The sequence below is a fragment of the Bradyrhizobium sp. T-1 genome, from assembly GCF_053592855.1.
Genome location: NZ_CM132115.1, coordinates 1 through 226767, shown reverse-complemented (window position 1 = coordinate 226767; position 226767 = coordinate 1). Strand labels below are relative to the sequence as shown.

The window sequence follows — 226767 nt, the reverse complement described above, 5'->3', positions numbered from 1 at the left end:
TGACCGGCACGACGTTCTCGCGCGTGTCTTACGACATGCCCGGCTCCTACCAGCGTTTCGCCCGCAACCGCGCGGTGCGTGACGCCGAGGATCGTGCCGCCAACGAGATCGCCGAGAACATCAACACACGGCTCGCCGCGTTCTTTACCGCCGGCACCTGATTCAAGTCCCGTCATTCCGGGACACGCATAGCGTGAACCCGGAATCTCGATTCCCAACCTCTGGATTCCGGGCTCGCGCTTTGCGCGCCCCGGAATGACGATCTAGGTCATGGTCGCGCTGCGCGGAAAAGAGATCGACGCCTTCCTCGCCCGCCCCGACGCGGGCCGTCCGATCATCCTGCTCTATGGTCCCGATGCCGGCCTCGTGCGCGAGCGCGCCGACGCGCTGATCGCGTCCGCCGTCGACGATCCCAACGATCCCTTCTCCCTCGTGAAGCTCGATGGCGACGAGCTCTCCGCCGAGCCGTCGCGCCTGGTCGACGAGGCCATGACCGTACCGCTGTTCGGCGGCCGCCGCGCCATTCGCATCCGCGCCGGCTCGCGCAGCTTTGCCGCCGGCGTCGACACGCTGGCCGGGATGGGCGTCAAGGATTGCCGCATCGTCATCGAAGCCGGCGAGCTGCGCCCGGAATCACCGCTGCGCAAGGCCTGCGAAAAGGCCAAGACCGCCGTGGCGATCGGCTGCTATCCCGACACCGAGCGCGATCTCGCAAAACTGATGGAGGACGAGCTCCGCTTCGCCAATTTGCGCATCGCGCAGGATGCCCGCGCAGCGCTGATGTCGTTCCTCGGCGGCGATCGCCAGGCCTCGCGCAACGAGCTGCGCAAGCTCACGCTCTATGCCCATGGCAAAGGCGAGATCACGCTGGATGACGTGATGTCCGTGGTCGCCGATGCGTCCGAGCTCAAGCTCGATCCGATCGTCGACGGCGCATTTGCCGGCCGGCCCGATATCGTCGAGACCGAATTCGCCAAGGCCATGATCGCCGGCACCTATCCCGGCGTGATCATCTCGGCGGCACAGCGCCAGGCTGCGTGGCTGCACAAATCCGCGCTCGCGATCGCCGACGGCACACCGGCCTCCGCCGTGCTCGAGGGCGGCTATCCGCGCCTGCATTTTTCAAGGAAGCCCATGGTTGAGACCGCGCTGCGCAATTTCAGTGTGGCGAGGCTCGCCGCCGTCATCGAGCAGCTCGCCACCGCCGCGCTCGACACCCGCAAGCAATCCACGCTCGCCGCCGCCATCGCCCAGCGCACGCTGATGGCGATTGCGGCGAACGCGAAGCGGCGGGGGTAAGCCCTTCTCTCTCTCCACGTCATTGCGAGGAGCGTAAGCGACGAAGCAATGACGGCGGGAAACCAGATGCGCAAATATCTCCCGGACGTCGTCACGGCGAAAGCCCGGACCCATCACCTCAGAGAGAGAAGTTTGACGAAGATTCGTATGGCGGTTTTGGCCCCGGCATCCGATCGATAGATCACGCGGTGGGTCCTGGCCTTCGCCAGGACGACACCGAAGATGCGGCCAACTGCCCGGCTCACAACGCCGGGATGACACCGAGAGGGACTACAGCGCGCCCTTGGCCAGCCGCTTCATCACCTCGTCGAGCTGATCGAGGTTGCGGTAATTGATCTGGACCGAGCCGCCGGGGTCGCGATGATTGACGGTGACCTTGAGGCCGAGCGCGTCGCTGACGCGCTTCTCCAGATCGATCGTGTCTGGGTCCTTTTCCTTGCCGGCGGTGGCGCGCGCCTTTTGCGGCTTGCGCTCCGGCACGCCCTCTTCATGCGCGAGCGCTTCGGCCTGGCGGACATTGAGGCCTTCCGCGACGATACGCTTGGCGGCGGCCAGCGGATCTGGCACGCCGATCAGCGCACGGGCATGCCCAGCGGTCAGCTCTCCGGTCGCGATGAAGGCCTGCACTTCGGCCGGCAACTTGGTCAGCCGCATCATGTTGGCGACATGGCTGCGGCTCTTGCCGACGACCTTTGCGATGTCGTCCTGGCTGCGTCTGAACTCGTTGGCGAGCGCGTGATAGCCCTGCGCCTCTTCCATCGGGTTGAGGTCTTCGCGCTGCACGTTCTCGACGATCGCGAATTCGAGCGCATCGCTGTCGCTGATGTCGACCGGCACGATCGGCACTTCATGCAGGCCAGCCATTTGCGAGGCCCGCCAGCGCCGCTCGCCGGCGATGATCTCGAAGCGGTCCTGCGCGCCTTTCACCGGACGCACCACGATCGGCTGGATCACGCCGTGCTGCTTGATGGATTCGGAGAGCTCCTTGAGCTCCGTGTCCGAAAACGTCCGGCGCGGGTTGCGCGGATTGGCCTTGATGAATTCGATCGGCACCTTGCGCTGGGCGCGCGGGCGATCGACGTGCTGGGCCTCGCCGCCGACATCACCGATCAGACTCGCAAGACCCCGGCCCAGTCGCGAACGCGCTTCATCGGCCATCGCCAGCTCCCTTGGATTCACGCTGCAGCACTCCAGAACTGAATTGTCGAAACTTGTAGGATGGGCGCTAATGCGTAACGCGCAGCTCGCGCTCGCGCTGGATCACTTCGGTGGCGAGCCGCAAATACGCTTCGCTGCCGACGCATTTGAGGTCGTAGACCAGCACCGGCTTGCCGTAGGACGGCGCCTCCGAGATGCGCACGTTGCGCGGGATCATGGTCTTGTAGACCTTCTCGCCCATGAACTGGCGGACGTCGGCGACGACCTGGTTCGAGAGATTGTTGCGCGAGTCGAACATCGTCAGCACGATGCCGTGGATCGACAGATTCGGGTTCAGCGTCGAGCGCACCTGCTCCACCGTCTGCAGCAATTGCGACAGACCTTCGAGTGCGAAGAACTCGCACTGCAGCGGCACCAGGATCGCATCCGACGCAGCCATCGCATTCACCGTGAGCAGGTTGAGCGAGGGCGGGCAATCGATCAGCACGTAGGTGTAGTCAGCCTCAGGCGAGACGTTGTTGTTGAGTGCGCCGATCGCGTCGCGCAGCTTGAAGGCGCGGCCGGCCGTGGTGCCGAGCTCGAGCTCGAGTCCGGAGAGATCCATCGTCGAGGGCGCGATGTGCAGCCGCGGCACCGCGGTCGACACCACGGCTTCGCGCAGCGGGGCCTCACCGATCAGCACGTCATAGGTCGAGCAGGAGCGGTTGCGGCGATCGATGCCGAGACCGGTCGAGGCGTTGCCCTGGGGATCGAGATCGACGACCAGGACGCGTTCGCCGATCGCCGCGAGCGCCGTGCCGAGATTGATCGCTGTGGTTGTTTTTCCCACACCGCCCTTCTGATTCGCCAGCGCGAGGATGCGCGGGTGGCCGTGCGGGACCGCATTGGTCTCTTGGGAGGTCTGTTCTTGCTGCGGCTCGTCAATCACGGTCATCGAAAGTCCCCACTCAACCCCTGAACGTCTCACCCGCGCCGTTCAACCGATGCCAGCTCGACGATCCACCCGTCGCCCGTACGGCTTTGGTGGAGCTGCGGCTGAATATTCCAATATTTAGCGGCTTCGGTCAATTCAGCCTCTACATCTTGACCCTTGAGAAATAACGCCTTTGCGCCCTGGCGCATCAGCGGCTCCGCAAAGCCGATGAGTTGATGTAGCGGAGCCAACGCGCGCGCGGTGACGCAATCGACGGGGCCGGTGATTCTATCCACATTATCCCCGATCTCCGCGAGATGTACGACTCCCGGAGATGTGGTGACGCGGATCGCTTCGCGCAAAAACGCGGCCTTCTTGGCGATTCGCTCGACAAGATGAACTTTCGCGTCCGGCGTGCCGGCCATGGCGCAGGCAAGCACAACGCCCGGAAAGCCGCCGCCACTGCCGAGGTCGGCCCAGCGTTTTGCCAATGGGGCGAGATCGACGAGCTGAAGCGAGTCGGCGATATGCCGGGTCCAGAGGTTCGGCAAGGTCGAGGGCGCGACCAGATTGGTCTTGGCTTGCCACTCTCGGAGCAGCGCGATGTAGCGGTCGAGGCGCGCTTCCGTTTCATGTGAAACGGGCGCGAGCTTCAAGGCCGCGCGCTTGTCAGCGGCGATGATGGAATCGAGCGCCTGATCGTTGGCGCTGGCCTTGTCGATCTTGGGCTTGGTCGGCGTCGGATCGGATCGGCCGCTGCCGCCGTCTCCCGCCCGGGGTCGTCGCGATAGCGGTCTGTCTCCGCCCGGTCCGCGCTGTTTCACGTGAAACGCCTATGCGATTGCCTTGGAGGTCTTGCGCGCTTCGCGGCGGAGATAGGCCGCGAGGATGCCAAGCGCCGCCGGCGTCATCCCGTCGATCCGGCCGGCCTGACCGACCGTGAACGGCCGCGCCTTCTCCAGCTTGGCCCGCACTTCGTTGGAGAGACCGGGGACCTGCTGATAGTCGACGTCTGACAGCACCATCCCCTCGTCGCGGCGAAAGGCTTCGACGTCGGCGCTTTGGCGCTCCAGATAGACATCATACTTGGCGTCGATCTCGAGATGGATGGCAATAACGGGATCGATGGAGGACAGCTCTGGCCAGATCGCGCGGACCTGGCTCCAGCCGATATCCGGATAGGCCATCAGCTCGAAGGCGGACCGCCGCTGGCCGTCCCGGTTCAGGGACAACCCGCGCTTGATTGCCTCGTTCGGGGTGATGGTCAGCGACTTCGATAGGGTCCGGGCTGCATTCAGGGCACCCATCTTGGTCCGGTGATGCCGGGTCCGGGCGTGGCCGACGCAGCCCAGCGCAATCCCCTTCTCGGTCAACCGCTGATCGGCATTGTCCGCCCGCAAGGTCAGCCGGTACTCGGCCCGCGAGGTGAACATCCGATAGGGCTCGCTGATCCCGCGGGTGACGAGGTCGTCAATCATTACGCCGAGATAGCCGTCGGCCCGGTCGAACACGGTCAGCGCCGCACCGCCGGCGGAGAGTGCCGCATTCAGCCCGGCCACGATCCCCTGCCCGGCGGCTTCTTCGTATCCGGTGGTGCCATTGATCTGTCCGGCCAGGAAAAGACCACGCAGACGCTTGGTCTGGAGAGTCGGATCGAGTTCACGGGGATCGATGTGGTCGTATTCGATGGCATAGCCCGGACGGACCATCTTCACCCGCTCCAGGCCCGGAATGCTGGCGAGGATCGCAAGCTGAACCTCCTCGGGGAGCGAGGTGGAGATGCCATTGGGATAGACGGTGGTATCGTCGAGCCCTTCCGGCTCCAGGAAGATCTGGTGGCCGTCGCGGTCGCCGAAGCGGACGATCTTGTCCTCGATCGAGGGGCAATAGCGCGGTCCGGAGCTCTTGATCTGGCCGGAGTACATCGGGGAGCGATGGACGTTGGCGCGGATCACCTCATGGGTGGCGGACGTGGTCCGGGTGATCCCACACTGGATCTGCGGCGTCGTGATCCGGTCGGTCATGACCGAGAACGGTTCCGGCGGCTCGTCCCCGGGCTGCATCTCGACTGCGGACCAGTCGATGGTCGAACCATCCAGACGCGGCGGAGTCCCTGTCTTCAGTCGGCCAAGAGTGAAGCCAGCTCGCTCAAAGGAAGCCGAAAGACCCATCGCCGGAGCCTCGCCGACGCGGCCAGCCGGCCAGTTTTTCTCGCCGAGATGGATCAGACCGCGCAGAAAGGTGCCGGTGGTGACGACGACGGCCCCTGCCCGGAGCTGCCGGCCATCCGCCAAACGTAGTCCGGTGACCCGGCCATCAGCCACGATCAGCTCGTCGGCCTCGCCTTCGATGACGGAGAGACCCGCGGTCTGCTCGATCGCAGCCTGCATCGCGACGGCGTAGAGCTTCCGGTCGGCTTGCGCCCTGGGGCCGCGGACGGCGGGCCCCTTCCGACGATTGAGAACGCGAAACTGAATGCCGCCGGCGTCGCCGACCCGGCCCATCAGACCGTCGAGCGCATCGACTTCGCGGACCAGATGACCCTTGCCGAGACCGCCGATGGCGGGATTACAGGACATCGCGCCGACGGTGGAGAAGCGGTGGGTCACCAGGGCGGTCGTCGCACCCACCCGGGCAGCGGCAGCCGCGGCCTCACAGCCGGCGTGGCCGCCGCCGATGACGATGACGTCGAAACTCTCTCGCTCTGATCGCATGGGCGGACTTCTAGCTTAGAGGCAGGAAAGCCGGAAGCGGAAACTGGGTGGGCGGGTTGTTTCACGTGAAACGTAGGGCAACGGAGACGGGGGCAGCTTCGCGAAAACAACCCCATGCACAGTAGGGAGCGGCTTGGTGTTTCACATGAAACGCGACAATCGAGCGCGAAGCGAGTCATGCGCCCTTGGACGCGCCCCGACGGACTCGGTCATCGCGAGCGCAGCGGAGCAATCCAGAGTCCCTCCACTGAACGGTCTGGATTGCTGGGTCGCAAGGGCTCCTGGCAATGACAAGGATAGGATCGCGGCAATTGTCCCTGAGAGGGTTCCTCAGTGGGGATCCGCCTTCACGTGAAGCGTTGGTGCGTGTTTCACGTGAAACAACACGGAACCTCAAAACCCTGTTTCACGTGAAACGCAAGCAATGGAACAAGCGCTAGTTCTACATTGAAGAACTAGCGCTACTTTCCGATGCAGAACTTCTGGAAAATGGCTCCAAGGACGTCCTCGACGTCGACCCGTCCGAGCAGCCGGCCCAAGGCATAGGCCGCAGCACGCAGCTCCTCGGCGGCGAGCTCTTCCCCCTCTTCTACTAGGTCGAGACTCCGGCGCAAGCTGTCTGACGCCCGGCTCAACAATTCTCGCTGCCGGGCCCGAGTCACCAATGCGCCCTCGGTGGTTCCAAAAAAATCAGCGGCGAATTTCACGAGAGCCTCGACCAGTTCGGGAATGCCGTCGCCTCGCCTCGCCGAGATCCCGAACTCGCCACCTCGACCGAAAACGACGCCACCAAGGTCGATCTTATTATGAACGATCCAAACCGAGCCGCCCGGCCGGGCCGACTGTGTCGCGTCCGGATCAGCGGCTCGTTCTCCGTCCACCAGCCACAGCACGAGGTCGGCGTCCTCGGCACGCGCCCTCGCGCGGCGCACGCCTTCCTGCTCGACCGGATCGTCCGTCTCGCGGATGCCGGCGGTATCGATCACAGTAACGGGATAGCCATCGAGATCGAGCTGCACCTCGATCACGTCGCGGGTGGTGCCGGCATGCGGCGAGACGATCGCGACCTCGCGGCGTGCGAGCTGGTTCATCAATGTCGACTTTCCGACGTTCGGCTCGCCGGCGATCGCAACCACCAAGCCCTCGCGCAGGCGTTCGGAATGTCCCTGTGCTGCAAGCACTTTTGCAATTTCATCATGCAGCGCCTTGATTGCTTTCACCGCCGGCGCCCTCAATGCCGTGGGCACATCGCCTTCATCGGAAAAATCGATGCCGGCTTCGATCAGCGCTGACGCCTCGATGATGCGCTCGCGCCAGTCGCGCGCGCGATTGCCGAGCAGGCCTTGCAACTGGCGCAGTGCCTGGCGGCGCTGGCGGTCGGTGTCGGCGTGGATGAGATCGTCGAGGCCTTCCGCCTCGGTCAGATCGAGCTTGCCGTTCTCGAACGCGCGACGCGTGAACTCGCCGGGCTCGGCTGCACGTAAATTCGGAATTATGGAAATAGCCGCGAAGAGCGCGGCCAGCACCGCGCGTCCGCCATGAACGTGAAATTCGGCGACATCCTCGCCGGTCGCGCTTGCCGGTCCCGGGAACCAGAGCACCACCGCATCGTCGATCGGCTGGCCCGCGCCATCATGAAGCATGCGGCGGCTGGCCTGCCGTGGCGCCGGAAGCTCGCCCGCCAGCGTCGTCACCACCAGGCCGGCTTGCGGACCCGAAACGCGCACCAGCGCGATCGCGCTCGGCGGTCGGCCGGACGACAACGCAAAAATGGTCTGCTCTCGCGGGTGCATGGCCTATTTGTCCGGCTGGCCGGGAAAAGGCAAACGGAACGTTCTGGTCCACCCGGCCTCCTTTTTGCTGCGACCAGCCCGCAGCAACCGCAATACCGCACCGCAATATGAATGCACCATTTTTGCTGCAAGATCGATATCGCCCGACATGGTCAGCCCACCGCGATTCAAGCATTAGATCGAAATATCAAGGGGATAAGAAGGAGCCGGTGCAGCGACGGAGAAGCCCACCATGCTGCACTTTGCCCGCAGCAAAGCTGCACAAAAGAAAAGGGCGCCCGAAGGCGCCCTCGAAACCTTTGCTGCACCCAGGCTCAGGTGTTCATGGAGTCGAAAAACTCCGAATTGCTCTTGGTCGAGCGCAGCTTGTCGAGCAGGAAGTCGATCGCATCCATCGTGCCCATCGGATTGAGGATGCGGCGGAGGACGTACATCTTCTTGAGCACCTGCGGATCGGTGATGAGCTCCTCCTTGCGGGTGCCGGAGCGCGAGATGTCGATCGCCGGGAAGGTGCGCTTGTCCGAGACCTTGCGGTCCAGGATCAGTTCCGAGTTACCGGTGCCCTTGAACTCTTCGAAGATGACCTCGTCCATGCGGCTGCCGGTATCGACCAGCGCGGTCGCGATGATGGTCAGCGAGCCGCCCTCCTCGATGTTACGAGCGGCACCGAAGAAGCGCTTCGGGCGCTGCAGCGCGTTGGCGTCGACACCGCCGGTCAGCACCTTGCCGGATGACGGCACAACGGTGTTGTAGGCGCGGCCGAGGCGGGTGATCGAATCGAGCAGGATCACGACGTCGCGGCCATGCTCGACCAGGCGCTTGGCCTTCTCGATCACCATTTCGGCGACCTGGACGTGGCGCACCGCCGGCTCGTCGAAGGTCGACGACACGACCTCTCCCTTCACCGAACGTTGCATGTCCGTGACTTCTTCCGGACGCTCGTCGATCAGCAGCACGATCAGATAGCATTCGGGATGGTTGTGCGTGATCGAGTGCGCGATGTTCTGCATCAGTACGGTTTTACCCGTGCGCGGCGGCGCGACGATCAGCGCGCGCTGGCCCTTGCCGATGGGTGCGACGATGTCGATGACGCGTGCGGACAGGTCTTTCCGCGTCGGATCATCGATTTCCATGCGGAAACGCTGATTCGGAAACAGCGGCGTCAGGTTGTCGAAATTGACCTTGTGCTTGGCCTTTTCCGGATCCTCGAAATTGAGCGTGTTGACCTTCAGCAGCGCAAAATAGCGTTCGCCCTCTTTCGGGCTGCGAATATGGCCTTCGATGGTGTCGCCGGTGCGCAAACCGAAACGGCGGATCTGCGAAGGCGAAACGTAGATGTCGTCGGGGCCCGGCAGATAATTCGCATCGGGCGAACGGAGAAAGCCGAAGCCGTCGGAGAGCACCTCGACGACGCCTTGGCCAACGATGTCAGTCTCGGCCAGCGCCAGCTGCTTGAGGATGGCGAACAGCAGCTCCTGCTTGCGCATGGTGCTGGCATTCTCGACCCCATTCTCCTCCGCAAACGAGACGAGCTCGGCCGGCGTTTTGGACTTGAGGTCTTCGAGTTTAATTTCCCGCATTGGGGTGGTCCTGTGAGGTAACCTTTAGGGAGGGGGTGCGAGGAGGCTCTGAAATGCGGACGTGAGAAGGTAAGGTCCGCAGGTCTGGCAAGGTTAAGTGCCCGGGGGGCTTCAAACCTGATGCGGTGTCCGGCCTCTGAAAAGCTCAGACACAACCACATCCGCCTGCGTTGGGTGGGATATCGACAATATAGAAAATAGCTTCCCGCTCCGCAAGCCGAAGCGCTGAGCGATCGTTCACGATTCCTGCCTAGAACGGCTTCACGATCACCATGATGACGATGATGATCATCAGGACGGTCGGTACCTCATTGATAATCCGAAAGAATCTCTGATTATAGGGACGCCGGTCGGCGGCGAAGTCCTTCATCCAGCGGGAAAAAAAGCCGTGGACCGCAGACATTGCAAGCACCATTGCCAATTTGACATGCAGCCAGCCGAACGTGAACCAATGACCGGACCAGGCAAGATAGAGCCCGGCGACCCAGGTGATGATCATGGCCGGATTGATGATCGCCTTCAGCAGGCGGCGTTCCATCACCTTGAAGGTTTCGGACTGTTTCGAGCCGATCTCGGCCTCGCAATGATAAACGAACAGCCGCGGCAGATAGAGCATACCGGCCATCCAGGCGATGACCGCGATCACGTGCAGAGCCTTGATCCAGAGATAGACGTCTTCAAACATGTCCGGCGTCCGCCTTTGTGCCCAGCCGCTTGGCGATCTGGGGATAGTAAGAACTCGTTAAGGTCTCGCCTGCACACATATCCGTCCGTAGCGCCTTCCTCAAATCTAGAATCTTAGATTCTTAAGGTTTGAGTCTGAGTGACCGTGGATTGGACTCACACAACGCCATTCGCGCGTTCGCGTGCGCTTGTTCACATCCATCAACATGTCCCTGCCGGTTCCCGTCTGGCCGGATAAATGGTCCGGGCTCAAAGGCTTGCGCATTTCTATCCGCAGCCTATCAAGGGGGTTGTCGGCGCAATCCCGCTTCTCTCTCGACAGGCCGCCGGACTTGTTCTGACGGACAGTGGTGTGAAGAAATTTGGCACTTGTCCCGCCCCCGGTGTCGCGCAACCCTTTCCGAGGGGTTAAGCTCCACAGAAATCCACAAACCACACCGACTTCATACAAAGAGTTTTTGTGCCGACCTCGAGCAATTATTTCCATCTGCACCTCGTGTCCGACTCCACCGGTGAGACCCTGATCACGGTCGCACGCGCCGTCGCTGCGCAATACGCCAACGTCACGCCGGTCGAGCATGTCTATCCGCTGGTGCGCAGCCAGAAGCAGCTCGATCGCGTGCTCGACGAGATCGAGGAAGCGCCGGGTATCGTGCTGTTCACGCTGCTGGAGAAAGACCTGGTTTCCAGGCTCGAGGACAAGTGCAAGGCGATCAATGTTCCGAGCCTCTCGATCATCGGCCCGGTCATGCAATTGTTCGAAGCCTATCTTGGCGCGGCGACCACCGGTCGCGTCGGTGCGCAGCACGTGCTCAATGCGGAATATTTCAAGCGCATCGACGCACTGAACTACACGATGATCCATGATGACGGCCAGCATGTCGAAGGGCTCGAGGAGGCCGACGTCGTCTTGGTCGGGGTGTCCCGCACCTCGAAGACGCCGACGTCGATCTATCTCGCCAACCGCGGCATTCGCACCGCCAACGTGCCGCTGGTTCCGGGCATCCCAGTGCCGGCACAGCTGGAGACGCTCACTAAGCCGCTGGTGGTGAGCCTTCATGCGACGCCGGAACGCCTGATCCAGATCCGTCAGAACCGCCTGCTCTCGATGGGCGCCGAATCCGGCAGTGACACCTATACCGACAAGCAATCGGTCACCGAGGAGGTGGCGTTTGCGCGCAAGCTGAGCGCCAAGCACGACTGGCCGCTGCTGGACGTCACGCGACGCTCGATCGAGGAAACCGCGGCGGCGATCATGAAGCTCTACAGCGATCGCCAGCGCAACCGGCCTTCTGAATAGTTTTTGGGAATATTTTTTTGCGATGGGTCTTTGGCGTGGCACATCTCCCTTGATCCTGGCGTCGCAAAGCAGCGCGCGAAAAATGCTGCTGGCGAACGCCGGGCTCGAATTCCAGGCTATGACTGCCGACATCGACGAGCGCGGCATTCAGTCAGCGTCGAAACTTTCGAATCCGCGCGAGATCGGTCTCCTGCTGGCGCGTGAGAAAGCAAAAGCAGTCTCAGCCAAACGTCCCGGAAGCTATGTGATCGGCGCTGACCAGACGCTGGCGCTCGGTGATCGCCTGTTCAACAAGCCTGCTGGCCGTGCAGCGGCACTGGCCCAATTGCGCGATCTTGCGGGCAATACGCACGAGCTGAATTCCGCGGTCGCCGTAGCGCATGACGGCAAGATTGTTTTCGAGGATGTCTCGGTTGCGCGCATGACGATGCGCGACATGACCGAGGCAGAGCTGTCAGCCTATCTGGACGCCGCCGGCAACGCCGTCATCACAAGCGTCGGAGCCTATCAGCTCGAAGGCCTTGGCATTCATCTGTTCGAGCGCACCGAGGGCGACCATTTCACCATTCTCGGCCTGCCCATGCTGCCGCTGCTTGCGTTCCTGCGGCGCGAGCGGCTAGTTGCGGTGTGACTGACAGGGATGGTCTTGCGCTGATGCGGATTCTCGGATTGACCGGCTCGATCGGAATGGGCAAATCCACCACCGCAAAGTTGTTCGCGGAGGCTGGCGTGCCCGTCTACGACGCGGATGCCGCCGTCCATCAGCTCTATGAAGGCGAGGCCGCGCCCGCGATCGAGGCCGCCTTCCCCGGCACCACCGCGAACGGCAAGGTCGATCGTCCCAAACTGTCCGCGCGCGTCGTGCACGATCCCGCCGCGATCAAGCAACTCGAGCAGATCGTCCATCCCATGCTCGGCGCCTCCCGTCAGAAATTCTTTGCCGATGCGGAAGCAGCCAGGGCGCCGGTCGTGGTTCTGGATATCCCGCTGCTGTTCGAAACCGGAGGCGAGAAGCGCGTGGATGCCGTGGTCGTGGTCTCGACCTCGCCGGAATTGCAGCGCGAGCGCGTGCTCGCGCGGGGAACCATGGATGAGGCCAGGCTCGACGCCATCATCGCCAAGCAGATGCCCGACGCCGAAAAGCGCAAGCGGGCCGATTTCGTGGTGGATACATCCCACGGACTGGAGCCGGTGCGCGCGCAAATCACGCACATCCTGGCCGAGGTCGTTAAGATGCCGCAGCGGCGGGCCTGATTCGCCGCCTTGCAAGGCTTCGTTCACGGCGTCTCAAGATCATGCGTGAAATCGTTCTCGATACCGAAACCACCGGCCTCGATCCGCTTCGCGGCGATCGCCTGGTCGAAATCGGCTGTGTCGAGATCTTCAATCGCATGCCGACGGGACAGACGTACCACGTCTACATCAATCCCGAGCGGGACATGCCGGCGGAAGCCTTTGCCGTGCACGGACTGTCGGCCGAGTTTCTCTCGACGAAACCGCTGTTCCACGAGGTCGTCGACGCGTTTCTGGAATTCATCGGCGATGCGCCGCTCGTAATCCACAACGCCTCGTTCGACATCAGCTTCATCAATGCCGAGCTCGACCGGATCAAGCGCCCGGCGATCCCGCGCGAGCGGCTGGTCGATACGCTGCTGCTGGCGCGGCGCAAGCATCCCGGCGTGTCGAACCGGCTTGACGATCTCTGCTCGCGCTACTCGATCGACAATTCACACCGTACCAAGCACGGCGCGCTGCTCGATTCCGAGCTGCTCGCGGAGGTCTATGTCGATCTGGTGGGGGCGCGGCAATCGCAGCTCCTGCTGGCTTCGGAAGCCCAGGAGATTCGCGTCAATGCGGCTGGCGATGCGCCGCGGCGGCAGCGGCAGGTGCCGCTCGCGCCGCGGGTATCGGACGCCGAGCGCGAGGCGCATCGGGCCTTCATCGCCACGATGGGCGAAAAGGCGATCTGGAACGAGTACCTCGCCGCTCCAGTCGCCCCTCCAGCTGGTTAGAGCCTGCTTATTAGGCCTGACCGACCTGACCACCGGCGGCCATCTGCCGCTCCATGTTCTGGCGATAGAGGCCGACGAAGTCGACCGGGTCGAGCATCAGCGGCGGGAACCCACCGTCGCGCACGGCGGTCGCGATGATTTCGCGCGCGAACGGGAACAGCAGCCGCGGGCATTCGATCATGACCAGCGGGTGCAGGTTCTCCTTCGGCACATTCGCGATCCGGAACACGCCGGCATAGGCGAGCTCGAACGAGAACATCACCTTACCGGCGGTCTCGGCCTTGCCGTCGACCGACAGCGTCACCTCGAACTCGGTTTCGCTGAGATTGTTGGCGCTGACATTGATCTGGATGTTGATCTGGGGCGGCTGGGTCTGCGGCTGCAGCGAGGTCGGCGCGTTCGGGTTTTCGAACGAGAGGTCCTTGGTATACTGCGCCAGCACGTTGAGCTGGGGAGCCTGGGCCGCGTCGGGAGGGTTGCCGTTACCGTTGGTCATCAAAGTGTCTCCTTACCCGATTTGGGCTGAATTTCGCGGCGGTTGGCTAACATAGGGCTGCCTCGTTCCACAAGGACGAACGGCTTCGCGGCGCCGATCCCGGCCGCAACCAGACTTGCAGCCCTTGACCCGCCCCGGACGCCAAATCGCACGTTAAACGCTTGAAGATGCGCGATTTCCGCCCACGATCGGGTTTCCCCTTAAGCATAAAACGCGCTACACTTGCCGCTGTGCCAAAAGGCGCCATTGGCCGGGCCAGATTTCGTGCCTACATCCGGCGGACGTGACGCGCGGGCCTAAATGGTGATGTAGTCTTGCCGTTCGGGTATGGAACGGTCTACTGGCCGGATTGATTTTCCCGGCAACGACCCCAAAGCAGACCTGAGTAAAGACCAGAAAGCGATACGACGTGGACATCTACACCATCATCTTCCTTGCGCTGGCGGTCTTTATTTTCCTGCGGCTGCGCAGCGTGTTGGGACAACGGACCGGCAATGAGCGGCCGCCGTTCGACCGCACGGCGCGCAATGCGCTCGGGAGTGCCCCGGACAAGAACGTCGTGACCATGCCGGGCAAGGTGATCGACCAGCCGCCGCTGGCCCCGACCGCCGACCCGGCCCCGCCCTCCGACCGCTGGAAGGGCCTGACCGAGCCGGGCACCGCGCTGGCCCAGGGTCTCGATGCCATCGTCGACAAGGATTCCGCCTTCGATCCGCGCCATTTCATCTCGGGCGCCCGCGGTGCCTATGAGATGATCGTGCTGGCCTTTGCCAATGGCGATCGCCGCGCATTGCGCGACCTCTTGTCGTCCGAGGTCTATGAGAGCTTCGACGCCGCGATCAAGGACCGCGAGAAGAACGAGCAGAAGACCGAGACGCGCTTCGTCTCGATCGACAAGGCCGAGCTCGTGGGCGCCGAGCTGCGCGACCGTACGGCCCAGCTCACCGTGCGCTTCGTCTCGCAGATGATCTCGGTCACCCGTGACAAGGCCGGCAACATCGTCGACGGCAACGCCGACAAGGTCGCCGACATTACCGACATCTGGACCTTCGCCCGCGACACCACCTCTCGCGATCCGAACTGGAAGCTGGTTGGCACCGGAAGCGCGAATTAAGATCCTTCTGAAGAACAGCGCGACCGCGCTTTGCGCAGGTCTCGTCGTGCTGGCTTCTTTTTCGCTTGGCGCCGAGGCTGCGCGGCGCCACTACCGCAGCCATTATCATCACCTGCCCGACGTGGCTGCGGTTCCTCCGCGGGCCTTGCCCTATCCGCAGCTCCCTCTTCCGTTCGAAATTCCCGCTGCGCAATATCTGCCGCTGGTCTGGGCTGACGTGAAGGGCTGGAGCGACGACGACCATCTTGCGGCGTACAAGACCTTTCGCGCAAGCTGCCGTTCGATCAATGCGCAGACCGGCGCGCCCGAGCCCAAGGCACTTGAACTCAAGGCTCTGGGCAGCTCGCTGAGCGAACCCTGCAGGGCCGCCAAATCGCTCGATCTGACCGATGACGCGAAAGCCAAAACGTTCTTCGAGGATAATTTCTCGCCGTTGCGCATCTCGCGCCTCGGCGAGCCCGATGGCTTCGTCACCGGCTATTACGAGCCGGTGCTGGAGGGATCGCGGACGCAGACCGAGGTCTACAACGTCCCGGTCTATCGCCGCCCCTCGAACCTGTTCGTGCGCGGCTACAATCAGGCCTCGGTCAGCTTGCCGAACAAGGGATCGGTCTATCGCAAGATCGGCCGCCGCAAGCTCGTGCCCTATTACGACCGCGGCGAGATCGAGGACGGCAAGATCGCCGGCCGCGGGCTCGAGATCGCCTGGCTGAAGGACCCGACGGATCTTCTGTTCGCCCAGATCCAGGGCTCGGCGCGGATCAAGTTCGACGACGGCGGCACCATCCGCCTCAACTACGATTCCTATAACGGCTATCCCTACACCGCCGTCGGGCGCGTGCTGATCGAGCGCGGCATCATTCCGAAGGAAGAGATGTCGATGCAGAAGATCAGGGAATGGATGGCCCAAAACCCCGACGGTGCCAAGGAGCTGCGGCGCCAGAACCGGTCCTACATCTTCTTCCGCGAGGTCAATCTCTCCGACAAGGACGAGGCGGTCGGGGCGCAGGGCATTCCGCTGACAGCCGGCCGCTCGATCGCGGTAGATAAATCGCTGCATGTCTATGGCACGCCGTTCTTCATCGAGGGTGAGTTGCCGATCGAGTCCGACCGCGCCAAAACCCCGTTCCATCGCCTGATGATCGCGCAGGATACCGGCTCGGCCATCATCGGCCCCGCGCGCGCCGATCTCTATTTCGGTGCCGGTGCTGACGCCGGCCGCGTCTCGGGCCGGCTCCGTCACCCCATGCATTTTGTGATGCTGGTGCCGAAGAGCCTTGATCCGGCGTTGCGCGCGGCGCGATTGCCGGTGCCGGATCCACGCCCGTCGGAAAAGATCGCAAAGCTGTTTCCGCAGAGCGATCCCGCCAAGGACCCGAAGGGCGAGACCGTCGCCATCGCAGGCCCGGTGCCGTTGCCGGCGCCGCGTCCTGTGATAGAGCCTGTCCGCGAACCGCGCAGGCACATGAAAAGTCGTTCCCACCAGCAATGAAGCGATCGTCCCGTCCGCCCGTGCTGGATCCTCCGCGTCCCTCGCCGCGCCGTCGTGTGCTCACCGACGAAGACCGCGAGCTGTGGGAGCTCGTCGCAAGGCAGGTCAAGCCGCTGCGAAAGCATCGTACGGCCAAGCTGCACAGCGGGCCCCGCGCCGAGCCCGCGCCAGCAATGCCCATTGCCAAGCCCGCGCTGTCGCCGCGGCCCTTGACTGCTGCGCCAGCCCTACGTCCCGCAAAGCCGGCGATCCCGCCGCTGGCCCCGCTCGGCAAGCGCGAGCGCACAAAACTGTCGCGCGGCCGCAGCGAGATCGAGGCGCGGCTCGATCTGCACGGCATGACCCAGATGCGCGCCCATCGCGCTCTCACCGGTTTCCTGCACCGCGCGCATCACGACGGCCTGACCTTCGTGCTCGTCATCACCGGCAAGGGACGGAGCGGCGGTGAAAGCGGCGTGCTCCGGCGCCAAGTGCCGGAATGGCTGAGCCTGCCGGAGTTTCGCGCCTTCGTCGTCGGGTTCGAGGAGGCCGCCATCGGCCACGGCGGCGAGGGCGCGCTTTACGTGCGGATCAGGCGGGCGCGGTTTTAGCGGACCGAGCTAGCTCCGGGCTCCTCTTGATTCTCCCGCTTGCGGGAGAGGGAGCGCACCAGCCGTTTCGCGACATCGTGAAATCTAAAACGGCCGGACGATCCCGACGCGCGGGATCAGGGTGATGATCAAGCCGAAGACATTCGTCTTCTGATCCCCCTCCGGGATCAGCGCTGCCTCCTGTCTTGCCGGCAACATCTTCACGGCATGCAGGATCAGGACCATGCAGACGGCCCAGTTCGAGATCCAGCGCGAATAGTCGAACACCATCGCGAACATCACGAGATAGGCGAGGCTGATTCCGACCAGGGCCGCGATGACGAGCCTGCGGTGGGTCTCGCTTGCGAGCGCGCCGATCAGCTTCGCAAAATAGCGCCACAGCGGCGTGTGCAGCCAGATCAGCAGGGCAAACACGGGCAAGCCGAGGCTGTTGTGCGGCAGCCAGGCCCAGGTGTCCGCAATCTCCTTCGCCAGCGGCTGGTACCAGATGTAGCTGAACTGCAGGAGATCGGTGCGCGAGGGATCGGCCATCCGGGTCTTCAGATACGCGACGAAATCGGCTTCCGGGATCGGCATCGTTCCGAGGAATTGCGCGGCGAAGAACAGCGCGGAGATAGCGGCGAGGGCGATGATGCCGACGACGAGATTGCCGCGATTGAGGCCGTGAGCGAAATAATGCCGGGTCACGACGATGGTGATGATCGTCGGCACATACATCAGCAGATGGATGTGGTGGATCAGGACGAGAATGATCGAGAACAGTGCGGCCGTCGCCACGAACAGCAACGAGCCCGCCGGCATCAGCAGCAGGATGATCGCCAACGCGCAGCCATAGATGTCGAAATGGCCGAGCGTGTGCATGAAGTTTTTCAGGAAGAACGGCGAGCCCGCGATGAAGACGAACAGCGGCAGCGTCTTTTGCGTGAAGCCGAACGTCTTCTGAAACAGTCTTGCGTAGAGCCCGAGCGTTATCAGCCACGTCGTCCCGCCGAGTGCGAACACCAGCCAGACCGGCACCCTGGCCGTGAACAGCGCCACGATCGCCCCGATCAGCGCGCGCTTGATGAAGCCGAAATGATAGTCAACGAGGAGGTGGACGTAGGGGACGTAGGGCGGCAGCTTGATCTTGTGAATGAACACGCCGACGATGACCGCCACGTTGATCGCGAGCAGCAGCCGCCAGGGGTTTTTCTGGACGCTAGCGAGCATGTGGCACCAGCGGCGCGCCACACTCCGCCATCGTCCCGGCGAAGGCCGGGACCCATAACCACGAATGTTCGTTTTGAGGCAACGCTGGGGCCGCTATATTTTCTACAATGACCGTCAGGGAGTATGGGTCCCGGCCTTCGCCGGGACGACGCCGGAATCAATAGCGCGGCAGCCCGAAATTACAAAATAAACCGGCTCAAATCCGCGTTCTTGGCGAGGTCGCCGACGTGTTTCTGGACGAAATCGGCATCGACCCGGACGGTCTCGCCGTTGCGGTCGGGGGCGGTGAAGGAGATCTCGTCCAGCACCCGCTCCATCACGGTCTGCAGCCGCCTTGCGCCGATGTTCTCGACGGTGGAATTGACGGCAACCGCGACGTCGGCCAGCGCGTCGACGGCGTCGTCGGTGATGTCGAGCGTGACGCCCTCGGTCTGCATCAGCGCGACGTATTGCTTGATCAGCGAGGCCTCGGGCTCGGTCAGGATGCGGCGCATGTCGTCGCGGGTCAGCGCCTGCAGCTCGACGCGGATCGGCAGGCGGCCCTGCAATTCCGGCAACAGGTCGGACGGCTTGGCGACGTGGAAGGCGCCGGAGGCAATGAACAGGATGTGGTCGGTCTTCACCGCACCATGCTTGGTCGAGACCGTGGTGCCCTCGATCAGCGGCAGCAGATCGCGCTGCACGCCCTCGCGCGAGACGTCGCCGCCGACACGGCCGTCACGAGCGCAGATCTTGTCGATCTCGTCGAGGAACACGATGCCGTTGTTCTCGACCGCGCTGATCGCCTCCAGCGTCAGCTGATCGGTGTCCAGCAGCTTGTCGGACTCCTCGTTGACGAGGATCTCGTGCGAGCCCTCGACCGTCAGCCGCCGCGTCTTGCTGCGGCCGCCCATCTTGCCAAAGATATCGCCGATCGAGATCGCGCCCATCTGCGCGCCCGGCATGCCCGGGATTTCGAACATCGGCATGCCGCCGCCGGACGACTGGGTCTCGATCTCGATTTCCTTGTCGTTGAGCTCGCCGGCGCGCAGCTTCTTGCGGAACGACTCGCGCGTCGCCGAGCTGGCATTGGCGCCGACCAGCGCATCGAGCACGCGCTCTTCCGCTGCGAGCTGGGCCCGCGCCTGCACGTCCTTGCGCTTCTTCTCGCGCACCTGGGCGATCGCGACCTCGACGAGATCGCGCACGATCTGCTCGACGTCGCGGCCGACATAGCCGACCTCGGTGAACTTCGTCGCCTCGACCTTCAGGAACGGCGCGTTCGCCAGTTTCGCCAATCGTCGTGCAATCTCGGTTTTGCCGACGCCGGTCGGCCCGATCATCAGGATGTTCTTCGGCAGCACTTCCTCGCGCAAGGAGCCGGTGAGCTGCTGCCGGCGCCAGCGGTTGCGCAGCGCGATCGAGACGGCGCGCTTGGCGTCGGCCTGGCCGACGATGAAACGGTCGAGTTCGGAAACGATTTCACGGGGAGAGAAGTCTGTCATGGGACCTTAGCTAGGATTGGAAGCCGGCTGGGACAAGCCGCTTTTTTGGGTCGTCAAATGATCGGCGGACCGGATTGCCATTGCTTCACGGCCTCGATTGGATGGATGAGCATCAGGACGTTGAGCGTCAGATTGTCGCGAATGTGCAGCGCCAGCATGATCTCGAAGGCAAGGCCAAGCGTGACGGTCGCTGCGACAGGCAGCACGCGCGCGGTGAGGAACCCCAGCACCATGAACAGCGTGTCCGACACCGAGTTGACGATGCTGTCGCCGAAATAATCCAGCGAGATCGTGCCGGCGCGGTAACGCTCGATGATGAACGGCGAGTTCTCGACGATCTCCCACGCGCCCTCGATCAGCATCGCGATGATCAGCTGTGCGGGCCAGGTTAAGCGCCGCGAGAACAACAGCCACGTCAGCCCGTAGAACAGGAAGCCGTGCAGCACATGCGAAAAACTGTACCAGTCGGCGATGTGCTGGGAGTTCTCCGAGCTGTTCACCACGCCGTGCCAGAGCTTGACGTAGCCGCAGGTGCAGATCGGCACCCGCCCCATCGCAAACAGGATCGAGGCCTGCAGCGCCAGCAACAGCAGCGCGATGCCGACCCAATAGGTAGCGGGGGTCGCCGTCCTGGCGCTCTTGGCGGGCGGGAGCGTCATGCCCAAGCGGCAGTGTGCTCCCTCTCCCGCTTGCGGGAGAGGGTTGGGGAGAGGGTGTCTCCATTCGCGAGAACCCCCAAGAGGCGAGAGCCCTCACCCGACGCTGCGCGTCGACCTCTCCCGCAGGCGGGAGAGGTTAGACCGAGACCGGGGCTACACTGTTCATCCACAGTTGGATCCTCTATCCGGCCGTCAGCGCTTCGATGGTGACGTTGCGGTTGGTGTAGACGCAGATGTCGGCGGCAATGTCGAGCGAGCGGCGGACGATGGTCTCGGCGTCCTTGTCGGTGTCGATCAGGGCGCGGGCCGCGGCCAGCGCGTAATTGCCGCCGGAGCCGATCGCCATCACGCCAGCCTCGGGCTCGAGCACGTCGCCGGTGCCAGTCAGCACCAGCGAGACGTCCTTGTCGGCCACGATCATCATGGCCTCCAGCCGGCGGAGGTAACGGTCGGTGCGCCAGTCCTTGGCGAGCTCCACGGCCGCCCGGGTCAGCTGCCCCGGATACTGCTCGAGCTTGGATTCCAACCGCTCAAACAGCGTGAAGGCGTCGGCCGTGGCGCCGGCAAAGCCGCCGATCACGTCGCCCTTGCCGAGTTTCCGGACCTTTTTGGCGTTGGATTTGATCACGGTCTGGCCGATCGAGACCTGGCCGTCGCCGCCGATCACCACCCTGCCACCCTTGCGGACCGTCAAAATCGTGGTGCCGTGCCAGACCGGCGAGCTGTTCTGGGAATCTTGCATCATAACCCTCGTTGTCCGGCCTGATTTAGGCGGTCGGGGCCAAAGGGACAACTGGCGCACAACGGACCGTTCCGGCCTCAAATTCGCTCACCATAGGCAGAAGTAGAGGCCGGCCAGCCGTTCCCGCAGTAGCGAAGGCGTCATTTGACTGTTAAAAGACCGCCGTTTTCGGCCCTCAAGCCAGGATGGAAACCAGCTTTCAATGCGCACCGCGACGATCAAGCGCAAGACCAAGGAAACCGACATCGAGGTCTCCGTGAACCTCGATGGCACCGGCGTGGCCAATATTGCGACCGGCATCGGCTTTTTCGACCATATGCTCGATCTCCTCGCCCGCCATTCCCGCATCGACCTCACGGTCAAGGCGGTGGGCGATCTGCACATTGACTATCACCATACCACCGAAGACACCGGCATCGCGCTCGGCCAGGCGGTCAAGCAGGCGCTCGGCAACATGGCGGGCATTACCCGCTACGCCGGCGTGCACATGCCCATGGACGAGACGCTGTCGCGCGTGGTCATCGACATTTCGGGCCGCCCGTTCCTGGTGTTCAAGGCCGACTTCCCCCGCGACAAGATCGGTGAGTTCGACACAGAGCTGGTGCGTGAGTGGTTCCAGGCGTTCGCCATCAACGCCGGCGTGACTCTGCACGTCGAGACCTTATATGGCGATAACAGCCACCATATCGCCGAGTCCTGCTTCAAGGGCTTGGCGCGGGCGCTGCGCACCGCCGTTGCGATCGATCCCAAGGCGGCGGGCGAGATCCCGTCCACCAAGGGCTCGCTCGGCGGCTGACATCCCGTCTTGGTGGCCAGGCGTTGCCTGCGGCTATCTACTCAATTCTCGAGCACGGGGCATCGAAAATGCCTGTCTACACAGTTCATGCTCCTACCCCAGGCGGGGCCGATCTGCGCGCGACCGACAAGTTCGTGTTCGTGCGCGACGGCTTCCATTTCTGGGCGATGATCTTCGGCCCGGTCTGGCTGCTCTGGAACAGGCTTTGGCTCGCCCTGATCGGCTGGATCGTCTTTCTCGCCGCGTTCGATGCGGGGCTGCATAGCCTCGGCGTCGGCCGCAGATCGATCTTCTTCGCCAACGTCATCGTCGCCCTGCTGATGGGGTTCGAGGCCTCGAGCCTGCGCCGCTGGACGCTGTCGCGCGGCAAGTGGCGGCAGCTCGACGTCGTCGTCGCCGATGATGAGGATACCGCCGAGCGGCGCTTCTTCGAGCGCTGGAGCCAGAAGCAACGCGGCATCGTCAACGATCAATGGGCCGTCGATCGCGGCGGCCCGCCGCCGACCCGCAACGTGCCGGGTCAGCAATTTTCGAATCCGCCGCCGATTCCGGCCGGCGGCATCATTGGATTATTTCCAGAACCGGGAGGGTCAAGATGAGCGTCGCCATCATCGATTACGGTTCCGGGAATCTGCATTCCGCCGCCAAGGCGTTTGAGCGTGCCGCGCGCAGCCTGGAGAATCCGCAGAATGTGTTCGTCACCAGCGATCCGGACCAGGCCTACAGCGCCGACCGTCTGGTGTTGCCGGGCGTCGGCGCCTTCGCCGATTGCCGGCGCGGTCTCGATGCCGTCAACGGCATGGTCGAAGCGATCACCGAAGCCGTGCGCGTCAAGGCGCGGCCGTTCTTCGGCATTTGCGTCGGCATGCAGCTGATGGCGAGCCGCGGCAAGGAACACGTGGTCACCGAAGGGCTGAACTGGATCGGCGGCGACGTCGAGAAGATCACGCCGCGCGACGAGAGCCTGAAGATTCCGCACATGGGCTGGAATACGCTCGACGTGCTGAAGGAGCATCCGGTGCTGAACAAGCTGTCGCTCGGCCCCAAGGGCCAGCACGCTTATTTCGTGCACTCCTATCACCTCAACGCCGCCCATGAAGCGGACGTGCTCGCGCGCGCCGACTATGGTGGTCCCGTCACCGCGATCGTCGCGAAAGACACCGCCATCGGCACGCAGTTTCACCCCGAGAAGAGCCAGCGTTTTGGTCTGGCCCTGATCTCGAACTTTTTGCGATGGAAACCGTGATTCTCTTTCCTGCCATCGACCTCAAGAACGGCCAGTGCGTGCGCCTCGAGCAAGGCGACATGGCGCGCGCGACCGTGTTCAACCTCAATCCAGCCGCGCAGGCGCAGAGCTTCGCCGAGCAGGGCTTTGAGTATCTCCACGTCGTCGATCTCGACGGCGCCTTCGCCGGCAAGCCGGTGAATGCGCAGGCCGTCGAGGCGATGCTGAAGACGATCAAGATCCCGGTGCAGCTCGGCGGCGGCATTCGCGATCTCGCGACCGTCGAAGCCTGGCTCGAGAAGGGCATCACCCGCGTCATCATCGGCACGGCCGCGGTGCGCGATCCGGAGCTGGTGAAGGCCGCGGCGAAGAAATTTTCCGGCCGTGTTGCGGTCGGCCTCGACGCCCGTGACGGCAAGGTCGCCGTCGAAGGCTGGGCCGAGACGTCGCAAGTCACGGTGCTTGAGATCGCAAAGCGGTTCGAGGATGCCGGCGTCGCCGCCATCATCTTCACCGACATCGCGCGCGACGGCCTGCTGAAAGGCCTGAACCTGGACGCGACCGTCGCGCTTGCCGACGCCATCTCGATTCCCGTGATCGCCTCCGGCGGTCTTGCCTCGATCGAGGACGTGAAGGCGATGCTGACGCCGCGGGCGAAAAAGCTCGCCGGTGCGATCGCCGGCCGCGCACTCTACGACGGCCGGCTCGATCCGGCCGCCGCCCTCACCTTGATCCGCGATGCACGCGCGCCTGGGAGCTGACACATGTTCAAGGTGCGCGTGATCCCCTGCCTCGACGTCAAGGACGGCCGCGTCGTCAAGGGCGTCAACTTCGTCGACTTGCGCGATGCCGGCGATCCCGTCGAAGCCGCGATCGCCTATGATGCCGCCGGCGCCGACGAGCTGACCTTCCTCGACATCACCGCGACCCATGAGAACCGCGGCATCATGCTGGACGTGGTCCGGCGCACGGCGGAAGCCTGCTTCATGCCGGTGACCGTCGGCGGCGGGGTGCGCGAGGTCAACGACATCAAGACGCTGCTGCGCGCCGGCGCCGACAAGGTCTCGATCAACAGCGCCGCGGTGTCGCGGCGCGAGTTCGTCAAGGAAGCTGCCGAGAAGTTCGGCGAGCAGTGCGTCGTCGTCGCGATCGACGCCAAGCGGGTCAAGCGCCCGGGCGGCGATCGCTGGGAGATTTTCACCCATGGCGGCCGCAACTCGACCGGCATCGACGCCATCGAATATGCCCAGGAAGTGGTCTCGCTCGGGGCGGGTGAAATCCTGCTCACCTCGATGGACCGCGACGGCACGCGGCAGGGCTTTGACATCCCGCTGACCCGGGCGATCGCCGACAGCGTCCCCGTTCCCGTGATTGCCTCGGGCGGCGTCGGCAATCTCGACCACCTCGTCGACGGGATCCGGGATGGGCGTGCCACCGCCGTGCTGGCGGCTTCGATCTTCCATTTCGGGGAGTTCACCATCCGCGAAGCCAAGGAGCACATGGCCCGGCGCGGACTGCCCATGCGCCTGGATGCCTGACGACTCCCGTTCTGAATAATGCTAGAAAGAGGCCTGCGGGCTTCTAGGCTTATGTTTCTGAGTATTCCGTATGCCGCGTTTCACCATCCACGATCTCGCCGAGACCATCGATGCCCGCGCGGCCTCCGGGGGAGAGGCCTCCTATACCCGCAAGCTTCTCGACAAGGGCGCCGAACATTGCGCCAAGAAGTTCGGTGAGGAAGCAGTCGAAACCGTAATCGCAGCAGTCGAAAACGATCGCGCGCATCTGATCGCCGAGGGTGCCGACCTGCTCTATCACTTCCTTGTGCTGCTCAAGGCGCGCGGCGTAAAACTAGAAGAAGTGGAAGCGGCGCTGGACAAGCGCACGAATATGTCTGGGTTGGAAGAGAAAGCGTCTCGCAAGAGCGGCAGCTAGAGGGTTTGTTTGAGCATGATCTGTTCGGAAAACCGCGTCACACGTTTCCGGATCATGCTGTCGTCCTCTTAACGGAGTAAGTCGCGTCATGGATATCCGCGCACCCGAGCAGCAATATAATCCATACCGCGTCTATTCGCGCGAAGAGTGGGCGCGACTGCGTGACGATACACCGATGACGCTGGAGCCCGGCGAGTTCGACCGGCTGCGCTCGCTGCACGACCGGCTCGATCTCAAGGAGGTAGAGGACATCTATCTGCCGCTGTCGCGCCTGCTCTCGATCTATGTCGATGCGATGCAGCGCCTGTATTACGCGGAACGCCAGTTCCTCAACATCCGTGACCGCAAGATGCCTTACATCATCGGCGTCGCCGGCTCGGTTGCGGTTGGAAAGTCCACCACGGCCCGCGTGCTCCAGGCGCTGCTGGCGCGCTGGTCGCCGCGGCCGAAGGTCGAGCTGATCACCACCGACGGATTTCTTTACCCGAAGGCCCTGCTCGAGCAGCAAGGCATCTTGCAGAAGAAGGGCTTTCCGGAGAGCTACGACCTGCCGCTGCTGCTGAACTTCCTGTCCGACATCAAGTCGGGCCGCCGCCATGTGCGCTCGCCGGTCTATTCGCATCTGACCTACGACATCGTGCCGAACGAATGGGCCGAGATCGACCAGCCCGACATCCTGATCGTCGAGGGCGTCAATGTGCTGCAGACCGGCAAGCTGCCGCGTGACGGCAAGGCGGTGCCCGTGGTCTCCGACTTCTTCGACTTCTCGGTCTATATCGACGCCGACGAGGCGGCGCTGCGGCGCTGGTACATCAAGCGCTTCCTGGCGCTGCGCGATACCGCGTTCACCAATCCAAAATCCTACTTCAACCGCTATGCGCTGTTGTCGGACGATGAGGCCACCGCCACGGCCACCGCGATCTGGGAGCGCACCAACCTCGCCAATCTCGAGGATAACATCTTGCCGACGCGGCCCCGCGCGACGCTGATCCTGAAGAAGGGCGCGGACCATGCGGTGGAGAGCGTAGCGCTCAGAAGGTTGTAGGCATCAGTCTCGGAGGGTGGAGCACGGTTGCACCCACATCGTCATTGCGAGCGCAGCGAAGCAATCCAGAGTCTTTCCGCGGAGGCAGTCTGGATTGCTTCGTCGCAAGAGCTCCCCGCAATGACGGCGGAGAGACCTTCTTACACCGCGATCTGCCTTGACGCCGCAAGCCCCGCCAGCGCTTCGTCCAGCTTCTCGCGATCGAGCGGCTTGACCAGAAATCCGTTCATGCCGGCTTCGAAGCAGGCGTAGCGATCTTCCACCAGCGTGTTCGCGGTGAGCGCCAGGATCGGCGTGTGGTGACGGCCGGTGGCGGCCTCGTGGGCGCGGATGCGTTGTGTGGCTTCGATGCCGTCGAGCTGCGGCATCTGGATGTCCATCAAAACCAGGTCATAGGGCGTGCCCGCGGAGTTGGCCGCGAGCCAGGATTCCAGCGCAGCCTCGCCATGGACCGCGAGGACGACGCGATGGCCAAGCTTGGTCAGCAGCGATCGCATCAGCAGCGCATTGATCTCGTTGTCTTCGGCGACGAGGATCGAGAGGCCCCCAGGGGACGTTTTGACCGCAGCCGGCTCGACAGGCTCCGGCGCGAGATCGGGCGAGGGGACGTCCGGCGTCAGCGCCAGGCGCGCGGCGAGCGAGGCTGCGCGCAGCGGCTTCACCAGGAAGCCGGTGAAGGCTGGTGAGAGCTTGTCGTGACGCGAACTCGGCGTCAGCAGCACGAGCCGCTGCGTCGCGTGGGCGCGGGCGACTTCGCCCAGACGATCGGTGATTGACGCACCGAGTGCGCGGTCGATCAGCACCGCATGCCAGGAGCGCTCCGGCAGCAGCGCCTCGGCCACGGCCGCATCCGCGGCCAGGCAGGTCTGGGCACCCCAGCGTTCCAGCCGTCGCGCGATCAGGGACGCTTCGATGCCGCCGGCCGCCAGCAAAATCGACTTGCCGGCGAGGTCCGGACTCGGGAACGTCGTTTGTCCGGCGTGACCTTGCGAGAGTGCGAGCGGAATTGCGACCTCGAAGGTCGAGCCTTTGCCGGGTTCGCTCTCCAGCGTGATGCGCCCGCCCATGCGCTTGACGATGCGTTCGCTGATGGCAAGGCCAAGCCCGGTGCCGCCATAGGTGCGGGCGACGCGGTCGTCGGCCTGCTCGAATTCGCGGAAGATGCGCGATTGCGCCTCGGGCGCGATCCCGATGCCGGTGTCGCGCACCAGAAAGCTGATCTCGTTCGGCCAGATGCCGGGCTCGACGATCAGGACCACGCCGCCGGTCGCGGTGAATTTGATGGCGTTGCCGGCGAGATTGAGCAGCACCTGGCGCAGCCGCGCGGCATCACCTGTGACCTCGAGCGGCAATCGCTCGTCGACATAGGCCGCAATCTCGAGCTTCTTGGCCTGCGCGCGCGGCGCCAGCAGCTCGGTAATTTCCTCGATCAGGGTCGAGAGTGCAAAGGGACGCTGGTCGAGATCGAGCTTGCCGGCTTCGATCTTGGAATAGTCGAGCAGTTCCTCGATCAACGCCATCAGCGCTTCGCCGGAGGTCTTCACGGCCCGGGCGTAGGTCGTCTGTTCCGGCGTCAGGATGGTGTCGAGCAAGAGCCCACCCATGCCGATGATGCCGTTCAGGGGCGTGCGGATCTCGTGCGAGGCCATCGCGAGGAAACGGGATTTGGCGCGGTTGGCGGCGTCGGCCTGGTCGCGGGCGTCCGATAACGCGCGTTCAGTCTCGGTGCGGTCGGTGACGTCGCGTCCGACGCTCTGCAGTTCGGCGGGCTGGCCGGCATCGTGTCGCACAAACCCCTCGCGCCAGGCGATCCAGCGCGCGCCGAGTGGAGTGGAGATCCGCTGGTCGTGGATGCGCGTGCCGTTGCTCTCGCGCGCGCTGTCGCCCTGCTCCAGCACGTCGAAGTCGAACCGCGTGCCGACCAGCGCTCTGCGCGCCTGTCCGGCCAGCGCGCAATAGGCGTCATTGACGAAGGTGATGCGGCCCTGATGGTCGCGCAGCACGATCAGGTCGCCCTGTGATTCGAACAGGTTGCGGGCCCGCTCTTCGGCCTCCTTCAGCTCCCAATTGCGGTCGATCAGCGCATCATTGTGGGCAGCGAGCTTGCGCATCCGCTTGTTGACGAACCGCAGCCGCATGCTGAGCGTGGCAAGGCCAAGACAGGCCAGCGCGAACAGGAAGCTCGCGCCGATCGCAAACGCGTTGGGATCGTAGCCTGAATTCGGCGCGCGGCTGCCGGTGACGAAGCCATAGGCGCCGCCGAACGTCGCCGAGAAGATCATGAAGGAGCGGATCGCGAAGGCAATTCGGGGGTGCTGTCGCCTGAAGCGGCGCATGCGCACCTTGATCCGGAACGTCCGACCCATCGCCACCGACCCCGACTCTTGAACAGAAACCCGCCGCCTTGTGCGACGATGTCTCCCCCACCTTGCGAACAGCTTGAGACCTTGCGGCGGCCTCCAAACAGGGTTGACGGGGTGTTAACGCGTCAGAGCGAGGCAGCCTGGAGGGGGAGCGGGCGACGACCGCCATGGGCGCCAACGATCAGCGCCGCGGCCTCGCGCTGCGAGAACGTTTTCGAGCGCACAAAGATGCGGTAATCGGCCGGGCCATCGGTGGAGAGATAGATGACGGGGCCACCGTCGACCGGCTGCGCGGCAATCGTGACGAGACGTGTCGCCGGATTCGCTTGGCAGGACTCGGTTTCGGAGCCGAGACCATCGTCCACCACCGCGAAGTCCGCGGCATCCGCATCGTCGGTGATCTGAACCCGCACCGTGGCCCGCGACGGATCGTCGGTGAAGGCGACATGGACGCCGGCCGTCCAGAACAGGGATGTCAGCTCGACCGAGGTATCGCCGAGGGCGATGCAGGGATGCGAGACCGATCCGATCTCGCCGCGGGCGAACACCGCAGCCGCCAACAGGGGAACCACCGAGGCCAGGATCTTGAAACGCAACATGACACGCTACTCGCCGGGCCCTTACTGGAACTTGTGGGCCTTATGGTTTGCAGAGCGTAAAGGAAACTCGTTACCGCCGGGTTGATGCGCTGGATGATCAAGCCAGCTGGCGTACATCCTCCGCGAGTGCGCGGTAGGACAGTGCTTCGGCGAGATGCAGCCGGCCGATCTTCTCGGTGCCGTCGAGGTCGGCGAGCGTGCGCGCCACCCGCAGCACGCGATGATAGCCGCGCGCCGACAGCCGCATGGTCTCGGCGGCGTCGCGCAGCAGCTTTTGTCCCTGCGCGTCCGGCTTGGCGATGTCTTCCAGCACGGATGCCGGCGCCTCGGCATTGGTGCGGACCCGCGGCAGGCCTGCATTGGCGTAGCGCGCGAGCTGGATGTCGCGCGCCGCTGCGACGCGCGCGGCGACTTCGGCCGAGCCTTCCGTCGGCGGCGGCAGGATCAGGTCCGCCGCGGTCACGGCTGGGACTTCGATGCGCAGATCAATGCGATCCATCAACGGACCGGAGATGCGTGCCTGGTAGTCGCCGGTGCAGCGGTCGACGCGGCCGCGCTTGCAGGCATAGCCGGGCTCGAACGCATTGCCGCAGCGACAGGGATTCATCGCCGCGACCAGCATGAAGCGCGCCGGATAAGTCACGCGGTGGTTGGCGCGGGAGACCGAGACCTCGCCGTTCTCCAAGGGTTGGCGCAGCGAATCCAGCACGCGCGGATCGAATTCCGGCAGCTCGTCGAGGAACAGCACGCCCTGATGCGCCAGCGAAATCTCGCCGGGCTTTGCCCGCATGCCGCCGCCGGTGAGCGCGGCCATGCTGGCGGAATGATGCGGTGAGCGGAACGGCCGCCGCGAGGTCAGCGCGCCACCCTCGATCTCGCCGGCAACGGAGGCGATCATCGAGACTTCGAGCAATTCGCTCGGCGACAGCGGCGGCAGGATCGAGGGCAGGCGTGCCGCCAGCATCGATTTGCCGGCCCCCGGCGCGCCGATCATCAGGAGGTGATGGCCGCCGGCGGCCGCGATCTCCAGCGCGCGCTTGGCGCTCTCCTGGCCCTTGATGTCGCGCAGATCGAGCGGCGACGCGGCTGCCTCGTGGACTTTCGGCACGGGCCGCGACAGCACTTGCGTGCCTTTGAAATGATTGGCGATCTGAATCAGCGAATGCGCGGCGACGATCTGGATGTCCGGGCTCGCCCAGGCCGCTTCCGAGCCGCAGGCGGCGGGGCAGATCAAGCCTTCCTCGCGCACATTGGCACCGAACGCGGCGGGAAGAACGCCGGCGACGGGTGCGATCGAGCCGTCGAGGCCGAGTTCGCCGAGCACGGTGAAGCCGGTCAGCGCATCCGGCGGGATCGCGCCGATCGCCGCCATCAGCCCGAGCGCAATCGGCAGGTCGTAATGGCTGCCTTCCTTCGGCAGGTCGGCGGGCGCGAGATTGACGGTGATCCGCCGCGCCGGCAGCGCCAGTCCCGAAGCGATCAGTGCCGAGCGGACCCGCTCGCGCGCCTCCGACACCGCCTTGTCGGGAAGCCCGACGATGGCGAACGCCGGCAGGCCGGGCGCAACCTGCACCTGCACGTCGACCGCGCGGGCCTCGATCCCCTCAAAGGCGACTGTCGAAACCCGCTGAACCATGCCTGCCCCCTCGCACAATCGAGGGTAGCAGACGGAGATAGTCCTGACAAGAACAATACGGGAACGACAATGAGGGGGGTCGCACCCCCTAACCAATCGTAAACAGGGTCCCGACACTACGCCTCGAATGCGAGCGGCTCTCCTCAGCACATTCCAACGAATGTCCGCTACTCCTAGAGGTGCGGGATGGGCCGTGATCTAACGGGTGAAGAATTCAAAATGCTTGCAAATCGCCGCAGAAGCGAACGACGGGTGTGCAGCCGGCTTGCCAAGATTCACTTCGGCGCGGGCTCGTTGCCACGGGACTGCACGATCACGGATATCTCCGACGGTGGCGTGAAGGTCGTGGCGGAGTTTCTGGAAGTGCCGCCGCAATTCACCATCATCTTCGCGCCGGACTATTCGCGTCAGTGCCGCCTGCGCTGGCGCATCGGCTGCGAGTTCGGTGCCGAATTTACCGACTGAGCGCGCAAACGATAACAATCGAGTCGCGAGCGACGCGTCCTTAACCGGACTTTAGCGTTAATAGGCAAAGCATCTCTGATCAGTCCGCCGGCGGTGATCAGAGTATGTCCAAGCGTTCGTTCCTTGCCTCTTCCCCGGCGAGATTCCTGCTTCCCGCGATGGCGGTGCTGGCGCTCGGCGGCTGCCAGACCACAAGCCTGGAGGACGTGACCGGCGCGCTCGGTGTGAGCAGCAAGCCCGAGCCTGCTGCGACGGCGGATGCCAGGCCGGATATGGACGCCCTGCGCGAACGTTATCGCGCCAAGCCCAGTGATCCCAACATCGCCCTCGACTACGGCAAGGCCCTGCGCGAGACCGGCCAGCACGCCCAGGCGGTCGCGGTGATGGAGCAGGCCGTGATGGTCCATCCCAGCAACAAGGCGCTGCTCGCCGGCTACGGCCGCGCGCTCGCCGACAATGGCAATTTCCAGCAGGCCTTCGATGTGCTGAGCCGCGCGCATACGCCTGAGGATCCCGACTGGCGCATCCTGTCGGCGCAAGGTGCGGCGCTCGACCAACTCGGCCGCAACGAGGAAGCGCAGCAATATTATGCGACGGCGCTGAAGATCGTGCCGGACGAGCCGCAGGTTTTGTCCAATCTCGGCCTGTCCTATGTGCTGCAGAATAATCTGTCGAAGGCCGAACAGGTGCTCGGCCGTGCCTATCAGCGCAATCAGAACAATGTGCGGGTCCGTGCCAATCTCGCGCTCGTGCTGGGATTGCAGGGCCGTCAGGCCGAGGCTGAAATCCTCGTGAAGGCCGATCTGCCGCCGGATCAGGCGGCGGCAAAGGTCGCGGCGCTGCGCGAGCTGCTGTCGAAGAAACAACAGCAGCGGGCCGAGAAGTAATCACCCGCCGCTGAGAGTCCTGTTCGCTCGAAAAACGCTCTCGCGCTTACGACGCCTTGCGATGCGGCGCCGATCCGCGTCCCGACCTGCCCTTCAGCTTCTTCAAGAGCGGACCGAGCAGCGAGCGCTTCGGCTTCTTCACGTCGCCGCGCCCGGCGAGACGGTTGGCCATGTTCTGGAACAGCTCGGTGGTGCGGTGGCTCTTGGAGACCTCCGCGATCATCTGGCCGTTATTGGCCGCGGTCGAGAACAGCTTGGAATCGAACGGAATCACCGCGAGCGGCTGGCTTTCCATGGTCTTGGCGAAGGACTTGACGTCGATCTCGGCTCGCTTGTGCATGCCGACCTGGTTGATGCAGTAGAGCGGCGGCCGGTCGTTCGGCCGTGCCGTCTTGAGCACGGTCAGCATGTTCTTGGTGTTGCGCAGGTTGGCGAGATCCGGCTCGGCCACGATGACGATATCGTCGGCGTTGACCAGCGCGCGCTTGGTCCAGGCCGACCATTGATGCGGGACGTCGAGCACGATGCAGGGCGTGGTCATGCGCAGCGTGTCGAAGATCGCATCGAACGCCTCGGCGCCGAAATCATAGACGCGATCGAGTGTGGCGGGCGCGGCCAGCAGGCTGAGATGATCGCTGCATTTGGCGAGCAGGCGCTCCATCAGCGCCGTGTCCGGCCGGTCCTGCGACAGCACCGCGTTGGCGATGCCCTGCGCCGGATCCTGGTTGTAGTCGAGACCGGCGGTGCCGAAGGCGAGGTCGAGATCGATCACGACGGAATCGAGCGCAAGGTCGCGCGCGATGGTCCAGGCCACGTTGTGCGCAACGGTGGAGGCGCCGACGCCGCCCTTGGCGCCGACCACAGCGATGATGCGACCGGTGATCATGGCTTCGGAGGCCGAGAACAGGCTGCAGATCGAGCGCACCACGTCGATGGTCTCGACCGGTCCGACCACGTAATCGTTGACGCCGCGGCGCACCAGTTCGCGATAGGGCGCGGTGTCGCCGGGATTGCCGATCACGACCACGCGGGTGCCGGGATCGCAGACCCCGGCGAGATCGTCGAGGCCTTCGAGAATGTCGCGCGTGCCGTCGGATTCGATGACGATGACGTTCGGCGTCGGCATCGTGTCATAGACTTCGATGGCCGCGGCGAGGCCGCCGCTTTTCGCGGTGAGATGGGCCTTGGCGAGACGGCGGTCCTGGCCGGCGGCGGTCACCGCGGCGAGCGTCTGCTCGGTCTCGCAGAAGGCCTGCACCGAAATACGGGGAACCGGCGCAATGTGATCCTCGGGGTGCTGCGGATCGTCCGCCTCTTCGTCGTGGATGTCCGTCATTTGCCTGTGTCGCTGAGTTTGGCCTTGTCAGCCTCGGGATAGATGGTCGTGGTCGGGGTGCCCTTGCGGTAGCGCTCGAACGCGATGTCGCGCCGCGCGGTATAGGCCGGCGTCTCCCCGCGCGGCTGCTCGAGATCGGCGGGGTTGTCGATCATGGCCGCCAGATTGCGCTGGGTGGCGCAGCCAAGATTGAAGTAGGGCCGGTTCTCGTTGTAGCCGGGGTCGAGGATCGACGGCCCCACGTCCTCGGGCCATAGCCCGCAAGGACCGGCGACCGCCTTGATCTTGGAATAGCTCAGCCGGATCGTCGGCAGCAGGCCGGGGTCTTCGGGACGGTAGGGATGCTGGACGATGGCGCGCGACGGCACGCCGCCGCTGCCGAGCACGGCGCGGATCTCGTGATAGGTCGCCGCCGCGGCGCGCGAGTTGGCGGTGTCGATGGGCACGTCGACGACGACGGAGCCGCTGCCTTCGCGCACCCAATCCTGGGCAATACCCATCACGTCGGCGTGCTGCGCGGCCGAAAGTCCGCCGCGGGCCTTGCCGACGAAGATCACGATCGAGCGCTTGCCTTCCTGCACCGCGATCGGGTGGCGCATGCGGTAATCGGTCGGCACCGTCTGGGTGGTGACGACGTCGCCCGTGGTGTTGCAGGCTCCCAGCATGACGGAGAGCCCCGTCAGCGCGAGTGCGATGCGCAATTTGCGGCGTCGATCGGCGGATGTCTTCGTCATCGGCTGGTCCCCTCTTCCCCGTGTCTTGCCCCGGTCCCCAAACCGTTCGTCTCAGTCGATGATGAAGCCGAAATCCCCGCGATTGCCGTCGATCGGATCGACGCGGCGCGCGATGCCGTAGAGGCGGTTCATGCGGCCGAGCAGCGCCGACTGCGCATCCGAGGACGGCGCGAAGCCGTCGTCGGGCCGCGACAATTCCTTCTGGGCGACCGCGCGCACCACATAGGGCGTCACGATCACCATCAGTTCGGTCTCGTTGTTGACGAAGTCCTGGCTGCGGAACAGTGCGCCGAGGATCGGCACCTGGTCGACGCCGGGCAGGCCGTTGATGGCCTGCTTGGTCTGCTGCTGGATCAGGCCGGCCATCGCCATCGAACCGCCGGAGGGAATTTCCAGCGTGGTCTCGGCGCGGCGGGTCTGGACCGAGGGAATGGTGATCGAGTTGGTCGCGCTTGAGGACAGCGCCTGCGACACCGTGATCGCGTTCTGGCTCGACAGCTCCGAGACCTCGGTCATCACGCGCAGGCTGATGCGGCCCTCGCTGAGCACGACCGGGGTGAAGTTCAAGGAGATACCGAACTTCTTGTAGGTGATCTGGGTGGTGCAGACATGCGTGGTCGGATCGCAGGCATACCCCCCGGGGATCGGGAATTCGCCACCGGCGATGAAGGTCGCGGATTCACCCGAGATCGCCGTCAGGCTCGGTTCGGCCAGCGTCCGCATCACGCCCGCGGTCTCCATCGCACGCATCGTGGCGTTGACGGTGGCGACGCCCTTGGCAAGGCCGGTGACGCCGAGGCCGTTGTTGCTGACCAGCGGCCCGCCGCTGGCAGAGAACGGGTTCGAATTGTTGAAATTCACCACCGCGGTGCCGGCGTTCAGGCTGGCGCTGAGATCGACGCCGAGTTGCTTGACGATGTCGCGGCGGACTTCGCCGACGACGACCTTGAGCATCACCTGGTCGCGGCCGCGCACGACGATGTTGTTGACGACCTTGTCCGCGCCGCCGACCAGCTTCGCGGCGACGTCGCCGGCCTGCTGGGCCTCGACCGGGCTCGACACCGAGCCGGTCAGCATCACGCTGTCGCCGACGCCCTCGATCTGCACGCCCGGCAGCGACTGGCGCAGCGCCGCGCGCATGCCGTTGAGGTCGCGCTTCACCGCGATGTCGTAGGCGGCGACCTGCTGGCCGTCGGCGGTGAAGAACACCACGTTGGTCTGACCGACCTGGGCGCCGATGATATAGGCGCGCTGCGACGAACGGATCACCGCATTGGCGATCTTGGGATCGGCCACCAGCACGTCCTTGACCTCGCGCGGCAGGTCGATCACGACCGACTTGCCGACGCCGAGCGACAACGAGCGTGTCCTCGCCGGCGCGATGCTCGCGACCGGCGAGACGCCGAGATCCGGCGCCTGCAGCGGCGCCTGGTCTCCGACCGGCGCATCCGCAGCGCGGACGAGATCGGGGGCTGCGACCAGCCCCAGTATCAGCATTGTCCCTGCCCAGAACGAGCGAGCGCGCTTCCCCCGAATGCGCATGCCCGTCCGATTATCCCCATAGTTCATGCTGTCCCCATCACTTCTGTGACGTTAATTGTCGTGTCTGCACGCCGTAGCGGATCACGTTGACGCCGCTCTGGCGCGACTTGAGCGTCTGGTCCTCGGGCGAGCCGTCGGAGGCGCTGGCATCGGCGATGCTGCGCAATGCGAGTGTCAGCGTGCCGCCCTGGCGCGAGGCCGAGAGCGTGGCGACCTGGTCGGGCCGGAGCTCGAGCGTGACGGTCTTGCCGAGCACGGCGTTCTGGCCCTCTTTCTCCTTCGGCGCCTGGTCGATCGCGAGCACGCGGATGTTGGTCAGGACCACCTCTGAGAGGATCAAGTCATTGCCGCCGGCGTCGGGATTCTTCATGCGCCGCGTCAGGACGATGTCGACGCGGTCGTTCGGCAGGATGAAGCCGCCGGCGCCGGTTTCGGCGGAGATTTCGGTGGAGACGGCGCGCATGCCCGATGGCAGGATCGCGGCCATGAAGCCGGAGCCGTCGGCCTTCACCAGCTTCTGCTCGCGGATCGGCTCGCCCTGCATCAACGGAACGCGCGCGATCGAGCCGGCGATCTGGGTCTGCGCGTCGGGCCGGCTGTCGCGGCGGATGAAGGCGCTGCTGGCGGTCGGTTGCGGCCAGGTCTGCCATTGCAGATCCTCGGCCTTCACGGCCTGGCCGAGCTGAATGTCGGATTTGGCGACGAGCACCTCGACCGTCGGCAGCTTCTCGGCCACCGGGAGAGGGGCTGCGGGCTTGTTGTCATAGCTGCTCGCCAGATACGCAGCGACGCCGCCGGCGCCCAGTGCGATGACGAGAACGACAATGCGTGCGGTGTTCATACGCTTCTACTCTTACGCGGGGCACTCGAACCGCACGTGGCGGGTTCCCCCGCATCGATGAGTAGGGAGTAAAAGTATAAGGGGTGTTGCGAGGTCGAATGCGATGCGCAGCGACAGCGAGCGTTTTAGGCAGATGGTGAACGTCGCGTTATTCGGTCAGCCAATGGCCCCGTAGATTCACGCATGCGCGCTCATGCGTTTTCGCGAGGCGCGGGGCGTCATGGTGAACGGGTGGTTAGCGATGGGTGACATCGCGTGCATGCGACGACAATGCTGGTCCGTCATCCCGGGGTGCGAGCCTTGTCTGGATTGGTGGCTTCGCACCCCGCTGGTCCGAACACTACTGGCAGGGATACCGGCGGCCGTCCTTTGCCGCGAATGTAATCGTGGCCGGGTCGTACGAGCCGTAACGTTGCGCGCAAGTCAGCGAAGTCGCGCTGAAATGGGGCTTTACGCATATGGGTCGGTTTGCGGCGTCGGACCGCACGGCATTCGGGCTCTATCCGTCCGACACGGTCCGACGCGCCCGGGAATTTTACAGCTAGAACAGTCGAGCAAGGCTACGGATGCGGAGCCCGGATTTCGCTGCGCTCCATCCGGGCCACGAGGCGGCGGTTACTTCACCCGCTTCTGCTCGATGACATCCCAGACCTTTGCCGCAACATCGGGACCGCCGAGCCGCGCGATGGCGCGGATGCCGGTCGGCGATGTGACGTTGATCTCGGTGAGGTTGCCGTTGATGACGTCGATGCCGACGAACAACAGGCCGCGCTCACGCAGCGCGGGGCCGACGGTTGCGCAGATCTCGCGCTCGCGTGGCGTGAGCTCGGTCTCCTGCGCGGCGCCGCCGCGCACCATGTTGGAGCGGAGGTCGTCGGCGGCAGGCACGCGGTTCACGGCGCCTGCGAACTCGCCGTTCACCAGGATGATGCGCTTGTCGCCGTGCTTCACCTCGGGGATGAATTGCTGGATCACCCAGGCTTCCTTGAAAGTGACCGAGAACATGTCGTACAGCGAGCCGAAATTCATGTCCTGCGGCATCACGCGGAACACTGCGGCGCCGCCATGGCCGTGCAGCGGCTTCATCACCACGGCACCGTACTTGTCGCGGAACGCGTTGATCTCATCGAGATCGCGCGAGATCAGGGTCGGCGGCATCAGCTGCGGAAAGTTCATCACGAACAGCTTTTCCGGTGCATTGCGCACCGACGCGGGATCGTTGACGACGAGCGTCTTCGGGTGAATGCGCTCGAGCAGATGCGTCGAGGTGATGTAGGCGAGATCGAACGGCGGGTCCTGGCGCAGCAGCACCACGTCAAAGCCGTTCAGCGCCTCGCGCTTGGGCTCGCCGAGGGTGAAGTGATCCCCGGCCTCGTCGCGCACGGTCAGAAGCTGCACGGGCGCAACGATCTCCTCGCCGACCATCGAGAGCCTGTCGGGCGTATAATAGGACAGGCTGTGGCCGCGCTTCTGCGCCTCCAGAAGCAGCGCAAAGGTGGAATCGCCCTTGATGTTGATGCGGGCGATGGGGTCCATCTGGACGGCGACGTTCAGTTTCATGGTCTGCCTTTCAGGTCGAGGCGTCGAATGCCGCCAACACATGGCGCGGAAGCGAGCGCGGCGCAATCAGCATGGCGTCGAATCGCAGTTCGAATTCCGCATGCTCGGGATGCGCTACGAGCCAGCCCTGGGCGGCGTCGATGATGCGCTGCTGCTGGCGCGGCGTCACTGCATAGGCGGCGTCATCGAGGCTGGCGCGCGCCTTGACCTCGACGAAGGCGATCAGGTTGCGGCGGCGCGCCACGAGGTCGATCTCGCCATGTGGGGTGCGGTAGCGTTTGGCCAGGATGCGGTAGCCCTTGGCCATGAGATAAGCAGCGGCGCGGCTCTCGGCCGAGATGCCGGTGCGGAACGCGGCGATACGCTCGGGCGAGGCGATCTTCGGTTCCGGTTTGGATCCCGGAGCATCCTCAGTCTTCGCCATCGCCGCCCCGCAGATCTTTTGCGAGCTCGAGCGCGCGGGCATAGACCTCGCGTCGGGGCCGCCCCGAGAGCCCGACCGCGTGCGCGACGGCGTCCTTGACGCTGTGCGTGGCGAGCTGCTCGCGCAAGAGATCGTCGAGCGCATCCGATGTCAGCACGTCGGCATCCGCCGCCGGCGGAGCGATCACCAGCACGAATTCGCCGCGCGTTTCCAGTGCTTCTGCTTCGCGTGCCAGTTCGTCCAGCGTTGCGCGGGAAATCTCCTCGTGCAGTTTGGTCAGCTCGCGGCAAATCGCGGCGTCGCGCGTGCCCATGATCTCCGCGAGATCGGCAAGCGTATTCTGGATGCGGTTGCCGGATTCGAACATCACCAGCGTCGCATCGATGCGGGCAAGTTCAGTGAGGCGCGACCGCCGCGCGGCGGATTTCGCCGGCAGGAAGCCCTCGAAGAAGAAGCGGTCGGTCGGCAGGGCCGCGACCGAGAGTGCTGCCAGCACCGAGGATGGCCCCGGCAGCGCATAGACCGCATGGCCGGCCGCGCAGACCTCGCGCACCAGCTTGTAACCGGGATCGGAGATCAGCGGCGTGCCGGCATCCGACACCAGCGCGACCGAGCCGCCGGCCGCAAGCGCCTCCAGGATCTTCGGCCGCGCGGCCTCGGCATTGTGCTCATGATACTGCTTGAGCTGTGCGGTAATGGCGTAGCGCTCGGTCAGGCGCCGCGTGATCCTGGTGTCCTCGCAGGCGATCACGTCGACCCCGGCCAGCGTTTGCAGCGCGCGCAGCGTGATGTCGCCGAGATTGCCGATGGGGGTGGCGACCAGATAGAGGCCGGCCGCCGGCTTCGGCGCCGTGAGCCGGTGGGCGTCGATGGAGAAACCGCGGGGGGCGGCATCCGTAGCTTCAGTCGTATTTATCGGGGCCGGCTTTGCGCGCATAATGAATCGAACTTAGGCATGATCTCCGGGGCTGGGAACCAGTCCTTCGAAAAAGATCGTGCCGGCAGGATACGAAACTGGGGTGAGGAAGAACTGGAATGTGATCCATGCGGCATCACATTCGCTAAAGGACGAAGTGTCAGCGCCATATTCGCGGCGGAAACCCCGCTTTGATGTTGGATGACGGAGGGCGAACAGCCAGCCAGAGCATAAGGGCAGCCGCATTAGGCGGTCATTATCCTTTTGTTTTGGTTAACTATTTGCCGACAATATGCCCGAATCCGCGGCTTCTGTCGCGGCAATGAATGTTGTGACTGGCCGCTCGCGACCGGTCAGAAGAGAAGCTGCCATGCTGGGCCCGCGCGATCCGAAGTCTTCCGTTCCGGGGCCCCGTTTGTCGGGAGCGACCCGGCGGAGCGCGCTTGGCCTGCTGATCGGCACGCCCCTGCTCTCGGCCTGCGCCGGCGTGCAGCAGAGCCTCAGCCAGTTTTCCAGCCCGTTCTCCAGCTCCTCGCCTCCGGCTCAGCCGGCCGGTCCGCCGCAGCAGGCGACCACCGCCGGCACCGGTGGCGTGAAGGTTGGCGTGATCCTGCCGCTCTCGGCCGCGGGCAATGCCGGCCTGGCCGCGCAATCCATGCGCAACGCTGCCGAGATGGCACTGGCCGAGTTCCAGAATCCGAACATCCAGCTCTTGATCAAGGACGACAATGGCAGCCCGCAGGGCGCGCAAGCCGGCGCGCAGCAGGCGATCGACGAAGGCGCCGAGATCATTTTGGGGCCGCTGTTTGCGCAATCGGTGCCGGCCGTGGCCCAGGTCGCGCGCACGCGCGGCATCCCGGTGATGGCGTTCTCGACCGATTCGAGCATCGCGGGCCGCGGGGTCTATCTGTTGAGCTTCCTGCCGGAGTCCGACGTCAATCGCATCATCGAATATTCGGCCAGCATCGGAAAACGCTCCGACGCGGTGCTCGTGCCCGACAATGCCTATGGCAATGTCGTCGAAGCCGCGGTGAAGGCGGCCGTGCCGCGGCGCGGCGGCCGCATCGTCGCGTTCGAGAAATACGGTGCCGATCGCGCCACGCCGGCGCGCAGCGTGGCGCAGCAGCTCGGCAGCGCGGATGCGCTGTTCATTGCCGATGACGGCGACGCCGTCGTCGCGGTGGCCGATGCGATGACCGCCGCGGGCGCGAATTTGCGCAACATCCAGCTGCTTGGCACCGGCCTGTGGGACAATCCGCGCGTCTATGCCAGTCCCGCCTTGCAAGGCGGTCTCTATGCCGCGCCGGATCCCGCCGGCTTCCGCGCGTTCTCCGGCCGCTACCGCACCAAATATGGCGCCGATCCGATCCGGACCGCGACGCTGGCTTATGACGCGGTGGCGCTCGTCGCCGCGCTCGCGCGCACGCAGGGCACCACGCGCTTCTCGTCCGACGTGCTCACCAACCCTTCCGGCTTCGCCGGCATCGACGGCCTGTTCCGCTTCCGCGCCGATGGCACCAATGAACGTGGGCTCGCGGTGATGAAGGTGACGACCGGCGGTGGTGTTGCCGTTGCGGGCTCGCCGAAGAGCTTTGGGGCGTAGTTCAGGACAACGGTGCCGTAGTCGCAGGGTGGGTTAGCGAAGCGCAACCCACCACTTCGTTCCGCGCATGTGGAAGCAAGGTGGGTTACGCCCTCGGCTAACCCACCCTACGAGATCTCGTTACGCCGCGAGATCCGCGACCACCGCATCCAACACCGGGAATCCGCTGCTGGTCACGCGCAAGCGGCCCGTTGCATCGACCGTGATCGCGCCTTCCTCACGCAGCAGCGCGATGCGGCCGGGGTCGAGCGGGCGGCCGGCGAGCGCCATGTAGCGCGCGGGGTCGATGCCTTCGGCCAAGCGCAATCCCATCAGCAAAAATTCGTCGGCGCGTTCTTCGCTGTTGAGGAGATCGTCGGTGACGATGCCGTCACCATTCGTCTCGACCCGCAGCAGCCAGGCTTCCGGACGCTTTTCGGTGGCGGTGGCATGACGCACGCCGTCGATGTCGAGGCGGCCATGCGCGCCGGGGCCGATGCCGGCATATTCGTCGCCGCGCCAGTACACCAGATTGTGCCGGCACTCGGCGCCGCGACGCGCGTGGTTGGAAATCTCGTAGGCGGGCAAGCCAAGCTTGTCGCAGGTCTCCTGCGTCACGTCGTAGAGCGCACGCGCGACCGCTTCGTCCGGCGTTTTCAGTTTGCCGGCCTGGTGCAGGCCGAAGAACGGCGTGCCTTCCTCGATGGTCAGCTGATAGAGCGACAGATGCTCGGCGGCTTCATCGATGGCGAGACGCAGCTCATCGGCCCACATCGCCGGTGTCTGGTCGGGGCGGGCGTAGATCAGGTCGAACGAATAACGGTCGAACGAGCGGCGCGCGATGGCAACCGCATCGAGCGCCTCGCGCGCGCTATGCATGCGGCCCAAGGCTTTCAGCGAGGCATCGTCCAGCGCCTGCACGCCAAGCGAGACGCGGTTGACGCCGGCGGCGCGATAGCCGGCAAAGCGCGTGGCTTCGACGCTGGTCGGGTTTGCCTCCAGCGTCACCTCGACATCGCCTGCGACAGTCCAGTGCTTGCCGATCGCGTCGAGCACGGCGCCGACGGTTGCAGGCTGCATCAGCGATGGCGTGCCGCCGCCGAGAAAGATCGACGTGACCTCGCGGCCGGGCGAGCGCTGCGCGGTCGTTTCGATCTCGCGCGCGAAGGCGGAGGCAAAGCGCGCCTCGTCGATCGCGGCGTGGCGGACATGGCTGTTGAAGTCGCAATAGGGGCACTTCGACAGGCAGAACGGCCAGTGCACGTAGACGCCAAAGGCTGCAGACTCTTGTTTTGACGCGTTTTCCTGGCGCGAACCGGTGTCCACTTCGCTTGAAAACGCTTTAGCGCGGCTCAAGGCAGATCTCCGCCAGTTTCACGAATGCGCGGGCGCGATGCGACAGGCCAAGGCCAAGCGGCGGCAGGCCGTGCTTCTCGATGCTTTCCATCTCGCCGAAAGTGCGCTTGTGAGCGTCGGGCAAAAACATCGGATCGTAACCGAAGCCGGCGGTGCCGCGCGGCGGCCAGACCAGTGTGCCGTCGACACGCGCCTCGACCTCTTCGAGATGATGATCGGGCCAGGCGACGCAGAGCGCGGAGACGAAATGCGCTTTTCGGCGATCCGGCGTGGTGGCACCACGCTCCTGCAGCAGGCGCTCGATCTGCGCCATCGCCGCAGCGAAATCCTTGGAGGGGCCGGCCCAGCGCGCGCTGTAGATGCCGGGCGCGCCGTCGAGCGCATCGACCACGATACCGGAATCATCGGCGAAGGACGGAAGGCCGGTTGCCTGCGCCGCCGCGATCGCCTTGATCGCGGCATTGCTGCGGAAATCGTTGCCGGTCTCGTCCGGCTCGCCCAAGCCGAGCTCACCGGCCGACACCACCTCGATGCCGTGAGGCGCGAGCAGCTCCTTCATCTCGGCGAGCTTGCCGGGATTGTGGGTGGCGATGACGAGCTTTCCGGTGATTCGGCGGTGCATGGGCCTATTGACTACGCGACAGCCAGTTTCTGCAAGTCCACGAGCCGCGCGATGCCTTTCTGCGCCAGTGCCATCAGCGCCAGGAACTCGTCCTGTGTGAACGGCTCGCGCTCCGCGGTGCCCTGCACCTCGACGATGCGACCGTCGCCGGTCATGACGAAATTGGCGTCGGTCTCGGCTTCCGAATCCTCGGCATAGTCGAGATCCAGCACCGGCTTGCCCTGATAGATGCCGCAGGAGATCGCGGCGACGTTGTCGCGCATCACGTTGGCCTTGATCATGTTGCGCGCCTTCATCCAGGCGATGCAATCGGCGAGCGCGACCCAGGCGCCGGTGATCGAGGCGGTGCGGGTGCCGCCGTCGGCCTGGAGGACGTCGCAATCGACCGTGATCTGACGCTCACCGAGCGCTTCGAGATCGACGATGGTGCGAAGTGAGCGGCCGATCAGGCGCTGGATTTCGACGGTGCGGCCGCTTTGCTTGCCGGCCGCAGCTTCGCGGCGGGTGCGTTCCGAGGTCGCACGCGGCAGCATGCCGTATTCGGCAGTGACCCAGCCGCGGCCCTGGCCCTTGAGCCAGGGCGGCAGGCGTTCTTCCAGCGTGGCGGTGACCAGCACATGGGTGTCGCCGAATTTCACGAGGCAGGAGCCTTCCGCATATTTGACCACGCCACGCTCAAGCGTCACGGGGCGCAATTCGTCGGGCGCACGGCGGCTTGGCCGCATGGGAATCCTCCAAAACTCACGGAAAAGGGCTGTTCGCGGTGCTTGTAGGTGGGGTGAGGGTGAGCGGCAAGGGGGAACATCAAGGCCGCTTTCAGCCCCGGTTTTCCACCCCGCAAACGCCACGCTTGTCAGAACCGTCCCGGATGGACAAATTATGAGCATCTGAGAGGAGTTACCGTCTGTGGCCCATCACGATCCGATCCATCTGATCGCGCCGCGCGCAGGCCTCGCCCAGCTCAACGAGCGTTCCCGCGACATCTTTCGTCAAATTGTCGAAAGCTATCTGGCGACCGGCGAGCCGGTCGGCTCGCGCAACATCTCGCGCCTGATCGCGATGCCGCTGTCCCCGGCTTCGGTCCGCAATGTCATGGCCGATCTGGAACAGCTCGGCCTGATCTATGCCCCCCATACCTCAGCCGGCCGGCTTCCGACGGAACTTGGCCTGCGTTTCTTCGTCGACGCCCTGATGCAGGTCGGCGACCTCAACGAGGCCGAGCGGCAGTCGATCCAGAGCCAGCTCGCCACCGTCGGCCATGCGCAATCGGTCGAGGCGGCGCTGGACCAGGCGCTGACGCGGCTGTCGGGCCTGACCCGCGCCGCCGCCGTGGTGCTGACGCCAAAGTCCAATGCGCGGCTGAAGCACATCGAATTCGTCCGGTTGGAACCCGAGAAGGCGCTGGTCATCCTGGTCGGCGAGGATGGCCAGGTCGAAAACCGCGTGCTGACGCTGCCGCCGGGAGTTCCCTCGTCCGCCATTACGGAAGCCGGCAATTTCCTCAATGCGCGGATTCGCGGCCGGACGCTCGCCGAGGCGCGGCTCGAGCTGGAAACCGCGCTCGGCGAGGCCCGCGCCGAGCTCGACCAACTGGCGCAAAAGGTCATCTCGGCCGGGATTGCGAGCTGGTCCGGCGGCGAGAACGAGGACCGTCAGCTCATCGTTCGCGGCCACGCCAATCTGCTGGAAGATCTGCACGCGCTGGAGGATTTGGAGCGCGTTCGCCTGCTGTTCGACGATCTCGAGACGAAACGTGGCGTGATCGACCTGCTGGGGCGCGCCGAAACTGCCGAAGGCGTGCGGATCTTCATCGGCAGCGAGAACAAGCTGTTTTCGCTGTCGGGCTCCTCCACCATCATCTCGCCCTATCGGGATGCCGCCGGCCGTATCGTCGGCGTCTTGGGTGTAATCGGGCCGACACGGCTGAATTATGCCCGTGTGATCCCGACCGTGGACTACGCCGCCCGCATCGTCAGCCGCCTGTTGGGGGGCTGACCGGCATTTGAGCCGATCACGGGCGCTTGATTTTCAGCGCCCGAAGCACGATATCCGGGCCAGAAAACCTCCCCTTGAGACGAGTTTGAGAAGCAGCCGATGACCGATCCAACCCGGCAACCCGAAGACACGGCCGCGCCGACCGGCGAGCCCGTGGTGTCGAAACCCTACATCATGCCCGACGATCCCGAGCCCGGCTCGGTCGAGCTGCTGCAGAAGGAAGCCGCCGAAGCGCGCGACCGCATGCTGCGGACGCTGGCCGAGATGGAGAACTTGCGCAAGCGCACCGCGAAGGAAGTCGCTGACTCCAAGCTCTACGGCGTCACCGGCTTTGCCCGCGACGTGCTCGACATCGCCGACAATCTTCAGCGCGCGCTCGATGCCGTTCCGGCCGACGCTCGTGCCGCCGCCGATCCCGGCCTGACTGCTCTGATCGAGGGCGTCGAGCTCACCGAGCGCTCGCTGCTCAACGCGCTGGAAAAGCACGGCGTGAAGAAGTTCGATCCGCAGGGCCAGAAGTTCGACCCGAACTTCCAGCAGGCGATGTACGAAGTGCCCGATGCGTCGGTGCCTGCAGGCACCGTCGTGCAGGTCATGCAGGCCGGCTACACCATCGGCGAGCGCGTGCTGCGCCCGGCGCTGGTCGGTGTCGCCAAGGGCGGTGCAAAGCCCGCGCCCGCGGCCAACAACAACGAAGCGAACTGAGCTTTGGCGTCATTCCGGGTTCGGCTCTGCGAGCCGCCCCGGAATGACTGCGCAAGAGTCTTACGCGCTGACCGCGATATCCGCAGACTGAATCCGCTTCACGCCGGCCTTGGCCATGTCGGCCCAGGCCTTTGCGAGCGAGCCCTGATTGTCGATGCCGCGGCAGGCGTCTTCCACGACATAGACCTCAAAGCCCGCCTTGCGGGCATCGAGCGCGGTCCAGGCGACGCAGAAGTCGGTGGCGAGACCCGCAACGAAGACGCGCTTGATCTTGCGTCCTTTGAGATAGCCGGCAAGTCCCGTCGACGTCTTGCCGTCGGCTTCGAGAAACGCCGAATAGCTGTCGACGTCCTTGTGAAAACCCTTGCGGATGATGAGCTCGGCCTGCGGGATCGAAAGGTCCTTCGAGAGCGAGGCGCCGTCGGTGCCCTGCACGCAATGGTCGGGCCACAGCACCTGCTTGCCGTAAGGCAGGTCGATCGTTTCAAACGGCTTCTTGCCTGAGTGCACTGACGCGAACGAGACGTGGCCGGGCGTGTGCCAGTCCTGCGTCATCACCACGTTCGAGAACGCCTTCGCCATCTTGTTGATCACGGGCACGACCTGCTCGCCTTCCTTCACCGCGAGGCTGCCGCCCGGCAGAAAGCAGTTCTGCACGTCGATCACGAGCAATGCGGATGTGTCGTCCGGTTTGATCGAAGCCGCTGCGAAAAGCGCCGATGGAGCGAAGCTCGCGAGCGCCGTGGTCCCCAGGGCCGCCAAGATTTGTCGTCGATCGAGCATTGTCCGCCTCCCTCCAGGATAGTCTCAAGTTGATCCAATGGAGGGAAGCCTAGTTCCGTTCGTGTACGAACGAAAGCCTGAAAATGCAGCCGGGTTTGGTGAGAGGTTGGGCTGCCAATTTCTCGTCGTCCGGCGAAGGCCGGGACCCATACGCCGCAGCAATGGTTTTGCGAGGCTTCGGAGTTACCAGTTCGTCCTGCAACCACTCCCTGTGATTATGGGTCCCGGCCTTCGCCGGGACAACACCGAGTTTGCTGGACGAGCGCGCCTTAGCCCTTCGGCTGGATGCCGTCGCGCACGGCGCGGAAACGGGTGAAGGCGTCCGACCATTGGTCGCGTGGCGCGCTGGCGATGATGCGCAGCGAGGTGCCGCCGCCGAAGCGGATCCACTGCACCACCGTCACCGCGGTCTTGTCCTTGCCGCTGATGCCGTCGATCCGGGTCTCAAAGCCCGGCTGGCCGTTGATACGGATCGGCTCGGACATGGTGACGCGGGACTCGCGCACGCCGGGGATTTGCATCGCAGCTTCCTGGGCGAAGCGGGCGCGGTCGTCGGTCTGCTGCGGGGTCGCGCCGATCAGGCCGAGGATCATGAACGGCTTCGATTCGTAGCCCGAGCTCTCGTTGCCGTCGGCCAGGATGATGCTCGCGCCCGGCACCAGCGTACGGACGTCCTTGAAGCCAGCCAGATCGGTGATCTTGAACGGCAACAGCCCGATCTGCTCGTCCGCCGACACCTCCTTGCGGATGGTGGCGGTCGCAAACATCTGCCGCACCGCCTCGTCGGTGTAGATCTTCGAGGCGTTCTCGGGGACCTGCACCGCGACATAGCCGGAGAAGCCGGTGCCCGGCACGATCATCGAATAGCGCTTCACCGGCGCGTCGCCGGCTTTGCCGCTTTCGGTGGTAAAATAGGCAAGGCCCGCGGGTGTCTCGATCTTGTCCGGCTTGATGCCGTTGGCGCCGGCTGGATTGGTGTTGAAGGCACTGACGACCTCGTTATAGGCCGCCGGCGGCAGCTCGGTGATCAGCACCTTGACGCTGCCGTCCTCGTTCTCGAAGCCCGGGAAGGTCTTGGCCTTGCTGAGGCCGACCAGCGGCACCATGCCGAGGCGCAGGCCGGGCGGGTAGACGGCGTCGGCCGCAAGCGCCGGAAAGGCGGAGACAACGAGAAGAGCGAGCGCGGCGAGGGGGCGGGTCAGCTTCATGGGCACTCTGTTTGGTTCACATTGAGGCCGTTCGATGGTCGTCCACCGGGCCGCTTTGTCGCGCGAAGCAGCCCCTTGACGAGGCTGTCCGGCCGGTCAGCCTTTTAACGGGTTTGCCGCGCCGGCAACAGGGTGGGCCGGATCACGTTGGTCGGACGGGCAGATAGCCGAACCTGTTAATAAATCCTCACCCGCAAGTACGGTGAAGCCCGGATAGGATCTTCCAAAACCCAATGTTTTCACGGCCGAAACTTGCGTTCGGTCCTTGCGGCCCCCTCCCCCCCTCCTATATGAGCCTCAATCATCGCAATATCGCGGATGTTTGATCTTAGGGGGTTTCGGTTCGGGTGCCTTCTGGGCCCAGCCAACCTGCCGCAAAAAGAAGGATATCAGGACCATGGGAAAGGTCATTGGGATCGACCTCGGCACCACGAATTCGTGCGTCGCCGTGATGGATGGCAAGAACGCCAAAGTTATCGAGAATTCCGAAGGCATGCGCACGACGCCTTCGATCGTCGCCGTGACGGACGACGGTGAGCGCCTCGTCGGCCAGCCCGCCAAGCGCCAGGCCGTGACCAATCCAGAGCGTACGTTCTTCGCAGTGAAGCGCCTCATCGGCCGCCGCTACGACGACCCGATGGTCGAGAAGGACAAGAAGCTCGTTCCGTACAAGATCGTGAAGGCTTCCAACGGCGACGCCTGGGTCGAGGCCGACGGCCAGACCTATTCGCCCTCGCAGGTCTCCGCTTTCATCCTGCAGAAGATGAAGGAGACCGCGGAAGCCCATCTCGGCCAGAAGGTCGACCAGGCGGTCATCACCGTTCCCGCCTACTTCAACGACGCCCAGCGCCAGGCCACCAAGGACGCCGGCAAGATCGCGGGCCTCGAAGTGCTGCGCATCATCAACGAGCCGACTGCGGCGGCGCTCGCCTATGGTCTGGACAAGACCAAGACCGGCACGATCGCCGTGTACGATCTCGGCGGCGGCACGTTCGATATTTCCATTCTCGAAATCGGCGACGGCGTGTTCGAGGTGAAGTCGACCAACGGCGACACCTTCCTCGGCGGCGAAGATTTCGACATGCGCCTCGTCGGCTATCTCGCCGATGAATTCCAGAAGGAGCAGGGCATCAACCTGCGCAACGACAAGCTCGCGTTGCAGCGCCTGAAGGAAGCCGCTGAAAAGGCCAAGATCGAGCTGTCGTCGACGACGCAGACCGAGATCAACCTGCCCTTCATCACCGCGGACCAGACCGGCCCGAAGCATCTGACGATGAAGCTCACCCGCGCCAAGTTCGAGGCGCTGGTCGACGACCTCGTGCAGAAAACGGTCGAGCCCTGCCGCAAGGCGCTGAAGGATGCCGGCGTCACCGCCGGTGAGATCGGTGAAGTCGTTCTGGTCGGCGGCATGTCGCGCATGCCGAAGGTCCAGGAAGTCGTGAAGCAGCTGTTCGGCAAGGAGCCGCACAAGGGCGTCAATCCGGACGAAGTCGTGGCGATCGGTGCCGCGATCCAGGCCGGCGTGCTCCAGGGCGACGTCAAGGACGTGCTGCTGCTCGACGTGACCCCGCTGTCGCTGGGCATCGAGACGCTGGGCGGCGTGTTCACCCGCATCATCGACCGCAACACCACGATCCCGACCAAGAAGAGCCAGGTGTTCTCGACCGCCGAGGACAATCAGAACGCGGTCACCATCCGCGTCTTCCAGGGCGAGCGTGAAATGGCGGCCGACAACAAGATGCTCGGCCAGTTCGACCTGATGGGCATTCCGCCGGCTCCGCGCGGCATGCCGCAGATCGAGGTGACCTTCGACATCGACGCCAACGGCATCGTCAACGTCTCGGCCAAGGACAAGGCGACTGCGAAGGAGCAGCAGATCCGAATCCAGGCCTCCGGCGGTCTGTCGGAAGCCGACATCGACAAGATGGTCAAGGACGCCGAGGCCAATGCCGCGGCCGACAAGCAGCGCCGCGAGGCGGTCGATGCCAAGAACCATGCCGACGCGCTGGTGCACTCCACCGAGAAGGCGCTGGCCGAGCACGGTTCGAAGGTCGCCGAGACCGAGCGCCGCGCCATCGAGGACGCCGTCAGCGACCTCAAGGAAGCGCTGAAGGGCACCGATGCCGAGGCGATCAAGGCCAAGACCAACACGCTGGCCCAGGCCTCGATGAAGCTCGGCGAAGCCATGTACAAGCAGCAGGCCGAGGCCGATGCGGCCAAGGACGCTGCGAAGGACGACGTCGTCGATGCGGAATTCACCGAAGTCGACGACGACAAGAACAACAAGAAGTCCGCATAAGCCCCAAGAGGGTCATGATGCGGACGGCTTGGACCCCACACGCTTCTACAGCCTCCCCCTTCCGGGGGGAGGCTTTCGTGTCGGGCTCGATGGGCGGCGCGCCCGTTACGATCAATCAATTCCCAGCCGTTATGCTCAACGCTGCCATGCAGCCCTCTGCCGTGACGCGGAAGGCTGCCTATATCGTCGCGTGGCGACGTTGTTTCGCTCCGACTTGAATCGCGATCGGATAGACCGAGTCAGACATGTCCACGTCCACCAAGCGCTGCTACTACGAAACCCTCGAAGTCGAACGCACGGCCGACGAGGGCAAGCTGAAATCGTCGTTCCGCAAGCTGGCGATGAAATTCCATCCTGACCGCAATCCCGGGGACGACAGCAGCGAGGTCAAGTTCAAGGAAATCAACGAGGCCTACGAGGTCCTGAAAGACAAGGACAAACGCGCGGCCTATGACCGCTTCGGCCATGCCGCCTTCGAGCAGGGCGGTCCCGGCGGCGGCGCCGGTTTCGGCGCGGGCTTCGCCTCTTCCTTCTCCGACATTTTCGAGGACCTGTTCGGCATGGCCGGGCAGCGCGGCCGCGGCGGCCGCGAGCGTGGCGCCGACCTGCGCTACAACATGGAAATCACCCTCGAGGAGGCCTTTGGCGGCAAGACCGCGCAGATCGAGATTCCCGTCTCGGTCACCTGCGAGGCCTGCTCGGGCATCGGCGCGAAGGCCGGCACCAAGCCGAAGACCTGCTCCCACTGCGGCGGCGCCGGCCGCGTGCGACAGTCGCAGGGCTTCTTCACCCTCGAGCGCACCTGTCCCGGTTGCCAGGGCCGCGGCCAGATGATCGAGGACGCCTGCCCGTCCTGCTCGGGCCAGGGCCGCGTCACGCGAGAGCGCACGTTGTCGGTCAATATTCCGCAAGGCGTCGAGGACGGCACCCGGATCCGGCTTGCCGGCGAAGGCGAGGCCGGGGTGCGCGGCGGCCCGCCCGGCGACCTCTACATCTTCCTGTCGCTGGCCCAGCACCAGTTCTTCCAGCGCGACGGTGCCGACCTGCATTGCCGCGTGCCGATCTCGATGGTGACCGCGGCGCTCGGCGGCGAGTTCGAAGTGCCGACCATCGACAAGGGCAAGGCCAAGGTGAAGGTCCCCGCCGGAACCCAGTCCGCCCGCCGGTTCCGCATTGCATCAAAGGGTATGCCGGTGCTGCGCTCGCGCCAGATGGGCGACATGTATGTCCAGGTCGTGGTCGAGACTCCGCAGAACCTCACCAAGAAGCAGCAGGAGTTGCTGGCCGAGTTCGAAAAACTCTCCTCCGGCAACACCCAGCCGGAATCCGAGGGTTTCTTCGCCAAGGTCAAGGATTTCTTCGGTAATCGGGCGAGCTGACCCGGCTTGACCGTATCGCCTTCGGCCTATACGTCTTTATGACCATTTTCTGACACGCCGCGGTCACGCGGTCCCGTCCCGTCCGGTCCAGACATGCCATTGCCGTCGTCCGCGCGTGCGTTGAAGAAGCCCCGTCTTGATGACGAGGTGCGTTTTCTCAGATCGTGGATCGAAAAGCCCCTCCACATGGGCGCGGTGATGCCGTCGGGCAAGCTGCTGGCCCGGACCATGGCCCACTACGTCGAGATCGATTCGGACGCTCCGGTTGTCGAGCTCGGGCCCGGCACGGGGGCCATCACCTCGGCGCTGGTCGAGCGCGGCGTCGACCAGAAGCGCCTCGTCCTCGTCGAATACAATCCAGGCTTCTGCGCGCTTTTGCGCGACCGCTATCCGCAGGCCAAGGTTGTGCAGGGCGATGCCTATCGCCTCCGCGACACGCTCTGGAATGTCCTGAGCGCTCCGGCTGCTGCCGTCGTCTCCGGCCTGCCGCTCGTGACAAAACCGATGCTGACGCGGCTGCGGCTGATCCGCGATGCCTTCACGGCGCTCGCGCCCGGCGCGCCCTTCGTCCAGTTCACCTATGCGGTGGTGCCGCCGATCCCGAAATCGCTGCCCGGCGTGTCCACAGAAGCCTCGGAACGGATCTGGATGAACCTTCCGCCGGCCCGCGTCTGGGTGTATCGCAAGGACTAATTCCGCCGGCTTCCTTCTATGCGCGGCGGGATCGTTTCGCCGAACGTATGGAAGAGGATGTCAGCCCCGAAGATCCTGGTCATTCCCGGCTCGCTGCGCACCGGCTCGCACAATGTGAAGCTGGCGGCGGTCGCCAGCTATGAATTCGCCCAGGCCGGCGTTGACGTCACCCGCATCTCGCTCGCCGATTTCCCGCTGCCGATCTACGACGGCGATCTCCAGGCCAAGTCCGGCGTCCCGAAGCACGCCATCAATCTCAAGCGCATGATCGGTGCGCATCATGGCGTGCTGATCGTCTCGCCCGAATACAACGCCTCGGTGCCGCCGCTGCTGAAGAACGCGATCGACTGGGTCAGCCGCGTGCAGGATCCGCACGAGACACGCGGCGACGTGTTCCGCAACCGCGCCTTTGCGCTCGCCGGTGCTTCGCAGAGCCGGCTCGGCGCGGCGCGCGCGCTCCAGGCGTTGCGGCTGATCCTGACGTCGTGCCACGCCAACGTGATCGCCAGCCAGTTCACGCTCGCCTTTGCCGACCAGGCCTATGACGATATGGACAGGCTCAAGACCCAGGCCGACAGCGACGGGCTGAAGGAGATGGTGCGCCAATTGATCGACATTTCTCAACGCATGATGTGAGGTGACATGACGCCAGCCAAAATCGCCCCGAAGGACCGCCTGATCGTAGCGCTCGATTTACCCAGCGTCGATGCCGCGGAGGCGATGATCGCAAGGCTTGGCGACAGCGTCACCTTCTACAAGATCGGCTATCGGCTCGCTTACGCCGGCGGATTGCCTCTCGTCACCAAGCTTGCCGACAGCGGCAAGAAGGTCTTTCTCGATCTCAAGCTGCACGACATCGGCAACACGGTGGCGCAGGGCGTCGAAAGCATCACCAGGCTGGGCGCGACGTTCCTCACCGTGCACGCGTATCCGCAGACCATGAAGGGCGCCGTCGAAGGTCGCGGCAGCTCGAAACTGAAGCTCCTCGCCGTCACGGTGCTGACCTCGTACAACGAGGACGATCTGCATGCGGCAGGCTACCGGCTCGGCGTCTCCGAACTCGTCGAAGCGCGCGCGCAGCAGGCGCAGGTGCTCGGGATCGACGGGCTGGTGTCCTCGCCCGAGGAAGCGGCAAGCCTGCGCAAGATCGTCGGCCACCAGATGCACCTCGTCACGCCCGGCATTCGCCCGGCGGGTGCGGCAACCGGCGACCAGAAGCGCATCATGACGCCAGGTCGCGCAATTGCCGCAGGCGCGGACTATCTCGTCGTCGGTCGGCCGGTGGTGGAAGCCACCGACCCCAAGGCAACGGCAGACGCAATCCAGGCCGAGATCGCGCAGGCGCTCGGCTAACGAACAAACAAGGAGAAGAACAATGGCAAAGGGCTACTGGATCGGGCGCGTCGACGTGAGCAGTGACGAGGGCTACAAGCCCTATGCCGTCGCCAACGGTCCGATCTTCAAGAAATGGGGTGGCCGCTTCGTGGTCCGCGCCGGCAAGTTCACCACGGTCGAGGGCGCCAGCCGCACCCGCAACGTCGTGATCGAATTCCCAGACTACCAGACCGCGATCGCCTGCTACAACTCGCCGGAATACCAGGCCAACATCAAGGTGCGCCAGCCGCACTCGATCGCCGACCTCATCATCATCGAGGGCTATGACGGCCCGCAGCCGTCGGACGGCTGAGGCTCAATGTCATTCCGGGATGGTCCGAAGGACCAGACCCGGAATCTCGAGATTCTCAGGTGCGCAACTGCGCACCATAGTTCGATGCTGCGCATCGCCCCGGAATGACGGAGGTGTCCCCTCTCGGTTGCCGGAACTGCATCCCGCCGCTACAACGGCCGTGAGAGGATCATACCATGTCCGATATGCGCTTGATTGTAGCCGGAGCCGGCGGCCGGATGGGCCGCGCGCTGGTGCGGGCGATTGCCGAGAGCAAAGGCGCGGTGCTGGCGGGCGCCCTGGAGGCGCCCGGCTCGGAGCTGCTCGGCAAGGACGCCGGCGTGCTCGCCGGCCTGCCGGCCAACGGGATCAAGGTGTCCGCCGATCTCTGGGCGATGTCGAAGGACGCCGACGGCATCCTCGATTTCACGGTGCCGGCGGCGACCATCGCCAATGTCGCGATCGCGGCCGAGCGCGGCCTCGTCCATGTCATCGGCACCACCGGGCTTTCGGCCTCGGACAACGCCGTCATCAAGAGCGTCACCAACCGTGCCGTCGTCGTGCAATCCGGCAATATGAGCCTGGGCGTCAATCTGCTCGCCGCGGTGGTCAAGCGCGTCGCCAAGGCGCTCGACGAGAGCTTTGACATCGAGATCGTCGAATCCCATCACCGCATGAAGGTCGACGCGCCCTCCGGCACCGCGCTGATGCTGGGCCAGGCGGCAGCTGCTGGTCGCGGCATCCCGCTGGACGACGAGCATTCGGAGCGCGGTCGCGACGGCATCACCGGCGCGCGCAAGCCGGGCGCGATCGGCTTTGCCTCCTTGCGCGGCGGCACCGTCGCCGGCGAGCACAGCGTCACCTTCCTCGGCCCGTTCGAGCGGTTGACGCTGTCGCATCTCGCCGAAGACCGCATGCTGTTCGCACACGGCGCGCTGAAGGCGGCGCTATGGGCGCACGGCAAGAAGCCGGGGCACTACTCCATGGCCGACGTGCTCGGCCTATCCGACATCTAGACAACACGGAAAGCAGTTGATGAGCGAACGTCTTCTTGTGCTCGTGCGCCACGGCCAGAGCGAATGGAATCTGAAGAACCTGTTCACCGGCTGGAAGGATCCGGACCTCACCGAGCTCGGCGTCAAGGAAGCAAAGGAGGCCGGGCGCAAGCTGAAAGCCCAGGGCCTCGTGTTCGACGTTGCCTACACCTCGGTGCTCACACGCGCGCAGCACACGCTCGACCTCATTCTCGACGAGCTTGGTCAGACGGGCCTGCCGACCTCGAAGGACCTCGCGTTGAACGAGCGCGATTATGGCGACCTCTCCGGCCTCAACAAGGATGACGCGCGCAAGAAATGGGGCGAGGAGCAGGTCCATGTCTGGCGCCGCTCCTACGACGTGCCGCCGCCCGGCGGCGAAAGCCTCAAGGACACGCTGGCACGCGCATTGCCGTACTATGTGCAGGAGATCCTGCCCGGCGTGCTCAACGGCAAGCGCACGCTGGTCGCCGCCCACGGCAATTCGCTGCGTGCGCTGATCATGGTGCTGGAAAAGCTCTCGCCCGAAGGCATTTTGAAGCGCGAGCTCGCGACGGGGGTGCCGATCATCTACCGCCTCAATGCGGATTCGACGGTGGCGTCGAAGCTGGATCTGGCGGGCTGATTTTCTTCGCCTCTCCCCGCGTGCGGGGAGAGGGAGAAGAATTCACTGCATCCCAAGCTGTCCGGCTTCCCAGCCCAGCATCGCCTGCTTGCGGGTGATGCCCCAATGGTAGCCGGTGAGCGTGCCGCTCTTGCCGAGTGCGCGGTGGCAGGGCACGACGAAGGAGACCGGGTTCTTGCCGACCGCAGCACCAACGGCGCGCGAGGCCTTCGGGCTGTTGATGTTGCAGGCGATGTCCGAATAGGACACCGCGCGGCCCATCGGGATCTTCAGCAGCGTCTCCCACACCCGCACCTCGAAATCGGTGCCGATCATGACGACGCGTAGCGGCTGATCCGGGCGCCACAGTTTTGTGTCGAAGATGCGCGCTGCAAGCGGTGCGGTGCCTTCGTGATCTTCAACGTAAGTCGCGTTCGCCCAGCGCCGCGTCATGTCCGCGAGCGCGGCCTTCTCCTCGCCGGGATCGGCAAAGGCGAGACCTGAGAGACCGCGATCGGTCGCAATCACGATCGCGGTGCCGAAGGGTGAGGGATGGAAGCCGTAGCGCAAGGTGAGCCCGGCGCCGCCGTTCTTCCATTCGCCCGGCGACATGGCTTCGTGCGTGACGAAGAGATCGTGCAGCCGGCCCGGACCTGAGAGCCCTGAGTCGAGCGCGGCGTCGAGGATGCTCGCGGAGTCCCGCAGCAGCCCCTTGGCGTGATCGAGCGTGAGCGCCTGCATAAACGCCTTCGGCGTGATCGAGGCCCAACGGCGGAACAGATGGTGCAGCTCATCCGGCGTGACGCCGGCCGCATCCGCCATCGCCTCGATGGTCGGCTGCGTCCGCCAGTTCTCCGAGATGAAGGCGATCGCCCGGCGCACCGAATCATAGTCGCGCAGCGCGGCGTTCTGGGAGCCCGGCCTGGCCAGGCGCTGGTCATGGATTGCGAGTGTCATCATGAGTGGAAATGTAGGCGCGGGAGGGCAGCGAAACCACCCGATTTCCGACCGGCCAATCAGGTCACCGGGTTGTAGGTCGGGCCTCGCCTGGCGGCGTTCAGTGCCTCAACCAAGCCTTTGTAAAAACTTGCTTTTTCGTCAGGCCCGAGGAACCTGGCAATCTGGATCTGGTGGCCGCGCGAGATCAGATAGAGATGCTCGATGCCAAAGTCCTCGTCGACCTCCATGTCGAGGCGGACCCAGAGCGGGTTGAAGGTCCATTCGGCGACCTGGCCGCGATGGCTGATGCGCCGCACGCGCAGCTCTGATGTCGTGACGGTGATCTCCTCGCGCGCCTGCCCGGTGCGGAAATTGACCTTGAAGGCCCACCAGACGACGAGCACGTCGAGGCCGAAAAAGCCGAGCACCGGCCAGGCGCCTTTCATCAGGAAGACGAGTCCAGTGGCGAAGCTGACGACGCTCAGGAACAGCATCACGGCAAGAAAGCCGGTGCGGTTCAGCGAGCGATGCGGCGTCAGCAGCGCGGAGAAGATCTGCACCTCGCTGTCGCGCGCAATTTCGTTGCCTGTGCTCATCGTCCCTCAGTATATCCCGATCATGGCGAAAATCACCCGCAAGCCGGTCCCGCGCAAAGCGCCGGTGCCGAAGAAAAAGGCAAAGGCGGCGGTCGCAAAGCCGAAGGCCGCCGCCAAGAAATCGCTCAGAGCAGTAAAACCCACTTCTTTCAAACCTTGGACGCCGGCGGAGATCCACGAGGTCTTCAGCCGTTTCCGTGCGGCCAATCCCGAGCCAAAGGGCGAGCTCGAGCACGTCAATCCCTTCACGCTGCTGGTGGCCGTGGTGCTGTCGGCACAGGCGACCGATGCCGGCGTCAACAAGGCGACGCGTGCATTGTTCGAGGTCGCCGACACGCCGCAGAAGATGCTCGATCTCGGCGAAGAACGCCTGCGCGACTACATCAAGACCATCGGCCTCTATCGCACCAAGGCCAGGAACGTCATCGCTCTGTCGGCCAAGGTGCTCAGCGATTTCGGCGGCGAGGTGCCGCGCACGCGGGCCGAGATCGAGTCACTGCCGGGCGCGGGACGCAAGACCGCCAACGTCGTGCTCAACATGGCCTTCGGCGAGCACACCATGGCGGTCGACACCCATGTGTTCCGCGTCGGCAATCGCACCGGGCTTGCGCCCGGCAAGACGCCGCTCGACGTCGAGCTTGGTCTCGAAAAGGTGATCCCGGCGGAGTTCATGCTGCATGCCCATCATTGGCTGATCCTGCACGGCCGCTATACTTGCCTCGCCCGCAAGCCGCGCTGCGAGGTCTGCCTGATCAACGATCTCTGCCGTTGGCCGGAGAAGACGGTGTGAGTGGCCGTCATTCCGGGTTCGATGCTGCGCATCGTCCCGGAATGACGTGGATGAGAGAGCGCAGCGTTTGGGGGCCTATCGTGAGTCAGCAGGAACAAATCCCATCGCCACCGCCCGCAGTCACGCCGGCTCCGCCACTCAAGCCGACGCAGCGGCCGGCGAGCTCGCTCTGGAGCCGGCTTGCGATCCCGCTGTTTGCGGTGATCGTCGCGCTCGCTTTCGTAGCGCTGGCGACGCTGCGCTTCGACGAATGGGTCGGCAATGCTGCGGTCCAGACCACCAATGACGCCTATGTGCGCGCCGAGCTGACGCGGCTTGCGAGCCGCGTCTCCGGCGAGGTGCTGAGCGTCGGGGTGACCGACTTCCAGCGCGTCAAGGCCGGCGACCTCCTGATCCAGATCGATCCGGCCGACTATGAGGCCCAGGTCGCGCAGTCCGAGGCGGCCGTGGCCGCGGCGCAAGCCGCGCTCGACAATCTCGCCAACCAGGTCGAGCTGCAATATGCGACGATCGCGCAGGCGCAGGCCGCGCGGTTATCCGCGGAGGCGCTCGAGGTCGAGGCCAGGCAGGAGCAGGAGCGCCAGCAATCGCTGTCGCAGACCGAGGCCGGGACACGGCAGCGGCTCGAGCAGGCGGTCGCCGGCCTTGCCAAAGCGCAGGCCGATGTGCGCGCCAGCCGTGCGGTGATCGCGGCCCAGCAGCATCAGCTCGAGGTCCTACAAGGCACCAAGAAGCAGCGCGCCGCCGATCTCGAAGCCACCAAGGCGACGCTGGCGAGCGCCAAGCTGAAGCTGGGCTACACCAAGATCACGGCGCCCTTCGACGGCGTCGTCGGTGAGCGCCAGGTGCAGCCCGGCGACTACGTCAATGTCGGCACCAACCTCATCAACGTGGTGCCGCTGCCAAAAGTCTATGTGATCGCGAACTACAAGGAGACCCAGCTCACGCATGTGGCGCCGGGCCAGGCGGTCGAGATCACCGTCGACAGTTTCCCGCGCGAGAGGCTCCACGGCAAGGTCGAGCGTATTGCGCCCGCGACCGGCGCGCAGGTCGCGTTGCTGCCGCCCGACAATGCGACCGGCAACTTCACGAAGGTCGTGCAGCGTATTCCCGTCCGCATCCAGTTCGACGACAACCAGCCTTTGCTGACGCGGCTGGTGCCGGGCATGTCGGTCGTCACCAGCATCAACACTGCGGCCGCAAATGGCGGAAAATGACGATGCCGGCAGCGGCCCAGTCTCGCGCGGCGGGATCGCGCCACAGCCGCTGTTTGCCGTCGCGGCCGTGCTGCTCGGCTCGTTCCTCGCCAATTTCGACAGCCGGCTGACCACCGTCGGCCTGCCCGACCTGCGTGGCGCCTTCTCCCTCAGCTTCGACGAGGGCGCATGGCTCTCCACCGCCGGCATCGGATCGCAGATCCTCATTGCGCCCGCGGTCGCGTGGCTTGCGACCGTGTTCGGCCTGCGCCGCGTGCTCGGCATCCCGAGCCTCGTCTATGCCGTCGTCTCGCTGATCGTTCCCTTCGTGCACGACTATCCGACGCTGATCGCGCTCAGCGTCGTGCATGGCCTCTTGCTCGGAACCTTCGTGCCGGCGACGCTGATGATCGTGTTCCGCAACCTGCCGATCCGCTGGTGGCTGCCGGCGATTGCGCTCTATTCGATCCGGGTCGGCTTTGCGCTGGACTCATCGACCTCGCTGGTCGGCTTCTATGTTGATCATCTCGGCTGGCAATGGCTGTACTGGCAGAGCGTCGTGATCGCGCCGCTGATGGGCCTGATGGTCTATCTGGGAACACCGAACGAGCCGGTCAATCGCGCGCTGCTGCGCGAGGCCGATTGGGGCGGCATGCTGCTGCTCGGTGCGGGCGTTTCGATGATCTATGCCGGCCTCGACCAGGGCAATCGGCTGGACTGGCTCGGCAACGGCACGGTGACAGCGCTACTCGCTGCCGGCGTGGCGTTGTTCGCAGGCTTCCTCGTCAATGAATCGCTGGTGCGTCAGCCCTGGGCGCATGTGAACGTGCTGTTCTCCCGCAATATCGGGTTGTCGCTGGTCGCCATCCTGCTCTACACGCTGACGTCGCTTTCCAATTCATCGCTGGTGCCGAACTTCCTCGGCAATGTCGGCCTGCTCCGGCCGGAGCAGAGCGGGCTGCTGCTGCTCACCTACGGCGCGCTGCCAATGTTCGTGCTGGTGCCGGTTTCGATCTGGCTGGTCCGCCATTTCGATGCGCGCGTCGTGACGGTGATCGGTTTTGCCTGCTTTGCTGCCGCCAATCTCTGGGGCACCCAGCTCACCCATGCCTGGGCGCGCGAGGATTTCATCGGCATCGTGCTGCTGCAGGCCGTCGGCCAGTCGACGACGCTGCTGCCGCTCATCATCATCGCACTGTCCAATTCCGACCCCAGCCGCGCGACCTCGTTTGCCGCCTATATCCAGATCATGCGGCTCGGCGGCGCCGAGATCGGCGTGGCGCTGATGGGAACGTGGCTGCGCGTTCGCGAGCAGATCCATTCCTTCTATCTCGGCCAGAACCTCCAGGTCGGCGATGTCGATGTGGTGCGGATGCTGAAGCAACTCGCCGATCACTTTGCCGCCCACGGTGCCGGTTCGGCGCAGGCGCGCGCGCTCGGCACGCTCGCGAGCTTCGTCGCGCGCGAGGCCAATGTCCTCGCCTATGTCGACGGCTTCTGGCTGTGCTTCTGGCTGGCGATGGCCGCGCTTGGCTTCATCGCCCTGATCACCCGCGCCCCGCCCGGCCCGTTCACCCCGGCCCCGTTCGGCTTTGCGAAGATGCTGCTGAGGAAATGCGGGCTGTCGGTGACGTGAGGGGCCGATCAATCGCGCCGCACGGTTGGTCACCTCTCCCGTTTGCTTGCGGGAGAGGGAGAACACCCCTCACCGCGCCTGCCGGGCCGGCTCGATCAGCTCGGGCCGCGGACCGGAGAGCCGCTTGTGCATGTGGACCATGAAGGCCATGCCGAAGATCGGCGTTGCCAGGTTCACGATCGGGATCGAGACGAAGGCTGCGATGAACAGGCCCGCGGTGAAGATGGTCGCGGCATTGTCGCGCCGCATCGCCTTGGCCTCCTCCGGCGAGCGGAAGCGCATCGCGGCGAGCTCGAAATATTCGCGCCCCAACAGCCAGGCGGCGGCGAGGAAGAAGATCAGGAAACCGGCGCCGGCCAGGAACACGAACGGCAGCGCGATCAGATAGACCACAATGGTCAGCAGCGCGGTCTTGATGCCTTCGAGGATCGCCTGGTTGAACGGAAGCGCCGTGCCCGGCCGCTCCGCCGGATAATATTCGCGCTCGACGATGTCGGCGACGTCGTCGACGAAGAAGCTCGCCACCAGCGAGGTGATCGCGGGCATCAGGAACACACTGCCGAACACGACGCCGAATCCGGCCGCAATCGAGATGATCCAGGACAGCACTTCCAGCGACGAATGCCAGCTTGGCCCGAGCAGGCCCTCCAGCCAGGCCTCGCCATAGGTCGCGAACCAGCTGAGCAGCCGCTGTAGCCCGATTGCGAGCACGATGATCAGCACCAGCGCAAGCCCGATCGACCGCCACAGGATCGAACGCATCGGCGGCGACATCATTTGCGACAGCGCCTTCACGGCGGCATCCAGCATGGGAACCTCTCACGAAATCACCCGCGAGAGGTAGACACGGCGAGCCGTTTCGGCAAGGGAGGCTGACCCTCGGGCCGCTCCCGTTAAGGCTCCGCCACGATGCTGGCCCAGCAAGTGATGGCGCTGCAGACCGTGCTCCAGCGGCCAAATCCCTTGTAGATCTGGGCGGCGACCTGCTCCTGCTGCTTCAGCGTGCCCTCGGCCTTGATCTGCGGGTCGGAGACGTTGCGGATCGCGAGCCAGCGCGGCGCCTTGGCCCCCATCTGCTGGGCGACGAGGCCCAGGATGGCGTCGCCCATCTCGGAGACGTCGCCGAGCCCCTGGAGATGGAAGTGATTGTCCGAGGTGTCGAAGCCGAAGAAATCGGTGGTCACCACGGAGGACGACAGCCCGGTGGGCTTGGCAACGAAGATTTTTGGCGGCCTGGTGTTGGTCTTCGGCAGCTGCCCGGCATTGGCCTTGAACAGCGTCTTGGCTGTCGCGAATTTTGTCGTCTTGGCCGACTTGCTCGAAAAATGCTCCTGCGCAAACGGCTGCTTCTTGAACTTCGAGAGGCAGTCGAAGCGCACGATCGGGCTCACGATGACGTCGCCGACCTCGACCTGCTTGCCGATGCCGCCGGCCGTGCCCGTGGTGATCACGAGCGTGGGTTGCACCTCGGTGATGATCTGGCGCCAGACGTCGATATTCGGCAGCTGCGGGCCGTCCTGCGACATGTGCGAGTCGGATTTGAAGATCACGCACTTCTTCTTGCCGATCGTGGTGGTCCAGAAGGTGCCGAGCCGCTTCAGTTCCTTGGCCGGGCAGCCGTTGCGCATCTTCTTGGAGATGGCGGCGTAGTTGTGCGTGTAGGGCACGTAGTCGTTACGCGAGTCCTTGCCCGGCGTCAGCACGCGGCTGAGCGCGTGCCCCTCGTCGACGGTCCAGGTCACGACCAGCACGTCGGCGCGCGGCAGTGGCCCCTTGCCGTTGCCTGCGGGCCTCGGCCCGGTCTGCGGCGCCAGCCCCTTGGGCCAGGGAATATCGGTGAAGCGCGACAGCCCGGTCGCGGTCGAGAAGGCCATGAACGCGCGGCCTTCTGCCGATTCGGAATCGAAATCGATGATCTCGCGCTGAAAATCCTCCGGCGCGACCTTTGCGGCCTTCTTCACGGCGGCATCCGCGATGCGCTTGACCACGAAGGTCTCGCGCGGCGGCGGTGTGGTGATCGGATCAAACCCGAGATTCTTCTCTACCCATTTGCGGTCGGCAGGCATCATGCAGTCTCCACCAATTGTTTTTGACAAATGTCTCTCATTGGTCGGCCAGCCGAGCCGACGGTTGCAATCTTAGATCGAAAACGTATTCACAGAATGGTCGGGGCTATTGACCAATTCCGTGCCGATTCGAGATTGCAGAGCATCCGCCCTGCCAAAGAAGAGATTTTTTGAAAATAATCGATCAATCGTCTGAACCAATTCGCGGCCGAGATTACACCTATAGTTGAGGTGCGACAATCCGCCTTCCAATCACAAACGGAGGAAGTCATGGCAAGCTCGACGACGCGTGTCACGCTGGCGAACAGCGCCCGGAAATTGCCGAAGGGCGCCAAGCTCGTCGGCGCGGCCGATCCCAAGCAGGAAATCGAGATCAGCGTTCGTCTGCGCGCCAAGCGCGCGGACGATGAGCAGGTGATGGCGCTGGGTGCGCAACCGCCGCGCGAGCGACAATATCTTTCTCGCAGCGAGTTCGCCGAACAGATGGGCGCCGATCCGGCTGACGTCGCCAAGATCGACGATTTCGCCCATCATCATGATCTCAACGTCAAGAGTGTGCATCTGGCCTCCCGTACGGTGAAGCTGACCGGCACGGTGAAGGCGATGGCCGCGGCCTTCGGCGTCAAGCTCAACAAGGTCAAGCACGAGGGCGCGACCTATCGCATGCGCAAGGGCAGTGTGCAGATCCCGGCCGAGCTCGAAGGCATCGTGGTCGGCGTGCATGGCCTGGACAACCGGCCGGTGGCGCAGCCGCATTTCCGGCGCAAGCCGCCGCGCAAGGGCGCGACTGCACGCGCGGGGCAGGGCGGCAGCTTCTCGGTCGAAGAGATCGCAAAACTCTACAACTTCCCGGGCGGCGAGACCGGCGCCGGGCAGTGCATCGCCATCATCGAGCTCAATGACATCGACAATAAGGGTCATGCCACCGGGGCCGGCTACAAGGCCTCTGATCTGAAAACCTTCTTCAAGAAGGCGGGCATTCCGATGCCGCAGATCGCACCCGCAAGCGTCGACGGCGGCGCCAACAAGCCCGGTCATTCCGATGCCGACGGCGAGGTCGTGCTCGACATCGAGGTGGCCGGCGCGATCGCACCCGGCGCCAAGATCGTGGTCTATTTCGCGCCCAACACCACCAACGGCTTCATCGATGCGGTGAAGGCGGCGGTCCATGACAGCGTGCGAAAACCTTCGGTGATCTCGATCAGCTGGGGCGGCCCGGAAGATCCCGAGAGCTCACAGCAGTTCGTCGACGGCCTCAACGAGGCGATCCGTGATGCCGCTGCGATGGGCGTCACCGTCTGCGTCGCGTCTGGTGACAACGGTTCGGCCGACATGGCCGACGGCTGGGATGGTAAGCCGCACGCCGATTTTCCGGCGTCGAGCCCCTTTGCGCTCGCCTGCGGCGGCACCAATCTCAGGGCGTCGAACGGCGCGATCACGGAGGTGGTCTGGAACGGCGGTCCGCAGGACGGCGCCGGTGGCGGCGGCGTCAGCGTGATGTTCGCGCAGCCGAAATACCAGGCCAATGCGCATGTGCCGAAATCTCCGGCCCATCGGAGCGGCCGTGGCGTGCCTGACGTCGCCGGCGATGCCGACCCTGCGACCGGCTACCAGATCTTCCTCAACGGCGTCATGACCACGATCGGCGGCACCAGCGCGGTGGCGCCGCTGATGGCCGGACTGATCGCCCGGATCAACGAGGCCACGACCAAGAAATTCGGCAAGACGGTTGGGTTCATCAACCCGCTGATCTACGCCTCGCATGCGCATGGCGTGTTCCGCGACATCACGGTCGGCAATAACGACATCACCGGCTCGCTGCACGGCATGTACAAGGCCGGCCCCGGCTGGGACGCCTGCTCCGGTCTCGGCGTCCCCAACGGCGCGGCGTTGCAGAACCTGCTTGCGGCGTGACGTGGTCTTCGCCTCTCCCCGCGCGGGGAGAGGCCTCTAATCGTGCTGATGCCCGTGCTTCCGCGCCCTGGCCGGCTTGCCGTCGCCGGTCGGGATCATCACCACGCGCCCATAGCGCACGCCGCGCTCCGCGATGATGTGATCGGCAAAGTGCCTGACCTCGGCGGCGTCGCCGCGCAGCGCCGTCATCTCCATGCAATTGTTATCGTCGAGATGGACGTGCAGGGTCGCCAGCGCGAGATCGTGATGGCCGTGGAATTCCTGCACCAGGCGTTTTGAGAGATCGCGCGCAGCGTGGTCGTAGACATAGACGAGGCCGGCAACGCAAGCGCCGGCCTGTGCGGTGTCCTCACTCGATTGCTGCAGGCCGGCGCGCGCGAGATCGCGGATGATCTCGCTGCGGTTCTGGTAGCCGCGCGCCTCGGCCGCGGCATCGATCTCCGCCAGCAAATCGTCCTCGATCGTGATCGTAATCCGCTGCATCAGAAGTTCTCCGTGCGCCGCTCTTTCTTACCTCGCCCCGCTTGCGGGGAGAGGTCGGAATTCGAGCGTAGCTTGAATCCCGGGTGAGAGGGACTCTCCGCGAGTCTCACTCGCAATGAATCCGTGGAGACAGCCCCTCACCCCAACCCTCTCAGTGCGAGCGAAGCTCGTCGCGTCCCCGCAAGCGGGGCGAGGGAGCGCACCGTCACCATCACAGCCGCGTTGCGCGCAGCCGCAGCGCATTGCCGACCACGCTGACCGAGGACAGCGCCATCGCGGCGGCCGCGATGATCGGCGACAGCAGCACGCCGAAGGCGGGATAGAGGATACCGGCGGCGATCGGAATGCCGGCGGCGTTGTAGATGAATGCAAAGAACAGGTTCTGGCGGATGTTGCTCATCGTCGCCTGCGACAGTTTTCGCGCACGCACGATGCCGGTGAGGTCGCCCTTCAACAGGGTGACGCCGGCACTTTCCATCGCCACATCGGTGCCCGTGCCCATGGCGATGCCGACCTCGGCCGCCGCCAGCGCCGGGGCATCGTTGACGCCGTCGCCGGCCATCGCGACGCTGCGGCCGGCCTTTTGCAATTTCGTCACCACCGCGCTCTTCTGGTCCGGCAGCACCTCGGCTTCGACATCGGCAATACCGAGCCGGCGTGCCACCGCTTCCGCCGTGGTGCGGTTGTCGCCGGTTAGCATGATGACCTTGATCCCTTCGGCCGCGAGCGCTTTCAGCGCGTCCGGGGTCGAGGCCTTGACCGGATCGGCGATCGCGAACAGGCCGGCGAGCCGGCCGTCGATTGCCATGTTGATCACGGTCGCGCCGTCGCCGCGCAGGCGTTCGGCCTCAGTGTCGAGCGCCCTGGTGTCGAGACCGATCGACGTCAGATACTTTGCGTTGCCGAGCACGATGCTCTTGCCATCGACCTTGCCGGTCGCGCCCTTGCCCGTCGGCGAGTCGAACGCGTCGACCTGGCTCAGTGGGAGTTGCTTCTCCTTCGCCGCGCGCATGATCGCATCGGCCAGGGGATGCTCACTGGCGCGCTCGACGCTGGCCGCAAGCCGCAGGATATCATCCTCGGCAAAGCCGGATGCCGGCACGATCGCGACCACCTTGGGCTTGCCCTCGGTCAGCGTGCCGGTCTTGTCGACGACCAGCGTGTCGATCTTCTCCATCCGCTCCAGCGCCTCGGCGTTCTTTATCAGGACGCCGGCCTGCGCGCCGCGGCCGACGCCGACCATGATGGACATCGGGGTCGCCAGGCCGAGCGCGCAGGGGCAGGCGATGATCAGCACGCTGACCGCGGCGACGAGGCCGAAGGCGAGCCGCGGCTCCGGCCCGAACCAGGCCCAGGCGGCAAAGGCGGCGATGGCGACGGCGATCACGGTCGGGACGAACCAGCCCGCGACCTGGTCGGCCAGCCGCTGGATCGGCGCGCGCGAGCGCTGCGCATCCGCGACCATCTGCACGATCTGCGACAGCAGCGTCTCGCGCCCGACCTTGTCGGCGCGCATGATGAAGCTGCCGGACTGGTTGAGCGTGCCGGCGATGACCTTGGCGTCGACCTCCTTGGTCACCGGCATGGATTCGCCCGTCACCAGCGACTCATCGAGAGAGGAGCGGCCCTCCAGAATGACGCCGTCGACCGGCACCTTCTCGCCGGGACGAACGCGCAGGTGGTCGCCGGCATGGAGCGTGTCGATCTCGACCTCGTGCTCGCTGCCATCGGCATCGACGCGCCGCGCGGTTTTTGGTGCGAGCTGCAGCAGCGCCTTGATCGCGCCCGAGGTGGCATCGCGAGCGCGCAGCTCCAGCACCTGGCCGAGCAGCACCAGCACAGTGATGACTGCGGCCGCTTCGAAATAGACCGCGACCGCGCCTTCATGGCCGCGGAAGGTCGCAGGGAAGATCTGCGGCGCGAGCGTGCCGATCAGGCTGTAGACATAGGCAACGCCGGTACCCATCGCGATCAGCGTGAACATGTTGAGGTTGCGCGTCAGCAGCGACTGCCAGCCGCGGACGAAGAACGGCCAACCGGCCCAAACCACCACGGGCGTGGCGAAGACGAGCTGAATCCAGTTCGACAGCACAGGCTCGATCCAGTTGTGCGGCCCCGCGAGATGACCGCCCATCTCCAGCACCACGGGCGGCAACGCCAGCGCGCCGCCGATCCAGAATCGCCGTGTCATGTCGGCGAGCTCCGGATTGGGGCCGGTCTCCAGGCTCGCCACCTCCGGTTCCAGCGCCATGCCGCAGATCGGGCAGCTGCCGGGTCCGACCTGGCGGATTTCGGGATGCATCGGGCAGGTGTAGATCGTGCCCGCCGGCATCTCGGGCTCGGGCGGCTTGTCCTTGGTGAGATATTTGGCGGGATCCGCGGCAAATTTGGTGCGGCAGCCGGCGGAGCAGAAATGGAAGGTCTCGCCGAGATGCTCGAAGCGGTGCTTCGAGGTCGCGGGATCGACCGTCATGCCACAGACGGGATCGAGAACCTTTGCCGTGGCTGCACCATGGTCATGATCGTGATGATGGGAATGGCCGGCGTGATCGCCATGGCCGCCGCAGCAGGACGTGGCTGCAGCTTTGGGAGCGGGTGGCGCGGCTTTCGCCGAGCAACCGCAGCCGGAATGCGTATCCCCGTCGTGATGATGCCTGTGGTCTGCGTCGTTCATTTCCATGCTCCGGCCTTGTAACCTATACCCGGTAGGGGTATATAGGCTCCATGCGCAAGGACATCAAGGCATCTGTTGGAAAACGCCTCGGCCGGATCGAGGGCCAGGTTCGCGGCCTCTCGAAAATGGTAGAGGAAGACCGCTACTGCATCGACATCGTGACGCAGATCTCGGCGGTGCGGGCTGCGCTGCGCCGGGTCGAGGAAGAGATCTTGAAGGACCACGTCGCCCATTGCGTCGAGCATGCGATTGCGAGTGGGGACAAGGCCGATCAGCGCGAGAAGATCGCGGAGCTGATGGCGGTGATCGGGCGGGCGGAACGGTAGGGCCCGCTCTCTCCTCGCAATGACGGTGGGGACGTGCGTGCTGTTTCTCCAGCGTCGTCCTGGCGAAAGCCAGGACCCACCGCGGAAATCTATCGATTGCGCTCGGTTGCCGTACCGAACGCCGAGTCTTCGCCAAACCGATGTTTGGGGTAATGGGTCCTGGCTTTCGCCAGGACGACATCGGAACTGGGCTGCTTACGCCGCCCGCTCTCGCGCCCGTCTCCTGCGGCGCGGCCGATACATCGCGAGCCTCTTCAGCAGCGGGAAATGCGCGGAACTGCGCTCAGCAGCCTCCGCGGTCCAGGCCGCGCTCACTTGCTCAGCCGAAGCCTGCGCTTCTTCGTCAATCGCTTCAGGAACGAGCGGCGGCGCACTGATCGTTTCTGGAAACACACCGAATGAGCCCGCTACCTCCTCGAGCGGCTTTTGCTTGTCGGCCCAGTGCAAGGTTGTGTAGTCGAAGCCGTGCACGATGGTGGGTTTGACCACTTCGAAATAGGGCGAGATATCGAAGTCGCGGGGCATGTAGAGCGAGGAATCACGGATGTGCAGGATCTCGCGGCGGGCAGCGCGGCTGCCGGCCTTGGTGATCTTCGGCAGGATCGGATAGCGCACGGCATCGAAGGCCTGCGCGATCAGCGCCGAGCAGATGATCTTGGTCGGATCGCCCGAGCCGATCGCGATCATGCGCCGCCGCCAGCGCTGCGGCACCGGCAGCGGGAACAGGAAGCGCATGAGATCGATGATGTTCTTGGTGTCGTAGCCGAAGCCGATGCGGTTGATCGCGTAGCGGCAGACCGTGGTGCGGTCCTCGTAGGACAGCCCGACCGGGCGGCAGACGCGGGTGTGGTAGGGGAAATATTTCGACAGCGGTGCGGAGGTGACGCCTTCGCCGATATTGGCCTCGATCAGCACATGCGGCTCGCCGTCGGGCTCCACCGCGCCCTCGACCGGGCCGACATAGAGCGCGGCATGCGACCAGGTCGACTGTGTCAGGTATTTGATGATGCCGGAGATGCGGTTGTTGCCCTCGACCAGCATCACGTCGCCGGGCTGGATCACGCCGCGCAGGTGCTCGGGGTCGCTCGGCGTGAACGGTTCGTAGCCCGGCACCTCCTTCGAGAGGTACGCGGCAATGACCTTGCCGACTGAATCTAGGACCGTCCCCATGAACTCTCCCCGGGCCTTTCTGGCCGTCTTTTTTCCATCTGTATCATGGTCCAAACCTGTTGCAATTCGGTTCATGGCTCTGTGAGCCCCAGCACGATTGATTCACCATGATGGTTGCTGCGCAACATCAGATGCGGCAAGGTTCGCGGGCTGTTCCCGTTCGTCGCAAGTCTCCGGAAACCATGACATGACAATCACGCGCCGCAGCTTCCTCTCGGCGTCGGCTGCCCTTGCCGCAGCGCCGGTCCTGCGCGCGACGGCCGCGCCATTGCCGCGCGAGGCCGACATCGTCGTGATCGGCGCCGGTGCAGCCGGCATCGCTGCAGCGCGGCGCGTCATGGCGGCCAATCGCAAGGTCGTGGTGGTGGAGGCGTCCTCACAGATCGGCGGGCGCTGCATCACCGACAGCACCACCTTCGACGTGCCGTTCGACCGCGGCGCGCGATGGATGCACAATCCCGACACCAATCCGATGATCCGGCTCGCCCGCAGCGCCGGGCTCGATGTTTCGCCTGCGCCATCCGGCCAGAAGATGCGCATCGGCCGCCGCAATGCGCGCGCCGGCGAGACCGAGGAGTTTCTGGCGGCGCTGGTGCGCACCAATCGCGCCATCGACGAGGCCGGGCGCGGTAAGCTCGACACATCCTGCGCCTCGGTCCTGCCGAAGGACCTCGGCGATTGGGCGGGTGCCGCCGAGTTCGTCCTCGGCGCGAGCTTCGCCGGCAAGGATCTGAAGGAGCTGTCGGCCATCGACAAGGCGCGCGCGCAGGATCGCAATGCGCCGATCGCCTGCCGCCAGGGCTTGGGGACTCTGATCGCCAAGCTCGGCGAGCCGGCGCCGGTGCTGCTTTCGACGCCGGCAAGCCGTATCGTCTGGACCAATCGCGACGTCAGCGTGGAGACGCAAGCCGGCAAGATCGCCGCGCGCGCCGCCATCATCACGGTCTCGACCAGTGTGTTGACATCGGGCGCGATCAAGTTCGCGCCCGATATCCCCAAGCGCACGCTCGATGCGGCGTCAAAGCTTGGCCTTGGCAGCTACGATCACATCGTGCTGCAGCTGCCGGGAAATCCGCTCGGCCTCTCGCGCGACGACATCCTGATCGAGCAGAGCAGCTCGACCCGCACGGCGCTGATGTTTGCCAACATCGGCGGCTCCTCGTTGTGCTCGATCGATGTCGGCGGCTCGTTCGGCCGCGATCTCACGGAGCAGGGCGAGAAGGCGATGGTCGCCTTCGCCAGGGAATGGATCACGAAGCTGTTCGGCAGCGAGGCGGCTGCCGCCGTGCAGAAGACCGCGGTGACACGATGGAACGCTTCGCCTTATGTGATGGGCGCGATGTCGGCGGCCTCGCCCGGCGGCCAGCTCTCGCGCAAGGTCTTGATCGAGCCGATCGGCAACATGTTCCTCGCCGGCGAAGCCACGCATGAGACGCTGTGGGGCACCGTCGACGGCGCCTGGGAAAGCGGTGAACGCGCCGCGGATGCCGCGCTCCGCAAGATCGGCGCGCTGAAAGACGAGCCGGCCGAGGCGCCGACGCAATCGACCAAGAAGCGGCGGGCGCCGCGGTAGGTCCTGGCTTTCGCCAGGACGACACTGGAGCGAGCTACCGCAATACCCTGTCCAGCACCGGCAGCCCGGTGATCACTGCGATTGCGATCAGGGCGTAGCAGATCCTTCGGAATATCGTTTCGCTGGCGCGGCCGAACAGCGAGGCGCCGAAGGCGACGCCGGTCGCGTAGGCCGGGCCGACGATCAATGACAGCACCAGCGACTCGCGCGAGATCAGGCCGGTGGTGGCGTAGCTGATCATCGAGAAGCAATCGGAGGCGCCGAAGAACAGCACGATGTTGGCGCGCGCGACGATCGGGGCGATCGGGCGGCCGAGCCAGTAGCCGACGATCGGCGGCCCGCCGGTCTGCGCCAGCCCGCTGCAGAAGCCGGAGAGGCCACCAATACCGACCGAAAGCCAGGCGTGGTCCTTGCCGCGGTAGCGCCAGCCCGAGAGCAGCAGAAGCAGCAGCGCTGCGACGAAGCAGGAGATGATCCAGCGCGTGGTGACGGGCTCGAGCACGCTGAGGAAATAGGTGCCGACGGGCACGCCGACCAGCGCGCCCAGCACGATCACGGCGGTCGCCTTGCGATCGGCCTTTCGCCATGCGTCGGGCAGCAGCGGCGCGGCCGAGACGAAATCGATGACGAGGAGGAGCGCTGCGACCAGCCGCGGGGCCGCGACGCTGCTCGCCAGCGGCATGAAGATCAGCGCCGCGCCGAAGCCGGAGAAGCCGCGCGCGGTGCCGGAAACGAAAGCGATGGCGCAGAGCGCCATCGCGATGGTGAGGCTGACATCCTTCGGAAGAAGATCAGCAAAGGTCATCCGCGAAGAGTGCCGCCGGTCTTCTTCGTCACCTCCACCACGACCTTCGCAGCGACGGCTTCGATCTCCTGGTCGGTCAGCGTCTTCTCGCGCGGCTGGATCGTCACGGCGATGGCGATCGACTTCTTGCCGTCGTCGATGCCCTTGCCCTCGTAGACGTCGAACACGTTGACGCCGGTGATCAGCTTCTTGTCGACGCCCTGCGCGGCGCGCACGATGTCGCCCGCCTTGATCGTGCGATCGACGATGAAGGCGAAGTCGCGCGACACCGGTTGGAACGCCGACAGCTCGATCAGCGGCTTGGCGCGGGTCGGCTTCTTCTTGGCTTCGGGAATGCGGTCGAGCGTCACCTCGAACACGACGAGCGGGCCGTCGGCGCCGAGCGCCTCCAGCGCGCGCGGATGCATCTCGCCGAAAGTGCCGAGCACGTTCTGCGGTCCGATCTGGATCGTGCCGGAGCGGCCCGGATGCAGCCAGCCGGGACCGCCGGCGACGATCTGCAGCGCCTGCATCGGCGCGCCGGCCGCGGCCAGCACGGCGAGTGCGTCGGCCTTGGCATCGAACACGTCGGCCTGATCAGAACCCGACCAATGCCGCCCCGATCCTTCCGAGGAGGCGAGGCCGCGGCGCACGCCGCTCGCGGCCATGAACTGATCCTGCGGGCGATCGCCCTTGAACACCTGGCCGACCTCGAACAGCACGACGTCGCCATAACCGCGGTCGGCATTGGCCTGCGCGGCTGCGACCAAGCCCGGCAACAGGCTCGGCCGCATGTCGGAGAGGTCGGCGGCGATGGGGTTGGCGACTTCGAGCTCGCGCTGGCCGCCGCCGAACAATTGTGCTGCAGGCTTGGTGATGAACGACCACGTCACCGCCTCGACCATGCCGCGGCTCGCGAGCGCGCGCCGCGCACGGCGGGTGCGAAGCTGCAGCGGCGTCAGCACCGATTTGCGCGCGTCCTCGCCGCGCTCGAACGGCGTCATCGGCACCTTGTCGACGCCATAGATGCGCACGACTTCCTCGACGATGTCGGCCTTGCCATGCACGTCGGTGCGCCATGACGGCACCGCGACCTTCACGACCGGGCCTGCGCCCGCCATCATGAAGCCGAGATGGGTCAGGATGCGCTTCATCTCGACCTGCGGCACCTCGATGCCGGAGAGACGCTTCACCTCCGTCACAGGGAATTCGATGATGCGGTCATCGCCAAAGGTCTTGCCGACCACGACGTTCTCCGACGGCGTGCCGCCGCACAGCTCCATCACCAGCTTGGTGGCGAGCTCCAGCCCCGGCACCATGAAGGCCGGATCGACGCCGCGCTCGAAGCGATAGCGCGCATCGGAATTGATGCCGAGCTTGCGGCCGGTCTGTGCGATGTTGATCTCGTTCCACAACGCCGATTCGATCAGCACGTCGGTGGTGTTCTCGTCGCAGCCCGAAGCTTCGCCGCCCATGATGCCGGCGAGCGATTCGACGCCATGCTCGTCGGCGATCACGCAAGTTGAGGGATCGAGATTGTAGGTGCGGCCGTCGAGCGCGAGCAGCGTCTCGCCGTCGCGGGCACGGCGCACGACGAGATTGCCCTTCACCTTCTTGGCGTCGAACACATGCAGCGGGCGCGCGCGGTCGTAGGTCATGAAGTTGGTGATGTCGACCAGCGCGTTGATCGGGCGCAGCCCGATCGCAGTCAGCCGCTTCTGCAGCCATTCCGGCGACGGGCCGTTCTTGACGCCGCGCACGAGGCGCAGCGCAAAGCCCGGACACAGCGTGGCGTCCTCCACCGCGACCTTCACCGGGCACGGGAATTCGCCCTTGATCGCCTTGATGGTCGGGTCCTTGAACTTGCCCATGTCCGCGGCGGCGAGATCGCGCGCGATGCCGTGCACGCCGGTGCAGTCTTGCCGGTTCGGCGTCAGATTGATCTCGATCACGGGATCGCCGAGCGCGGCCCATTCGGCGTAACCGGCACCGATCGGCGCATCCGCCGGCAATTCCATGATGCCGTCATGGTCGTTGGAGATCTGCAGCTCGGCCGCCGAGCACAGCATGCCGCGGCTCTCGACGCCGCGGATGGTGCCGACGCCGAGCGTGATGTCCTTGCCGGGAATGTAGGTGCCGGGAGCCGAGAACACGCTGACGAGCCCGGCGCGCGCATTCGGCGCCCCGCACACGACCTGCACCGGCGCTCCACCGTCACCGGTGTCGACCATGCAGACGCGCAGGCGATCCGCATTCGGATGCTGCTCGGCCGAGATCACCTTCGCAATGGTGAACGGCTTCAGCGCCTTCGCCTTGTCCTCGATGTTCTCGACCTCGAGCCCGATCATGGTGAGCTTGTCGGCCAGCTTTTCGAGCGGCTCGTCGGTGTCGAGATGATCCTTCAGCCAGGAGAGGGTGAATTTCATGGCTGCTTTTTCTCCACGGAGACGGTCTGCTCCCTCTCCCGCTTGCGGGGGAGGGTTGGGGTGGGGGTTCTCTCCGCGACGGTGGTCGCGATTGTTTCGAGAACGCCGCCACGATTGGTCATGACGTCAAGATTGCTGAAGCGGAGCACCTTGAAGCCCATCGCTTCGATCGCTGCAGAGCGAAGCGTATCCGCGCGCTCGCCTTCATTCGAGAAGTGTTGGCCGCCATCGAGCTCGATGACGAGCTTGGCGGCATGGCAGATAAAATCGGCGACGTAGCGCTCGATCGGCACCTGGCGACGAAAGCTCGCGCCGTTTAGTCTACCGGCGCGCAATTCGGACCAGAGGATTCGTTCGGCATCGGTCGAACTGCGCCTGAGTGCGCGTGCGTTGGCCCGTAGCTTGGTCGATACTTTCCAGTCCGGATGCTTGGGATCGACCATCGGCAGCCCCATTGCGGAGGAACCCTCTCCCCAACCCTCCCCCGCAAGCGGGGGAGGGAGTTCGACCTGTCGAGCGGACAGAGGATGCGTGCCCACAAGATGGATGCCACGTGCACGCTCTATCCATTCCCTCCCCCGCTTGCGGGGGAGGGAATGGGAGAGGGTTGTCTCCGCAGAGGGAACGGGGAGAGTCTTCGTGTGGGCGAACATGAGCATCACGAGCTCAGTCCTCCCGCGAGCGTCGGCACTTCGAGCGGCTTGAAGCCGTAATGGTTGAGCCAGCGGACGTCGCTGTCGAACAGTTGGCGCAGATCGGCGATGCCGTATTTCAGCATGGCGATGCGGTCGATGCCCATGCCCCAGGCAAAGCCCTGGTACTCGTCGGGATCGATGCCGCAGGCGCGCAGCACGTTCGGATGCACCATGCCGCAGCCGAGAATCTCCAGCCAGTCCTCGCCCTCGCCGAAGCGGATCTCGCCCTTGTCGCGGCGGCACTGGATGTCGACTTCCAGCGACGGCTCGGTGAACGGGAAGAACGACGGCCGGAAGCGCATGTTGATGTGGTCGACCTCGAAGAACGCCTTGCAGAACTCGTGCAGGATCCATTTGAGGTGGCCGAGATGCGAATGCTTGTCGATGACGAGGCCTTCGACCTGGTGGAATTGCGGCGTGTGGGTCGCATCCGAATCGATGCGGTAGGTGCGGCCCGGGCAGATCACGCGGATCGGCGGCTTCTGGCTCAGCATGGTGCGCACCTGCACCGGCGAGGTGTGGGTGCGCAACAGCATGCGCGAGCCGTCCTCCTTCGGATGGAAGAAGAACGTGTCGTGCATCTCGCGCGCGGGATGGCCTTCCGGAAAGTTCAGCTTGGTGAAGTTGTAGTCGTCGGTCTCGATGTCGGGACCTTCGGCGACCGAGAATCCCATGTCGGCGAAGATCGTGGTCAGCTCGTCCCAGACCTGGCTCAGCGGATGAATGCGGCCGGCTTCTGCCTGCGCATCGCGCAGCGGCAGGGTGACGTCGACGGTTTCCGACGCGAGCCGCGCATCGAGCGCCGCCGACTTCAGCACGTCGCGCCGTGCGGCGAGCGCCTCGGTGACCTTGTCCTTGGCCTGGTTGATCGCCGCACCTTGCGTCTTGCGCTCGTCGGGCGACATCTTGCCGAGCGTGGCAAGCAGCGCCGAGATCGAGCCCTTCTTGCCAAGGGCTGCGACGCGCACCGCTTCGAGCGCGGCTTCATCGCCAGCGGCGGCGATCTGGTCGAGGATGGATGTTTCGAGCGTTGCGAGGTCGGACACAGTCAAATCCTTGCTGCCAAATTCGGCTGGGTTGTCGCCGCCAGAAGGGCGTAACGTCAAGCAAAAAGCCGGCTATTTCGGGCTCTGAACGGCTGGGTTGAACCTCGCGCGTGGGCCAGGCACCAAGGGAGGATTAAGAGGAGACCTCTGTGATGCTTTCGAAATCCGTTCTTGCTGCTCATCTGGCCGTCCTGGCCATCGTCCTGCCGGCCGCAGCCACCCCGGCGCGCGCGATGGTTTGCATGGACAAATCCATGACCCTGGACGAGGTCGTCGACACCATCAGCACCCAGAAGGGCTGCGAAAGCGCGATGAAGGTCTTCAGGGATTGCGAGCTGACCGCGAGCGGCGACGTCCAGCTCGGCGCCGCCGTCGAAAAGAAATGCGAGGCGGACTTCAAGCCCGGCCTCAGCGCCGCGCAGACACAGGCCTACAAGCGCGAAATGCACGCGTGCGACATCAAGTACCGGAACAAGTCCGGCACCATGTATCTCTCGTTCACGGCATTCTGCCGGGCGGAGGTCGCCCAGCGTTACTCGCAACGCGCGCTGAAGGCTGCGGGCCAGCAGGCCCGCTAACAAAAGCCTTAGGCGGCGAGCGCGGCTTTGGCCTTCTCGGCGATCGCCTGGAACGACGCGGGCTCGTGGATCGCGAGATCCGACAGCACCTTGCGGTCCACGGTGATGCCCGACTTGGCGAGACCGTCGATAAATCGGCTGTAGGTCAGGCCGAACGGACGAACGGCAGCGTTGAGACGCTGGATCCACAGCGCGCGGAAGGTGCGCTTCTTACGCTTGCGGTCACGGAAGGCGTATTGCTGGGCCTTCTCCACGGCCGGCTTGGCGGCGCGGATGGTGTTCTTGCGGCGGCCGTAGAAACCCTTGGCGGCCTTGTAGACTTTCTTGTGCTTGGCGTGGGCGGTCACACCGCGTTTGACGCGAGCCATGACGAATATCCTTCAGAGATGACTTGATTTCGGATCGCCGCGAAAGGCGCGGCGGAGCTGGCAATGATCGTGGACGCGATCAGGCGTTCGGCAAGAAGTACTTCTTGACGTTGTCGCCGTCGGTCTTGAACAGCACAGCGGTGCCGCGAAGCTGACGGATCTGCTTCTTCGTCCGCTTGATCATGCCGTGACGCTTGCTGCGATGGGCGAACATCACTTTGCCGGTGGCAGTCACCTTGAAGCGCTTTTTAGCGCCCGATTTGGTCTTCAGCTTGGGCATTTGGCTCTCCTAATGGCCAAAGAACACCGCCCGCGAAGGCGGCCTGGCCGTCAAAAATGCTCGTTAGAGCGTTGATTGTGCTCAGGTTTTAGCGAACAAGCGCGAAACCCGCACGAAACACCGCCACGGCAGCCCTTAATCAGCCGGGCGATGAAGGCTGGGCTTATGACAGAGGATCGGCCAATTGGCAACGATGAACCGGCGAAACCTGCCCGCCGACTATTGGGAGTTGCCACCCCATCGTCCACGCCGTCCCGTCCGGAGCAGGACCAAAATGGCCCATCTTTCCCAATCGATCTTGTCTGTTGTCGCGCGCCCGCGTCATCTGGCGCTGTTCGCCGTGCTTGCCGCGGCCGCGATCCCGTCGACCGCTGATGCCCGAATCGCCAGCTATGACGGCATCTGGAACGTCACCTTCGCTACCACCCGCGGCAATTGCAGCTCGGGCTACAGCGTCCCCTTCACCGTCACCGGCAGCCGGGTGTCGTCTGCCGGCGGCGGCCGGGTGTCCGGCACGGTCAATCGTGGCGGAGCCGTCGCGGTCCAGGTCTCGGTCGGCGCCTCCCATGCCAGCGGCGGCGGCCGGCTCGGCGGCGCGGCAGGTGCCGGCTCCTGGCGCGGCATCATCTCCGGTGACCAGTGCAGCGGCACCTGGCAGGCGACACGGACCTAGTTGCCGAGCGCTCGATGCGCTCCCTCCCTCGCTCTTGTCCGCCGAAGCCTCTTGGCGAAGGCGGATGCGGGGGACCGAGGACCCCCAAGAGGTGAAAGCCCTCACCCGCTGCGCTATGCGGACCTTTCCCGCCAGCGGGAGAGGTGCAGTACAGTTCGTGGCGGCAGCTTCGACAAGGTCCGCAAAACAAAACGGCCCGCCGGAGATCCGGACGGGCCGTTGAAACTTCAGCTGTAACGAGCCAGCGTCAGCGCGGCGCCAGCACCATGACGACCTGGCGGCCCTCGAACCGGGCGTCCTGCTCGACCTTGGCGAGCTCGGCGACGTCGGTCTTGATCTTGTCCAGCAACTTGGTGCCGATCTCCTGGTGCGCCATTTCGCGGCCGCGATAGCGCAGGGTGATCTTGACCTTGTCGCCCTCTTCGAAGAACCGCAGCATCGCGCGCATCTTCACGTCGTAGTCGTGATCGTCGATCATCGGGCGGAGCTTGATCTCCTTGATCTCGACGGTCTTCTGACGCTTGCGGGCTTCGGCGGCTTTCTTCTGGGCGGAATACTTATACTTCCCGTAGTCCATGATCTTGCAGACGGGAGGGCTGACATTTGGCGAAATCTCGACCAGATCCATGCCGGCTTCCTGGGCCATCTTGATGGCAAGCATCGTCTCGACGGTGCCTTTGTTGTCACCGGTCTGATCGATCAGCTGGATCTGCGCATTGCGAATATCATCATTGATGCGCGGCCCGTCTTTGGCGGCAGGGGCCGGGGCTCTATTGGGACGGCGAATGGGTGGTTCTCCAAAGTTGTGAAAGGAAGCGGCTACTTTGCAGGAAGATGCGTTTGCCGGCAAGCAAGTCGCTCCTGCGGGGAGTGAAAAACCCTCAAATGCGAGGCATTTTGGTCACGCCCGTCGGCACGGTGCTCGACATAGACACCTTGCCCCTGTTCCGCAAGCGTCCCAAAGGGACAATACCAATATAGGGTTGCGTGACGGAGCGCGTCCGACCAGCTCAAACCGCATAGCCAGAGTAAACGTTCCATGACCTCAGCAATTCCCGATGTCGTGCTCGACTTCATCGATGTGGGCGAGGGCCCGTCAGCGCGCCGGATCGCAGTGCGCCGCCGGGCCGGCCAAGGACCAGGCCTGGTCTGGCTCGGCGGCTTCAAGTCGGACATGCAGGGTGGCAAGGCGGTGGCGCTGGATGGCTGGGCCGCAGAGCACGGCCGTGCCGCAGTCCGGTTCGATTATTCCGGCCATGGTGAATCCAGCGGCGATTTCGCCGATGGAACCATCGGAAGCTGGCTCGAGGACAGCGTTGCGGTGTTCGAGCGGTTCTGCACCGGTCCTCAAGTGTTGATCGGTTCCTCCATGGGCGGCTGGATGGCGCTATTGCTCGCGCGCGAGATCAGGAAGCGTTCGGGGAAGGCGTCACTCGCTGGTCTCGTGCTGATCGCGCCGGCGCCCGACTTCACGGAAGAGCTGATGTGGAAGACCTTTTCGCCCGAGGTGAAGAAAGAGATCGAGACCAAGGGTTTTTGGCTCAGGCCATCCGAATATGGGGACGGCTCGCCCTATCCGATCACGCGCAAGCTGATCGAAGAGGGACGCAACCATCTCGTGCTCGGCAGCGCCATCGATCTCGGCTGTCCCGTCCGCATTCTGCAAGGTGCGCAGGATCCGGACGTTCCCTGGCAGCACGCGTTCGCGTTGACACACCGCTTGCCGGCCGACGACGTCGTGCTCACCATGATCCAGGACGGCGATCACCGCCTCTCACGCCCGCAGGACATCGCGCGCATTCTTGCCGCGGTGGCCGAGATCGGGTGACCGAGCTGCTCTCTCCCGCAAGGGGAGCGGGCACAACAACAAGCAATGGGAGGCGTTCCAATGACCACCACAGCCATGCTGCGCGCCTTCTGTGATGCCGTCGAACGGCGCAACGGTCGCGCCTTCGCAGACCTGTTCACCGAGGACGGCATCTATCACGACGTATTCTACGGCGCGTTCGAAGGCCGCGAGAAGATCGCCGCGATGATCGACGACTGGTTCTATCGCACGGCGACCGATTTCCGCTGGGACATGCATGACCCCGTCACCGACGGCACCACGCTCTATGCGCGCTATACCTTCAGCTATCGCTCGACTCTGCCCGAAGCAGCCGGTGCGCGGGCGATGTTCGAGGGCGTGGCCATCATGACGCTGCGTGATGGCAGGATCGTGAGCTATCACGAGGTCGCCAATACAGCGCCGGCATTCGTCGATCTGAAATTTGCGCCGGAGCGGATCGCGAAGATCGCCGCCAGGCAGGGCGCGGAGCTGAAGGCGCGGCCGGAGATGAAGCGGCATTTGGCGTAGTTCCCTCCCCCCGTCATTCCGGGGCGAAGCGGAGCATCGAACTATGGTGCGCAGTTGCGCACCCGAGAACCTCGAGATTCCGGGTTCAGCCCTCTGGGCTGCCCCGGAATGACGGCGGAGAAATTACGGCGGCGGCGGCTTCGCCATCGGCTTGCGCTGCGCGAGTGCAGCGACCGTGGCCGTGCCGATCTGGCCCTGCTCGTCGTAGAGCCAGCATTCGCCGATCGCGACGCCGTCGGTGGCCTGGTGGTTCACCACGTCGAAGCCGATCCAGTTCGTTACCGGCAGCCGGTGCAGATAAATCGTCACATCGCTGTTGATGTAGCCGAGCCCCTTGTCGCCGGCATTGGCAAAAGGGCTCGCGAAGTCGGCACCGACAGCGACATGGACGAACGGCGTCATCCGCACCCCCGCCACGAGCTCGCGCACCTCGCTCATCCACAGCCGGCGCGGCCCGAGCGAGCCCATATGGCCGACGATCGGGCGCGTCGTCCATTTGCCGTTCATGCCGAGCCTGGGGTCGGTGGGCTTTGGAATGTCTGATGGCTTGGGCACATCCCAGTTCGGCGGCGACCAGACATTGCCGTCGGGGTTTTGCGTCCGCCGCAACAGCTGGCATGAGGCGCGCGCCATGCTGACGCCGCCGGAAAAGAATTCGGCCTCCACGACGCGGATGCGCAGGCCGTCGCGCACCAGCCGCGTCGTCACCTCGATCGGCTTGTCGATGGTCGGCAGCCGAAACATGTCGGCGGTCAGCCGTGCCGGCACGTAGTCGGGGCCGGAATGGCGCTCCTCGATGACGAAGCCGAGCAGGCCGATGATGACGCGTCCGTGCAGCGATTTCGGATCCCAGGGACCGTTGGCCACTTCCGTCGGATGGAATGTATCGCCGTCGCGGGTGAAGAAAGGGATGTTTGTTGTCATGGCGCGCGACTTTGCGGGAATGGGTGGGGAAATCAAGGGTGGCGAGGCGCGCGCAACGTAGCCACAAAAACGGTTTCATAATCCGCGAAAGCGGGTGATCCAGCACTCCGAGGCAGCAGTGATTGGGTCGAGAGGCAGCGGCGTACTGGATTCCCCGCTTTGACACCGAGGGTCAGGAGGCGGTTTGCCACTCCTCACGAACGCATTCATCGCGCTCGCTGCCGATCGTCGCTTCTTTCATCGCCGCAAACTCTTTCGGCGCCACCAACTGCCCCAATGCCCACACCGCAGCCCCACGCACCAGCGGACTCGCATCATCCAGCAATCGCCGCGCCTCTTCCGCCAGCGCTGCGTCACCCGAGTTGCCGATCGCAATCAGCACATTCCGCAAGAAGCGGTCGCGGCCGATCCGCTTCACCGGTGATTTCGTGAACAGCGCGCGGAACGCGGCATCGTCGAGTCGCGATAACTCCACAAGGCCAGGCGCACGCAATTCATCACGCGCGGCAAGCTTGGCTTCACGTCCCTCCTGCGCAAACTTGTTCCACGGGCATGCCGCGAGGCAATCATCGCAGCCATAGATGCGGTTGCCGATGGCCTTGCGGAACTCCTGCGGAATCGGTCCCTTGTTCTCGATGGTGAGATAGGAGATGCAGCGCCGCGCATCGAGCCTGTAGGGCGCAGGGAATGCCGATGTCGGGCAGATGTCGAGACAGGCCCGGCACGAGCCGCAATGATCGATCTCGGCATCATCGCGCGGCAAGTCGAGCGTGGTGTAGATCGCGCCGAGAAACAGCCACGAGCCGAATTCGCGCGAGACCAGATTGGTGTGCTTGCCCTGCCAGCCGAGATGCGCGGCCTGCGCCAGCGGCTTCTCCATCACCGCCGCGGTGTCGACGAACACCTTGACCTCCGAGGGCGCGGTCGCGACCAGCCAGCGCGCCAATGACTTCAGCCGCTTCTTGATGAGGTCGTGATAGTCGTCGCCCTGCGCATAGACCGAGATCGCCGCGCGCGTGCGCTCTTTCAGGATCGCGAGGGGATCCTGATCGGGGCCGTAATTGACGCCGAGCATGATCACCGAGCGCACGTCCTGCCACAGGCCGCGCGGATCGACGCGGCGCTCCGGCTGGCTCGCGAGCCAGTCCATGTCGCCATGACCGCCGGATGCGATGAATTCGAGGAAATGCTTTCCGGCGTTTTCGATCGTGCCTGGCGCTGTGATCCCGATGCAGTCGAAGCCGAGCGTGCGGGCTTGCTCGTCGAGTGCAGCACGCAGCTCATCAGTGTCAGAGCCAGATTTGATCACAGATGCATCCACATTCGTCATGGCCGGGCTAGTCCCGGCCATCCACGTCTTTGCGGCGCATTCCCATAAGCTGGAAGAACGTGGATGCCCGGGACAAGCCCGGGCACGACGATCTTCATCAGAAATCCAGGTCCACGTAGGTCCGCGACGCCGGCACGCCCGCCAGCCATTCGCTCAGCAGCGGGCGGAACGACGGGCGGGATTTCACCCGCGCGTACCACGCCTTTGCTGCGTCGTCCTCGCTCCATGGCACGTCGCCCAGATAGTCGATCGCCGAGAGATGCGCCGCGGCGGCGAGATCCGCGTAAGTGGGCCGGTCGCCGGCGAGGAAGTTACGCGTCTGCGCCAGCCAGCCGATATAGGCGAGATGATAGCGCACGTTGGCCTTGGCGGCGCGCATCACGTCGGGCGACGGGGGGCCGCCGCCATTGTCCTCGCTCATGAAGCGCTTGTAGATGCGCTCGGTGACGAGCGGATGGGAGACTTCTTCGAAGAACTTTTCGTTGAACCAGGCCATCAGCCGGCGCACCTCGACGCGTTCGGCGATCGTCTCCGGCATCAGGCGCTTGGGGCCCATCTCGGCGCCATAGGCCTCGTCGATATATTCGGAGATGATGGCCGCGCCCGGAATCGGCGGCTGTTCGTCGTCCACCAGGACAGGCGTCGTGCCGGCCGCGTTGAGCAGCAGAAACGCCTCGCGCCGTTCCCAGCTGCGCTCTTCGACCAGCTTCAGTTCGAGCCCGTATTCGCCCGCGATCAGGCGGATGAAGCGCGAATGCGGACAGAACGGATGATGAAACAGCGTAAACATGAAGCCTTTGACTATTTGATGGTGCTTAAGAATCCATCAATGTTTGTGCGGCGCCACACTAGTCCTTCAAAACCGCGAGACAACCCGTGATTTCGCATTTAGCGATTGCGGCATGGGGACGAATAGGCGAGAAGAGCCCCGCTTTTCCAGCCGAAATGGACCGTAAATATGTCAGATGCAATACGGGCAGTGATCCTCGGCATCATCGAGGGTGTGACCGAGTTCCTTCCCGTTTCCTCGACCGGCCACCTGCTGCTTGCGGAGCGTTTCTTCGGCCTCGGCGAGGGTGCTTTCTGGGATTCGTTTACGGTTCTGATCCAGTTGGGTGCGATTCTCGCGATCGTCGGGCTGTATTTCAAGAAGCTGTGGGACGTCGCGATCGGCATGTTCACGGGCGACGCCTATGCGCGCCGCTTCGTGATCGGTGTGCTGGTCGCGTTCCTGCCCGCTGTCGTCGTCGGCCTGGTTGCCGGCAAATACATCAAGAGCGTGCTGTTCAATCCCTGGGTCGTCTGCTTCACGCTGATCGTCGGCGGCGCCATCCTGCTCTGGGTCGACAGGCTCGATCTCAAGCCGCGCGAGCATGACGCCACCAAGTTTCCGCTGCTGATGTATCTCTATATCGGCATCGCCCAGTGCGTCGCTATGATCCCGGGTGTGTCGCGTTCCGGGGCCAGTATCGTCGCTGCGATGCTTCTGGGCGCCGACAAGCGGGCGGCGGCGGAGTTCTCGTTCTTCCTCGCCATCCCCACCATGATCGGCGCGTTCGCCTATGATTTCTACAAGAACCGCTCCGAGATGACGATGGACCACATGGGCATCGTCGCGATCGGTTTCGTGGTGTCGTTCATCACCGCGGTCATCGTGGTGAAGGCGTTCCTCGGCTACGTCACTCGCCACGGTTTCGTGGTGTTTGCTTGGTGGCGCGTCATCGTCGGCACGCTCGGCCTGATCGCGCTGGCGCTCGGCCGTTAACCTTTGCGAGCGCGCCTCAACGCAATATCAGCTTTTAGCCGCTAGGCAGTTTCCGAAAGCGGGGTGGCCCGCAGGCGGAGCTGAACGATGACCCTCGTCAGCGGCTGGGGGCGCTTCCCTGTCGTCGATAGCGAAGTGCTGCGGCCGCGCTCGTTCGAGGCCGTGGGCGAAGCCGTGGTCACCGGTTCCGTGGCGCGGGGCAACGGCCGTGCCTATGGCGATGCCGCGATCGGCTCTGCCAGGACCATCGCCATGACCGGGTTCGACCGGGTCAGGTCGTTCGATCCGGCGACCGGATGCATCCGGCTCGAAGCCGGCGTGCTGCTGTCGGACCTCATCGCCACCTTTGGCCCGCGCGGCTTCCTGCCGTTCGTCGTGCCGGGCACGCGCTTCGTCTCGGTCGGTGGCGCAATTGCCGCCGACGTGCACGGCAAGAACCATCATGGCGAGGGCGGTTTTGGCCGCTATGTCGACAGCATCCTGCTGCGCACCGGACAAGGCGAGACCATCGAGATCTCGCGCGAACAGAATTCCGATGCCTTCTTCGCGACTGTCGGCGGTATGGGCCTCACCGGAGTCATCCTCGAAGCCACGATGCGGCTGCGCTCCGTCGAGACCGGCTGGATCCGCGAGCGGGTGATCTCCGCGTCCGATCTCGATGCCGCGATGCGCGCGCTCGAGGCGAGCTGTTCCGCGACCTATTCGGTGGCGTGGATCGATTGCGTGGCGCGCGGGCGCGACCTCGGCCGCTCGCTGATCTATCTCGGTGAGCACGCGCGCATCGATGAGGTCGCCGACGGCGACGATCGATTTCCCGCCGGCAAGAATCCCGGGCTCGCGGTCCCGATCGACCTGCCGTCGATGACGCTCAATCGCTACAGCATTCGCGCCTTCAACGAGCTCTACTACCGCATGGGCGCGCGGCGCGCCGGCGGCGATCATGTGGTCTCGCTCTATCCGTACTTCTTTCCGCTCGACAGCATCAAAGACTGGAACCGCATCTATGGACGGCGCGGCTTCCTCCAGCATCAATGCGTAATTCCGCAAGCCGGCGCACGCGACGTGCTCGGCGACATCCTCGATCGCGTCTCGAAGCGCGGTGATGCGTCGTTCCTCGCGGTGTTGAAGAAGCTCGGCCATGGCGACGGCCTGCTGTCGTTTCCGCTGCCCGGCTACACGCTGGCGCTGGATTTCCCGGTGAAGGGTGACATCCTTAATTTCCTCGACGAGATCGACCGCCTTGTCGTCGCCGCCGGCGGCCGGCTTTATCTCGCCAAGGACGCGCGCCAGTCGCGTGCGACCTTCGAGGCCGGCTATTCCGCGCTGTCGCGCTTCAACGCGATCCGCAAAGCGCTCGATCCCGCCGGCAACATCCGCTCAAAGCTTTCACAACGCCTGTTCGATGAGGTTTAAGCCGTGACGTCACGCAAGTCCGTTCTGGTGCTCGGTGGCTCTTCCGATATCGGCCGCGCTGCGGCGCGCGCCTTTGCCAAGGCGGGATACGATGTCGCTCTTGCCGGCCGCGATGCCGCCGCGCTCGAGCCTGACGCGGCGGACTTGCGCGCGCGCTACGCGATCGAAGCGAGCACGCAAAGGTTCGATGTGCTCGACACCGCCTCGTTCGATGGCTTTGTCGCTGGCCTTCCCGCGTTGCCCGACGTCGTCGTCTCGATCGTCGGCCTTCTGGGCGTGCAGCAAGATGCCGAGAGCGATCTCGCGCAGGCCGCCACGATCATGCGTTCGAACTATGAGGGCCCGTCGCTGATCCTCGGCCTGTTCGCCGAAAAGTTTCTAGGCCGCGGCAACGGCACGATCGTCGGCGTGTCGTCGGTGGCCGGCGATCGCGGCCGCGCCTCGAACTATGTCTACGGCTCGGCGAAGGCCGGATTCACCGCGTTCCTGTCGGGATTGCGCGCCCGCGCCAGCCGCGGCGGCGTGCACGTCGTCACCGTCAAACCCGGTTTCGTCCGCACCAAGATGACGGAAGGCATGAAGCTGATCGGCCCGCTCACCGTCGACGCACCCGTCGTCGGCGATGCGATCCTTGCCGCCGTCGAGAAAAAGACCGACGTCGTCTATGTCAGCGGCAAATGGCGTCTGGTGATGCTGATCATCAAGGCGCTGCCGGAAGCGGTGTTCAAGAAGCTGAAGTTTTAAGAGTCGTGGAGCGCACCGTTTTACCTCTCCCCGTAAGAACGGGGCGAGGGAGCGCACCGCCGCCGCGGCGGAGATTGAGATTAGTCGGTCCCTACGCGCTCTTGCGCTGGAACTGGCCCTGCGGGCGGAAGCGCCAGAGATATTGCGGGGCGATCGCTTCCAGCGAATCGGCCGTGATGCCGAGGCCTTCCAGCGTCAGGCCCGCAGCCTTCGCCGCATCCGACACGACATTGTCGCGCTCGAGCAGCGTCACCTGGTCCGGCGTCAGCTTGAATGCGCCCGGGGCGAATTGCAGGAAGGCGGCCTTGAGGCGGGCAAGGCCGAACGACAGCGGCACCAGCATCGGCTTGCGGTCGGCTATCTCGACGATGGCCTCGATGATCTCGCGCATGGTCAGCACTTCGGGCCCGCCGAGCTCATAGGTCGCGCCCGCCTTGGCCTTGCCGTCGACGGCATCCGCAATTGCGGTGGCGACGTCGCCGACATAGACCGGCTGCATCTTGGTCTCACCGCCGATCAGCGGCAGCACCGGCGACAACCGCGCCAGCGCCGCAAAGCGGTTGGTGAACTGGTCCTCGGGGCCGAACATCACGGAGGGACGGAAGATCGTGGCCGACGGTACGGCCGCGCTCACCGCGGCCTCGCCGGCCGCCTTGGCCTTGGCGTAGCGCGAGGGGGATTCGGCATCGGCGCCAATCGCCGAGACGTGGATCAGCCTTGCGCCGACGGCGGCAGCCGCCTTGGCAACGGTTTCGGCGCCCTTGGCCTGGACGGCGTCGAACGTCTGGGCCCCGCCCTCGGAGAGGATCCCGACCAGGTTGATCACGACATGCGAATCACGCACCGCCGCCTCGACCGAGGCCGGATAGCGCAAGTTCGCCTGAATGGTGTGGACCTGGCCGACCTTGCCGGAGGGCTGAAGGTATCCGGCTAGTTCCGGCCGCCGCACCGCGACCCGGACCCGGTAATCCCGCCGGCATAGCGTGCGGACGACATTCCGGCCCAAAAACCCCGATCCGCCGAAAACTGTGACGAGAGTTTCCAGATTCGATGCCATGGGAGCTATCCTGGGTCCGTTCTTGCGAAGAGTCGCGTGTTATCAGGCTTGTATCGGCCCCGTTTGCAATGCGCAATCCGCATCGCCAAACCCGGGACAAGCATGAATTGACAACGGCGTCACCGAACCGTAGTAACCGCCTCCGTGCCCCAAACGGCATGCCCAGGTGGTGGAATTGGTAGACGCGCTGGCTTCAGGTGCCAGTGGCTTAACGGCCGTGAAGGTTCGAGTCCTTTCCTGGGCACCATTTTGCGGGATTTGGTCCCAATGAGGGGTGCTTCCAATCATTGGAGCTAGCCGGACGGCGATCCTGGGATCGACGCCGCGGAAACCCTCTGGGACCAATCCGCGTCCCCCTCACACCACCCTTTTCCCCGTCCGCTCCGCCACCGATTTCTGCACGAAATACATCGCGACCAGCGTGATGACCGTCGTCGTGACGACGACGTAGCCGATCCGCTCGAAATGCAGCAGCGAACCATCGGGTTGCTGCGAGATGATCGCGGCCGCGAGCACCGAGCCGAGCCCTCCGGAGAGCTGCTGGAGCGAGGCGCTGACCGCGCTGAACGAGCCGCGCTGGGTGGAATCGGGGATCGCCGACATCAGCGCCTGCGACGGGATCATGCGCGAGAAGATGCCGACGAACAGCAGCACGTTGACGGTGATCGCGGTCACCAGCGAGACGTGGCCGAGATGGGTGTAGATCAGCACCATGAGAACGGTCATGGCGCAGCCGAACACGAAGGTCGGGTATTTGCCGAACGCGTCGCTGGCGCGGCCGACCAGCGGCCCCGTGACGATGCTGAACAGGCCGGAGACGAGATAGATCGTCGGCAGATGCACGATGTCGATGCCGATATTGTTGACGGTGAAGGCGCTGGAGAACGGCATCAGCATGTAGCCGCCCGTCGCCAGCAATGTCGTGACGCCGAAGGCCAGCGTGTAGCGCGGCTCGAAGACGGTCGCGACCAGATGGTGAAACGGGTTCTTGTCCTGCTTCAGCTTCAAATGCGCATCGACCGGCTCCATGGCGAAGGCGATGATGGCGATGGTCACGATCGCGAGGCCCACGATCGCGGCGAAACAGACGTGCCAGTTCCAGTGATTGGCGAGAAACAGCCCCGCGGGAATGCCGAGCACCTGGCTCGCGGCAAAGGCGGTCTGGACGAACCCCATCACGCGGCCGCGCAAGTGCAGCGGAAACAAATCGGTGATGATGGCCAGCACGATCGAGCCGATCACGCCGCCGAACAGGCCGGTCACGATCCGGCCGAGCAGCAGCACATGGTAATCTTGCGCGACCGCGCAGAGCGCGGTCCCGAGCGTGAAGCCGACATAGAAGAACAGCAGCAGCCGCTTGCGGTCGAACCGGTCGGCAAAGCCGGCGGCCAAAATGCCCGAAAGTCCCGCGCTGAAAGCATAGGCCGACACCGCGACGCCGAATTGCCCGGCGGTGATGTCGAGCGAGGGCATCAGGATGGCGCCGAGCGGCGACATGATGATGAAATCGAGAATGATCGTGAACTGAGCGAACGCGAGCAGCGCCACGAGGAGTGACTGGTAGCGCGAAAAGCCGCGCTGGCGTTCCTGCTGATCGTCGATCGGCGCGGCGAGCGTCTGGTCTGTCATGGTACCTGAGGCGTGATGGGGGCCGGGCTGAGATAGGGTGGGACGGGTCGATTTCCACCAGGGGAGGGCCCAGGTTTCGCTGGTATATCCAGCGCGCGCCGGATTGTGGGATCCCTGCAACAGGCTGGCGACTCGCCCGCCTCCAGCCGGGGTTAAGCCGCCCTTAGCCAATGCCCCCTAGGCTCGCGGCCGTCCCTTTCCCGCGAAGCCACCAGTCCATGGGCCGGCCGTATCGCGGTCAGTCAGAGCGTTTCGGATGGAGCAGCCCGTCTGGCATTATGATCGGAGTGAGGCGGCGCCGGATTCTGTCCCGGCGCCGGGCCGCACGCTCGTCATCGATCTCGAGGGCGCGCTGCTGCGCTCGGAATTGCTGCTGGAAGCGCTGTTCTCCAGCCCCGCCCGCATGCTGGCCCGTTTCGGCGCGGGCGGACGTGCAGGCATGGCCGCGCTCACGGATATCCTGGCGCGCGCCGAGCTCGACTATGCCCACCTGCCCTACGATTCCGGCGTGCTGAACCAGGCGCTGGCGGCGCGGGCGCGGGGCGCGAAGATTTATCTGGTCACGGGTCGCTTCGCCGGACATGCCGCAGGCATCGCCGCGCATCTCGGTTTTGACGGCGTCGTTACGCCCCTCGATCTCGCCGCGGGCGGCAATCTGCCGTTCGATCGCGCTTCGATCGAACGCATCGATCGCGTCAGCCACGGCCGCGCCAGTCTCAAGACCTGGGCCAAGGCGCTGCGGCTCTATCAATATGCCAAGAACACGCTGCTGTTCGTGCCCGCGATCACCGCGCATCAAATGAATGTTGCGACGCTCGGCATCACACTGCTGGCGTTCCTGGCGTTCTCGGCCTGCGCGTCGGGCGCCTATCTGATGAACGACCTGCTCGATCTCGCCGCCGATCGCCAGCATCCGACCAAGCGCCATCGCGCGCTCGCGGCGGGCGATTTGCCGATCTCGTCCGCGCTATCGGCAATCCCGGTCCTGTGGACCTTTGCCGTCGCCGCCAGCCTCTGCATCTCGCCGCTGTTCCTCGGCGTGCTCGCCGCCTATCTCGCCACCACCATCGCCTATTCGCTCGTGCTCAAGCGCAAGATGCTGGTCGACGTCGTCACGCTCGCCGGCCTCTATTCCTTACGCATCGTCGCAGGCGCGGTCGCGGCCGGCGTCGTGCTGTCGGAATGGCTGATGGTGTTCTCGCTGTTCGTGTTCACCTCGCTCGCGCTGATCAAGCGCTTCAGCGAGCTCAGCATGCGTCAGGGCGAAGGCCTTTCCGATCCCTCCAACCGCGACTACCGTATCAGCGATCTGCACATCATCGCCGCGATGGCGGCGGCGAGCGCCATGAATGCGGTCACCGTGTTTGCACTCTATGTGTCGTCCTCTGCGGTGACGCCGCTCTACAGCCGTCCCTGGATGCTCTGGCTGCTCGCGCCCCTGCTGCTCTACTGGTTCGGCCGGGCCCTGATGATCGCGCATCGCCGCGAGATGCCTGACGATCCCATCATCTATGCGTTCCGGGACGGCGCCAGCCGCACCACCGTGGCGGCGATGGTCTGCATCATGCTGGCGGCGATCTGACACGAGCCTATCTTGCCCGTCTCCGCGCTTGCGCCGCCGGTCCGCAGTGGATACATCGCGGACCATCCGACTGGCCTATGATGACGACGCGACCGATTCGATTGAGGGTTTGAAACGCCATGACCGTACGCCTGCATCGCGGCGACCTGCCTGATCTCTCCCGCTACACCGGCGCGGTGGCTATCGACACCGAGACAATGGGGCTGAATCCGCACCGCGACCGGCTCTGCGTGGTCCAGCTCTCGCCCGGCGACGGCAGCGCCGACGTGGTGCAGATCCCCAAGGGCCACACCGACGCGCCCAACCTGAAGGCCCTGCTCGCCAACCCCGCCAACACGAAAATCTTCCATTTCGCCCGGTTCGACGTCGCGGTGCTGTACCAGACCTTCGGCGTGATGACCGGCCCGATCTACTGCACCAAGATCGCCTCGCGCCTGACCCGCACCTATACCGACCGCCACGGCCTCAAGGACCTCGTGCGCGAGGTGCTCAATGTCGACCTCTCCAAGCAGCAGCAATCCAGCGACTGGGGTTCCGACAGCCTGACCGAGCCGCAGCTCGCCTACGCCGCCTCCGACGTGCTGCATCTGCACGGCTTGCGCGAGCGCCTCGACGCCATGCTGGTCCGGGAGGGCCGCACCGCACTGGCCAAGGCCTGTTTCGATTTCCTGCCGACCCGCGCCCTGCTCGATCTCCAGGGCTGGGCGGAAGAGGACATTTTCGCGCATTCCTGAGTCCTCGACCGCCGGCTAGGCTCGGGGGATCGCCCCGTTTCGGACACTTTCATGCGGCCTGTCGCGGGCTGCATATTGTGGTGGTGCCGGGTACAATGGCGCCCCTGCTAACCGGACCAGGCGAGCGACACCTCGGGAGCTCAGGTGAATTCGGCCCAGAATCCAACCTACGACGCCGCGCTTGCGGCGAAGTTTGCCAGCGCGGCGCGCCATAGCCGCCTGGTGCGGATTCTGCGCATCGCAGTGCCGGCGACGGTGGCCGCATCCATGGCCGCGATCGTCGCCGTCTCGACCTTCCTCAATCCCTACAAGATCCCCATCAAGCTCGACTCCGGAAATCTCGTGGTCACAGGCACCAAGATCACGATGGAATCGCCGCACCTCTCCGGCTTCACGCCGGATCAACGCCCCTACGAGCTCTGGGCCAAGACCGCGACGCAGGACATCACCGACCCCGATCATGTCGACCTCAATGATCTGCGCGCGAAGGTGTTGATGGAGGACAAATCGACCCTGCTGCTCGATGCCCGCACCGGCCGCTTCGACAACAAGCAGCAGCAGCTCGATTTGCACAAGGATATCTTCCTGCGCACCTCGACCGGCTATGAGGCGCGGCTGAACTCGGCTTTCGTCGACATGAACAAGGGCACGGTGTCGTCCGACGATCATGTCGACGTCAAGCTGACCAACGGCACGCTGACCGCCGACCGCCTGCGCATTACGGAAGGCGGTGACGTCATTCGCTTCGAAGGCAATGTCGTGATGCATCTGGACAAGATCAGCACGGATGACGCCGCGCCCGCTCCGGTCGAGCAGCCCGCGCCGCCGCCGGCGCCGGCGAAGTCCAGAAACAAGTCTGCGAACTCAAAGTGATTTTCATGGTCAGCATTTTTCCGCGCAACGACCGCAAGCGTCGCGCCATCGTCGCAGCCGCCGCACTTGCCGGCGGCGCGCTGATGGCGATGGGTGCAGCCGTCGCACAAAGCACGATGCAAGGCGTGCCCAATGCGATGCAGGGCTTTTCGCAGAACCGCGATCAACCGATCCAGATCGAGGCCGCCTCGCTCGAGATGCGCGACAAGAAGAAGGAAGCGACCTTCTCGGGCAATGTGAAGGTGGTGCAGGGCGACACCACCATGACCTCGAAGACGCTGGTGGTGTTTTACGAATCGAGCAGCGACAAGCAGGCCGCGCCGCAGGCAGCGCCGGCCCCATCCGCGTCCGCAAAGGGCCAGAAGGGCGCGCCGATGCAATCGGCGACACCGGGCCCGGGCGGCGCCTCCTCGATCAAGCGGCTGGAAGCGCGCGGCAATGTCGTCGTCACCCAGAAGGACCAGGTGGTGACCGGCGAAACCGCCGTGTTCGACACCAAGACCAACCTCATCACCATGCTCGGCGGCGTGGTGCTGACGCAGTGCCAGAACGTGCTGCGCGGCGACCGCCTCATGGTCGACATGACCACCGGCGTCTCGCGGGTGGAATCCGACAGCGGCAAGGTGCAGGGGCTGTTCGTCCAGACCCAGGGCGGCGCGAACGGCAAATGCGGAACGCCCGTCGCTCCCGGCGCGGGCTCGCCTATGCAGTTGCCCGGCTCAGGAAAGCAAAAGTAAATTCTAAAAGTAACTTCAATGGCTTGGCCCCGATGCAGCCGATCCGAGGTTGAAGCTTGCCCGGTGAGACTGTATTTAGCGCGCAGGGCTTTCGAAGCGGGGTCCGCCGCTTTTCGGGCGTGTTTCACTGGGCATGAGACATCCCTTCACTCATGCTGCGTCGGCGAAGCGAAAAGCCGGGGCGGCAGATCGCGCGAGCACGCGAAAGGCTAGAAGGCGGGGATGGTCGATCTCTTCAGCATGTTCCGTCGGCGCCCCGCCAAGCGCGGCCGGCCAGGATTTGCCCGTCAGGACATCACCGCGCTCGGTGACAGCATCGGCGGCCTGGTGACGAGCCCGGTGCGGGATTCGCCGCCGATGGCCCGTGAGCAGCCCATGCAGGCCACGGACCCCTATGGCGTCGAGGCGCCGCCACGGCCGCGGCCGGCGCCGGCCCAGCCGCCCCAAGCCAGACCCGCGGCAAAGTCCAACGGCACGGGCGGACCGCAGCTGTTGCGGCGGCCGGGCTTCCTGGCTGTGCATAGCGTGGAAAAAGCCTTCGGCAGCCGCCAGGTCGTGCGCGGCGTCAGCATCTATGTCCGCCGCGGCGAAGCGGTCGGCCTGCTTGGTCCGAACGGTGCCGGCAAGACCACGGTGTTCTACATGATCACCGGCCTGATCAAGGCCGATCGCGGCGCGATCGAGCTCGACGGCCACGACGTCACCCAGCTGCCGATGTATCAGCGCGCGCGGCTCGGCATCGGCTATCTGCCGCAGGAAGCCTCGATTTTCCGCGGCCTCACCGTCGAGCAGAACATCCGCGCCGTGCTCGAAGTGGTGGAGCCCTCACGCAAGAAGCGCGAGCAGCAGCTCGACGCCCTGCTCGACGAATTCAACATCACGCGCCTCAGAAAATCGCCGTCGATCGCGCTGTCCGGCGGCGAGCGCCGCCGCGTCGAGATTGCGCGCGCGCTGGCAACGCGTCCGAACTACATGCTGCTCGACGAGCCCTTCGCGGGCATCGATCCGATCGCGGTCGGCGACATTCAGGACCTGGTCCGCCATCTCACCAACCGCGGCATCGGCGTCTTGATCACCGACCACAATGTTCGCGAGACGCTCGGCCTCACCGATCGCGCCTATATCGTCTATGCCGGTGAGATCCTGACGGAGGGGAGCCCGGACGAGATCGTCGCCGATCCCGATGTTCGCCGCCTTTACCTTGGCGAGGAATTCCGCCTGTAGCCCTTTTTTCCAATTCGTCAAGGCGTGTACATCGCGCCGGGACTGAGATAAGCAAGAATCGGACCAATTTTCGGGAACGGTTCTTGTTAGATGGCGCTTTCGCAGAGATTAGAGTTCCGGCAATCGCAGTCGCTGGTCATGACGCCGCAGCTGATGCAGGCGATCAAGCTGCTGCAATTGTCCAATCTCGATCTCACGACCTTCGTGGAGGAGGAGCTCGAGCGCAATCCCCTGCTGGAGCGGGCCAATGACGAGGCCGGCGGTGGCGAGGCCCCGGCCGAGGCCGGCGCGTTCAGTGACCATGATGGCGAAGATTCAGGCAGCCAGGGCGACGGTCAGGGCGACGCTGACGGTTTTGGCGGCAGCGGCGATGCCTTCGAGCCCGGCCAGGAAGAATGGATGAGCAAGGATCTCGGCACCCGCGCCGAGATTGAGCAGACCCTGGACACGGGCCTGGACAATGTCTTCTCCGAGGAGCCGGCCGAGACTGCGGCACGCAATGCCCAGGATGCCGCGCCGACCACCTATACCGAATGGGGCGGCGGTGCCTCCGGTGACGAGGACTACAATCTCGAAGCCTTCGTCGCCGCGGAAACCACGCTCAGTGACCATCTTGCCGAGCAGCTCTCGGTCGCCTTCACCGGCGCGGCGCAGCGCATGATCGGCCAGTATTTGATCGACCTCGTCGATGAGGCCGGTTATCTGCCGCCGGATCTCGGCCAGGCGGCCGAGCGCCTTGGCGCAACGCAACAGGACGTCGAGGACGTTCTTGCCGTGCTGCAAAAATTCGATCCGCCCGGCGTCTGCGCGCGCAATTTGAGCGAATGCCTGGCGATCCAGCTCCGCGAGCTCGACCGCTACGATCCCGCGATGCAGGCCCTGGTCGAGCATCTCGATCTCCTCGCCAAGCGTGACATCGCGAGCCTTCGCAAGCTCTGCGGCGTCGACGACGAGGACATCGCCGACATGATCGGCGAGATCCGCCGGCTCAATCCCAAGCCCGGCATGAAGTTCGGCTCGGCGCGCCTGCAGACCATGGTGCCCGACGTCTATGTCCGCCCGGGTCCGGATGGCGGCTGGCATGTCGAGCTCAACAGTGACACCTTGCCGCGTGTGCTGGTGAACCAGACCTACTATTCCGAGCTGTCGAAGAAGATCGGCAAGGACGGCGACAAATCCTATTTCACCGACGCGCTGCAGAACGCGACCTGGCTGGTGCGCGCCCTGGACCAGCGCGCCCGCACCATCCTGAAGGTCGCGACCGAGATCGTGCGCCAGCAGGACGGCTTCTTCACCCATGGTGTCGCACATTTGCGGCCGCTGAATCTGAAAGCCGTGGCCGACGCCATCCAGATGCATGAATCGACGGTGTCGCGCGTCACCGCCAACAAATACATGGCGACAAATCGCGGCACATTCGAGTTGAAATATTTCTTCACCGCCTCGATCGCCTCGGCCGACGGCGGCGAGGCGCACTCGGCGGAGGCCGTGCGTCACCACATCAAGCAGCTGATCGATTCGGAAGCGCCGTCCGCGATCCTGTCGGATGATACCATCGTGGAACGCTTACGCGCCTCGGGCATTGATATTGCCCGCCGCACGGTCGCGAAGTACCGCGAAGCCATGCGCATTCCGTCCTCGGTGCAACGCCGTCGCGATAAGCAGAGCGCTCTTGGTAACGTCCTTTCCACCGCAATGTCCGACCGCTCCCGCAACCCCGAACCGGCCTGATTGCGCTGGCGCGAAATCGCGCTACTCTCACCTCCCCATCGCGACCGATCCAAGCTGGGCCAATTGAACCAAGCGAGGCATCACATGACTCTTCGGATCTCGGGTAAGAGCGTTAGCGTCGGTGAGGCCCTTCGCGGCCGCGTAACCGACCGGACCGAAGAGGTCCTGCGTAAATATTTCGACGGCAATTATTCCGGCCACATCACGCTCAGCAAGGACGGCTTCGGTTTCCGCACCGACTGTGCGCTGCATCTCGATTCAGGCATTACCCTGGAAGCCGATTCGAACGCGCAGGACGCCTATGCCAGCGCCGACCAGGCGCTGATCATGATCGAGAAGCGGCTCAAGCGCTACAAGAGCCGGCTCAAGGACCGCTCGGCCCGCAAGGCCCATGTTGCCTCCGCAGCGCTCGCCGCCCTCGACGCCACGGCTTACGTGCTGGAGGCGCCGGGCGAGGGGGACGACGAGGACGAGGTCACCGGCTACAGCCCAGTGATCATCGCCGAGGCGACGACGTCGCTGAAGCAGCTTTCGGTCAGCGAAGCGGTCATGGAACTCGACCTCAGCGGGGCACCCTGCCTGGTATTCCAGCATGGCTCCTCGGGCCGGGTGAACATCATCTACCGCCGGGCTGACGGCAATGTCGGCTGGATCGACCCCCCGGGCACCAAATCGAGCGATTAAGGTCCCCCGTATCAACCACAGGTCTTAACAATGACCGGGACAAAGCAGTACGCGGGAGTTGGCACCGGGATTGCGTTGGAGTAGAAGCGCCCCACATCAGGATCGGGGCTAAGTGCGCCTCCTGCTTCACCTTCTTGACGCCGGCCAGGCTCGATCTGATCGAGCCGGTCAATTCGGAACCTGACGGTTTAATTCACCTCGGAACCACTTCCATGCCGATTACCGATCTGGTCGCACCCGAGGCGATTCTCCCGGCATTGAAGGTCAACAGCAAGAAGCAGGCGCTTCAGGAGCTCGCGGCCAAGGCCGCCGAGCTGACCGGCCAGAACGAACGCTCGGTGTTCGAGGTGCTGCTCCAGCGCGAGAAGCTCGGCACCACCGCGGTCGGCTATGGCGTCGCCATTCCCCACGGCAAGCTGCCTAAGCTTGAAAAGATTTTTGGCCTGTTTGCCCGGCTCGATCGCCCGATCGATTTCGAGGCGATGGACGGCCAGCCCGTTGATCTCGTCTTCCTGCTGCTCGCGCCCGAAGGCGCCGGCGCCGATCACCTGAAGGCGCTCGCCCGCATTGCCCGTCTCCTGCGCGACCAGGACATCGCCAAGAAGCTCCGCGCCTCGCGCGATGCCCAGGCGATCTATTCGGTGCTCGCGCTGCCGCCGGCGACTGCGGCATAAGCGCTCGATCTTGAGCGCGTAGCTCTCTCAACGCCGTCATTGCGAGGAGCGAAGCGACGAAGCAATCCCGACTATCTCCGCGTGAAGATTGGATTGCTTCGCGGAGCCTGTCATCGGACCGCGCTTCGCGCGGACCCGGTGCCTCGCAATGACGAGGAGAGCGCCGGCGATTCTTCTAAGCGGGGCGAGGTCTGAAACGAGGCTGACGATAGCGATCTCAACCGTTCGGTTGATGCGCGGCGCATCCGGACAAGGCTACACACGCACCCTCAAACAGCACCGAAGATGCGGCATCTCCTTCCTCCTTTGGGGGTCGAAAATGCGTTCTGCACCGTCGCCAATTTCTCCTTCATTTTTGAGAGGGATGATCATGTCTATTCGCCTTGCTTCAGCGCTTGCCACGGGTGCGGTGCTGCTTTCGATGACACCAGGCCACGCCGCCGCCACGCGCTTCGGCACGTATTACGATGACACGGCCGCGACCGCGTCCTGCGCGTCTGTCACGTCTTGCCGACTCGTTTTTTCACAATTGCCATCCGACAAATTGCTGCTGGTCCAGAAGGTGATGTGCAGTGTCGCGACGAACCAGTCCCGCCCGACCGATGCCTATTTCCGGATCGGGACGGGGCCCAATGGCATCAATCCGCTGACGCGGCACCTCAAGCTCCCGCTTCCGGCAGCTCCCACGGCTGATGTCGACGGCTTCTACCACACGAGCATAGACGTCGATCCCAACTGGCTCATCGGCCAATCAAGATGGCCCTTTCTGGACGTCGTCACGGCCACGGTGCAATCCATGTCAATCGACTGCGCGCTGAGAGGGGAGCTCGTCGATCCGAACCAGTGACGGGACGCATCGGAGGCCGTCATGGCGCCGCTCGCGCGTGTCAGCAGACCGTCGGCAGCAGGCGCCGGACTTCCTCGAGCAGTTCGGGGACAGCCGTCTTGTCACCCGCGAGGTGCCTGAGCAGCGCACTCTGGAATAGACCGTCGAACAGCGCATAGAGCGCGGCTGGCGACGACGCCGGCCGCTTGCCGCCGAGCTCGGCATAGCGGAAGGCGATGCGCCAGATCATCGCTTCCAGGCTCTTGTCGATCTCGAGCACGTCCTTGCGAAACGCCGCCTCGAACATCGCCTGCGAGCGCAAATCGTACCAGAGCCGGTGCATGCGGGCTTCGTTCTGCAGCGTTGCCGCGAGCTTGGCGAGGAAGCCCTCCGTCAATTCGTCGCGGCTCGTGGCGGTCGCGACGACCTCGTCATATCGCGTCACGCACCTCGCCTTGTAGTGGCGCACGCAGCAGCAGATCAGGTCGAGCTTGTCGCTGAAATAATAGTGGAACACGCCGTGCGTGAACGCCGAGTTCTGCGCGATTTCGCGCAGGCTGGTGCGGGCGAAGCCGAGCTCTCCAAGCGTTTCGAGCGCGGCCTCGGCAAGCTCGATGCGCCGTGCGTTGAACTTCTCGTCGCGCAGCACCTCGGCCGCATCAGCCACACGCCGGGCCGCTCCCGTCACCTGCCGCGCCATCGCGTCCCTTCCTCAGTCCCGTTCTTTCAACGACTTATACCGCGCCCGCCGCGGAATGCTCCATCCCCTCACAACCACTTCCTTTGACAACTGTCAAATTCGTTCTTGACAAGCGTCAAGATTCTGGCGGAGGTTCGCAACCAAGAATTTGGACAGTCGTCAAGACGTCCGACCATGGAGGAACGCTTCGCTGGGTGCCGCCGAAAGGCCCGCGCCCATCGACCTGGTGCGCGCCGATCGGCGCAGCACGAATCGATCACCAGCAACGGAGGAGTGCGTCATGAGTGGGAAGAGCCTTGCAGGCAGGAAAGCCCTGGTCACCGGCGGTGCCCGCGGGATCGGCGCGGCCATCGCGCAGGCGCTGGCGCGAGCCGGCGCCTCGATCATGATCGCCGACATCCTGGAGGAGGCCGGCCGTGCCAGCGCAGCCGCCATCGCGAAGGACGATGTCGCGACGGGCTTCGTCAAGCTCGACGTCACCGACGACGCGCAATGGGAGCAGGCCGTTGCCGCGACGGTCGCAACCCTCGGCGGCTACGACATCCTGATCAACAATGCCGGCATCGAGATCACGTCGCTGATCTCGGAGGTCAAGGCCGAGGACGCGCGGCGGATGTGCGACGTCAATATCGTCGGCACCGTGCTCGGCATGAAGCACGCCTTCCGCGCGATGCGCCCGGGCGGCCCGGCCGGCAAGGGCGGCGCTGTCGTCAACATCGCCTCTGTCGCGGCGACGATCGCCTTCCCGAGCATCGCGGTCTATTCGGGCACCAAATCCGCGGTCGACCGCATGACGCGGGTCGGAGCGATGGAGGCCGGCAAGCTCGGCTTCGGCGTGCGCGTCAACTGCATCTATCCGGGCCTGATCCCGACCGACATGGGCATGCAGCTCGCCAACGACATCGTCAAGGTCGGGCTCGCGGCAGACGTCAACGCCGCGGTCGGCTCGGTGGTGGAGCAAACCCCGCTCGGCCGTCTCGCCGAGGTCACGGACATCGGCGATGCCGCGGTGTTCCTTTGCTCGAACGAAGCGCGCTTCATCACCGGCATCGGACTGCCGGTCGATGGCGGCATGGGCATGTGAGCTGCAACCGCAGACAACAAACAATTGGGAGGATACGCTATGAGTGGGAAGAAGCCCGTCATCGTCTATGGCGCGTCCGGCTACACCGGCCGGCTGGTCTGCGAATATTTGCGCGAATACAACATCCCCTTCATCGCCGCCGGCCGCAGCGCCGAGAAGCTCAACGCCGCGATGAAGGCGAACGTAGCCGGCATCGAGACTGCCGATTACGAGGTGGTGGAAGTGCCCCACACCGTGAGCGCACTGACCGAGCTGTTCAACGGCGCCTCGGTGGTGCTCAACACCGTGGGCCCCTTCGCCAAGTTCGGCGGCGAGGTGGTGCAGGCCTGTTGGGCGTCCCGATGCCACTACACCGACACGACAGGCGAGCAGGACTGGCTGATCACGCTCGAGCAGGAGTGGGGCACGAAGTTCGCCAATGCCGGGCTCTTGCTGGCGCCGGGCATCGCACAGATGTACACCACCGGCGAGATTGCCGCTCAGCTGTGCCTGGAGACGCCCGGCCTCGATACGCTTGATATCGCCGTGTTCTGGGGCGGCAGCCCGACCATCGCCTCGACGCAGACCATCCTGGTCAATGCCGCGATGGCCAAGGCCTACTATCTGGAGCAGAACAAGTACGTCGAGCATCAGCCCGATGCCGGCCTCACCAACCTCGCCATTCCCGGCCAGCATGAGCTGGCGCTGGCGCTGCCTTGGGGCGGCACTTCGCACCCGGTGTGGTTCAAGCGCGATCCGCGCGTGGCCAACGTGAAGGTGCTGGGCGGCGTGTTCAACCGCGCGCTGATGCTGGGCGTACCGCAGATCGTCGCCGCCGCGCTGGAGGCGACCAAGGACATGAACCCCGACGACCGCTACGCCGCGTTGGCGCAGACCGCCGCCGGTGTGATGAACACCATGCCGCCGCGCGAGAACCCGCGCGTCAACAAGTCGATGGATTCGGTGCACGCCTCCGGCCCGCTGGGGCGCGCGCATTGCGTCATCAACGGCAACAGCAACTACAAGCAGACCGGCATGTTGCAGGCCTATGCGGCTGCGCACCTGCTGCAGCAGCCGCCCAAGCGCGTGGGCTTCGCCTCCGGCTGCCAGGCGTTCGGCCATCACGAGCTGCTCGGGCAATTGCGCAGCTTCGGTCTGGTCAGCAAGCCTGTTCTGACCGTGCACGATTAGGAGGCGCGCTGCGACGGCGATCGCTCTTCACCTCTCCCCATCGGGGAGAGGCGGACCTTCGCCGCGACGCGCGTCGAACCAACCTCACGATACTCTGGGGGCGACCATGCGCTTCATCGACTATCTCGACAAAGGCGCCTCGCTCGGCGCCGATGCGCCGTGCCTGACCATGGACGGGCGCGATCTCAGCTATCGCGAGGTCCAGCAGTTGAGCTACCGCGTCGCGCGCGGGCTGGACCGATCGGGCATCGCGCCCGGCGAGAAGATTGCAATTCTCTCCGGCAACGATCCGGTCGCGTTTGCCTGCGTGTTCGGCATTTCCCGCGCCGGATTGGTCTGGTGCCCGATCAATCCGCGCAACGAGGCGGCCGAAAACCGGCTTATCCTCGACCAGTTCGACTGCAGCCTGCTGCTGTTTCATTCCAGCTTCGCGCCGATGGTCGAGGCGGTGCGTGCAGATCTGCCGAAGCTGCGCGTGCTCGTCTGCCTCGATGCCGAGTTGCCCTTCGCGCCCTCGTTCGACAGTTGGCTCGCCGGCCTCGCCGACGGTCCCTATCAACGCGCGACGGTCGACGATCTCGCGATGATTCCCGGCACCGGCGGCACCACCGGCAAGCCAAAGGGGGTCATGCTTTCGGGCCGCAACATCGAGACCATGACGGCGCTGACGCTGATGGGCTATCCCTTCAAGGGCCGCCCGGTCTATCTCGCGCTCGCGCCGCTGACCCACGCCGCCGGCGTGCTGTGTTTCCCGATCATGGCGCTCGGCGGCCGCATCGTGATCATGCATCACCCCGACATCGCCGAATTCCTCGATCTGATCGAGCGCTATCGTGTCACGCACACCTTCCTGCCGCCGACCGTGATCTACATGCTGCTCGATCATCCGAAGCTCGACTCCGCGAAGCTCGGGTCTCTGCAATGCTTCTGGTATGGCGCAGCGCCGATCTCGTCCGCGCGGCTTGCGGAGGCGCTGCGGCGTATCGGGCCGATGGCGCAGTTGTTCGGTCAGACCGAGGCGCCGATGATGATCTCGATGATGGCACCCGGCGAGCATTACAATGCCGACGGCTCCATTGCGATGGAGCGCCTCGCCTCGGCCGGGCGGATCAGTCCGCTGGTGCAGGCCGGCATCATGGATGGCGACGGCAATCTGCTGCCATCAGGCGCACGCGGCGAGATCGTGGTCCGCGGTTCGCTGGTGATGGAGGGCTATTACAAGAATCCCGAGGCCACGGCGGAGGCCTCCGCGCATGGCTGGCACCACACCGGCGACATCGGCTACCTCGACGACGACGGCTTCCTCTATATCGTCGATCGCGCCAAGGACATGATCATCACCGGCGGGTTCAACGTCTACTCGATCGAGGTCGAGAACGCGCTGCGGGCGCATGAGGCGGTGCAGGATTGCGCCGTGATCGGCCTTCCGGACGCGAAATGGGGTGAGCGGATCGTTGCCGTGGTGCAGCCGCGCGCCGGCCAGAGCGTCAATGCGACGGCGCTGGCGGCCTTCGTCAAGCAGCGGATCGGCAGCGTCAAGACACCGAAGCAGATCGAAGTCTGGGACGACCTGCCGCGCTCCAAGGTCGGCAAGGTGCTGAAGCCCGACATCCGCGCGCGGCTGGCGGAGCGCTCAGGCGACTAGGCCGTGTCCTCATCAAGGCGGCCGATGTCGGATTTCGGTGGCAAGCAGAAATCCTACGTTTGATAAGAGCATTACGACTTCTGACCATCGGCGACATGCGAGGCGAAGTCTGCTATCATTTAACGTGGGTGCGGGGTCTCTAGCTGGACGAGATGGCCCGTATGTTCGACATTTTGAGTGATGTCTTTGAGACCATCAGGCTCAAAGGAACGCTTTACTTCCGTACAGACTATTCGCCACCCTGGGCCATTACCGTTCCGGAATATGAGCAGGCCGCCCGGTTCCATTTTGTGATCCAGGGATGCTGCCATGTGAGCCTCCCATCCGGCAGCAACGTCGTTCTTGAACCAGGCGATGTCGTATTGATTCCCCGCGGTCGGGAGCACGTCCTTGCCGATCGTCTCGGCCGGGCGCCGGCACCGCTTGAACGCGTGATCCAAGAATCGGGTTACGATGGCAGAGGCGCGTTTGTGATTGGCAAGAGTGACCCTCAAGCCGCGACGCAAATGGTTTGTGGTCATCTGGGCTTTGCGCAAGGCGCCGATCATCCGCTGCTTGGCGCATTGCCCGAAGTAATCCTGATAACTCAGGCCGACCGCAGTCGCTACCCGCTGCTTGACGAGTCACTTCGCTTGGTTGCGCGGCGAGCACTGAGTGACGAGGCCGGTGCCGCCGCTTCGATCGCGCGTCTGTCGGAAGTTTTCTTTATCGAGGCTGTGCGGGCAAGCGTCGAAGGTCATCCGCCACTGGCCAACGTCATGACCGCCATGACGGATCGTCATATCGGTCGCGCCCTTGAACTGGTGCACAGAACGCCCGGCGATCCGTGGACCGTGGAAACGCTCGCAAAAGCAAGCGGCATGTCGAGGAGCCGCTTCGCGGAGCGATTTGCGGAACTCGTCGGTGTTGCGCCCATGGCTTATGTCACGGAATGGAGATTGCAAAAAGCTTTGGCCAGGCTCGGCAGTTCCAAAGCAAGCGTGAAAGAAGTTGCAGCGCAGGCCGGATACCAATCGGCGGCCGCCTTTGCGCGGGCATTTTCCCAACGCTTTGGAATTCCTCCGACCGATACTCGTGGTCTTGAATCGTCATAGGTTTGCATATCGTCCCAACTGTCTTGCAGACAGTCCGTACTTTGTTCGCGTGTCTTGCTCCTGCCTCCTGCACGATCCTAGGTGAGTGGTGTTGCGAACAGTCGCCACTCACATCAAAGGAGTCGATCGTGCAAATCACTCAACAAGCCACCCACCCCTCTACTCACTTCGATCCCAGGTTCGTCACCAAGACGATGCACGCTTACCTGGACTATCCCGTTGCGGCGAGCTTGATCGCGTTGCCCTTCGTGCTCGGACTCGGCGGCTCAAATCCCTCGGCAAAATGGATCGCTGTCGTCACCGGCGTGGCAGCGGTCATTCTGACGTTCTTTACGAATCACAGGACGGGCGTCGTCCGGATTATCCCGTTCTCATTTCATGTCGCCGTTGATGCTCTCGTCGGCATCATCTTCGTGACGGTGCCGTTCGTCCTCGGCTTTAGCGGTCTTGACGCCTGGTACTACTGGGCAAACGGCGGGGCGCTGTTGGTGGTGCTCTGCCTGCAGAGGTCTGACGCGATGCCGATGCGGACCCCAAGCGCTTGAAGTCCACCTGCTTCCAGCAAAGAGGCAAATGACTCAGGAGCGAATGACCATGAAGGCAATCGTAGTAACGGACCAGGGTGCGGGAATGGCCGGGATGAAGCTGGCGGAGCGACCTGCCCCGCGCGCAGCGATAAACGACGTCGTCGTTCAGATCCATGCGTCGGGATTCGTCCCGACTGAGCTGGAGTGGCCCTCGACCTGGACCGATCGCCTCAACCGGGATCGAACACCGTCGATCCTTGGGCACGAGCTGGCCGGAGTGGTCACCGCTCTCGGCTACGGAACGACAGGGCTGTCGGTGGGACAGCGCGTGTTCGGCCTCGCCGACTGGTATCGCGACGGCACACTGGCGGAGTATGTGGCCATGGAGGCACGCAACCTCGCGCCGCTCCCGGGCGACGTCGACTTCACGGTCGGCGCGAGTCTGCCGATCTCGGGCCTCACCGCATGGCAGGGACTGTTCCAGCACGGCCGCCTTCGGGCGGGGCAGAGCGTCCTGGTGCACGGCGCGGCCGGCGCAGTCGGTTCGATGGTGATCCAGCTCGCACGCGAGGCCGGTGCCTACCTCATCGGCACCGGACGCGTCGCCGACCGTCAGAAGGCGCTGGACTTCGGCGCGCAGGAATTCGTCGACCTCGAGAACGACGCCTTGGAAGACGTCGGTGGCGTCGATTTGGTGTTCGATCTCATCGGCGGCGACATCGGGAAGCGATCCGCGCGTCTGGTTCGAGCCGGAGGAACGCTGGTGTGCGTCGTTGGGCCATGCGAGGCACGGCCCGCCGACGGCCTCGCAGTCGACTTCGTTGTCGAGTCTGATCGCGCCCAGCTGAGTGAGATCGTCCAGCGGGTGCGTGACGGACGACTGCGCACGAACATCGGCACCGTGGCGATCCTCAACGAAGCCGTCGCCGCTCTCAATCCGACCAAGCGGATCAGCGGGAAGACGATCATCCGCGTTCGTCCCTGAGCGACGCACGCCGATTGATCCACGCAGCCGGCTGGCTCGCACCCCATGCAATGAAAACACTTCCGTACTTCAACCTATCCTTCACCCACAGGAATCGCCATGACCGACGGAATCCCCACGAACGACGGAATCACCATGACCAACGCTGTCATCGAATGCATCCTGGCGCGCAGCGCTGCCAAGTACTACGATCCCGCTGCCACCTTGAGCGACGACCAAATCCGCGAGTTGGTGCGAATCGGCACCACCGCGCCGACGTCCTTCCACCTGCAGAACTGGCGCTTCATCGCCGTGCGTACGCCTGAAGCCAAGGCTCGGTTGCGTCCGATTGCCTGGGATCAGCCCGCGATCACCGAAGCAGCCGTTACCTTTATCGTCTGCGGCCAGTTGGCCGATGCCAGCGTAATACCAGGGCGCCTGGCACCGTTGGTGGAAGCGGGCATCATGCCGGCAAAGATGGTGCCGGATTGGGAAATCCCCGCACGCGATCTGTATATGGAGTACCCGCAGCGCCAACGCGACGAAGCAGTACGCTCCGGCACCTTCGGCGCGGCGGCGATGGTTTATGCGGCCGGCTCGCTGGGCCTGGGTTCGACGCCGATGATCGGTTTCGATGCCGAAGCGGTGCATCGCGAGTTCGGATTGGCCGAGGACGAAGTGCCAGTCATGCTGTTGTCCGTGGGGCCGGTGCGTGCGGGAAACTGGCCGCAGAAGCCGCGCCGTCCGGTGGCCGATGTGCTGGAACTCGCATAGTCGAGGAGTCTGGTCTTAGCAGATGAGTTGCGGTGACAGTGCACATTGGCCGAGTGAGTCAATTGAGTGCGCTGTTACTGTAGCTGTTTTCAGTCTCACCTTTGAGCCGACGATCTCGACGCGACCGCTGGCAAGCAGCCGTTCGACAGCCGCCTCGCTGATCACCTGGGTGCCGAAGTGCCGGCCACCGCGCGGGTGAAGTTCAAATTGCAACATCGAGCGGACGTTCCCGCGGCGCCCCGTCCTCGCCAGGACGTCTCCTCATGCCATTCGGTTGCCCGATCCTTGGCGCTTCCAAGGATCGATACGCCAAGGATCGATACGCTAAGGATCGATGCGCCAAGGATTGACGGAATCCGCCCGTCCACCATACCCTCCCGCGACGGCCATCGATGGCTCCGCCGTGAGGGAATAGGGGAGGCGCCGCGTGAAAATCCTTATGTTCGCGATTCCGGTCTTCATGGTCACGATCCTCGTCGAGGCGGCGATCGCGTGGCGGATGGGGCGTCGCGGGGTATACGACGTACCCGACGCCATCACGAGCCTGCATCACGGCGTACTGAGCCAGGCCATCGGCGGCTTCGCCAAGCTCATCGACGTCGCCCTCTATGTCGCGGTCTATCAGGCCTTCCACCTCTTCGAATGGAGCCGCGACAGCGTCCTGCCCTGGGTCGCTGCGTTGGTGCTCTACGACTTCTCTCACTACTGGTACCACCGCTTCAGCCACGAGATTCCCGTGCTCTGGGGCAGCCATGTGGTCCATCATTCCTCGGAATATTTCAACCTTTCGACCGCGTTGCGGCAGCCCGCGACCGCCGGGCTGTTCACCTGGATCTTTCACCTGCCGATGGCCGTGCTGGGCGTTCCGCCGGTGATGTACCTCATCGTCGGGCTGGTCGATCTGCTGTACCAGTATTGGGTCCACACCGAGCTCATCGGCCGGCTCGGCGTGCTCGACCGCATCCTGGTCACTCCGTCGAACCATCGCGTGCATCACGGTCAGAACGACTACTGCATCGACAGGAACTACGGCGGGATCTTCGTCCTCTGGGACCGGATGTTCGGCACCTTCGTCGACGAGCGCGACGGCGAAAAGATCGCCTACGGAGTCCGCAAACCGCTGCGGAGCCTGAACCCGCTCTGGAGCAACCTTCAGGTGTACGCGGATCTGATCCGGCAGACCCGCGCAGCTCGCGGGCTCGCCGGCAAGTTAGCCGTCTGGTTCGGACGGATGCAGGCGCCGGAACCGATCGACCCGTCGGTCGTGCGTCGTTACGACCCCGAGACGCCGCGGGCGGTCGCCGCCTACGGCGCGGTCCAGTATACGCTCACGATGGTGATGCTTCTGCATTTCCTTTCCGGCTTCGAAGCCTTTCCGGTGCAGGTCTCTGTCACCTATTCCATTGTCATCTTAGTTTCATGCGTGACCATCGGCGGCGTCATGGAAGGAAGTCGGATCGCCTTCGCCGCCGAAACGGCGCGACTGGGCGCGCTCGCGCTGGCCTCGATGGTGTTGCCGGACTGGTTCGGCCTGCCGCTGCCGACGGCGGCCCGCGCCGTCGCGACAGCGGGCGCGCTCGCGGCCGGAATCTGGTTGCTCGTGCTTCGCCGCGAGCGACGGCCCGCCCCGGCGGCGGCCTGACCGATCGGAGGCCGGAACGAAACCCAGGCGCGTCGCGGCGAACCGGGCTCGTTCTCCGGAAGGACGGCAAGCGCCGGCGCCGTGCCTGAGAAGGTCGAGCCCGTCACGTTTCAGGTCGAAGCGGGCGAACTCGCCGAAGGGATCGTCGGCCGGGTCCTGAGGGAAGAGAGGCCCGGATCGTCTGCGCCATGATGGGCGTAAGCTTCGCCGGGGACCGGCATATTCGTGATTGAGGCGGTGCCCGATTGAACGCGGCCCTTAGGCCGCGCCTTCCTCGACCGCCGGAGCCGACCGGGGCGCGGAAACCAGCGCGGCGAAGCCCCCGAGCAGCGGCATGGCGACAAAAAGAGCGACCGCAGCGACGTCGAAGGCGATGCCCGCACCGCCGGCGCGGTGCGCGAAGACGCCCGCGATCGGCGGCAATGCCAGCATGCTCCCGTAGAACGCGGAGAAGAAGATTCCCATTCCGACCGCGCGCGCCTGGGCGGGAAGCGCCCATGACGGCAGGCTGGCGAACGTCGCCCCGGATAGGCCGGCCACCAGCCCCAGTCCTGCGAAGATGAGAACGTCGTGGTCGGACACCGGAACGGCTGCCATCCCGATCGCGGCGAGCAGCAGGGATGCGGCGGCGATCCAGATGCCGGGGCCTCGCCGGATCGCAAGCGCGCCGCCGACAGGGATGGCCGCGATGGTGACCCACAGCGCGACGCTGACGTGAGAGGCGGCGACCTCGGCGGTATAGCCCCGCTCGGTCAGAAGCAACGGACCGAACGCAAACGCATTGGCGAACGTGGCGTTGGCGATGCCACCGACGAAGCCTGCAATGGCCACCGCGGCCGCGACGGCCGCGCTTGGGAAGGCCGCGGACAACGGCGCGCTCGGTCGCGCCTGCTTCGGCAGCGCGAACAATAGGATTAGCGCCATCAGGGTCAGGATCACCAGTGCTACCGACGCCCCGATCAGCCCGAACTTGTCGGCGATCGGCGGCAACGCGATCAACGCCAGCGCTATCCCGCACGGCCACGAGCCGGCGAGAGCCGCCATCGCAAGGCCGAACTGCCTACCAGCGAATATATCGGCGATCATCTTGGTGCCAGCGATGGTAAACACCACGCCGCCCGTGCCCGCGATGACTCTGGCCAGCAGGCGCGCGCTCCAGTCGCTCGACAGATCGACGACGGCGCCGGCGAACATCAGCGCCGCGCACAGGAGAAGCGTAGTTCGTTCGCCGAGCCTTTGGACCACTATTCCTCCAGGAAGCGCAACCAGGACGCTGGGCGCCAGATAGGCGCCGACGAGGATGCCGAGCCGGGCATAATCGAGGCCCTCCGCTCGAAGCAGCGGGCCGAGCGCTCCGACGCTTTCGAACTGCATGCCCATGGTGCAGCGCGCCATGAAAAGCAGCGCTAGAATTCGCCATTTCGATTCCAAGGGGGTCTCCGGATCCGACGATTGCATCCGGCCAGTGTCACGTCGAACCTCGCGCGAAGCAAGTCGAGATCTCGGTGCACGTTCACAGCTCGCAGCTCATTGCTCCGGGGGCCGAGGATCATCTGCCGGATCAGCGTGCCGCGATCATTCCGGCAATCCCGCCCGCCGCAGACCTTCCCCGTATCGCCAGGCATCGTCCGGCCGCCGGTAGGGCCCGAATATGGCTTCGAGGTTGGAGACGCGCTCGTCGGGATTGATGTGCAGCAGCCGGTCCACGGCCTTCTGCGCCGGCTTCATCTGTCCGGCGAACGCATCTGCCGCCGCACCGATGCGCAGCGCCGGCAACAGTCTTGGCGTGCCGCGCAGGGCCGCCGTCGCCCAGGATGATGCCTCGCCGTAACGGCCGGCGAAGAAATGCGCGTGGGCCATCGCCACCTGCATCAGCGGCATCAGGGGATCGACGGGGCTGAGGCGCATCGCAAGAGCGAGATGCGATACGGCCGCCTCCGGCTCGCCCATCCAGCTCTTGATGAAGCCGGCGAAGTAGGACGCCCACATCAGATTGGGATTCACATGGAGCGCCTGCTCGATGCAGGCAGCGCCGGTGTCGAGATCGCGCACCACATAGGCCAGCGCGCCGGCGCTGGTTGCCAGCGCGAGGGCATCATCGCTGCCGAGACGGATCGCATGCCGCGCCAGCCGGTCGGTCTCGGCGATGTCGCGCGCGAGATCGTCGGTCGGCCACCGGTTGGTCCTGTCCTTGACGTAGCAATAGGCGGCCATGCCGTAGGCGGAAGCGAACTCCGGATCGAGATCGATGGCGCGCCTGAACATCTGCAAGGCTTCGACATTGGCCTCGCGGATCGTGAAGCGGTAGATCGCCGCCGTGCCGCGCAGATAATATTCATAGGCGCCCAAACTCTCCGTCGGCTTGCGCTTGGCGCGCTCGATCGCGGAGTGCTCGAGCTTCGGCACCAGCAATCCCACGACCTGTCGCGCGATCTGGTCCTGCAAGTCGAAGATATCAGCGAGCGCGCCGTCGAACCTGTCGGCCCACAGATGCGCACCGGTTGACGCATCGATGAGCTGGGCGGTGATGCGCACGCGGTCGGCCGATCTGCGCACGCTGCCTTCGAGCACGAAGCTGACGCCCAGCTCGCGGCCGATCTGCTTGATGTCGACGGCGCGGCCTTTATAGGTGAAGCTGGAATTGCGCGCGATGACGAACAGCGAGCGAAAGCGCGACAGCGTCGTGATGATTTCCTCGACGACGCCGTCCGCAAAATACTCTTGGCTCGGGTCGTCGCTCATGTTCTGGAACGGCAGCACCGCGACGGCCGGCTGGACCGGAAGCGGAAGCACTTCGGTCGCAGTGGGAGCCGCCGCAGCGATCGAGGCCTGGTTGTCTGACCTCACCGGGCCGATGAACCGATAGCCGTATTTCGGCATGGTCTCGATCCAGCGCTCACCACCGTGCTCTTCGCCGAACACCCGGCGCAGCGCGGCGATCTGCACCGGCAGGTTGCTCTCCTCGACGATCAGGCCGGACCATGCGGATTTGATCAGCGCATCTTTGGAGACCGGGCTTCCCGGCCGCTCCAGCAGCACGCGCAGCACGGCGATCGCGCGCTGGCCGATCGCGACCGGCTCCTCGCCGCGAAACAGCAGCGCGGCATCGGCGTCGAGTCGGAACGGACCGATGATGTAACCCGTGGCCATGACGCGATGCTTAAGAACTTTTTCAGAACGGCACCATGACTTTCGGCGGAGCCGGGCGCAGATATCAACCACCCCGATTTGCAGGGGCGAGCATGCTGGCCGGATTTCGGCCGTAAAATCAATTAGGTGCGACGCGTCTTCCCGCGCACGGGGTCGCCCCGGGGATTTAAGCGCGCAATGGCCGCGTGACCAACGACGATAGAAGGATCTGCCACATGGCACTCGCACTCAACGACATCGCGCCGGATTTCGAAGCGCAAACGACCGAAGGCGATATCCGTTTTCACGACTGGATCGGCGATTCCTGGGCGGTGCTGTTTTCGCATCCGAAGGACTTCACGCCTGTCTGCACCACCGAGCTCGGCACCATGGCCGGCCTCAAGGGCGAGTTCGACAAACGCAACGTCAAGATCATCGGCATCTCGGTGGATCCGGTCGAGAACCACAACAAGTGGAAAGGCGACATCGAGAAGGCCACGGGCCATGCGGTCAACTATCCGATGATCGCCGACCGCGACCTCAAGGTTGCCAAGCTGTTCGGCATGCTGCCGGCTTCCGCGGGCAACACGTCGGAAGGCCGCACGCCGGCCGATAACCAGACGGTGCGCTCGGTATTCGTCATCGGTCCCGACAAGAAGATCAAGCTGGTGCTGACCTATCCGATGACGACGGGACGCAATTTCCGGGAAATTTTGCGCGTCATCGATTCCATGCAGCTGACGGCCAGGCTGCCGGTTGCGACTCCCGCCGACTGGGCCCCTGGCGAAGACGTCGTGATCGCGGCGTCGGTGTCGGATGAGGACGCCGTCAAGCGCTTTGGCACCTTCGTGACCGTGCTGCCCTATCTGCGCAAGACCAAGCAGCCGTCGGTCTGACGGCTGCACCGTCATTGCGAGGTGCCTGCGACAAAATTGCGTAGCAATTTTGTTCCGCTCGCAATGACGATGCGGAAACATCATCGGCGCAAATGAAAACGGGCACGCCTTCGCGTGAAGGCATGCCCGTCAAATCTCTAAACCTGCGACTTGCGTGCTCTCAGTGCACGCTCACCGCTTGCAACTCGTTGCTCCAGGCGTTGGCGATCGCGGCTTCGCGGCTGTCGGTCAGCATGATCGGCGTGCCGTCGGCGGCGTGGAGCGCGAACAGCTTGAGGCCGGGCGCAATCTTCGGGGCTTCGGGGAACAGGCCGGGCACATCCTCGGAGCGGATCTGCTTCACATAGGCGATGTGGCCTTCGCCGAGGTTCGCCAGCGTCTCGGGCGAGGCGTTCCTGGCTTCGTGTTCGAATACAACGTGACCTTCACTCATGGTCTCGACTCCTTCACAGAAACTAAGCGGTCGAGTCCGCTACTCGTTCCATTATTCGTGCTCATTGATAGCGATTGTCTTAACGATCCTCTCCGGTTCAGGCCGGGCCAGGTCGATCGACAACAACCCGTTCTTCAGATCCGCACCCAGCACCAGCATCCCCTCCGCCAGCACGAAGGTGCGCTGGAAGTGGCGCGCGGCGATGCCGCGATGGATGTATTGCCGGGTCTTGTCGTCCTGCTGCCGCCCGCGAATGACGAGCTGGTTTTCCTCAATGGTTACATCGAGTTGGTCGCGGGTGAAGCCGGCGACCGCCAGCGTGATGCGCAAGCGTTCGGGCTGGCCGTCCGCTCCGCCGCATCGCTCGATATTGTAGGGAGGGTAACCGTCGGCGCCTTTGACGACGCGATCGAGCACGCGCTCGATTTCGTCGAAGCCCAGAAGGAACGGACTGGATAACGTAGGAACACGAGACATAGTTTACAAAGTCCTCTCGAAGCGACTTTGGCATTTCAGGGCCCTTTGCGGCACCCCTTGGTCAGCAATATGGGCATATCTCTGTGGGGTTCAAGCGCGTAGCAGGGGGCTGTGGATTCACTGCTTGCGCCGTGGCCCGCTATAGCGAATTTTCGGGGCGATTTATCCCAATGAAAACAGGGCCCCTTCTACTGTGCATGGGGTTGTTTTCGCGTCTTTGGCGGCCGGACCTCTCGGAACCGGTCAGGCCTCGACCCGCTTGCGCCCGTCGCCGCTGAACAAGTGCAGCTTTGAACGCACCGCGGCGACCCGAATCTTCTCACCGATGGCCGGAGCCTCGGTCCCGGGGATGCGGACGATGACCTCGCCCGGCGGTAGCTCCCCCGGGGTCGCCGCGACGCGCTGCTCCTCCTCGGCACGCGCGCCGTAAACGAAAGTCTCGGCGCCGACGCGCTCGATCGCTTCGACGGTCAGGGACAGCGCAACGCCGCCGGCCGGCGCCTGGTCGGTGATGACAAAATCCTCCGGCCGGATGCCGAGGATGCCGGCATCGCCCGCACTGCCGCCGAGCTGCGATTTGATCTCGTCGGCGCGCGTCGCCATCAGGTTCATCGGCGGCGCGCCGATGAAGGAGGCGACGAAGGTCGTGGCAGGCTTCTCGTAGATTGCCAGCGGATTGCCGATCTGCTCGACCTGGCCGCCGTTCATCACCACGAGAATGTCGGCGAGCGTCATCGCTTCGAGCTGGTCGTGGGTGACGTAGATCGAGGTGACATTGAGCCGGCGTTGCAATTTGCGGATCTCGACGCGCATCGCGATGCGCAGCTTGGCGTCGAGGTTGGAGAGCGGCTCGTCGAACAGAAACACTTTCGGTTGGCGCACGATGGCGCGGCCCATGGCGACGCGCTGGCGCTGACCGCCGGAGAGCTGGCGCGGCTTGCGCTCCAGCATGGCCGAGAGCTCGAGCACGCGGGCGGCTTCCTCGACGCGGGTCTTGATCTCGGCTTCCTTCATGCCGCGATTGCGCAGGCCGTAAGCCATGTTGTTGAAGACGCTCATATGCGGATAGAGCGCGTAGTTCTGGAACACCATCGCGATGTCGCGATCGGCGGGCTCGACCTGGTTGACGACCTTGCCGCCGATGTCGATCTCGCCACCGGTGACGGTCTCGAGGCCCGCGACCATGCGGAGCAGTGTCGACTTGCCGCAGCCGGAGGGGCCGACCAGCACGCAGAACTGACCGTCGCCGACATCGACGTTGACGCCCTTGATGGCCTCGAAGCCGCCGGTGTAGGTCTTGCGGACGTTGCGCAGGGTAACGTTAGCCATGGGTTTCACCGGCGAATAGCGAATAGGGAGTGGCGAGTAGGGCGCGACGAGAGAGCAAGGCAACTGCAGCGACCCTATTCGCTGCTCGCCATTCGCAATTCGCGATCATCACTTCTCCGTCTCGACCAGGCCGCGCACGAACAATTTCTGCATGGCGACGACGACGAACACCGGCGGCAGCATGGCCAGCACGGCGGTCGCCATCACGATCGGCCATTCGGTCAGCGCGTCGTTGGTGGTCATCATCTTGCGAATGCCGATCTGGATGGTCTGCATGTCGTCGCGGGTGGTGATCAAAAGCGGCCAGAGATATTGATTCCAGCCGAGGATGAAGAGGATCACGAACAGCGCGGCCATGTTGGTGCGCGACAGCGGCAGCAGCGTATCCCAGAAGAAGCGCAGCGGACCCGCACCGTCGATGCGCGAGGCCTCCAGCAGTTCGTCCGGCACGGTCATGAAGAACTGGCGGAACAGCAGCGTCGCAGTGGCCGACGCGATCAGCGGCAGCGAAAGGCCGGCATAGCTGTCGAGCATGTGCAGGTCGGCGACGATCTTGTAGGTCGGATAGATGCGCACCTCGACCGGCAGCATCAGCGTGATGAAGATGAGCCAGAAGATCGGCATCCGCAGGGGAAAGCGGAAATAGACGATCGCATAGGCCGAGATGATAGAGATCGCGATCTTGCCGACAGCGACCATCAGCGCCATCACCAGCGAGTTCAGCATCATGTTGCCGACGGGCTCGCGGGTCGTGCCGCTCGTGCCGACGAAGATGGTCTGGTAGTAGACCTCGAAGAAATGGCCGCCGGGCAGCAGCGACATCTGCCCGTTGGCGATCAGCGCGTTGTCCTGGGTCGATGCGACGAAGGCGACGTAGACCGGGAAGGCGACGATCGCGATCCCGATCCAGAGGATGATGTGGGCGACGTAGCGTCGAAAGCCCTCTTGCTCGACCATCAGTAGGTCACCTTGCGTTCGACGAAGCGGAACTGGATGCCGGTCAGCACGATGACCATGATCATCAGGATCACCGATTGTGCCGCGGAGCTGCCGAGATTGCCGCCGATCAGGCCGTCGTTATAGACCTTGTAGACCAGCGTCTCCGTCGACTTGCCGGGACCGCCGCGGGTCATGGTGTCGATGATGCCGAAGGTGTCGAAGAAGGCGTAGACGATGTTGACGACCAGCAGGAAGAAGATGGTCGGCGACAGCAGCGGGAAGGTCACGGTCCAGAACCGCCGCATCGGGCGCGCGCCGTCGATCGCGGCGGCCTCGAGCACGCTTTTCGGAATGGCTGCGAGGCCCGCGAGGAAGAACAGGAAATTATAGGAGATCTGCTTCCAGGCGGCGGCGAGGATGACCAGCGTCGCGGCCTGATCGCCATCGAGCAGCGGATTCCATTCGATGCCGGCGGCGCGCAAATAGCGCGACAGCACGCCGAGCGAAGGATGCAGCATGAACACCCAGAGCACACCGACCACGGGCGGCGCCACGGCATAGGGCCAGATCAGCAGCGTGCGGTAGATCGCGCCGCCGCGTAAGGGCTTGTCCGCCATCACCGCCAGCAGCAGCGCCACCGAGAGCGAGGACGCCGCGATCGCGAACGAGAAGAAGAAGGTTCGGACGATCGTCTCGAAATAGGCGGGCTCGCTGAACAGCTCGACGTAATTCTCGAACCAGACGAAGCTCGTCGAGAGGCCGAAGGCGTCCTGGAGCAGGAAGGACTGGATGACGGCCTGCAAGGCCGGCCAGTAGAAGAAAATCAGAACGATCGCGAGCTGCGGAGCAACCAGCGCATAGGGCAGTAGCTTTGATCGGAAAATCGCTTGCTTTTGCATGATGGGTGGCGCCGGCGGGCTGCTCGACGTTGCGGCCCGCCGGCGCGTGCGCCTTATTTTACGGCGGTCTTTTCGAACTGACGCAGCATGGTGTTGCCGCGTTCGACGGAGGCATCGAGCGCCTGCTTGGCCGTCTTCTTGCCGGCGAGCGCCTGCTCGATCTCTTCCGCCCAGACGTCACGCAGCTGGACCATGTTGCCGAGGCGCAGGCCGCGGGAGTTCTCGGTCGGCTCCTTGTTGGTCAGCTCGAGCAGGGGGGTCTCGAGATAAGGCTGGTCCTTGTAGAAGCCCTCGGCCTTGGCCTTGTCGTAGGCGGCCTTGGTGATCGGCAGATAGCCCGAGGCCTTGTGGATGTAGACCTGACGATCGGTGTCCGAGAGGAAAGTCAGGAATTTCGCCACGCCCTTGTATTCGTCGGCCGACTTGCCGCCCATCACCCAGAGCGAAGCACCGCCGATGATCGAGTTCTGCGGCGCGCCCTTGACGTCCGGATAGTATGGCATCGGCGCAGCTGTGAAGTTGAACTTGGCCTGCGCCTTGACGTTGCCGAAGAAGGCCGACGAGGTCAGGTAGATGGCGCACTCACCCGAGGTGAAGCGGCCTTCGCCCTGGTTGGTGCGGCCGGCGTAGTCGTAGGTCTTGTCCTTCTGCAGCTCGACCAGCTTCTCGAGATGCTTGACCTGGAGCGGCGCGTTGAACTCGAGCTTGGTGTCGAAGCCGTCGAGGCCATTCGCCTTGCTCGCGAGCGGCACGTTGTGCCAGGCCGAGAGCTGCTCGAGATTGACCCATGTGACCCAGGAGTTGGAGAAGCCGCAGGTCGGATGGCCGTTGTCGTGCAGCTTCTTGGCGACCTCGAACACTTCAGGCCAGGTCTTCGGGATCTCGGCGTTGACCTTCTTCAGCTCGTCGAGATTGATCCACATGACGGTCGACGACGAGTTGAAGGGGAACGACAGCATCTCGCCCTTCGAGGTCGAGTAGTAGCCGGTGATCGCGGACAGATAGTTCTTCGGATCGAACTTCTCGCCGGCCTCCTGCATCATCTTGTAGACGGGCTTCACGGCGCCGGTCGCGGCCATCATGGTCGCGGTGCCGACTTCGAACACCTGCATGATGTGCGGAGCGTTGCCGGCACGGAATGCCGCGATGCCCGCGTTCATGGTGTCGGGATAGCTGCCCTTGTAGGTCGGGACGACCTTGTACTCGCTCTGCGACGCATTGAAGTCGTTTGCGAGCTTGACGATGACGTCGTTGTTCGCGCCCGTCATCGCGTGCCACCATTGGATTTCAGTGACCGCCAGCGCCGGCGAAGCCGTCAGGCCGACCGTGACCGCAAATGCGGCAGCCGCCCCAAAATGTCGAAGAGCCATCAAGTAAACCTCCCTTAGCCGTCCCTTGGTCGTCAAAAAGATCGCTTGCGCTAGCAGCGCCATATGACGTTCACATGACTGTGTAAGCGGCCGAAACGAAAGCGGCAAGCGCTGGAAAAGGGAAGCCATCAAATAGGCGAACGCGCCCCGCGCAGCCGGCGTCGTTCGCGGTGCACATTTGTGCCCGCGCCGCAGTGCGGCATCGCTGTTGAGGCTGACCCTAGCGCTTGCGCTCGGGGCCGCAGACCACGCCCTTTGCGACCATCGCGTCGATCTCCGCCCTGGAGTAGCCGAACTCGCCCAGCACCTCCTGGGAGTGTTGGCTGAACTTCGGCGGCAGGCGGCGGAGGCTCGGCTTGCTGCGATCGAGCCGGATTGGCGAGGCCACGCCCTTGTACCAGTCCTTCTCGATGACATCGCCGCGGGCGATCGTATGCGGATTGGTCAGCGCCTGGTCGATCTTCTGCACCGGGCCTGCGGGCAGGCCGGCGGCGAGCAGGCGATTGCACAGCGGCTCGGCCTCGTGCTGGCTGAACACCGCGGCCAGCTCGGCGCGCAACGCTTCGCGGTTGGCGATGCGGTCCTTGTTGCGGGCAAAGCGCGGGTCGGTGCCGAGCTCGGGCTTGCCGATCTCCTTGGCGAGCTTGCGGAAGGTGCCGTCATTGCCGACGCCGATGAAGATGTCGTCGGTCTTGGTCGGGAAGATCGCGTAAGGCACGAGATTCGGATGCTCGTTGCCGGTCAGCCCGGGCGGCTTGCCATGCATGAAATAATTCGCGGTGTGCGGATGCATGATGGCGAGGCCGGTCTCGTACAGCGTCGTCTCCAGGAACTGGCCCTTGCCGGAGCGCTGCCGCTCCGACAGCGCCATCAGGATGCCGATCGCGGCGTAAAGTCCGGTGGTGATGTCGACCAGGGGCACGCCGATCCGCATCGGACCGCTTTCGGGTGAGCCGGTGGCCGCGATCATGCCGGTCATGGCCTGGATGATGGCGTCATAGCCGGGATTGCCGCCACGCGGGCCGTCGGCGCCGAAGCCGCAGATCCGGCAATGCACGAGGCGCGGAAATTTCTCGCGGAGCACATCGTTGCCGATGCCCCATTTCTCCAACGTGCCCGGCTTGAAATTCTCGATCAGGACGTCGGCCGTCTCCAGCATCTTCAGCAGCACGACGCGGCCGCCCTCGGAGGCGAGGTCAAGGCCGATCGAGCGCTTGTTGCGGTTGATGCCGATGAAATAGGCGGCGTCCTCCTCGTGGAAGGGAGGGCCCCATTCGCGCACCTCGTCGCCTGCGGGCGGCTCGACCTTGATCACGTCGGCGCCGTGGTCGGCGAGGATCTGGGTGCAGTAGGGACCGCCAAGCACGCGGGTGAGATCGATGACGCGCAGCCCGCTCATTGCCCCCAAAACGGCTTCAGAACTCATGCCTTCGCTTCCCCTGTGTCGATATTTGAGCACAGGCCTAGCGAGGTTCACCCAAGCCAGCAATGGCTTGTTGCGTAGGGGCGTATGCACCGCAGGCGGCAATCCCGCAGCGTGGCAAATCAAAGGAAACGGCCGGCCCGAGGGGGATCTCGGGCCAGCCAATCCACCGTCAGATCAGACGACCGTCAGGCGAACGTCGACATTGCCGCGCGTCGCGTTGGAGTACGGGCACACCTGGTGCGCCTTCTCGACCAGCGCTTCGGCATCGGCGCGGGAAAGACCCGGCAGCGAGACGGCGAGATCGATGTCGAGACCGAAGCCGCCGGCCGAGCGCGGGCCGATGCCGACGGTCGAGGTGACGGAGGCGTCGGCGGGAACCTTCGGACCGCCCTGCGAGGCCACAAACTTCATCGCGCCGATGAAGCAGGCGGCATAGCCGGCCGCAAACAGCTGTTCGGGATTGTTGCCGGCGCCACCGCCGCCGCCGAGCTCCTTCGGCGTGGTGAGCTTCACGTCGAGGGCGCCGTCGAGGGTCGCAGCATGGCCGTCGCGGCCGCCGGTGGCTTTTGCGCTGGTCTTGTAGAGGACGTTCACGGACATTTTCGTCTCCTCAGGGGGCTTCGGGTTGGGGCGCATGCTGTATTGCAAACAATTAGATTGTGCGCAATCTAATTTTGCATGTCTCACATTTAATTGTTCGCAATTGAATGTGCGGCCGGCCGGTCCCAGAATGGGAGAAACGCGCGAGATTCTCTATGGCCCGGAAATTATCGACCCTCGATCCGCAACGCCTCGACAACCAGATCTGCTTCGCTGTGTATTCGGCCGCGCACGCCTTCAACCGCGTCTACAAGCCGCTGCTGGACCGGCTCGGCCTGACTTATCCGCAATATCTGGTGATGCTGGTGCTGTGGGAGCGCGACGACGTGCCGGTGAAGGACATCGGCGAGAAGCTGTTTCTCGATTCGGGCACGCTGACGCCGCTGTTGAAGCGGCTCGAGGCCGCGCATCTGGTCAAGCGCACGCGCTCGAGCGAGGACGAGCGTCAGGTTCTGATCGCGCTGACACCGCAGGGCCATGCGCTGAAGGAGAAGGCGCGCAGCGTCCCGCAGTCGATCCTGGCGGCCTCGGAGTGCTCGGTCTCGGAGCTGGTCGCGATGAAGGACGAGATCGTCGCGCTAAGGGATCGGCTGAATGCGGTGATTGGGGAGTAGGCCCCGGACACGCACGATCAGAAATGCTTTTTGGCGAACGCGCGACCAGAGCCAGATTTCAGATGTCGCTCGAATGCGACAGCGCGTGCGGCGTCATCGAAAGCGAAATACGTTCGAATTCGCCAGGGCCCATATTTTGACGTGTGCGGCACCTCGCCGGCATTGTGTTTTGCCAGGCGCGCTCTCAGGTCGTCGGTGATGCCGACGTAGAAGTGCTCGGAGTCGACGCTTTCGAGGATATAGACGTATTTCATTCTGCTTCCTCCCCTGAGGGTAGATTAGCAGATCCGAGACACGTTTATGGTGTTGCTACTGTCCACCAACACGACAGTGGGGATATCGGCCAGTCCGCCGTCGCCCTTCGGGCTTTGGCGGGACAGCCTTCGCTCACTTCGCTACGAGGGACTTCCCGGGCTTGCCCAGCCGTAGCTCGCGAAGCGAGCGAAGGCTGGTGGAGCCAGGCGGGATCGAACCGCCGACCTCTTGCATGCCATGCAAGCGCTCTCCCAGCTGAGCTATGGCCCCTTTAGTCTTGGGACGATCCCGAGGGGATCACTCCCGACCAGCGAGCCTGGTGACTCGCGCGGTGCACCCTTTTTCACAGATCGGTGCTGATCTCAAGTCTCTTCATCACCTCCGACATCACCAATGATGTCGGTCACGTCCTCATCGCCTTCTTCTTCGTCGGCAATGAAGGTCGAATCATCATCGTCGTCGTCGTCGAGGGTCTCGTCGACCTCGATATCGTCCTCGGATTCGGGGACGACGGCCTTCACCTTGCCGGTGTTCTCTTCGGCATCGGCCTCTTCCAGCGAGACCTCTTCGACCTCGGCCGGCTCCGGCGTGTTGTCTGCGGCTGCGGCGTGACGGGCTTCGGCGCCGCGGGTCGCGCGGGCCGGCGCCACGGGCGCGATCGGCACAACCTCGCCGGTATAGGGCGAGATCACCGGATTCTTGTTGAGGTCGTAGAACTTCTTGCCCGTGGTCGGGCAAATACGTTTGGTTCCGAGTTCGGACTTGGCCACGGCAGAGGAATCCTGGGAATGTCTGAAAAGCGGTGCTTCACTTGGCTAGTTGGCGGCCCGCTGTCAATAGCGCATTACGGAAGAAAGACATGCCCGTGACGGCGGGCGGACCATGTGGTACCTGCCCGCAGCCCTACAGGGCCATCCAAGGACACAATCTTGACCCATTCCGATAAGCCGACACCGCTGACGTCGCGCTCAAGCGGCCCCCTGACCGGAAAAGTACGGGTGCCCGGGGACAAGTCGATCTCGCACCGGGCCCTCATCCTGGGCGCGCTGGCGGTCGGCGAGACCCGGATAACGGGCCTCCTTGAGGGCGAGGACGTCCTCAACACCGCCAAATCGATGCAGGCGCTCGGCGCCAAGGTCGAGCGCACCGGCGATTTCGCCTGGAAGGTCCAGGGTGTGGGCGTTGGAGGCTTTGCCCAGCCCAAGGCGGCGCTGGATTTCGGCAACTCCGGCACCGGTTGCCGGCTGGTCATGGGCGCCGTCGCCGGCTGCCCGATCTCGGCGGTGTTCGATGGCGACGCCTCGCTACGCAGCCGCCCCATGCGCCGGATTCTCGACCCGCTCGAAAAGATGGGCGCCAAGGTGATCTCCGGCGGCGAGGGCGGCCGCCTGCCGCTGACCGTCCAGGGCGCGCGTGATCCGCTGCCGATCACCTACAAGACCCCGGTCGCCTCGGCCCAGATCAAGTCCGCCGTGCTGCTGGCGGGGCTGTCTGCGCCGGGCACCACGACGGTGATCGAGAGCGAGGCCAGCCGCGACCATACCGAGCTGATGCTGAAGCACTTTGGTGCTGATATCACCTCGGTCGCCGAGGGGGCTCACGGCCGTCGCATCTCGCTGGTCGGCCAGCCCGAGCTGCACGGCGCCACTGTCATCGTGCCCGCTGATCCGTCTTCTGCGGCCTTTCCGGTCGTCGCGGCGCTGATTGTCGAAGGCTCCGATGTCGTTCTTTCCGACGTGATGACCAATCCGCTGCGCATCGGCCTTTTCACGACGCTGCGTGAAATGGGCGCTTCCATCGAGGAGAGCGACGTGCGCGGCGATGCCGGCGAGCCGATGGCGCGCCTGCGCGTGCGCGCGTCAAAACTGCGCGGGGTCGAGGTGCCGCCGGAGCGCGCGCCGTCGATGATCGATGAATATCTGGTGCTGGCGGTCGCGGCTTCCTTTGCCGAAGGCACGACCATCATGCGCGGGCTGCAAGAGCTGCGCGTCAAGGAATCCGATCGGCTCGAGGCCACCGCGGACATGCTCCGCGTCAATGGCGTGAAGGTCACTGTTTCCGGCGACGATCTGATCGTCGAGGGCCGCGGGCATGTCCCCGGCGGCGGCACCGTCGCCACGCATATGGACCACCGCATCGCGATGTCGGCGCTGGTGATGGGCTGCGCATCCGATCAGCCCGTAACCGTCGATGACACCGCCTTCATCGCCACCAGTTTCCCGGACTTCATTCCGATGATGCGGTCGCTGGGGGCCGAGTTTTCATGATCATCGCCATCGACGGCCCCGCGGCCTCGGGCAAGGGCACGCTCGGCAAGCGCCTCGCGCATCATTACGGCTATCGTCATCTCGATACCGGCGTGATCTATCGCGCCGTCGCCTACGCGCTGATGCAGTCCGGCCATGACCTGCAGGACGAGGCCGCGGCCGTGCGGGCCGCCCTGGAGCTCGACCCTGAAAAGTTCGGCAATCCCGCCCTGAAGACCCAGGAGGCCGGCGAGGGCGCCTCCATTGTCTCGGCGATTCCCAGTGTTCGCGAGGCCCTGGTCAATTTCCAGCGGCAGTTCGCCGCCGATCCGCCCGGCGCCGTGCTGGACGGCAGGGATATCGGAACCGTGATCTGCCCCCATGCCGACGTGAAGATCTTTGTCGTGGCCGATCCCAAGGTCCGCGCTCGCCGCCGGACCATGGAGGCAAGGGCGCGGGGTGAGGAGGCGGATGAGGCGGCCGTGCTCGCCGACATCATCCGGCGCGACGAAAGGGACAAGAACCGGCCGATTGCGCCTCTAAAGCCTGCCCCGGATGCTCACTTGCTTGATAACTCCCAACTGGATATAGAAGGCGGCGTCCGGGCCGCCATCGACATTATCGAGGCTGTCCGAGCGGGCCGGTCGCGGGGTTAAGCCGCAGCCGTCATTGGAGGAAGCGCCCGCTCCCGCTCTTTGAGGTCGGTACTCTCGGTCCCTGTTCGGGACCGACGCGATCCAGGCTCCGGACAACAGATTTTCCACGTATCGAACGCGCGGGCCTCTGCCGGCCCGCTTCCGCTGTTTCGGCGTCAAGCCGGAGCAACGAGCGGTCGCTCGAAGGTCTTGCGGACCTTCCGACACTGCGTGCGCGATACGCCCGTGAACCCCAACGGCCGGCAAGACATCCGCAACTGGAGAACAAATGGCTTCGACTTCCGCTGATTCCTATAGCCCGTCGCGCGACGATTTCGCCGCGATGCTCGACGAGTCCTTCGCAGGTGGCAACCTGCAGGAGAGCTCGGTCGTCAAGGGCAAGGTGGTTGCAATTGAAAAGGACATGGCCGTCATCGACGTCGGCCTGAAGACCGAAGGCCGCGTTGCGCTGCGCGAATTTTCCGGCCCCGGCCGTGACAGCGAGATCAAGGTTGGCGACGAGGTGGAAGTGTTCCTCGATCGCATCGAAAACGCCCTCGGCGAAGCCGTGCTGTCGCGCGACAAGGCGCGCCGCGAAGAGAGCTGGGGCAAGCTGGAGAAGGCGTTCCAGAACAACGAGAAGGTCACGGGCGTCATCTTCAACCAGGTCAAGGGTGGTTTCACCGTCGACCTCGACGGTGCCGTTGCCTTCCTGCCGCGTTCGCAGGTTGACATCCGCCCGATCCGCGACGTTGCGCCGCTGATGAACAACGCGCAGCCGTTCCAGATCCTCAAGATGGACCGCCGCCGCGGCAACATCGTCGTCTCCCGCCGCACGGTTCTCGAAGAGACCCGCGCCGAGCAGCGTCAGGAGCTGGTGCAGAACCTCGAAGAGGGTCAGGTGATCGACGGCGTGGTCAAGAACATCACCGACTACGGTGCGTTCGTTGATCTCGGCGGCATCGACGGTCTGCTGCACGTCACCGACATCGCGTGGCGCCGCGTCAACCACCCGACCGAGGTGCTCTCGATCGGCCAGACCGTGAAGGTCAAGATCATCAAGATCAACCACGAGACGCACCGCATCTCGCTGGGCATGAAGCAGCTGCTGGACGATCCGTGGCAGGGCATCGAAGCCAAGTACCCGCTGGGTGCCCGCTTCACCGGCCGTGTCACCAACATCACCGACTACGGTGCGTTCGTCGAGCTCGAGCCGGGCATCGAGGGCCTGATCCACGTCTCCGAGATGTCGTGGACCAAGAAGAACATGCACCCCGGCAAGATCGTGTCGACCTCGCAGGAAGTCGACGTGCAGGTGCTGGAAGTCGATTCCGTCAAGCGCCGCATCTCGCTCGGCCTCAAGCAGACCATGCGCAACCCCTGGGAGGTCTTCGTCGAAGGTCACCCGACCGGTTCGGTGGTCGAAGGCGAAGTCAAGAACAAGACCGAGTTCGGTCTGTTCCTGGGCCTCGAGGGTGACGTCGACGGCATGGTCCATCTCTCCGACCTCGACTGGAAGCTTCCGGGCGAGCAGGTGATCGACAACTACAAGAAGGGCGACATGGTGAAGGCCGTGGTGCTCGATGTGGACGTCGAGAAGGAGCGTATCTCGCTCGGCATCAAGCAGCTCGAAGGCGACCCCTTCGCCGAGCCGGGCGATGTCAAGAAGGGCGCGGTCGTGACCTGCGAAGTGCTCGAAGTGAAGGAAAGCGGTATCGAGGTGAAGATCACCGGGACCGACTTCTCGACCTTCATCAAGCGCTCGGAGCTCGCGCGTGACCGTAATGACCAGCGCGCCGAACGCTTCGCCGTCGGCGAGAAGGTCGACGCCCGCGTGATCCAGTTCGACAAGAAGGCCCGCAAGGTCCAGGTGTCGATCAAGGCGCTCGAAGTCGCGGAAGAGAAGGAAGCCATCGCGCAGTACGGCTCTTCGGATTCGGGTGCGACGCTCGGCGACATTCTGGGCACCGCGCTCAAGAACCGCGACAGCAAGTAAGCGAAACGCAGGTTTTGCTGACATCGAAGCCCCGGCGCGAGCCGGGGCTTTTTTGTTGCAGCATACTCCGTCGTCGTCCCGGACAAGCGCAGCCCTGGACAACGCGTAGCGTTGTTTAGAGCGGAGCGCCGATCCGGGATCCATACCCACAAGAATTGGTTTGGCGAAGACTTGAAGTGGGCGCCTCGCGTCACACTCCTCCCTGGGGTCATGGATCCCCGCGTTCGCGGGGATGACGAAGGAGCTTGTGGCGACTTCCTCGCCCGTCACGAGGCCTTGTTTTCTTCAAATTGCGCCGCAATTGATGTATCCAGGCAAGCCAATGGTCACGTTGTGGCGGCACAACGCCCGCGGCCTTTCATTTGGAGATATTTCGATGTCGCTCGATTCGGACATCATCGTCGACCGCCGCAGGATCCGCCGCAAGCTGACGTTCTGGCGCGTGATGGCCGCGCTGATCGCGATCGCTGCGATCGCGGGCTTCGCGCTGATCGCGACACCAGGCGCGCGCGGCAGCTTCGCCACCGCCGGCGCGATCGCACGCGTGCAGATCGACGGCCTGATCCGCAGCGATGCCGAGCGCACGCGGGCGCTGGAGCGGCTGGAGAACTCGCAGGCCGCCGCGGTCGTCGTTCACATCAATTCGCCGGGCGGCACCACCGCCGGTTCCGAGCAGCTCTATGATTCACTGACGCGGCTGAAGGCGAAGAAGCCGCTGGTCGTCGTGGTCGAAGGGCTTGCGGCGTCCGGAGGCTACATCACCGCGATTGCGAGCGACCACATCATCGCCCAGCAGAGCTCGTTGGTCGGCTCTATCGGCGTGCTGTTCCAGTTTCCCAACGTCTCGGAACTCCTGAAGACCGTTGGCGTCAAGGTGGAGGAGGTCAAGTCCACGCCGCTGAAGGCCGCGCCCAACGGCTTTGAGCCGACCAGCCCGGAAGCGCGGGCCGCGCTGGATGCGTTGGTGAAGGATTCCTATGCCTGGTTCAAGGATCTGGTGAAGCAGCGCCGTGGCATGGATGACACGCAGCTCGAAAAAGTCGTCGATGGCCGTGTCTTCACCGGCCGCCAGGCGATCGATCTCAAGCTGATCGACCAGCTCGGCGACGAGAAAACCGCCGTGACCTGGCTCGAGGAGCAGAAGGGCGTCAAGAAGGGTCTTTCGGTCCGCGATTACAAGCTCGAGCCGCGCTTTGGCGATCTGCCGTTCCTCAAGACGGCTGCTGCCGTGACGCTGGAAGCGCTTGGATTCGGCTCGATTGCGCATCAAATCGCGCAAACCGGTGTCGTGCAGGCGGTCGATCGCGTCGGTATGGATGGAATGCTGGCCTTGTGGCAGCCGGCTGCGTCGAATTGACCGGAAAAGGCGGGAACAACGCGAGCCTTGGATCTTTTTCCCGTCTGGCGGGTAGCTGCGCAGCCCGCTTTTTCGGCATTTGTCACGCATTTTCCCGACGCTCAACCTTCATTTAGCGTCTTGACAGATCAAGGCATTTTCACGGAAATGGTCATCCGCACGCTTCCGGGTCCTATCTCTCGATGATCAAATCCGAACTTGTTCAGCGTATCGCCGAGCACAACCCGCATCTGTACCAGCGGGATGTCGAGAACATTGTGAATGCGATTCTCGAAGAGATCGTAGCGGCCCTCGCGCGCGGTGACCGCGTCGAGCTGCGCGGCTTCGGTGCCTTCTCGGTCAAGCATCGCCCTGCACGCGCCGGCCGCAATCCGCGCACCGGCGCCCATGTCCCCGTCGATCAGAAGAGCGTTCCGTTCTTCAAGACCGGCAAGGAAATGCGCGAGCGGCTGAACCGCGACCATCCGGATCCCGGCGCGCCCGATTAAGGCGCGATGAAATCGCGCTTTAGGTTATGGTTTGAGCATGATCTTTGCGGAAGACCGCTGCCCACTTTTCCGGATCATGCTCTGTCGTCCGGGCTTTACCGAACAGCCGCATGATGCGGCAGCAAGCTTGATTCAAGACGAGCGATCGCGATGCGAAAGTTCCTGACCGCGCTGATCGTGATCCCGCTGGGCCTGATCCTGGTGACCTTTGCGGTGGCCAACCGGCATTTCGTCACCGTCTCGTTCGATCCCTTCATGGCGGCCGATCCGGCCCTATCGGTCACGCTGCCGTTGTTTCTGCTTCTGATCCTGGTGGCGGCCGTGGGCGTCGTCGCCGGCGGCTGCGCCGTCTGGTTCGGCCAGCGGCGTTGGCGGCGTGCCGCGCGCCGCCATGAGGCGGATGCGCGGACCGCCCGGGTCGAGCTGGCCGATCTGCGGGCCCAGACGGCCCCGGCCAAGCCCGAACCTCAACGTCACCCGGCGCCCTCCGGGATGGGCCTTTACGGGCCCGTCGGGCGAGACAAGCAGCGCGCGACGTTGTAGAAGCGGCCCCGACCGAAAAACCGTTTACCGGCCGCCGCTTGCGGCCTCCACCCGCTTTGAGACCATGTCCCTGATCGTCAAAATCTGCGGCCTGTCCACGCGCGAGACGCTCGACGTCGCGCTCGACGCGGGCGCCGACATGGTGGGGTTCGTGTTCTTTCCGCCGTCGCCGCGGCACGTCTCGCTGGAGACGGCGCGCGATCTCGGCCGGCAGGTGAAGGGGCGAGCGCTTAAAGTGGCGCTCACGGTCGATGCCGACGATGCCACGCTCGACAACATCATGGATTCGCTGTCGCCGGACATCCTCCAGCTCCACGGCAAGGAAAGCGTGGCGCGGCTGCGGGACATCAAGCAGAAGTTCGGTCGCCCGGTGATGAAGGCCGTGCCGGTCGCAATCGCGGCCGATCTTGCTGTCCTGCCGGGCTATGCCGCAGTCGCCGATCGCATCCTGTTCGATGCGCGCGCGCCGAAGGATGCGACCCGGCCCGGCGGCCTGGGCGCGCCGTTCGACTGGCACCTGCTGGAAAATCTCGATCTGAAACTGCCCTACATGGTCTCGGGCGGACTTCATGCCGACAATGTCGCCGAGGCCGTTCGCGTCACCCGCGCGGGCGGCGTCGATGTGTCCTCCGGCATCGAGAGCGCTCCCGGCGTGAAAGATCCGGAGCTGATCAAGGCCTTCATTCGCGCCGCGCGCGCCACTCAAGAGTTGAGCGTTCGATGAACATCGCCAAACCAAACTCCTATCGCAGCGGACCCGACGAGCGCGGTCATTTCGGCATTTTCGGCGGACGCTTTGTTGCCGAAACCTTGATGCCACTGATCCTCGATCTGGAGAAAGCCTACACCGCGGCCAAGGCCGATCCGGCTTTCCAGGCCGAGATGAACGGCTATCTCAAGAACTATGTCGGCCGGCCCTCGCCGCTCTATTTCGCCGAGCGTCTCACCGACCATCTCGGCGGTGCGAAAATCTACCTCAAGCGCGAAGAGCTGAACCACACCGGCTCGCACAAGGTGAACAACGTGCTCGGCCAGATCATGCTGGCGCGGCGCATGGGCAAGAAGCGCATCATCGCCGAGACCGGTGCCGGCCAGCACGGTGTCGCCACCGCGACGCTTTGCGCGCGGTTCGGTCTCGAATGCGTGGTCTATATGGGCGCGGTCGACGTCGAGCGGCAGCAGCCCAATGTGATCCGCATGGAGATGCTGGGCGCAAAAGTGTTTCCGGTGCAGTCGGGCACGCGCACGCTGAAAGATGCGATGAACGAGGCGCTGCGCGACTGGGTCACCAACGTGCACAACACCTTCTACTGCATCGGCACGGTGGCGGGTCCGCATCCCTATCCGACGCTGGTGCGCGACTTCCAGTCCATTATCGGCAACGAGACCAAGACGCAGATGCAGGAGGTCGAGGGACGCCTGCCGGATTCGCTGGTCGCCTGCATCGGCGGCGGCTCGAACGCGATGGGGCTTTTCCACCCGTTCCTTGACGATCCCTCGGTCGAAATCTTTGGTGTCGAAGCCGCGGGCCACGGGCTCACGCAGCTGCATGCCGCCTCGATCGCGGGCGGCCGTCCCGGCGTGCTGCATGGCAACCGCACCTATCTGCTGATGGATGCCGACGGTCAGATCCAGGACGCGCATTCGATCTCGGCCGGCCTCGATTATCCAGGCATCGGCCCCGAGCACTCCTGGCTGCATGAGGTCGGCCGCGTCAATTATCTCTCCGCGACCGATGACGAGGCGCTCGCCGCGTTCCAGCTGCTCTCGAAGCTCGAAGGCATCATCCCCGCACTCGAGCCCGCGCACGCCATCGCCAAGGTGATGGAGCTCGCGCCGAAGCGGCCGAAAGACCACCTGATGGTCGTCAATCTCTCCGGCCGCGGCGACAAGGACGTCCCGCAGGTCGGCGACATCCTGAAGGGCAAGAGCAAGTGAGGCGACTATCGCACTCTCTTCACCTCTCCCCGTCGGGGAGAGGTCGGCTGCGAAGCAGCCGGGTGAGGGGTCTCTCCGCTCACTCGAACCTCAATGAGGGTTCGATGAGTTCAAGTACGCCCTCTATATTTTCATACACGTCGGTATTTGAGACTCGCAGGACGAGAAATCCGCAGGCTTCAAGGACTTCGGTCCTGACGTTGTCTTTCTCGATGTCGGTCGGGCTGGAATGCGTGACACCGTCCACCTCAATGATTAGTTTTCCGTCCAACGGCACGAAATCGACGACGTACCGGTCGACAGGGTGCTGGCGGCGAAATTTCCAGCGGGCGAGCTGCCGATTGCGCAGCGCCTGCCAAAGTTTCGCTTCGGCGCTCGTCTGCGACTCGCGGAGCCTTTGCGCTCTGGACTTGAACCTCTCGATCCCCCTCACCCGGCTGCTTCGCAGCCGACCTCTCCCCGGAGGGGAGAGGTATAGCACAGCGATCGCCGAATCATGACCACGCGTATCGACACCCGTTTCGCCGAACTGAAAAAAGCCGGCCGCTCGGCCTTCGTCACCTATGTGATGGCCGGCGATCCCGATCTCGCGACTTCGCTCAATATCGTCAAGGCGCTGCCCAAGGCGGGCGCTGACGTCATCGAACTCGGCATTCCCTTCACCGATCCGATGGCGGATGGCCCCTCGATTCAGGCGGCAGGTCTGCGCGCGCTCAAGGGTGGCACGACCTTGAAGAAGACGCTGGAGCTGGTGCGCGGCTTCCGCGAGGACGACAACGTCACGCCGCTGGTGCTGATGGGCTACTACAATCCGATCTACATTTACGGTGTCGACAAGTTTCTGGCTGATGCCAAGACATCAGGCGTCGACGGCCTCATCATCGTCGATCTGCCGCCGGAGGAAGACGACGAGCTCTGCATTCCCGCGCTGAAGGCGGGCCTGAACTTCATTCGCTTGGCGACCCCGACCACCGACGACAAGCGCCTGCCCGCGGTGCTCGCGAACACGTCGGGCTTTGTCTATTACGTCTCGATCGCCGGCATCACCGGCGCAGCGGCGGCGGACGCGAATGCCGTCGGCGAAGCCGTCGCGCGCATCAAGCGGCATACCAAGTTGCCGATCTGCGTTGGCTTTGGCATCCGCACGCCGGAGGCGGCGCGCGCGATTGCCGAGAAGGCGGATGGTTCGGTGGTCGGCACCGCACTGGTCGATGCGCTCAAGAACAGCCTCGATGCCGACGGGCGCGCAACCGCCGAGACCGTTAACGCGGTGGCCGAGCTGACGGCGGCCCTGGCCCAGGGTGTCAAGGGCGCCAAACAAGCGGCCGAATAGGTCATGATTCCGTTGCCAAGGCGGCCGACACGGCGGCTTGCCGGGCAGGGGCCCGGCCGCCATATAGTCCTTCAGGCGATCCCCTGCGGGTTCGCATATCGGAGCAAACCATGAACTGGCTTACCAATGTGGTCCGGCCGAAGATCCGCAACATGCTGCGGCGGGAGACGCCGGAGAATCTGTGGATCAAGTGCCCGGATTCCGGACAGCTCGTGTTCTACAAGGACGTCGAGGCCAACCAGTTCGTCATCCCCGGCTCGAACTATCACATGCGCATGGGCGCGGTGGCGCGGCTGAAGTCGATCTTCGACAACGAGACCTGGTTCGACGTCGCCCTGCCCGACGTCACGCCCGATCCGCTGAAGTTTCGCGACGAGAAGAAATATGTCGACCGCATCAAGGATGCGCGTGCGCGCACCAATCTGAACGACGCGATCAAGGTCGGTTACGGCAAGCTCGAAGGCGCCGGCGTCGTCGTCGCCGTGCAGGATTTCGATTTCATGGGCGGCTCGCTCGGCATGGCTGCGGGTGAAGCCATCGTGCGCGGGCTCGAGCTCGCGGTCGAGAAGAAGTCGCCGTTCATCGTGTTTGCCGCCTCCGGCGGCGCGCGCATGCAGGAAGGCATCTTGTCGCTGATGCAGATGCCGCGCACCACCGTCGCGGTGCAGATGCTGCGTGAGGCAAAGCAGCCCTATATCGTCGTGCTCACCAACCCGACCACCGGCGGCGTCACCGCGTCCTACGCGATGCTCGGCGACGTGCAGATTGCCGAGCCCGGCGCGCTGATCGGCTTTGCCGGCGCGCGCGTGATCGAGCAGACCATCCGTGAGAAATTGCCTGAAGGTTTCCAGCGCGCCGAATATCTGAAAGAGCACGGCATGGTCGACATGGTCGTGCATCGCCACGAGTTGCGCCCGACCCTGGCGCGGCTCTGCCGCCTGCTGACCAAGGCACCGGCGCAGGAGAACGCGTCCAAGCCGACGCAGCCAGTCGTCAGCCCGGCGCAGATCGTCTCGGCCGCTGAGACGGCGCCGGCTGCGCCCCACGCGTGAACGCGTCTCCTGACAGCGCAAAGAAGCCGCTCGACGCATTGATCGGGCGGCTGTCGGCGCTGCATCAGAAGCGCATCGATCTCGGGCTCGAGCGCATGCACCGCCTGCTCGAGCGGCTCGGTCACCCCGAACGCAAGCTGCCGCCGGTGATCCATGTCGCCGGCACCAACGGCAAGGGCTCGACGGTGGCCTATCTGCGCGCGACGCTGGAGGCAGCTGATCTGCGCGTCCATACCTACACTTCACCCTATCTCGTCCGCATCAACGAATGCTTTCGTCTCGGCCGCGTCGGTGGCGGCGTGCTCGTCAGTGATGATGAATTGCGCGCGGCTCTGGAAGAAGTCGAGCGCGTCAATGCGGGCGAGCCTGCGACTGTGTTCGAGCTCAAGACTGCCGCCGCGTTCCTGTTGTTCGCGCAAAATCCTGCCGATGCGGTGTTGCTCGAAGTCGGCCTCGGCGGCCGGCTCGATTCGACCAATGTGGTCGATGCGCCCGCGGCCTGCGTGATCACGCCTGTCAGCATGGATCACACGGATTTCCTCGGCGATACCCTGGCGTCGATTGCGGGCGAGAAGGCCGCGATCATCAAGCACGGCGTGCCCGTGATTTGCGCCGAGCAGACCCCGGACGCGATGGCTGTGATCGAGGCGCAGGCCAAGCGCACGCGCGCGCCGCTGTTTGCCGCGAATGAAAGCTGGCACGTCAATGTCGAGCATGGGCGCCTGGTCTATTCCGACGAGCGCGGCCTGATGGATCTCGCGGCGCCGCGCCTGTTCGGCCGTCATCAGTTCGACAATGCCGGCCTTGCGATTGCGACATTGCGCGCGATTTCGACGTTCAGGATCAGCCAGGCGGCGTTCGAGGCCGGCATCGTCGGCGCCGAATGGCCGGCGCGGATGCAGCGTCTCACCTCGGGCGAACTGCTCGCCCTCGGGCCGCAGGGCTCTGAGATCTGGCTCGACGGCGGCCACAATGCCGAAGGCGGCCGCGTTGCAGCCGCCGCGCTCGGCGATCTCGAAGAACGCGTGTCGCGGCCGCTGGTCGTGATTGCGGGCATGATGGCCAACAAGGACGCAAAAGCGTTTCTCGCCAATTTCGCGGGTCTCACCCGCCACATCATCGCGGTGCCGATCCCGGACACCGAGAATGCGATGCCGGTGGATCGCCTTGCGGATGCCGTCCGCAGCCTCGGCATGCGCGTCGAGATCGCCCCCGGCGTCGAGGCTGCGCTGCGGGCTTTGTCGCGGCTCGCCTACGAAGTGCCGCCGCGCATCCTGATCACCGGCTCGCTTTATCTCGCTGGCCACGTGCTGGGGCTCAACGGCACGCCTCCTGCATAGGCGGTCTCGTGTCCCGGACGCGGTGCAGCGTGCAACGCTGCTCCGCAGAGCCGGGACCCGGAATGCCGCAACATGGGCCCCGGCTCGGCGGCGCACCACCATAGCGCGTCGAAGACGCGCGTAAGCGCGCTTATGGTGCTGCGCCGCGTTCCGGGCACGGGAGTGAGGATAACGATGCGTTTTGCCGCGATTGCCGACGTCCACGGAAACTATCTCGCGCTGGAGGCCGTGCTGGCCGATATTCGTGCACAAGGCATCACGGACATCGTCAATCTCGGCGACATGCTGAGCGGCCCGCTCGATGCACGGCGCACAATCGACATCCTGATGCCGCTCGACGCCGTGCACGTACTCGGCAACCACGACCGTTATCTGCTCGATCGTCCCCCGGAGAAGATGGGCTCGTGGGACCGTCCCGCGCATGCGCAGCTCAATGCCGCGCAACTCGACTGGCTCCGCGCGCAGCCGATGACCCGCGTGTTTCGGGAGCAGGTCTTTCTCTGTCACGCAACGCCTGAGGATGACGAAATCTATTGGCTCGACACTGTGCATCCTGACGGCACGGTCGCCCTGTCGCCGCTCGATCGCATCGAGCAGTTCGCGCAAGGCATCACGCAATCCCTGATCCTCTGCGCCCACACGCACCTTGCGCGTGCCGTGCGGCTTCGCGACGGCCGGCTGATCGTCAATCCCGGCAGCGTCGGCAGCCCCGGCTATCGCGATGTGCATCCATTCCCGCATCTGGTCGAGGCCGGCACGCCGCACTCGCGTTACGCGATCCTCGAGCTCTCTGACGCTGCCTGGCAGGTCACGTTTCGTCAGATCGCCTACGACCATGAAACGATGGCCGCGCTCGCGCGCCGCAACAATCAGCCGGAGCTTGCGAACGCGCTGGCGACGGGGTGGATCAAGTAGACGGCTCCCTCAAGGCTGCGGGCTTGACATTATAGTATGCGCGCTTATTATAAGCGTGCATATTAAATGGGAGGTCATGCCATGAGCGACGAAAACACCTGGCGGAGCGAATACGCGATCGAGACGTCGGCAGCCGCAGAAACGATCTGGAGCATCTTTCGCGACGTCCCCGCCTGGAAGAGCTGGAACGCGGGCATCGAGCAGATCGACATCGACGGGCCGTTCGAGACCGGCACCTGGTTCACCATGAAGCCTCCCGGCGAGGAGGCGCTGCGCTCGCAACTGGTCGACGTGCGCGAGAACGTCTGCTTCGTCGACGAAACACGGGTCGGCGACCTCGCCATTTTCGTCACCCATCGCATCGAGCCGCTTGGACCCGCACGGACCCGCATTGTCTACGCCGTCGATGCCCGTGGGCCGCAGGCCGCCGAGATTGGCCCTGCGGTTTCCGCCGATTTCCCCGAGGTGCTCGCGAGCCTGTCCAAACTGGCCGAGGGGACCCGATGACGAAGCCGCCGCTCCCGACCCGTCTGTCCGGCCCCGCCGAAAGCCCGGGCTTCCTGCTCTGGAAGATATCGAACGCTTGGCAACGCCGGTTGCGGGTGGCGCTTCAGCCTTACGAGATCACCCATTCCCAATTCGTGCTGTTGGCGACCGCGACCTGGTTCGGCGCCGAGGAAACGCTGACCCAGGCGCGGCTGTCCCAGCTCAGCGGCATCGATCCGATGACCACGTCCCAGGTGTTGCGCGCGCTGGAAGCAGCAGGGTTGATCGAGCGGATCGATCATCCCCAGGATCCGCGCGCCAAGGCGATCACCGTCACCAAGGCGGGGCGCGATCTCGCCCGCAAGGCTGTGGTCGCGGTCGAGGACGCCGATGCAGCGTTCTTTGAGCCGCTGGCCTCCGACACCAAGCGGCTGGTCGCGATGTTTCAGGCGCTCGTCGTAGGCAATGAGGTCGACCCAAAATAAAACGGCCGGCGAAAGGCCGGCCGTTTCGAATCCTCTGCGACGTGGATCAGACCGCGGAGGTGATCCACTGCTGCAGCTTCGCCTTCGGCGCGGCGCCGACCTGACGGGAGGCCATCTCGCCGCCCTTGAAGATCATCAGGGTCGGGATCGACATCACGCCGTATTTCGACGCGGTCTTCGGGCTCTCGTCGACGTTGAGCTTCACGATCTTGACCTTGTCGCCCATCGCGCCGGCGATCTCGTCAAGCGCGGGAGCGATCATGCGGCAGGGGCCGCACCATTCGGCCCAGAAATCGACGACCACGGGGCCGTTCGCCTTGAGCACTTCGGCTTCGAAATCGGCGTCGGAAACCTTGCTAACGGCCATTGCAGTACCTCACTCGGTTGAAAGAATCGGCGCGGATGGGAATCGCGCCCGGGATCATGCGGTCAACCTATGAACGGCCCCTTGCCGGGTCAAGGACGCTCACGCCGACATGAAGGGATGCCAGCGCCGCGTCCAGCGCGGGGGCTGAAATCTCCATATATTCAGGGGCCTCGGTCCAGAGCAGGACGGCCCGGATGGGCTTTTGGGGATAAAGCCGCGATAGCACGGCCCGGTACAGCGCAAGCTGCCGGACATAGGCGGCAGGCGCCTCCGCCGCGCTTTTGGGCGCCACCTGGTTGGTCTTGAAATCGACGATCAAAACCTCGTCCGGTCGAACGACCAGCCGGTCGATCTGCCCCGACACCAGCGCCGGTGGCCGCCCCGGCCGGTCGAGCTTGCCGACGATGGCGACCTCCGCCCGGCTGCCCGCGGCAAACACGGCTGCAAAGCGTGGCTCGGCGATCAGGGCGAGCACCTTGTCGGCGAGCGCAACGCGGTCGGCCGCGGCCCAGTCCGCGGCGTTGCGGGTCATGAAGCCCAGCGCGGCCTCGCGCCGGCGCTCGGCGGCGATGTCGGGCAGCGATTGCAGGAGGCGGTGCACCAGCGTGCCTCGTTGCAGCGCCAGCGCGCGCAGCTGCACCGATTCGCCGGTCCGGACCACGCGGCCTTCCTCGGCGGCCTGGCCCGATGGGCGCACCGGATCGTCCTCGATGGTCTCGCGCGGCGCCGGTGTCCGCAGCCAGTCCGGCAGCGCGATCGTCTGGCCGACCGTCGTTGCGGGCGTGCCGAGCGCCGTGACATCCTGAGGTCGCGCGAAGCGGGTCACCTTGCCGAGCGCTGTCTCGATCGTCTCCTTCTCCAGCCCCGAGCCGGTGAGCCCAGTGTCGATGAGATCGTACCAGCTCAGCTTGCGGACCGTCCTCATGTTGCCGGGCATGCAGCCGCCGACGATCAGCCGGTCGGCCGCCCGCGTCATCGCGACATAGAGCAGGCGGCGATATTCGTCCTCGGTCTCCTCGAGCATCGCCTTGCGCGCCTCGGCGACAGGTTTGGGATCGTCCGCCTTGCGCCCGGCCCAGACCACGATCTCGCCGCCATTGCCGCGCGGGACGTGGATCAGCCGAACCCGCTGCGAGTCTGCGGGCGACGATGTGGTGTCGACCATGAACACGACCGAGGCCTCCAGTCCCTTGGCGCCGTGCACCGTCATCACCCGCACCTCGTCACGCGTGATCTCCATGTCGCGCTTCACCTCGGTGTCGGCCGAGCGCAACCAGGCCATGAAACCTTGCAGCGAGGCGGGTGCCTTGCGCTCGCAATTCAGTGCCAGCTCCAGGAATTCGTCGAGCGCGTCATTGGCCTCATGGCCGAGCCGGCGCAGGATCCGCGCGCGGCCGCCATCGCCGCCAAGCAGCCAGGCATAGAAGGCAAACGGCGTTTCGTCGCGCGCGCGCATCTCGCAGGCTTCGAGGCGCCGCAATACGGTTGCGAATTTCTCGCTTCCAGTGGCTTGCTCGCCGAGCGCGCGGCGCAGCGATCCCTTGCGGTCGTGAGCGATCCTGAACAGATCATCGTCATCGAGACCGAACAGCGGGCTCTTCAGCGCCACCGCCAGCGCGAGGTCGTCCTGCGGCAGCAGCAGTGCGTCGGCAAGGTTCATCAGATCGATGATCGCGATGTGCTCGGTCAGCTTGAGCCGGTCGGCGCCGGCGACGGGAACATTGGCGTGCTTCAGCGCCTGGATCACGGCATCGAACGCGTTACCGCGCCGGCGCACCAGGATCAGCATGTCGCCGTAGCGTAGCGGCCGTCGCTCGCCTTCGTGCCCGGTCAGCGTGCCGCTTTCGACCAGCCGCTTGATCTCAGCCTGGATGCGGCGCGCAAGCTTCACCTCCGGGCTGGTCGTGGCGACGCCGTCGAACGGTGCGCGCCAGCCTTCGATCTCCTGCCGGTCGTCGGCCTCCGCGAGATCCCACAGCTCGATCACACTCGGGCCGGCATCGGCCAGTGCATTGTGCAGGGGATGACCGATCTCGACCGAATGGATGCTCTTGTAGATCGCGGGTTCGCGGAACACGTGGTCGACCGAGTGCAGGATCGCCGCTCCCGAGCGGAACGAATAGGTGAAGGCGACCGGATCGAACTTCAGCCCGGCCGCGGTGAATTTGCGATGCAGCTCGCGGCGGCGTGCGTCGAACTCGTGCGGGGCAGCACCCTGGAACGAGAAGATCGACTGCTTCTCGTCGCCGACCGCGAACACGGTGCGGTTCAGGCCTTCGCGCGCGCCTTCTCCGGCCGTGAATTCCGAGATGATGTGCGCGACGATGTCCCATTGCCGCGGGCTGGTGTCCTGGGCCTCGTCGATCAGCACGTGATCGACACCGCGGTCGAGCTTGTAGTGCACCCAGCCCGAGGAGATGCGGTCGAGCATCGCCAGCGTCTTGTCGATGAGGTCGTCGTAATCGAGCAGTCCGCGCTCCTGCTTCTCGCGGCGGTAGTTTGCCGCCGCCGCAGTCGCGATATGCAGAAGCGCCGCGGTGCGGTCACGCATGGTGACCGCGCGGCGCTTCTCGACCAGTCCGCTGATGCGCTGCGCCTCGTTCTCGAACAGGCGGGCGACGGACGGATTGTGCTCGCCAAATTTCTTGGTCAGCACCGCCTTGCGCGGCAGCTTTTCGTCGGTGAGGAAGACCGACAGATAAGCATCGACCTGTGCGGCGCCGGAAAACACCTTTGCCTCGCGAAGGCGGCTTGCCTGGTCGTTGTCGGACTTGCTGCCATCCTCCAGCGCAAAGGCGGTGTCGTCCCAGCGCGAGCGCGGCAGGTATGGGCCATCGAGAATCTCCGTCTCGACATCCTCGATGCGATCGCTTGCGTCCACGCCCAGCGCCGCCGCCATTTGTGCAGCGGCGGTCTCGGCATTGCCGGCCTCATCGGTCCAGGCCATGAAATGGTCGCGGCTCAGGCAGGCCTCGCGCACGACCTCCTTGAAGGTGACGTCGGCGGCGCTCGCCATCGCGGTCAGCAGCGCGCGGCCGGTGACGCTGTCAGGATCGCGCGCAGCCTCCAGCAACACCTTCAGGTTGGCGCGCTCCATCATGTCGTTCTGGTCGCGGTCGTCCATGACGGCGAAGCGTGCCGGCACATTGGCCTCGAACGGAAACTGCTGGAGCAGGCGGGTGCAGAGCGCGTGGATGGTCTGCACCTTCAATCCGCCCGGCGTCTCCAGCGCACAGGCGAACAGCTTTCGCGCTTCGCGTCGCAATTTTCGATCGGGATGCGGGATGCCGACGGCGCGGATCGCCGCATCGAGTCCCGTATCGTCCAGCGTCACCCAATGGCCAAGCGTGGTGAACACGCGCTCGGCCATGTTGGCGGCGGCGGCCTTGGTGAAGGTGATGCAGAGGATCTTCTCCGGCGGCACACCCGAGAGCAGCAGGCGGATCACGCGCTGCACCAGCACATGCGTCTTGCCTGAGCCGGCATTGGCCGACACGAAAGCCGAGGCGGTCGGGTCCGACGCACGCGCCTGCCGTGCGCGCACTTCATCAGGAATCGGGCGGGGCGCCTTCACCATTCCTCGATCCCCAATCCGCCGGCCGCGGACCATTCCTTGATCCGGGCGAGATCGTCATAGGCGCCGTAGCGGTTGGTCCACATCGGCAGGTTCAGCGAGGTGTATGGCTGGTTCTCGTCCTCGAAGGCGCGGACCAGGGCTTCCAGCTTGGCCCGCGCTTCGGCGGCGGCCGTATCAGGCGGCTGCGGCTCATCGCCCGGCTTGTATTTGAGCTCGAGGATGCGCTCTTCGCCGGGCGGATTGTTGCCACTCAGGCGGACATAGACCAGCTGGCTGACCGACGCACCGGCATCGATATCCGGAAAGCCGCCTTCGCGCAGGATCGCGGCCTCCAGCGTGAGCTGCGGCGACAGGCCCATGCGGACCTGCTTGCCGGTCGGCGGCTGGCCGGTCTTGTAGTCGAGGATGGCATAACCGCCGCCCTGGCGCCGCTCGATACGGTCGGCGCGCGCGGAGAGACGGAAGCTGCGCCCGTGGTCGAGCGCGATCGAAATCTCGCCGCGGGTCTCGGCGGTGATGGCTTCGATCGCGTCGCGCCGCGCGGTCTCCCATTCGCCGAACCAGTGCGCGATGCGCTGGAAGCGCGGCCACCACAGCGCGCGCGCCTCGGGCCGTTCCATCAACGGTGCAAAATGCTTTTCGCCGATCGCGCGCAGCACCCGGGCGGGATCGGGGGGGAGATGTGCGGCGTAGGTCTCGGTGAACTCGCCGAGTGCCTCATGGATCGCCGATCCGCGATCGGCGGCCGACAGCGGCATGTCGACGGGATCGAGCGCATCGAGCTTCAGGATATACTTTGCGTAGATCGTATAGGGATCGCGCAGCCAGTCCTCGATCGCGGTGACCGACATGCTTGTCGGCCGCGTCGCGCGCGGCGGCCGCGGCTCGGGCTGCTTGATCGGCGTGACCTCGGCGGGCTGGTCCAGCGTGGCCGCGAACTGCACGTATTTTTCACCCGCGCGGACCGCCACCTTCCAGAGATCATCGCCTGCGACGGCCTCCAGCCGATGCAGGAAGCGCGAGGCGACGGCCGGCGCGCCGCCGGCCTTGGCGGAATGGGTGAGGATCACCTCGTCGCCGCCGAGCAGCTGTGCGAAGTCATGCGCGGAGAGGCCGATGCGCCGCTCCGGCAGATCGAGGCCGAGCTCGTGCCGCATCGGCCGGCTGAGCCAGGGATCGATCCGCGGCGCCGGCGGCCAGACGCCTTCGATCAGGCCGCCGACAATGATCCGGTCGGCCTGCATCAGGCGCGATTCCAGCGGGCCGTAGATTTGCAGCCGCGCGCCTGGCTTATCGCGCCTTCGCACCGCGCGATCGCTGAACGCGGTCTGGAACAATTCGGCATAGTCGGGCAGCGTTACCATCAGCCCGCTGGTGGTGCCGCCGCGCAGGAGATCGTCGAAGGCGCTCGCGAGCGCGAGGCCTTCGCGCTCCTCGAAGGCGAACGGCGCACCCTGTTCGTCGCGCGACAGCTCGATCAGGATTTCGCGGTGCCGGTGCGCGAGCTCGGCGAAGTCAAACGGCTTTGATGACGCCAGGCTTTCGATCGGCGCCAGTGCTTTCTGTAACGTATCGATCAGCGCTTGGATGCGGTCGAGATCCTCGGCCTTGAGACGCGCGCGCGGCTCGGCCTTGTGGAGCGCGGAAACTTCGCTGCGCCAGAGTTTTGCCAGCTCGTCGCGAAAGCGGTTGAACTCGCGGAGGAGACCGCCGGTGCCCGCGGGCGGGCGCGTGCCGCGCAAGACCGCAAGCTCCAGCCCCTCGATCGCGGTCTTCCATGCGCCGGGCGCGCGGCCGAGCCGGCACAGCGGATGTTTCAGCATCGCCAGCAGCGTCGGCGGCTCCAATCCCTTCGTCGCCGCTTCCGCCACAAGGCGAGCAAAGACGCCGGCCGCGGTTTCCATCAGCACGTCGCCGCCGGAATCGTCGAAGGCGAGATCCCATCGGCTCAGCGCGGCCATCACGCGGCGCGCCAGCGCACGATCGGGCGTCACCAGCGCTGCCGACTTGTCGAGATGCCGCGCCTCGCGCATCGCGATGGCGATCGCGAGCGCTTCCATTTCCGGATTGGGCGCCTCGACCACGGCGAGATTTTTCATGCCGCCGGCGATCTTCGCGGCGACATCGGGCTGCTTCAGCCGATCGTGCCAGACCTCCGTCTTGGCGGAGGGCCGCATCGATTCCGATGCGAGCAGATCGCGGCCACCGTCGGCCGGCGGCTGCAGGATCTCGACGTCGCTGCGCTTGATGCCAAAACGATCCAGCAGCGCATGCATCGCATATTGCGGATGGTTGGAGGCCGGATGCTCCGCGAACTTGCCGAGTGAATCGCGCACACCACCGATGCTGCGCCAGGCGTCGTCGTCGAGATCGGTGTCGAGGCCCGGCAGCACCACGGCACCATGCGGCAGCAAGGCCACCGCATGCAGGAACTTTGCGGTGGCCGGCATCGAGCCGGTCGAGCCGGCTGCGATCACGGGGCCATGCGGATGCGAGGTCAGCCGTTTTGCTTCCGCGGCGATCAGCAGATCGCGGCGCGAGGCCGGCTCGATCCGGTTGATCTCGGCGAGATGGCCGGGCCAGGCGATGCGGGCGATGCGCAGGAATTCGAGCGAATGCTGCCAGTAGCGGTCGAGGTTATCGGGCACGAGACCGTCGAGTGCGCTCCAGTCGACGCCGCGCGTCACCATGTCGTCGATCAGGCGGGCGAGATCGCCGGCCAGCGCCAGCGTCGAGGCGGGGCCGCCGACCACCAGCGGCGCCAGCACCGGGCCTTTGGCCCAGGCGGCGACGAGCTGTGCCAGCGTCAGGCGCCGTTCGAGCTCGCCGAGCCGCGGCGGAATCTCGAGCGGCGCGGTGCCGGAAAACTGCTCGCCCTCGTCGGCGAAGGCGAGTTCGTCCTCGTCGATGTCGCCGAGCGCGACGATGCGCGGCAGCACCACCGCGTCGGCCTTCATCTCATCGAGAAAGATCTCCCGGACGACGCGCATGGCGCGCCTTGTCGGCAGATACAGCGTGGCGTCCGCCAGCCGCGCCGGTTCCTTGCGCGCCTCGAATCCCTCGACCAGCCGGCCGTCCAGCAGTGCGGAGACGATGGTGCGCAGGAACGGAACTGAGAGGGGAACGCTGAAAACGCGCATGGGTCGCCTGATTCGGAGATCAGGGCAATATAGGGAGGCGGATTCGAATGGTCATGGGGCGGGGTGAAGTCGTCCCCGCTGTTCGTGGGCTAGGGTGGGTTAAACGGCGGCCGCGCGAAGCGCAGTCCGCTGGCGTAACCCACCGCTTCTGTCGCCGCTGAAACAAAAGAGGTGGGTTGCGCTGACGCTAATCCACCCTCCGGCACTACGTTTGGGGCAGCTTACGCCACGCTCTCCAAAAACGCCTCTTCCGCGGCGCGCACGGCATCGGGCGTTCCGACATGCATCCAGACGCCGTCGAGGCGGAGGCCGAACAACCGCTCCTGCTCGTTCGCGCGGTCGAACATTTTCGTCAGCGAGAACTCGCCTTGCGGCGCGCCTTCGAAGATCGTCGGCGAGAGGATGGCCGCGCCCGCATAGACGAACGGGACGATCTCCTTTTCCTTGCGCTTGCGCAGGGCTCCGTCGGGCATCATGCCGTAATCGCCGCGGCCGCTATAGCCGATGCTGGTGGCGGTCGGCGCCATCAAGAGCAGGATGTCCATGCGCGCAGGGTCGAAGTTTTCGGCAAGCCGCGCCAGATTGGAGCGCACACCGTCGATCCACAGCGTGTCGGAATTGACATGGAAGAACGGCGCATCGCCGAGCAGCGGCAGCGCCTTGACCACGCCACCGCCGGTGCCGAGCACCTGGTCGCGCTCGTCCGAGATGGTCACGCGCGGATGCTGGCGCTTTGCAGTGTGCTCGATGATCTGGTCCGGCAGGTAATGCACATTGACGACGGCGTCCGTCACGCCGGCCTGGCCGAGCTTGTCGAGCACGTGGTCGAGCAGCGGTTGGCCGGCCACCGGCACCATCGGTTTCGGCATCTTATCCGTCAGCGGACGCATGCGCAGTCCGAACCCCGCGGCGAGCACCATGGCTTTGGTCGGTTTGACGGACATCCTTCGCTTTCTCGAACCTCGAAAATCTCTGCGTCGCGGCAACCTAGCACGGGCGCCGGTCCGCCGCACCGCGTCTTAACCGCCTTAGCCACCCGCCGTGACGGTTGTGCGACGGGTGTTGCCGTCACGCCCCGACGGCTGTGGAACGCGTCTTTTTCTTGTCGCCGACCTTCAGGAAATTGACGCCGATCTGGTCGCCGTTCACCCAGGCCAGTTCGCAGCGCCGGTACGCAAGTCCGGTCGAGGACAGCAGCAGAAAGAACTCTTTCAGGTGCAGGCCTTCGACCGAGCCGTCGATGGTCAGCTTGGCGCCGCTCTCTGAGACGTCCTCCATGATGCATTCGCGCCGCCAGGTGCCGTCGATGCCCATCATCTGGGCCGGCACCCCACGTTCGAAGACAACCCGACTGTTCCCACGATGGTCCGTCTTGACCGCCATCTGCCCTTGCTCCAGCCCTGTACTTATCCGGCTGCCTGCGGGGAAGGATACCGGTGCGATGGCTAACAGCCGGTAAACCGTTCCAAGTCAGGATTGCGGCGGCGGGACGTTGGCGAGGTACCAGTCGCGCAAATGTCCGAGCGCCGGATGCGCGAGGGAGCGCTGGAGGTAGGTCCAGATCCGCGGCTGGTGGCGCAGATAGTGGGGCTTGCCGTCGCGGCGGTTGAGCCGGGCAAACGTGCCGAGCAGGCGCGTGTTGCGCTGAGCCGACATGATGGCATAGAGCTCCGCAAAGCCGGCCGGATCGAAGCTCGCATCACCTGCGCGGCGCGCCTTGATGTAGCGCGACAGCAGCGTCAGCTCGAGTGCTTCGGGCACGTCGATGCGCGCATCCTGAAGCAGCGACACCACGTCATAGGAGTGCGGTCCCAGCACGGTGTCCTGAAAGTCGATCACGCCGACGCGTGCGATACCGGGACGGTCCGCGAGCCAGATCAGATTGGGCGAGTGGTAGTCGCGGATGATCCACGTCTTCGGCGCGGCGAGCGGCTTCTTCAGCAGCTCGCGCCACATCGCAAAAAACTCCGCGCGCTTCTCGTCGCTGAGCGGCGCGTTGCGGTCGGGCAGATACCATTCCGGCATCAAGCCGATCTCGATCAGCAGCGCCTCGGTGTCCCAAGCTGGAATGGCATAGGTCTGCCCGTCCAGCGGCAGCGTCTCCGGCAGTGCCTTGCCATGCAACATGGCCAGCACGTCGGTCGCGGCCTCATAGCGCTCGGGGATCGGCCGCGGCGGATCGCCTTCGATCACGCCTTCGCTGCCGAAATCCTCCGAGATCAGAAAGCCGTGGTCGAGATCGAAATGATGGATGGCGGGTGCCGAGACTCCCGCCGCGCGCAAGCCTTGATCGATCGCGACGAACGGCCTGATGTTCTCCGCAAGATGCACCGCGGCGCTGTACGACCTGCCATTATAAATCGCAGCACCGTCGGGGCGCTGCGGCGAGTTCATCAGGATGACGATGCCGTCGTCGCGGCGCAGTCGCGCATAGGAACGCGTCGAGGCATCGCCAGCCATGCGCGTGCGCGCCGCATCGATGTAGCCGGATGCGTCGAGGAATTCGCGCAGCGCCTTCAGCCGCGCGACAGTCGCCGCGCCCCTGCCATAGCCTGTGATATCGGCGGCGCGCGCAGTCGAGCCCAGTGCCGGGCGATGCGTCAGCGCGATGTCGATGCGGTCCGCGGGCATCGCCGACGGCGCACGTTCGGGCCATTCGATCAGGACCAGCGTGGCATCCGGCAAGGGCGACAGCCCGATCTCCTCGAGCTCGCTCTCGTCCTCGACGCGGTAGAGGTCCGCATGCATGACCGGAAACGCCGGCAGCTCGTAGCCCTGCACCAGCGTGAAGGTCGGGCTCGGCACTTCCAGCTCGTCGTCGCCGGCGAGGTAGCGAATCATCGCGCGTGCGGCTGCTGTCTTGCCGGCGCCGAGATCGCCGGTGAGCGTGATGGTATCGCCGGGGCCGACCAGCAGCGCGAGATCCGCCATCAATTGCGCGGTGGCCGTCTCGTTGTAGAGCGCGACGGAGAATGTGGTCGGTTCTGTCATTCGGCGGCGTCGCGATGCGCCGCCTGGTCGGTCGGGAAGTCGCAGATCACGACCGTGCCTTTGCCGACGACCGAATCCACCTGCACCTTGCCGCCATGCAGCTCGACGAAGGAGCGCACCAGCGACAGGCCAAGCCCGGCGCCGCGATGACGCGAGCCCTGGGAGCGGCTTTCGAACCAGTTGAACACCTTGTCCTTCATGTCGGCGGGTATTCCAGGTCCGGAATCTGTCACAATGAAGACCACGCTGTGCTCGGTGCGGCGCGCGCTGATTCCGACGGTGGAATCCTGCGGCGAGAAGCCGACGGCGTTGGCGAGGAGGTTATAGAGCACCTGCACCACGCGCTTCTCGTCGCCGATGAAGCTGCCGACATCGGGCGCAATCTCGACCTTGAGGCGGATGCGGTCGGTGGCGAGCCGGTCCTGGATACCTTCCGCGGCGAGCTCGATGGTCTTGCTGACGTCCACCGGGCCGAGTTCCAGCTTCATGGCACCGGCATCGATGGTGGCGAGATCGAGGATGTTGTTGGTCAGCGCCAACAGCGCGTTGGTCGATTTGGTGACGTAGTCGAGATATTCGGCCTGCTTCGGCGTCAGCGGCCCGGTCGAGGGATCGCTGAGGAAATGCGCGAAGCCGATGATGGTGGTGAGCGGCGAGCGCAGCTCGTAGGAGACGTGGTGGACGAAATCCACCTTCATCTGGTCGGCGGCCTCCAGCGCCTCGTTGCGCTCGCGCAGCGCGCGCTCGACGTTCTCGGTGTCGGTGATGTCGAGGAAGGTGAGCATGGTCGCGCCGTCATGCAGCGGGCGGATCATGCCGTCGAGCACGCTGCCGTCCTTGCGCTCCAGCTTGATCGGCACGTCGGCGCGGTTCTCGATCGAGGTGATGGCCTCGCGGATCTGGCGCCAGACCGTGGGATCGTCGAACAGCTGATGGCACCAGCCCTCGACGGTCTGAATATGCGGCTCCTCGCGCATGGCGTCGTTCGAGAGCTTCCACATCCGCAGGAAGGCCGGATTGAACAGCTGCGCCTTGCCATTGCTGCCGAACACCGCGACGCCCTCGGCGAGGCTGTCGAGCGTCTCGCGCTGGACCCGGATCATGCCGTCGAAGCGGCGGGCAAGCTCGAGGCTCTCGGTGACGTCGTCGAACAGATAGGTGACGCCGCCTTCGGGATTCGGCGTGGTGACGACCGACAGCGCGCGGCCGTCGGGCAGGTACCAGGTGTCCTTGGCGGCCTCGACCGCGCGATAGGCCTCGTGCAGCTTGGCCTTCCAGGCGCGGAAGTCCGGCTGCTCCTGCAATTTGCGCGCGGCGCGGAGCTGATCGAGCACGCTGGAATCATCGGGGTGGGCGTCGAGGAAGGTGCGGTCGAGATCCCACAGCCGCCGGTAGGAGTCATTGTAGAAGGCGAGTCGGCGCTGGCCGTCGAACACAGCGACACCGGAGGAGAGCTGGTCGAGCGTGCGGCGATGCGCCTCCGCCATCCGCACCAGCGCCGCACTCAGCGCATCCGCCTCGCTCGCGTCGATCGCGACGCCGACACTGCCACGGCCGACATTGACGGCCCGCACGTCATACATGCGCCGCTCGCCGCCAATCACGATCGGCAGCCGCGACGTGAAGCTCGCTGCATCCTTCAGGCTGCGCTCCATGGCGGTGCGGTCGGCGCTGTCGAGCAGCTCGAGCTTGCGATCATGGGCGTCGGTGACGCTGGTCGCTTCCGTCGCACGCACATAGGCCGGATTGGCGAAGGTCAGCGCGCCGTTCTCGCCCTTGGCCCAGATCGGCCATGGCGCCGCGGCCGCGAAGCCGCGCAGCATCTCGGTTTCGTCGGAGAGCGCCTTGTAGCGCAGATTGGTTTCGGCCAGATCGCGCCGCAGTCCGGAGAGTTCGCGAATCCGGACAATGGCTTGGCCGCCGATGGCGCGGCCGATCGCTTCCAGCGTATGACCGTTGGCGGTGGTCAGCGTGAGCTGGAAGCCGTCGCCGCGTTCGCGCAAGCCGTCGACGGCGTGATCGATCTGCAGCGCCGGTTCCGGCGGTAGCCAGGTTCCAAACGCCAGCACGCGCTGCGGCGACGAATCGCGCGGCAGCACCATGGAGATGTCGCCCGAGATCTGCGCGCGATCGTCGCCGGCCGGCCAGGAGATCAGGATCTGTGGTTCGGCGAACAGCAAGGCGCCGAAGCGGTCGGTCTGCAGCTGGAGTTCCCTGATTCGGCCGAGCAGCGCCGCCTCGTTCTTTGCCGTGCGCACGCGGGTCCGCATCAGCAGGATCGCAGCCACGACCGTGAACCCGAGCAAAGCGAGCGCGGTGGCCAGCACCGCGAGCTCTTGCCGGTTGAAATCCAGCAATATCGAGAGTGTGTCGACGAGGTCGGCAGCCTTCGCCGGCTCAGCCGGTAGCAGCGCTGCGAGAGCGCCTCCTAGCAAGCCGTTGCGCGCCAACGATGTGCACGACATCAGCGTCCGACGCATCGACACGATCACGCCTGACATAGTTGCCCCAAGACCGCACGAATTTACGCGCTACGACCCCCGTCGTGCGCGAATCAAACGACAATACCCTCACCGCGACTCCACCGGTAAGAGTCCAGACCGTGAACGCAAAGGCGGTCCCAAAAAAATGCAGGGTGCGAGGTTCCAGGTTCACGTATTTCTGCGGGTGATTCGGTTGGAGTTGTCGCGCGTTAGCGGCGCATGGGATGAGACTCGATCGTGCTCCAACGGAAGTGCGCTCCCTCCTCCCTTGTGGGCAACGGGGGGAGGGAACGGAGAGAGCGTCGCTGTCGATCGGACTCGATGCGATGCTAGCGTCCCGTCGACCCAAAACCGCCGGCGCCGCGATCGGTCGACGACAACGTCGTCACGGGCACCAGCGCGGCCTGGACCACCGGCGCGATCACCATCTGCGCGATACGCTCGCCGCGCTTGACCACGAACGGCGAGGCGCCGTGGTTGATCAGGATCACCTTGATCTCGCCGCGGTAATCGGCATCGATCGTTCCCGGCGAGTTCAGCACGGTGACGCCGTGCTTGGCGGCAAGTCCCGAGCGGGGCCGCACCTGGGCCTCGTGCCCGGGCGGCAGGGCGATCGCAAGACCCGTCGGCACCAGCGCGTATTGGCCGGGCGCGAGCGTGGTCGGCTCGCTCTCCGCCACCGCCGCCATCAGGTCGAGGCCGGCGGCTTCGGCGGTCTGATAGGCCGGCAGCGGCAGGCCATCGGCGTGGGGCAGGCGTTGCAGTTCGACCGAGACTTTGCTGCTCAAGATGCCGGCTCCAGGGATTTGTCGACGGATTTGTCCGTCACGCTTTTCACGATATGCGCGACCAGTTCGATGGCGACCTGTTCCTTGGTCATCACCGGCCAGGAATCAACAATGATCTCGCCGTTGTTCTCAGCATTCTTGCTGATGAGATGCACGGTGTTGCGATCGCCGCCCATCACGCCGGTGGCGGGCGAGACGTCGTTGGCGACGATCCAGTCGCAGCCCTTGCGGGCGAGCTTGGTCTTGGCGTTGTCGATGAGGTGCTCGGTCTCGGCGGCAAAGCCGATCACCAGCGGCGGGCGCTTGTCGGCGAGCTTGGAGATCGTCGCGAGGATGTCGGGGTTCTCGACCAGCTGAAGCGGCGGCATTCCGGCCGAGGTCTTCTTCAGCTTCTGTTCGCCCTCGTTGGCGACACGCCAGTCGGCAACCGCGGCGGCGAAGATCGCGATGTCGGCCGGAAGCGCGGCCTGCACCTGCTCCAGCATCTGCCGCGCGGATTCGACGTGCTTGACGTTGACGCCCGCGGGATCGTCGAGGTCGACCGGGCCGCTGACCAGGATCACCTCGGCGCCCGCGGCCTGTGCAGCGGCAGCAATGGCAAAGCCCTGCTTGCCGGAGGAGCGATTGGCGATGTAGCGCACCGGATCGATCGGCTCGTGTGTGGGACCCGCGGTGATCAGCACGCGCTTGCCGGCGAGTGGTCGGGGCACCGGCGGCCGCAGCAGCCGTTCGGCGGCAGTGGCGATCTCGATCGCCTCGGACATGCGGCCGACGCCGGCTTCGCCCGCTTCGGCCATCTCGCCGGAGTTGGGCCCGATCAGCAACACGCCGTCACGCTGCAGCTGTGCGACGTTGCGGCGGGTCGCGGCGTTGTTCCACATCAGCGGATTCATCGCCGGCGCAAGCAGGATTTTTCGATTGGTCGCGAGCAGGATGGCGCTGGCGAGGTCGTCGGCGTGGCCGTTCGCCATCTTCGCCATCAGGTCGGCGGTCGCCGGCGCCACCACGATGAGGTCGCAGTCGCGCGCGAGGCGGATATGGCCGGCGTCGAACTCGCTCTGGGGATCGAACAGGTCGGTATAGACGCGTTCATGGGAGAGCGCGCTGACCGAGAGTGGCGTGACGAACTGCTCCGCCGCCTTGGTCAGCACGCAGCGAACCTCGATGCGCCGCTCCTTCAGCCTGCGGATCAGGTCGAGCGACTTGAAGGCGGCGATGCCGCCGCCGATGATCAGGGTGATGCTGGCCTCAGGGACGGCGCCAGGGCGGAGGGACGCAGGCGCGGGGGCAGCCTCGGGCGGCACCGCAAATGGCGTCAGCGGCTCCTCGCGGCCCTCGATCAGCTCCCGCAGGATGACCCGGACCTCTTCCTCGACCGACCTGCGGTTCTTGGCCGAACGCAGCCGCAAATAGGCTTTGACGGTGTCGTCGAGCTTGCGGATGGTCAGGCTTGCCATGACGCCTCTCCAGCACGAATGATAGCGATGCTATCACTCGTTTGATTGCAATGCAATCAAACTTTCGGCAATCATAGATTCCGGACGGCGACCAGAATGCCGATGAAGGTCGCGGCGATGATCCACAGCGCCACGGTGCGCCAGCGATTCTTGCGGCCCTCGCTGCGGCCCATGGCGGCGATGCTTTCCGGCGACAGCCTAATGCCCTCCCGCGTCATGGTTTCGAGCTGCTCCAGCACCGCGACCGAACGCTGCGCGATGTCGGGCAGGCGCATCAGCACGCGGGCGAGATCGCCGCCGCCGGTCAGCGCCCCCTGCACCCGGCCGATCGGTCCGAGATTTCGCTCGATCCATTCGCGCACCACGGGGTCGGCGACCTTCCAGATGTCGAGCTTGGGATCGAAGCCGCGCGCGACGCCTTCGACCACGACCATGGTCTTCTGCAGCAGGATCAGCTCTGGCCGCGTCGTCATGTCGAACAGGCCGGTGACTTCCAGCAGCAGCGTCAGGAGCCGCGCCATCGAGATCTCCTCGGCGGTGCGGTTGTGGATGGGCTCGCCGATGGCGCGGATGGCCTGCGCGAAATTCTCGACCGAATGGTGCGAGGGCACGTAGCCCGCCTCGAAATGCACCTCGGCGACGCGGCGATAGTCGCGGGTGATGAAGCCGAGCAGGATTTCGGCGAGGAAGCGCCGCTCCTTCATGCCGAGCCGGCCCATGATGCCGAAATCGACCGCGACGAGGCGGCCGGCGTCATCGAGGAACAGATTGCCCGGATGCATGTCGGCGTGGAAAAAGCCGTCGCGCAGCGCGTGCCGCAGAAAGCTCTGGATCACCTTGCGGCCGAGATCGGGCAGATCGACCTGCGCTTCCGCGAGGCGCTTGTGATCGTTCAGCGCGATGCCGTCGATCCACTCCATCGTCAGTACGTTGTGCGTGGTGCGGTCCCAGTCGACGGTCGGCACGCGAAAGTCAGGATCGTCCTGCGTGTTCTCCGCCATCTCCGAGAGCGCCGCGGCTTCCAGCCGCAGGTCCATCTCCATCGCCACCGAGCGCGACATGGTGTTGATGACTTCGATCAGGCGCAGGCGCCGCGCCTCGGACGAATAGGCTTCGGCCTTGTGCGCGACGAAGAAGAAATCGGAGAGGTCGCGGCGGAAGCGCGACGCGACGTGCGGCCGGAGCACCTTGACCGCGACGGGCTTGCGGATCCCGTCGCGCTCGACCTCGCCGCGATGCACCTGGGCGATCGAGGCGGCGGCCACCGGCGGACCGAACGTGACGAAGACATCCTTCAGCGGCCGTTCCAGCGACGTCGCGATCGCAGCTTCGGCTTCGGCTTGCGGAAACGGTGGCAGCCGGTCCTGAAGGCTTTCGAGATCGCGCGCCATGTTGAAGCCGACGACATCGGGGCGGGTTGCCAAGAATTGGCCGAGCTTGAGATAGGCCGGGCCCATCCGTGTCAGCGCGCGCGAGATTCGCGGGCCGTGCTTGTCGCCACGGCGTTCGACGATGCGCGCAAGCTTCAGCGCGAGCTGTCCGGGTGGCGGCACCAGGCTCGGGTCGACGGAACCGAATACGCCCTCGCGCGCAAACACGAACGCGGCGCGGATCAGGCGCGTCATGTGGGTGATGGCAGAAATCACAAACGCCAGCCCGAATGCAGTGCGACGATGCCGCCGGTCAAGGTTTGAAAGCCGACGCGGGAGAAGCCGGCGTTGCGGATCATGTCGGCGAAGGCGTTTGGCTTCGGAAACTTGCGGATCGACTCGACGAGATATTGGTAGGATTCGGCGTCACCCGTGACCATGCGGCCGAGCGGCGGAATCACCTTGAACGAGAACAGGTCGTAGAGCTTGTCGAGGCCGGGCATCTCGACGGTCGAGAATTCCAGGCACAGGAAGCGGCTGCCGGGCTTGAGCACGCGATAGGCCTCGCGCAACGCCTTGTCGATCTGCGGCACATTGCGAATGCCGAAAGCGATCGTATATGCGTCAAAGCTGCGGTCGGCGAAGGCGAGCGCCTCGGCATTGCCTTCGACGAAATCGACCTGGGTCTCGAGGTGACGCTTGGCGGCACGTTCGCGGCCTACCGCCAGCATGTCGGAATTGATGTCGCAGACGGTGGCATGGAAGCCCGCGCCCGCCGCCTTGGCGGCGCGGAACGAGATGTCGCCGGTGCCGCCGGCCACGTCGAGCAATGCAAACGGCCGGTCGCTTCGCGGCGGGTCGAGCGCATTGATCATGATGTCCTTCCAGACCCGGTGCAGGCCACCGGACATCAGGTCGTTCATCAGATCATAGCGCGACGCCACGCTGTGAAACACATCGTTCACCAGCGTCTGCTTGTCCCCCAGGGGGACGTCCCTGAAGCCAAAATGCGTGGTTTCGCCCGGCCGATCCATTACTCTACTCCACGATGCCGACCATAGCGCGGTCGCCGCAATGGCGCTATCACACCGCCCTCATAAGGTGAATGCCTGACCATGCCTGAATTGCCCGAAGTCGAGACCGTCCGCCGCGGCCTTCAGCCCGTCATGGAGGGCGCGAAAATCGTGGTTGCCGAGGCCCGCAGGCCGGATTTGCGCTTTCCGTTCCAGCCCGACTTCGTGGCCCGGCTCCAGGGGCAGATCGTCACGGGCCTCGGCCGCCGGGCAAAATATCTCATGGCCGACCTCGCCTCCGGCGACGTGCTGCTGATGCATCTGGGCATGTCGGGCTCGTTTCGCGTCATCAAGCCGGACAACGAGGCCGCACCCGGCGAGTTTCATTATCCCAGGGGTAAGGACTCCACGCACGACCACGTGCTGTTTCGGATGTCCTCGGGCGCCGACATCGTCTTCAACGATCCGCGCAGGTTCGGTTACATGAAAGTGATCGCGCGCAACGCGCTCGAAGACGAGCCGCTGCTGCGCGACCTCGGCCCCGAGCCGCTCGGCAACGAGTTCGACGCCGCGATGCTGGCAAGCTCCTGCGCTGGCAAGACCACGAGCCTGAAGGCGGCACTGCTCGACCAGCGCGTGGTCGCAGGCCTCGGCAACATCTATGTCTGTGAAGCCCTGCACCGCTCGCATCTGTCGCCGCGCCGGATCGCCGCGACGATCGCGACCAAGAAGGGTGAGCCGACAGACCACGCCAAGCGGTTGGTCGGTGCGATCCATACCGTGCTCAATGATGCCATCAAGGCCGGCGGCTCATCGTTGCGCGATCATCGCCAGACCTCGGGCGAGCTCGGCTATTTCCAGCATTCGTTCAAGGTCTATGACCGCGAAGGCGAGACCTGCAAGACGCCCCGCTGCGGCGGTATCGTGAAGCGCTTCACCCAGAACGGCCGCTCGACATTCTGGTGTTCGAAGTGTCAGAAGTAGCAGGCCATGCAGACGCCGCGGCTTGAAACCGAACGGCTGATCCTGCGTCCGCTGGCGTTGTCCGACGCGGCGGCGATTCAGCGCCATTTCGACAATTGGAACATCATCCAGCACCTTACTGCCATTGTGCCCTGGCCCTATCCGGCGGACGGCGCGAAAACCTTCGTCCGATCGCAGCTCGACAAGATCGCAGGTGGCGAGGAGATCAATCATTGGATGCTGGTGCTGAAGGACGGCGATGGCGAAGCGATCGGCAACATTCATTTTCGACCCCGTGCCGACGGCGCCAAAGGCAATCGCGGCTTCTGGCTGGCTGAGCCTTACTGGGGGCGTGGCCTGATGACGGAGGCCGTCACCGCGGTGAACGACTTTGCTTTCCTCACGCTCGGGCTCGATCATTTTTACGTCTGCAATGCCGCCACCAACGACGCTTCGCGCAGGGTCAAGCAGAAGACCGGCGCGGAGTTTGTCGGATTCATCGAGCTTGCCCATCACGGCGGACAGTTGAAGTCCGAGCGATGGATCGTACGGCGTGAAGACTGGTTGCGCGGCAGGGCGTGACGACGTCGCCAGGATTGGCGAGATTTGGCCCGAGCGAAGCCGCGTTTCGCCCGTCGGCCGTTTTTCCTGATGGGTCAAGGGCCTGCGCGCCGCTACCGGCGGCCCCGGCCGAGAGCCGTTCTACTGTGCATGGGGTTGTTTTCGCGCTTTTTTGTTCGAGCGCGCGTTCGCCCTCCTCAAAAAACGCGACGCGAAGCAATCCGGCCGGGCTGGTGGCCGGATTGCTTCGTCGCTTGGGCTCATTCACCGGATAGCGAGGAGCCCGTCTGCGTCCTGAGCGATCGCCCCGCTCAGGATGCCAGACCAGTTGTCTCGTCTACCGCAAGCTCGGGGGCTGCGTGCAATATGCCGTCCGCCATCGAGACGGCCTGATCGATCAGGACATTGGTCGGGGCCTCGAGCTCGAGCCGGGTCTCGATCCACTGCCACAGGCCGCGGATCTCCTCGGTCGACTTGCCGTTCGGCGCGAATTCGCTGACGGCGAGGCCGTTCGCGAGCGAGTCCTGGTGATCATTGCGCATCACGATCAGCGGTCGCGCGAGCACCTCGGCGAGATCGAGCGCGGCTTCTTCCGCGAGCGAGTTGGCGGCGTTGTCGATGCGCTGGCCGCGGATCGGCGTCTGGTTCAGCACGAAGCTGTAGGGACGTTTCCAGGCGCGCGCCACGCTGAGGGTGGAGACGGTCGCCTCGATGTCGGCGACGCTCGGGCGGGCCGGAATCAGGCAGAGATCCGAGTAGCGGATCGCGGCGGTGGTCGCGGCGCTGAGGCCGGCTGCGGTGTCGACGATCGCGAGCTGCAGGCCACTGTCCGCCAGCATCTTCAGCCGTGGCGCGAAATCCGCGGCGTGATAGATCGGCTCGACGACGACATCGTCGTTGTTGCGGCGGCGCTGCCAGTTGGAGAGAGTACCCTGCGGGTCGGTCTCGATCAGGCGGACGGTGAAACCGGCCTGCTTGGCGGCCAGTGCGAGGCCGACGGCGAGCGTGCTCTTGCCACTGCCGCCCTTTTGGGTGGCCAGTACGATCGTGTGCATGTGAAGTTCAATCCTTTGGAGTGCCTGGGTCTTGGATAACGCCACGCGAACGTGCATCGCCTTGCGATGCTGAGCTCTTCTCGCTCAGGACGTGCCCTGCCCGATCCAAAGGGGACCGCGGATGTCCGAATCAACGCTAACGATGATGGCAGAATCGGGAATGCCAGCTAATCCGTACCACTACTGGACCCGTAATCGCGCGTATGATGTGCTTGCCGCAGTGAATAAGAAAGGCAAGCGGCATGGGCGGCAATTGGCGCGACCGGACGGCAAGCATCTTTGAATGTCAGAAGATGCCGGCGGTTTCGAGCCGCGGCATGGTGGTGAGCAATCACCCGCTTGCCTCCAGCGCCGGCGCCGAGATGCTGGCCGCCGGCGGCAATGCAATTGACGCCGCGATCGCCACGCTGTTCACGCTGACCGTGGTCGAGCCGATGATGGTCGGCATCATCGGCGGCGGCATGGCGCATATCCGCCTCGCCGATGGCAGCCATCGTTTCATCGACGGCCAGAGCACCGTGCCGTCGGCCGTGCGTGACACCACCTACACGTCCAAGCCAGGCTCTGCGCACGACGTGTTCGACACGGTGGGCAACGAGAACCTCAATGGCCCGAAGGCGGTCGCGACGCCGGGCTCGCTGAAGGCGTGGTGCGAGACGCAGCAAAGGTTCGGCACCATGCCGCTGGCCGACGTCATGCAGCCCGCGATCAAACATGCCGCGCGCGGCTATGCGGCGACGCCCTACTTGCACGAATGCATCAGCGAGAGCGCTGCCGAAATGCGCAAGGACAAGGCGATCGCGGCGATCTATCTGCCTGACGGTGAGCCGCTCAAGGTCGGCGCGCGCGTGGTGCAGGTCGAATATGCCGAGACGCTTCGTTATATTGCCGACCACGGCGAGACCGCCCTCTATGAGGGGCCGCTCGGCGATATCCTCGTCGACTACATGGAGAAGACCAGCGGCTTCATCCGCCGCAACGATCTCACCCATTACAAGACCGTCGAGCGGCAGCCGATCCGCGCCGACTATCGCGGCTGGACCATCCTTGGGCCACCGCCGCCCGCGGCCTCCGGCGTGCATATTGCGCAGATGCTGAACGTTCTGGAAGGCTACGACATCGGCGCTCTCGGCTTCGGCACATCAGAGACCATTCATTATCTCGCCGAAGTCCTGAAGATCGCCTTCGCCGACCGCGCTGCGGCCAGCGGCGATCCTGCCTATGTCGGCGTGCCCGTGGAGAAGCTGACGTCGAAGGCCTATGCCGAGGAGCGCCGCCGCACGATCGATCCGGCGCGTGCGCAGGCTTTCGGTGCGGGCGTGGCGCAGCTCGAAAGCGCGCACACCACGCACATGACGGCGGCAGACAGTTTCGGCAACGTGGTCGCGACCACGCAGACCATCAACAATCTCTTCGGTGCCAAGATCATGATCCCCGGTCTCGGCGCCATCGCCAACAACTACATGAACCTGTTCGATCCGCGTCCGGGTCACGCGTTATCATTGGCGCCAGGCAAGCGTGTGACCACCTCGATGTCGCCGATGATGGCGCTTCGTGATGGCAAGCTGCGCTACGCGCTCGGCCTGCCCGGAGGAAAGCGCATCTTCCCGAGTGCGATGCAGGCGCTGGTCAACCTGATCGATCACGGCATGAGCTTGCAGGAAGCGGTCGAGGCGCCGCGGGTCTGGACCGAGGGCAACGCGCTCGAGGTCGAGCAGTCGGTGCCCGAAGCCGTGCGCGCAAGACTCGCCGCGCTTGGTCACAAGGTCCAGCCGGTTGCAACAGTCGCCGGCGGCATGAACGGCATCGCCTTCCACGACGACGGCACCATGACCGGCGCCGCCTGCTGGCGCGCGGACGGCACGCCGGTGGGGATTTCGGGCGGCCTTGCGAGGAGCGGGATCAGGTTCAGGTTGGGTTGATCGCTACTTCCGCACGCAGATCACCCGCACGACGGCGGCCTTCGCATCCGTCGACGTGCCGTTCGCGGTGACCGCGTTCGCCTTCAGGAAATTGCGCACGGCTTCTGCGGAGACAATCACCGCCTGTGACGCCGGCACCGATGTTGCGGGGCCCGCCACCATCGCCGGCTTCAACAACGCAACGCCGGCGAATTTGCTCTCGCCGTCCATGGCCGGGCTGCCGGAGAAGCCGACCGCCGGTGGAGGCGAGAGCGCAGAGTCGGTCGTCGTCACCGGCGCCAGTGCGCCCTTGACGCTCGACACGCCGGCTGCGCCGCCCTGGCTCTGCGGATCGGCGATGCCGACGACATCGACACTCGTCTTTGCTGCACCACTAGCGAGGTTGAGCGGCTTCAGGGCGCGCGCGCCGTAGATGTGCAAGAGCGCGAGATCGTGCTCCTTGTCCTCGGCGAGACGATCGGCATTCCCATAGCCGGCGATAGTGATCGCAAGGCAGCTGTCGGTGATGAGGCGATCGGTGATGATGGCGCCATCATCGCTGACCACGATGCCGGTGCCGTACTCGACGGTTTTGCGCGGCGCAGGCCCCGTTTGCGGTCCGGACGGAAACGCATTGAACGCGCTCGACATCGCGATCACGACCGGCTCGACCGTGTTCTCGGTCGCCTGATCGTACAAGATCGTCATGATGCGGACTTCGTCGCCCTTGAAGGTGCCGCGCACGTAAAACTTCTTCAGGCCCTGGAGTCCCGACAGCACGAAGAAGTCGGGCTTCACCACGGTGTAGTCGACCTTGCGTCCGGCCGGCTCCTTTTTCTCGGCGTCCGCGAGCTTTGCGGTCGTCGGGTTCGCCTCCTTGCGGCGGCTGAGCATCACCTGCACCGTTCCGGTCGGCGAGGTCCATTTCGACCCATTGGCGTCGGTGGCCTGCTGCGGCACCAGTTTTGAGGGAATGCCGAGCCGCGCGCCGCTGGTCATCTCCGTCACGATCTTCCAGCCGACGCTGTCCTGCTTGCGCCGTGCGGTCTCGGCGAGCGCGGCGCGCTCCTGCGGATTGAGCACGCCGGTCGGCTTGCCGCCCTTGGCTTTCTGGTATTCCTTGATGGCATCGACCATGCGCGAGCTGACGTCGCCGGTGATGGCGCCGTTATATTCGCCGACCCAGGCGAGGTCGGACTGCAGCGACAGCCGCTCCGCCTGCGCCATCGCATCGGCTGTCGCTGACGGCGTTTGCAGGGCAGGGGGCTTGATGGGTACGGTCTGGACCACTTTCGGCTTGGCACCTGGGATCTGCGGCGCCGTCATCTGGGCGCTCGCGCCTGTGGCGGACGCCAACATCAGTGTTGCCGCAAGCATCGATCTCATGACAAATCCAGCCAGCCCATTGAACGCGCTGCCATTGAAGCACATCTCGTTGGTCGCGAACAATGTTGGGGTGGTTCATGTGTTGACCCTCATCCTGAGGAGCCGCGAAGCGGCGTTTCGAAGGATGAAGGCCGAGCTGCGAGAGCGGGGCCTGCATGGTTCGAGACGGCGCTGCGCGCCTCCTCACCATGAGGGTTGAGAGGAACGACGACGATGCTGAGCCCGGACGAACTCGAACGCTATGCCCGCCATATCGTGCTGCGCGATGTCGGCGGTCCCGGCCAGGCTGCGCTCAAGCGGGCCGCCGTGCTGGTGATCGGCGCCGGCGGGCTCGGCGCGCCGGCTCTGATGTATCTGGCAGCCGCCGGCGTCGGGACGCTCGGCGTGGTCGATGATGACGTCGTTTCGCTGTCCAACCTGCAGCGCCAGGTGATCCATACGACGCCCGACATCGGCCGGCACAAGGTCGAGAGCGCGGCCGAGCGGATCGCGGCACTCAATCCGCATGTCCGCTTCGTGGGTCACGCCACCTGGCTCAATGCCGACAACGCGCTGAGCCTGATCGGCGACTACGATCTCGTGCTCGACGGTTCCGACAATTTCTCGACGCGTTATTTGGCCTCGGACGCCTGCTTCTTCGCGAAGCGGCCGCTGATCACGGCAGCGCTCGGCACGTTCGACGGTTCGCTCACCACGATCCGCGCGCATGAAAAGAACGAGCAGGGTGAATTCAATCCGACCTATCGCTGCCTGTTTCCGGAGGCGCCGCCGCCGGGCACTGTGCCGGCCTGCGCCGAGGCCGGCGTCATGGGCGCACTTGCCGGCGTGATGGGCTCGATGATGGCGCTGGAGGCAATCCGCGAGATCGTCGGGTTCGGCGACGGCCTGGTCGGCCGTCTCCTGATGATCGATGCGCGCGCGATGCGATTCGAGACGCTGCGCTATGCACGCGATCCGGCCAATCCGCTCAATGGCGATGGGCCTGTGATTGCCGATCTCAGTGCCCACCGCACCTGATTGCGACAGGTTTTGAGCCTTACAGCATGCTCGGCAGGACGCGATCCGGCGGCTTGTGCGCGTCGAGGAAGGTGCGGATGTTGATGATCACCTTCTCGCCCATCTCGACGCGGCCTTCGATCGTGGCCGAGCCCATATGCGGCAGCAGCGTCACCTTGCCGGCCTTGGCGAGCCGCACCAGCTTTGGATTGACCGCCGGCTCGTGCTCGTAGACGTCGAGGCCGGCGCCGCCGATCTCGCCACCTTCGATCAGCTTGATCAGCGTGTCTTCGTCAGTGACTTCGCCGCGCGCGGTGTTGACGATGTAAGCGTCCTTGCGGATCAGCTTCAGCCGGCGCGCCGACAGCAGATGGTAGGTCGCCGGCGTGTGCGGACAGTTCACCGAGATGATGTCCATCCGCGCCAGCATCTGGTCGAGGCTCTCCCAATAGGTCGCACCGAGCTCTTCGGCGATCTTGGGCGCCACGGGGCGGCGGTTGTGATAGTGGATCTGCAGGCCAAATGCGCGGGCGCGGCGCGCCACCGCCTGGCCGATGCGGCCCATGCCGACGATGCCGAGGCGCTTTCCCCCGATGCGATGGCCGAGCATCCAGGTCGGCGACCAGCCGGCCCAGGGTTTCCCTTCCGTCAGCACGGAAGCGCCTTCGATCATCCGGCGCGGTACGGCCAGGATCAGGGCCATGGTCATGTCGGCGGTGTCTTCGGTGAGAACCTTCGGCGTGTTGGTGACGGTGATGCCGCGGGCATGCGCCGCCTCGACGTCGATATTGTCGACGCCGTTACCGAAATTCGCGATCAGGCGCAGCTTGCAGTCGGGCTGATTGACGATGTCGGCGGTGATGTGGTCGGTCACGGTCGGTACCAGCACGTCGGCGGTGCGGGCCGCCTCGGCGAGCTGATCATTCGACATCGGCGTGTCATCGAGATTGATCCGCGCGTCAAACAGCTCGCGCATCCGGGTCTCGGTCGAGTCCGGCAGCTTGCGCGTCACGACGACGAGGGGCTTTTTCTTCACCGACATGTCCTGCCCTCATGAGGCGTTGCACGCCGCCTTTGTCGCCAAAGGCCGGCTGTTGAGGCCTCATTAACCCGGTTGTTCGACACTGCCCTTGCCGTGTCGTCCCCCGGCGTTTCCTTCAAGCTTTCCCCCCACTTTCCGGCCGGAAAATCGGGGCAAACTGGTTGTTCAGATGTCTGTCCTCTCTAGCAGAAGGCCGGGCCAAGACAAGAACCAGGGCTAGCTCTTTGGGAACACCCGCGTGGGGCGGGCGAGGGGCGTACGCGGCAGGTTTTGGAATTTGGGGTGAGGACCGGGTTTTGGGCCCAGGTCTTCGACAGGAGACGGGTTGATGGCGTTGGGGCGTTTTTGTTCGGTGATGGCGCTCGTTTGTACCTGGTTGAGCGCCTCGGTCAGCCCCGGGCACTCAGCCAAGGACAACCCCCCCCAGACGGCCAGCGGCCTTCCGGTGCCGCGCTATGTCAGCCTCAAATCGGATCACGTGAACGTCCGCGCCGGCCCGACCAAGGACAATGACGTGGCCTGGGTCTACACCCGGTCCGGCCTGCCGGTCGAAATCACCGCCGAGTTCGAGAACTGGCGCCGGGTGCGCGATTCCGAGGGCGCCGAGGGCTGGGTCTATCACTCGCTGCTGTCGGGCCGCCGTACCGCCGTGGTCACCATGAAGCACAAGGACGACCTCGCCCCGATCTATGACCGCGCCGACGCCGATAGCGCGGTGGCCGCGAAACTTCAGGCCGGCGTCGTCACGCAGGTAAAAAAATGCACCATCAGCTGGTGCCACGTCACCGGCAACGGCTTTGACGGCTGGATCCAGCAGGAGCGCCTATGGGGCGTCTATGCCGACGAGCAGGTGAACTGACCGCTGAAGCGGGAACGGCGCGCTGTTGCCCGGTCATCATGCCCGGGCTTGTCCCGGGCATCCACGAACTTTCTTGCTAGCCAAAAACGTTGATGGCCGGGACAAGCCCGGCCATGACGACAAACTCCGGAATCCCAAACGATCTCAGCGCTTCTTGCGCAGGCGCACGACCATGTCGATGCGCGCGATCTCGTAACCCTCCGGCACCTCCGGCATCTTGGACAGCGCCAGATGCGGATCCTCGATATCGACCAGCTCGTGGCTGTTCTCGAGGTAGTAGTGATGGTGGGTGGTGACGTTGGTATCGAAATAGGTCTTGGTGCCGTCGACGCTGACCTGGCGCAGCAGGCCGGCATCGGTCAGCTGGTTCAGCGTGTTGTAGACGGTCGCAAGCGAGACCGGGACCTTGGCGAGGGTTGCTTCCTCGTAGAGCATTTCAGCCGTGAGATGGCGTGCACCCTTGCCGAACAGCAGCCAGCCGAGCGCCATGCGCTGGCGCGTCGGGCGCAGGCCGGCGGACTGGAGCATTTCGTTGACGTCGTGCCAGGGGCAGCCGGTCAGGGCCGGCTGCCGGCCAGACAGGAGGGCCGCATGGACGTCTTCGTCGTGACGGGGCGCGTTGTTCTCGCTCATTTCCAAAATTCGGGCACGCGTGGACACTTATCTACCTGCAATATATGGACAGGTAGATGCAGATGCAAGTTTCTCGCAACTAGAGTGGTTCTAATTAGCAGAGGAACCGGACCCACGGCCCTGTCATTTTACCTTCATGAGATCGCTTTGCCACCGAAAAGGCCTGTGTTAGAGAGCGCGCGGTTCCGCTTAGCCGATTGTGGCGCGGCCGGGCATTGAGGCCAGGTTCGCAAGTCCATTCTAGCTCTCGGCATTCGCGCCTGCTGACGACGGCAAAAGGCGTTGCTTTCCGAACGAAAACGGGGCCCATTTTTGCCAGAAACGCCGCTCAATCGGGGTTAGAACAGAGGCTTCCGCATGCTGAACAGGCGCAATGGTTACGAATACGAAGATCTGCTGGCATGTGCCCGCGGCGAGATGTTCGGCCCGGGCAATGCCCAGCTGCCGCTGCCGCCGATGCTCATGTTCGACCGCATCACGGAAATCAACGACAATGGCGGCGAGTTCGGCAAGGGCGTGGTCCGCGCCGAGCTCGACGTGAAGCCGGACCTCTGGTTCTTCGGCTGCCACTTCAAGAACGATCCGGTGATGCCCGGCTGCCTCGGCCTCGACGCGCTGTGGCAAATGGTCGGCTTCTATCTGGGCTGGACCGGAGGCGAAGGTCGCGGCCGCGCGCTCGGCTTGAACGAATTAAAGTTCAGCGGCCAGGTGCTGCCCGAGGCCCGCAAGGTTGTGTACAACGTCGATATCAAGCGGGTGATGCGTTCAAAGCTCGTGCTCGGCATTGCCGACGGATGGCTTTCGGTCGATGACCAGATTATTTATCGCGCCAAGGATCTGAAGGTCGGCCTGTTCAAGCAGGGCACGAGCCTGGGCTAAGGCGCATCACCAAGAAAGACAACGATTTAGGCGAGGCTGTCATGAGGCGGGTTGTGGTCACCGGGATGGGCATCGTCTCGTCGATCGGAAACAACACCCAGGAGGTGCTTGCGAGCCTTCACGAGGCGAAGTCGGGCATTTCGCGGGCTGAGAAATATGCCGAGCTCGGCTTCCGTTCGCAGGTGCAAGGTGCACCGACGCTCGATCCCTCGACGGTCGTCGACCGCCGCGCGATGCGTTTCCTCGGCCAGGGCGCCGCGTGGAATCACATCGCGATGGAGCAGGCGATCCAGGACTCCGGCCTGAGCCCAGAGGAAGTCTCCAACATCCGCACCGGCATCATCATGGGCTCCGGCGGTCCGTCTGCCCGCACCATAGTCGAATCCGCCGACATCACCCGCACCAAGGGACCGAAGCGCGTCGGTCCGTTTGCAGTGCCGAAAGCGATGTCGTCCACGGCATCGGCGACGCTGGCGACCTGGTTCAAGATCAAGGGCGTGAACTATTCGATCTCCTCGGCCTGCGCGACGTCGAACCATTGCGTCGGCAACGCCTATGAGACGATCCAGATCGGCAAGCAGGATGTGATCTTCGCCGGCGGCTGCGAGGAGCTCGACTGGTCGCTGTCGGTGCTGTTCGATGCCATGGGCGCGATGTCCTCGAAATACAATGACACGCCCGCCACCGCATCGCGTCCCTATGACATCAACCGCGACGGTTTTGTCATCGCCGGCGGCGCAGGAGTCCTCGTCCTGGAAGAGCTCGAGCACGCCAAGGCGCGCGGCGCGCGCATCTACGGCGAGATCGTCGGTTATGGCGCGACCTCGGACGGCTACGACATGGTTGCGCCCTCAGGTGAAGGCGCCGAGCGCTGCATGCGCATGGCGATGTCGACGGTGAAGACCAAGGTCGACTACATCAATCCGCACGCCACCTCGACGCCGGCAGGCGATCCGCCGGAGATCGACGCGCTCCGCCGCGTGTTCGGCGCCGGCGAGAAGTGCCCGCCGATCTCGGCGACCAAGGCGCTGACCGGCCATTCGCTGGGTGCGACCGGTGTGCAGGAGGCGATCTACTCGCTGCTGATGATGAACAACGGCTTCATCTGCGAGAGCGCGCACATCCAGGAGCTCGACCCCGTGTTCGCCGACATGCCGATCGTGCGCAAGCGCATCGACAACGTCAAAATCGGCACCGTGCTGTCGAACTCGTTCGGCTTCGGCGGCACCAACGCCACGTTGGTGTTCAGCCGAATGGATGTGTGACGGCGTCGTTGACACACCGTTGAATTTCTCGTCATGGCCGGGCAAAAGCGCGAAGCGCGTCTTCGCGCTAGATGTCCCGGCCATCCCCGTTTTGCGGAAGGTGGTCTTGCGATGGAAGGTTTGATGAAAGGCAAGCGCGGTCTGATCATGGGCATCGCCAATGATCATTCGATCGCCTGGGGCATGGCGAAGACACTGCATGCCCACGGCGCCGAGCTCGCCTTCACCTTCCAGGGCGAGGCCCTCGGCAAGCGCGTCAAGCCGCTGGCGGAGTCTCTCGGCGTCGAGTTGGTGCTGCCTTGCGACGTCGAGGACATCGCCAGCGTCGATGCGACCTTCGATGTGCTCCGCGAAAAGTGGGGCAAGCTCGATTTCGTCATCCATGCGATCGGCTTTGCCGACAAGAACGAGCTGAAGGGCCGCTACGCCGACACCAGCCGCGAGAATTTTTCGCGCACCATGGTGATCTCCTGCTTCTCGTTCACGGAGGTCGCAAAGCGCGCGGCCGAGCTGATGACGGACGGCGGCAGCATGATCACGCTGACCTTCGGCGCTTCGGAACGATCGATGCCGAATTACAACGTGATGGGCGTGGCCAAGGCGGCGCTGGAAGCCTCGGTGCGCTATCTCGCCTCCGACTTCGGGCCGCGCGGCATCCGCGTCAACGCGATCTCGGCCGGCCCCATCCGCACGCTCGCCGGCTCCGGCATCGGCGAGGCGCGCGCGATGTTCGCCTTCATGCAGAAGCATTCGCCGCTCCGCCGTGGTGTCACGCTGGATGAACTCGGCGGCTCCGCGCTGTATCTTCTGTCGGATCTCTCCGGCGGCGTGACCGGCGAAATCCACTATGTCGATTCCGGTTACAACATCGTCTTGATGCCGCGGCCGGACGATTTGAAGGCGTCGGACTAGCCTGCCGCGATCTTCTCCGCGCGTTGGAACGCCGGCCGCGCCATGCAGCGCGCGATATAGGCGTCGAAGGCCGGGCGCGACGGCACCATCTTGAACAGGCGCACCGCGAAATTCAGCCCGGAGCCAATGGTGATGTCGGCCGCTGAAAACTCTTCGCCGAGAATCCACGGCCCCTTGACCAGCGCGGCCTCCAGCACGTCAAAAACCTGCGTCGCGCTGCCCCAGGCCGCGGTCGAGGTCGGCACCTCGATCTTGGTGAAGATCTGGATGATGGCCGGCTCGATGCAGCTCGGCGAGAAGAACAGCCATTGCAGATAGCGCGCGCGGCGCGGGTCGGTCGTTGCGGGCGCGAGCTTGGTTTCGGGATAGCGGTCGGCGATATAGGCGCAGATTGCGGCGGCCTCGCCCAGTGCGGCATCGCCGTCGGCGAGCGCCGGCACCTTGCCCATCGGATTGACCTTCAAATAGTCCGGCGCCTTCTGCGCGCCCGTCGAAATGTCGGTCAGCACGCGCTCATAGGGCAGCCCGCTTTCTTCCATCAGCCAGAGCGTCGAGAACGACCGCGAGCGCGGCGACCAGTAGAGCTTGATCATGACGAGGAACCTTTGTTCTTCCACCGATAGTACTTCATCATAAACCCGTTCGACGGTTCGATCTCTTGCTTCTCGAACACGAAGCCTTCCCGCTCGTACCAGCGCCAGGCCTTTTCGTTTTCGCGGACACAACGCAGATACATCTCGTCGGGCATCTGCGTGCGCGTGAAGGCGAGCAGCTTCCGGCCGAGCGATTGCCCCTGATAGGCAGGCCCGACGAAAAGCATATCGAGGTAGCGCTTTGGCAGATGCAGCGCGAGCATCGCGGCGATCGTGTCGCCGTCGTCGGCGACGAACAGGCTCCAGCCGTTCTCGATCTCGCGCCGGATGCGTGCACGCAGGTTTGCCAGCAGGAATTCGCTGGCTTCGCCGAGACCGGTCGAAACCCAGCTTTCCATCCAGACGCGGCCGATCTCGTCATATTCGTCGACACGAGCGGGACGGATGATCGGATCCGACATCGCGGCCTCAAGCCTTCTGGTTGCGCAGGGTCTGCCGCGGCCGCGTCTTGCCGGCCGACAGGCACACCACTTCGGAGATCTGGAGCAATTGCCGCGCAAGCGGACTGGTCTTGCGCCAGACCATGCCGATGGTGCGCGCGGGCTCGGGGTCGCGGAAGCGCGAAAGCGAGACCGAAGCCGATCGCGTCTCCACCGGCACCGCCATCTCCGGAATCAGGGTGACGCCGATGCCGGCGCTGACCATCTGCACCAGCGTCGACAGCGAATTCGCATCCAGCATCTCGCGCGGCGGCGCCGATTGCATATTGCAGAACGACAGCGCCTGATCGCGAAAGCAATGTCCTTCCTCGAGCAGCAACAACCGCATCTCGCGCATCATCTCGCGTGACGGCACTGGGGTGCCCGCATCCGTGCCCGGCCGCACCAGCAAAAATTTCTCCTCGAACAGGGCGACCTCGGTGAGTGAGGGTTCGGAGACCGGCAGCGCGACGATGGCGGTGTCGAGCCGGCCTTCGACCAGCTCCTGGATCAGCCGGGGCGTCATCGTCTCGCGCACGCGGATGTCGAGCTCAGGATGCATGCGCGTGAGATTCTTGGTGATCTTGGGCAAGAGATAGGGCGCGATCGTCGGGATCATGCCGATGCGCAAGCGGCCCGCAAAACGGTCCTGCGAGGCACGGGCGAAATCGCCGAGTTCATCGACCGAGCGCAGGATATCACGGACGCGCTGCGCGAGTTCCTCTCCGAACCGCGTCAGGGCGACCTGGCGCGCGCTGCGCTCCAGCAGCAGCCCGCCGAGCGCCTCCTCCAGTTCCTTGATCTGCATCGACAGCGCCGGTTGCGAGATGGAACAGGCCTCCGCGGCGCGCCCGAAATGACCATGGCGCGCCAGCGCGTCGAAATATCGCAGCTGGCGCAGGGTGACGTTGATCATCAGAAAAACCTATCGCAGCGATCATTAAAGTCAACTTCCCCTGATCGCAGGCGACGCTTAGAGTGGTTCTACCTGGTCAATGGCGCGAGTGCGACGCCACCAGAGGAGGTATTCATGGACGACACTTCGAAGTGCCCGTTTTCGGGCGGCAAACGCGTGCCAGCGAACCGCGACTGGTGGCCCACCAACCTCAGCATCGAGATGCTGCACAAGAATTCCGGCCTGTCTGACCCGATGGGCAAGGACTTCGACTATGCCAAGGAATTCAAGACGCTCGACCTGAACGCGGTCATCAAGGACCTGACCGCTCTGATGACCGATTCGCAGGAATGGTGGCCGGCCGACTTCGGTCACTACGGCGGCCTCATGATCCGCATGGCCTGGCACAGCGCGGGCACCTACCGCATCACCGACGGCCGTGGCGGCGCCGGCGCCGGTCAGCAGCGTTTTGCGCCGCTCAACAGCTGGCCCGACAACGCCAACCTCGACAAGGCGCGCCGGCTGCTCTGGCCGATCAAGCAGAAATACGGCCGCAAGATTTCCTGGGCCGATCTGATGGTGCTCGCCGGCAACGTCGCGCTGGAATCGATGGGCTTCAAGACGTTCGGTTTCGCGGGCGGCCGCGCCGACGTGTGGGAGCCGGAAGAGCTCTATTGGGGTCCCGAAGGCACGTGGCTGGGCGATGAACGCTACAGCGGCGAACGCCAGCTCGCCGAGCCGCTCGGCGCGGTGCAGATGGGCCTCATCTACGTCAATCCGGAAGGCCCGAACGGCAAGCCGGATCCGCTCGCTGCGGCCAAGGACATCCGCGAGACGTTCTTCCGCATGGCGATGAACGACGAAGAGACTGTCGCGCTGATCGCGGGCGGCCACACCTTCGGCAAGACCCATGGTGCCGGCGATCCGTCGCTGGTTGGTCCGGAGCCGGAAGCGGGCGCGCTGGAGGATCAGGGCCTCGGCTGGAAGAGCAAGCACGCCTCGGGCCTCGCCGGTGATTCCATCACCAGCGGTCTCGAGGTGACGTGGACGACGACGCCGACGAAGTGGAGCAACAACTTCTTCGAGAACCTGTTCAAGTACGAGTGGGAGCTGACGAAGAGCCCGGGCGGTGCGCAGCAGTGGACGGCCAAGGGCGCCGACGCGGTCATTCCCGATGCCTTCGACAAGTCGAAGAAGCATCGCCCTACGATGCTGACGACCGACCTCTCACTGCGCTTAGATCCGGCCTATGAGAAGATCTCGCGTCGCTTCCTGGAGAACCCGGCCCAGTTCGCTGACGCCTTTGCCCGCGCCTGGTTCAAGCTCACCCATCGCGACATGGGCCCGATCCAGCGTTATCTCGGCCCGCTGGTGCCGAAGGAAACGCTGATCTGGCAGGATCCGATTCCGGCCGTGAATCACGAGCTGGTCAGTGATCAGGACGTCGCGTCGCTGAAGTCGAAGATCCTGGCCTCGGGTCTGTCGGTGTCCGAGCTGGTCTCGACCGCATGGGCGTCGGCCTCGACGTTCCGCGGCTCGGACAAGCGCGGCGGCGCCAACGGCGCGCGCATCCGTCTTGCCCCGCAGAAGGACTGGGAGGTCAACCAGCCGGCCCAGCTCGCCAAGGTGCTCGGCAAGCTCGAAGCGATCCAGAAGGACTTCAACGCGTCATCCGGCGCCAAGAAGGTCTCGATCGCCGACCTCATCGTCCTCGGCGGTTCTGCCGCGGTCGAGAAGGCCGCCAAGGATGCCGGCGTCGACGTCAAGGTCGGCTTCACGCCGGGCCGCATGGATGCCTCGCAGGAGCAGACCGATGCGGCCTCGTTCGCGCCGCTCGAGCCGCGGGCCGATGGCTTCCGCAACTATGTCAGCAAGAAGCATCAGTTCCTGCAGCAGGAAGAGGCGCTCATCGATCGTGCGCAGCTTCTGAAGCTCTCGGGCCCCGAATTGACGGTGCTCGTCGGCGGATTGCGCGTCCTCGGTGCCAATGCGAATGGTTCGAAGAATGGCGTCTTCACCTCCAAGGTGGGAACGCTCTCCAACGACTATTTCGTCAACCTGCTCGACATGAGCACGCAGTGGACGCCGGTTGCCGACGGCTCCTACGAGGCCCGCGACCGCAAGACCAATGCCGTGAAGTGGACCGGCACGCGCGCCGATCTGATCTTCGGCTCGCACTCGCAGCTCCGCGCCTTCGCCGAGGTCTATGCCTCGTCGGATGCGAAGCAGCAGTTCGTGCAGGATTTTGCCAAGGCCTGGACCAAGGTGATGAACCTCGACCGGTTCGATCTCGCGGCGTGAGCTACTTCACCTCTCCCCGCCGGGGAGAGGTGAAAAGCGGAGCGGTCCATGCGACGCGACAAACAAAAAGGGCGGCCGTGAGGCCGCCCTTCGTGTTTCTGGGGTCGCGGAGCGATTACTCGCCGGCCGCTTCGCGCGGAGCCTTGTCGCCCTCGCCGCCCTTGTCCTTGCCTTCGAGGTCTTCGCCGGTGGTCTGGTCGACGACCTTCATCGACAGGCGGGTCTTGCCGCGATCGTCGAAGCCGAGCAGCTTGACCTTGACCTTGTCGCCTTCCTTGACGACGTCGGAGGTCTTCTGCACGCGCGCCGAAGCGAGTTGGCTGATGTGAACGAGACCGTCCTTGGAGCCGAAGAAGTTCACGAAGGCGCCGAACTCCATCACCTTGACGACGGTGCCGTCATAGATCTGGCCGACTTCCGGATCGGACGCGATCGACTTGATCCACTTGATCGCGGCCTTCATCGCCTCGCCGTCGGAGGAGGCGACCTTCACGGTGCCGTCGTCCTCGATGTTGACCTTGGCGCCGGTCTTCTCGACGATCTCGCGGATCACCTTGCCGCCGGTGCCGATCACTTCGCGGATCTTGTCGGTGGCGATCTTGAAGGTCTCGATGCGCGGCGCGTATTCGCCGAGCTCGGCGCGGGCGTTGGTCAGCGCCTTCGCCATCTCGCCGAGGATGTGGATACGCCCATCCTTGGCCTGGGCGAGCGCGACCTTCATGATCTCTTCGGTGATGCCCTCGATCTTGATGTCCATCTGGAGCGAGGTGATGCCCGCTTCCGTGCCGGCGACCTTGAAGTCCATGTCGCCGAGATGGTCCTCGTCACCGAGGATGTCCGAGAGAACCGCGAAGCGCTTGTCTTCGAGGATCAGGCCCATCGCGATGCCCGCAGTCGGCCGCTTCAACGGCACGCCGGCGTCCATCAATGCGAGCGAGGCGCCGCACACAGAAGCCATCGACGAGGAGCCGTTGGACTCGGTGATCTCGGAGACCACGCGGATCGTGTACGGGAACTCGTGATGCGGCGGCAACACCGGGTGGATCGCGCGCCAGGCAAGCTTGCCGTGGCCGATCTCGCGGCGCTTGGTGCCGCCGAGGCGGCCGGTCTCACCGACCGAATAGGGAGGGAAGTTGTAGTGCAGCAGGAACGTCTCTTTGTACGTTCCAGACAGCGCGTCGATGTACTGCTCGTCCTCGCCGGTGCCGAGCGTGGTCACGACCAGGCCCTGGGTCTCGCCGCGGGTGAACAGCGCCGAACCGTGAGCGCGGGGCAGCACGCCGACTTCGGCGATGATGTTGCGCACGGTCTTGGAGTCACGGCCGTCGATGCGCTTGCCGGTGTCGAGGATGTTCCAGCGAACGATCTTCGCCTCGAGCTCCTTGAACACGGCGCTGATGCGCAGCTTGTCGTATTTCGGCTCCTGCCCTTCGGGGAAGTAATGGGCGATCACCTTTTCCTTGACCTTGCCGACCGCAGCGTAGCGATCCTGCTTGACCGGAATGGCGTAGGCGGCGCGCAGCTCCTGCTCGACGAGGCCGAGCATGTCCTTCTCGAGCGCCGAATTGTCGATGACGGTGACTTCGCGCGGCTCCTTGGCGGCCTTCTCGGCAAGCTCGATGATCGCATTGATCACCGGCTGGAAGTGGCGGTGACCGAACATCACGGCGCCGAGCATGATGTCTTCGTTCAGCTCCTTGGCTTCCGATTCCACCATCAGCACGGCGTCGGCGGTACCGGCGACGACCAGGTCGAGCTGGGTGTCGACCATCTCGTCGAGCGTCGGGTTGAGGATGAACTCGTCATTGGCGAAGCCGACGCGGGCAGCGCCGATCGGGCCCTTGAAGGGCGCGCCAGACAGGGTCAGCGCGGCCGAGGAGGCCACCAGCGCGACGATGTCGGGATCGTTCTCCATGTCGTGCGACAGCACGGTGGCGATCACCTGGGTCTCGTTGCGCCAGCCGTCGACGAACAGCGGACGGATCGGACGGTCGATCAGGCGGGAGACCAGCGTCTCCTTCTCGGTCGGACGGCCCTCGCGCTTGAAATAGCCGCCGGGAATGCGGCCGGCTGCGTAGGTCTTTTCCTGGTAGTCGACGGTCAGCGGCAGGAAGTCGACGCCTTCACGCGGCGATTTCGCGGCGACGACGGTGGCGAGCACCACGGTCTCGCCGTAAGTGGCGATGACGGCGCCGTCGGCCTGGCGTGCGATCTTGCCGGTTTCGAGCTTGAGGGGACGTCCGCCCCAGTCGATCTCGACCGAATGCTTATTGAACATAGATGTCTTCTTTCATGGGTTCTCGAAAGAAGGACGGCTCGAAAAACAAAAACCATGCGCAAGATTGCGGGGCGCTGATCGAAGCGGGTGATCAGCGTCCTGCGATCCTGCCATGGTTTTTGGATTTCGGATGGCGTCCATCCTCTCGGGTCATACGGGCGCCTTGCCCGTTGTGCCCAGCCGCCGGATTGCTGCTGGACTGTCAGTCGGCACGAACGCGAACACCGAACCGCGGCCTTCGCTCATCATGCCCGGATGCGAATCGTCAACGGCCCGCATCCGACGCGCACGCAGCCTCGATCAAAAACCTTTAAACAAACGCTTTCGTTCGAAACCACGCGCGAAAACGCGCGCCGATGGCGCGCGCAGGAACTCTTAACGGCGAATGTTGTGCTTCTCGAGCAGCGCCTTGTACCGCGACTCGTCCCGCTTCTTGAGATAGTCGAGCAGCGAGCGGCGGGTCGAAACCAGCTTCAAGAGGCCGCGACGCGAATGGTTGTCCTTCACGTGGGTCTTGAAATGGTTGGTCAGGTTGTTGATGCGTTCCGACAGGATCGCGACCTGAACCTCGGGCGAACCGGTATCACCGGCCTTGGTGGCATTCGTCTTGATGACTTCCGCTTTGCGTTCTGCGGCAATCGACATCGTCAATTTCTCTCGTTGCGACCGGTTGAGGCAGTCAGACCGGTCAGGTTGAACACACGCTTGGGGATGATTTCGCCATTGCCAACTTCAGCAAGCGCCAAAAGACGGCCTGCCACCGTGACATAGACTGTGCCGCTACAAGTGGGCGCATCCCGTCCGCGCAATAAAACGGCTTGGCCCCGATGGAGCCTTGCCGCATCAGCCCGAGTGACGGCCAGTGCCGGGATGTCGTCCAGCGCGGTCTCAACGGGCATTAGCGCGTCGGCGAGGCTGCCCTCGCCGGACGCGGCTCTATCGCACAAAGCCTCCAGCTGATCCAGCGGAATCATGTCGTTCTCGTCAAATGGGCCGACCAGGGTCCGCCGCAGCGCGCAGATATGGCCGAAAGTGCCGAGAATTCGGCCCATATCGCGAGCCAGCGCCCGGACATAGGTGCCCTTGCCGCATTCGGCCTCGAACACGGCTCGGTCGTTATCCGGTTGATTTACAAGGGTTAATTGGTGAATCTCAACCGGACGGGGCGCCAGCTCCACGACCTCGCCGTCCCGGGCAAGGTCGTAGGCGCGCTCACCCTGGACCTTGATTGCCGAATAGCGCGGGGGAACCTGCTCGATCACCCCGGTGAAACGGGGCAGCAGGGCTTCGATGGCCTCCCGGGTCGGACGCTGGTCCGAGGTCGCGGTGACCTGGCCCTCGATGTCGTCGGTGTCACGCTCCTCGCCCCAGCACACGGTGAACTGGTAGCGCTTGCGGCCGTCCATGACGAAGGGAACCGTCTTGGTGGCTTCGCCAAGCGCGATCGGCAGGCCGCCGGAGGCGAGCGGGTCGAGCGTGCCGGCATGGCCCGCGCGCTTGGCGTTGAACAGGCGCTTGAGCACGGCGACGGCCTGTGTCGAGGTCATGCCGATCGGCTTGTCGAGCACGACCCAGCCGTGGACGTCGCGCCGGTCGCGGCGCGGCTGGTTGCCCTTCTGCTTGCCCGCGCGCGGATCGTTGTTGACGCGACGCGCCTGCTGATGCGGCTGAGCATTGTCGCCGAGATCTGCAAAATTATTTTTTTGCAGATCGCGCGTATCGGCCTCTTCGCTGCCGATCGTGCCGTGAGCCGGGTCCATCATCATCGCTCTTCTTCCCGATCCGAATCCGGATCCTGTTCCAGATTCTTGTCCAAGTCCTTCTGCACCGCAGGTGTTCTCAAAAGCTTCTCGATCCGTTCCGCTTCGTCGAATCGTTCGTCGACGCGGAAGCGAATGTCAGGTGCAAATTTCAGGTTAACGCGCCGCGCGACTTCGCCGCGCAGGAATTTCTTGTTGCGATCGAGCGCAGTGATGACGAGCTCGGTGTCGCGGCCACCGAGCGGCATCACGTAGATTGTCGCGAGCTTCAGGTCGGGCGACATCCGCACCTCCGGCACGGTGATGATGTGGCCTTCGAGGTCCGCATCATGCACGCTGCCTTGCGCCAGAATCTCGGCTATCGCGTGGCGAACCTGCTCGCCGACGCGCAGCTGGCGCTGCGAGCCGCCGGGCGCGGAACTTTTTTTCTGATGATGGCGCGGCATGGTCGAAAATCACCTCGTCGTGCCCGCGTTCGGGACACGAGCATTGGCATTTGTCCTGTTGAAACGAATGGGGTGTGGATGGCCGGAAAAAATCCGGCCATCGCACTCCCGCAATTTCAGCTCAAAAAGATCCGGGCGCTTCGGTAAGATTTGGACTTACAGGGAGCGCTGGATCGTCTCCACACGGTAACACTCGATCACGTCACCGGCACGCATGTCGTGATAGTTCTCGAAGGCCATGCCGCATTCCTGACCGGACTGGACTTCCTTCACTTCGTCCTTGAAGCGCTTCAGCGTCGACAGCTTGCCTTCGTGCACGACGACGTTGTCGCGGATCAGGCGCACATTGGCGCCGCGTTCCACGGTGCCGTCGGTGACGCGGCAGCCGGCGACCTTGCCGACCTTGGAGATGTTGAAGATCTCCAGGATCTCGGCATTGCCCAGCATGGTTTCGCGCAAGGTCGGCGCGAGCAGGCCGCTCATCGCCTTCTTCACGTCGTCCACGAGGTCGTAGATGATGTTGTAGTAGCGGATCTCGATGCCGTTACGCTTGGCGGCAGCGGCAGCTTCCTTGTTCGCACGAACCGAGAAGCCGATGATCGCGGCGTTGAAGCCCTCCGCGAGCGTCACGTCGGATTCCGAGATGCCGCCGACGCCGGCATGCAGGATGCGGGCGGCGACTTCGTCGGTGCCGAGCTTCTCCAGCGAGCCGAGGATCGCTTCCAGCGAGCCCTGCACGTCGGCCTTGACGATCAGCGGGAATTCCTTGCGGCCCGCCGTCTTCAATTGCGACATCATCTGCTCGAGCGAACCGCGCATGCCGGAGATCGAGGCTGCCGCATTCTCGCGCTTCTGGTGCGCGCGGTAGCTGGTGATCTGGCGGGCGCGGGCTTCGTTCTCGACGACCGCGAGACGGTCGCCGGCTTCCGGCGGGCCGTTGAAGCCGAGCACTTCGACCGGCACCGAGGGGCCGGCCTCGTCCACGGTCTCGCCCTGATCCGAGATCAGCGCGCGCACGCGGCCCATCTCGGCGCCGGCGACGATGATGTCACCGACACGAAGCGTGCCGCGCTGGACCAGCACGGTCGCAACCGGACCGCGGCCGCGATCGAGCTTGGCTTCGATCACGGTGCCTTCGGCCGGACGCTCCGAATTGGTCTTCAGCTCGAGGATGTCGGCCTGCAGCGCGATCATCTCGAGCAGCTTGTCGAGATTGGTCTTGTTCTTGGCGGACACTTCGACGTCGACGACTTCACCGCCGAAGGACTCCACCTGCACCTCGTGCTGGAGCAGCTCGGTGCGCACGCGCTCGGGCTTGGCATCGGGCTTGTCGATCTTGTTGATGGCGACAATGATCGGCACGCGGGCCGCCTTGGCGTGATTGATGGCTTCGACCGTCTGCGGCATGACGCCGTCATCGGCGGCGACCACCAGCACGACGATGTCGGTCACCTTGGCGCCGCGGGCGCGCATCGCGGTGAACGCGGCGTGGCCGGGCGTGTCGATGAAGGTGATCTTCTTGCCGCTTTCGGGCGACAGCACCTGATAGGCGCCGATATGCTGGGTGATGCCGCCAGCTTCGCCGGAGACCACGTTGGCATGGCGGAGCGCGTCGAGCAGCGAAGTCTTGCCGTGGTCGACGTGACCCATCACGGTCACCACCGGCGAACGCGTCTCGGTGTCGGTGGAATCGTCGACCTGGTCGAACAGGCCTTCCTCAACGTCCGACGCGGCGACGCGCTTGACGGTGTGGCCGAGCTCTTCGGCGATCAGCTGCGCAGTGTCGGCGTCGATCACGTCGGTGATCTTGTGCATCGCGCCCTGCTTCATCAGCATGCGGATGACGTCGACCGCGCGTTCGGACATGCGGTTGGCGAGCTCCTGGATGGTGATCGCTTCCGGAATGACGACTTCGCGGATCAGTTTTTCCTTCGGCTCGTTCGAGGCGTGGCCCTTCAGGCGCTGGGTGCGGCGGCGGAACGAGGCGATCGAACGCTCGCGTACCTCGTCGGCATTGAGAGCAGTCACGACCGTCAGGCGGCCGCGCTCCTTCTGCGGGCCGGGCTTGTGTGTGGGCTTGGGAGCCACCACAGGACGCGCAGCGCCGCCGGGACCGCGACGGACCTGGCGCGGACCATCGTCCTCGTCCGGTCCGGCCGCAACTGCGGGAGCGCGACCCAGCGGGCCGCCTGCCGGCCGCGCGGTGGTCGTTCCGGGGCGCGCGGTCGTTGTTCCCGGGCGTGCCGTGGTGGTGGCGCCGGGACGCGCTGCAGGCGCGCCGGGACGCGGCGCGGGAGCGGCCGGGGCTGCCGCTGCAGCGGGACGGGGAGCGGAGGGCTGCTCGCCTTCGCCAAAACGCTTCTTGGCCTCGGTCTCGGCCTTGCGCTTGGCTTCGTCCTCGTGACGATGGCGCTCTTCCTCGGCCTTGCGGCGGGATTCGGCGGCTTCGCGCTCGGCGCGCTCGGCCGCCTCACGGACGGCGCGGCGCTGGGCCTCTTCCTCGGCCTGGCGGCGCTCTTCGACTTCACGGACCTTGGCGTCAGCAAGCGCGCTGGCGCGGGCGGAGCGTTCGTCCTCGGTCAGCGTACGCAGCACGACGCCGGAGCCGGCATTGCGCGGCGGTGCCGGACGTGAAGGGGCGGGCGCAGGCGCGGCCGGCGCCGGCTTTGCGGCGACCTCGGGGGCCTGCGGCTCAGGGGTGCCGTCGATGCGGCGCTTGCCGCGCTTCTCGACCACGACCTGCTTGCTGCGGCCATGGCTGAAGCTCTGGCGCACAGTGCCCGTTTCGACGCGCGGCTTGAGCGATAGCGTCTTGCTCGGAACGCTCAGCTTCTTGTCGCCAGGGGTCTTGGTATCAACCATTCAGCAGTCCTAATCCTGATTTATCAGTGTTGTGCGTTGCCGCACCGTCCTATCGGGTCGTCGTTTGTCTTCAGAAATCCTGGCCGTGCTTTTCGGCAGTCTTGTCATCGTCCGCCAGCCGGTATCGGACCAGCATCTGGCTACGTGACAGGAATGTCTTGCTCGCCGGGCCCGCGAGCAGGGCAGCATGTATCACATTTGACCGGGTGAGTGCCAAATCCAATTCTGCAGATTTCAATGCGGTGACGACGGGAATCGGCGGCCGAATACCGTGATTTCCGTCATTTTGCCGCGCCAGCGTGTCCAATTTACGGATTCCGTCCGCGGCCCCGTCGCTGGCATGGATCAGGACCTCGACCGTGCCTTCCCGCAGGGCGCTTTCGACCTTGCCGAAGCCGGCGACGATCTGCCTCGCCTTGGCGGCGATCCCAAGGGCTTCGGTCACGCTCCGAACCAGGAGCGCCTCGATGTCGGCGGGAAGCGTCGGAGAAATGCGCAGGTCGCGCTTGAAGGCTTTGGTAAATTGGTGACGGCGGACGGCTTCCGCAACCACCCGTCGCGACGCCGTGACCCACATGCCCCGTCCGGGCAGCTTGCGCTTGAGATCGGGAACTATCTCGCCCCCGGGCGCTACGACGAAGCGGATCAGCTCGTCGATCGGCCGGACCTCGCGGCTGACCGCGCACATACGCATGGTCGCGGACCTTTCGGTCCGCGGTCCATGGTCGAGTTCGCTGTCAGTGCTGGCAAGCATCCGGGCGACATCCTCCTTCGCCTTCTAAGTCGCGTGTTCTTTACGCAAAATCGGTCTCCACTCTTGCTGAACACGCCTTAAGCCGGCTGGTCTTCGGTCGCGCCAGCCTCTTCGGCCGGCTTGGCGAGATCAGCCTCGGTGATCCAGCCGGCCTTGACGCGGGCCTGCATGATCATGGCTTCCGCATCGTCGCGGGAGATGCCGAGGCCGTCGAGCGCGCCGGCGAACTTGGTCTGCTCGCCGCCTTCCTTGCGCTCGGTCCAGCCGACCAGATCGTCGGTGGCGCAGCCGGCGAGGTCCTCGACCGTCTTGATGTCGTTCTCGCCGAACTTCACCAGCATCTTCGAGGTGACGCCGGGCACGTCCTTCACGGCATCCTCGACGCCGAGTTCCTTGCGCCTTGCCTCGATCTCGGCTTCCTGCTGATCGAGATATTCGCGGGCGCGGCTCTGCAGCTCCTGTGCAGTCTCCTCGTCGAAGCCCTCGATGCCGGCGAGCTCCTTGAGGTCCACCATCGCGAGTTCCTCGACCGAGGTGAAGCCTTCGGAGGCAAGCAGCTGGCCGACCACCTCGTCGACATTGAGCGATTCCATGAAGACGCGGGTGGAGTTCTCGAAATCGGCCTGGCGGCGCTCCGATTCTTCCTGCTCGGTCAGGATGTCGATGTCCCAGCCGGTGAGCTGCGAGGCGAGGCGGACGTTCTGGCCGCGACGGCCGATCGCCAGCGAGAGCTGGTTGTTGGTGTCGGGCACCACGACCTCGATGCGCTCGCGGTCTTCGTCGATGACGACCTTGGATACTTCGGCCGGCGCCAGCGCGTTCACCACGAAGGTCGCGATGTCGGGCGACCAGGGAATGATATCGATCTTCTCGCCCTGCAATTCGTTCACCACGGCCTGCACGCGCGAGCCGCGCATACCGACGCAGGCGCCGACCGGATCGACCGAGGAATCGCGGGAAATCACGCCGATTTTCGCGCGTGAGCCCGGATCGCGGGCGACCGCCTTGATCTCGACGATGCCGTCATAGATTTCCGGGACTTCCTGCGCGAACAGCTTCGCCATGAACTGCGGATGGGTGCGCGAGAGGAAGATCTGCGGACCGCGGGTCTCGCGGCGGACGTCGAAGATGTAGGCGCGGACGCGGTCGCCATTGCGGAAGACTTCGCGGGGCAGCATCTCGTCGCGGCGGATGATGGCTTCGCCACGGCCGAGATCGACGATCACGCTGCCATATTCGACGCGCTTGACGACGCCGTTGACGATGTCGCCGATGCGGTCCTTGAATTCCTGATACTGCCGGTCACGCTCGGCCTCGCGCACCTTCTGCACGATCACCTGCTTGGCCGACTGCGCGGCGATGCGGCCGTATTCCAGCGGCGGCAGCGTGTCGGCAATGGTATCGCCGACCTGGGCGCCGGGATTGGCGCGCTGCGCGTCGATGAGCGAGATCTGGTTGGAGTGGTTTTCGACCTTGTCGACGACCAGCATGTGGCGCGACAGACGGAGCTCGCCCTTCTTCGGGTCGATCTCGGCGTGAACGTCAGTCTCGCTGCCGTAGCGGGCGCGCGCCGCCTTGGCGATGGCATCTTCCATCGCCGCGATGACGATGCCGCGGTCGATCGATTTCTCGCGGGCGACGGCGTCGGCGATCTGGAGCAACTCAAGTCGATTGGCGCTGACTGCCATGGCTAGTCTCCTTCGTCAGGCTCGATCTCGCCACGCCGCGCGCGTTCGGCGGCAAGGCGATGTTTCTTTGTATTGGTCGGGGCCGGCTTCTTCTTCGGCTTGGTGTTCTTGGTGGTTTTTTCGCTGATCTTCGCGTGCGCCGGCTGCGGCGGCTCAAGGCCGAGATCCCTGCGCATCTGGCGCTCCTCGGCCTTGCCGCGGCGCATGGATTCCGCGATCAGCTCGTCGGTCAGCACCAGCCGCGCCTCGCCGATGTCTTCCATCGTCAGGAGCACGTCGGCGTCATCGCCCGCCTTGGCGTCGTCGCGATGAAGATGGACGCGGTCGCCTTCGACGGCACCGAGCGTGCCGCGGAACCGCTTGCGGCCTTCATGGGCGACGGCCATCTCGACCTTGACCAGATGGCCGGAATAACGCTCGAAATCGGAACGGCGCACCAGCGGACGGTCGATCCCCGGCGAGGAGATTTCCAGCCGATAGGCACGGTCGATGGGGTCGGCGACGTCGAGCACCGGCGACAGCGCCCGCGAGATTGCCTCGCAATCCTCGAGCTGCATCGAGCCGTCCGGCCGTTCGGCCATGATCTGCACGGTGCACCCGGATTCCCCGGAAATGCGGATCCGCACCAGGCGATAGCCCATGCCCTCAAGCACTGGGCCTGCGACCGCCGACACCCGTGCCGCCACGCCCGGCTCAACCACGAGCCTCGGCTCGGCCAGCAACTCGGCATCGGTGGAACCAGTGTTCGGTTCGGTCATATCAGGGGTCAAGGCGCTCGATGGTCTCGATGGTTAAGGCTCCGTTAAAACATCAGAGCCCACTTCGGAACTTTCCCGACAGCCCGCCGGGCAGCATCTTCCGCCGAGCCGCGTTCAGGTAATAAAAAAGAGCGGGTCCTTTCGGGCCCACTCTCACTACGCGGATCGTATGAGAAGATGAATTGGCGCTGATATAGCCCTTTCTGCCCGCCCGGACAAGGGCCCTTGCAGCGGGATGCGGGCTTTTTGCGCCCCGGGAGGCCGCCCGGGCAGCAACGCTTCCTTCATGAAGCCGGCCTAAATTTCGAGCTTGTGGGGCGGCTTGAGCTATGGCGCGCCCACGGCGTGCCAGATTCGAGTTGCGTTTCATGACCGTTGCCACGTCGCTCATTCCCGGACTGGACGATATCGTCAAACGCGGTGATCCCCGGCGTCGTGGCGAGATCGCGAGCGCCATTGCCGCGCTGTTCTTTCAGGACGCCTCGAGACTTCGTCCCGAGCTCATCGATCTCTTCGACAATCTCCTGATCGATCTCGTCCCGCATGCAGAGCTTGCCGCGCGCGTCGATCTCGCCGAGCGCTTCTCGCGGCTGGACAATGCGCCGCCTCATCTGGTGGGCCAGCTCGCCCGCGAGAACGAGATCATGGTGGCGGGCCCGGTCCTGCGCCGCTCGCCGGTGCTCGATGAAGCCGCTCTCGTCGAGATCGCCCGGCTGAAGGGCCAGGGCCATCTGCTGGCGATGACGGAGCGGCCGACCCTGTCGATGCAAATTACCGACGTGCTGGTCGAGCGCGGCGATCGCGACGTGGTGCGCCGCGCTGCCGGCAATGCAGGCGCCGCTTTCTCGCCGGGCGGTTATTCGGAGCTGATCAAGCGCGCGAGCCAGGATGGCGTGCTGACGCTCAAGATCGGCCAGCGCGCGGATCTCTCGGGCGAGAACCTCAAGGAGCTGCTGGACGGCACGCTCGACGTCATTCGCCGCCGCCTGTCGACCGTGGTCAATCCGACGCGCCAGGTCGAGATCAAGCGCGCCATGGCCGCGATCGAGGAAGCTTCAAGGCCGGCCGGCCCGCGGCGCGATTTTTCGGACGCGCAACGCACGGTGCTCGGCCTGCATCGCGGCGGTCATCTCGGCGAGAGCGCGCTGCTCGGCTTCGCAAAGGCGCACAAATACGAGGAATCGGTCGCTACGCTCTCGGCGATGGCCGGCGTCAGGCTTCCGATCCTCGATCGCCTGATCTCGGGCGACCGCTATGATCCGATCCTGATCCTCGGCCGTGTGCTCAATCTCGGCTGGCCCACGGTGCGCGCGCTGATCCTGATGTGGTACGGCCCGCAGCGCACGCCGGCCGATGCCGATCTTGAAGCGGCGCGGATGAACTTCACCCGCCTGATGCCGGCGACCGCCGAGCGCGTGGTGAATTTCTGGCGCAACCGGCAAACGATCTAAGATCATTTCGCCAATCATTCCGGGGCGCGCGAAGCGCGAACCCGGAATCTCGAACTTCCGGGTTCGATGCTGCGCATTTCCCCGGAACGACAATCATTTCCGCCTGAACCGCAGATACGCCGCCTTGCGGCCCTCGCGCGCAGCTTTTCGTCCATATCGCGTCATGGTGTAGCCGGCCCAGGGCTGGCGGAAATCATCGGCGCGTTCTGCAAGCCACTGGAAGTCCGGCGCGCGCGCAAGATGCGACAGCGTCCAGGCGCAGTAATCGTCGATATCGCAGACGAAGCGGAATTCGCCGCCCGCCTTCAGCACGCGCGCCATCGCTGCGATCGTGCGGTCCTGAACGAAGCGCCGCTTCCAGTGCCGCCGTTTCGGCCAGGGATCGGGATGGATCAGGTCGATCCGCGACAGCGATGCATCAGGCAGCCAGGCCAGCAGCTCGGCGGCGTCGCCGGCGAACAGGCGGATGTTGGCGATGTTGGCGGCCTCGATCTGCGCGAGGATCTTGGCCATGCCGTTGACATAGGGCTCGCAGCCGATGAAGCCCGTCGTCGGAAAGGCCTGCGCCTCCGCGGCGAGATGCTCGCCGCCGCCGAAGCCGATCTCGAGCCGCAGCTCCTCGGCCGCGGGATCGAAGATCTCGGCGGCATGCGCCGGAGCCGGCGTCGTGATGTCGAGGACGAGATGCGGCAGCAGATGATCGACCAGCTCGGCCTGATGCTGCCTGAGCTTGTGGCCCTTGCGACGCCCGAAGAAGGCGCGCTCGCCGTCCGCGCGATCGGGGTCTGATTTGCGTTCGCTCATCGCAGCGTCTGGTACAGGCGATGGAGCAGCCGCGCGCGCGGTTCGAGCGAGGAAACGTAGAGCTGCTCATAATGGGTGTGGGCGCCTTTGCCGTCGACGCCGAGCCCGTCCAGCGTGCCGGTATACGGCGCGGTGAAATTGCCGTCCGAGCCGCCGCCGGTGTGGGTGTCGATCAACTCGAAACCGAGCTCCGCGGCGAGCGTCTTCGCATGTTCGTAGAGCGAGGCGCCCGCATTGCCCTTCTCGTAGGGCGGACGGTTGAGCTCGCCGGTCACGGTGACGGTCACGCCATCAGTCTTCGACGTCAGCCCGAGAATCCTGCCGACGAATTCGTCCGCATCGTTGATCCCAGGCACGCGCAGATCGACCTCGGCATAGGCCTCTTCCGGCGTGACGTTGGGGCGCGTGCCGCCGCGTACCACGCCGACATTGACGGTGACGCCGCGCTGCAGATCGTTCATCCCTTCCAGCGTCTGGATGACGTTGGCAAGCTCGCGCACCGCGCTGCGGCCGTCTTCGGGGCGCGAGCCGGCATGGGCGGGCACGCCCTTGATGAAGATCTGGAAGCGTCCGACGCCCTTGCGCCCGGTGACGATCTTGCCGCCGTCGCGCGCCGGCTCCGTCACCAGCACATATTTGGCCTTGCGTCCTTCCGCCTCGATGAGTGCGCGCGAAGTCGGGCTACCGATCTCCTCGTCGGAGGTGAACAGATGGGTGATGCCAAGCGGCGGACGGTCGGGCGCGGCGCAAAGCTCGCGAAAGGCGTGATAGGCGATGTAGGCGCCGCCCTTCATGTCGTAGATGCCGGGACCGAACGCGCTGTCGCCTTCGACCTTGAAGGGCAGCCGCGTGATGAAGCCCATGGGATGGACGGTATCGAGATGACTGAGCACCAGGATACCGGGCCGGTCCTGGCCCCAGGTCGAACGCACCACGAGATGATCGCCGCAGCCATCGATGCCGGCGACGCGCTCGAGCGTGACGGGCAGATCGTTATAATGGTCGGCAACCATCGAGGTCAGCTTGTTGACCTGTTCGGGCACTTCCGTCGGCGTCTCGATCTCGACCCAGCGGCGGATGCCGGCGAGGATAGTTTGGGTATCGAACGAATTGGAGTTCGCCATGGACGTATCTGTGCCTTTGAATCGTATCATCTGAGCGGAGGCAGCGTGTCACGCGGTCCGCAAATGACGACATAGGCCAGATTTGGCGCAGCCTCAAATCGGAATGAGATCGCGCTTCAGCGCTTGTCCGGGCCTTCGCGGGCGGCGATCTGCTCGACGAGGTCGACGATCGAGCGGCGCAGCTTCGAATCGGTGATTCGGGTGAACGCCTTGGTCAGCGCGAGACCCTCGGAGGTCGCGAGGAAATCGGAGACATAGGAGGGCGACGCACCCTCGGCGAAGCCGTCCGGCCCGGCGACGCCGCTCGGTCCGCCCTCGAACAGAAACGACACCGGCACCTGCAGAATCTCGGCGATTTGCTGGATACGGCTTGCGCCGACCCGGTTCGTGCCCTTCTCGTACTTCTGAATCTGCTGGAATGTCAGGCCCAAAGCTTCACCGAGCTTTTCCTGGCTCATGCCCAACATGATGCGGCGCATACGCACGCGACTGCCGACATATTTGTCAACAGGGTTGGGCGCTTTCGACATTTCCTCAGCCCTCCAAACACCACCCTCGGCGCAATAGAAAGAATTGCCTCAGGTGACAGCGACTCAAAACTTCACTCTGATTGGGGAAACATTGCGGAGAAATTTAGCAATGCACCACTGTCTTGCGCAGTCGGTGCAGAATGGGGAGCCCGAATGCAGTCTGTCAACCGTGGGACCGCGGTTGTCAAAAGTTTCCGGCCGCCTTGCCGGATATCGCTGGCGGTGGCGCGATCAGGGGTGCCGTTTGGCAACACGGCGTCGCACCGCCAAAATCACAGCCAGCGCGACGAGCATGGCTGCGGGGATGTCGCCGACTCTCGCATAGATCGTGGGCGGGATTGCGGTGGGCAGACTTGCATCCAAAATGCCCTCGATCCCGAGGCCGAGGCTGGCCACCGTGCGTCCGACCGGATCGATCACCGCCGAGATGCCGGTATTGGCAGAGCGGACCAGCGGCAATCCGAGCTCGATGGAGCGCATCCGCGCCTGCTCCAGATGCTGGTACGGACCGGTCGAGATGCCGAACCAGCCGTCATTGGTGAGATTGACCATCCAGCCCGGACGCTCGTCACGCGTGCCGATCTCGCCGGGGAAGATCGCCTCGTAGCAGATCAGCGGCAATGCGGGCGGTGCGCCCGGCACCGGCAGCACGTGCCGCACCGTGCCGGGAATGAAGCCGCCGCGGACCCGCGTCAGCTGCTCGAAGCCGAGCTTCTCCATCGTGTCCTGGAACGGGAGATATTCTCCGAACGGCACCAGGTGCAGCTTGTCGTAGACCGCGAGCACGCTGCCGTCATGGTCGATCACGTAGATCGAGTTGTAAGCCCGCGTGATCGGCGTGCCCGGCGGCAGATCGGGAGCGCGGACCGATCCGGTGATCAGCACCGTGCCCTTGGGCAGCAGATCGGCAATCGCGGCCATCGCGTCGGCTTCGCGGGTCAGGAAGAACGGAAAGGCGGATTCCGGCCAGATCAGGATGGTGGCATCGCGCACGCCGGTCGATTGCGGTCCGGAGGCACGGTCCGACAGCGCCAGATATTTCTTCATCACCTCCGCCTTGGCGGAGTAGTTGAACTTGGCGTCCTGCTGCAGGTCCGGTTGCATCAGGCGCAGCTTGGTGCCCGCGACCATCGTGGTCGGATGCAGCGATATGCGAATGGCGCCGAAGATGCCCATGACGACCAGCAGCGCGAGCGCTCCGGCCGGCACGCGCCACGCCAGGCTGCGATCGCGCGTGCGGTCGATCAGGACCGCCGGGCTTGCGAAGATCGCAACCGCGAGGAACGTCATGCCCCACTGGCCGATCAGCGACGCCGTCTGCGCCAGCGCCAGCGGCTCCGACAGCGCATAACCGAAGGCATTCCAGGGAAAGCCGGTGAGCACGTGCCCGCGCAACCATTCACCGACGGTGAGGCTCGCGGCGAGCGCGAGAATGCGGGTGGCATCCTTGGTCCAGAGCAGGCGGGCCAGCGCGAAGCCGATCGCCGTGAAGATGGAGAGATAGGCCGGCAGGCCCAGCACGGCGAACGGCGTCAGCCAGGCGAAGACATCGGCGTCGACGAAGAAGGCGATGCCGATCCAATAGAGGCCGGGGACGAAATAGCCGAGCCCGAACCAGAAACCGGTCAGTGCCGCCGCGGGGACACCGCCGTATTGTCCGGCGCCGGCGCCGTCGATCAGCCAGACCATCACGGGGAAGGTGATGAACAGCACCGGAAAGATATTGAATGGCGCCAGCGCCAGCACCGACAGCGCACCGCACGCCATCGCAAGGAGCGCGCGCTTCCATCCCCAAGTGAGGATGACGGTGAGGGCGATCTGACGAAGGCGCTGGAACGGGCTCACTGCGGGCCGGTCCCGTCGGCAGGCGGCGGAGTCGGCGTGTCACCGGCCGGCGGCTGGCCGCTTTCCGGCGCGGCCTCGCGGCGGCGGCTCTCGCGCTGGGTGCGCGGCGCAGGCCGCTCCTTCCGCGTCGAAATGCGCAGCCGCTTGACGCGGCGCGGGTCGGCGTCGAGCACCTCGACCTCGTAATTGCCGGGGCCCGAGATCACCTCGCCGCGCACCGGCAGGCGGCCGACGAAGCTGACGAGATAGCCGCCGAGCGTCTCCACTTCCTCGCCGGCCTCGCCGGTGACGAAGTCCTCGCCGATCACGGTACGGACGTCGTCGAGGCTGGCGCGGGCATCGGCGATGAAGGCGTTGTCGGGCAGCCGTACGATTGACGGCGGCTCGTCGCTGTCATGCTCGTCGTCGATCTCGCCGACGATCTGCTCGACGATATCCTCGAGCGAGACCAGCCCGTCGCTGCCGCCATATTCGTCGACGACCAGCGCCAGATGGATGCGTGTGGCCTGCATCTGCGCGAGCAGGTCGATCGCGCGCATCGACGGCGGCACATAGAGCAGCTTGCGGATGATTCGCGCGTCCTGCAGCGGCAGCGCGAGGTCCACGGCCTTCAGATCGAGCCCGGCGGGCAGCGGCTTCTTGCGCTTGGTCTTGGTGGCCTCCGACACGCGCGCCCGCGCAGTCATGAAGGCGAGCAGGTCGCGGATGTGGACGATGCCGACGGGATCGTCCAGCGTCTCGTTGTAGACCACGAGGCGCGAATGGCCCGCGCTCTCGAAACGGTCCATCAATTCGCCGAGCGGGATGTCGCGCTTCACCGCGATGATGTCGGCACGATGCACCATGACGTCGGCGATGCGACGCTCGTGCAGGCCGAGGATGTTGCGCAGCATGGTGCGCTCGACCGCCGAGAAGCCGGTGTCGTCGGGCGTCGTCGCGTCGAGCACGACCTGGAGATCGTCACGTACCGATCCCGCCTTCCAGCCGAACAGCGTGCGGATGGCGCGCAGCAGCCAGCCTTCCGCGGTCGGGCGCATGACCTCGCCGGGTGTCACCACGGCCGGCAGATTGGCCGTGTTGCGCGGATTGTCGTGGGTAGGCTCTGAATCCGGCATCTCAGTGCGTCCCCGCGCGGTCTGCATAGGGATCGGGGATGCCGAGGTGAGCCAGGATCTCGGTTTCGAGCGCTTCCATCTCTTCCGCGTCGTCGTCGTTCTCGTGATCGTAGCCGATCAGGTGCAGGAAACCATGCACGGCGAGATGACTCAAATGATGATCGAACGGCTTGTGTTCCTCGTCCGCCTCGCGCCGCATGGTCTCATAGGCGATCGCGATGTCGCCGAGCATGCGCGGCGCATCGCCCGGCTTCCATTCACCCTCCGGCTGGAGCGCGGGAAACGACAGCACGTTGGTCGGCTTGTCCATGCCGCGCCAGTTGCTGTTGAGCGTGCGGATGCCGGCATCATCGGTCAGCATCACGGCCACTTCCGCGTCGGCAACGTCTTCATCGACGGACTCTGCGGCTGCGGCGACGGCGCGCTGGATCACGGTTTCGGCGTCAGGCTCGCTCTGCCAGCAATCGGCGACGACGAGGACCTCGGTGATGGGAAGATTGGGATGCGACATGGCCTTGTTCGGAACGATAAGGCGCCGTGCTCGCGCCGTCCCGCTGTTGTCTCGTCAGGATTTGTTGCCGGCGGGTGGCCGCTGCGGCGACCCTTCATAGGCGGCGACGATTCGTGCCACGAGCTCGTGGCGGATCACGTCCTCGGCTTTGAAATGAACTTGCGCAATGCCTTCGACGCCGCTGAGCAGCCGGGTGGCCTCGGCCAGACCGGAGGTCTGGCCGTTCGGCAAATCGATCTGCGAAGGATCGCCTGTCACGATCATGCGGCTGTTCTCGCCGAGGCGGGTCAGAAACATCTTCATCTGCATCGATGTCGTATTCTGCGCCTCGTCGAGGATGATCGCGGCGTTGGTCAGCGTGCGGCCGCGCATGAAGGCGAGCGGCGCGATCTCGATCTCGCCGGTCTGCAGCGCGCGCTCGACGATGCGTGCGTCCATCAGGTCGTAAAGCGCGTCGTAGATCGGACGCAGATACGGATCGACCTTCTCGCGGAGATCGCCGGGCAGGAAGCCGAGCCGTTCGCCGGCTTCGACCGCCGGCCGCGACAGGATGATCTTGTCGACCTCCTTGCGCTCGAACAATTGCGCGGCATGCGCGACCGCGAGCCAGGTCTTGCCGGTGCCGGCGGGGCCGATGCCGAACACCAGCTCGTGGCGCTTCAGCGCGCGGATGTAGGAGTCTTGCGCGGCCGTGCGGGCGCGCACCGGGCGCTTGCGCAGATTGATGCTATCGAAGGCCGACTTGGCCGATTTGGCGTCGAACTCGAACAGGGACCCTTGTGCGATCACGGCGCGGATCGCGCCCTCGACCTCGCCCTGGTCGACATCCTGTCCCTTCACGGCGTGGGCGTAGAGCGTCTCCAGCACGCGGCGCGCCGCATCGCAGCCGTCGCGCGTGCCGCCGATCGTGATGTGGTTGCCCTTGGAGTCCACGACGACGCCGAGCCGCCGCTCGATCTGCGCCAGGTTCTGGCCGTAGGGGCCGACCAGCGCGGATGCGGCGCGGTTGTCGTCGAAGTCGATGACGACCTGAGTTTCGGGCGGAACTTGCATGTCGCGGTCAAATTTGCGGCTGGGAGCGATAGAGGACGAATCCGATGCGCTTTTTGGCAAGGGTTCAGGCTCCAGTGGCGATGGATGATAAAGCGGGCTCGCGCGCAATGCGCGGCGTCGCGAGCTCGCCGAGGAAACTGTAGCGCTCGAGGCTGTCGATTCGCACCGGCAGGATCTGTCCGATGATGTCGGGCGAGGCCATCACATGCGCAGGCTGGAGGAAGGCGGTGCGACCGACGATCTGGCCGTCCTTGCGCGCCGGACGTTCGAACAGCACGTCGACCGTTGAGCCAATCGCAGCCTTGTTGAAGGCCGATTGCTGGCTGTCGATCAGTTCCTGGAGCCGCTCCAATCGCTGGTCCATCTCGGCGGGGGACACCGTCTCCTGCATATCCGCGGCCGGCGTTCCCGGCCGGGCGGAGTATTTGAACGAATACGCTGCAGCGTAGCCGATTTGCGTGACAAGCGCGAGGGTGGCGAGAAAATCTTGCTCGCTCTCGCCGGGGAAGCCCACGATAAAATCTGATGAGAAAGCAATGTCTTGGCGCGCGGACCGGAAACGGTCGATGACGCGCCGGTAATCATCGGCGGTATGTTTCCGGTTCATGGCGGCCAGAATCCGGTCCGAGCCCGACTGGACCGGCAGGTGCACGAACGGCATCAAGGCGTCGAGATCACGATGGGCTGCAATCAAACTGTCGTCGACGTCGCGGGGATGGCTGGTCGAGTAGCGCAGCCGCGCAATGCCGGGAATCTGCGCCAGATGCTCCAGCAATTTGCCGAGCCCCCAGCTTTTTCCGTCAGGTCCGTCGCCGTGATAAGCGTTGACGTTCTGCCCGATCAGCGTGAGCTCGCGCACGCCATTGTCGGCGAGCCGCTTCACGTCATCGACGATCTTCGCGACCGGGCGTGAGACTTCCGAGCCCCGCGTGTAGGGCACGACGCAGAACGTGCAAAACTTGTCGCAGCCTTCCTGCACCGTGACGAACGCGGAAATGCCGCGCGCGCGGATCGCATCGGGCTTCGGCTGGGCCAGGAAGCCGAATTTGTCGGCGGCGGGAAACTCGGTCTCGATCGCGCGGCCTTCATGGCCGGCGCGCTTCAACAGCTCGGGCAGATGATGATAGCTCTGCGGGCCGACCACGACGTCGACGGTGGGCGCGCGGCGCACGATCTCCTCGCCTTCGGCCTGCGCCACGCAGCCCGCCACCGCAATCTGCATGGCGCGGCCCTCGCGCGCGGCCTCGTCCTTGGCGACGCGCAGCCGGCCGAGCTCGGAATAGACCTTTTCAGAGGCCTTCTCGCGGATATGGCAGGTGTTGAGGATGACGAGGTCGGCATCCTCGGCGTTGGCCGTCTCTACGAATCCTTCGGGGGCCAGCGTGTCCACCATGCGCTGGGCATCGTAGACGTTCATCTGGCAGCCATATGATTTGATGTGCAGCTTGCGCGGCGGCGTCATGGAACCCGGAATTGAGGTGGAGGACGGTCCTCAAATATAGGCTGAAGGGGCGAAAATCCAGCGATTGGGCCGCTTACCGGTCATTCCGGGGCGCCCGCAAAGCGGGCGACCCCGGAATCCAGCGGTTTTGGGCACGAGATCCCGGGTTCACGCGCGTCGCGCGTGCCCCGGAACGACGGCGAGGCCGGATTCAGCCCGCCAGGGCGTCTGCCGCGACCCGCCGGACCAGATCCGGCAGCTGATGCATGTCCGAGAAGGTCAAGTCGGCACCGGCTTGGCGCAGGGTCTCGGCGTGGCCGGCCCCGCAATGACTGCCACCGTAAAAGCCGAATACCTTCATCCCGGCCGCGCGCGCCCCCGCGATTCCCGCGAGGCTGTCCTCGATCACGACACAGCGCTCGGGCGGCACGCCCATTTCCTTGGCGGCGAACAGGAACAGGTCCGGCGCTGGCTTGCCGTTTGTCACCTGCGAGGACGAGAAGATGTTCGGTGCGAGGCGTTCATAGAGCCCCGTGCTCCCCAAGCTCACCTGCATGCGCGGATGCGAACCGCTCGAGGCAACGCAGACACGTTGCGTCACGACGTCAAGCACGTCGTGGATGCCGCGGATCGCTTCGAGGTCGGCTTCGAATGCGCGAAACAGCTCGTCCTGAAGATCGCCGTGATAGGCCTCGGGTAACGCGCGGCCGAGTTCGGTTTCGATCTCGAGATTGGCCTGTTTTGTCGAACGGCCGAGGAAGCGTTCGGACACCTGCTCCGAAGTGATCGGATAGCCGTGACGCGTCAGCACGTCAGCGTGGGCGCGACAGGAGATTACCTCGCTGTCCACCAGCACGCCGTCGCAATCGAAGATGATGAGGTCGATGGGCACGAGACTTTAAGACGCCGGCTTGTCGTCGTCGAGCGGGACGCAATAGAGTTCGAGCCGGTGATCCACCAGCTTGTAGCCGAGCTTGCGGGCGATCTCGGCCTGAAGCTTCTCGATCTCTTCGGAGGTGAATTCGATCACCTTGCCGTCGCGCAGGTTGATGAGGTGGTCGTGGTGGCTGTCGCGCATCGTCTCGTAGCGCGCGCGGCCCTCGCGGAAGTCGTGACGTTCGATGATACCGGCGTCCTCGAACAGTTTGACGGTGCGATAGACGGTCGAGATCGAGATCTTGTCGTCGACCGCGACACAGCGCCGGTACAGTTCCTCGACATCGGGGTGGTCGACCGCTTCTGCGAGCACGCGTGCAATGACGCGGCGCTGCTCGGTCATGCGCATGCCTGTGGCGGCGCAACGCGCCTCGATGCCGGTCGCCTTGGATGCGGAAGAAGGTTTAAGTCCTGTCATATCGTGTCCGTCTGACGGGGCGCTTTCTGCCATCGATGTTACGACAAGTCACGTCGCATCAGTAGTGCGTTCAATTGTTCCCCGTTGGCCTGCTTATAGTAGCGTTCGCGGCGCCCGACCACCACGAATCCGCATCTTGCATAGAGCCGTCGTGCCGGTTGGTTGTTCTCCTCGACTTCCAGAAATATCGTGCGCACGCCACGCCCGGCGAGATGGCCGAGATGGGTCATCAGCAGCGTGCGGGAGAAGCCGCGGCCGCGGTGGGACTGGTCGACCGCGACCGAGAGGATTTCGGCTTCGTCCGCCCCGATCCGGGACACCGCGAAGCCGATGATCTTGCGCCCCAGGCGCAAGCGGTGGACGAGCGTGTTGCTCTCGCTGAGCATGCTCTCGAATTCGCCTTCGCCCCAGCCATGCGCGAAGGATTGGCCGTGAAGCTGCGCCAGCCGCGGCGCGTCGCGCGCCGACGCCGGCTCGACGGCCGCAGTGCCGCCGTGCCACCATTCCGAAAACCATCCCATCATGAGCTTGCGGCTTGTGCGAGCGGCGGCGCCGCCGGCTTTGCATCGGGCGCTTTCAGATAGAACGGCCGCGCCGGATTGGCGTCGGGATTGGCCGCGGCGCCGAGCCATGCGACCCAGCTGATGTCGGGCGCAGGCTGCGCGTCGACCGCAACAGGTTGCGGCCCATCCTTCGGCCAGCGATCGGCGAGAATCCTTGCGGCATTGCCGACCAGATGCGGCGCGCCGAATTGCGAGGCCGCGATCACCTCGTCGATCGGGGCGATGCCCGGTTGCACCAGCTGGCTGCCGTCGCCGGCGACAATCTGGAAATAGGCGTGATCGTGCCGTGCGTCGATCGCTGAGATCACCGGCGCTGTTCCGCTCCGGCCGACGATGGCGGCTGCGTAGGCCGACAAGGTGGTGAGGCCGACGGCCGGTCGTTTTGCCGCAAGCGCAAGACCGCGCGCCGCCGAAATGCCGACGCGCAGGCCGGTGAAACTGCCGGGGCCGACGGTGACCGCGATCCGGTCGAGTGCCGTGAATGCGACATTGGCCGACTGCATGACGCGCGCGATCATCGGCATCAGCGTCTCGGCGTGGCCGCGTTTCATGAGAAGCTGCTCCTGCGCAAGGAGCTCGCCGGCGTCGGTGTCGAGAACGGCGGCCGCGCACGCCTCGAGCGCGGTATCGATGGCAAGGATCAGCATGAAAAAGCGAATGGCGAGTGGCGAATAGCGAACAGTCTAGCCGATCGGAACTCTATTCGCCATTCGCTACTCGCCATTCGCACACCGATTCACATCGGCCGGACTTCGACCACGTCGGGCACGAAATGCTTGAGCAGGTTCTGGATACCGTGCTGGAGCGTCGCGGTCGAGGACGGGCAGCCCGAACAGGCACCCTTCATGTTGAGGTAGACGATACCGTCCTTGAAGCCGCGGAAGGTGATGTCGCCGCCGTCATTGGCGACCGCCGGCCGCACGCGCGTCTCGATCAGATCCTTGATCATGTCGACCGTCTCGGCATCGGCTTCGTCGAAGAATTCGTCCTCATCGTCGATCTCGACATCGCTGGCGGTCGTACCGTCGGCGAGCAGCGGCGCGCCGGACATGTAGTGCTCCATGATGGCACCGAGGATTGCGGGCTTGAGCTGCTGCCACTCACCGTTCGCCTTGGTCACGGTGATGAAGTCAGAGCCATAGAACACGCCGGTGACGCCGGGCACCTCAAACAGCTTTTCGGCGAGCGGCGAGCGCGTTGCGGCTTCGCGGCTCGAAAACTCCATCGGGCTGCCGTCGACCACGATGCGGCCGGGAATGAATTTCAGCGTGGCGGGATTGGGGGTGGCTTCGGTTTGAATGAACATGGTTTTCTCCAGACGTCGCCGGTTCAAGGCCGGCGCGTGCTCTCTTCCCTAGCAGATGGCGACGGGGAACGCACGATCAAGGGGGGTGGCGGTCGTTTCGCTGTTATTTCAGTGGGTTAGGGTGCCGCCTGAACGTCTTCAGGGGGCTACGACAGCGAATCCACGCTTTGGTCGCTGAGCGCCCCCGAAATGACGGTCACGGGCACCGGGAACGTGCCGAGCACGTGCGAAAGCAGCGCCACCCAGGGCCCTGGCCCTTCCGCGCCGGGGCTGGCGGCGAGCACGAGCATGGCGATGTCTGGGTCCTCGTCGATGACCGCGAGCAGCTGTTCCATCGCGGCCCCTTCGCGGATCAGCCGCTCCGGTGTGATCGCGGCGATGCCGTTGGCGCGGCCGGCGGCGCGGTCGAGCGCGGCTTCCGCCGCTTCATGCGCTTCGGCGCGCATGATGTCGGCGACTCCAAGCCATTGCTGGTTCTGGTCCTCGATCTCGATGATGCGCAGCATCACCACGCCGCCGCCGGCGCGGATCGCCCAGCGGCTGGCGTAATAGACCGCGCGATCCCATTCGGCGGTGTCGTCGACAATGACGAGGCATTTGGGCTTGTGACCCGGCTCGAAGCAAAGTCGCTTGCTGGTCATGCCTATCCCGGAATCTGCACCGGGAGCATGCTGCCACACTCGCTCGCGCTTGGGGAGAGGCGAAGCGGCCCGCGCCGTGGCGCAGGCCAAGGGTCTAGCGCCGGCGAATGAAGCCGACGATGTCCTTGGAGAGGTTCATGGTCTCCTCGGCGATGACGCGAGCCCGGTCGGAACCATTGTTGAGGATGGTGTCGATGTGGCCGGGGTCCGCAACCAGGCGCTTCATCTCGCCGGCGATCGGCGCAAGCTTGGTGACGCACAGCTCTGCCAGCGCGTTCTTGAAGCTGGAGAACTGGCCGCCGCCGAATTCGCGGAGCACGTCGGCCTTGGAGCGGTCGGAGAGGGCTGCGAAGATGCCGACGAGATTGTCGGCCTCGGGCCGCGCTTCCAGGCCCTTCTCTTCGGACGGCAGCGGCTCCGGATCGGTCTTCGCCTTGCGGATCTTCTGCGCGATGGTGTCGGCGTCGTCGGTGAGATTGATGCGCGAATTGTCCGACGCATCCGACTTCGACATCTTCTTGGTGCCGTCGCGCAAGCTCATCACGCGCGTCGCCGGGCCCGTAATGAACGGTTCCGGCAGCGGGAAGAACAGGCCGTCATTGCCGCCGTGGCTGCGAATGGAATCGCCGAAATCATTGTTGAACTTCTGCGCGATGTCGCGCGAGAGCTCGAGATGCTGCTTCTGGTCCTCGCCGACCGGAACGTGGGTGGCGCGGTAGAGCAGAATGTCGGCGGCCATCAGCACGGGATAGTCGTACAGCCCGACCGAGGCGTTCTCGCGATTCTTGCCGGCCTTCTCCTTGAACTGGGTCATGCGGTCGAGCCAGCCCGTGCGCGCGACGCAGTTGAAGATCCAGGCGAGCTCGGCGTGGCCCGAGACCTGGCTCTGGTTGAACACGATGTGCTTCTTCGGATCGATGCCGGCAGCGATGAACGCCGCGGTCACCTCGCGGGTGTTGCGCGCGAGCTCGACCGGCCCGCCCCAGACGTCCAAGCCCTGCGTGATCGCGTGCATGTCGACGACGCAATAGATGCAGTTGTGGGTTTCCTGCATCTTCACGAAGTTGACGATCGCGCCGAGGTAGTTGCCGAGGTGCAGATTGCCCGTCGGCTGGACGCCCGAAAAAACCCGTTCAACGAATGGCATGGTCAGTTTTCCTGAGAGGTCGCCGGCCGTCGTTTCCAACAGCAGCGCTGCCCCGTCAAGGGCAATTCGTCAGGCCGGCCGCTTCAGGGCGCCAGCCGCCTCGCGCCATGAGGCTGCGCCAAGGATTTGCAGGAGCGCGCCATAGACGGCGATCCCGGCCGCGATCTGCAGGCCGAGCACGATGAAGCGGATCAGGCCATGCGCTGCTGATGGCATCAGCCCCGTCGTCAGCCAGAGCAGGGCGCCCATGGCGGCTGCGGCGAGCACGATCCGCGGCAACCGCTTGCGGGCAGCGGCGTCGACCGAGAAACCGAATTCGCTCGTGCCTTTTCGAAGCAGCGCCAGTGCGCTGCTCCAGGCGCCGGCCGCGATGCTGGCCGCGATCCCGCTCGCGCCGAGGAAGTGCCCGAGCAGCACGGCGAGCACGACCGCGACCACAAAGCCCTTGGCCGTGGCGAGCAGCGGCGTCATCGTGTCGCTGCGGGCATAGAAGGCCGGCGACAGCGCCTTGATCAGCACATGGGCCGGCAGGCCCAGCGCCAGCCACATCAGCGCATGTGCAGTGGCCGCGCTGTCCTCCGCGCCAAAGGCGCCATGCTCGAACAACAGCCGCACGATCGGCTCGGCCAGCACGGCGAGGCCAAGCGTGGCGGGCAGTGCGAGCCCGGTCGCAAGTTCCAGCGCGCGCGATTCAGCGTGCGCCACCGCATCGCGATCGCCGCTGCCGACCGCGCGCGTCAGCTCCGGCACCAGCACCGTGCCCATGGCGACGCCGACGATGCCGAGCGGCAGCTCGATCAGGCGATTGGCGAAATAGAGCCAGGACACGGCGGACGGCGTCGCGGAGGCGATGATGGCGCCCGCCACCATCAGCCATTGCGGGCCTGAGCTTGCGATCATGCCCGGGATCGCCTTGGCGAAGAAGCCGCGCATCTCCTTGTCGAAGCTCACGCGCAACGGTGTTGCGAGACTTGCGCTTCGCTGCGACAGCAGCATCAGGAGCTGCAGCAGGCCGGCGATGCCGACGGTGGCTGCGAGCATCCATGCGGCCAGCGACGCATCGGCGTGCCACAGCAGCAGCGCCGCGATTGTTGCGATCAGCGCGATGTTGAACAGCAGCGGCGAGAACGCCGTGAGCGCAAATCGTCCCTGCGCATTCAGCAGCCCCATCAGCACCGTGACCGGGCCGGCAAAGGCGAGATAAGGCAGCATCAGCCGCGCGTTCTGGACGGCGAGATCGAGCGTGGCGCTGCCGACGAAGCCGGGCGCGATGATCATGATGATCAGCGGCATCAACAGCGCGATGCCGATCGAGATCACGATCAGGGCCGCGCTGACCGTGCCGAGCACGCGTCCGGCAAACGCCGACGCAGCTTCTGCGCCATCACGGTCGCGGATGCGCAGCCAGGCCGGAACCAACGCGGCATTCAGGGCCCCCTCGCTGAGCAGGCGACGCACCACATTGACGAGCTGGAAGGCGGCCAGAAAGGCATCCGCCACGGCGCCGGTGCCGAGCAGCGCCGCGATCAGGGAATCGCGAGCAAAGCCCAGCAGCCGCGAGGCCAGTGTTCCCGTCGAGACGGTCAGGAAGGAGCGGATCATCGGCTGTTATAATACCGTTGCTTGCCCGTAGCGGCCCGGTCGTGATAGGCCGCGGGCCAGATTTCAGGCCGACAGGAAGCGGATTTCCTCAGGGATCGCAATCCGGCAAACAGGATCAAGGTGAATGGCTGACGTGAAATATGACGTTCTCGGCATCGGCAACGCGCTGTTCGACGTGCTGGTCCGCACCGACGAGGCCTTTTTGGCCAAGCACGGCATGACCAAGGGCAGCATGTCCCTGATCGACGAGGCGCGGGCCGCCGCCATTTACAATGACATGGGCCCGGCGACGGAAGTCTCCGGCGGCTCGGCCGCCAACACCATCGTCGGCATCGGCAGCCTCGGCGCGCGCGCCGCTTATGTCGGCAAGGTCAAGGACGACCAGATCGGCAAGCTCTATGTCCACGACATCCGCGCTGCCGGCGTTGCCTTTAATACGCCCGCCGCGAAGGACGGCCCGGCCACCGGCTGCTCCTACATCCTGGTTACCGGTGACGGTGAGCGCACCATGAACACCTATCTCGGCGCGGCGCAGGATCTGTCGCCGGCCGATATCGATCCGGCCGAGATCGCGGCCGCCAAGATCGTCTATCTCGAAGGCTATCTCTGGGATCCGCCGGGCGCCAAGGAAGCCTTCCTCAAGGCCTCCAAGATTGCCCACGAGGCCGGGCGCAAGGTCGCGCTGACGCTGTCGGACTCCTTCTGCGTCGGCCGCTATCGCGACGAATTTCTGGGGTTGATGCGCGACGGCACCGCCGACATCGTGTTCGCCAACGAGTCCGAGCTGCATTCGCTCTACGAGACCTCCGACTTCGACACCGCGCTCAAGCAGCTGCGTAACGACGTCAAGCTCGGCGTGGTCACCCGTAGCGAGAAGGGCTGCGTCGTGGTGACGCCGACCGACGCCGTCTCCGCGCCGGCCTCGCCGATCACCCAGCTGGTCGACACCACCGGCGCAGGCGATCTGTTCGCCGCCGGCTTCCTCTACGGCCTCTCGCGCGATCTGTCGCACAAGCAATGCGGCGAGCTCGGTGCGCTTGCCGCTGCCGAAGTGATCCAGCACATCGGCGCGCGCCCGCAAGTGTCGCTGAAGGAATTGGCGCAGCAGCGGGGGCTGAGGGTCTAGCCCTTCCCTCCAGGGAAGGCGGGGGACAGCTCAATTCACGCCCGCCAGCTTTCCCTTCTCGCGCGTCGTCGCCACCACGTCGCGCACGAGATCGAACACGCCATCGGCTTGCGGCGGCGCGTTCGGCGAGCGGCCGAGGCGCACGATGACGAGGCGCTCCGAGGGGATCACGATCGTGTACTGCCCGATCGTACCCTTGGCGAAGAAGGCGTCGCGCGGCCAACCGTGCTTGGTTCGAAACATTGCGCCAAAGCTGTCGCCCTGGTTGGTCCAGAAGCCGGCGCCGATGCCGACCCAGGCATTCGGCGTCGCCGTCGCCGAATAGTTCACCCAGCCTTCCGGCAAAATGCGCCGGCCGCCGGCGACGCCGTCATTGAGATAGAGCTGGCCGAAGCGCGCCCAGTCGCGCGCGGAGGCGAGCATGTTGCTGGAGCCCTCGATCGTGCCGGCGCCGTCGAGCTGAAGCGTGACGTTGTTCATGCCGAGCGGTGCGAACAATTCGCGGCGTGCGAAGCGCAGCGCATCTTCGGGCTTGCCACCCACGGCGTTGCGGATCAGATGCGCGAGCATGATGGTGTTGCCGTCGTGATAATTCCACACCGTGCCCGGCGCGGTCGCGAGCGGCATGCTCGCGGCATAGGCGGCCATGTCGTCCTCGGCGAATTTCATGGTGTTGACCGGCTCGAGCGCCGAACCGAGCCAGGCTTCCAACGAGCTTCCGAGCGCAATGCCTGCGGTGTGACGCAGCAATTGATCGACGGTGATGGCATGACGCGGATCATTCGGATTTTGCCAGGCCGCAACCGGCGCGGGCCCGTCGAGCTTCAACTTGCCCTGACGCACGAGAATGCCCGTCAACGCCGACATCACCGACTTGGTCATGGAGAAGCCGAGCAGTTGCGTCTCCGGTCCGATGCCGTCGGCATAGCGTTCGGCGATGATGCGGCCGGCCTTCATGACGACGATTGCGCGGGTACGGCGGTAAGGCGGCTGCGCGGGCTCGGCGAAGGCGCGGTCGAGCGCAGCTGACAGGCCCTCGCTTTGTGGCGTCACGAGTCCCGGGCCGGCGATCTCGGGGAGCGAGGCCGGCTGCTTGCCGTCGGACGGCAATGCGACGTCGACGATTCCCTGGCCGTGCTCGAGCGTGCAGCCGAGCCCCTCGCGATAGACGGCATGGCTGCGGCCGATCCCGAACAGGGACACGGTGACATCCTTGCGGCTGCGATCGATCTGAAGATCCATTGCCCAGGTCAGCAGGCGGGTGCCCGGCATCGCGTCGGTGGTCTCGGCGAGGTCGCGCCGGGGATCCAGGCCGGAGACGAACGTCTCCGCGCAGAGCGTGTCGGCGATGAAGCCGGTCGCAACCTTGGGCACATCGCGGGCCCGCGCCGCGCCGAGCGCAAGACCGGCACAGATAATGGTGGTGGTGAGGAGGATGATCTTGCGGCGGCGGGTCACGGGCTTTCTCCGGCTGCGGGGGTGGTGCGGGAGAGCAGGCCGGATGTGGGCGATATGCGCTCGCCGGATTTGAAAAACGACCTGGTTGAAGTCGGAGCGGACTGGTCGATTTTGGAATTATTCTATGATTCTAAGCATTTAAATGCTGCATCACCACGGCGCGGTGTACTCCTTCGCCCCGTTCGTACGGGGCCGTGACGAGCTTCGCTCGCGCTGAGAGGGTTGGGGTGAGGGGCCTCTCTCCGCGGGTGAGATCGCCGTGAGACCTGTACCCCCTCACCCGGATCGCAAGGGCGATCCGACCTCGCCCCGCTTGCGGTCCGCTCGCGGGGAGAGATTAAGAGAAGCTCAGGCTGCATCGACCTTGAGCCGCCGGTACTCCGTTGGCGTCACGCCGGTCACCGCCTTGAAGGCGCGGTTGAATGGGCCGAGGGACTGGAAGCCGGCGTCCATGGCGATGGTGATGACGGGAACCTCGGCCTGGGTGGGATCGGCGAGCGCGGCCTTGGCTTCCTCGATGCGGTGGTTGTTCAGGAACACGTTGAAATTGCGATAGCCGAGCCGCTGGTTGATCAGCCGGCGCAGCCGGTATTCCGGAATTTTCAGCCGGGTCGCCAAAACGCCGATGGTGACGTTCTCCTGGCGATAGATCCGCTCGTCAGCCATCAGCCGCATCAGGGCATCGATGAGCTTTTGATCGGCGGCCTCATCGACCGCCGGCTGACTAAAGACAATCGGCGGCGCGGGCTCCGCCGCGGCCGGAAACAGATCCGCCCCATCAATACGCATCATGGCATAGACGATCGCGGCGACGGTGCAGGTAAGCGCGCCGGCATTGATGGTCTCGGCGACCTCGCCGACGTGGTAGCCGGCGACTGCGATCTGGAGCACCGCGTTCAGCCCGCCATAGAGTGCGGTTGCGCAGACGATGAAGACACGAACGTGGCGGCGGCGCTCGACCAGGTCGGCCGGCCACGAGGCGATCGTCTGCCCGATCGCAAGCGCAATGAAGCCGAGCACGATCAGATTGACTGCCGTCACCGAGAACCGCACATGGCCGCTGGGGGCAATCCAGACGCAGCCCGCGAAGCTGAAGGCCGTCACCAGCGCCCAGATCCATCCGTGCCACCAGCGGAGACGAAACTCGTCGTCGAACAGGGAGCGTGTGAACAGCCAGAACACCACCATGGTGCCGGTCGACAACGCGATCAGCGGTGCATGCCAGAGCGGGATCCGCGACGTGACATCCATCGAATAGCTCGCCGCATGCGCGGCCGAGCCCAGCGCAAAGGCGGCGCCGAGGCGCGCTGTGAGCACTCTGCGAAAGTCCTGCAACAGCGCCGCCGCCAGCATCAGCAGCAGCGCGACGCTGGCGGCGCGGAAAGCGAGCTCGAGATTGGTCAGCAGCATCCCATCGGTCCGGTCGTCAGCGCCGCGAACTTAAGTCAGATCAGCGACGGATTCAATTTCGCCGCCACGACGCGCGTGTTGTGATCCAGGCGTCGGCAGGCTTGCCGAACAGATCGATCTCACGATCCTTCCGCGCACCGAGCTTTCGCGCCACAGCTTGGGACGGCGCATTCACGCTTTCGATGCAGTGCATGATCTCGTCGACCTCAAAACTGTCGAACGCCCAGTCGATCGACGCACGGGCTGCCTCAACCGCATAGCCCTTGCCGCGAAATTCCTTGGCAATGCCCCAGCCGACCTCGAAGCCGGGCCAGCCGGGCGGACTCCACGGTCCAACACGGCCGACATATTTGCCGCTCGCCTTTTCCTCGACCACGAACATGCCGAAGCCGTAGAGCGCCCAGTGCCCGGAGATCACGGCTGCATTGCGCCAGCCAGCGATCGCGGTGGTGACTGGATTGCCGTCGGCCGCGATGAACCGCGCCGTGCCGGGATCGCTCAGCATTTCGGCGTTGGGCGCGATGTCGCTGGCGCGCCATGGGCGCAGGATAAGACGGTCCGTCTCGATTTCGGGGCCGGTGACCTCGAGCAGCCTGGCGCCAGGCTTGAGCGGCGGAATCATCTGTCTCCTCCCGTTCCGAACGATGTTCTGCTACGATCATACCAGTAAGAAACAGGAGTGCACCATGAGCTGGCAACCCTCCAACGATCCCGTGCTCGGCGATCCCATGTCCTGCGATGCGCTCGATCTCGTTATCGTGCCGCGGACCCGCGATCTCGGCGACGGATTCGAGGTGCGGCGCGCGCTGCCGCACGGCAAGCGGCAGATGGTCGGGCCTTTCATCTTCTTCGATCATTTCGGGCCGGTGCAGTTCGTCTCCGGCAAGGGCATGGACGTGCGGCCGCATCCGCATATCGGGCTTGCCACCGTCACCTATCTGTTTGACGGGTCGATCATGCATCGCGACAGCGAGGGCAACGTGCAGGAGATCGCGCCCGGCGCGATGAATTTGATGACGGCGGGCCGCGGCATTGCGCATTCGGAGCGCACGCCGGAGGCGCAGCGCGCCTCGGGGCAAAAGATGCTCGGCCTGCAGAGCTGGATCGCGCTGCCGGCCGGATCGGAGGAGATCGATCCTTCGTTCCAGCATTATGCGGCAGGCGATCTGCCGATGATCTCCGAGCGCGATTTTACCGCACGGGTGATCGCGGGCTCCGCCTTCGGCATCACCTCGCCGGTGGAAATGGTCTCGCCCTGGTTCTACACCGAGGTCACGGCCGTGGCCGGGGCGACCGTGCCGCTCGACCCCGATCATGAAGAGCGCGCGATCTATGTCGTCGATGGCGAGGTCGAGATCGCGAACGAGCGCTACGAGGGGCCGCGGCTGCTGATCTTCCGTCCCGGCGACCGCATCACCGTGAAGGCGCTCAAGGCCACGCGAATGATGTTTCTCGGTGGCGATGCATTGGAAGGGCCGCGCCACATCTGGTGGAATTTCGTCTCCTCCAGCAAGGAGCGGATCGAGCAGGCCAAGCAGGACTGGAAAACCGGCCGCTTCGCCGCGGTTCCTCAGGAACATGAGTTCATTCCGCTGCCGGAATAGGCTAATCCGGTGTCCGGCCGTGCCGTCAGGTGCGGCCGGATGTCCTTCCTGTAAGCCAAGTCTGCGAAAGCCTTGCGATGACCACCATGCTCTCCAGCGACCTGCCCCTGACCAAGATCGGCCGCGGCAAGGTGCGCGATATTTACGCCGTCGACGACGACCGCCTGCTGCTCCTCACCACCGACCGCATCAGCGCCTTCGACGTCGTGATGGGCGAGACCATCCCGATGAAGGGCGCCGTGCTGACCCAGATCAGCGCCTTCTGGTTCAACAAGCTCGAAGGCGTGGTGCCGCATCACATGATCAGCGCCGACACCGACGAGATCATCGCGGCCGTGCCGGCTTTGCAGCCGCACCGCGCCGAGATCCTCGGCCGCGCCATGTTGTGCAAGCGCACCACCGTGTTTCCGATCGAATGCGTGATCCGCGGCTATCTTTCGGGCTCGGCCTGGAAGGAGTACGCGGCGAGCGGCACGCTTGCCGGCGAGAAGCTGAAGGCCGGCCTCGTCGAGAGCGAGAAGCTCGATCCCTCGATCTTCAGCCCTGCGACCAAGGCCGAGACCGGCCATGACGAGAACATCACCATCGCGAAGATGCGCGAAGTCGTTGGAGACGACGTCGCCTATACGCTCGAAAGCATGACGCGTGCGATCTACACGCTCGGCGAGGAGCTGGCGCGCGAGCAGGGCATCATCATCGCCGACACCAAGTTCGAGTTCGGCCGCGACAAGGACGGCCGCATCATCCTGATCGACGAAGTCATGACGCCGGACTCGTCGCGCTTCTGGGCCGTCGATGCCTACAAGCCCGGCCAGCCGCAGGCGAGTTTCGATAAGCAGCCGCTTCGCGACTATCTCGACGTCGAGCGCCGCGCCGGCCGCTGGAACGGCGATGCCCCGCCGCCGCCGCTGCCCGCAAGCGTCGTGGATGCGACCAGCAAGCGGTATCTGGAAGCGTATCGGCGGGTCACGGGGAAAGAGCTGAAGATTTAGCTCTGCTATTCTGGATCGTCTGATCCTCGTCCAGGGCGAGCAGGAGTTCGGCAACCCGATTGGCGGAGGCTGTCCATTCTGCAAGCTTGGCGTAGTTGTCGGTGAACCAGTTGAACGCGGTCTGGACGACGACAAAGGCTGCCGACGCCTGAACCACTTCGCCAAGCGTCATCGCATCGGCAAGGTATTTGGGAAGACACAACAGCAGGCCGATCACAGGCGTCACCAGAAGGCTGGTGTACGTGATCAGCGTCATCCGCATCAATTGCCAGCAATAGATGCGCCAGATCGCGATCACGGCCTTCAACGCGGACACGACGGCGTGGCGGCCAATCGGTCGATCCTCGAAAACGATCTTCCCTTCACCGCTTTCGCGCACATGCGTTCCAATCGCCCGTAGCTCAGCCTCCATGCGCTTGTTTTCTTCGATGACTCGCGTCAGACGGCCGGCTGTCAGCCAGATGCCGATCGCCAGCAGCGCGGCATACGCGATCACAGCAAGGACGAGATAGCCGGGAATCGTAAAGTCCATACCGTCAAGATGGACCCGCAAATTGCCGCCGACGGACCATAGCACCCCGATGAACGTACCGATCGTGAGCAAGGACTGAAGCAGCCCGGTGGCGAGGTCGATCGGCAAGTCGGTTGCGACCTTGGCGTCCTCGGCGATGCGATATTCGGGCGCCTCGTGGTGTCCGGCGAGGGGGCCCGACCTGGCAAGGTGAGAACCTCCCAGCCAATCGTCATAGAGGCGGTTGCTCAGCCATTCGCGCCAGGAACGTTGCAGGGTCATGCGCGCCCACACCGAGAAAGCGGCGAGGGCGATGCTTGCGCCCGCCAGCGGCAGAAACCGAAACGCCTGATAGAGCAGTCCCGCCTGGTCCTTCTGCCCGATCGCGTCGAAGAAATCGCGATTCCAGTAGTTCAAGCGATATTGTGTCAGGAGTTGCAGGACCACGTTGGCAATCAGCGCAATCACCAGGAGCCAGGCTGTCCACGCCGTTGGTCCGCGCCAGTATCCAGAGGCGCTATGCCAGAAACGGCCAAGCAGCCGCTTTTCACCCGGAACGAAAGAGGTCCTCGTCAGCATTCGCAAGCCGCAATCCTGCGTGCGCGCCACCAGATGATGCCGCTCGCGCCAAATTATGGTGCCTTGCCCGAGGCCTCTTGACCTGCGTCAAGCGACGCCGGCTATACCCCCGCCATCATCACATATTTGATCTCGACATATTCTTCCATGCCGTGACGCGAGCCTTCGCGGCCAAGGCCGCTTTCCTTGACGCCGCCGAACGGCGCGACTTCGGTGGTGATGAGGCCGGTGTTGACGCCGACCATGCCTGACTCCAGCGCTTCGGCGACACGCCAGACGCGGCCGAGATCACGGGAGTAGAAGTAGGACGCGAGGCCGAACGGCGAAGCGTTGCACATCGCAATCACGTCGGCCTCGTCCTTAAAGCGGATCACGGGGGCGAGCGGGCCGAAGGTTTCTTCCTGCGACACCAGCGAGTCCGGCTTGACGTCGGCGAGCACGGTCGGCTCGAAGAACGAGCGGCCGAGCTCGCTGCGCTTGCCGCCGGTCACGACTTTGGCGCCGCGCTTGACGGCATCCGCGATGTGGCGCTCGACCTTGTCGATTGCCTTCATATTGATCAGCGGCCCCTGCGTGACGCCGGTCTCGGTGCCGTCGCCGATCTTCATCGCGGAGACCTTGGCCGACAATTTCTTCACGAACTCGTCGTAGATCTTGTCCTGGGCGTAGATGCGGTTGGCGCAGACGCAGGTCTGCCCCATGTTGCGGTACTTCGAGACGATCGCGCCTTCGACCGCAGCATCGATGTCGGCGTCGTCGAACACCACGAACGGCGCGTTGCCGCCGAGTTCGAGGCCGAGCCGCTTCACGCCGACGGACGCCTGCTGGTAGAGGATTTTGCCGACTGCGGTCGAGCCGGTGAAGCCGACGAAGCGCACCGCCGGATGCTCGCACAGCACCTTGCCGATCGGCGGTGCGTCGCCGGTGATGATGTTGAGCACGCCCTTGGGGATGCCGGCCTTCTCGGCGAGCACGGCCAGCGCCAAGGCCGAGAGCGGCGTCTCGTTGGCGGGCTTCAGCACCACGGTGCAGCCCGCGGCTAGCGCCGGCGACACCTTGCGCGTGATCATGGAGTTCGGGAAGTTCCACGGCGTGATGGCGCCGCAGACGCCGATCGGCTGCTTGATCGCGAGCAGGCGCGCATCGGGCCGCTGCGTCGGGATGGTCTCGCCATAGACGCGGCGGGCTTCCTCGGCGAAGAACTCGATATAGGCGGCGCCGATGTCGACCTCGCCAAGCGCTTCCGACAACGGCTTGCCTTGCTCGGAGGTGAGGATCAGCGCGAGGTCCTCGCGATTGGCGATGATCAGCTCGAACCATTTGCGCAGGATGTTGGAGCGCTGCTTGGCGGTGTGCTTGGCCCAGGCCGGGAAGGCGCGCTGAGCGGCTTCGACCGCCTTGGTGGTGTCGTCCGCACCCAGCTGCGGCACCTTCGCGATCTCGACACCGGTCGCGGGATTGTTCACGGCAAAGACCGGCGTGCCGACCCAGGCGCCGTCGATGTAGCAGGCCTCCTTCAGGAGCGACGGGTCTTTCAACCGGCCGCGCAGGCTGGCGGTGGCGTGCTGGGCGCGTGCAGCGGCGGTCGAGGTCATGGCATTACTCCTAAGGCGCGATCGGATCGGCCCGGAATATAGGGAGAGACGACACGCAATGCACCGTCCCGCAACGCACATCTGCTGGGAGATTAAGTTGGGACGGGCCAGCTCTTCACCTCTCCCTGCGGGAGAGGTTTGGCATCGCAATCGAGCAAGCAGTTACGCCGCGCCGCTCATATAGGTCTCGCGCCGGCCGATCATGCGCTCGGCGGCTGCCTTGGCGTCGGCCTTCGAGGAGGTCGCACAGGTCCGGTATTCGAGATCGGGTACATCCGAGGTGTCGCGGCGGCCGAACCAGGATTTCGAGCCGACCGGCAGCAGCGCCAGCGACTGCGCAAGGTTGTCGACCGCGCCGAAGGAATAGAGCGCGCCGGTGCCGGCGACCCGAACCTCGTAAATACCGGGCGAGATCGGCGCTTCCAGATTGTCGCCCCGGCCGGGACGGGGATAGCGCTTCCATTCGCTCCATGTCGAAATCATTTAAGCCCCCTTGCGGCCGGTGGGCGGCCGCCAAAATTGCATCAAGTCTTAACGTCCGCCGTCAATCAGGCTGCGAACTGAACGCCGCAACGCACAAAATGTTTCAGTGCTTCAAACACCTGAAACATATCGCCTGAGCCCATCCAAGGTCACGGCTGGTTGCGGCCATCCACCGCAGATTGTGAAGACGTGTTGCAAAACAGTCGTCCCGCGCTGGACCTTGAGCGTCAAGTCACGACATCGCGACCGCAGGGTGCATATCACCACGCTTGCTGCGCAGCCCATGCGGGAGGACAATCGATCACTTCCAACAATAATCAAACCGGAGGAAACGCGTATGCAAAGCAAAGCTGAGATCGACGAGATTCTACGCAAGGCAAGCGACGCCAAGGAAATCCCCGGCGTCGTTGCGATCGCCGCCAGCGGTAACGATGTGCTGTATCAAGGCGCGTTCGGCAAGCGCGATCTGTCCAAGCCCGATGCGATGACCGCCGACAGCGTGTTCTGGATCGCCTCGATGACGAAGGCGGTAACGAGTGCCGGCGCGATGCAACTGGTCGAGCAGGGCAAGCTGTCGCTCGATGCGCCGATCGGATCGCTGCTGCCTGATCTCGCCAAGCCGCAGGTGCTCGAAGGCTTCGATGCCAAGGGCGAACCAAAATTGCGTCCGGCGAAAAGCGCGATCACGCTGCGGCAGCTCATGACCCACACGGCCGGCTTCTGCTACGATATGTGGAATGGTGAATTCGCAGCCTATATGGAGAAGACCGGCACGCCCGGGATCATCACCTGCCAGAACGCCGCGCTGAAGACGCCTGTCATGACCGATCCCGGCACGCGCTGGGAATACGGCACCAATATCGATTTCGTCGGCAAGGCCGTGGAAGCCGTCAGCGGCAAAAAGCTGGATGCCTATCTGCGCGACAATCTCTTTGCGCCGCTCGGCATGTCCGACACCGGCTTCAAGATCACCGACGACATGCGCAAGCGTCTCGTCGGCATGCACGCGCGCGGTGAGGACGGACAGCTCGCCGCGATCCCGTTCGAGCTCGAGCAGAACCCGGAATTCCACATGGGGGGTGGCGGCCTGTATTCGACCGCGGCCGACTACATCAAGTTCACCCAGATGATCCTGAACAAGGGCCGCGGCAACGGCAACCAAGTGCTCAAAGCCGAGACCATCGCCATGATGAGCCAGAACCAGATGGGCGATCTCAACATGACCAAGATGACGACGGCGGCGCCGATTTACACCAACGACGTCGATCTCTATCCGGATCAGGCGAAGAAGTGGGGCCTCAGCTTCATGATCAACACCGCGAAGACCGCGGAGGGCCGCAGTGCAGGCAGTCTCGCATGGGCGGGCCTCGCCAATACCTATTACTGGATCGACCCGGTGCGCGACGTCACCGGCGTGATCCTGATGCAGCTGCTGCCGTTTGCGGATGCAAAATGCCTGCAGGCGTTCGCGGGCTTCGAGCGCGGCGTCTACGCCGGGCTCGATGCGGGCAGCGGCAAGAAGGCGGCGTAACCACTTAGTATGAGGCGCGCGGCGTCGCGCGCCTTCCCGGCAACGGATAACCTCGTGCCCGAACGCCTTCGGCTTCAGGGCACGAGGCAACAATTTTGAGGAGACGAACTTGGCGGATGGTTTGGCAGGCAAAGCCGAAAGTTACGTTTGCGGTATCTCGGATACGCCGCTGCTCGGCGATACCATCGGTCGCAGCCTCGATCATGCGGTACGGCGCTGGGGTAACCGCGAGGCGCTGGTCTCGCCCAGCCACGGCGTGCGATGGACCTGGACGGAGTTCGCCGAACGCGTCGACGCGCTCGCCGCGGGCTTTCTCGCGCTTGGCCTCGAACGCGGCGAGCGGATCGGCATCTGGTCGCTGAACCGGCCGGAATGGACCCTGACCCAGTTCGCCGCCGCCAAGGCCGGCCTGATCCTGGTGACGATCAATCCCGCCTACCGGCTGAGCGAGCTGGAGTTCGCGCTGAAGAAGGTCGGCTGCGCTGCGATCGTCACGGCGACGGCGTTCAAAACCAGCCAGTACATCGAGATGCTCAACACGCTGCTGCCGGAGCTGGCAGCCGCCAGGCCCGGACAGTTGCAGGCAGCGCGGCTGCCGGCCTTGCGGATGGTGATCCAGATCGGCGGTCCTGCGGCCTCAGGCACGATCCCGTTCGAGGAGGTCGCGCGCATGGGCAGAGTGGAGCACCGCGAACGGCTTGCGGCGCTCGGCGCCGCGCTTCAGTTCGACGATCCCGTCAACATCCAGTTCACCAGCGGCACCACGGGATCGCCGAAGGGCGTGACGCTGACACACCACAACATCCTCAACAACGGGTATTTCACCGGACGCGCGATGCGCCTGACCGAAGCGGATCGCATCTGCATCCCGGTGCCGCTCTATCATTGCTTCGGCATGGTGATGGGCAATCTCGCCTCCGTCACGCTAGGTGCGACCATGGTCTATCCCGGCGAGGGCTTTGATCCGCTGGCGACGCTGCGTGCGGTCGAGCAGGAAAGATGCACGACGCTCTACGGCGTACCGACCATGTTCATCGCCGAGCTCGATCATCCCGAGTTCTCGAAATTCGACCTCAAATCGCTGCGCACCGGCATCATGGCGGGCGCGCCCTGCCCGATCGAGGTGATGAAGCGCGTCAACACCGAGATGAACATGCGCGAGGTCACCATCGCCTATGGCATGACCGAGACCAGCCCGGTCAGCTTCCAGAGCGCGACGGACGATCCGCTCGAGCGGCGCGTCTCTACCGTCGGGAGGATTCATCCGCATGTCGAGGTGAAGGTCGTCGACCTCGAGGGCAAAATCGTCAAGCGCGGCGAACGCGGCGAGCTCTGCACCCGCGGCTACAGCGTCATGCTGGGCTATTGGGAGGAGAAGGAAAAGACCGCCGACGTGCTCGACGCCAATGGCTGGATGCACACCGGCGATCTCGCCACCATCGACGACGAGGGCTATTGCAACATCGTCGGCCGGATCAAGGATCTGGTGATCCGCGGCGGCGAGAACCTCTATCCGCGCGAGATCGAGGAGTTTCTCTACCGTCACCCCAAGATCCAGGACGTGCAGATTTTTGGCGTGGCCGACACCCGCTATGGCGAGGAGCTCTGCGCCTGGATCCGCGTCAGGCCAGGCGAGACGCTGACCGCCGAAGAGGTCCGCGCCTTCTGCGAGGGCCAGATCGCCCACAACAAGATCCCGCGCTACGTGGAGTTCGTCGACGACTTCCCGATGACGGTGACCGGAAAGATCCAGAAATTCGTGATGCGCGAGGCCGTGGAGCAGCGGCTGGGGCTGAAGGCGGCGAAGACGGCGTGAGGCGGCCTACTGCCGCCCCAGCTCCGTCGCCTTCGTCACGCGGTCGAACCGCTCCAGCGTCATGATCGCATCGGCGAACTTGTCGGCCCGTGCGTTCAGCACCGGCCGCGCCAGCGTCAGGAATTTCTGCTGCATCGCCTGTGCGTCGGGGAAGGAATTCGGCTCGCCCGAGGGATCGGCGTAGAGGCGTTCGTGCACGCCGTCATCCGTGGTGATGCTGACGCGTGCGCCGAAGGGATGGGTGCGGCCGATCTCGAGGCGATCGTCCTGGACCACGTCGAACTTGTCGGCGAGCGCGTCGATGGCGGTGTCGCCGAGGCGGTTGTAATCGTCCCAGCCGAACGAGCCCTGGTCGAGCGCGAGCGCACCGGTGAAGAACATCGAGAACTGGCCGCCGACGATCGAGGTCGGGTGCCGCTTGGTCGCGGCATCGCCGGTCAGGGTGATGCCGTTGCGATGCAGGCCGATCTCGACGCGCTTGACCTGGTCGGGTGTCAGATTGTGCTCGCGGCGCATTGCGATCAGCGCGTCGATCGCGGCATGGGTGTAGCGGCAGCTCGGATACGGCTTCACGCCGATCTTCATCGTCTCATAGGTCTTGCCGAGCCCGGCGACCGCCTTGTCCGGATGCGCATCGTCGGTGTAGCCGGCGAGCAGGCCGTGCTTGCCTTCGACCGATTCCGTCGATCCGACGAAATCGTTGCGCGCCAGCGTCGCGGCGATCACGCCGTTCATCGCGGCGGCGCCGACCTGGTAGCGCTTGTTCCAGGCGCCGTTCATCAGGAATTGCAGCGAGCCCGCGGCCTGGCTGCCGGCGACACCGAAGGCGGCAATGATCTGCGTCTCGCCGAGGCCGAACAGTTTGGCTGCCGCGGCGGCCGAGCCATAGGTGCCGGCCGTCGCAGTGGGATGGAAGCCGCGCGCATAATGCGAGGTCGGATCGAGCGCGTTGCCGAGCCGGCAGCACACTTCATAGCCTGCGACGATCGCCGTCAGCACGTCGCGCCCGGAGGCGCCGACCATCTCACCGACCGCAAAAGCGGCCGGAACCACCGGCGCGCTCGGATGCAGCGAGGAATCCGCATGCGTATCGTCGAAATCGAGGGAATGGCCGAGCGCGCCGTTGAGCAGGGCCGCCACCGCCGGCGTCCAGGTCTTGGCATCGCCGAACACGGTGGAGCAGCCCTTGGTGTCGAGCGAAAGCGCTTCCAGCATCTTCAGGATCGACGGGGTGGATTCCGCTTCGCTGCGGGCGCGGATGGCGCTGCCGAGGAAATCCAGCGTCAGTACCTTGGCGCGCTCCAGCACCTCCGCCGGGATATCGGCGAATTTCAGGTTGGCAACATAGCCGGCGAGCGTTGCGGATTCATGGGCCATCGTGTTTCCTCGTTTTGGCCGGCAAATTAGGCGGGCTGATTTTGCCTTTCAAGCGGCCTTGGGGCTGCGGGCATCAGCTATGCTTCTGGCTGGTTACGAGGATCGGGACATTCGACGATGGCAGGCGCAAAGGAGCTGTTCGACTGGATCTGGTCGCGAAAGACGCAATTGGGGCTGGCGGTCCGGGTCACGGTCGCGGCCACCGGGGCCTATGCACTTGCCACCGCTCTGCATCTGCTATTGCCGCTCTGGGCGGTCCTCACTTCCATCATCGTGACCCAGATGAGCGTCGGGCGCTCGCTGAAGGCGACGCGCGACTACATGCTCGGCACGATCGGCGGCGCGGTCTATGGTGGCGCTATCGCAATCCTGATCCCCTATTCCGGCGAACTTGGTCTTCTGGGTTTGCTGGTGCTGGCCGTCGCGCCGCTTGCCTTTCTCTCGTCGATCTATCCGAACCTGAGCTCTGCAACGGTGACGGCCGTGATCGTGCTCGTGCTTCCGAGCATGCATCACGCCGATCCCATGGCGTCGGCGATCGATCGCGTCAGCGAGGTTTCGGTCGGCGCCATCACCGGGCTCCTGGTCTCGTTCCTGGTGCTGCCGTCGCGCGCAGTGCGCCAGATCCGCGCCAGCGCGGCAAAACTCCTCGAGCTGATCGCGGAGGCGTTTACGGAGCTGCTTGCCGGCCTCACGCGTGGCCGCGACAACGATGCGCTGCACCGGATCCAGGATGGCATCGGCACCGCCATGGTAGGGATGAATACCATCGGCACGGAGGCCGAGCGCGAACGTTCGGCGCGGCTGTCGAGCGGTCCCGACACCGGTCCCCTGCTGCGCACGATCCTCCGGCTGCGCCACGACGTCGTCATGATCGGCCGCGCCACCGTGGTGCCGCTGCCGGTCGAGGTGCAGGTCAGGCTTGCCGCGCCGCTGGCGGAAGTCAGTGTGGCGATCGTGCGTTTCCTGAAATCCGCGGCCGAAGCCTTGCGCGAGGGCGCAGGTGCGCCGCCGATCCATCCCGTGCACGTCGCGCTCCAGCACTATGCCGAGGCGGTTGCGGCCGTGCGCCAGGACGGACTGATCCGCGGCCATGCGGGCGACACCGCGGAGCGCTTCTTCGCGCTCGGCTTCTCGCTGGAGCAGATGCACCAGAATCTCTGCGATCTCGACCGCGTCGTCGGCGAATGGTCCGAGACCGCGGCGAAAGGGCCAGTGAAGGTCGCGGAGTGAGCTGGAGCATGATCCGGAAAAGTGTGAAGCGGTTTTCCGAAGAGATCATGCTCAAGACAGAAGGCTAAAGCGCGATGCGCTTTAGCGCTTCGCCAGCCCCTTGCCCTGCATGCGCCAGACCAGGAGGTCGATGCGGTCCTGGCCGAAGAACGGCTCGTTCTCGAACACGAAGGTCGGCACGCCCCAATGGCCCGATGCCGCGTGATCCTTTTCGTTTTCGGCGATCACCTGCTCGTAACGATCCGGATCAGCTGCGATTGCCGCATCCATTGCGGCGAGATCGAAGCCGGCCTTCTCCGCGTCGCGGGCGAGATGATCGCCTTCGTTCCAGCCCGTCACTGAACCATCCCAAAGCACACGTGCGATCGCGTCCGTGAATGCGAGCGAGCGGCCGTCGAGCTGAGCCATCGCGCCCAGCCGCGTCAGACGATGGATGTAGGGCTGCTCTGTCGCGACATCGAACGTCGTCTTGTCCTGCACGATCGGATCCGGTCGCGGAAAGCGGAACGGAATGCCCTCGTGCTGCGCCACGCGCGTGCTGTCGAGCACCACATAGCGAATGAAATTGGGACTGGCCTTCTTGAAGAAGCCGGGCACGCGCACTGCGAGCGGATAGACCGGCCGCAGGTTTACCGCGAGATCATACTCCGCGACCAGTTTCAGCGTCTTCGGCAGCGCCAGATAGCTGAACGGGCTGCGAAAGGAAAAGAACAGGTCGACGGACAGCGTCATCGGGCCGGCTCCACGATCCCCACCAGTCTGCGCGTCAGCATCCGGAAGCGCAAGATCAAGAGGCCGGCATAGACGAACGATCCGATCGACAGTCCGATCCAGACGCCGACCGCGCCGAGGCCGGCGTGAAAGGCCAGCACCCAGGCGATCGGGAAGCCGATGCACCAATAGCCGATCGCTGCGAATACCAGCGTCATCTGGGTGTCATTGATGCCGCGCAGTGCGCCGCCCATGATGGTCTGCAGCGCATCGGCAATGAAGAAGGTCGCGCCGACCAGCAAAAGCGTCGCGGTCAGCTCGACCGTCGGTGCGCTGGCCTCGCTGCCGCCGAAGAACAGCCGCCCCAGTCCATAGCGGCCAAGGATGATGGCGACTGTCAGCGCCGATACGAACGCGATCCCCAGCACGGCGGCGACGAGGCCCGCGCGCCGCACGCCGGCCGGATCGTCGCGGCCAAAGGCATGGCCGACGCGCACCGTCGCAGCCATGCCGATCCCGAGCGGGACCATGAACAGTACGGCCGTGACCTGAAGCGCAATCTGGTGTGCGGCCAGGGCGGTGGTCGAGATCAATCCCATCAGCAGCGCGGCCGATGAGAACAGGCCGTATTCCAGCAGCAGCGAGAGCGAGATCGGCGCGCCGATCACGATCAGCTGGCGCATCAATGGCCAATCGATCCGCCACAGATGCGCCAGCGGATGATAATCGGCGAACGGCTTGCGCCACGCCGCGATGGCGAGCGCAGCGATGAAGGTGCCGAGATTGACCAGCGTGGTCGCAAGGCCGGCGCCGAACAGGCCAAGCTCCGGCAGGCCGAACAGGCCATGGATCAGGCAATAGACCAGCGCGAAATTCGCGGGGATCGCCGCGAGCGTGATCCACAACGGCGCCTGCGGCCGGTTCACCGCGCTCATCATGCTGCGCAGAGCGATGAAGCCGAGCGCCGGCGCGATGCCCCAGGCGAGGCCATTCAGATAGCGCTGCGCGAGAGCGGCGGAATGCGGCGCTTGCCCAAGCGCAATCAGGATGTGCTCGCCATAAAGCGGCGAGGCCATCATCGGCAGCGAGATCAGGAACGCCACCCACAGGCCGACGCGCAAGGAACGGCGGATGCGCCTGACGTCGCCGGCGCCGAACGCCTGGGCGGCCAGCGGCGACACCGCAGCCATCAATCCAAGCCCGAAGGTGAAGCTGACAAAATAGACGGTGTGCGCAAGTGCCGCAGCGGCGACCGCGTCCTCGCCGAGCCGGCCGATCAATGCGAGATCGCTCGTAATCATCGCGATCTGCCCGAGCTGCGTCAGCATCATCGGCACGGCCAGTCGCAATGTCTCGACGAACTCTCGTGCGAGATGGTTTTGCGGCACGCCGGTTTGCGGCTGCTGTTGCGGTTGGACGGTGTCGAGCATGGTGGTGAAATAGCACAGCCACACGTCGAAAACATGGCCCCGGTTTCTTCTCCCTCGCCCCGCTTGCGGGGAGAGGGGCGGGGTGAGGGGTTTTCTCCGCGGAAAAGCTGGCGGTTGGGCTCGCGGAGAGTCCTCCTCACCCGGAATCCGCGCTGGTATGCGCATTCCGGCCTCTCCCCGCAAGCGGAGAGAGGCGAAGATCACCCCTTCCGTTCCGGCACGCGCCGGATCTTCGCACCCAACGCGTTCAGCCGCTCGTCGATGCGTTCATAGCCGCGCTCGATCTGGTCGGCATTGTTGATGGTGGAGGTGCCCTCGGCGCAGACGGCGGCGAGCAGCATCGCCATGCCGGCGCGGATGTCGGGCGAGCTCAGCGTCGCGCCGTGCAGCCGGCTGGGCCCTGCGATGATGGCGCGATGCGGATCGCACAGCACGATGCGCGCACCCATCCCGATCAGCTTGTCGACGAAGAACATGCGCGATTCGAACATCTTCTCGAACATCAGGATCACGCCTTCGCATTGCGTGGCAGTGACGATCGCGATCGACATCAGATCGGCCGGGAACGCCGGCCATGGCTGGTCCTCGAGCTTCGGCACGTGGCCGCCGAAATCGTCCTGGATCTTCAGCGTCTGGTTCGACGGCACGATGAGATCGTCGCCCTCGACGCGGCAGACGATGCCGAGCCGCTCGAAACCCATGCGGATCGAGCGCAGATGCTCCACGCCGGCGCGCACGATGCGCAAGGGCGAGCGCGTCACGGCGGCAAGTCCGATCAGCGAGCCGACCTCGATATGATCGGGCTGGATCGCATAGGTCGTGCCGCCCAGCGTCGCCGGGCCATGAACGATCATGGTGTTGGTGCCGATGCCCTCGATCTTCGCACCGAGTGCAACCAGGAAGTTGGCGAGGTCCTGCACATGCGGCTCCGAGGCCGCGTTGCGCAAATGGGTGACACCGTCGGCGGCAACCGCCGCGACCAGCGCGTTCTCGGTCGCGGTGACGCTCGGCTCGTCCAGGAACACGTCGGCGCCGGTGAGCTTGGGGCAGCGGAATTCCAGCCGGTCCGTTGCGGTGACCTTGGCGCCGAGCTGTTCCAGCGCCAACACATGCGTGTCGAGCCGGCGCCGGCCGATGACGTCGCCGCCGGGTGGCGGCAGCATCACCTCGCCGCAGCGTGCGAGCAGCGGGCCCGCGAGCAGGATCGAGGCGCGGATGCGAACGCAGAGCTCGGGGTCGAGATCGGCGGCACGGATGCTCTTGGCGTGGATGTGAAGCGTGTTGCGCGCGGTCCATTCCGCTGACGCGCCGACCGAGCAGATCAACTCGACCAGCGTCTCGGTGTCGCGGATCCGCGGCACGTTCTGAAGCGTCACCGGATGTTCGGTGAGCAGGGCGGCGGCGATGATCGGCAGCGCCGAATTCTTGTTGCCGGCCGGCTCGATCGAGCCCGAGAGCCGGTGACCGCCCTCGACGATATATTGGATGGGCGCCACTTGGATCTCTCCGTCCTGTTGGGTTGGGGCGGGCTGCTTGGGAGGCGGAAACTATAGGGAATTGAGCGCGGTAGCAATTGCGCTGGCCGTGGTTCTGGACGGCCTGCCGGCCAGACGGCCTCAAAACAGGCCGATGATATTTCCCACCACATAGAGGATCGCGATCAGGATCAGCGCGCCGATCATGACGAAGGAGATCTCGATCGCAATGGCGCCGGTGCCGAGCGTGGCGGCGACGGCGGCAAGGAGGCGCTCTTCTCGAAAGATCAGCGAGAGGACGGACAGCAGGATGGCGAGCAGGCCGAGTGAGATCGCCGTGACCGATGCAATTTCGCTCCAGCTTCTTCCAGCCGATTTTTCAACTGTCGGCGCCTGATATTCAACGCCCTTCACGCGCGCGACGATACGATCCTTGATGCGGTGCCCGGTGTCGACGATCACCTGGTCAACTGCTGGTGGCGGATACACCATCGGCACGACCCAATGCGGCAGCACGGCCGCCATGAAAGCCAGCAGGCCGATGAGGCTCCCGATCACGCCAAGCCGGCGTGACGGAATGGCAGGCTTGATCGCAGGAGCGCTCATGGACATTTCCCGGCCGGATTGGCCAACGGGTTCACGCCATTTCGTCGCGATTGCGGGCGGTGAGGTTCAGGGGTCGCCGTGCCCATTACCTCTCCCCAGCGGGGAGAGGTCGGATTGCGCAGCAATCCGGGTGAGGGGCTGCAGCAGCCGGTGAGACTGTAACCCCTCACCCGGAGCACATCTATCGATGCGCTCCGACCTCTCCCCAGCGGGGAGAGGTGATCCGTGCCCGGGACTCGCACCGAGCATCAAACGTACAGGGCCCTCAAATATCGATCGTCGCGCTGAGCGAATGTTCCTGGATGAAGTCGCGGCGCGGTTCGACCACGTCGCCCATCAGCTTGGTGAAGATGTCGTCGGCCTCGTCGACCTCCTTGACCTTCACCTGCAGCAGCGAGCGCACGTCGGTGTCGAGCGTGGTCTCCCAGAGCTGCTCCGGGTTCATCTCGCCGAGGCCTTTGTAGCGCTGCAGCGTGATGCCCTTGCGGCCGGCTTCGGTCACCGCCTCGAACAGATCGACCGGGCCGTGCACCACGTGCTCGGTATCCTTGCGCCGCAGCTTGCCGGAGCGGGCATAGACGTCCTGCAGCTTCGTCGTGTACTCGTCGAGCTTGCGTGCCTCGGCCGAACCGAGCAGCGCATCGTCGATGACAGCCGCTTCCTTGACGCCGCGCACGGTGCGCTCGAACAGGAAACCCTGGCCTTCGACGAACTGCCCGACCCAGCCGCGCTCGACCTCCTCGGCCTGGTTGTCCAGCCGGGTCGCGATGTACTGCGCCGCGGCCGCGGCGTTCTCCGGGTTGCCGTAGACCGACTTGTTCAGCACGCCGGTGATGGCGGCCTGCTCGATCACCTTGCGGTTATAGCGGCTGTGCAAATTGCGCAGGATGCTGCGGACCACGCGGGCGTCATCGACCAGCGCGCGCAGATCACGGCCGGACCGATCGCCACCGGTGCCGGGAATGTAGACGCAGTCGTCGAGACCGGCGTCGATCAGATAATCTTCCAGCGCGCGCTCGTCCTTCAGATATTGCTCGGACTTGCCGCGCGAAACCTTATACAGCGGCGGCTGGGCGATATAGAGATAGCCGCCGTCGATGATGTCGCGCATCTGCCGGTAGAAGAAGGTGAGCAGCAGCGTGCGGATGTGGGCGCCGTCGACGTCGGCGTCGGTCATCACGATGATCTTGTGATAGCGCAGCTTCTCGACCGAGAACTCGTCGCCGATGCTCGTTCCGAGTGCGGTGATCAGCGTACCGATCTGCTCGCTGCCCAGCATCTTGTCGGGCCGGACGCGTTCCACGTTGAGGATCTTGCCGCGCAGCGGCAGCACCGCCTGGAATTCACGGTTGCGGCCCTGCTTGGCGCTGCCGCCTGCCGAGTCGCCCTCGACGATGAACAGTTCTGATTTCGCCGGGTCCTTCTCCTGGCAGTCGGCGAGCTTGCCGGGCAGCGAGGAGACCGAGAGCGGGCTCTTGCGCGTCAGCTCGCGCGCCTTTCGCGCCGCTTCGCGGGCGGCGGCGGCCTGGATCACCTTGCCGACGATCATCTTGGCCTCGGACGGATGCTCCTCGAACCAGGCCTGCAGCGCCTCGTTCAGCACGTTCTCGACCACCGGGCGCACTTCCGAGGACACCAGCTTGTCCTTGGTCTGCGACGAAAACTTCGGGTCCGGCACCTTCACCGACAGCACGGCGGTGAGGCCTTCGCGGCAATCGTCGCCGGTGAGCGCAATCTTTTCCTTCTTCGCGTTGGCCTCGGCATAGCCGTTGACCTGGCGCGTCAGCGCGCCGCGGAAACCGGCGAGATGGGTGCCGCCGTCACGCTGCGGGATGTTGTTGGTGAAGCACAGCACGTTCTCGTGGTAGCTGTCGTTCCACCACAGCGCGGCCTCGACGCCGATGCCGTTGGCCTCCGCGCGCACCATGATCGGCGCGGGCACCAGGGCCTTCTTGTTGCGGTCGAGATATTTGACGAACTCCTCGACGCCGCCGGAATAGTACATCTCCTCGCGCTTCTCGACCGCGTGACGCATGTCGGAGAGGGCGATGTTGACGCCGGAATTGAGGAAGGCGAGCTCGCGCAGACGATGCTCGAGCGTCGCGAAGTCGTATTCGATGTTCTTGAAGGTCTCGCCCGAGGCCAGGAACGTCACCTCGGTGCCGCGCCGGCCCGGCGCATCGCCGACGACCTTGAGCGGTGCGACCGCATCGCCGTGGGCGAACTCGATGTAATGCTCCTTGTCGTCGCGCCAGATGCGCAGGCCCAGCTTGCTCGACAGCGCGTTGACGACGGAGACGCCGACGCCGTGCAGGCCGCCGGAGACCTTGTAGGAGTTCTGGTCGAACTTTCCGCCGGCGTGAAGCTGGGTCATGATGACCTCGGCTGCCGAGATGCCTTCGCCCTTGTGGATGTCGACCGGAATGCCGCGGCCGTCGTCGCGCACGGTGACGGAATTGTCGGCATTGAGCACGACATCGACGCGCGTGGCGTGGCCCGCCAGCGCTTCGTCGATCGCGTTGTCGACGACCTCGTAGACCATGTGGTGCAGGCCCGAGCCGTCATCGGTATCGCCGATATACATGCCGGGGCGCTTGCGGACGGCATCGAGCCCCTTGAGCACGCGGATCGATTCCGCGCCATATTCGCTCGCGGTGGAGGGCTCGTTTTCGGCAGCAGGCTGCCGAGCAGGTTCTGTCATGAGAGGCCTTCGAAATGTCGCCCGAATCAGCCGCGCAAAAGGCGCTGATCTGCAAGCTATTTGTGCCATGAAAGACCGATTGCGCCTAGCGCAAAGTATCTCCCGGCAACCCTTTGAGTAGATGGGGTTTTTGGGCGGGTTTTCAAGGCGTGAGAAGGTCGATTCCGGGGCTCGCAAAAAGCCCGATTCGGGACGCTGTTTTGAGCCCTCAAAGGCGCGGATTTTGCGGGGGCGCGGAGAGCTGTTCCGAGGTGCCATCGCGGCCCGGAGCAGGCCCTGGGTTCAGTAGATCCGGTCCGACTTGCTCTCGTCGTCGCTCAACCTGAGGGCCCAGGCCTCGCCTGCGGCCACGGTGATGCTAGCAGTGCGCATCCGATGGCCTGATACGACAAGAGTGTAGGAATACGTGCCGGGCGGCAGATCCAGCGTTTGCGGATGATTGACGCCGCCCGCGATCTTGATGGTTTGATCGTTGATCGCGAGCGAAGCCACGTCAGGCACAAGATAGCCGAAGATCAGCCGCGCCTGTCCTGGCATCGGCAGGAAGTTGGCCTTGGCGGCGGCCTCTGTGTTCCGCTGCACCAGCTCGACCGTGGTCTCGTCCTTCGCGCGGCCGAGCATCAAGGTGACTGGCCCCTCTGGGGATGTGAACGAGAACTCCGCGTGCTCGGCTGCGACCGCGGCCCCACCTGCCACTTCTTGCCAACCGAGCTTCGGCAGCTCGGCACGGTAGAAGGCGAGCACGTCGCTGAACTCGGCAGGGATACTGGCGCTGAGCGTACGCCGGATCGGAGCCTTGACGCCGTCAGCATATTGGGTGGTGAAGTGCCTGTGGCTGATCCGGGTCGGCACGGGCAGATCGACACCAGGATCGAGCTTGAGCGGCCCGGGCGACAGCCGCGCCAAATACAGCCGCGCCATGTCCGGCACCGCGCCCTCGGCGTGTGCCGGAAGCGGGCAGCTCGCGAGAAGCAAGAGGCCGCACACCAACAGCCGCCATCCTGTCGGAATATTTGACGCGCGCTTGACCATCGTCTCACTCACTCTCCAGGGATATCGCGCGTCGTGATCTTCGCGCGATGCGGCGGTCGCAATACGCATTGCCGCCGCCTCTGCAGCACTAGTCGCCTCACGGAACGGCCAGGTTCAACCTGGCCTTTCCAAGCAAGGGTGACGGGATCAATACATCTGCAGCGGCAGCACTTCGCCGGTCGGACCCACCATCAGGCCCCAGGCATCGCCTGCGACGAGCTCGATCGCTTCGTTGCGGGCCGGCCGGCCAGCGATTTTCAGCGCGTATTGATACTTGCCGGGCGGCAGATCGAGCATCGGCCCCTTCGGCGATTGAGGGCCACCGGCGCCGGCGGCGACCTTGATGGTCTGCTTGTTGATGGTGAGCACGGCTTCCTGGTTGCCCATATTGCCCAGCAGCAGCTTGGCCTGACCTGGCTTCGGCATGATGTCGGCCTTGGTCGCGGCATCCGGGTTCTTCTGCACGAGGTCGATCGACGTCTCGCCCCTGGTGCGGCCGAGCTTCAACATCGCCGGGCCCTGCGGGGAGGCGAAGGCGAGCTGCACGCGATCGGCGGTCGTCACCGCGCCGTCCGGCTTCTCCTGCCAACCGAGCTTTGTCAGCTCGCGGCGATAGAACGCGAGCACGTCGCTGAGCTCGGCGGGCACGTTGGCTTCGAGCTCGCGGCGGAACGGCACCTCGACGCCGGGCAGCTTTGCCGTGCCAAGCGAGGTCGAGCTGCGCTGCTTCGGCACGGGCAGCGCGGAGTCCGGGTCTGCTTCCAGCGGGCCGGATGCTTTGGCCTGCACGCCAGCCGCATCGTTGCTCGCAGGGCCGCTCTTGGAGACAGGGTTAGCCGCGGCCATCTTGAGGCCCGAGCCATCGGCGCTGACATTCACCTTCGCGCCCATCTGCATCACGGTGAACGAGATCGCCTTGCCGCCCTTGGCGAATTCCAGCACGGCCATGTTCGGCTGGTTGATGACCGACGGCTGCTCTTTCCAGCCCGCCTGCTTCAGCGATGAACGGTAGAACGTGGCGAGCGCCTTGACGCTGGAGGCGGCATTGAATTCGAGCCGGCCACCGGGGCCATCGAAATTCACCTCCTGCGCGGTCTCCGGCAGCGGCACCGGCGTGGTGCTGCCGGCCTGTGCCTGCAACGGCGCATCGGAGAGCGTGGCGGCCTGTACCTTGCGACGGGCCGCGTCTTCAGCGAGGACCTGTTTCGTCATCGCCTCCGCGTCCTTCATGAATTGCTCGTCAGCTTCCTTCTTCGCCTTGGCGCGGGCGGCAAGCGCCGACTCCTTCAGCTGCGCGATCATGCTGACCATGGTGAAATCGTATTTGCGGCCGAGCCGCAGCACGCCGGTTTCCTCGTTCGTGGAGACCTTGATCGCCACCTCGTCGCCGGGCGCGAGCGGCGCACTGCCATCCTCCTGCCAGCCACGCGCGGCGAGCTCGCGATGATAGAAGGCGAGCACGGCGGGCAGCTCGGCCATCACGGCGGCGGACATTTCGCGCTTGTTGGAGCTTGCGCCGCCGAGGCCCCTGGCTGACTTGGTCGAATTCGGTCGCGGCAGGCCGGCAAGATCGCTGTCGGCCTTGAGCTCTCCGGGCAAAGCGAAGGGCGCGACGCGGATGTCCACATTGGTGCGGCCGTCGTCGCGGCGCGTCAGCGTCAGCATGACCGGCTTCTGTCGGTAGAAGCCAGTCTCCTCGCTATCAGCGTGCGCGTAAAATGCACGAAAGCCGTTGGGAACGGTCTCCTCCAGGCTGGTCGTCCAGCGTGTGGCGGTTTCCGGCGTGAGCTTCTGCCAGCCGATCGCAGCCATCTGGCTGGCGTAGAAATCCGACGTCCCATCGAGCGTGCCGGGCGCGATGCAGCCGAGATAGGGCCTGGTGCCATCGAACATGATGTCACTCGCGCCATCGGGGAACGGCACGTTCCCGTAGATCCGGTCGTACGAATAGTGGACCACGGACTGGTCGGGTCGGCCCAGGGCCTGGGTGAGGAAGACCGAAAGGCCCTGCCGTCCCTTCTTGAAATTCAGTGTGGTGCTCTTCTCCTCCAGCGGTCGCACATAAGGCACCCAGCCATTGGCGCTCAGGAGCTTCTTCACCGCCGGTGCTGTTACGGCCTCCGGTGTCGGCATGCGATATTCGACGCCGCCGCCCTTTCCAAGCGAGGGATCCTGCACCGCGCCTTCGAGCTGCGGCAGGCCGTGGACGTCGACGATGCCGTCGTCGGCGCGCGCGGGCAGCGAAACGCTTGCCATCAGCAGAAGGCCGCAGGCAAGCAGCCGCCAGCGTGCCGGGACCTGCGTCCCGCGCTCGATCATCGACATCTGAAAGACTCCCGGATTTCGCGTGGGTCCTGATCCCCGCGCAATTGCAGGCTGCGACACCGTCGGCGCGGCCTCAGACGACTAGTCGCGGCAGGAACCGGCAAGGTTCAACAGCGGTATCCCGAGGCGCCGCAGGCGGGGTCAGGAGGGGGCGGGGCTCAATAGAGCTGCAGCGGCGACCAGAGGTCACCCTCCGGACCGATCGTGACCTCCCAGGCATCGCCGGCCACCAGCTCGATCGTTGTGTTGCGGTCCGGGCCGCCGTCGATCTTCAACGCGTATGAATATTTGCCCGGCGGCATGTTGAACAGCGGCGCCTCCGGGCGTTCCTTGCCGGCGCGGGCGGGGAGCGTGATGGTGTGGTTGTCGACCGTGAGCACGGCTTCCTTGTCGCTGAGATTGGTGAGCATCAGCGCCGCGCGGCCGGGCCGGGGCATGACATGCGCCATGGTCGCGGCCTCGCGGTTTCGCTGCACCAGATTGACTGAGGTGCTCGAGTCCTTGCGGTCAAGCTCCAGCGCCGCCGGCCCCAGCGGGGTCGCGAAGGTGAGCCGGACGTGATCGGTGGCGATCACGGCGCCATCGTGCTGTTCCTGCCAGCCGAGCTTTCCGAGCTCGGTGCGGTAGAAGGCGAGGACGTCGCCGAGCTTTGCGGGAATGCGAGCCGTGAGCCTGGTCCGCAGCGGCGCCTCGATGCCGAGCATCTTGGTGGTGCCGATCTCGCGATAGCTGGTTCGGGTCGGTGCGGGCAGGGCGGCGTCGGGATCCGGCGCGAGGGCGGACGAAAACAGCGGCGCGAGATGCGGCACCCAGGCGCCGGCGCTTGCGGCAAGCGCGCAGCGCCAGGCGCCGGCGCTTGCGGCAAGCGCGCAGCTTGCGATCAGAGCGAGGCCGCACACGAACAGCCGCCATCGTGCCGGGACTTTCGCCCCTTGCCTTACCGTCGTCATGGTCTCTCTCTCTCCAGGGATATCGCGCGTGTCGATTGCGCGATTGCAACGGCTGCGACACCGCCAGCGCGGCCTCACAGACCTAGTCGCGGCCCGAATAAGCGAGGTTCAACAAAGCCGGCTATCGCCGGGCGGAAACGCGTCCGCTCTCGACGTCAAACACTTCGCCGCCGGCGCCGATCTCGGTGAACGCGGCCGGGTCCGCGCCGGTCAGCCAGACCTGCGCGCCGAGCTTGCGCAGTTCGTCGAACAGCGCGGTGCGGCGGTTGGGGTCGAGATGGGCGACGACCTCGTCGAGCAAGAGCAGCGGCACGATGCCGGTCATCTCCGCGACCAGCGTCGCATGCGCCAGCACGAGGCCGATCAGCAGCGCCTTCTGCTCGCCGGTGGAGGCATCGCGCGCCGGCATGCTCTTCGGCGCATAGATCACCTGGAGATCGGTGAGATGCGGGCCGTCGGTGGTGCGGCCGGCAATCGCATCGCGCGGGCGGTTGTCGCGCAGGATCTGGCGATAGCGGTCCTCGACCGACGTCGCGGTCTCCTGCAGCAGCGCGTTCTCCATCCAGCCGTCGAGCGCGATCTGCGCTGACGGAAATGCGGAGGCTTGCGCGCGCGCGTTGAGCATGCCGGTGAGCCGCGCCGCAGTCTGGCCGCGCGTCGCGGCCACCGCGACCGCGAGCTCGGCGGTCTCGCGCTCGATCGCGTCACACCAATGGTCGTCGTAATTGCGCGTCTCGAGCAGACGGTTGCGCGAGCGCAGGGAACGTTCCAGCGCATTGATGCGGCTGGAATGCTCGCTGTCGATCGCGAGCACCAGGCGGTCGAAGAAGCGCCGCCGCTCGGAACCAGCGCCCATGAACAGCCCGTCCATCGCCGGCGTCAGCCACACCATGCGAATATGGTCACCGAAGGCGGCCGCAGAATTGACGGGCTCGCGGTCGATGCGGCAGCGGCGGCTCGCGGAAGCGTCCGCGCGCGGCGGCTCGATGCCGGTGCCGAGCGTGGCGAGCCCCAGCGCGCCCTCGACCTGCGCCGACACCGCCCAGGACCCATCGCCCTGGTTGTCGGCGACATCCTCCAGCGTGGCGCGCCGCAAGCCCCGGCCCGGCGACAGGAACGAGATCGCCTCGATGCAATTGGTCTTGCCCGCCCCGTTCGGCCCGACCAGCGCCACCATGTCAGCCGCCGTCTCGAGCCCCGCCGCCCGATAATTGCGAAAATGCGTCAGCGTCAGGCGATGAATGCGGGAGGGGGTCATGCTGTCTTTGTCATTGGCGCGCGTCAGCGGCGCCGCCCTTCGGACGGCTATGCCCGGCCATGACGGATGTAGTCAATGCGTGCGGAGGCCGGTAGCCCCTCACACCCGCATCGGCATCAGCACGTACAGCGCGCTCTTGTCGTCGCGGTCTTGCACCAGGGTCGGTGAGCCGGGGTCGGCGAGCTTCAGGGTGGCGACGTCGCCTTCGATCTGGGCGGCGATGTCGAGCAGGTAGCGGGAGTTGAAGCCGATATCGAGCGCGTCGGAGGCGTATTCGACCTCGATCTCTTCGGTGGCGCTGCCGGAATCCGGATTGGTGACCGACAGCACCAGCTTGCCCGGCGACAGCGACAGTTTGACCGCGCGGCCGCGCTCGCTCGAGATCGTCGAGACGCGGTCGACCGCGTTCTCGAAGTCCTTCTTGTCGACGACGAGTTCCTTGTCGTTGCCCTGCGGGATGACGCGGCCGTAATCGGGGAAGGTGCCGTCGATCAGCTTCGAGGTCAGCACCACGTTGCCGATGGTGAAGCGGATCTTGGCCTGCGACAGCTCGATCGTCATCTCGGCGTCGGTGTCCTCGATCAGGCGCTGCACCTCGCCGACGGTCTTGCGCGGCACGATCACGCCGGGCATGCCCTCGGCGCCCTTGGGCTGCACCAGGTCGAGCTGGGCGAGGCGGTGGCCGTCGGTGGCGACGCCGCGCAGGGTCGCGGCCTTCGCCGTGCCCGCGGCATGCAGATAGATGCCGTTGAGATAATAGCGCGTCTCCTCGGTGGAGATCGCGAACTGGGTGCGGTCGATCAGCCGCTTGACGTCCTTGGCGGCGAGATTGAACGCGTGCGACAGGTCGCCCGCGGCGAGATCCGGGAAATCGTTCTCCGGCAGGGTCTGCAGCGTGAAGCGCGAGCGGCCGGCGCGGATCGCCAGCACCGCGCGGTCGCCGTCGGCCTCCAGCACGATCTGGGACCCATCAGGCAGCTTGCGCACGATGTCGTAGAACATGTGCGCCGGCACGGTGGTCGAGCCCGCGGTCGCGGTTTCCGCAGGAAGCGTCTCCGTCACCTCGAGGTCGAGGTCGGTCGCCTTCAGCGACAATTTCGCGTTCTCGGCGCGGACCAGCACGTTGCCCAGGATCGGAATCGTGTTGCGGCGCTCGACCACGCGGTGGACATGGCCCAGCGATTTCAGGAGTTGCGCGCGTTCGACCGTAACCTTCATTGCACTACTCGCCCGATCCCCAAAGATGGAAAAAGCCGGGCGGAGGACAGCGCGCCGCGGCACCGAAGACCCCGGCAGGCCGGGTCATCGAGCCGATATGACCAAAGCCGTCAGGGTCGCGCAAGGTGGCGCGGATAGCCCCGGGATTCAAGGGATCGGGAGCCAGTTCCCCACGATTTACCGCCAAAACGAACACCGCCGCCCAGGCATGGCCGGGGCGGCGGGAGAATGGCGGGAGGTCTAGGCGTTTATTCCTGAAGCTGGCGCTTCAGCGACTCCACTTCCTCCGACAGCGCATTGTCCCTGGACACCAGCGCCTCGATCTTGCGCACGGCGTGCAGCACGGTGGTGTGGTCGCGGCCACCGAAGCGGCGGCCGATTTCCGGCAGTGAGCGCAGGGTCAGCGTCTTGGCGAGATACATCGCCACCTGGCGCGGACGCACCACATTGGCGGTCCGGCGCGAGGACAAGAGGTCGGAGCGGCTGACATTATACTGCCGCGCCACCACGCGCTGGATGTCCTCGATCTTGATCCGCTTCGGCTCCTGCGGCCGGATCAGATCGCGCACCTCGTGCTCGGCCATCTCCAGCGTCACCGGCCGGTTGTTGAGCTTCGAATGCGCCAAGAGGCGGTTGATCGCGCCTTCGAGGTCACGGCCGTTATGGGTGATGGCGCGCGCCAGATAATGCAGCACCTCTTCCGGTACGTCGAAAGTCGCATGATGGGTGCGGGCCGCCGCGACGCGCGACTTGAGAATGCCGTGGCGCAGCTCCTCGCCGAGCGAGCCCATCTCGACCACGAGACCGCCGGCGAGGCGCGAGCGGACCCGATCGTCCAGGCTTTCCAGGTCGGACGGCGGACGGTCGGCAGCAATCACGACCTGACGGCCGGCATCGATCAGCGCATTCAGCGTGTGACAGAACTCGGCCTGCGTCGACTTACCCTGCAGGAACTGGAGGTCGTCGATGACGAGCACGTCGATGCCGCGCAGCGCTTCCTTGAAGGCCAGCGCCGTCTGCGTCTTCAGCGCGGCGACGAAGCCGTACATGAATTTTTCTGCGGTCAGGTAGAGCACCTTGCGCTCGTTGCCGGAATTGCCGGCCCAGGTCACCGCCTGCAACAGATGCGTCTTGCCGAGGCCAACGCCGGCATGGATGTAGAGCGGGTTGAACATCACGGGGTCGCCGCGACGTCCTTCGGCGACCTGGCGCGCGGCGGCATGCGCCAGCGTGTTGGAACGGCCGATGACGAAGCTTGCAAAGGTCAGGCGCGGATCGAGCGGCGAGCCGCCGAGCGCGTCATGATTGGCGGAGACCGGCGCGGTCGCGGTCGAGCGCAGCTCCGGCGCAGGCGCGCGGCGTGCTTCGACCGGCGCCGGCGCTTCCTTCGGCTGCACCACGGGGCGCACGGCGGAGCGGACGGTGAGGTCGATACGATGCACTTCCGGCATCTCGGCCTGCCAGCATGACAGCACACGCTCGGCATAATGGGCCTGGATCCAGCTCTTCAGGAACCGCGTCGGGACCGAGAGACGCACGCTCTCGTCCTGCACGCCTTCGAGATCCATGCGCGCAAACCAGCTCGTATAGACGTCCTCACCAACGTTCGTGCGCAGGCGATTCTTCACGCGTGACCAGCGATCCTGTTCCGATGTCGTCAT

General features: G+C 64.7%; 214 protein-coding genes, 2 tRNA genes and 1 pseudogene (1 of these 217 only partly in view). 94 read left to right on the top strand and 123 right to left on the bottom strand.

The window, feature by feature from the left end:
- Together ACWAT4_RS01085 and holA are read left to right on the top strand one after the other, a co-directional pair.
- A protein-coding gene (locus tag ACWAT4_RS01085) for an LPS assembly lipoprotein LptE (RefSeq protein WP_212301886.1) crosses the window boundary here: on the top strand, positions 1–161 show its end. It extends 391 nt beyond the left edge of the window; 161 of the gene's 552 nt are visible here — the last part of the coding sequence; its start codon lies beyond the left edge, outside the window; the stop codon is at positions 159–161.
- A gap of 109 nt (positions 162–270) precedes the next feature.
- On the top strand, positions 271–1299 hold the full coding sequence (holA, locus tag ACWAT4_RS01080; protein ID WP_449729617.1) for a DNA polymerase III subunit delta: 1029 nt from the start codon (positions 271–273) through the stop codon (positions 1297–1299).
- Between the two features lie 270 nt (positions 1300–1569).
- On the opposite strand, the gene ACWAT4_RS01075 is transcribed toward holA, so the two are convergent.
- The 8 genes from ACWAT4_RS01075 to hemJ form a co-directional block, all read right to left on the bottom strand.
- Entirely contained in the window at positions 1570–2457 is an 888-nt protein-coding gene (locus ACWAT4_RS01075) for a ParB/RepB/Spo0J family partition protein (protein ID WP_212424171.1), read from the bottom strand.
- A 67-nt stretch (positions 2458–2524) separates the two neighbouring features.
- Positions 2525–3391, bottom strand: coding sequence for a ParA family protein (locus ACWAT4_RS01070; RefSeq protein WP_212301889.1), 867 nt, complete (start codon positions 3389–3391; stop codon positions 2525–2527).
- A 29-nt stretch (positions 3392–3420) separates the two neighbouring features.
- Positions 3421–4194: a 16S rRNA (guanine(527)-N(7))-methyltransferase RsmG gene (rsmG, locus tag ACWAT4_RS01065; protein ID WP_449729616.1), complete on the bottom strand. Its 774-nt coding sequence runs from the start codon at positions 4192–4194 to the stop codon at positions 3421–3423.
- 9 nt (positions 4195–4203) lie between these two features.
- The gene (gene mnmG / locus ACWAT4_RS01060) at positions 4204–6084 is read right to left on the bottom strand and encodes a tRNA uridine-5-carboxymethylaminomethyl(34) synthesis enzyme MnmG (protein WP_449729615.1); all 1881 of its coding nucleotides are present in this window, start codon (positions 6082–6084) and stop codon (positions 4204–4206) included.
- Positions 6085–6545: 461 nt separating this feature from the next.
- On the bottom strand, positions 6546–7877 hold the full coding sequence (gene mnmE, locus ACWAT4_RS01055) for a tRNA uridine-5-carboxymethylaminomethyl(34) synthesis GTPase MnmE (protein ID WP_449729614.1): 1332 nt from the start codon (positions 7875–7877) through the stop codon (positions 6546–6548).
- Positions 7878–7880: 3 nt separating this feature from the next.
- Positions 7881–8027: a hypothetical protein gene (locus ACWAT4_RS01050; protein ID WP_449729613.1), complete on the bottom strand. Its 147-nt coding sequence runs from the start codon at positions 8025–8027 to the stop codon at positions 7881–7883.
- Between the two features lie 164 nt (positions 8028–8191).
- A complete protein-coding gene (rho, locus tag ACWAT4_RS01045) occupies positions 8192–9457 on the bottom strand; it encodes a transcription termination factor Rho (RefSeq protein ID WP_008133567.1) in 1266 nt (421 codons plus the stop codon).
- 250 nt (positions 9458–9707) lie between these two features.
- On the bottom strand, positions 9708–10142 hold the full coding sequence (gene hemJ, locus ACWAT4_RS01040) for a protoporphyrinogen oxidase HemJ (protein ID WP_449729612.1): 435 nt from the start codon (positions 10140–10142) through the stop codon (positions 9708–9710).
- 459 nt (positions 10143–10601) lie between these two features.
- Here hemJ and ACWAT4_RS01035 point away from each other — a divergent pair, with 459 nt between their 5' ends.
- From ACWAT4_RS01035 to dnaQ, 4 genes are read left to right on the top strand one after another with little or no spacing between them, the layout of a single operon-like run.
- Complete coding sequence (locus ACWAT4_RS01035; RefSeq protein ID WP_212301893.1) at positions 10602–11441, top strand: pyruvate, water dikinase regulatory protein; 840 nt, start codon at positions 10602–10604, stop codon at positions 11439–11441.
- 22 nt (positions 11442–11463) lie between these two features.
- Positions 11464–12072: a Maf family nucleotide pyrophosphatase gene (locus tag ACWAT4_RS01030; protein WP_449729611.1), complete on the top strand. Its 609-nt coding sequence runs from the start codon at positions 11464–11466 to the stop codon at positions 12070–12072.
- A gap of 23 nt (positions 12073–12095) precedes the next feature.
- Positions 12096–12695 (top strand): dephospho-CoA kinase, encoded by a 600-nt coding sequence (gene coaE, locus ACWAT4_RS01025; RefSeq protein ID WP_212424430.1) that lies wholly within the window; start codon positions 12096–12098, stop codon positions 12693–12695.
- A gap of 41 nt (positions 12696–12736) precedes the next feature.
- On the top strand, positions 12737–13453 hold the full coding sequence (dnaQ, locus tag ACWAT4_RS01020) for a DNA polymerase III subunit epsilon (RefSeq protein ID WP_212301895.1): 717 nt from the start codon (positions 12737–12739) through the stop codon (positions 13451–13453).
- A gap of 10 nt (positions 13454–13463) precedes the next feature.
- Here dnaQ and secB read toward each other — a convergent pair whose 3' ends face one another.
- On the bottom strand, positions 13464–13949 hold the full coding sequence (secB, locus tag ACWAT4_RS01015) for a protein-export chaperone SecB (protein ID WP_212301896.1): 486 nt from the start codon (positions 13947–13949) through the stop codon (positions 13464–13466).
- A gap of 409 nt (positions 13950–14358) precedes the next feature.
- Between secB and ACWAT4_RS01010 the strand changes: the two genes are divergently transcribed.
- The 3 genes from ACWAT4_RS01010 to ACWAT4_RS01000 are packed head-to-tail and all read left to right on the top strand — an operon-like array spanning position 14359 to position 17145.
- Positions 14359–15063 carry a Tim44/TimA family putative adaptor protein gene (locus ACWAT4_RS01010; protein ID WP_449729610.1) on the top strand — a complete coding sequence of 235 codons (705 nt, stop codon included), beginning with the start codon at positions 14359–14361 and terminating at the stop codon, positions 15061–15063.
- Positions 15041–16555, top strand: a complete 1515-nt coding sequence (gene mltA, locus ACWAT4_RS01005) for an MltA domain-containing protein (RefSeq protein WP_212447431.1) — start codon at positions 15041–15043, stop codon at positions 16553–16555. The genes ACWAT4_RS01010 and mltA overlap by 23 nt, the downstream gene beginning before the upstream one ends.
- Positions 16552–17145 carry a Smr/MutS family protein gene (locus ACWAT4_RS01000; RefSeq protein WP_212301899.1) on the top strand — a complete coding sequence of 198 codons (594 nt, stop codon included), beginning with the start codon at positions 16552–16554 and terminating at the stop codon, positions 17143–17145. Before mltA ends, ACWAT4_RS01000 begins: the two co-directional genes overlap by 4 nt.
- Before the next feature lie 84 nt (positions 17146–17229).
- On the opposite strand, the gene ACWAT4_RS00995 is transcribed toward ACWAT4_RS01000, so the two are convergent.
- The 4 genes from ACWAT4_RS00995 to hslV all read right to left on the bottom strand — a co-directional run bounded on the left by ACWAT4_RS00995 (position 17230) and on the right by hslV (position 21239).
- Positions 17230–18354, bottom strand: a complete 1125-nt coding sequence (locus ACWAT4_RS00995; protein WP_449729609.1) for a hypothetical protein — start codon at positions 18352–18354, stop codon at positions 17230–17232.
- A gap of 179 nt (positions 18355–18533) precedes the next feature.
- Positions 18534–19838, bottom strand: a complete 1305-nt coding sequence (gene hslU, locus ACWAT4_RS00990) for an ATP-dependent protease ATPase subunit HslU (protein ID WP_212424180.1) — start codon at positions 19836–19838, stop codon at positions 18534–18536.
- A 53-nt stretch (positions 19839–19891) separates the two neighbouring features.
- Positions 19892–20497, bottom strand: a complete 606-nt coding sequence (locus ACWAT4_RS00985) for a DUF2585 domain-containing protein (RefSeq protein ID WP_449731322.1) — start codon at positions 20495–20497, stop codon at positions 19892–19894.
- A gap of 181 nt (positions 20498–20678) precedes the next feature.
- Positions 20679–21239, bottom strand: a complete 561-nt coding sequence (gene hslV, locus ACWAT4_RS00980) for an ATP-dependent protease subunit HslV (protein WP_212302145.1) — start codon at positions 21237–21239, stop codon at positions 20679–20681.
- Between the two features lie 202 nt (positions 21240–21441).
- Between hslV and hisB the strand changes: the two genes are divergently transcribed.
- The 7 genes from hisB (at position 21442) to coaA (ending at position 26240) form a co-directional block, all read left to right on the top strand.
- Positions 21442–22035: an imidazoleglycerol-phosphate dehydratase HisB gene (hisB, locus tag ACWAT4_RS00975; RefSeq protein WP_027561673.1), complete on the top strand. Its 594-nt coding sequence runs from the start codon at positions 21442–21444 to the stop codon at positions 22033–22035.
- A 68-nt stretch (positions 22036–22103) separates the two neighbouring features.
- Complete coding sequence (locus tag ACWAT4_RS00970; RefSeq protein WP_212424181.1) at positions 22104–22634, top strand: DUF2628 domain-containing protein; 531 nt, start codon at positions 22104–22106, stop codon at positions 22632–22634.
- Positions 22631–23281: an imidazole glycerol phosphate synthase subunit HisH gene (hisH, locus tag ACWAT4_RS00965; RefSeq protein ID WP_449729608.1), complete on the top strand. Its 651-nt coding sequence runs from the start codon at positions 22631–22633 to the stop codon at positions 23279–23281. Before ACWAT4_RS00970 ends, hisH begins: the two co-directional genes overlap by 4 nt.
- Positions 23278–24021, top strand: coding sequence for a 1-(5-phosphoribosyl)-5-[(5-phosphoribosylamino)methylideneamino]imidazole-4-carboxamide isomerase (gene hisA / locus ACWAT4_RS00960; RefSeq protein ID WP_449729607.1), 744 nt, complete (start codon positions 23278–23280; stop codon positions 24019–24021). The genes hisH and hisA overlap by 4 nt, the downstream gene beginning before the upstream one ends.
- A 3-nt stretch (positions 24022–24024) precedes the next feature.
- Positions 24025–24798, top strand: coding sequence for an imidazole glycerol phosphate synthase subunit HisF (gene hisF / locus ACWAT4_RS00955; protein ID WP_212301904.1), 774 nt, complete (start codon positions 24025–24027; stop codon positions 24796–24798).
- A 70-nt stretch (positions 24799–24868) separates the two neighbouring features.
- Positions 24869–25195: a phosphoribosyl-ATP diphosphatase gene (locus tag ACWAT4_RS00950; RefSeq protein WP_212301905.1), complete on the top strand. Its 327-nt coding sequence runs from the start codon at positions 24869–24871 to the stop codon at positions 25193–25195.
- An 88-nt stretch (positions 25196–25283) separates the two neighbouring features.
- Positions 25284–26240, top strand: coding sequence for a type I pantothenate kinase (gene coaA, locus ACWAT4_RS00945; RefSeq protein ID WP_212301906.1), 957 nt, complete (start codon positions 25284–25286; stop codon positions 26238–26240).
- Between the two features lie 140 nt (positions 26241–26380).
- Here the strand turns inward: coaA and ACWAT4_RS00940 are convergent, their stop codons facing one another.
- The 3 genes from ACWAT4_RS00940 to ACWAT4_RS00930 all read right to left on the bottom strand — a co-directional run bounded on the left by ACWAT4_RS00940 (position 26381) and on the right by ACWAT4_RS00930 (position 30838).
- Positions 26381–28606: a PAS domain-containing hybrid sensor histidine kinase/response regulator gene (locus ACWAT4_RS00940; protein WP_449729606.1), complete on the bottom strand. Its 2226-nt coding sequence runs from the start codon at positions 28604–28606 to the stop codon at positions 26381–26383.
- Between the two features lie 122 nt (positions 28607–28728).
- Positions 28729–29202 carry a hypothetical protein gene (locus ACWAT4_RS00935; protein WP_212301908.1) on the bottom strand — a complete coding sequence of 158 codons (474 nt, stop codon included), beginning with the start codon at positions 29200–29202 and terminating at the stop codon, positions 28729–28731.
- Positions 29203–29299: 97 nt separating this feature from the next.
- Complete coding sequence (locus ACWAT4_RS00930; protein WP_212301909.1) at positions 29300–30838, bottom strand: YifB family Mg chelatase-like AAA ATPase; 1539 nt, start codon at positions 30836–30838, stop codon at positions 29300–29302.
- 219 nt (positions 30839–31057) lie between these two features.
- Here ACWAT4_RS00930 and ACWAT4_RS00925 point away from each other — a divergent pair, with 219 nt between their 5' ends.
- Both ACWAT4_RS00925 and ACWAT4_RS00920 read left to right on the top strand, forming a co-directional pair.
- The gene (locus ACWAT4_RS00925; RefSeq protein ID WP_011083489.1) at positions 31058–31303 is read left to right on the top strand and encodes a PilZ domain-containing protein; all 246 of its coding nucleotides are present in this window, start codon (positions 31058–31060) and stop codon (positions 31301–31303) included.
- 104 nt (positions 31304–31407) lie between these two features.
- Positions 31408–32190 carry a tetratricopeptide repeat protein gene (locus tag ACWAT4_RS00920; protein WP_212301910.1) on the top strand — a complete coding sequence of 261 codons (783 nt, stop codon included), beginning with the start codon at positions 31408–31410 and terminating at the stop codon, positions 32188–32190.
- A 46-nt stretch (positions 32191–32236) separates the two neighbouring features.
- Here the strand turns inward: ACWAT4_RS00920 and ACWAT4_RS00915 are convergent, their stop codons facing one another.
- From ACWAT4_RS00915 to ACWAT4_RS00895, 5 genes are all read right to left on the bottom strand, one after another.
- Positions 32237–33526, bottom strand: a complete 1290-nt coding sequence (locus tag ACWAT4_RS00915; RefSeq protein ID WP_449729605.1) for an AAA family ATPase — start codon at positions 33524–33526, stop codon at positions 32237–32239.
- The gene (locus ACWAT4_RS00910; RefSeq protein WP_449729604.1) at positions 33523–34260 is read right to left on the bottom strand and encodes a CpaD family pilus assembly protein; all 738 of its coding nucleotides are present in this window, start codon (positions 34258–34260) and stop codon (positions 33523–33525) included. The genes ACWAT4_RS00915 and ACWAT4_RS00910 overlap by 4 nt, the downstream gene beginning before the upstream one ends.
- Before the next feature lie 51 nt (positions 34261–34311).
- Positions 34312–35829 carry a type II and III secretion system protein family protein gene (locus tag ACWAT4_RS00905; protein ID WP_212301913.1) on the bottom strand — a complete coding sequence of 506 codons (1518 nt, stop codon included), beginning with the start codon at positions 35827–35829 and terminating at the stop codon, positions 34312–34314.
- 10 nt (positions 35830–35839) lie between these two features.
- Entirely contained in the window at positions 35840–36643 is an 804-nt protein-coding gene (gene cpaB, locus ACWAT4_RS00900; RefSeq protein ID WP_449729603.1) for a Flp pilus assembly protein CpaB, read from the bottom strand.
- Between the two features lie 340 nt (positions 36644–36983).
- Positions 36984–37028 (bottom strand): hypothetical protein, encoded by a 45-nt coding sequence (locus ACWAT4_RS00895; protein ID WP_449731321.1) that lies wholly within the window; start codon positions 37026–37028, stop codon positions 36984–36986.
- Positions 37029–37065: 37 nt separating this feature from the next.
- Between ACWAT4_RS00895 and ACWAT4_RS00890 the strand changes: the two are divergent.
- Positions 37066–37188: pseudogene (locus ACWAT4_RS00890) on the top strand (AraC family transcriptional regulator); the annotation flags it as partial.
- Positions 37189–37258: 70 nt separating this feature from the next.
- Here the strand turns inward: ACWAT4_RS00890 and gshB are convergent.
- The 3 genes from gshB to rsmI are packed head-to-tail and all read right to left on the bottom strand — an operon-like array spanning position 37259 to position 39564.
- Positions 37259–38203 carry a glutathione synthase gene (gshB, locus tag ACWAT4_RS00885; protein ID WP_212301915.1) on the bottom strand — a complete coding sequence of 315 codons (945 nt, stop codon included), beginning with the start codon at positions 38201–38203 and terminating at the stop codon, positions 37259–37261.
- Positions 38204–38213: 10 nt separating this feature from the next.
- A complete protein-coding gene (locus ACWAT4_RS00880; RefSeq protein ID WP_212301916.1) occupies positions 38214–38627 on the bottom strand; it encodes a YraN family protein in 414 nt (137 codons plus the stop codon).
- Positions 38614–39564 (bottom strand): 16S rRNA (cytidine(1402)-2'-O)-methyltransferase, encoded by a 951-nt coding sequence (gene rsmI, locus ACWAT4_RS00875; protein ID WP_449729602.1) that lies wholly within the window; start codon positions 39562–39564, stop codon positions 38614–38616. The genes ACWAT4_RS00880 and rsmI overlap by 14 nt, the downstream gene beginning before the upstream one ends.
- Positions 39565–39913: 349 nt before the next feature.
- Between rsmI and ACWAT4_RS00870 the strand changes: the two genes are divergently transcribed.
- Entirely contained in the window at positions 39914–41146 is a 1233-nt protein-coding gene (locus ACWAT4_RS00870; protein ID WP_212424188.1) for a penicillin-binding protein activator, read from the top strand.
- A gap of 120 nt (positions 41147–41266) precedes the next feature.
- Here ACWAT4_RS00870 and hemW read toward each other — a convergent pair whose 3' ends face one another.
- The 3 genes from hemW to rph are packed head-to-tail and all read right to left on the bottom strand — an operon-like array spanning position 41267 to position 43828.
- Positions 41267–42451 carry a radical SAM family heme chaperone HemW gene (hemW, locus tag ACWAT4_RS00865; RefSeq protein ID WP_449731320.1) on the bottom strand — a complete coding sequence of 395 codons (1185 nt, stop codon included), beginning with the start codon at positions 42449–42451 and terminating at the stop codon, positions 41267–41269.
- 16 nt (positions 42452–42467) lie between these two features.
- Positions 42468–43103, bottom strand: coding sequence for an RdgB/HAM1 family non-canonical purine NTP pyrophosphatase (gene rdgB, locus ACWAT4_RS00860; RefSeq protein ID WP_212301920.1), 636 nt, complete (start codon positions 43101–43103; stop codon positions 42468–42470).
- Positions 43104–43114: 11 nt separating this feature from the next.
- Positions 43115–43828, bottom strand: coding sequence for a ribonuclease PH (gene rph / locus ACWAT4_RS00855; protein WP_212301921.1), 714 nt, complete (start codon positions 43826–43828; stop codon positions 43115–43117).
- Positions 43829–44009: 181 nt separating this feature from the next.
- Here rph and hrcA point away from each other — a divergent pair, with 181 nt between their 5' ends.
- Both hrcA and grpE read left to right on the top strand, forming a co-directional pair.
- The gene (gene hrcA, locus ACWAT4_RS00850; protein ID WP_194465273.1) at positions 44010–45098 is read left to right on the top strand and encodes a heat-inducible transcriptional repressor HrcA; all 1089 of its coding nucleotides are present in this window, start codon (positions 44010–44012) and stop codon (positions 45096–45098) included.
- A 99-nt stretch (positions 45099–45197) separates the two neighbouring features.
- Positions 45198–45803, top strand: coding sequence for a nucleotide exchange factor GrpE (gene grpE, locus ACWAT4_RS00845; RefSeq protein WP_212301922.1), 606 nt, complete (start codon positions 45198–45200; stop codon positions 45801–45803).
- 60 nt (positions 45804–45863) lie between these two features.
- Here grpE and pncA read toward each other — a convergent pair whose 3' ends face one another.
- Together pncA and ACWAT4_RS00835 are read right to left on the bottom strand one after the other, a co-directional pair.
- Entirely contained in the window at positions 45864–46586 is a 723-nt protein-coding gene (gene pncA / locus ACWAT4_RS00840) for a bifunctional nicotinamidase/pyrazinamidase (RefSeq protein ID WP_212301923.1), read from the bottom strand.
- 269 nt (positions 46587–46855) lie between these two features.
- On the bottom strand, positions 46856–47794 hold the full coding sequence (locus tag ACWAT4_RS00835) for a hypothetical protein (protein ID WP_212301924.1): 939 nt from the start codon (positions 47792–47794) through the stop codon (positions 46856–46858).
- A gap of 397 nt (positions 47795–48191) precedes the next feature.
- Between ACWAT4_RS00835 and dnaK the strand changes: the two genes are divergently transcribed.
- The 8 genes from dnaK (at position 48192) to ACWAT4_RS00795 (ending at position 55490) form a co-directional block, all read left to right on the top strand.
- A complete protein-coding gene (gene dnaK, locus ACWAT4_RS00830) occupies positions 48192–50093 on the top strand; it encodes a molecular chaperone DnaK (RefSeq protein ID WP_212301925.1) in 1902 nt (633 codons plus the stop codon).
- Positions 50094–50338: 245 nt separating this feature from the next.
- Entirely contained in the window at positions 50339–51472 is a 1134-nt protein-coding gene (gene dnaJ / locus ACWAT4_RS00825) for a molecular chaperone DnaJ (RefSeq protein WP_212301926.1), read from the top strand.
- Between the two features lie 93 nt (positions 51473–51565).
- A complete protein-coding gene (locus ACWAT4_RS00820) occupies positions 51566–52165 on the top strand; it encodes a class I SAM-dependent methyltransferase (protein WP_212301927.1) in 600 nt (199 codons plus the stop codon).
- Positions 52166–52222: 57 nt separating this feature from the next.
- Complete coding sequence (locus tag ACWAT4_RS00815; RefSeq protein WP_449729601.1) at positions 52223–52801, top strand: NADPH-dependent FMN reductase; 579 nt, start codon at positions 52223–52225, stop codon at positions 52799–52801.
- A 6-nt stretch (positions 52802–52807) separates the two neighbouring features.
- Complete coding sequence (gene pyrF, locus ACWAT4_RS00810; RefSeq protein ID WP_449729600.1) at positions 52808–53518, top strand: orotidine-5'-phosphate decarboxylase; 711 nt, start codon at positions 52808–52810, stop codon at positions 53516–53518.
- A 22-nt stretch (positions 53519–53540) separates the two neighbouring features.
- Positions 53541–53852, top strand: a complete 312-nt coding sequence (locus tag ACWAT4_RS00805) for a DUF1330 domain-containing protein (protein WP_212301930.1) — start codon at positions 53541–53543, stop codon at positions 53850–53852.
- A gap of 176 nt (positions 53853–54028) precedes the next feature.
- Positions 54029–54847 (top strand): 4-hydroxy-tetrahydrodipicolinate reductase, encoded by an 819-nt coding sequence (gene dapB / locus ACWAT4_RS00800; protein WP_212301931.1) that lies wholly within the window; start codon positions 54029–54031, stop codon positions 54845–54847.
- 19 nt (positions 54848–54866) lie between these two features.
- Positions 54867–55490 carry a 2,3-bisphosphoglycerate-dependent phosphoglycerate mutase gene (locus ACWAT4_RS00795; RefSeq protein ID WP_212301932.1) on the top strand — a complete coding sequence of 208 codons (624 nt, stop codon included), beginning with the start codon at positions 54867–54869 and terminating at the stop codon, positions 55488–55490.
- 42 nt (positions 55491–55532) lie between these two features.
- Here the strand turns inward: ACWAT4_RS00795 and ACWAT4_RS00790 are convergent, their stop codons facing one another.
- Positions 55533–56429: a methylated-DNA--[protein]-cysteine S-methyltransferase gene (locus ACWAT4_RS00790; RefSeq protein ID WP_212301933.1), complete on the bottom strand. Its 897-nt coding sequence runs from the start codon at positions 56427–56429 to the stop codon at positions 55533–55535.
- A 56-nt stretch (positions 56430–56485) separates the two neighbouring features.
- On the bottom strand, positions 56486–57004 hold the full coding sequence (locus ACWAT4_RS00785; protein ID WP_449729599.1) for a DUF2244 domain-containing protein: 519 nt from the start codon (positions 57002–57004) through the stop codon (positions 56486–56488).
- A 22-nt stretch (positions 57005–57026) separates the two neighbouring features.
- Here ACWAT4_RS00785 and nth point away from each other — a divergent pair, with 22 nt between their 5' ends.
- The 3 genes from nth to ACWAT4_RS00770 all read left to right on the top strand — a co-directional run bounded on the left by nth (position 57027) and on the right by ACWAT4_RS00770 (position 60626).
- On the top strand, positions 57027–57794 hold the full coding sequence (gene nth / locus ACWAT4_RS00780; RefSeq protein WP_212301935.1) for an endonuclease III: 768 nt from the start codon (positions 57027–57029) through the stop codon (positions 57792–57794).
- 80 nt (positions 57795–57874) lie between these two features.
- Entirely contained in the window at positions 57875–59011 is a 1137-nt protein-coding gene (locus ACWAT4_RS00775; protein ID WP_212301936.1) for an HlyD family secretion protein, read from the top strand.
- Entirely contained in the window at positions 58998–60626 is a 1629-nt protein-coding gene (locus ACWAT4_RS00770; protein WP_449729598.1) for an MFS transporter, read from the top strand. Before ACWAT4_RS00775 ends, ACWAT4_RS00770 begins: the two co-directional genes overlap by 14 nt.
- A 69-nt stretch (positions 60627–60695) precedes the next feature.
- Here the strand turns inward: ACWAT4_RS00770 and ACWAT4_RS00765 are convergent, their stop codons facing one another.
- Positions 60696–61436 carry a sulfate transporter family protein gene (locus tag ACWAT4_RS00765; RefSeq protein ID WP_212301938.1) on the bottom strand — a complete coding sequence of 247 codons (741 nt, stop codon included), beginning with the start codon at positions 61434–61436 and terminating at the stop codon, positions 60696–60698.
- Between the two features lie 83 nt (positions 61437–61519).
- Positions 61520–62695 (bottom strand): phosphorylase family protein, encoded by a 1176-nt coding sequence (locus tag ACWAT4_RS00760; RefSeq protein WP_449729597.1) that lies wholly within the window; start codon positions 62693–62695, stop codon positions 61520–61522.
- Between the two features lie 267 nt (positions 62696–62962).
- On the opposite strand from ACWAT4_RS00760, the gene ACWAT4_RS00755 reads away from it, so the two are divergent.
- Complete coding sequence (locus ACWAT4_RS00755; RefSeq protein WP_212301939.1) at positions 62963–64606, top strand: S53 family peptidase; 1644 nt, start codon at positions 62963–62965, stop codon at positions 64604–64606.
- Between the two features lie 36 nt (positions 64607–64642).
- Here the strand turns inward: ACWAT4_RS00755 and nikR are convergent, their stop codons facing one another.
- Together nikR and ACWAT4_RS00745 are read right to left on the bottom strand one after the other, a co-directional pair.
- Entirely contained in the window at positions 64643–65089 is a 447-nt protein-coding gene (nikR, locus tag ACWAT4_RS00750) for a nickel-responsive transcriptional regulator NikR (RefSeq protein ID WP_449729596.1), read from the bottom strand.
- A gap of 211 nt (positions 65090–65300) precedes the next feature.
- A complete protein-coding gene (locus ACWAT4_RS00745) occupies positions 65301–67763 on the bottom strand; it encodes a heavy metal translocating P-type ATPase (RefSeq protein ID WP_449729595.1) in 2463 nt (820 codons plus the stop codon).
- Positions 67764–67813: 50 nt separating this feature from the next.
- On the opposite strand from ACWAT4_RS00745, the gene ACWAT4_RS00740 reads away from it, so the two are divergent.
- Positions 67814–68089 carry a metal-sensitive transcriptional regulator gene (locus ACWAT4_RS00740; RefSeq protein ID WP_024338640.1) on the top strand — a complete coding sequence of 92 codons (276 nt, stop codon included), beginning with the start codon at positions 67814–67816 and terminating at the stop codon, positions 68087–68089.
- Between the two features lie 195 nt (positions 68090–68284).
- Here the strand turns inward: ACWAT4_RS00740 and ACWAT4_RS00735 are convergent, their stop codons facing one another.
- Positions 68285–69259 (bottom strand): YiiX/YebB-like N1pC/P60 family cysteine hydrolase, encoded by a 975-nt coding sequence (locus tag ACWAT4_RS00735; RefSeq protein WP_449729594.1) that lies wholly within the window; start codon positions 69257–69259, stop codon positions 68285–68287.
- A gap of 187 nt (positions 69260–69446) precedes the next feature.
- Here ACWAT4_RS00735 and ACWAT4_RS00730 point away from each other — a divergent pair, with 187 nt between their 5' ends.
- The gene (locus ACWAT4_RS00730) at positions 69447–70832 is read left to right on the top strand and encodes a flavin monoamine oxidase family protein (protein ID WP_449729593.1); all 1386 of its coding nucleotides are present in this window, start codon (positions 69447–69449) and stop codon (positions 70830–70832) included.
- Between the two features lie 34 nt (positions 70833–70866).
- On the opposite strand, the gene ACWAT4_RS00725 is transcribed toward ACWAT4_RS00730, so the two are convergent.
- The 4 genes from ACWAT4_RS00725 to pheS all read right to left on the bottom strand — a co-directional run bounded on the left by ACWAT4_RS00725 (position 70867) and on the right by pheS (position 75783).
- Complete coding sequence (locus ACWAT4_RS00725) at positions 70867–71637, bottom strand: sulfite exporter TauE/SafE family protein (protein WP_212424200.1); 771 nt, start codon at positions 71635–71637, stop codon at positions 70867–70869.
- Positions 71634–74042 (bottom strand): phenylalanine--tRNA ligase subunit beta, encoded by a 2409-nt coding sequence (pheT, locus tag ACWAT4_RS00720; protein ID WP_449729592.1) that lies wholly within the window; start codon positions 74040–74042, stop codon positions 71634–71636. The genes ACWAT4_RS00725 and pheT overlap by 4 nt, the downstream gene beginning before the upstream one ends.
- Positions 74039–74485: an endonuclease domain-containing protein gene (locus tag ACWAT4_RS00715; protein WP_249154140.1), complete on the bottom strand. Its 447-nt coding sequence runs from the start codon at positions 74483–74485 to the stop codon at positions 74039–74041. Before ACWAT4_RS00715 ends, pheT begins: the two co-directional genes overlap by 4 nt.
- Before the next feature lie 215 nt (positions 74486–74700).
- Complete coding sequence (gene pheS / locus ACWAT4_RS00710; RefSeq protein ID WP_212424203.1) at positions 74701–75783, bottom strand: phenylalanine--tRNA ligase subunit alpha; 1083 nt, start codon at positions 75781–75783, stop codon at positions 74701–74703.
- Between the two features lie 152 nt (positions 75784–75935).
- On the opposite strand from pheS, the gene ACWAT4_RS00705 reads away from it, so the two are divergent.
- Positions 75936–76361, top strand: a complete 426-nt coding sequence (locus ACWAT4_RS00705; RefSeq protein ID WP_449729591.1) for a hypothetical protein — start codon at positions 75936–75938, stop codon at positions 76359–76361.
- Between the two features lie 8 nt (positions 76362–76369).
- On the opposite strand, the gene rplT is transcribed toward ACWAT4_RS00705, so the two are convergent.
- Together rplT and rpmI are read right to left on the bottom strand one after the other, a co-directional pair.
- Positions 76370–76729 (bottom strand): 50S ribosomal protein L20, encoded by a 360-nt coding sequence (gene rplT, locus ACWAT4_RS00700; RefSeq protein WP_212301949.1) that lies wholly within the window; start codon positions 76727–76729, stop codon positions 76370–76372.
- Positions 76730–76808: 79 nt separating this feature from the next.
- Entirely contained in the window at positions 76809–77009 is a 201-nt protein-coding gene (gene rpmI / locus ACWAT4_RS00695) for a 50S ribosomal protein L35 (RefSeq protein ID WP_007598540.1), read from the bottom strand.
- Positions 77010–77283: 274 nt separating this feature from the next.
- On the opposite strand from rpmI, the gene ACWAT4_RS00690 reads away from it, so the two are divergent.
- Complete coding sequence (locus ACWAT4_RS00690) at positions 77284–77682, top strand: hypothetical protein (protein WP_212301950.1); 399 nt, start codon at positions 77284–77286, stop codon at positions 77680–77682.
- A 247-nt stretch (positions 77683–77929) separates the two neighbouring features.
- On the opposite strand, the gene infC is transcribed toward ACWAT4_RS00690, so the two are convergent.
- Positions 77930–78469, bottom strand: coding sequence for a translation initiation factor IF-3 (gene infC / locus ACWAT4_RS00685; protein WP_148778009.1), 540 nt, complete (start codon positions 78467–78469; stop codon positions 77930–77932).
- Positions 78470–78721: 252 nt separating this feature from the next.
- On the opposite strand from infC, the gene ACWAT4_RS00680 reads away from it, so the two are divergent.
- Complete coding sequence (locus tag ACWAT4_RS00680) at positions 78722–79510, top strand: alpha/beta hydrolase (RefSeq protein WP_212424204.1); 789 nt, start codon at positions 78722–78724, stop codon at positions 79508–79510.
- 60 nt (positions 79511–79570) lie between these two features.
- Positions 79571–80038 (top strand): nuclear transport factor 2 family protein, encoded by a 468-nt coding sequence (locus tag ACWAT4_RS00675; protein WP_212424205.1) that lies wholly within the window; start codon positions 79571–79573, stop codon positions 80036–80038.
- 123 nt (positions 80039–80161) lie between these two features.
- Here ACWAT4_RS00675 and ACWAT4_RS00670 read toward each other — a convergent pair whose 3' ends face one another.
- The 3 genes from ACWAT4_RS00670 to ACWAT4_RS00660 form a co-directional block, all read right to left on the bottom strand.
- On the bottom strand, positions 80162–80962 hold the full coding sequence (locus ACWAT4_RS00670) for an acyl-CoA thioesterase domain-containing protein (protein WP_212301953.1): 801 nt from the start codon (positions 80960–80962) through the stop codon (positions 80162–80164).
- A 172-nt stretch (positions 80963–81134) separates the two neighbouring features.
- A complete protein-coding gene (gene queG, locus ACWAT4_RS00665) occupies positions 81135–82271 on the bottom strand; it encodes a tRNA epoxyqueuosine(34) reductase QueG (RefSeq protein ID WP_433995289.1) in 1137 nt (378 codons plus the stop codon).
- 118 nt (positions 82272–82389) lie between these two features.
- A complete protein-coding gene (locus ACWAT4_RS00660) occupies positions 82390–83082 on the bottom strand; it encodes a glutathione S-transferase family protein (protein ID WP_212301955.1) in 693 nt (230 codons plus the stop codon).
- 168 nt (positions 83083–83250) lie between these two features.
- Here ACWAT4_RS00660 and ACWAT4_RS00655 point away from each other — a divergent pair, with 168 nt between their 5' ends.
- From ACWAT4_RS00655 to ACWAT4_RS00645, 3 genes are all read left to right on the top strand, one after another.
- A complete protein-coding gene (locus tag ACWAT4_RS00655) occupies positions 83251–84057 on the top strand; it encodes an undecaprenyl-diphosphate phosphatase (RefSeq protein WP_212424207.1) in 807 nt (268 codons plus the stop codon).
- 87 nt (positions 84058–84144) lie between these two features.
- Positions 84145–85470, top strand: coding sequence for an FAD-binding oxidoreductase (locus ACWAT4_RS00650; RefSeq protein WP_449729590.1), 1326 nt, complete (start codon positions 84145–84147; stop codon positions 85468–85470).
- A 3-nt stretch (positions 85471–85473) separates the two neighbouring features.
- Positions 85474–86214, top strand: a complete 741-nt coding sequence (locus ACWAT4_RS00645; protein WP_449729589.1) for an SDR family oxidoreductase — start codon at positions 85474–85476, stop codon at positions 86212–86214.
- Between the two features lie 91 nt (positions 86215–86305).
- On the opposite strand, the gene ACWAT4_RS00640 is transcribed toward ACWAT4_RS00645, so the two are convergent.
- Positions 86306–87271, bottom strand: coding sequence for a complex I NDUFA9 subunit family protein (locus tag ACWAT4_RS00640; protein ID WP_449729588.1), 966 nt, complete (start codon positions 87269–87271; stop codon positions 86306–86308).
- A 160-nt stretch (positions 87272–87431) separates the two neighbouring features.
- On the opposite strand from ACWAT4_RS00640, the gene ACWAT4_RS00635 reads away from it, so the two are divergent.
- Positions 87432–87518, top strand: a tRNA-Leu gene (locus tag ACWAT4_RS00635).
- 110 nt (positions 87519–87628) lie between these two features.
- On the opposite strand, the gene ACWAT4_RS00630 is transcribed toward ACWAT4_RS00635, so the two are convergent.
- The gene (locus ACWAT4_RS00630; RefSeq protein ID WP_449729587.1) at positions 87629–88900 is read right to left on the bottom strand and encodes an MFS transporter; all 1272 of its coding nucleotides are present in this window, start codon (positions 88898–88900) and stop codon (positions 87629–87631) included.
- Between the two features lie 256 nt (positions 88901–89156).
- Here ACWAT4_RS00630 and ACWAT4_RS00625 point away from each other — a divergent pair, with 256 nt between their 5' ends.
- The 9 genes from ACWAT4_RS00625 (at position 89157) to ACWAT4_RS00585 (ending at position 97986) form a co-directional block, all read left to right on the top strand.
- Positions 89157–90482, top strand: a complete 1326-nt coding sequence (locus ACWAT4_RS00625; protein WP_449729586.1) for a UbiA family prenyltransferase — start codon at positions 89157–89159, stop codon at positions 90480–90482.
- Positions 90483–90601: 119 nt separating this feature from the next.
- A complete protein-coding gene (locus ACWAT4_RS00620) occupies positions 90602–91216 on the top strand; it encodes a ribonuclease D (protein ID WP_212301966.1) in 615 nt (204 codons plus the stop codon).
- 144 nt (positions 91217–91360) lie between these two features.
- The gene (gene lptC / locus ACWAT4_RS00615) at positions 91361–92089 is read left to right on the top strand and encodes an LPS export ABC transporter periplasmic protein LptC (protein ID WP_449729585.1); all 729 of its coding nucleotides are present in this window, start codon (positions 91361–91363) and stop codon (positions 92087–92089) included.
- A 5-nt stretch (positions 92090–92094) separates the two neighbouring features.
- A complete protein-coding gene (locus tag ACWAT4_RS00610; RefSeq protein WP_212301968.1) occupies positions 92095–92826 on the top strand; it encodes an LptA/OstA family protein in 732 nt (243 codons plus the stop codon).
- A 222-nt stretch (positions 92827–93048) separates the two neighbouring features.
- The gene (lptB, locus tag ACWAT4_RS00605; RefSeq protein WP_449729584.1) at positions 93049–94050 is read left to right on the top strand and encodes an LPS export ABC transporter ATP-binding protein; all 1002 of its coding nucleotides are present in this window, start codon (positions 93049–93051) and stop codon (positions 94048–94050) included.
- 90 nt (positions 94051–94140) lie between these two features.
- Entirely contained in the window at positions 94141–95781 is a 1641-nt protein-coding gene (gene rpoN, locus ACWAT4_RS00600) for an RNA polymerase factor sigma-54 (RefSeq protein ID WP_449729583.1), read from the top strand.
- 84 nt (positions 95782–95865) lie between these two features.
- Positions 95866–96465: a ribosome hibernation-promoting factor, HPF/YfiA family gene (gene hpf, locus ACWAT4_RS00595; RefSeq protein ID WP_212301971.1), complete on the top strand. Its 600-nt coding sequence runs from the start codon at positions 95866–95868 to the stop codon at positions 96463–96465.
- Between the two features lie 212 nt (positions 96466–96677).
- Positions 96678–97139, top strand: a complete 462-nt coding sequence (gene ptsN, locus ACWAT4_RS00590; protein WP_008141251.1) for a PTS IIA-like nitrogen regulatory protein PtsN — start codon at positions 96678–96680, stop codon at positions 97137–97139.
- Positions 97140–97509: 370 nt separating this feature from the next.
- Positions 97510–97986, top strand: coding sequence for a hypothetical protein (locus ACWAT4_RS00585; RefSeq protein WP_449729582.1), 477 nt, complete (start codon positions 97510–97512; stop codon positions 97984–97986).
- 40 nt (positions 97987–98026) lie between these two features.
- On the opposite strand, the gene ACWAT4_RS00580 is transcribed toward ACWAT4_RS00585, so the two are convergent.
- Complete coding sequence (locus tag ACWAT4_RS00580) at positions 98027–98665, bottom strand: TetR/AcrR family transcriptional regulator (protein ID WP_449729581.1); 639 nt, start codon at positions 98663–98665, stop codon at positions 98027–98029.
- A gap of 280 nt (positions 98666–98945) precedes the next feature.
- Here ACWAT4_RS00580 and ACWAT4_RS00575 point away from each other — a divergent pair, with 280 nt between their 5' ends.
- The 8 genes from ACWAT4_RS00575 (at position 98946) to ACWAT4_RS00540 (ending at position 107565) form a co-directional block, all read left to right on the top strand.
- Positions 98946–99749 (top strand): SDR family NAD(P)-dependent oxidoreductase, encoded by an 804-nt coding sequence (locus ACWAT4_RS00575; RefSeq protein ID WP_212301974.1) that lies wholly within the window; start codon positions 98946–98948, stop codon positions 99747–99749.
- A 39-nt stretch (positions 99750–99788) separates the two neighbouring features.
- Complete coding sequence (locus tag ACWAT4_RS00570) at positions 99789–100919, top strand: DUF5938 domain-containing protein (RefSeq protein ID WP_212301975.1); 1131 nt, start codon at positions 99789–99791, stop codon at positions 100917–100919.
- Between the two features lie 106 nt (positions 100920–101025).
- Positions 101026–102564 carry an AMP-binding protein gene (locus tag ACWAT4_RS00565; RefSeq protein ID WP_449729580.1) on the top strand — a complete coding sequence of 513 codons (1539 nt, stop codon included), beginning with the start codon at positions 101026–101028 and terminating at the stop codon, positions 102562–102564.
- A 161-nt stretch (positions 102565–102725) separates the two neighbouring features.
- A complete protein-coding gene (locus ACWAT4_RS00560) occupies positions 102726–103658 on the top strand; it encodes an AraC family transcriptional regulator (protein WP_212445549.1) in 933 nt (310 codons plus the stop codon).
- A 128-nt stretch (positions 103659–103786) separates the two neighbouring features.
- The gene (locus ACWAT4_RS00555; RefSeq protein WP_349630169.1) at positions 103787–104203 is read left to right on the top strand and encodes an SPW repeat domain-containing protein; all 417 of its coding nucleotides are present in this window, start codon (positions 103787–103789) and stop codon (positions 104201–104203) included.
- A gap of 49 nt (positions 104204–104252) precedes the next feature.
- Entirely contained in the window at positions 104253–105170 is a 918-nt protein-coding gene (locus ACWAT4_RS00550; RefSeq protein ID WP_449729579.1) for an NADP-dependent oxidoreductase, read from the top strand.
- Between the two features lie 99 nt (positions 105171–105269).
- Positions 105270–105923 carry a nitroreductase family protein gene (locus ACWAT4_RS00545; protein WP_449729578.1) on the top strand — a complete coding sequence of 218 codons (654 nt, stop codon included), beginning with the start codon at positions 105270–105272 and terminating at the stop codon, positions 105921–105923.
- Between the two features lie 439 nt (positions 105924–106362).
- A complete protein-coding gene (locus ACWAT4_RS00540) occupies positions 106363–107565 on the top strand; it encodes a sterol desaturase family protein (protein WP_449729577.1) in 1203 nt (400 codons plus the stop codon).
- 258 nt (positions 107566–107823) lie between these two features.
- On the opposite strand, the gene ACWAT4_RS00535 is transcribed toward ACWAT4_RS00540, so the two are convergent.
- The gene (locus ACWAT4_RS00535; protein WP_212301980.1) at positions 107824–108996 is read right to left on the bottom strand and encodes an MFS transporter; all 1173 of its coding nucleotides are present in this window, start codon (positions 108994–108996) and stop codon (positions 107824–107826) included.
- Positions 108997–109140: 144 nt separating this feature from the next.
- Positions 109141–110715: a winged helix-turn-helix domain-containing tetratricopeptide repeat protein gene (locus ACWAT4_RS00530; RefSeq protein ID WP_449729576.1), complete on the bottom strand. Its 1575-nt coding sequence runs from the start codon at positions 110713–110715 to the stop codon at positions 109141–109143.
- A 215-nt stretch (positions 110716–110930) separates the two neighbouring features.
- Here ACWAT4_RS00530 and ACWAT4_RS00525 point away from each other — a divergent pair, with 215 nt between their 5' ends.
- A complete protein-coding gene (locus tag ACWAT4_RS00525) occupies positions 110931–111590 on the top strand; it encodes a peroxiredoxin (RefSeq protein ID WP_212301982.1) in 660 nt (219 codons plus the stop codon).
- A gap of 160 nt (positions 111591–111750) precedes the next feature.
- On the opposite strand, the gene ACWAT4_RS00520 is transcribed toward ACWAT4_RS00525, so the two are convergent.
- The 8 genes from ACWAT4_RS00520 to ACWAT4_RS00485 form a co-directional block, all read right to left on the bottom strand.
- Positions 111751–112023, bottom strand: coding sequence for a BQ00720 family protein (locus ACWAT4_RS00520; protein WP_212301983.1), 273 nt, complete (start codon positions 112021–112023; stop codon positions 111751–111753).
- A 51-nt stretch (positions 112024–112074) separates the two neighbouring features.
- Complete coding sequence (locus ACWAT4_RS00515) at positions 112075–112500, bottom strand: Hsp20 family protein (protein ID WP_028139463.1); 426 nt, start codon at positions 112498–112500, stop codon at positions 112075–112077.
- A 243-nt stretch (positions 112501–112743) separates the two neighbouring features.
- Complete coding sequence (locus ACWAT4_RS00510; protein ID WP_449729575.1) at positions 112744–113829, bottom strand: sn-glycerol-3-phosphate import ATP-binding protein UgpC; 1086 nt, start codon at positions 113827–113829, stop codon at positions 112744–112746.
- Between the two features lie 108 nt (positions 113830–113937).
- Positions 113938–114786 (bottom strand): sn-glycerol-3-phosphate ABC transporter permease UgpE, encoded by an 849-nt coding sequence (gene ugpE / locus ACWAT4_RS00505; RefSeq protein ID WP_212301985.1) that lies wholly within the window; start codon positions 114784–114786, stop codon positions 113938–113940.
- Entirely contained in the window at positions 114786–115667 is an 882-nt protein-coding gene (gene ugpA, locus ACWAT4_RS00500) for a sn-glycerol-3-phosphate ABC transporter permease UgpA (RefSeq protein ID WP_212301986.1), read from the bottom strand. Before ugpA ends, ugpE begins: the two co-directional genes overlap by 1 nt.
- Before the next feature lie 53 nt (positions 115668–115720).
- Complete coding sequence (gene ugpB, locus ACWAT4_RS00495) at positions 115721–117037, bottom strand: sn-glycerol-3-phosphate ABC transporter substrate-binding protein UgpB (RefSeq protein ID WP_212301987.1); 1317 nt, start codon at positions 117035–117037, stop codon at positions 115721–115723.
- A gap of 220 nt (positions 117038–117257) precedes the next feature.
- A complete protein-coding gene (locus tag ACWAT4_RS00490) occupies positions 117258–118463 on the bottom strand; it encodes a CaiB/BaiF CoA transferase family protein (RefSeq protein ID WP_212445542.1) in 1206 nt (401 codons plus the stop codon).
- 174 nt (positions 118464–118637) lie between these two features.
- Positions 118638–119063: an organic hydroperoxide resistance protein gene (locus ACWAT4_RS00485; RefSeq protein ID WP_194478699.1), complete on the bottom strand. Its 426-nt coding sequence runs from the start codon at positions 119061–119063 to the stop codon at positions 118638–118640.
- A gap of 155 nt (positions 119064–119218) precedes the next feature.
- Here ACWAT4_RS00485 and ACWAT4_RS00480 point away from each other — a divergent pair, with 155 nt between their 5' ends.
- A complete protein-coding gene (locus tag ACWAT4_RS00480) occupies positions 119219–119677 on the top strand; it encodes a MarR family winged helix-turn-helix transcriptional regulator (protein WP_212301989.1) in 459 nt (152 codons plus the stop codon).
- Positions 119678–119694: 17 nt separating this feature from the next.
- Here the strand turns inward: ACWAT4_RS00480 and ACWAT4_RS00475 are convergent, their stop codons facing one another.
- From ACWAT4_RS00475 to ACWAT4_RS00465, 3 genes are all read right to left on the bottom strand, one after another.
- On the bottom strand, positions 119695–119931 hold the full coding sequence (locus ACWAT4_RS00475; protein ID WP_212301990.1) for a GIY-YIG nuclease family protein: 237 nt from the start codon (positions 119929–119931) through the stop codon (positions 119695–119697).
- A gap of 195 nt (positions 119932–120126) precedes the next feature.
- Positions 120127–120202: transfer RNA gene (locus tag ACWAT4_RS00470), tRNA-Ala, on the bottom strand.
- Positions 120203–120294: 92 nt separating this feature from the next.
- Positions 120295–120702 (bottom strand): TIGR02300 family protein, encoded by a 408-nt coding sequence (locus ACWAT4_RS00465; protein WP_212301991.1) that lies wholly within the window; start codon positions 120700–120702, stop codon positions 120295–120297.
- Between the two features lie 159 nt (positions 120703–120861).
- On the opposite strand from ACWAT4_RS00465, the gene aroA reads away from it, so the two are divergent.
- From aroA to trpB, 8 genes are all read left to right on the top strand, one after another.
- Positions 120862–122199: a 3-phosphoshikimate 1-carboxyvinyltransferase gene (gene aroA, locus ACWAT4_RS00460; protein WP_449729574.1), complete on the top strand. Its 1338-nt coding sequence runs from the start codon at positions 120862–120864 to the stop codon at positions 122197–122199.
- Positions 122196–122834, top strand: a complete 639-nt coding sequence (gene cmk / locus ACWAT4_RS00455; protein ID WP_449729573.1) for a (d)CMP kinase — start codon at positions 122196–122198, stop codon at positions 122832–122834. The genes aroA and cmk overlap by 4 nt, the downstream gene beginning before the upstream one ends.
- Positions 122835–123102: 268 nt before the next feature.
- Positions 123103–124809 carry a 30S ribosomal protein S1 gene (gene rpsA / locus ACWAT4_RS00450; protein WP_212301994.1) on the top strand — a complete coding sequence of 569 codons (1707 nt, stop codon included), beginning with the start codon at positions 123103–123105 and terminating at the stop codon, positions 124807–124809.
- Positions 124810–125185: 376 nt separating this feature from the next.
- Positions 125186–126166 carry a signal peptide peptidase SppA gene (gene sppA / locus ACWAT4_RS00445; RefSeq protein ID WP_212301995.1) on the top strand — a complete coding sequence of 327 codons (981 nt, stop codon included), beginning with the start codon at positions 125186–125188 and terminating at the stop codon, positions 126164–126166.
- A 182-nt stretch (positions 126167–126348) separates the two neighbouring features.
- The gene (locus ACWAT4_RS00440; protein ID WP_007598410.1) at positions 126349–126654 is read left to right on the top strand and encodes an integration host factor subunit beta; all 306 of its coding nucleotides are present in this window, start codon (positions 126349–126351) and stop codon (positions 126652–126654) included.
- A gap of 150 nt (positions 126655–126804) precedes the next feature.
- A complete protein-coding gene (locus ACWAT4_RS00435) occupies positions 126805–127197 on the top strand; it encodes a lipopolysaccharide assembly protein LapA domain-containing protein (protein ID WP_449729572.1) in 393 nt (130 codons plus the stop codon).
- A 64-nt stretch (positions 127198–127261) separates the two neighbouring features.
- Positions 127262–127921, top strand: a complete 660-nt coding sequence (locus ACWAT4_RS00430; protein ID WP_212424237.1) for a phosphoribosylanthranilate isomerase — start codon at positions 127262–127264, stop codon at positions 127919–127921.
- On the top strand, positions 127918–129135 hold the full coding sequence (gene trpB, locus ACWAT4_RS00425) for a tryptophan synthase subunit beta (RefSeq protein ID WP_212424238.1): 1218 nt from the start codon (positions 127918–127920) through the stop codon (positions 129133–129135). The genes ACWAT4_RS00430 and trpB overlap by 4 nt, the downstream gene beginning before the upstream one ends.
- Before the next feature lie 79 nt (positions 129136–129214).
- On the opposite strand, the gene ACWAT4_RS00420 is transcribed toward trpB, so the two are convergent.
- The gene (locus ACWAT4_RS00420; protein ID WP_449729571.1) at positions 129215–129568 is read right to left on the bottom strand and encodes an endonuclease domain-containing protein; all 354 of its coding nucleotides are present in this window, start codon (positions 129566–129568) and stop codon (positions 129215–129217) included.
- Positions 129569–129631: 63 nt separating this feature from the next.
- On the opposite strand from ACWAT4_RS00420, the gene trpA reads away from it, so the two are divergent.
- The 6 genes from trpA to ACWAT4_RS00390 all read left to right on the top strand — a co-directional run bounded on the left by trpA (position 129632) and on the right by ACWAT4_RS00390 (position 134746).
- Complete coding sequence (trpA, locus tag ACWAT4_RS00415) at positions 129632–130468, top strand: tryptophan synthase subunit alpha (RefSeq protein ID WP_449729570.1); 837 nt, start codon at positions 129632–129634, stop codon at positions 130466–130468.
- A gap of 110 nt (positions 130469–130578) precedes the next feature.
- On the top strand, positions 130579–131520 hold the full coding sequence (accD, locus tag ACWAT4_RS00410; RefSeq protein WP_212302001.1) for an acetyl-CoA carboxylase, carboxyltransferase subunit beta: 942 nt from the start codon (positions 130579–130581) through the stop codon (positions 131518–131520).
- Positions 131517–132860 (top strand): bifunctional folylpolyglutamate synthase/dihydrofolate synthase, encoded by a 1344-nt coding sequence (locus ACWAT4_RS00405; RefSeq protein WP_212445534.1) that lies wholly within the window; start codon positions 131517–131519, stop codon positions 132858–132860. Before accD ends, ACWAT4_RS00405 begins: the two co-directional genes overlap by 4 nt.
- A gap of 174 nt (positions 132861–133034) precedes the next feature.
- A complete protein-coding gene (locus tag ACWAT4_RS00400; RefSeq protein WP_212424242.1) occupies positions 133035–133775 on the top strand; it encodes a metallophosphoesterase family protein in 741 nt (246 codons plus the stop codon).
- A gap of 81 nt (positions 133776–133856) precedes the next feature.
- Positions 133857–134282, top strand: a complete 426-nt coding sequence (locus tag ACWAT4_RS00395; RefSeq protein WP_212302004.1) for an SRPBCC family protein — start codon at positions 133857–133859, stop codon at positions 134280–134282.
- Complete coding sequence (locus ACWAT4_RS00390; RefSeq protein ID WP_212302005.1) at positions 134279–134746, top strand: MarR family winged helix-turn-helix transcriptional regulator; 468 nt, start codon at positions 134279–134281, stop codon at positions 134744–134746. The genes ACWAT4_RS00395 and ACWAT4_RS00390 overlap by 4 nt, the downstream gene beginning before the upstream one ends.
- Before the next feature lie 46 nt (positions 134747–134792).
- Here the strand turns inward: ACWAT4_RS00390 and trxA are convergent, their stop codons facing one another.
- The 11 genes from trxA to ubiE form a co-directional block, all read right to left on the bottom strand.
- The gene (gene trxA / locus ACWAT4_RS00385) at positions 134793–135113 is read right to left on the bottom strand and encodes a thioredoxin (RefSeq protein WP_008540017.1); all 321 of its coding nucleotides are present in this window, start codon (positions 135111–135113) and stop codon (positions 134793–134795) included.
- Between the two features lie 67 nt (positions 135114–135180).
- Positions 135181–138690 carry a double-strand break repair helicase AddA gene (gene addA / locus ACWAT4_RS00380; protein ID WP_449729569.1) on the bottom strand — a complete coding sequence of 1170 codons (3510 nt, stop codon included), beginning with the start codon at positions 138688–138690 and terminating at the stop codon, positions 135181–135183.
- Positions 138684–141830, bottom strand: a complete 3147-nt coding sequence (gene addB, locus ACWAT4_RS00375; protein ID WP_449729568.1) for a double-strand break repair protein AddB — start codon at positions 141828–141830, stop codon at positions 138684–138686. The genes addA and addB overlap by 7 nt, the downstream gene beginning before the upstream one ends.
- Positions 141831–142051: 221 nt before the next feature.
- On the bottom strand, positions 142052–142774 hold the full coding sequence (locus tag ACWAT4_RS00370) for a nucleotidyltransferase family protein (protein ID WP_212302008.1): 723 nt from the start codon (positions 142772–142774) through the stop codon (positions 142052–142054).
- Positions 142775–142898: 124 nt separating this feature from the next.
- Positions 142899–143213: a PilZ domain-containing protein gene (locus ACWAT4_RS00365; protein WP_212302009.1), complete on the bottom strand. Its 315-nt coding sequence runs from the start codon at positions 143211–143213 to the stop codon at positions 142899–142901.
- An 87-nt stretch (positions 143214–143300) separates the two neighbouring features.
- Positions 143301–144821, bottom strand: coding sequence for a tRNA (adenosine(37)-N6)-threonylcarbamoyltransferase complex ATPase subunit type 1 TsaE (gene tsaE, locus ACWAT4_RS00360; protein WP_449729567.1), 1521 nt, complete (start codon positions 144819–144821; stop codon positions 143301–143303).
- Positions 144818–147322, bottom strand: coding sequence for a PAS domain-containing sensor histidine kinase (locus ACWAT4_RS00355; protein ID WP_449729566.1), 2505 nt, complete (start codon positions 147320–147322; stop codon positions 144818–144820). Before ACWAT4_RS00355 ends, tsaE begins: the two co-directional genes overlap by 4 nt.
- 311 nt (positions 147323–147633) lie before the next feature.
- Positions 147634–148092: a dUTP diphosphatase gene (gene dut / locus ACWAT4_RS00350; protein ID WP_212302012.1), complete on the bottom strand. Its 459-nt coding sequence runs from the start codon at positions 148090–148092 to the stop codon at positions 147634–147636.
- The gene (coaBC, locus tag ACWAT4_RS00345) at positions 148089–149549 is read right to left on the bottom strand and encodes a bifunctional phosphopantothenoylcysteine decarboxylase/phosphopantothenate--cysteine ligase CoaBC (RefSeq protein WP_449729565.1); all 1461 of its coding nucleotides are present in this window, start codon (positions 149547–149549) and stop codon (positions 148089–148091) included. Before coaBC ends, dut begins: the two co-directional genes overlap by 4 nt.
- Before the next feature lie 71 nt (positions 149550–149620).
- Positions 149621–151195: a 2-polyprenylphenol 6-hydroxylase gene (gene ubiB / locus ACWAT4_RS00340; RefSeq protein ID WP_212302014.1), complete on the bottom strand. Its 1575-nt coding sequence runs from the start codon at positions 151193–151195 to the stop codon at positions 149621–149623.
- Positions 151192–151953 carry a bifunctional demethylmenaquinone methyltransferase/2-methoxy-6-polyprenyl-1,4-benzoquinol methylase UbiE gene (ubiE, locus tag ACWAT4_RS00335; RefSeq protein ID WP_212424250.1) on the bottom strand — a complete coding sequence of 254 codons (762 nt, stop codon included), beginning with the start codon at positions 151951–151953 and terminating at the stop codon, positions 151192–151194. Before ubiE ends, ubiB begins: the two co-directional genes overlap by 4 nt.
- Before the next feature lie 81 nt (positions 151954–152034).
- On the opposite strand from ubiE, the gene mutM reads away from it, so the two are divergent.
- Both mutM and ACWAT4_RS00325 read left to right on the top strand, forming a co-directional pair.
- Positions 152035–152916, top strand: coding sequence for a bifunctional DNA-formamidopyrimidine glycosylase/DNA-(apurinic or apyrimidinic site) lyase (gene mutM, locus ACWAT4_RS00330; RefSeq protein WP_212424251.1), 882 nt, complete (start codon positions 152035–152037; stop codon positions 152914–152916).
- Between the two features lie 6 nt (positions 152917–152922).
- The gene (locus ACWAT4_RS00325) at positions 152923–153477 is read left to right on the top strand and encodes a GNAT family N-acetyltransferase (RefSeq protein WP_212424252.1); all 555 of its coding nucleotides are present in this window, start codon (positions 152923–152925) and stop codon (positions 153475–153477) included.
- A 290-nt stretch (positions 153478–153767) separates the two neighbouring features.
- On the opposite strand, the gene ACWAT4_RS00320 is transcribed toward ACWAT4_RS00325, so the two are convergent.
- Entirely contained in the window at positions 153768–154511 is a 744-nt protein-coding gene (locus tag ACWAT4_RS00320) for a ParA family protein (protein ID WP_212424253.1), read from the bottom strand.
- Between the two features lie 121 nt (positions 154512–154632).
- Between ACWAT4_RS00320 and ACWAT4_RS00315 the strand changes: the two genes are divergently transcribed.
- Positions 154633–154794, top strand: a complete 162-nt coding sequence (locus ACWAT4_RS00315) for a hypothetical protein (protein ID WP_212424434.1) — start codon at positions 154633–154635, stop codon at positions 154792–154794.
- Positions 154754–156433, top strand: a complete 1680-nt coding sequence (ggt, locus tag ACWAT4_RS00310; protein WP_449729564.1) for a gamma-glutamyltransferase — start codon at positions 154754–154756, stop codon at positions 156431–156433. The genes ACWAT4_RS00315 and ggt overlap by 41 nt, the downstream gene beginning before the upstream one ends.
- Before the next feature lie 3 nt (positions 156434–156436).
- Here ggt and ACWAT4_RS00305 read toward each other — a convergent pair whose 3' ends face one another.
- A complete protein-coding gene (locus tag ACWAT4_RS00305) occupies positions 156437–157798 on the bottom strand; it encodes a peptidoglycan-binding protein (protein ID WP_212424255.1) in 1362 nt (453 codons plus the stop codon).
- Positions 157799–158011: 213 nt separating this feature from the next.
- On the opposite strand from ACWAT4_RS00305, the gene ACWAT4_RS00300 reads away from it, so the two are divergent.
- Positions 158012–158815, top strand: a complete 804-nt coding sequence (locus ACWAT4_RS00300) for a HesA/MoeB/ThiF family protein (RefSeq protein ID WP_212424256.1) — start codon at positions 158012–158014, stop codon at positions 158813–158815.
- Between the two features lie 19 nt (positions 158816–158834).
- Here the strand turns inward: ACWAT4_RS00300 and ACWAT4_RS00295 are convergent, their stop codons facing one another.
- Complete coding sequence (locus tag ACWAT4_RS00295) at positions 158835–159836, bottom strand: 2-hydroxyacid dehydrogenase (protein ID WP_212424257.1); 1002 nt, start codon at positions 159834–159836, stop codon at positions 158835–158837.
- A 328-nt stretch (positions 159837–160164) separates the two neighbouring features.
- On the opposite strand from ACWAT4_RS00295, the gene ACWAT4_RS00290 reads away from it, so the two are divergent.
- Positions 160165–160695: an SH3 domain-containing protein gene (locus ACWAT4_RS00290; protein ID WP_212302023.1), complete on the top strand. Its 531-nt coding sequence runs from the start codon at positions 160165–160167 to the stop codon at positions 160693–160695.
- Between the two features lie 144 nt (positions 160696–160839).
- Here the strand turns inward: ACWAT4_RS00290 and irrA are convergent, their stop codons facing one another.
- The gene (gene irrA / locus ACWAT4_RS00285) at positions 160840–161328 is read right to left on the bottom strand and encodes an iron response transcriptional regulator IrrA (RefSeq protein ID WP_212302024.1); all 489 of its coding nucleotides are present in this window, start codon (positions 161326–161328) and stop codon (positions 160840–160842) included.
- Between the two features lie 357 nt (positions 161329–161685).
- On the opposite strand from irrA, the gene fabA reads away from it, so the two are divergent.
- From fabA to fabI, 3 genes are all read left to right on the top strand, one after another.
- Complete coding sequence (gene fabA, locus ACWAT4_RS00280) at positions 161686–162207, top strand: bifunctional 3-hydroxydecanoyl-ACP dehydratase/trans-2-decenoyl-ACP isomerase (protein WP_212302025.1); 522 nt, start codon at positions 161686–161688, stop codon at positions 162205–162207.
- Positions 162208–162248: 41 nt separating this feature from the next.
- Positions 162249–163472, top strand: coding sequence for a beta-ketoacyl-ACP synthase I (fabB, locus tag ACWAT4_RS00275; protein WP_449729563.1), 1224 nt, complete (start codon positions 162249–162251; stop codon positions 163470–163472).
- A 111-nt stretch (positions 163473–163583) separates the two neighbouring features.
- A complete protein-coding gene (fabI, locus tag ACWAT4_RS00270) occupies positions 163584–164384 on the top strand; it encodes an enoyl-ACP reductase FabI (RefSeq protein ID WP_212302027.1) in 801 nt (266 codons plus the stop codon).
- Here the strand turns inward: fabI and ACWAT4_RS00265 are convergent.
- From ACWAT4_RS00265 to ACWAT4_RS00255, 3 genes are read right to left on the bottom strand one after another with little or no spacing between them, the layout of a single operon-like run.
- Positions 164381–164977: a glutathione S-transferase family protein gene (locus ACWAT4_RS00265; protein WP_449731319.1), complete on the bottom strand. Its 597-nt coding sequence runs from the start codon at positions 164975–164977 to the stop codon at positions 164381–164383. The genes fabI and ACWAT4_RS00265 overlap by 4 nt on opposite strands.
- Entirely contained in the window at positions 164974–165438 is a 465-nt protein-coding gene (locus tag ACWAT4_RS00260) for a GNAT family N-acetyltransferase (RefSeq protein WP_212302028.1), read from the bottom strand. The genes ACWAT4_RS00265 and ACWAT4_RS00260 overlap by 4 nt, the downstream gene beginning before the upstream one ends.
- Before the next feature lie 7 nt (positions 165439–165445).
- On the bottom strand, positions 165446–166372 hold the full coding sequence (locus ACWAT4_RS00255) for a hydrogen peroxide-inducible genes activator (protein ID WP_449729562.1): 927 nt from the start codon (positions 166370–166372) through the stop codon (positions 165446–165448).
- Between the two features lie 114 nt (positions 166373–166486).
- On the opposite strand from ACWAT4_RS00255, the gene katG reads away from it, so the two are divergent.
- Positions 166487–168652 (top strand): catalase/peroxidase HPI, encoded by a 2166-nt coding sequence (katG, locus tag ACWAT4_RS00250; protein WP_212302030.1) that lies wholly within the window; start codon positions 166487–166489, stop codon positions 168650–168652.
- 115 nt (positions 168653–168767) lie between these two features.
- Here the strand turns inward: katG and pnp are convergent, their stop codons facing one another.
- From pnp to rimP, 8 genes are all read right to left on the bottom strand, one after another.
- Positions 168768–170930, bottom strand: a complete 2163-nt coding sequence (pnp, locus tag ACWAT4_RS00245) for a polyribonucleotide nucleotidyltransferase (protein ID WP_212302031.1) — start codon at positions 170928–170930, stop codon at positions 168768–168770.
- A 375-nt stretch (positions 170931–171305) separates the two neighbouring features.
- Positions 171306–171575 (bottom strand): 30S ribosomal protein S15, encoded by a 270-nt coding sequence (gene rpsO, locus ACWAT4_RS00240; RefSeq protein WP_212302032.1) that lies wholly within the window; start codon positions 171573–171575, stop codon positions 171306–171308.
- A 2-nt stretch (positions 171576–171577) separates the two neighbouring features.
- Positions 171578–172696, bottom strand: coding sequence for a tRNA pseudouridine(55) synthase TruB (gene truB, locus ACWAT4_RS00235; protein ID WP_212445518.1), 1119 nt, complete (start codon positions 172694–172696; stop codon positions 171578–171580).
- The gene (rbfA, locus tag ACWAT4_RS00230; protein ID WP_212302034.1) at positions 172693–173136 is read right to left on the bottom strand and encodes a 30S ribosome-binding factor RbfA; all 444 of its coding nucleotides are present in this window, start codon (positions 173134–173136) and stop codon (positions 172693–172695) included. The genes truB and rbfA overlap by 4 nt, the downstream gene beginning before the upstream one ends.
- 156 nt (positions 173137–173292) lie before the next feature.
- Positions 173293–175998, bottom strand: coding sequence for a translation initiation factor IF-2 (infB, locus tag ACWAT4_RS00225; protein WP_212424260.1), 2706 nt, complete (start codon positions 175996–175998; stop codon positions 173293–173295).
- 70 nt (positions 175999–176068) lie between these two features.
- Positions 176069–176752: an RNA-binding protein gene (locus tag ACWAT4_RS00220; RefSeq protein WP_212445517.1), complete on the bottom strand. Its 684-nt coding sequence runs from the start codon at positions 176750–176752 to the stop codon at positions 176069–176071.
- A 77-nt stretch (positions 176753–176829) separates the two neighbouring features.
- A complete protein-coding gene (gene nusA / locus ACWAT4_RS00215) occupies positions 176830–178440 on the bottom strand; it encodes a transcription termination factor NusA (protein WP_212424262.1) in 1611 nt (536 codons plus the stop codon).
- A 2-nt stretch (positions 178441–178442) separates the two neighbouring features.
- On the bottom strand, positions 178443–179198 hold the full coding sequence (gene rimP, locus ACWAT4_RS00210) for a ribosome maturation factor RimP (RefSeq protein ID WP_212302038.1): 756 nt from the start codon (positions 179196–179198) through the stop codon (positions 178443–178445).
- A 368-nt stretch (positions 179199–179566) separates the two neighbouring features.
- On the opposite strand from rimP, the gene ACWAT4_RS00205 reads away from it, so the two are divergent.
- On the top strand, positions 179567–180649 hold the full coding sequence (locus ACWAT4_RS00205; protein WP_449729561.1) for a DUF2336 domain-containing protein: 1083 nt from the start codon (positions 179567–179569) through the stop codon (positions 180647–180649).
- Between the two features lie 93 nt (positions 180650–180742).
- Here the strand turns inward: ACWAT4_RS00205 and trmB are convergent, their stop codons facing one another.
- The 16 genes from trmB to murJ all read right to left on the bottom strand — a co-directional run bounded on the left by trmB (position 180743) and on the right by murJ (position 195685).
- The gene (gene trmB, locus ACWAT4_RS00200) at positions 180743–181453 is read right to left on the bottom strand and encodes a tRNA (guanosine(46)-N7)-methyltransferase TrmB (protein WP_212302040.1); all 711 of its coding nucleotides are present in this window, start codon (positions 181451–181453) and stop codon (positions 180743–180745) included.
- Positions 181450–182607 carry a M20 family metallopeptidase gene (locus ACWAT4_RS00195; protein ID WP_449729560.1) on the bottom strand — a complete coding sequence of 386 codons (1158 nt, stop codon included), beginning with the start codon at positions 182605–182607 and terminating at the stop codon, positions 181450–181452. Before ACWAT4_RS00195 ends, trmB begins: the two co-directional genes overlap by 4 nt.
- 86 nt (positions 182608–182693) lie before the next feature.
- Positions 182694–183107: a helix-turn-helix domain-containing protein gene (locus tag ACWAT4_RS00190; RefSeq protein WP_057746952.1), complete on the bottom strand. Its 414-nt coding sequence runs from the start codon at positions 183105–183107 to the stop codon at positions 182694–182696.
- Positions 183108–183338: 231 nt separating this feature from the next.
- Positions 183339–184952 carry an apolipoprotein N-acyltransferase gene (lnt, locus tag ACWAT4_RS00185; protein ID WP_212424266.1) on the bottom strand — a complete coding sequence of 538 codons (1614 nt, stop codon included), beginning with the start codon at positions 184950–184952 and terminating at the stop codon, positions 183339–183341.
- The gene (locus ACWAT4_RS00180) at positions 184949–186067 is read right to left on the bottom strand and encodes a hemolysin family protein (RefSeq protein WP_249149126.1); all 1119 of its coding nucleotides are present in this window, start codon (positions 186065–186067) and stop codon (positions 184949–184951) included. The genes lnt and ACWAT4_RS00180 overlap by 4 nt, the downstream gene beginning before the upstream one ends.
- A 1-nt stretch (position 186068) precedes the next feature.
- Positions 186069–186578: an rRNA maturation RNase YbeY gene (gene ybeY, locus ACWAT4_RS00175; RefSeq protein ID WP_212302044.1), complete on the bottom strand. Its 510-nt coding sequence runs from the start codon at positions 186576–186578 to the stop codon at positions 186069–186071.
- Positions 186579–186632: 54 nt separating this feature from the next.
- Entirely contained in the window at positions 186633–187631 is a 999-nt protein-coding gene (locus ACWAT4_RS00170; protein WP_212302045.1) for a PhoH family protein, read from the bottom strand.
- Positions 187632–187695: 64 nt separating this feature from the next.
- Positions 187696–189093 (bottom strand): tRNA (N6-isopentenyl adenosine(37)-C2)-methylthiotransferase MiaB, encoded by a 1398-nt coding sequence (gene miaB, locus ACWAT4_RS00165; protein ID WP_212302046.1) that lies wholly within the window; start codon positions 189091–189093, stop codon positions 187696–187698.
- Positions 189094–189283: 190 nt separating this feature from the next.
- Positions 189284–189964, bottom strand: a complete 681-nt coding sequence (locus tag ACWAT4_RS00160; protein WP_212302047.1) for an HAD family hydrolase — start codon at positions 189962–189964, stop codon at positions 189284–189286.
- Positions 189965–189970: 6 nt separating this feature from the next.
- Positions 189971–190426, bottom strand: coding sequence for a Fur family transcriptional regulator (locus ACWAT4_RS00155; RefSeq protein ID WP_128948724.1), 456 nt, complete (start codon positions 190424–190426; stop codon positions 189971–189973).
- A 38-nt stretch (positions 190427–190464) separates the two neighbouring features.
- The gene (gene rimI / locus ACWAT4_RS00150) at positions 190465–190950 is read right to left on the bottom strand and encodes a ribosomal protein S18-alanine N-acetyltransferase (RefSeq protein ID WP_449729559.1); all 486 of its coding nucleotides are present in this window, start codon (positions 190948–190950) and stop codon (positions 190465–190467) included.
- Positions 190947–191636 carry a tRNA (adenosine(37)-N6)-threonylcarbamoyltransferase complex dimerization subunit type 1 TsaB gene (gene tsaB / locus ACWAT4_RS00145; protein WP_449729558.1) on the bottom strand — a complete coding sequence of 230 codons (690 nt, stop codon included), beginning with the start codon at positions 191634–191636 and terminating at the stop codon, positions 190947–190949. The genes rimI and tsaB overlap by 4 nt, the downstream gene beginning before the upstream one ends.
- A gap of 89 nt (positions 191637–191725) precedes the next feature.
- Positions 191726–192295 carry a NifU family protein gene (locus ACWAT4_RS00140; protein ID WP_212302050.1) on the bottom strand — a complete coding sequence of 190 codons (570 nt, stop codon included), beginning with the start codon at positions 192293–192295 and terminating at the stop codon, positions 191726–191728.
- Positions 192296–192441: 146 nt separating this feature from the next.
- Entirely contained in the window at positions 192442–192936 is a 495-nt protein-coding gene (locus ACWAT4_RS00135; RefSeq protein WP_212302051.1) for a universal stress protein, read from the bottom strand.
- 94 nt (positions 192937–193030) lie between these two features.
- Positions 193031–194083, bottom strand: coding sequence for a tryptophan--tRNA ligase (gene trpS / locus ACWAT4_RS00130; protein WP_212302052.1), 1053 nt, complete (start codon positions 194081–194083; stop codon positions 193031–193033).
- A gap of 69 nt (positions 194084–194152) precedes the next feature.
- Positions 194153–195685 carry a murein biosynthesis integral membrane protein MurJ gene (murJ, locus tag ACWAT4_RS00125; RefSeq protein ID WP_212424268.1) on the bottom strand — a complete coding sequence of 511 codons (1533 nt, stop codon included), beginning with the start codon at positions 195683–195685 and terminating at the stop codon, positions 194153–194155.
- A gap of 124 nt (positions 195686–195809) precedes the next feature.
- Here murJ and ACWAT4_RS00120 point away from each other — a divergent pair, with 124 nt between their 5' ends.
- Entirely contained in the window at positions 195810–196811 is a 1002-nt protein-coding gene (locus ACWAT4_RS00120) for an adenosine kinase (RefSeq protein WP_212302054.1), read from the top strand.
- Between the two features lie 30 nt (positions 196812–196841).
- Here ACWAT4_RS00120 and ACWAT4_RS00115 read toward each other — a convergent pair whose 3' ends face one another.
- From ACWAT4_RS00115 to ACWAT4_RS00105, 3 genes are all read right to left on the bottom strand, one after another.
- Entirely contained in the window at positions 196842–198269 is a 1428-nt protein-coding gene (locus tag ACWAT4_RS00115; RefSeq protein ID WP_212302055.1) for a serine hydrolase domain-containing protein, read from the bottom strand.
- A gap of 348 nt (positions 198270–198617) precedes the next feature.
- Positions 198618–199679 (bottom strand): helix-turn-helix domain-containing protein, encoded by a 1062-nt coding sequence (locus ACWAT4_RS00110; protein WP_212302056.1) that lies wholly within the window; start codon positions 199677–199679, stop codon positions 198618–198620.
- 52 nt (positions 199680–199731) lie between these two features.
- Positions 199732–200301, bottom strand: coding sequence for a GNAT family N-acetyltransferase (locus ACWAT4_RS00105; RefSeq protein ID WP_449729557.1), 570 nt, complete (start codon positions 200299–200301; stop codon positions 199732–199734).
- 64 nt (positions 200302–200365) lie between these two features.
- Between ACWAT4_RS00105 and ACWAT4_RS00100 the strand changes: the two genes are divergently transcribed.
- Together ACWAT4_RS00100 and ACWAT4_RS00095 are read left to right on the top strand one after the other, a co-directional pair.
- Complete coding sequence (locus tag ACWAT4_RS00100; protein ID WP_449729556.1) at positions 200366–201283, top strand: pirin family protein; 918 nt, start codon at positions 200366–200368, stop codon at positions 201281–201283.
- A 77-nt stretch (positions 201284–201360) separates the two neighbouring features.
- Complete coding sequence (locus tag ACWAT4_RS00095; protein ID WP_212302059.1) at positions 201361–202275, top strand: phosphoribosylaminoimidazolesuccinocarboxamide synthase; 915 nt, start codon at positions 201361–201363, stop codon at positions 202273–202275.
- Here ACWAT4_RS00095 and ACWAT4_RS00090 read toward each other — a convergent pair.
- From ACWAT4_RS00090 to ACWAT4_RS00080, 3 genes are all read right to left on the bottom strand, one after another.
- Positions 202250–203395 (bottom strand): SbmA/BacA-like family transporter, encoded by a 1146-nt coding sequence (locus tag ACWAT4_RS00090; RefSeq protein WP_449729555.1) that lies wholly within the window; start codon positions 203393–203395, stop codon positions 202250–202252. The two genes, ACWAT4_RS00095 and ACWAT4_RS00090, sit on opposite strands and share 26 nt — an antisense overlap.
- A gap of 71 nt (positions 203396–203466) precedes the next feature.
- On the bottom strand, positions 203467–204960 hold the full coding sequence (locus tag ACWAT4_RS00085) for an NAD-dependent succinate-semialdehyde dehydrogenase (RefSeq protein ID WP_212302061.1): 1494 nt from the start codon (positions 204958–204960) through the stop codon (positions 203467–203469).
- A gap of 162 nt (positions 204961–205122) precedes the next feature.
- The gene (locus ACWAT4_RS00080; RefSeq protein WP_063685845.1) at positions 205123–205443 is read right to left on the bottom strand and encodes a hypothetical protein; all 321 of its coding nucleotides are present in this window, start codon (positions 205441–205443) and stop codon (positions 205123–205125) included.
- Between the two features lie 337 nt (positions 205444–205780).
- Here ACWAT4_RS00080 and ACWAT4_RS00075 point away from each other — a divergent pair, with 337 nt between their 5' ends.
- The gene (locus tag ACWAT4_RS00075) at positions 205781–206974 is read left to right on the top strand and encodes a serine hydrolase domain-containing protein (protein ID WP_212302062.1); all 1194 of its coding nucleotides are present in this window, start codon (positions 205781–205783) and stop codon (positions 206972–206974) included.
- Between the two features lie 121 nt (positions 206975–207095).
- Positions 207096–208790: an AMP-binding protein gene (locus ACWAT4_RS00070; protein WP_212302150.1), complete on the top strand. Its 1695-nt coding sequence runs from the start codon at positions 207096–207098 to the stop codon at positions 208788–208790.
- A gap of 6 nt (positions 208791–208796) precedes the next feature.
- Here ACWAT4_RS00070 and ACWAT4_RS00065 read toward each other — a convergent pair whose 3' ends face one another.
- Positions 208797–210167: an MmgE/PrpD family protein gene (locus ACWAT4_RS00065; protein WP_212302063.1), complete on the bottom strand. Its 1371-nt coding sequence runs from the start codon at positions 210165–210167 to the stop codon at positions 208797–208799.
- A 117-nt stretch (positions 210168–210284) separates the two neighbouring features.
- Here ACWAT4_RS00065 and ACWAT4_RS00060 point away from each other — a divergent pair, with 117 nt between their 5' ends.
- On the top strand, positions 210285–211400 hold the full coding sequence (locus ACWAT4_RS00060; protein ID WP_212424277.1) for an FUSC family protein: 1116 nt from the start codon (positions 210285–210287) through the stop codon (positions 211398–211400).
- 81 nt (positions 211401–211481) lie between these two features.
- On the opposite strand, the gene ACWAT4_RS00055 is transcribed toward ACWAT4_RS00060, so the two are convergent.
- The 11 genes from ACWAT4_RS00055 to dnaA form a co-directional block, all read right to left on the bottom strand.
- Positions 211482–212132, bottom strand: coding sequence for a DsbA family protein (locus ACWAT4_RS00055; protein WP_449729554.1), 651 nt, complete (start codon positions 212130–212132; stop codon positions 211482–211484).
- The gene (locus ACWAT4_RS00050) at positions 212129–213541 is read right to left on the bottom strand and encodes an MATE family efflux transporter (RefSeq protein ID WP_212302151.1); all 1413 of its coding nucleotides are present in this window, start codon (positions 213539–213541) and stop codon (positions 212129–212131) included. The genes ACWAT4_RS00055 and ACWAT4_RS00050 overlap by 4 nt, the downstream gene beginning before the upstream one ends.
- Positions 213542–213741: 200 nt before the next feature.
- A complete protein-coding gene (murA, locus tag ACWAT4_RS00045) occupies positions 213742–215037 on the bottom strand; it encodes a UDP-N-acetylglucosamine 1-carboxyvinyltransferase (protein ID WP_212302066.1) in 1296 nt (431 codons plus the stop codon).
- A gap of 120 nt (positions 215038–215157) precedes the next feature.
- Positions 215158–215622 carry a hypothetical protein gene (locus tag ACWAT4_RS00040; protein WP_449729553.1) on the bottom strand — a complete coding sequence of 155 codons (465 nt, stop codon included), beginning with the start codon at positions 215620–215622 and terminating at the stop codon, positions 215158–215160.
- A 265-nt stretch (positions 215623–215887) separates the two neighbouring features.
- Positions 215888–218323 (bottom strand): DNA topoisomerase (ATP-hydrolyzing) subunit B, encoded by a 2436-nt coding sequence (gene gyrB / locus ACWAT4_RS00035; protein WP_212302068.1) that lies wholly within the window; start codon positions 218321–218323, stop codon positions 215888–215890.
- A 282-nt stretch (positions 218324–218605) separates the two neighbouring features.
- Positions 218606–219424 (bottom strand): hypothetical protein, encoded by an 819-nt coding sequence (locus ACWAT4_RS00030; protein ID WP_449729552.1) that lies wholly within the window; start codon positions 219422–219424, stop codon positions 218606–218608.
- Positions 219425–219502: 78 nt separating this feature from the next.
- Positions 219503–221680, bottom strand: a complete 2178-nt coding sequence (locus tag ACWAT4_RS00025) for a hypothetical protein (RefSeq protein ID WP_449729551.1) — start codon at positions 221678–221680, stop codon at positions 219503–219505.
- A 158-nt stretch (positions 221681–221838) separates the two neighbouring features.
- A complete protein-coding gene (locus ACWAT4_RS00020; RefSeq protein ID WP_449729550.1) occupies positions 221839–222630 on the bottom strand; it encodes a hypothetical protein in 792 nt (263 codons plus the stop codon).
- A gap of 121 nt (positions 222631–222751) precedes the next feature.
- A complete protein-coding gene (gene recF, locus ACWAT4_RS00015) occupies positions 222752–223888 on the bottom strand; it encodes a DNA replication/repair protein RecF (protein ID WP_449729549.1) in 1137 nt (378 codons plus the stop codon).
- Positions 223889–223987: 99 nt separating this feature from the next.
- On the bottom strand, positions 223988–225106 hold the full coding sequence (gene dnaN, locus ACWAT4_RS00010; protein WP_212302072.1) for a DNA polymerase III subunit beta: 1119 nt from the start codon (positions 225104–225106) through the stop codon (positions 223988–223990).
- 248 nt (positions 225107–225354) lie between these two features.
- Positions 225355–226767 (bottom strand): chromosomal replication initiator protein DnaA, encoded by a 1413-nt coding sequence (gene dnaA / locus ACWAT4_RS00005; protein WP_249210019.1) that lies wholly within the window; start codon positions 226765–226767, stop codon positions 225355–225357.

Coding starts and splice junctions, on each gene's coding strand:
- rplT (WP_212301949.1), bottom strand. CDS start 76,729: ATGGCTCGCGTCAAACGCGGTGTGACCGCCCACGCCAAGCACAAGAAA.
- ACWAT4_RS00790 (WP_212301933.1), bottom strand. CDS start 56,429: ATGATGACACTCGCAATCCATGACCAGCGCCTGGCCAGGCCGGGCTCC.
- trpS (WP_212302052.1), bottom strand. CDS start 194,083: ATGCCATTCGTTGAACGGGTTTTTTCGGGCGTCCAGCCGACGGGCAAT.
- ACWAT4_RS00395 (WP_212302004.1), top strand. CDS start 133,857: ATGAGCGACGAAAACACCTGGCGGAGCGAATACGCGATCGAGACGTCG.
- ACWAT4_RS00690 (WP_212301950.1), top strand. CDS start 77,284: ATGGCCCATCTTTCCCAATCGATCTTGTCTGTTGTCGCGCGCCCGCGT.
- ACWAT4_RS00925 (WP_011083489.1), top strand. CDS start 31,058: ATGCTTGCAAATCGCCGCAGAAGCGAACGACGGGTGTGCAGCCGGCTT.
- miaB (WP_212302046.1), bottom strand. CDS start 189,093: ATGACGCCGCCGCGCAAGCTGCACATCAAATCATATGGCTGCCAGATG.
- ACWAT4_RS00820 (WP_212301927.1), top strand. CDS start 51,566: ATGCCATTGCCGTCGTCCGCGCGTGCGTTGAAGAAGCCCCGTCTTGAT.
- hemJ (WP_449729612.1), bottom strand. CDS start 10,142: ATGTTTGAAGACGTCTATCTCTGGATCAAGGCTCTGCACGTGATCGCG.
- ACWAT4_RS00985 (WP_449731322.1), bottom strand. CDS start 20,497: ATGACGCTCCCGCCCGCCAAGAGCGCCAGGACGGCGACCCCCGCTACC.
- gshB (WP_212301915.1), bottom strand. CDS start 38,203: ATGAAACTGAACGTCGCCGTCCAGATGGACCCCATCGCCCGCATCAAC.
- ybeY (WP_212302044.1), bottom strand. CDS start 186,578: ATGTCGCATCCCAATCTTCCCATCACCGAGGTCCTCGTCGTCGCCGAT.
- mutM (WP_212424251.1), top strand. CDS start 152,035: ATGCCTGAATTGCCCGAAGTCGAGACCGTCCGCCGCGGCCTTCAGCCC.
- rpoN (WP_449729583.1), top strand. CDS start 94,141: ATGGCGCTTTCGCAGAGATTAGAGTTCCGGCAATCGCAGTCGCTGGTC.
- rsmI (WP_449729602.1), bottom strand. CDS start 39,564: ATGCGCGCAAAGCCGGCCCCGATAAATACGACTGAAGCTACGGATGCC.
- mnmG (WP_449729615.1), bottom strand. CDS start 6,084: ATGCGATCAGAGCGAGAGAGTTTCGACGTCATCGTCATCGGCGGCGGC.
- ACWAT4_RS00640 (WP_449729588.1), bottom strand. CDS start 87,271: ATGGCATCGAATCTGGAAACTCTCGTCACAGTTTTCGGCGGATCGGGG.
- ACWAT4_RS00030 (WP_449729552.1), bottom strand. CDS start 219,424: ATGCGTATTGCGACCGCCGCATCGCGCGAAGATCACGACGCGCGATAT.
- ACWAT4_RS01070 (WP_212301889.1), bottom strand. CDS start 3,391: ATGACCGTGATTGACGAGCCGCAGCAAGAACAGACCTCCCAAGAGACC.
- ugpE (WP_212301985.1), bottom strand. CDS start 114,786: ATGGTCGAGCAAGAGGGCTTTCGACGCTACGTCGCCCACATCATCCTC.
- ACWAT4_RS00815 (WP_449729601.1), top strand. CDS start 52,223: ATGTCAGCCCCGAAGATCCTGGTCATTCCCGGCTCGCTGCGCACCGGC.
- holA (WP_449729617.1), top strand. CDS start 271: ATGGTCGCGCTGCGCGGAAAAGAGATCGACGCCTTCCTCGCCCGCCCC.
- ACWAT4_RS00915 (WP_449729605.1), bottom strand. CDS start 33,526: ATGACGGACATCCACGACGAAGAGGCGGACGATCCGCAGCACCCCGAG.
- ACWAT4_RS00675 (WP_212424205.1), top strand. CDS start 79,571: ATGACCACCACAGCCATGCTGCGCGCCTTCTGTGATGCCGTCGAACGG.
- tsaB (WP_449729558.1), bottom strand. CDS start 191,636: ATGCTGATCCTTGCCATCGATACCGCGCTCGAGGCGTGCGCGGCCGCC.
- hslV (WP_212302145.1), bottom strand. CDS start 21,239: ATGCAAGATTCCCAGAACAGCTCGCCGGTCTGGCACGGCACCACGATT.
- ACWAT4_RS00835 (WP_212301924.1), bottom strand. CDS start 47,794: ATGAAGCTGACCCGCCCCCTCGCCGCGCTCGCTCTTCTCGTTGTCTCC.
- ACWAT4_RS00290 (WP_212302023.1), top strand. CDS start 160,165: ATGGCGTTGGGGCGTTTTTGTTCGGTGATGGCGCTCGTTTGTACCTGG.
- nusA (WP_212424262.1), bottom strand. CDS start 178,440: ATGGCAGTCAGCGCCAATCGACTTGAGTTGCTCCAGATCGCCGACGCC.
- ACWAT4_RS00910 (WP_449729604.1), bottom strand. CDS start 34,260: ATGACGAAGACATCCGCCGATCGACGCCGCAAATTGCGCATCGCACTC.
- dnaJ (WP_212301926.1), top strand. CDS start 50,339: ATGTCCACGTCCACCAAGCGCTGCTACTACGAAACCCTCGAAGTCGAA.
- ACWAT4_RS00155 (WP_128948724.1), bottom strand. CDS start 190,426: ATGACAGGACTTAAACCTTCTTCCGCATCCAAGGCGACCGGCATCGAG.
- ACWAT4_RS00625 (WP_449729586.1), top strand. CDS start 89,157: ATGGAGCAGCCCGTCTGGCATTATGATCGGAGTGAGGCGGCGCCGGAT.
- dnaK (WP_212301925.1), top strand. CDS start 48,192: ATGGGAAAGGTCATTGGGATCGACCTCGGCACCACGAATTCGTGCGTC.
- coaBC (WP_449729565.1), bottom strand. CDS start 149,549: ATGGCAAGCCTGACCATCCGCAAGCTCGACGACACCGTCAAAGCCTAT.
- ACWAT4_RS00065 (WP_212302063.1), bottom strand. CDS start 210,167: ATGGCCCATGAATCCGCAACGCTCGCCGGCTATGTTGCCAACCTGAAA.
- ACWAT4_RS00195 (WP_449729560.1), bottom strand. CDS start 182,607: ATGATACGATTCAAAGGCACAGATACGTCCATGGCGAACTCCAATTCG.
- fabA (WP_212302025.1), top strand. CDS start 161,686: ATGCTGAACAGGCGCAATGGTTACGAATACGAAGATCTGCTGGCATGT.
- dnaA (WP_249210019.1), bottom strand. CDS start 226,767: ATGACGACATCGGAACAGGATCGCTGGTCACGCGTGAAGAATCGCCTG.
- recF (WP_449729549.1), bottom strand. CDS start 223,888: ATGACCCCCTCCCGCATTCATCGCCTGACGCTGACGCATTTTCGCAAT.
- infB (WP_212424260.1), bottom strand. CDS start 175,998: ATGGTTGATACCAAGACCCCTGGCGACAAGAAGCTGAGCGTTCCGAGC.
- rimP (WP_212302038.1), bottom strand. CDS start 179,198: ATGACCGAACCGAACACTGGTTCCACCGATGCCGAGTTGCTGGCCGAG.
- ACWAT4_RS00550 (WP_449729579.1), top strand. CDS start 104,253: ATGAAGGCAATCGTAGTAACGGACCAGGGTGCGGGAATGGCCGGGATG.
- ACWAT4_RS00190 (WP_057746952.1), bottom strand. CDS start 183,107: ATGTCGAAAGCGCCCAACCCTGTTGACAAATATGTCGGCAGTCGCGTG.
- ACWAT4_RS00120 (WP_212302054.1), top strand. CDS start 195,810: ATGGCTGACGTGAAATATGACGTTCTCGGCATCGGCAACGCGCTGTTC.
- truB (WP_212445518.1), bottom strand. CDS start 172,696: ATGATGATGGACCCGGCTCACGGCACGATCGGCAGCGAAGAGGCCGAT.
- ACWAT4_RS00355 (WP_449729566.1), bottom strand. CDS start 147,322: ATGTCAGGCGTGATCGTGTCGATGCGTCGGACGCTGATGTCGTGCACA.
- ACWAT4_RS00075 (WP_212302062.1), top strand. CDS start 205,781: ATGCAAAGCAAAGCTGAGATCGACGAGATTCTACGCAAGGCAAGCGAC.
- hisH (WP_449729608.1), top strand. CDS start 22,631: ATGAGCGTCGCCATCATCGATTACGGTTCCGGGAATCTGCATTCCGCC.
- ACWAT4_RS00610 (WP_212301968.1), top strand. CDS start 92,095: ATGGTCAGCATTTTTCCGCGCAACGACCGCAAGCGTCGCGCCATCGTC.
- ggt (WP_449729564.1), top strand. CDS start 154,754: ATGGGCGGCAATTGGCGCGACCGGACGGCAAGCATCTTTGAATGTCAG.
- nikR (WP_449729596.1), bottom strand. CDS start 65,089: ATGCAGCGGATTACGATCACGATCGAGGACGATTTGCTGGCGGAGATC.
- trpA (WP_449729570.1), top strand. CDS start 129,632: ATGACCACGCGTATCGACACCCGTTTCGCCGAACTGAAAAAAGCCGGC.
- ACWAT4_RS00565 (WP_449729580.1), top strand. CDS start 101,026: ATGCGCTTCATCGACTATCTCGACAAAGGCGCCTCGCTCGGCGCCGAT.
- ptsN (WP_008141251.1), top strand. CDS start 96,678: ATGCCGATTACCGATCTGGTCGCACCCGAGGCGATTCTCCCGGCATTG.
- pncA (WP_212301923.1), bottom strand. CDS start 46,586: ATGCTCGATCGACGACAAATCTTGGCGGCCCTGGGGACCACGGCGCTC.
- ACWAT4_RS00770 (WP_449729598.1), top strand. CDS start 58,998: ATGGCGGAAAATGACGATGCCGGCAGCGGCCCAGTCTCGCGCGGCGGG.
- ACWAT4_RS00485 (WP_194478699.1), bottom strand. CDS start 119,063: ATGTCCGTGAACGTCCTCTACAAGACCAGCGCAAAAGCCACCGGCGGC.
- ACWAT4_RS00515 (WP_028139463.1), bottom strand. CDS start 112,500: ATGTCTCGTGTTCCTACGTTATCCAGTCCGTTCCTTCTGGGCTTCGAC.
- ACWAT4_RS00085 (WP_212302061.1), bottom strand. CDS start 204,960: ATGACCTCGACCGCCGCTGCACGCGCCCAGCACGCCACCGCCAGCCTG.
- ACWAT4_RS00475 (WP_212301990.1), bottom strand. CDS start 119,931: ATGAAATACGTCTATATCCTCGAAAGCGTCGACTCCGAGCACTTCTAC.
- ACWAT4_RS00265 (WP_449731319.1), bottom strand. CDS start 164,977: ATGATCAAGCTCTACTGGTCGCCGCGCTCGCGGTCGTTCTCGACGCTC.
- ACWAT4_RS00655 (WP_212424207.1), top strand. CDS start 83,251: ATGTCAGATGCAATACGGGCAGTGATCCTCGGCATCATCGAGGGTGTG.
- ACWAT4_RS00680 (WP_212424204.1), top strand. CDS start 78,722: ATGACCTCAGCAATTCCCGATGTCGTGCTCGACTTCATCGATGTGGGC.
- pyrF (WP_449729600.1), top strand. CDS start 52,808: ATGACGCCAGCCAAAATCGCCCCGAAGGACCGCCTGATCGTAGCGCTC.
- mnmE (WP_449729614.1), bottom strand. CDS start 7,877: ATGCACCCGCGAGAGCAGACCATTTTTGCGTTGTCGTCCGGCCGACCG.
- ACWAT4_RS00135 (WP_212302051.1), bottom strand. CDS start 192,936: ATGACCAGCAAGCGACTTTGCTTCGAGCCGGGTCACAAGCCCAAATGC.
- ACWAT4_RS00870 (WP_212424188.1), top strand. CDS start 39,914: ATGCTGGGCCCGCGCGATCCGAAGTCTTCCGTTCCGGGGCCCCGTTTG.
- ACWAT4_RS00140 (WP_212302050.1), bottom strand. CDS start 192,295: ATGTTCATTCAAACCGAAGCCACCCCCAATCCCGCCACGCTGAAATTC.
- ACWAT4_RS00055 (WP_449729554.1), bottom strand. CDS start 212,132: ATGACGCTGTCCGTCGACCTGTTCTTTTCCTTTCGCAGCCCGTTCAGC.
- irrA (WP_212302024.1), bottom strand. CDS start 161,328: ATGAGCGAGAACAACGCGCCCCGTCACGACGAAGACGTCCATGCGGCC.
- ACWAT4_RS00540 (WP_449729577.1), top strand. CDS start 106,363: ATGTTCGCGATTCCGGTCTTCATGGTCACGATCCTCGTCGAGGCGGCG.
- hpf (WP_212301971.1), top strand. CDS start 95,866: ATGACTCTTCGGATCTCGGGTAAGAGCGTTAGCGTCGGTGAGGCCCTT.
- ACWAT4_RS00920 (WP_212301910.1), top strand. CDS start 31,408: ATGTCCAAGCGTTCGTTCCTTGCCTCTTCCCCGGCGAGATTCCTGCTT.
- addB (WP_449729568.1), bottom strand. CDS start 141,830: ATGCGCGTTTTCAGCGTTCCCCTCTCAGTTCCGTTCCTGCGCACCATC.
- ACWAT4_RS00080 (WP_063685845.1), bottom strand. CDS start 205,443: ATGATTTCGACATGGAGCGAATGGAAGCGCTATCCCCGTCCCGGCCGG.
- hisB (WP_027561673.1), top strand. CDS start 21,442: ATGCGCACCGCGACGATCAAGCGCAAGACCAAGGAAACCGACATCGAG.
- ACWAT4_RS00050 (WP_212302151.1), bottom strand. CDS start 213,541: ATGCTCGACACCGTCCAACCGCAACAGCAGCCGCAAACCGGCGTGCCG.
- rho (WP_008133567.1), bottom strand. CDS start 9,457: ATGCGGGAAATTAAACTCGAAGACCTCAAGTCCAAAACGCCGGCCGAG.
- ACWAT4_RS00400 (WP_212424242.1), top strand. CDS start 133,035: ATGCGTTTTGCCGCGATTGCCGACGTCCACGGAAACTATCTCGCGCTG.
- ACWAT4_RS00545 (WP_449729578.1), top strand. CDS start 105,270: ATGACCGACGGAATCCCCACGAACGACGGAATCACCATGACCAACGCT.
- lptB (WP_449729584.1), top strand. CDS start 93,049: ATGGTCGATCTCTTCAGCATGTTCCGTCGGCGCCCCGCCAAGCGCGGC.
- ACWAT4_RS00795 (WP_212301932.1), top strand. CDS start 54,867: ATGAGCGAACGTCTTCTTGTGCTCGTGCGCCACGGCCAGAGCGAATGG.
- ACWAT4_RS00995 (WP_449729609.1), bottom strand. CDS start 18,354: ATGCTCGCTAGCGTCCAGAAAAACCCCTGGCGGCTGCTGCTCGCGATC.
- ugpA (WP_212301986.1), bottom strand. CDS start 115,667: ATGCAAAAGCAAGCGATTTTCCGATCAAAGCTACTGCCCTATGCGCTG.
- ACWAT4_RS00670 (WP_212301953.1), bottom strand. CDS start 80,962: ATGACAACAAACATCCCTTTCTTCACCCGCGACGGCGATACATTCCAT.
- ACWAT4_RS00370 (WP_212302008.1), bottom strand. CDS start 142,774: ATGTCCGTCAAACCGACCAAAGCCATGGTGCTCGCCGCGGGGTTCGGA.
- rpsA (WP_212301994.1), top strand. CDS start 123,103: ATGGCTTCGACTTCCGCTGATTCCTATAGCCCGTCGCGCGACGATTTC.
- ACWAT4_RS00180 (WP_249149126.1), bottom strand. CDS start 186,067: ATGCCGGATTCAGAGCCTACCCACGACAATCCGCGCAACACGGCCAAT.
- ACWAT4_RS00305 (WP_212424255.1), bottom strand. CDS start 157,798: ATGAGATCGATGCTTGCGGCAACACTGATGTTGGCGTCCGCCACAGGC.
- hslU (WP_212424180.1), bottom strand. CDS start 19,838: ATGACAGACTTCTCTCCCCGTGAAATCGTTTCCGAACTCGACCGTTTC.
- pheT (WP_449729592.1), bottom strand. CDS start 74,042: ATGAAATTCACCCTCTCCTGGCTGAAGGATCATCTCGACACCGACGAG.
- ACWAT4_RS00630 (WP_449729587.1), bottom strand. CDS start 88,900: ATGACAGACCAGACGCTCGCCGCGCCGATCGACGATCAGCAGGAACGC.
- ACWAT4_RS00570 (WP_212301975.1), top strand. CDS start 99,789: ATGAGTGGGAAGAAGCCCGTCATCGTCTATGGCGCGTCCGGCTACACC.
- ACWAT4_RS00660 (WP_212301955.1), bottom strand. CDS start 83,082: ATGTTTACGCTGTTTCATCATCCGTTCTGTCCGCATTCGCGCTTCATC.
- accD (WP_212302001.1), top strand. CDS start 130,579: ATGAACTGGCTTACCAATGTGGTCCGGCCGAAGATCCGCAACATGCTG.
- ACWAT4_RS00170 (WP_212302045.1), bottom strand. CDS start 187,631: ATGCAAGTTCCGCCCGAAACTCAGGTCGTCATCGACTTCGACGACAAC.
- gyrB (WP_212302068.1), bottom strand. CDS start 218,323: ATGACAGAACCTGCTCGGCAGCCTGCTGCCGAAAACGAGCCCTCCACC.
- fabB (WP_449729563.1), top strand. CDS start 162,249: ATGAGGCGGGTTGTGGTCACCGGGATGGGCATCGTCTCGTCGATCGGA.
- ACWAT4_RS00765 (WP_212301938.1), bottom strand. CDS start 61,436: ATGCTGGATGCCGCCGTGAAGGCGCTGTCGCAAATGATGTCGCCGCCG.
- ACWAT4_RS00740 (WP_024338640.1), top strand. CDS start 67,814: ATGCGCAAGGACATCAAGGCATCTGTTGGAAAACGCCTCGGCCGGATC.
- ACWAT4_RS00060 (WP_212424277.1), top strand. CDS start 210,285: ATGGCAGGCGCAAAGGAGCTGTTCGACTGGATCTGGTCGCGAAAGACG.
- rimI (WP_449729559.1), bottom strand. CDS start 190,950: ATGATGGGATGGTTTTCGGAATGGTGGCACGGCGGCACTGCGGCCGTC.
- ACWAT4_RS00435 (WP_449729572.1), top strand. CDS start 126,805: ATGCGAAAGTTCCTGACCGCGCTGATCGTGATCCCGCTGGGCCTGATC.
- ACWAT4_RS00205 (WP_449729561.1), top strand. CDS start 179,567: ATGACCGTTGCCACGTCGCTCATTCCCGGACTGGACGATATCGTCAAA.
- ACWAT4_RS00525 (WP_212301982.1), top strand. CDS start 110,931: ATGGCACTCGCACTCAACGACATCGCGCCGGATTTCGAAGCGCAAACG.
- ACWAT4_RS00325 (WP_212424252.1), top strand. CDS start 152,923: ATGCAGACGCCGCGGCTTGAAACCGAACGGCTGATCCTGCGTCCGCTG.
- ACWAT4_RS00430 (WP_212424237.1), top strand. CDS start 127,262: ATGTCCCTGATCGTCAAAATCTGCGGCCTGTCCACGCGCGAGACGCTC.
- ACWAT4_RS00110 (WP_212302056.1), bottom strand. CDS start 199,679: ATGCTGCTGACCAATCTCGAGCTCGCTTTCCGCGCCGCCAGCGTCGCG.
- ACWAT4_RS00950 (WP_212301905.1), top strand. CDS start 24,869: ATGCCGCGTTTCACCATCCACGATCTCGCCGAGACCATCGATGCCCGC.
- rpmI (WP_007598540.1), bottom strand. CDS start 77,009: ATGCCCAAGCTGAAGACCAAATCGGGCGCTAAAAAGCGCTTCAAGGTG.
- ACWAT4_RS00735 (WP_449729594.1), bottom strand. CDS start 69,259: ATGGGGACGGTCCTAGATTCAGTCGGCAAGGTCATTGCCGCGTACCTC.
- ACWAT4_RS00480 (WP_212301989.1), top strand. CDS start 119,219: ATGGCCCGGAAATTATCGACCCTCGATCCGCAACGCCTCGACAACCAG.
- ACWAT4_RS00490 (WP_212445542.1), bottom strand. CDS start 118,463: ATGAGTTCTGAAGCCGTTTTGGGGGCAATGAGCGGGCTGCGCGTCATC.
- ACWAT4_RS00295 (WP_212424257.1), bottom strand. CDS start 159,836: ATGTCGGTGAAGAAAAAGCCCCTCGTCGTCGTGACGCGCAAGCTGCCG.
- coaA (WP_212301906.1), top strand. CDS start 25,284: ATGGATATCCGCGCACCCGAGCAGCAATATAATCCATACCGCGTCTAT.
- ACWAT4_RS00745 (WP_449729595.1), bottom strand. CDS start 67,763: ATGAACGACGCAGACCACAGGCATCATCACGACGGGGATACGCATTCC.
- ACWAT4_RS00255 (WP_449729562.1), bottom strand. CDS start 166,372: ATGATCAACGTCACCCTGCGCCAGCTGCGATATTTCGACGCGCTGGCG.
- ACWAT4_RS00320 (WP_212424253.1), bottom strand. CDS start 154,511: ATGCACACGATCGTACTGGCCACCCAAAAGGGCGGCAGTGGCAAGAGC.
- ACWAT4_RS00650 (WP_449729590.1), top strand. CDS start 84,145: ATGACCCTCGTCAGCGGCTGGGGGCGCTTCCCTGTCGTCGATAGCGAA.
- ACWAT4_RS00530 (WP_449729576.1), bottom strand. CDS start 110,715: ATGGCCACGGGTTACATCATCGGTCCGTTCCGACTCGACGCCGATGCC.
- ACWAT4_RS01050 (WP_449729613.1), bottom strand. CDS start 8,027: ATGTCGGGCGATATCGATCTTGCAGCAAAAATGGTGCATTCATATTGC.
- ACWAT4_RS00905 (WP_212301913.1), bottom strand. CDS start 35,829: ATGAACTATGGGGATAATCGGACGGGCATGCGCATTCGGGGGAAGCGC.
- dnaN (WP_212302072.1), bottom strand. CDS start 225,106: ATGAAGGTTACGGTCGAACGCGCGCAACTCCTGAAATCGCTGGGCCAT.
- hisF (WP_212301904.1), top strand. CDS start 24,025: ATGTTCAAGGTGCGCGTGATCCCCTGCCTCGACGTCAAGGACGGCCGC.
- ACWAT4_RS01030 (WP_449729611.1), top strand. CDS start 11,464: ATGGGTCTTTGGCGTGGCACATCTCCCTTGATCCTGGCGTCGCAAAGC.
- ACWAT4_RS00715 (WP_249154140.1), bottom strand. CDS start 74,485: ATGGTCGATCCCAAGCATCCGGACTGGAAAGTATCGACCAAGCTACGG.
- ACWAT4_RS00100 (WP_449729556.1), top strand. CDS start 200,366: ATGAGCTGGCAACCCTCCAACGATCCCGTGCTCGGCGATCCCATGTCC.
- ACWAT4_RS00300 (WP_212424256.1), top strand. CDS start 158,012: ATGCTGAGCCCGGACGAACTCGAACGCTATGCCCGCCATATCGTGCTG.
- ACWAT4_RS00805 (WP_212301930.1), top strand. CDS start 53,541: ATGGCAAAGGGCTACTGGATCGGGCGCGTCGACGTGAGCAGTGACGAG.
- ACWAT4_RS00025 (WP_449729551.1), bottom strand. CDS start 221,680: ATGTCGATGATCGAGCGCGGGACGCAGGTCCCGGCACGCTGGCGGCTG.
- nth (WP_212301935.1), top strand. CDS start 57,027: ATGGCGAAAATCACCCGCAAGCCGGTCCCGCGCAAAGCGCCGGTGCCG.
- sppA (WP_212301995.1), top strand. CDS start 125,186: ATGTCGCTCGATTCGGACATCATCGTCGACCGCCGCAGGATCCGCCGC.
- ACWAT4_RS01075 (WP_212424171.1), bottom strand. CDS start 2,457: ATGGCCGATGAAGCGCGTTCGCGACTGGGCCGGGGTCTTGCGAGTCTG.
- ugpB (WP_212301987.1), bottom strand. CDS start 117,037: ATGGCTCTTCGACATTTTGGGGCGGCTGCCGCATTTGCGGTCACGGTC.
- ACWAT4_RS00510 (WP_449729575.1), bottom strand. CDS start 113,829: ATGGCTAACGTTACCCTGCGCAACGTCCGCAAGACCTACACCGGCGGC.
- trpB (WP_212424238.1), top strand. CDS start 127,918: ATGAACATCGCCAAACCAAACTCCTATCGCAGCGGACCCGACGAGCGC.
- cmk (WP_449729573.1), top strand. CDS start 122,196: ATGATCATCGCCATCGACGGCCCCGCGGCCTCGGGCAAGGGCACGCTC.
- grpE (WP_212301922.1), top strand. CDS start 45,198: ATGACCGATCCAACCCGGCAACCCGAAGACACGGCCGCGCCGACCGGC.
- ACWAT4_RS00020 (WP_449729550.1), bottom strand. CDS start 222,630: ATGACGACGGTAAGGCAAGGGGCGAAAGTCCCGGCACGATGGCGGCTG.
- ACWAT4_RS00580 (WP_449729581.1), bottom strand. CDS start 98,665: ATGGCGCGGCAGGTGACGGGAGCGGCCCGGCGTGTGGCTGATGCGGCC.
- ACWAT4_RS00560 (WP_212445549.1), top strand. CDS start 102,726: ATGTTCGACATTTTGAGTGATGTCTTTGAGACCATCAGGCTCAAAGGA.
- ACWAT4_RS00095 (WP_212302059.1), top strand. CDS start 201,361: ATGACCACCATGCTCTCCAGCGACCTGCCCCTGACCAAGATCGGCCGC.
- ACWAT4_RS00040 (WP_449729553.1), bottom strand. CDS start 215,622: ATGAGCGCTCCTGCGATCAAGCCTGCCATTCCGTCACGCCGGCTTGGC.
- ACWAT4_RS00220 (WP_212445517.1), bottom strand. CDS start 176,752: ATGCTTGCCAGCACTGACAGCGAACTCGACCATGGACCGCGGACCGAA.
- tsaE (WP_449729567.1), bottom strand. CDS start 144,821: ATGACAGAACCGACCACATTCTCCGTCGCGCTCTACAACGAGACGGCC.
- katG (WP_212302030.1), top strand. CDS start 166,487: ATGGACGACACTTCGAAGTGCCCGTTTTCGGGCGGCAAACGCGTGCCA.
- ACWAT4_RS00935 (WP_212301908.1), bottom strand. CDS start 29,202: ATGTTGCGTTTCAAGATCCTGGCCTCGGTGGTTCCCCTGTTGGCGGCT.
- ACWAT4_RS00105 (WP_449729557.1), bottom strand. CDS start 200,301: ATGATTCCGCCGCTCAAGCCTGGCGCCAGGCTGCTCGAGGTCACCGGC.
- secB (WP_212301896.1), bottom strand. CDS start 13,949: ATGACCAACGGTAACGGCAACCCTCCCGACGCGGCCCAGGCTCCCCAG.
- dnaQ (WP_212301895.1), top strand. CDS start 12,737: ATGCGTGAAATCGTTCTCGATACCGAAACCACCGGCCTCGATCCGCTT.
- ACWAT4_RS00585 (WP_449729582.1), top strand. CDS start 97,510: ATGTCTATTCGCCTTGCTTCAGCGCTTGCCACGGGTGCGGTGCTGCTT.
- fabI (WP_212302027.1), top strand. CDS start 163,584: ATGGAAGGTTTGATGAAAGGCAAGCGCGGTCTGATCATGGGCATCGCC.
- trmB (WP_212302040.1), bottom strand. CDS start 181,453: ATGAGCGAACGCAAATCAGACCCCGATCGCGCGGACGGCGAGCGCGCC.
- ACWAT4_RS00730 (WP_449729593.1), top strand. CDS start 69,447: ATGACAATCACGCGCCGCAGCTTCCTCTCGGCGTCGGCTGCCCTTGCC.
- ACWAT4_RS00940 (WP_449729606.1), bottom strand. CDS start 28,606: ATGGGTCGGACGTTCCGGATCAAGGTGCGCATGCGCCGCTTCAGGCGA.
- ubiE (WP_212424250.1), bottom strand. CDS start 151,953: ATGGATCGGCCGGGCGAAACCACGCATTTTGGCTTCAGGGACGTCCCC.
- ACWAT4_RS00725 (WP_212424200.1), bottom strand. CDS start 71,637: ATGACCTTTGCTGATCTTCTTCCGAAGGATGTCAGCCTCACCATCGCG.
- pnp (WP_212302031.1), bottom strand. CDS start 170,930: ATGTTCAATAAGCATTCGGTCGAGATCGACTGGGGCGGACGTCCCCTC.
- cpaB (WP_449729603.1), bottom strand. CDS start 36,643: ATGAACACCGCACGCATTGTCGTTCTCGTCATCGCACTGGGCGCCGGC.
- rpsO (WP_212302032.1), bottom strand. CDS start 171,575: ATGTCGATTGCCGCAGAACGCAAAGCGGAAGTCATCAAGACGAATGCC.
- addA (WP_449729569.1), bottom strand. CDS start 138,690: ATGGTGAAGGCGCCCCGCCCGATTCCTGATGAAGTGCGCGCACGGCAG.
- ACWAT4_RS00880 (WP_212301916.1), bottom strand. CDS start 38,627: ATGGCGAAGACTGAGGATGCTCCGGGATCCAAACCGGAACCGAAGATC.
- ACWAT4_RS00365 (WP_212302009.1), bottom strand. CDS start 143,213: ATGGCGGTCAAGACGGACCATCGTGGGAACAGTCGGGTTGTCTTCGAA.
- ACWAT4_RS00520 (WP_212301983.1), bottom strand. CDS start 112,023: ATGAGTGAAGGTCACGTTGTATTCGAACACGAAGCCAGGAACGCCTCG.
- rbfA (WP_212302034.1), bottom strand. CDS start 173,136: ATGCCGCGCCATCATCAGAAAAAAAGTTCCGCGCCCGGCGGCTCGCAG.
- ACWAT4_RS01000 (WP_212301899.1), top strand. CDS start 16,552: ATGAAGCGATCGTCCCGTCCGCCCGTGCTGGATCCTCCGCGTCCCTCG.
- ACWAT4_RS00620 (WP_212301966.1), top strand. CDS start 90,602: ATGACCGTACGCCTGCATCGCGGCGACCTGCCTGATCTCTCCCGCTAC.
- ACWAT4_RS00260 (WP_212302028.1), bottom strand. CDS start 165,438: ATGTCGGATCCGATCATCCGTCCCGCTCGTGTCGACGAATATGACGAG.
- ACWAT4_RS00970 (WP_212424181.1), top strand. CDS start 22,104: ATGCCTGTCTACACAGTTCATGCTCCTACCCCAGGCGGGGCCGATCTG.
- ACWAT4_RS00575 (WP_212301974.1), top strand. CDS start 98,946: ATGAGTGGGAAGAGCCTTGCAGGCAGGAAAGCCCTGGTCACCGGCGGT.
- coaE (WP_212424430.1), top strand. CDS start 12,096: ATGCGGATTCTCGGATTGACCGGCTCGATCGGAATGGGCAAATCCACC.
- ACWAT4_RS00390 (WP_212302005.1), top strand. CDS start 134,279: ATGACGAAGCCGCCGCTCCCGACCCGTCTGTCCGGCCCCGCCGAAAGC.
- ACWAT4_RS00705 (WP_449729591.1), top strand. CDS start 75,936: ATGCTTTCGAAATCCGTTCTTGCTGCTCATCTGGCCGTCCTGGCCATC.
- rdgB (WP_212301920.1), bottom strand. CDS start 43,103: ATGCACCGCCGAATCACCGGAAAGCTCGTCATCGCCACCCACAATCCC.
- murJ (WP_212424268.1), bottom strand. CDS start 195,685: ATGATCCGCTCCTTCCTGACCGTCTCGACGGGAACACTGGCCTCGCGG.
- dapB (WP_212301931.1), top strand. CDS start 54,029: ATGTCCGATATGCGCTTGATTGTAGCCGGAGCCGGCGGCCGGATGGGC.
- ACWAT4_RS00755 (WP_212301939.1), top strand. CDS start 62,963: ATGGCAAGCTCGACGACGCGTGTCACGCTGGCGAACAGCGCCCGGAAA.
- ACWAT4_RS00930 (WP_212301909.1), bottom strand. CDS start 30,838: ATGGTTCAGCGGGTTTCGACAGTCGCCTTTGAGGGGATCGAGGCCCGC.
- ACWAT4_RS00760 (WP_449729597.1), bottom strand. CDS start 62,695: ATGATGCCTGCCGACCGCAAATGGGTAGAGAAGAATCTCGGGTTTGAT.
- ACWAT4_RS00315 (WP_212424434.1), top strand. CDS start 154,633: ATGTCCGAATCAACGCTAACGATGATGGCAGAATCGGGAATGCCAGCT.
- ACWAT4_RS00785 (WP_449729599.1), bottom strand. CDS start 57,004: ATGAGCACAGGCAACGAAATTGCGCGCGACAGCGAGGTGCAGATCTTC.
- rph (WP_212301921.1), bottom strand. CDS start 43,828: ATGCGGCCAAGCCGCCGTGCGCCCGACGAATTGCGCCCCGTGACGCTT.
- trxA (WP_008540017.1), bottom strand. CDS start 135,113: ATGGCCGTTAGCAAGGTTTCCGACGCCGATTTCGAAGCCGAAGTGCTC.
- ACWAT4_RS00440 (WP_007598410.1), top strand. CDS start 126,349: ATGATCAAATCCGAACTTGTTCAGCGTATCGCCGAGCACAACCCGCAT.